Here is a 230,686-nt window from a genome sequence, read left to right on the forward strand (position 1 = left end):
TCGCCTTCGTCGTTCTCACCGCGGGCGCACACGATTCCGGCGATGCGCTGATCGGTGAACTGAAAGCCGCTGTCTCCCAGGACATCAGCCCCATCGCCCGACCGAGACAGATCCATATCGTCCCGGAACTCCCGAAAACCCGCAGTGGCAAGATCATGCGCCGCCTGCTCCGCGATGTCGCAGAGGGTCGAGAACTCGGCGATACGTCGACCCTCGTCGATCCGTTGGTCTTCGAGGCCATCGCCCGCGGATAGGCGCCGCCCCGAGCGGCGGACCCGGCCACCACGACGATGAGGGGGACCGGGTCCGCCGCTTCACCCCGCTCGGCGGATATTCCGCAGCTGGCGCGATGGCCATCGATCTGGGCGCCGACTACCCGGTCCGATCCCGCTCACCGCCGAGCACTACCAGAGTCCGCGCGGATGTGAACTGGCGCAATTCATCACACCGCTGCTCGCCGAGCACGCGATCGGGGCACGTGTCGTTCAGGACGACGGGGGCATCGAGGTCCAGCGCAACCTGATGCGTTTTCCGCTCGCCCACCGCATGACCGCACCGCCATCAAGCCTGTTGGTCGACTAAGGCGTTGCGCCCTCGCAAAGCAGTTGCCCACCAGGCCAGTTGGTCCGCTGCGGCGCACACCTCCGCCTCGATAACCACACTGACCCGGCGGTAAGAACCGACACGTCCCGAGACACGCCGTTGAAACGGCTGCCCAGTTGAACCGTTCAACGGGTTAACCACGTAGTCAATGCGAACGGCGGCACCTGGTGGCCGCGCATCGAGGAGACCCTATGAAACGACTGGGACCGTGGCTCACCCTGGCGGCAGTGGCCGTACTCGGCCTCGTCCTACTGGTCATCAATATGTCCAAGGACACCGAACCATCGACCGCGAATACGAATGCGGTGGCCACAACCACCCCCGTGGCCACGACACAGACGCCCCCACCGACCACTGCGGCATCTGTTCCATCCCCCGGCAAGGCCGACTATGTGGGCACCATCCCGCTGGCCTCCGGCGGCACCATCACACTCGAGATCACTGTCGCGGGCGACACGGCCATCGCCTACGCATGTGACGGCAAGAGCATCGAGTCCTGGTTGCGAGGCCCCGCCACGAACGGGTCCTTGCAGCTCACCGGCAAAGACGACGCGAAACTGACCGGCACCTTCGACGGCAAGGCGGCGCGCGGGACACTCTGGATCGGCGGTAAGCAGTGGAGCTACACCGCGAATCCGGTGCAACCACCCGCCGGACTCTATATCTACAGCGAGGCGGGCACCCGCCAGAGCTGGATCGTCGATGCGAACGGCGGGGTCACCGGCGTCCAACGCAATCCCGACGGCTCGACCGCCCCTGCCGTCGGTCTCGCGCCGGACGCGACGGCGATCGTCAACGGCAAAAAGGTAACCGCGAACAAGGTAAGTGGTGGTGACAGTGTCGGCTGATCGAGAAGCCCCGACGGTCCGGGTGAATGCGGGCCGAGCGTCGGGCATCATCATTGCGTTGCTCGTCGGGGCGGCGGTGTCGGTACTGCTCGGCGTTTACGCGAAACAGCATGAGCCACGGTTCTTTTCGATCAATGTGGCCGGATTCTCCAGTCCGGTCGCGGTGAAGACCTGGCTGGCCACCCTGGCCACCGCACTCGCGCTGTTCCAATTGGTTTCGGCGCTGACCATGTACGGCAAGCTCGGCGCGATTTTCCCGAAGACCCCGTCCTGGATCGCACCTGCGCATGTCTGGTCGGGCCGACTCGCCGTCCTCGTCACCGTCCCGGTCGCCGTGCATTGCCTGTTCGCCTTGGGTTTTCAGGACTACGACAACCGCGTACTCATCCATTCCCTACTCGGTTGCTTCTTCTATGGAGCATTCGTCGCCAAGATGCTGCTGCTGACCCGAAAGGGCCTGCCCGGCTGGGTCGTTCCCGTCGCGGGCGGCCTGGTACTCGCGGGGCTGACCGGCCTCTGGCTCACCTCGGCCCTGTGGTTCTTCCAGCACAACGGCATCACCTTCTGATCGGAGTCCGAAATGACCAACGATGATCTCGTCCTCGACCGCCGCCGCGTCGTAATCGCGGCCGCCGGGACAGCCGCGGCCATAACCGCATTGACCGCATGCAGCACCTACGGCAAGACCGACGCCCCCGCGGCCGAACCACCCAAGGCCGCCGCCGGATCGACCGGGCCGAATGTCGCCGCCGGACAACCGAATGCCATCGCCAGCACCGCCGAGGTGCCGGTCGGCGGTGGTGTGATCAAGGGCGATGTGGTCGTGACCCAGCCGAACGCCGGCTCCTTCGTCGGCCTGTCCTCGACCTGCACACATGCGGGGTGCAAGGTCGCGACGGTTTCCGGCGGCACCATCAACTGTGCCTGCCACGGCAGCAAATTCGGTCTCGACGGCTCGGTCGTCAACGGCCCGGCCACCCAGCCGCTCGCCCCGAAATCCGTTCACGTCGAGGGTGACTCGATCGTTCTGGGGTGACCAGCCCGCCATCTGCCGCGCGGCACCAGCCGCGCGGCAGATGGCACAAACGCTCAGGCCCCGCCGAACAATTCGGCCATCCGCCGGTCCATCTCATCCGGCGGGACATCTTCGACGTGCGTGGCCACGGTCCACCGGTGGCCCCACGGATCCTCGAACGCACCACTGCGATCACCGTAGAACTGGGTGGTCATCGGGGTGAGCTCCTTGGCGCCCGCGGCGAGGGCGGCACTGAACGCCGCATCGGCGTCCTCGACATAGACGTAGAGATTGACCGGCGTGCCGCCGACCGTCTTCGGGTCGAGGAAATCCATATCGGGGGCCGGATCGCCGACCATGATGAGCGAATTGCCGAACGTGAGTTCGCAGTGTGCGATCTTGTCGTCCGGTCCCGGCATGCGCATCCGCTCCGATGCGCCGAAAATATTCTTGTAGAAGTCGATGGCGGCAGCGGCCCCATCGATCGCCAATCCCGGCGAGACCACCGGATACCCCTCGGGGATCGGTTTCACATCGGACATGGGATACCTCCGATCGAGGCGATTGTCGGACAGGTGCGAGCCTATTCCTCACCAGAGGGCGACATGTCTGATCGGAGCAAACGGCTACGGACTCATTCGTTCCAGGTGACCTGCGTATTGATCGTCTGCTGCAGCATGCTCGCGCTACGCGGGTCGCGGTAGGCCTGGTGTCCGCCGAGTGTGATCGAGCCCGCGACCGGCAGCGGCAGACCGAGATCGACGGTGATCGTGCCCGAGCCCTGCATGACGTAGTCCTTGATATCGAGGGTGCCCGCATTATTGGGCAGCGACCATACCTGTGTCTTCGGTTCCTGGGTCACCTCGAGTTCGATGGTCAGCCGATCGCCCTCGCGCTTGGTCAGCGTGGCGGTGGTCACCTGATCGAGTGCGACACCGCCGTCGACCTCCTGCCGCACCGTCCACACCGCACCCTCACCGACCGGTTGGTCGGGAAAGGTGATCGAGCGATAGACCGCCTGGTAGAAGGCCTGCTCCAAGGCTGCTCGGGCGCTATTGGAGGTGTCCGGTGCCGGAGCGAGCCGCAGCGCGGTGATCGCACCGAGTTCGCTCATATCGAATCCGGCGTGCGAACCGCCTGCGGCGGTGAGCGCCTTGGCCAGCGACGGATCCGGGGTGGAAATGGTGCCGAGAGTCAGCTCGACACCGCCACCATCGGTCTGCGCCGTCATCGGAATCGTCAATGCGGGCGAGGAGAAATCGCTCGGCGGCTGATCATTGATCTGCTGCTCGATGTGGTGATCGGTGCGCAGCGTCACCTGCTGCACCGTGCCCGCCGGATAGCCGGGACGCAGCAGCGACCGCGGCTCCTCACCCGCCGAGACCACAGTGGTGACCGCGGCCGAAATCGGCACGGTCACTTCCTTGCCGATGCCGACCGGCTCGGTGCTGTCGGAATCGACGCGAGACTCGGCACCGTCACTACAGCCGACACCGAACGCGGACAGTCCGACCGCGAGCACCACCAGAAGCGCACCCGAGCGCGCGATTCGGGGTACGTGGGAGGAAGACAACACCGTCACGAGCATCAGAGTACGACCGCTTCCTGAGTGTCAGCTGGGACATACAGGTGACCGCGTGCGTAGCGCAAATCGTTACTCGAGAGATGATGGTCGGCGTGAGTGACGACCGGCCGCCCGAGGACAAGCCCGCCGATAGCGCGATGCCACCCAGCGACGACGCAGAAAATCCGACCCCGACCGCCGATCCGGGGAAGCCCGCCGCACCGCTGCGGCTACGCACGCTGCTGATCATCGCCGCGGTATTGCTCGGCCTGGACCTGGCCACCAAGACCATTGTGGTGGCCGAGCTGACCCCTGGCGATCCGGTGCCGATCATCGGCGATTTCGCGCGATTGTCGCTGGTGCGCAACCCGGGCGCGGCATTCTCGATGGCCACCGGCATGACCTGGCTGCTGACCCTGGTCGCCGCGGCCGTGGTGATCGGGGTGATCCGTATCGGCCGCACGCTGCGCTCACTGTGGTGGGCGATCGGGCTCGGCATGGTGCTCGGCGGCGCGCTCGGCAATCTGGTCGACCGGCTGTTCCGCGCGCCCGGACCACTGCAGGGACATGTGGTGGACTTCATCGCCGTCGGCTGGTGGCCGGTATTCAATCTGGCCGACTCCTCGATCGTGTGCGGCGCGATCCTGCTGGTGGTGCTGACCGTCTTCGGCTTCGAACCCGACGGCACGCGCGCCGGACACGGCCACCACCCCGAAGCGACCGCCACCGAAACCGCCGCAGAGCCGGACAAGCCCTCGGACAACGGCGCGAACGGTACGGCCAGCAGCAAGGGGAATGCGGCGTGAGCGAGCACAGCGAGCGAACCATGTCACAGCGAGCTTGGCTCATGCCGGAACCGAGCGCCAGCGAGGTGCAGGCGTGAGGGAAACGCGGACCATGCCCGTACCCGACGGACTCGACGGGATGCGCGTCGACGCCGGGCTATCTCGGTTGCTCGGTCTGTCCCGCACCGCCGTGGCCACGCTGGCCGAGGAAGGTTCGGTGCAGCTCGACGGCGTCACCGCGGGCAAATCGGATCGGCTCGTCGCGGGGGCTTGGCTGGAGGTCGAGTTCCCGGAACCGAAGCGTGAACTCACCATCGAGCCCGAGCCGGTCGAGGGTATGAAAATCCTCTACGCCGACGATGACATCGTCGCGGTCGACAAGCCGGTCGGCGTCGCGGCGCATACCGGCGTCGGTTGGACCGGGCCGACGGTGGTCGGCGGACTGGCCGCGGCGGGCTATCGCATCTCGACCTCGGGCGCGCACGAGCGGCAGGGCATTGTGCACCGGCTCGATGTCGGTACCTCCGGGGTCATGGTGGTCGCACAGTCCGAACATGCGTACACGGTGCTCAAGCGCGCATTCAAACAGCGCACCGTCGATAAGCGCTATCACGCACTGGTACAGGGACATCCGGATCCGAGCAGCGGCACCATCGATGCGCCGATCGGCCGGGCCCGCGGCGATGCCTGGAAGTTCGCGGTTACCGCGGACGGACGCCCGAGCATTACCCACTACGACACCGTCGAGGCGTTCCAGGCGGCCAGCCTGCTCGATATTCATCTGGAAACCGGGCGCACCCACCAGATCCGGGTGCATTTCTCCGCGATCCGGCACCCCTGCTGCGGTGATCTCACCTATGGCGCGGATCCGCGGCTGGCGGAGCGGCTCGGGCTGGAACGGCAATGGCTGCATGCGCGTTCGCTGGGATTCAACCATCCGGCCGACGGCCGGTATCTGGAGATCACCAGCGAATATCCCGATGATCTGAAGAACGCGCTCGACGTGTTGCGCAATGCCTGAAACATTGCGCCGCATTGCCATTGCCGTCGGCGCCGTCGGCTTCGTAGTCCTGATCGTGGTGCTCGGTGTGCTGAATCCCCCCCGACCGACCGGCATTTCGACCGACCGGCTCGGGCCCGAGCGGGGTGAGCACGTTGCGGATTACCTTGCGCGGGCACAGGATTCGCTGTCGGGTTCGGATAGCGAGGAGCACTGGGCTCTGGTCTCGTTCACCGAACCCCTCGCCCCCGATCAGATTCCGGCGCACAGCGGCGGCCTGCGCATTGCCGCGGCAAGCCACCATGTGTCGATCCCGCGGGTGAACACCCCGATCGTCACGGTTCAACTGCCCGCGGGAAATGCGGTAGCCGTGGCGTCCGCCGACAACGCCGCCTGGCAACTACTGGCTCAGCACGCGGCCGACGAACGCACCGAGCGCATCAATGCGGTGTCGGCGGCTCGCTTGCGCGCCGGGTGCGCATGCACCGTCGGTCTCGTGGTCCGTGGACCGCTCCCCCAACTCCGAAATCTGGCGGCCCAGAACGGAATCCGAGCCGTGCAGGCGCTGCCCGCCGACGCGGTCGCCACCAGTTTCGCGATCGTTCCGCTGCTGCCGGAGTACGAGGACATCGCGCTGCCCGGTACGGACGACGGCCCGGTCCCGGATCAGTAACGCGGCCGGGCTGGTCAATCCGGCAGTGCCACAACACCATCCAGATACCGGCGGCAGCGGCCGATGAGCAGTACCCGGTCGCCCGCGAGTTCACAGCGCAGCCTGGCGCCGCGCCGAGACAGCTGACGGGCGCTGAGTTCGGCGCGGCCGAATTCGCGGCTCCACAGCGGAACCAGCTGTGCGTGCGCCGATCCCGTGACCGAATCCTCGACCACGCCGAGACCCGGACCGAAGACCCGGGAGACGAAATCGGCGGTATCGCCGGGCGCGGTGATCACCGCGTCGAAGGCGAGCGGTGGAAAGGCCGCGAAATTCGGCCGAGCCTCGCGCACTTCACGTTCGGAACCCACCACGATCACCTCGTCGAGTCCGGTGTAGGCCCGCACCGCACGGACGCCGAGTGCCTTCACCAGCGTGGGATCGGGCGTGACCTCCTTGGATTCCAACGCGGGTAGGTCGAGTACGTATTCGTCGTCATCGGTGCGGTCGACGTGTAGCCAGCCGCTGCGCGTGAAGAAGCTCACCCGGTCCTCGCCGGGATGGATGTCCTCGAGAATCTGCGCGGCCGTCGCCATGGTGGCGTGGCCGCACAAATCGACCTCCCGGGTCGGGGTGAACCAGCGCAGGTGGACGGCGGGCCACTCCCCAGGTGGACCGCCCGCCTCGACGGGTAATTGCGAAGTGTAGAAGGCAGTCTCGGCGAGATTGTTCTCCTCGGCCAGATGTTGCAACAGCTCGTCGGGCAACCACGCCGACAGCGGCATGACCGCGGCCGGGTTGCCCGAGAACGGTGCGTCGGCGAACGCGTCGATCTGATGCAGCAATACCTCCATAGTCGAGAAGGTACTCCAACCCTGAATGATCGCTTCGCACAAGGTATCTCGCGGCGCGGCGGGTCGGGCGTCCAGCTGTTCAGGCGTCCCCGCCCGGTGAACTCGGAAGTAGCGTGTGCTTCTCCCCCTGAACTGCGGCGGCGATCCACCAGGCGGCCTCGACGAGCACGATGCCTACGGCGCCGCAGATGAACGCCGTGGCGGTGAGCCCGATATTCGAGGGGTCGAGTTTGAAGAAATGCCTGGTGAACGGAATTGTTAACAACAGCACATAGGCCAGGATCGACGCGCCTATGAGCACTACTTTCCACCACACATACGGCCGGGCGACGATGGCCAGTACCCACACCGCGATCATGATCAAGGTGATGAGCGCCGTGGTACCTGCCTGCTCCTTCTGCTGCTCCAGGGAGTCATACGACCCCGCGTTGGCGATCAGATAGGCGACGAAAGTTGCGATGCCGATCACCACGCCGGACGGAATCGCCAAACGCATGACCCGCGACACGAATCCGGACCGAGCGCGTTCATTGTTCGGAGCCAGCGAGAGGATGAATGCGGGGATACCGATGGTGAACCAGGCCGCGATCGTGACATGCCTTGGCAGGAACGGATATCCGATCGCTTCGTAGTCGAAGATCTGCGAGCCGACACCGGCGACACCGATCAAGAAAGCGAGCACCACCGAGTACACGGTCTTGGTGAGGAACAGATTGGAGACCCGCTCGATATTGCCGATCACCCGGCGGCCCTCGCCGACCACATACGGTAGTGTGGCGAACTTGTTGTCCAACAACACGATCTGGGCGACAGCGCGGGTGGCCGGACTGCCCGAACCCATGGCCACGCCGATATCGGAATCCTTCAGCGCCAGCACATCGTTCACGCCGTCACCGGTCATGGCCACGGTGTGGCCGCGAGATTGCAAGGCGCCCACCATGGCTCGCTTCTGATCGGGGCGCACCCGACCGAAGGTGGTCTCACGTTCGAGCACGTCGGCGAGTGCGGCACGATCCTCGGGCAATTCGCGGGCGTCGACCGCGTGATCGCCGCCGCGCAGATCGAGCGAGGAGGCGACCGCACCGACCGAGACGGCATTGTCGCCGGAGATCACCTTGATCGAAACCTGCTGGCCGGCAAAGTAATCGAGGGTTTCGCGAGCATCGGGGCGCACCTTCTGCTCGAGCACGACCAGGGCCGCGGGGTCGACGGCACCCGGTGCGTCGGCGGCGTCGACCGGACGGTCGCTGCGCGCGAGCAGCAGAATGCGCAGGCCCGAGGAGCCGAGTTCCTCCGCGACACGGGCATCTTCGGAACTCGGGTCGAGCAGCACATCGGGCGCGCCGAGCAACCAGTCGCCGTGCTCGCCGTAGGAGAACCCGCTCCATTTCTTCGCCGAGGAGAACGGCGCGACCGCGGTGTGCTGCCAATTCGGCCTATCGGTGAGTTCCTCGCCGATGGCCTGCACGCTCGCATTCGGGCGCGGATCGTCGGCGGCCATGGCGGCCAAGGCCTGTCGCACCTCGGCGTCGTCGAACGTGCCGAGCGTCTTGATATCGGACAGGCGCATCCCGTTCTCGGTGAGCGTGCCGGTCTTATCCGCGCACACCACATCGACGCGGGCCAGGCCCTCGATGGCGGGTAGCTCCTGCACCAGACATTTGCGCCTGCCCAGTCGCACCACACCGACCGCGAAGGCGACCGAGGTCATCAGCACCAGGCCCTCGGGCACCATCGGCACCAGCGCGGCGACCATCCCGGTGAGCGCGGGCCGCCAGGACTCCTTACTGGAGAAAAGCTGGTTGTAGATGCTCAGCAGACCCGCCGGAATCAACAGATAGGTGATGACTTTGAGGATGGTGTCGATACCGCTGCGCAATTCGGATTTGACCAGCGTGAACTTGCTCGCCTCTTCGGACAGCTTGGCGGCGTAGGCGTCCCGGCCGACCTTCGTCGCACGGTAGGCGCCGGAACCGGAGACGACGTAGCTGCCCGACATCACCGACGCGCCGATCGGCTTGTCCACCGGATCGGCCTCCCCGGTGAGTAGCGATTCGTCGACTTCGAGCAGTGCGGATTCCTCGACTGTGCCGTCGACGACGATCTGGTCGCCGGGGCCGAGCTCGATCAGATCGTCGAGGACGACCTCCTTCGGCGCCACCTCGAGCGACTGTCCGTCGCGGCGCACGGTCGGCTTGGCCTGGCTGACGATGGCCAACTGGTCCAAGGTGCGCTTGGCGCGGATCTCCTGGATGATGCCGACCGCGCTATTGGCGATGATCAGCAAGCCGAACATGCCGTCGATGATCGAGCCGGTCGCCAGTACCAGAATGAACAGCACACCGAGGATGGCATTGATCCGGGTGAAGACATTGGCGCGGACGATGTCGCGTACGGATCGGCTCGCCCGGTCCGGCACATCATTGGTCAGCCCGTCGCGGCGACGTTGCTCGACCTCCGCCGCGGTCAGCCCGGTGACGGCCGTTTGGGGCACGGTAATCGACATGACCGCCAGGCTACCGAGAACTACCGTCGGTAGGGTGCAGCGAAGTAGGGCGGTCCCAGGTGTCGTGTTCGGTACAGGCGCATTTCTGATCTGGGGACTGTTTCCGGCGTACTTCGGGTTGCTGGCCTTCGCCAATCCGGCCGAGGTGGTGGCACAGCGGATTCTGTGGACGTTGGTGCTGGTGCTGGTCGTGCTGGCGATAACCGGGCAGCTCGGTGGGCTGCGCGGAATCGCCCCGCGGACCTGGCGGATGGCGGCGGTGGCCATCGCGGCGCTATCGATCAACTGGGGCGTGTACGTCTACGGCGTCACCTCCGGGCATGTGGTGGAGTGCGCACTCGGGTACTTCATCAATCCGCTGGTGACGGTGGCGTTCGGCGTGCTGATCTTCCGTGAGCGGTTGGCCAGGGCGCAGTGGGCGGCGCTGGGGCTGGGTGCGGTGGCGGTCGCCGTGCTCACCGTCGACTACGGCAGACCGCCACTCATCGCGCTGGCACTGGCCTGTTCATTCGCCACCTATGGGCTGGTGAAGAAGGTGATTCCGCTGGACGCACTGCACGGGATCGCGGCCGAGGGGCTGGTCGCCGCACCGTTCGCGCTGGCCTTCGTGATCGTATTCGCGATGACCGGAGGTAGTGAATTCGCCAGTGGCATCGCACATTCCGGATTGATGATCTCGACCGGTCCGGTCACCCTGGTGCCGCTGCTGCTGTTCGCCGTTGCCGCGCAACGGATACCGCTGTCGACCATGGGACTGCTGCAGTACCTCACGCCCGCGCTGCAGATGGCCTGGGGTGTGGCCGTCGCGCATGAGCCGATGCCCGCGTCGCGGTGGGCCGGTTTCGCGCTCATCTGGGCGGCGCTGGCGATTTTCACCGCCGACGCACTGGTGCGCGGCCGCCGTCGGGCCAAGACCATCCAGCCGGAACCGGCCAGTTCAACAGACGTTCGCTGATCTGCCTTCCCAGCTATGGCTTCGTAGTGAGGGGCACGGGTTTCCACGCGATCGCTCGTCGAGTTCGACAGGACGGAACAGCCTGTGTCCTCGGGTACATCGACCGCGAAAAACCGCAGGCGGCGGAAGGTTTCTTGATACTGGACGATGCGTAACTGGATCGAGCGGCGGGTGTCCGGCTCGGCACCGCGGCGGGCGATGCGCTCGGAGCGGGCTACGAATTCACGTGGCCGGGAACGCAAGTCGCGATCGAGATGATCGGCGGCGGGCCGTGCCGGTGGGCGCCGGGACCAACAGCATCAACCGCTAGTACGACGTGTTGATGTGGCCCGGCGTCCAGAGACCGGAGTGGTCCTGCTGGGTGATTTCGGGTTTCGCGGGGTCGGCCTCGGGATCGATGCGGACCAGTTGTTGGAGTTCACCCCAGTCTCGCCGCCAGTCCTGGTCCAGGTAGGTGGCCAGGGTGCGGGGACGCAGGAGCATATTGGACCAGCCGAGCGGACCGCCGCCGTCGTGGCTCTGCCAGAGGGTGGTGATCTCGGCACCCGGACGGTCCGGGAGGATGCGGTAGGCCGGGACCTCGGCGATATTGTCGCGGTGGTCGTAGGGGCGCTGGTTGGGGAATTGCAGGCCCACCATCCAGTCGGTGAGAACCGGGACCTGTGAGCCGACAACATCGTTCAGCGTTCTGGTCTGCGGCACCCGCGGCGGGGTGACGGCCAGCCACTGCTTCGGATTGCGGTCGCGGTCGACGGCGACGATGCGGATGACATCTGCGCCAGTGGGGATTTCGCTGAACGGTACGCGCAGGTTACGCCAGGACGGCGCCGGTCCGATATCGATAGGGGCGACCTTGCCCATGGGCTGCGCGGTGGTCTCGGAATCGGTTGCGCCGTATTCGATTTCGAGGGTCTGGCCCGTGGTGACGATGCCATCGGCATCGACCGAGCGAATCCGGCCCGCCGCGGTCAGCGCGATAATGCCATTGCGGTCACCGGGTTCCGGAAGCCGGTACCAACCCGTGGTCAGATCGGCGGGGCCCGCGTCACCCGAACCGTAGCTGCCCAGCATCGGCGTTGTCGCCGGGTTCAGTCCGAAAGGCAGTGCGGCGGTGGCGGTTCCGGCGGTGTTCTCCGAGGCTGACTTGCTGCTCAACGCGTCGGCGATACTGCCCGTCGGACTCGAATCGTCGTCGGGACGCAGATCGGCGGCCACCCCCGAACCGGTGAATCCGGTGCCGGTGCCCGAGAGCGTGCTCACCGCGTCGCCGGTCAGCGGGCGCAGCATGCCCGCATTCGGATCGGTCTCCACCAGCACATGACCGGCCAGACCCGCCGTCTTCCCGCTGAGCGCTTCGATATTCGAACGCGCCAGCGAGAACGCGGGCCCCTGGGCCACGGCCGCCTTGGCGAAGGAGCCGACATCCCAGACCACGAGCAGGGCCAGCGCGATGGTCAGCGGCGGCAGCACCGACACCCGCCACGCGAGACGCGAAACCCGATGCGGAGTACCGGGTTCCGGCGACCGCACATGCCACCACGCGGCGACCGCGAGCAGTGCGGCGGCGGCGACCAGGAACAGTTTGTTGAGCTCGATACCGGCGATCACCGGCGGCTTGTCCCACCACGGAATGCCGTAAGACGAGACGTACCACCACTTATTCGGCCCGGAGAACACCAGCGCGAGCAGGAACGCCACCACCGCCGCGAATAGCGCACGGTAGCGCGGCGCCCGCAAAACCCGTGGCGCGACGGCCATCGCGGTCACCATGGCGACGGCACCGGCCACGCCCGCGTACACACCGAAGTGATGGGTCCACTTGGTCGGCGTGACCATGATCAGCAGCAGCGCGCCGACGGTGACACCGAGAATGCGTCGGGTCGGCCCCGCTGCCAGCAGCGGAATCCGACCGCCCTTGCGCAGCAGGACGATGACACACACGATGAGCCCCGCGAACATCGCGAGCACACCGATCCGGCGGCCGACCGAGCCGTCGGTCTCGCCTTGGAAGAGGTACTGATAGCGCAGATAGTCGTTGAACCACTCGACATCCGGGCCGACGATGTGATGAATCCGCTTCATCTCGAACATCGCCGCCAACGGCTGATCGGCGAACATGATCGCCAGCGCGACGATACCGGCGGCCAGCAGCGGAGCGAGCAGCACCGCATAGCCCACCACCCGGGCACCCAAGGATCCCCGAGTCCCGGTGCGGTCCATGATGATTCGCGCGACCGGCCGCAAGCCCGCCAGCAGCGCCGCGATACAGATCACACCCGACGGCCCGGCCGTACAGGCGAATGCCGCGACCAGGATCGCGAATCCGGCGGGCACCAAACGCCGCGTGGCAATGGCACGTTCGACCAGGCACCAGGTGAGCAGCAGTCCCAGCGCAACCGGCGGTTCCGGACGCAGCCCGTTGTCGTAGGCCAGCCAGATGGTCAGGAAGCCGAACGCACCGGTCCACATCGCGACGCGGTTGCCGCGCACCGCGACACCGAGCCGGGTCGCCACCTCGCGGCTGAGCAGCAGCCACATCAGCACACCGCAGCACAGCGCGGGCAGCCGCACCCACGGACTGGCGGTGCTGATTTCCGTCATGATCCGGATCAGGTCGTAATACGGTGTGCCGACCGGATTTTCGGGTACTCCGAAGTAGGCGAAGTAGTTGGCCATATAGCCCGCGACACCCGATGCACGGGCCATACCGAACTGATAGCCGTCATCGGAGGTGGTCGACCCGATGAAGTGCCAGACCACCATGGTGCCCAGCACCACCGCATCGAGCAGCGTGAACGTCCACCAGCGCTGCGGCAGGAAGCGACGCACCCGCCGACCGTCGAGCCGATCGAGCCGATACAGCGCGACCAGCGCCACAATGGTGCACAGCACCGCGAGCCAGATCGCCGCGCGCTTCACCGGAGTTGGCGTCGAGGAGAACCTGGTGTCGAGTTCAGCGGTGACGCGCGCACCGTCGGCTGCGGCCAGATCACTGAAGATGCCCACCATCTGCGGCCGGTAGTCGCCATTGAGCACCACCGGGAGTCCGGGCGCTTCGAATCCGACCAGGGTGGCGGTCGCACTGGTGTTGTCGGCGTGCACGGTGAGTTCACAGCCCGGAATCAGTTCGGCCACCGGCACGCTGAGCAATGCCTGATTGCGCAGCACGACATCCAGCCGCGCCGGTGTGTCGGCTCCGGCGTGCACGCGGGCGACGAATCCGTAGCGCTCGAGGTCGGGCGCGCCATCGGGTCCGGTCGCCGCGAGCGTGCCGCCCTTGGCACTGAGCTGGTTGATCGCCGTGCACGGCAGGGTGGCGTCGAAAGTCAGTGGCGCATAGGAGATCAGCGGCGCCTCGAGGCTGTGCGCCGAACCCGCCTGCGGCCAGGTCAGCGTCGCCGCGTCCACCCGCACGGGCAGCAGCGGCACCGCTACCGCGAACAGTGCGCCCAGCAGGCCCGCGATCAACGCGACCGGCCCGACCCAACCCCTCCGCGTCTTCGATTGCGCCGTCCCGAGTTCGGAGTGCTCGACGGACGGCTGCCCCGCCCACACCATCGTGTCAGCCACGGGGCCTGATCCTAACGGTCACTATTTCAAACGAAAGTTCTTGCCGGCGTGCGGCATTGATTCTCAGCAAGCACACAGCTGTCGCGGCCGACACGGGGTCGGCCGCGACCGCTGGTTTATCAGCTGCAGGCCACCGACTGCTGGCCGAGGTTGGTGAGCATGGTGCAGGCCCAGGCCTTCTGGATCTTCCACTTGCCGTTCTCGGCGACGAACGGCACGTCGATAATGTTCTCCTGGCCGTTGAGCAAGACCTTGGCCTTGGCATTGACGCTGTCGCCGAAGCTGGTCACATCGGTGACCGTGATGGTGACATTGGCGCCCTTGGCGGCCTCGGCGAGGCGGTTCGGCAGTTCCGGATCGGCCTCGGCGCCCTGCACACCGTCGAGCTTCTCCGAATTCGGGATCGACGGATCGAGGGCACGCTGCAGCTGCGTGTTCAGTTCCGCGACAGAGGGGACCGGCGGCAGATTGGTGGCGCTCGCGCCGGCCGATGCCTTGGCGCTGGTACTGGTCTTCGCGGCCGGCTTGCTGTCTTTGTCATCGCTGCAGGCGGTCATGCCGAGTGCGGCGACGACGGCCAGGGCGGCGATGGCGATGCGTCCAGTCTTACGAAGCTTCAACTGCTCGTCCTTTGCGTTCGAGTAGGTACATGTCGTTCCACCAACGGCAGCCTTCACCCGAATCGGCGACGCTGCACGAATGACCCAGGCTACCTGTCAGCGGAGACTGCCGAGCGGATCCGCCCGGGACAGACTGATGTCGTCGGCGGCAAAGGTACGCGCCGGACCGGGCCCTGTCGAGCTGGTCTCGAACCGAACAGTAACCACACCGAGCCCGGCGCCCTGCACCCACCCGTGCCCGAATTCGGGGTGCGTGACGTCCAGTCCTGGATACCACAGCGTCGTGTTCCGCGCTGGCGAATCGTCCTGAGCTGCACCGACGCTCGGCTGCGTGGTCGCGGGGATCGGGGGTGTCGCCGTTACTCCCACCTCGACGCCCTTTTCCCCGACCGACGCACCCGCGTCGAGCTCGACGGCGCCGTCCGCAGGTGCGGACGGCCTCGCCTGTGCGCCCCAACCATCGGAATGCGGCGCGTCGCCCTCCCAGACGCCGCCGTCCTCGACCGGCGCCTGATCCAACTCCGGGAACAGCGACTCCTGCCGCACCGTCGACAGCCCGCCGTAACCCACCCCGACCAGCCGGATCGGCCCGAGCTCGGCCGGATCAATGGCCGAGCGCTGGGCCGCCGTCGTCAGCGTGGCCAGCTCGGTCGTCGCGTACGGCAGGGTGAACGACCTGGTCACGATGCTCATATCGGATTTCTTCAGCTTCAGCACCACAGTGCGTGCGGCCCGGCCGTCCTTTTCCAATCGACGGTGCGCGGCCGCCGCCATCGTCTCGATCGCCGGACGTAGCTGGGCCAGCGTGACGATATCGGTCTCATAGGTGTTCTCGGCGCTGATCTGTTTGGCCTCGGCCCGCTCGGCGACCGGTCGGTCGTCGATACCGCGGGCCAGCCGGTGCAGCGCCGCGCCGACGCTGCCGCCGAGAATGGACACCGCCTCCGATTCCGGCAGCGCCGCGAAGGCGCCGACGGTCTCGATACCGAGCGAACGCAAGCGACTGTCGGCCACCGGACCGATCCCCCACAGCTTGCGCACCGGCAGCCCGGCCAGCAGTTGCTGCTGCTCGTCCGGCGAAACCACCCGCACCCCATCGGGTTTGGCCATTCCGGAGGCGATCTTGGCGAGCTGCTTACCGGTACCCGCACCGACCGAGGCGACCAGTCCGGTCCGCTGCCGAACCAGCGCACGCAACTCTTCGCAGAATTCGCGCACCTGCTCGACGGTCGCGCCCACCAACTCGGCGGGCTCACCGAACGCCTCGTCGAACGACAGCGTCTCCAACACCGGGATGCGGCTGCGCAAGGCGTCGAACACCCGCGCACTGACCACGCTGTAGACCGCACCGCGCGGCGGCACCACGACCGCCGCCACTCCGACCAACCGCCGCGCCTGATGCATCGGCATGGCCGAGCGCGCACCGAAGACCCGCGCCTCATAACTCGCCCCCGCGACCACACCGCGCCCCCCGGTACCGCCGACCAGCACCGGGCGACCGCGCAGTGTCGGCCGCGTCAATTGTTCGACCGAAGCGAAGAAGGCATCCATATCGATATGCAGCACCCACCGCCGAGCCGTGCGCGCGGACGCGGACCCCACCGCGCCTCCCCCGGCGGCCACAGCGGTGTTGTCGGTGCTCACGCACCGGAATCTACGCCGCCCCACCGACAGGTCGGTCCACCGCGCAACACCGCGTCAACCTGTGCAGACGACCGGCAACCTGGGTGCCGGGTGCACGTCAGCCGAGTAGTTTCTGCGAGATTGCTATCGAACTTCGCGGCGCGACAACGGGCGAGCGCGGCGCTCCGCCCTGCACAGCCACCCGTGACCAGGTCCGATACCGATATGTTGCCGCCTCGACATGCCCGACCCAAGCCTGGGGATCACCGGTTCGGACCCGCTCGGGTATGTGATGATCGGACCATGAAGATCCGCAAGGCCGTGATACCGGCCGCCGGAATCGGCTCCCGGCTGCTCCCGCTGACCAAGGCCATCCCCAAGGAGATGCTGCCGGTCGGCGACAAGCCGGTCATCGAGCACACCGTCCGGGAGCTGGTCGCATCCGGAATCACCGACATCACCATCGTGGTCAGCAGCGGAAAGTCCCTGATCCAGGACCATTTCCGCCCTAATCCGGCCCTGGTGGCCCAGCTACGCGCCGACGGCAAGGACGCCTACGCCGCCGCGGTGGAGGAGGTCGGCGAGCTGTCCCGGCTCGGGCATATCACCTACCTCGATCAGCACGGGCCCTACGGCAACGGCACCCCCGTGCTCAATGCCGCCCGCAATCTCGGCGACGAGCCGATGCTGGTCCTGTGGCCCGACGACGTCTTCGTCGCCGGGGTGCCACGCGCCCAGCAGTTGATCGACGCCTATGAGGCGACCGGCGCGCCGGTGCTCGCGCTGATGCCGATGGACCCGTCCGAATCTCAGCGCTACGGCGTCCCGGTCGTCGCGGACGACCAGGGCAACGGCCTGCTGCGCATCACCGGGCTGCGGGAAAAACCCAAGCCCGAGGACGCACCGTCGAACTATGCCGCGATCGGCGGCTATGTCGTCACCCCCGGCATCATCTGCGAACTGCGCAGACAGACCGAGCAGTGGTACGAACACCGCACCGGCGAGGTGTACCTCACCGATGCGATCAATGTGCACGCCGCCGAGAACCCGGTCTTCGGCCAGGTCATCCAGGGCCGCTGGTACGACACCGGTAACCCCGCCGACTACCTGGTCGCGCAATTCGCCTCGGCACTGACGCATCCGCAGTACGGACCACTGCTGCGTCAGCTCGTCGACTGATACCCGGTTCCCCGTCGTTGCCATCCACGCGCAACCGCGCCGGTGCGGGAGAAACGTAGCCGATCCGGATCAGAAACGACGGATGGTGTAGATGTCGAAGTCGCGGAGTGGATGCAGACCGACCGGAACGCCCCAGTCGTGCGCATCCAGGATTTGCCCGGAGCCCGCGTAGATGCCGACATGCGAGGCGTCGTCATTGAGGATTACGACATCACCCAGTGACAGGGCCGGGAGCGGCACCGTGGCACCGACCTTGGCCTGCTCCCAGGTGGTGCGCGGCAGTTTCACCCCGACCTGACGGAATGCCCACTGGACCAGAGCCGAGCAATCCCAGGCGAACGGGCCGGTGGCGCCCCATTCGTAGGGTTTGCCGATCTGAGTGTAGGCCGCAGTCAGTGCGCCGAGTCCGGCGATACTCGGCAGCGGCAGCGCCGCGGACCCGCTGGAACTGCCGGAACTGCCGGAACTGCCGGATGCGGAGCCGGAACTACCCGAACCGGACGCGCTTCCGGTATCACCGCGCACCGGTCCGGCCAGGACGAGCGACACGACGATCGATACCAGAAACCCCATAGCTATCTGGCGAAATGCCTTCTTGTGCGCGCTGATCATATGCTCGCCCCTTCCGTCGACCCGGCAAACACGCGGTACCGGCCTCGTCATCGGGGGGATGGAACCGCATGTCACAGCACCTGCACCGCGGCACATATCCGCATGTGGCGCAAGGTATTTCAGGTAGAGCAGTTCAAGCACGACCATTCACTGCTGTCACAGAAGTCAATCTGCGCACCAGCAGCAACATGCCGATTGTGCCGGGCATTGTTCGAGCACGACAAGGAAATCAGCTAATTGCTGGCATGTGATTTACATCACAATAGAGGCAGCCTGCAGACGCGAGTCGGGGCGGGATCTCGAGATCCCGCCCCGGCTGCCGTTCGAACGACTGTGCCCCGGCCGAGCCGCCGCGTCAGACCTTCGCGATCGACACCCGCACGTCACCGACGATGTCGGCGGCATCCGCGCCCGGATCACCGAAAGTCAGCTCGGTGGCGAGGATTTCGCCCGCGATGAGGTCCCGATGGGTCTGCGCCCAGACCTGCTTATCGTCGGGCACCGCGAGCACCACGGTGATGCGATCGGATACGTCCAGCCCCAGGGACTTTCGCGTCTCCTGCAGATCGCGGATCACATCGCGGGCCCAGCCCTCGGCCTCGAGCTCCTCGGTCACCACCGAATCGAGCACGACCAGGCCGGCATTGCCGGGCAGGGCCGCGGTCGACTCCGGTTCGGCCGCGACCAGGCGCTGGGTGTACTCCTCCGGCAGCAGTTCGATGCCCGCCGCGGTGACCACACCGGCGACGTTCTCGGACCATTCGCCCGCCTTCACCGCCTTGATCACCGTCTGCACATCCTTGCCGAGGCGCGGGCCCGCGGCGCGGGCGTTCACGACCAGCTCGAAACGGCCGTGCACTACGACATCGGTGGTCAGGTCGACCTTCTTGACGTTCACCTCATCGGCGATGATGTCGGCGAACGGCCGCAGCCGCTCGGCATCGGGCGCTGCGATGGTGACCTCGGCCAGCGGCAGGCGCACCCGCAGGTTCTGCGCCTTGCGCAGGCTCAGCACCGTCGAGCAGACCACCCGGACCTCGTCCATGGCGGCGACCAGATCCGGATCCTCCGGCAGCTCACCCTCCTTGGGCCAGTCGGCCAGGTGCACCGACTGCTCGCCGGTCAGCCCACGCCAGATCACCTCGGAGATCAGCGGCAGCAGCGGTGCGGCCAGCCGGGTGACGATCTCGAGCACCGTGTGCAGTGTATCGACCGCATCCCGGTCCTCCTCCCAGAAGCGCGAACGCGACCGGCGCACATACCAATTGGTGAGCGCGTCGGCGAAGGAACGCAATTCCTCGCAGGCACCCGCGATGTCGTAGACCTCGAGCGCCTCGGTCATCACATCACGGGTCGCGGCCAACTTGGCCAGGATGTAGCGGTCCAGCACATGCGGTGAATCCGTGCGCCACACACCGGTTTTCGAGGCGTAGAGTTGCAGGAAGGTCCACGCGTTCCACAGCGGGCGCAGCGCATGGCCGATCCCCTCGCGGATGCCGCGCTCGGTGACGATGAGATTGCCGCCGCGCAGGATCGGCGAACTCATCAGGAACCAGCGCATCGCATCGGAGCCGTCCCGGTCGAACACCTCGTTCACATCCGGGTAGTTGCCCTTCGACTTGCTCATCTTCAGTCCGTCGTCACCGAGCACGATGCCGTGCGCGGCGACGGTTTTGAAGGCCGGACTGTCGAACAGCGCGGTCGAGAGCACATGCAGGTTGTAGAACCAGCCGCGGGTCTGCCCGTTGTACTCGACGATGAAATCGCCCGGGAAGTGGCTGTCGAACCACTCCTTGTTCTCGAACGGGTAGTGCACCTGGGCATACGGCATCGAACCCGATTCAAACCAGCAGTCCAGCACCTCCGGCACCCGGCGCATGGTCGACTTACCGGTCGGATCATCGGGATTCGACCGGGTCAGCTCATCGATGTTCGGCCGGTGCAGATCGGTCGGGCGCACGCCGAAGTCACGCTCCAACTCCGCCAGCGAGCCGTACACATCGATGCGCGGGTAGGCCGGGTCATCGGAGACCCACACCGGGATCGGGCTGCCCCAGTACCGATTGCGACTGATATTCCAGTCCCGCGCACCCTCGAGCCACTTGCCGAACTGTCCGTCGCGGATATGTTCGGGCACCCAGGTGATCTGCTGATTCAGCTCGACCATCCGGTCGCGGAATTTGGTCACCGCGACGAACCAGGACGGCACCGCCATGTAGATCAGCGGCTGGCCCGAGCGCCAGCTGTGCGGGTAGGAGTGCTCGATCGTCTCGTGCCGCAGCAGCTTTCCGGCTGCCTTGAGGTCCTTGATGATCACCGGATTGGCGTCGAAGACCATCAGGCCCTCGTACGGCGGCACCATCGAGGTGAACTTGCCGCCCGGATCCAGCGGCTGTACGAGTTCGATGCCGTTGGCGCCTGCGACATCCATATCCTCCTCACCGAAGGCCGGTGCGAGGTGCACGATTCCGGTGCCGGAGTCGGTGGTCACGTAGTCGGCGGTCAACACGCGGTGCGCGTTGGGATGACCGACGAAGAAGTCGAACGGCGGTGCGTAGGCCAGATCCGAGAGGGCGGCACCGTCGAACTCGCCGAGTACCTCTGGCTCATCGCCGAGTTCGCGGGCGTAGTGCGAGACGCGCTCGGCGGCCAGCAGATAGCGCTTGCCGTCGGCGCCGCGCACATGCACGTAGCGCACATCCGGGTGGACCGCGATCGCGAGGTTCGACGGCAGCGTCCACGGCGTGGTGGTCCAGATGAGTGCGTTCGCGCCGTCGAGTTCGTGCAGCGGATGCGCACCCGGCACGCGCAGCACCATATCCACGGTGACGGCCGGATCCTGACGCATCTTGTAGGCGTCGTCGAGCCGGCTTTCCTGATTCGACAGCGGGGTCTGCTCGTACCAGCTGTAGGGCAGCACCCGGAAGCCCTGGTAGATCAGGCCCTTGTCGTACAGCGACTTGAACGCCCACATCACCGACTCCATGAAGTCGAGATCCAACGTCTTGTAGTCGTTGTCGAAGTCCACCCAACGGGCCTGACGCGTCACATAATTACGCCATTCCCCGGTGTAGCGCAGTACCGATGATTTACACGCCGCGTTGAATTCCGCGAGCCCCATGGCATCGATCTGTGATTTGTCCGTGATACCGAGCTGCTTTTCCGCTTCGATTTCCGCGGGCAGTCCGTGACAGTCCCAGCCGAAACGTCGATCGACCTGCTTACCGCGCATGGTCTGGAAACGCGGGACGAGATCCTTGACGTACCCGGTGAGCAGATGTCCGTAATGTGGCAACCCGTTGGCAAACGGCGGTCCGTCGTAGAAGACGAATTCCGCCGCACCCGAACGGTTCTCGATGCTGGCGCGGAAGGTGTCGTCGGTGGCCCAGGCGTCGAGTACCCGACGTTCCAGGTCGGGGAAGGATGCACCGCTGCCGGCACCCAGATCGACGCGCGGGTATGCGCTGCTGGAAGGTTCGTCCGCCATTGCGGATCCGTCTCCTCGTGCCGCCGCGCCGTGGCGCGTATGTGTCAGCACGGGGACGATGACGACGCCGGTTGCGTCGAAACCGCGGTACCACCCCGCTTGTCCGAGCGGCGCGCCGATCCGCGCGACCAACCAGGACCTCTCGTTTCGAGCTGTGACGGGCTCGCCCGTTCGGTTCTACTGAGTGCGGCCCGCGCACCGTTCTTCCGAAGACTCCCCGGTGATGGCCGGATCTACGCCGATTACATGTTTGATTCTAACCAGGACGGTCAAACCAGTTTGTCGGGCCCAAACGATTACCGTTTGGCATGCCGACCAGGTGGCGGCGCGGCATCGCCGTCCGAACTGCGCATAGAAAGCGCGCTCACCAGCAACAGCACAGCGCCCACGATACAGATAAGGATGCACCCCCAGGCCCACAGCACAGACCCGGTGGTCAGCGCGGCCACTAGCAGGGCGAACCCGATCGCCGCAAGGACGAGCGTCAATACGAGCATTTTGACCCCCTAGGCATGCCAGGCGGCTCGGCGTACCTCTAGCTACTCGAATAGCAACTACAGCGGAGATATCTCTCTACTACGAGATTACTTGGCGCCCTTGGCGAACGAGGCGGGAGCGAGATTGTTCGCGGTATTGGCGTCGACGAAGGCCTCGCCACCGTCCACCGGCACCGCCGAGCCACGGTTCTCCAGCTCCTCGAGCTGGGACTCCAGGTACGACTTCAGCCGCACGCGGTATTCCCGCTCGAAAGTCTTGAGCTGCTCGATCCGGCTCTCCAGCACGCTGCGCTGCTGGGTGATAGTGGCCATGATCTCGGTGTGCTTGCGCTCGGCGTCGGCCTGCAGCGCATCGGCCTTCTCCTTGGCCTGCCGTAGCTGGTTGTCCGAACGGGTCTGGGCATCCGACAGCATCGCATCCGACTTCTGCCGCGCATCGGCGATCATCGCTTCCGAGCGGGTTCGCGCATCGCCGACCAGGCGTTCGGAATTGGCCCGCGCATTGGACAGCAGGTTCTCCGCCTCGAGCTTCGCATCGCTGGTCAGCCGGTCCGCCATCTCCTGGGCGAGGCTGAGCACCTTGGCGGCCTGCAGGTTCGCATCGGCGCTCGGCGCATCCTTGGCTATCGGTGCCGCGACCGGCATCGGAGGCGGCGGGGGGGCCTGCTGCACCGGTGGCTTGATGGGCTCGGGCGGGGGCGGCGGGGCTTGCTGGACCGGTGCTTTCACCGCGGCGGCATTGGCCGGACCGCGATTTTTCTTGGCGTCGGCCAGTTCCGCATCGAGTTCGGCAACCCGCTGGCGCAGGTCAGCGTTCTCCTCGATCAGACGCGAGAGCTCCTGCTCCACGAGGTCCAGGAAGGCATCTACTTCATCCTCGTTGTAGCCCCGCTTTCCGATCGGCGGTTTGCTGAACGCGACGTTGTGCACATCGGCTGGGGTCAGCGGCATGGAAGGATCCCTTCACGCGTCTTTTGGAGATCTAGCAGATCTAGCAAGCTATCTTCTCGGTTCATTCTGTCACACCAGGGCTACCCGTCGGCGTGGCCGCCCACAAACGTCATCGAGATGAAGACGACGAAAAGCAGGACCATAATCGACAGATCGAGCCGAATTCCTCCCAATGACACCGGTGGTATCAGCCGCCTCAGGAGTTTCACCGGAGGATCGGTGATCGTGAAGATCACCTCGAGGATGACGACGACGAAGCCGCTCGGGCGCCAGTCTCGGGCAAAGCTGCGGATGAACTCCACGATCACTCGGCTGATCAACAACAGCCAGAAGATGAACAGTACGAAGTACAGCACCGCAAACAAGGCCACGACCTCACTCTGCCCCAAAATCCGCGTCGCGCAAAATGACCACACCGCCCCATACGCAACGGGTCTAACAGAACCCCCGGATCACAGCGCTATTTCTGGTTGTAGAAGCCGGTTTCGGCGATCCTGCGACGTTCTTCGGCCGAGACGTCGACATCGGCCGGTGAGAGCAGGAACACTTTGGTCGCGACCTTGTCGAATGAGCCACGCAGCGCGAACGCGAGCCCGGCGGCGAAGTCGACCAGCCGCTTTGCGTCGGCATTGCTCAGATCGACCAGATCCATGATCACCGGGTTGCCCTCGCGGAAGCGCTCACCGATGATGCGGGCCTCGCTGTAGTCGCGCGGGCGCAGCGTCGTGATCTTGGACAAGGGACCTCCGTCCTCGAAGATCCCCGGCCGGCGTGCGGGCGCGGGCTCGGGGCGCACGCGCTCCTCCAGTCGCCGCTCCTCGGCCTCGGGATCGACGGCGAGCGCACCCCTGGTGGCTCCCCGCAGCATCGGCGCATTACCGCCCGCACGGAATCGGGACGCGCCCGGCGCGGCATCGATCCTGGTGGGACGCGGCCGCGCGTCATAGCGGTCGTCCACATAGGGCTCGTCGACATAATCGTCGCGCCGAGACACCGGGTATCCCGCCTTGTACGGCGACTTGTACGCCGGCTCAGGGTAATCCGGCTCATCGTCGTAGCGGTCTTCGGCATAGCGGTCCGCGCCGTAACCGGCGCGCTCGGAATAGTCACGGGGCCGGGGACGACGTGAGCCGCGCTCGTCCACACCCCGGGGGGCCGGCTCGGCGACATAGTCGTCTTCGTAATCCTCGAGCGGAACCATGCCGAAGTACGCCTTGAACTTGTGCAGCGTGCTCATTTCATAGACCTTCCTTCGGCCCCGGTGGCGGCCGGGTGTTGAAGTCTTGCTCAGTCCTCTCCAGTCCCAGCATATGTGTCGAATGTGACTGATGAGGTTTCTTTGCTACGCCGAGGTTATCGGTCGAGCGCCCATCAAGGCGGTACCGACACGCACACAGGTAGAACCGTGTTCGATCGCCGATTCCAGATCACTCGACATGCCCGCGGAGAGTTCGGTCGCTTTCGGATGGTCCGCGCGTACCAGCGAGTGCAAATGCGCAAGGCGTGCAAAGGCGTCGTCGGGCACGGCGTCGAGCGGGGGAATCGCCATCAGGCCCGCGAGCTGCAGTCCCGGTGCGGTGGCCACCCGATCGGCCAGTGCTACAAGCTCTTCCGGAGCGACACCACCGCGACCCGGATCCTCGTCCAGGCTCACTTGTATCAAGACGTGAACCGGTTCACCGCGCTCCCCCACCTCCAAGGCGGCCCGCGCCGCAGTGTCAAGGGCCGTTGCCAGACGTTCGCTGTCGACCGAGTGCACCGCATGTGCCCAGCGCGCGACGATCCGAGCCTTGTTGCGCTGCAGCCGGCCGATCATGTGCCAGCGCACATCCGCGAGTCCGGCCAGTTCGGTGACCTTCGCGGTGGCCTCCTGCTCCCTGGACTCGCCGAATTCCCTGCAGCCCAAGCGATGCAGGATGGCGATATCAGTGGCCGGGAAGAACTTCGTCACGGGCAGCAGCCGCACCGAATCCGGATCACGTCCGGCCGAATGACAAGCCGCGCCGATTCGCTTGTTCAGATCGGCGAGATTCGCCGCGAGTTCGGCGGTCCGGCCGTCCATGGCCTCGGCCGCAACGGATTCCGTACTCATGCGTCCGCCTGTATCCAGATGACACCCGCCATGCGCCCGGTCGGTGCGCCGCGGCGATGACTGAACAACGTCTTGTCCTCGATCGTGCAGCGCGGATCGATGGCCACCCCGCCGATTCCAGCTTCGATCAGCTGCCTTTTGATTCCGGCGCGCAGGTCGAGTCCGGGAGTGCCGCGCGCGGTGGTTGTCGCGCTGCCGGGCAGATGCGCCTCGACATCGGCGCGCATCGCGGCGGGCACCTCGTATTGACGACCCGATGCGGCCGGGCCGAGGAAGGCGCCGATCCGCTCGATGCCGGCGCCGGCCGCAACCATCGCGTCCAATACCCGCGGCACAATGCCGATGCGCGCACCGATTCGTCCGGCGTGCACAGCCGCGATCACCCCCGCTTCGTCATCGGATAGCAGGATCGGTACGCAGTCCGCGGTGAGCACCACCAGTGCCAGGCCCGGCACGGTTGTCACCAGTGCGTCGGTGGCGGGCACCGGCGCATCCGGTGGCCCATCGATGATTTCGACATTGCGCCCGTGGATCTGTTCCATCCACACGAGCCGATCCGGCGTCAGGCCGATCCCCTCGGCCAGCCGGTCCCGGTTCCGCTGAACGGATGCCGGGTCGTCCCCCACATGATCCCCGAGATTGAACGAATCGTATGGCGGCGCCGAGAAACCGCCCGCTCTCGTGGTCGTCACTCGGCGAACGGCTCCCCGGACCCTTTGCCGGTCCTCGGGCGCCTCAGCACCACCGTCGCGGACCGGCGGTCGTGTGCTCAGCTGGGCGCTGGGCGTCCCCGACGGGTTACCCATGTACGTACAAGATCAGGTGTTGCGTGGGCATACCGCCCAGTGTGCCAGTCGCGCCTTGCGATTTGCTTATAACCTACCGGCGCATGAACGAAGGCACGTCGACATCGTCGTCGTCATCGGAATCCGGCGGCTCGATATGCGAGCGCGTAGTGTGTGCCGTCGGCTCGGCCAGCGTGCGCGCCCGCTCGGAATCCCGATAGCTGGGCACCGCACCCCGTGTAGAGCCGGTTTGACCTGCGGCGGAAGCCGTTTCGGTACGTGCGGCCGCGGCGATCTCGCTGGCCCTGCTGGTCTGGCCGATCTCGCCGGCCCGACCCGACCCGATCGCGCCGCGACCCGCCTCGAAGGTGCGCCTGGCCGGACCGCCGCCGTCGAAACCGGCCGCGATCACCGTGACGCGAACCTCATCGCCGAGCGAATCGTCGATGACGGTACCGAAGATGATATTCGCCTCGATATGCGCGGCCTCCTGCACCAGCGAGGCCGCCTCGTTGATCTCGAACAGACCCAGATCCGAACCGCCCGCGATCGAGAGCAGTACGCCGTGCGCACCATCCATCGATGCCTCGAGCAGCGGCGAATTGATCGCCGATTCGGCGGCCTTGACCGAACGGCCCTCGCCACGCGCCGAACCGATGCCCATCAAAGCGCTGCCCGCGCCGGACATCACGCTTTTCACGTCGGCGAAGTCGACGTTGATCAGACCCGGGGTGGTGATCAGGTCGGTAATGCCCTGTACACCGTTGAGCAGCACCTCATCGGCGGAGCGGAAGGCGTCCATCAGACTGACCGCCGCATCGCCGAGCTGCAGCAGCCGATCGTTCGGGATGACGATGAGCGTGTCGCAGGATTCGCGCAGCAGGTTGATGCCCACTTCGGCCTGGTTGCCACGGCGCTTGCCCTCGAAGGAGAACGGCCTGGTGACCACACCGATGGTGAGCGCACCGAGTTTGCGCGCGATGCTCGCGACGACCGGTGCGCCACCGGTACCGGTGCCGCCGCCCTCACCCGCGGTGACGAAGACCATGTCGGCGCCCTTGAGCACCTCTTCGATCTCGTCCTTGTGATCCTCGGCGGCTTTGCGACCGACCTCCGGGTCGGCACCGGCGCCGAGACCGCGGGTGAGCTCACGGCCGACGTCGAGCTTGACGTCGGCATCGCTCATCAGCAGCGCCTGCGCGTCGGTGTTGACCGCGATGAACTCGACTCCCTTGAGTCCCTGTTCGATCATCCGGTTGACGGCATTCACGCCGCCGCCACCGATGCCGACGACCTTGATCACAGCAAGGTAGTTGTGCGGGGGCGTCATGGGCTCTCGCCTTCCTTCGATCTAAAGTCTGTCGTTTTCGGGTTCTCGACATTCAGCCTGTGACAGTCCGGGCAAACTCTAAACCTCAACCACAGGGTTAGCGTTATGTCAAGTATCCGACTGCTGCGGAACGCTATTCGCAGCCGCCGCGATAGACGCGCAGGCGCGCCGAAACGACTGACAGAATCTTGTGTGATCCCTCTCGTCTCACCGCGCAACACGTCGTATCGTGAACGGTTGCCCCCGAACCCCCGGTCTCGCTGGGCTGTTCCCACTGTGGTCACAGTTCCATCGAAAAACCCCTGGGCACAATGGGTATCGATCACTTTACCGTGACCAGATTCGGACTCGAAACATCGAACACCGTTCCATCGCGGGTCAACAGCGGCATCACCACGGCCGCCTTGCGTTCCGCGTCATTAGTTCCTCCCCACAGTACCGTGCGGCCGTCCTGCAGGTTCAGCGAAATATCCGAAATCGACCGCGCGACAACCTCGTCCACTTGCACGACCAGCGCCACGGGCAGTACCGACAGAACCGAGGCCGCTGCCCGGGTGACCGGATCGTCGCCGCCAGGATGTTCCGTGGTGAGCCTCGGAACGGCGATGGGCGCCTCTTCGATCGCGAACTCCACACCCTCCGCATCCAGCAGATGCGCGCCTTGCGGACTGTCCCAGAACAGTACTGGCGTGCGCTCCACCACCGTTACCTTGACGGTGGACGGAAATACGCGTTGCACCCGTGCCGTGCGGACCTTCTGAATGCTCGCCACCCGCCTGGCCATCGCATCTGTGTCGATGCGCAACATCGAGCGGCCGGACGGGATCTCGAGTTTGTCGCGCACCTGTTCCTCGGGCACCGCCACCAAACCGTCGATCTCGACCGTGCTCACCGAAAGCACCGGGGTGAACCAGGCCAGTACACCGACCACGGTAAGGACGCACACGCCGAGCAAACTCCACAGGCGCAGGCGACCCCGGTGTGCCCGGTCGAACCAGTCACCCGCGGTTCGCATCGCGGGTCACCGCCCGTATTGCGGACGAGCGCGCAGGCCATCGAGAATCTGACTGCCGAGCATCGTCACATCACCCGCGCCCATGGTGATCACCACATCGCCGGGCAGCGCCAGACCCGCGACCTGACGACCGACCCGCGACATATCCGGCTGGTAGTGCACGGGTTTGGTGACGGCTTGTGCGACGAGTGCGCCGTTGACGCCGGGCAGCGGCTTCTCGCGCGCTCCGAAGACATCGAGCACGACAACCTCGTCGGCAAGGCTCAGCGCCGCGCCGAAATCCTTGGCGAAGGTGGCGGTGCGGCTGTAGAGGTGCGGTTGGAACACCACGATGACCCGGCCCTGTCGGGAGCGGGCACCGTCGCGGGCCTCCTGCTGCACCAGCTCCGCCGCCGCGCCGAGTACCGCACGCACCTCGGTCGGGTGGTGGGCGTAATCATCGAAGACGCGCACCCCGTTTTCCCGGCCCACGAACTGGAACCGGCGGTGCACACCGCCGAAACCCTCCAGCCCCTGGATGATTTCGTCCACATCCGCACCGGCGGCGCGTGCGGCGAGCAGCGCGGCCAGCGCGTTGAGCGCCATATGCCGACCGGGCACCGAGAGTCGCAGGGTGCGCGGCGCGGCCTCATCGGCGAGCTGGAACTGAGCCAAGCCGCCGACATCGCGCGGCTCCCAGCTGTGCAGCCGCACGCCCACCGGCACCGGCGCGTCGGACAGCTCACCCGACCCGTAGCCGAGAACCCGAACGTTCTTCTCCGCCAACCGCGCACCGACCCGCTCGGCCAGCGCCCGTGAACCGGGATCGTCCAGACACACCACCAGCAGCCCGCCGGGGCCGACGCGATCGGCGAAATCGTCGAATACCTGGACATAGGCCTCATCGGAGCCGAAGAAGTCCAGGTGATCGGATTCGATATTGGTCACCACGGCGACATCCGGGTCGTACTGCAGCAGCGAGCCGTCGCTCTCGTCGGCTTCGGCGACGAAGATCTCGCCGGTGCCGTGGTGGGCATTGGTGCCCGCCTCGTTGAGTTCACCGCCGACCGCGAAGGACGGATCGAATCCGCAGTGCTGCAGCGACACGATCAGCATGGAGGTGGTCGAGGTCTTGCCGTGCGTGCCCGAGACCAGCAGCGTGCGATGTCCCTGCATCAGCGAGGCGAGTACGGCGGGACGCAACAGCACCGGAATATCGCGCCGATTCGCCTCGACCAGTTCGGGATTGGTCTTCGGGATGGCCGCGTAGGTGGTGACCACCGCAGTCGGGCCGCCGGGCAGCAGATCCAGGGCACTGGCATCGTGACCGATGCGCACCTGCGCGCCCCGGGCCCGCAGCGCGAGCACACCACGACTCTCCTTGGCATCCGAGCCGGAGACCGAGCCACCGCGCGAGAGCAGGATGCGAGCGATGCCCGACATCCCCGCCCCGCCGATACCGACCATATGCACGCGTGCCAATTCGGGCGGCAGGGCCGAGCGCGTCTCGTCGGCGGTGTTGGACTGGCCGCGCTCGCGGGACCCTTCGTGGTTACGCTCCGCTACCGCCTCCGGGCCCGTCGCTCCCGCAGCAGTGTTGGACTGGCCGCGCTCGCGGGACCCTTCGTGGTTACGCTCCGCTACCGCCTCCGGGCCCGTCGCTCCCGCGGCAGTGTTGGATTGGCCGCGCTCGCGGGACCCTTCGTGGTTACGCTCCGCTACCGCCTCCGGGCCCGCCGCTCCCGCGGCGCCGACGGCCCCGTATTCGGTGGCATCGGCTCCCGTGGTCACCGGCCGCTCACCTCGACGACAATGCGCGCCAGCTCGTCGGCGGCGTCGCGGTGTCCGGCGCCTGCGGCGGACAGGCTCATCTCGATCAGCCGTGCGTGGTCGGTCAGCAAAGGTATCACCTCGTCGATCACGTATTTCGGGGTCAGCTCGGCATCGGGGACGATTCTGCCACCCCCCTGACGGACGATCGGCCTGGCATTGAGTTCCTGCTCACCGTTGCCGTGCGGCAGCGGTACATAGAATGCGGGCAGACCGACCGCCGACACCTCGGCGACGGTCATCGCGCCGGATCGGCAGACGACCGCGTCAGCGGCAGCATAGGCCAGGTCCATCCGGGAAAGATACGGCACGGCGATATACCGCGCCCCACCCTCATCCGATTCCGCGACCTCGAGGGTGTTCTTGGGTCCGTGCGCATGCAGTACCGAAACTCCCGCCGCGGCCAGCTGTGGCGCCGCGCCGGAGATCGCCTTGTTCAACGAGACCGCACCCTGCGAGCCACCGAAGACGAGCAGGACCGGTCCCTCGGCGGGCAGGCCGAAATGCGCACGGGCCTCGGCCTGCAGTGCGGCCCGATCCAGCGAGGTAATGGACCCGCGCACCGGAATGCCGATGACCTCGGCCCTGGCCAGACCCGAATCGGGTACGGCGGCAAGCACTCTGGCCGCGCGCCTGGCGCCGACCTTATTGGCGATCCCCGCCTTGGCATTCGCCTCGTGCACCACCACCGGCACCGCGCGCCTGCGGCCGAGCGCGCCACGGCCCGCGGCAAGATAGGCGGGCAGTGCGACATAGCCGCCGAAGCCGACGATCACATCGGCCTCGACCGCATCGATGACCGCCCTGGTCCTGGCCACCGAGGCCCGGACGCGGCCGGGCAGCCGCAGCAGATCCGCGCTCGGCTTGCGCGGCAACGGCACCGGCGGGATCAACTCCAGCGGATAGCCGCGTTCGGGCACCAGTTTGGTCTCGAGTCCGCGTTCGGTGCCGAGTGCGGTGACCCGGATCGAATCATCGAGTCGCCGCAGCGCGTCGGCGACGGCCAGCGCGGGCTCGATATGTCCCGCGGTACCACCGCCCGCGACGATCACCGACAGTGGTTTGCGGGGTCGCTCCGCACTCACCTGGGTCTTCCCCGATCTCTCGCATGGTTTATCGGATAGTTCGGCTCCCATGCCCTGGTCGCCCGCAGCGAACTCGTTCCCCGGCTCTCGGGCACGCGGCGTCGACCGGATTCGGACTGGCCGCGCCGCCCCTGCGGCAGTGCGGCCCGTGCCCGGTCGGCCCGTGCCCGGTCGGCCTTGGCCCGGTCGGCCTTGGCCCGTTCGGCCTTGGCCCGTTCGGCCGCCTTGGCCGCGGCCGAGCGGGCACGGGCCGCGTCTGCCTTCGCCGGTGAGTACACCTCAGGCTTGGGCAATCGCAGCAGTCGGCTGAATCTGCCGTCCTGCCCGGCCTGCAGCGCCGAAATCGCCTCGGGCTCGTGCCGGGCCGCATTGGCGATGATGCCGAACATGAACAGGGTGATCGCCAGCGACGAACCGCCCGCCGAAACCAGTGGCAGCTGCAGACCGGTCACCGGGAGCAGGTTGACCACATAGCCGATATTGATCAGCGCCTGGCCGGTGATCCAGGTCGTCGCGGTCGCGGTGAGCAGCCGCAGGAATGGATCGACCGAACGGCTCGCGATGCGCAGGCCGGTGTAGACGAACAGTGCGAACAGGCCCAGAACCAGTGCGCAGCCGAGGAATCCGAGTTCCTCGCCGATGATGGCGAAGATGAAGTCGTTGTGCGCGTTCGGCAGGTACTGCCATTTGGCGCGGCTCTGGCCGAGGCCGCGACCCCAGATCCCGCCGTCGGCCAGCGAGTACAACGCCTGGCGCGCTTGATAATTGATGCCCTGCGGATCGTCGCCCGGATTGAAGAAGGCGCGCATCCGGTCCGAGCGATAACCGGCGGACAGCGCGAGGATGCCCGCGGCGATGATGCCCGAAATCGCGATGGTGACGAACAGCCGCACCGGCAGCCCGCCGAACCACAGCAGTGCGGCGAGCACGATGCCCAGTGCGATGGTGGTGGACAGGTTCGGCTCGAGCACGACGAGCAGGCACACCAGCAGACCGGCAGGCACCAGCGGCACCAGAATGTCTTTCAAGCCGGCCTGTTCCGAGCGACGCGAGGCGAGCAGATGCGCACCCCACACCACCAGCGTCACCTTCACGATCTCCGATGGCTGCACCGAGACCGGCCCGAGGAAGAACCAGCGCCGCGCACCCTGCACCTCCGAGCCGATGCCGGGAATCAGCACCAGCAACAGCGCCAGCACCGAGATCGCGAACAGCGGAAACGACCATTGCCGCAGTCGGCGCAACGAAATCCGCAGTGCCAGATAGAACAGCACCGCACCGATCGCGGCGAACATGGCCTGCTGGATGAACAGCGAATACGCCGACCCGCCGTCGACATACGCCTCGACGCTCGATGCCGACAACACCATGACCAGACCGAGCACCGTCAGCAGTGTCGCGATCGTGACGACGAGATGGAACGACGCGAGCGGGCGCGCCAGCCAGGCGCCGAACTTGGTGGCCGCCAACCGATTCCGCCGGGTCGTCTCGGTCATAGATGCCGCCCGATGTCACCGTCTTCCAGCGCGGCCACCGCCGCGGCGAAACTGCGCCCGCGGTGGGTGTAGTCGGCGAACATGTCCAAGGAGGCCGCGGCCGGAGCCAGCAGCACAGTGTCCCCGGGGCGGGCGAACTCGGCCGCAGCGCGCACGGCCCGCGCCATCACGGCCTCGGCGCTCGCAGCCCCATCGATCCCAGCGTCACCCATTCCTGCATGGTCTCCCGCGCGGACCTCGACAACCGGGACCTCGGGCGCGTGTCGCGCCAATGCGGCCGCGATCACCGGCGCGTCGGCCCCGATCAGCACGGCCGCCACGAGGCGATCGGCGGTCTCCTCGACCAGATCCTCGACCGATGCACCCTTCAGCTGCCCGCCTGCGATCCAAACCACCTGCGGGTGACCGAGAATCGATGAGCGGGCGGCATGCGGGTTGGTGGCCTTGGAGTCATCGATGAATTCGACACCGGACACCTCGCGCACGAAGGCGGCCCGGTGCGGACCGACCCTGTGCTCGATGAGACCTTCCCGCACGAATTGTGGTGCCACGTCGATGGCCCTGGTCAGCGCGGCGGCGGCGAGTGCGTTGGCGACACCGGCCGGTCCCTTGGGGCTGATATCGCCGACCTCGGCCAGGATCGCGGCCTTGGTGAAGGCACGGTCGAGCAGTTTGCCGTCCACGACACCGAGTTCGCCGTCGGCGGGTACACCGATCCGGAAGCCGACCGTCCGGCGCGCCTTACTGCGCCGGGCCAGCGAGGCGGCCACCGGATCGTCGAGTCCGACGACACCGACTCGGCCGTAGAGCGCCCTGGACTTGGCGGCGGCGTAGGCATCGAGGCCGCCGTGCCAATCCAGGTGATCTTCGGCCACATTCAGCACCACACCGGCCTCGGGCCGCACCGAAGGCGCCCAATGCAATTGGAACGAGGACAACTCGACCGCCAGCACCTGCGGACCGGGATTGCGGCGCAGCGCGTCCAGGATCGGCAGTCCGATATTGCCGCAGGCGACACTGGCGATACCGGCCGCGCGCAGGATCGAATGCACCATCGAGGTGGTGGTGGTCTTGCCGTTGGTGCCGGTCACCACCAGCCATTTACGGACCGGACCGTAGATCCTGGCCTGATCGACCCACCAGGCGAATTCGACATCGCCCCAGACCGGGGTGCCCTCGGTCACCGCGGCGGCGAGCACCGGCGAATCCGGCCGCCAGCCCGGACTGGTGATGACCAGTGCGAAGCGGCTCCAGTCCGCGGTTTCCAGTTCGGTGCAGGTCGCGATGTCCAGACCGAGCCCGGCCGCCTCTGCCAATGCGGCGGCACCGCCGTCGGTGATCACCGGACGCGCGCCGATATCGCGCAGCGGTTCGATCAGCGAGCGACCCGACACACCCCATCCGGCCACCAGAACGTCACGGCCACGCAGGAATTCGAGCATAGGCCCCGGTGTGCGCAGGGCCCGCGGAGAATGTTCGACCATCGCTACTTCACCCGACCGCTGAGAGATATTCGCTGTAGAACAGGCCGAGTCCGACCGCCGACGCCATCGCCGCCAACAGCCAGAACCGAATGATCACCGTAGTCTCGGCCCACTTGCTGAGTTCGAAGTGATGATGGAACGGCGCCATCTTGAATAGCCGGTTGCGGGTTGTGCGGTACACCGCGACCTGCAGTACCACCGAGGCGGTTTCCGCGACGAACAGCGCACCGATCACGACCATCAGCAGTTCGGTGCGGGTCGTGATGGACAGGCCGGCGAGCATGCCGCCCAGGGCCAGCGAACCGGTATCGCCCATGAAGATCTTGGCGGGCGCGGCATTCCACCACAGGAAGCCGACACACGCGGCGGCGGCCGAGGCGCAGACCAGTGCCAGGTCCAGCGGATCGCGCACGTTGTAGCACCCCGCCTCCGGGATCGTCGCGCAGGCATTGCGGTACTGCCAGAACGTGATGATCACGTAGGCACCGAGCACCAGGCTCATCGAACCCGCGGCCAGGCCGTCCAGGCCATCGGTCAGGTTCACCGCATTCGACCAGGCCACGACCAGCAGACAGACCCAGCACAGGAAGATGATCACGCCCATCGACACCGTGGTGATATCGCGGACATAGGACAGATGTTTGCTCGCCGGAGTCAATCCGTTGCCGCCACGGAACTGCAAGGCGAGGATGCCGAACAGGACCGCGGCGCTGAGCTGGCCGACGTATTTACCCGCGGCCGACAGACCGAGATTGCGCTGCTTGCGCAGCTTGATGAAGTCATCGAGGAAGCCGACCACACCGAGTGCGGTGGTCAGCCCGAGCACCAGAATGCCCGAGGCGGAAGGTCCGTCGGCGTCGTAGCCGATACCGATCAGATGTGAGCCGAGGTAGCCGGCCCACATGCCGACCAGAATCGCCACACCACCCATGGTCGGAGTGCCGCGCTTGGCCTGATGACTGGCCGGACCATCGACCCGGATCTCCTGCCCGAAGCCCTGCCTGGCGAAAATCCGTATCAACAGCGGCGTCAGCAGGATGGAGACCGCCAAAGCGATCCCAGCCGCGAACAGAATCTGCCTCACGACTCAGCCTCGCTGAGGCTCGGCTCCGTCGTTCGGCCGATGGCCGCTGTGCCTTTGGTTCGCTCGCTCACGCCTGGCGCCTCCGTGCTACCCCGACTGATTCCCGCACGTTCCGCGCTGGTCAAATGTTCGGCGACCGCCCACAGTCCGACCGCCTTGGATGCCTTGACCAGCACCACATCGCCCGGTTCGACCTCCTTGTCGAGCAGCGCGACGGCCGCGCCGATATCGGGCACGAGGATCGACTCCTCGCCCCACGAGCCTTCCATTACCGCGCCCTGGTGCATCGCGTGGGATGGCCTTCCCGTGCCGACCACGATCAACCGTGAGACATCCAGGCGCACCGCGAGGCGGCCGATCCGGTCGTGTTCGATGACGGATTCCTCACCGAGTTCACCCATTTCGCCGAGTACGGCCCAGCTGCGGCGCGGGGTGTCGCCCGCACGCGACATGGTCACCAGCGCCTTGAGCGCGGCGCGGACCGAATCCGGATTGGCGTTGTAGGAGTCGTTGACGACGGTGATGCCGTCGGCGGTGGTCCGCACATCCATGCGGCGGGCCGATGCGGCATGCGCGCCGCCGAGTGCCTGCGCGACGGTTTCGAGGTCCGCACCGCATTCGAGTGCGACGGCGGCGGCGGACAGCGCATTGCCGACCTGGTGTTCGCCGTGCACGGCGAGCCGCACCGGGATGCTGCCCTTACTTGTGTGCAGCGTGAACCCCGCGCGTGCCTCGACATCGAGATGTACATCGGTGGCGCGGATTTCGGCATTGCCCGCTTGGCCGACCGTCACCACGCGGGCCTTGGTGCGTACGGCCATCGCGGCCACCTGCGGATCGTCGGCATTGAGTACGGCCAGACCCGTCGACGGCAACGCCTCGACGAGTTCGCCCTTGGTCTTCGCGATCGCCTCGCGACTGCCGAACTCACCGAGATGGGCGGTGCCCACATTGAGTACGACACCGATCTTCGGCGGCGCGACCTGTGCGAGCGCGGCGATATGGCCGGGACCGCGCGCGGACAGTTCCAGTACCAGGAAGCGGGTGTGGGCATCGGCGCGCAGTGCGGTCCACGGATGGCCCAGTTCGTTATTGAACGATCCGGGCGGCGCGACGACCGGACCCAACGGCGTGAGCACGGCCGCGAGCAGATCCTTGGTCGAGGTCTTACCCGATGAGCCGGTCACCCCGACCACGGTGAGTCCGCCTGCTGCGGAAAGACGTTCGACGCTCACCCGGGCGAGCGTAGCGAGCGCGGCCAGCACCGCAGCACCGGACCCGTCCGAATCACCGGCCAGCGCAACGGATTTCGCGGGCACGGTACCCGGACTGGGGGCCACCACGATCGCGGGAACGCCCACCGGACGGGCCGCGAGCGCCGCGACCGCTCCGGCGTCGACGGCAGCCTGCGCATAGTCGTGACCGTCGGCCTGTTCACCGGGCAGGGCAAGGAAAAGATCCCCGGAACCGATTCGGCGCGAATCGAATTCGACCGAACCCGTTACCGTCACCTCCGGGTCGGGAGCGTCGTGCAGCGTGCCGCCGACGACCTCCGCGATCTCCCGCAGCGTCATCTCGATCATGAAACCGTCATGTCCTCCGCGTCCGACCCCTGCGGACTCTGCTCAGTATTGGATCGGCCGCGCTCGCGGGGCCCCACGTGGTCACGCTTCGCTACCGCCTCCGGGCCCGTCGCTCCCGCGGCAGTGTTGGATTGGCCGCGCTCGCGGGGCCCTTCGTGGTTACGCTTCGCTACCGCCTCCGGGCCCGTCGCTCCCGCGGCGTTGTCGTCCTGCGGGCCCCCGTCCCGTCGCTCCAACGCCGCCGCGAGCACCTCGCGGTCGTCGAACGGATGCTTCACGCCCTGGATCTCCTGCCCTGCCTCATGTCCCTTGCCTGCCACCAGCACCACGTCGCCGGGACGGGCCCAGTCGACGGCGGCGGCGATGGCCGCGGCCCGGTCCCCGATTTCGCGTACTTCACCGCGTTCGGCCTCCGCGACCGCCAGCGCGCCTCGGCGCAGCGCGGCGCGGATCGCGGCGGGATCCTCGCTGCGCGGATTGTCGTCGGTGATGATCAGCAGATCGGCGCCGCGCGCACCGGCCGCACCCATCAGCGGGCGCTTACCCGCGTCCCGGTCGCCGCCCGCGCCGACGACCACAGCCAGCCGACCACCGGTATCGGCCGCGGTATTGGATTCGCGGCGCTCGCGGCGTCCTCCGTGGCCACGCTCCGCTACCTCCTCCGGGCGCGTCGCTCCCGCCGCCAGATGACCGCGCAGCGTGGCGATCACCGACTCCACCGCCGCGGGCTTGTGCGCGTAGTCGACGATCGCGAGGAAGTCCTGTCCGCGCTCGATCCGCTGCATCCGGCCCGGCACGTCGACGGTGGCCAGTGCTGGCGCGGCGACGGCGGGCTCCACTCCAGCGGCGGTGCACACCGCGACCGCGAGCAGTCCATTGGCGACGTTGTAGCGGCCCGGAAGCCGCAGGCGTATATCGACATTCGCCCCCGGTCCGGCAGCGGTGAACTCCTGCTCGCCGCCGTGCGCGGACACCTCGCCGGTGAGCTGCCACGTGCCGGGACCGTGGGTGGATACGGTGATCGGATCCGTGAGATCGGCGGCGAGGCGCCGTCCCCATTCGTCATCGACGCAGATGACCGAGGTGCGTGCGGCGACCGGCGACTCCGGTTCGAAAAGCCTGCGCTTGGCGGCGAAGTAATCCTCGAAGTCGGCGTGGAAGTCCAGGTGGTCCTGGGAGAGATTGGTGAACGCGCCCACCGCGAAGCGCACACCGTCCACCCGGCCCAGCGCCAGCGCGTGACTGGAAACCTCCATGACGACCGCATCCACACCCTGCTCGACCATCAGCGCGAACATGGCGTGCAGCTGCGGCGCCTCGGGCGTGGTCAATGCGCTCGGCACCCGGCGCCCGCCGATCCTGGTCTCGATGGTGCCGATCAGCGCCGTGGACAGGCCGCCGGCGGCCAGCCCGGCCTCCACCAGATACGCAGTGGTCGTCTTGCCCGAGGTGCCGGTGATACCGACGATGTGCAGCCGCCCGGACGGATTGCCGTAGAGCGCGCCCGAAAGCTCGCCGAGCACCGACCTGGGCTGCTCGCGCACCAGCACCGGCACGCCGAGCTCACCGGCCAGTTCGGCGCCCGCGGGGTCGGTGAAGACCGCGACCGCGCCCCGTTCGACGGCATCGCGCGCGAAACGTGCGCCGTGCGCCTGCGCGCCCGGCAGTGCGGCGAACAGATCACCCGGCTGCACCGCATGCGAGCGCTGCTCGATGCCGGTGACCTGGATCTGCGCGAGGTCGGCTCGCGACGAGCCGGCACCGGTCATGGCCAGTACGGCGGACAACGACGTCGACCGCGGATGGGTCGGCCGGAGCACGTGCTGGCTGGACTGCGCGGGCACAGGACTCCTCTCGGGAATCGGCATGGACGGGACTGGGTGGATCTAACTGGGTGGATCTATAGGAAAGGCGAGAACGTCGAGTCAGGTTACCGACGTCGGCTCACCGCCGGGCAACGCGGCTCCAATCTTATGAAGCCTGCAGAACGAACCGTCGCGACGGCTCGGATGAAGGGGGGATACGGTCACGCTGCAGCGCCCAGGAGGCGATGTTGTGGAACAGCGGCGCCACCGACCCGCCACCGCTGCCGTCGGAACTGCGAATCGGCGCGTCGAGCATCAGGCCGATGACGTAGCGCGGGTTGTCCGCGGGAGCCATACCGGCGAAAGTGATGTAGAACGACGAAGTCGAATAGCAGCGGCAGCTCGGGTCGACCTTCTGGGCGGTGCCGGTCTTGCCCGCCACCTGATAGCCGTCGATCGCCGCGGACCCACCGGTCCCCGTCTGCACACCCGTCGGATCGCGCTGCACGACCGCCTGGAACATGGTGCGCAGCGTCGCCGCGGTCTGTTCGCTCACCACGCGCACACCATCGGGCTGTGGCTCCTCGGTGCGGGTGCCGTCCGGTGCGGTCTCGGATTTGACGATGCGCGGCGGAATCCGCACGCCGCCATTGGCAATGGCCTGGTACATCCCGGTCATCTGCAGGGTCGTCATCGAAATGCCCTGTCCGATGGGCAGGTTCGCGAAAGTACCGCCGGACCACTGGTCGCGGGCCGGCACCTGGCCCGGGCTCTCACCGGGCAATCCGACACCGGTGCGCTGCCCGAGCCCGAAGCGGTTGACCATATCCGCGAACCGGTCCTCGCCGACCCGCTGCGCCAGCATCAGCGTGCCGACATTGGAGGACTTACCGAAGATGCCGGTGGTGGTGTACGGCAAAGTGCTGTGCTCCCAGGCATCGTGCACGGTGACCCCGGACATCCGGATCTCGCCGGGCACCTGCAGCACCTCGTCGGGATTGGTCAAGCCGTATTCGATGGCCGCGGCCGCGGTCACGATCTTGTTGACCGAACCGGGTTCGAAGGGGTCCTGCACCGAGGGGTTCTGCATCTCGGCATTGCCCCAATGCTGCGGTCCCAGCGCCGGGTTGAAGGTGTTGTCGTTCGACATCGCCAGCACCTGGCCGGTCTTCGCATCCAGCACGACGGCCGAGGCCGCGTTCGCGCCGGACATCTCCTTGGCCTGCTGCACCTGCTGCTGCACGTAGTACTGCAGATCCGAGTCCAGGGTCAGTTGGACCGAGTAGCCGTTCACCGCAGGCTGCTTATCGCGCCAGCTGCCCGGAATGACCGCACCGTCGGAACCGCGGTCGTAGGTCTGCGAGCCGTCGGTACCCGCCAGCAGCGAATCCAGCGACGATTCGAGGCCCATCTGGCCGTGTCCGTCCCAGCCGGTGGTGCCGAGCACATTGGCGGCCAGCGAGCCGCCCGGATAATCGCGCACATCCTGGCGCTCGGCGCCGACCTCGGGAAATTGCACCTTGATATCGGAGGCTATGCGCGGATCGACATTGCGGGCGAGATAGACGAAGTCCGTATCGCTCTTCAGCTTGTCCAACAGTGCCGATTCGGCGGGCGCGTCCTTGCCGATCTTGTCGTGGATGGTCTTGGCGATCGCTTTGAGCCGCTCATCGGGATCCGGAGCCTTGGGCGACTTCTCCTTCGCATCGGTGAGTTGTTTGCGCACGACCACCGGCTGAAAGGTCAGCGCCTGCGCGCTCAGCGTGATCGCGAGGGACTTTCCGTTGCGGTCGGTGATGGGCCCACGGGTGGCGTACTCGGGCTCGTGGGTAGTGCGCTGACTGGCCGCCTGCGCGGACAGGCTGGGCGCCGAAATGCTCTGCACCCACAGCAATTGCAGCGCGACGACCGCCAGTGCGATCAGCATGATCACCCGCCCGACACCGAGACGCAGGCGCAGCGGCCGATCCGGGGCGGCCGTCCGCGGTCTGGACGCGGTTGCCGTCCTCGATGTCCCGGAGGCTCTGGTAGAGCCAGCCTTGGATGCCGACGGTCCGCGACGCTGACGCGACGCGGGCCTGGTCTGCCGCATGCTCATCGGGCGCCCTCGTCAGGGGAGGGCGCTGGTTGGGGCGTCTCGGACTGCGGCGCTCGAGCTTGCGCCGGTACGGGCTGCGGAGTTTCCGGTTGCGGTGTCTCCACCGGAGCCTGCGCGACCTGACTCGGCGCCGGCGCCGGGCCCGCCGGTGTCCGGCTGGGCGTCGGACTCGCCTGTCCCGCAACGGCGTTCGCGGGCCGGCCGGTATTCGACTGGGTGGGCGGCGCGGTCGGCGCGGTCGTCACCGGAACCAATCGTTCACCGCGGGCCTGGGCATTGCCCGTCGGCGGGACGGTCGGCGTTGCGGGCGAACTGTTCAGCGGCGGCACCGGCGCGCCCTGCGCAGGAGTCGGGTTGCCGATCACCGTTACCCCGCCATCCGGTCCGATCACCAGCCGGGCCGGATCCTTGGCCGGGATCATTCCGAGTTCGCGGGCCCTGGCGGCGAGTTCGGGCGCGGAGTCGGCGGCTTCGACCTCGCGCTGCAGTGCCGCGCGTTCGTCGGCCAGCTTGCGGTTGGTCGCTCTGGCATCCCCGAGCTGATAGCTGTCCTCCGCCGAACGGGTGGTGAGCAGCAGAGTGAGCGCGAGACCGCAGCCGAGCAGCGCAATGATGGCCGCCACGAACGGAATTCGCGAAGCCATCGCCGATGCGCGCTGCTTCGGCAGATCGTGCTGGTCCCCCGACTGCTCGGCCCGCATCCGACGCTTGGCGTAGGCCCGTTGTGCGGCACCCGATTTCACCCGCTCGGCGGCCTGAACCCGGCGAGCGATCCGGCCCGGCGCCTCGACGGTACGCGTGCGCACACTCATGCTGTCCCCTCCTGGATTCTCTCCGCCGCGCGCATCCGCACGGGCGCCGCCCTCGGGTTCTCTTCGATCTCTTGTTCGGTCGCCTTCTCGGCGCCCCGGGTCAGCAACTTGAATTCCGGTCCCATACCGGGCAATTCGACCGGCAGGTCGACCGGTGTCCGCGATGTCGTGCGCGGCGCCAACTCCTGTTTGACCACCCGATCCTCGAGCGACTGATACGACATGATCACGATCCGGCCACCGACCCGCAGCGAGTCCAGAGCGGCGGGCAGGGCGGCGCGCAGCGAGTCGAGCTCGCCGTTCACCTCGACCCGCAGCGCCTGAAAGGTCCGCTTGGCCGGATGACCGCCCGTCCGCCTGGTGGCGGCCGGTATTGTGGCATAAAGCAATTCGACCAATTCGGCACTCGTGCGAAACGGCTTCTGCTGCCGACGGCGCAGCACTTCGGATGCGATCTTGCCCGCGAAGCGTTCCTCACCATAGGTTTTCAGCACGCGCGCCAGATCACCGTGGCTGTAGGTGTTGAGCACATCGGCGGCGGTGATGCCGGTGGTCGGATCCATCCGCATATCCAGTGGCGCGTCGACAGAGTAGGCGAAGCCGCGCTCGGCCTCGTCTAGTTGCATCGAGGACACGCCGAGATCCATCAGGATGGCGCTCACCGATCCCGTGGTCGGCAATCCGGCCTGCTTCAGCGCGGCCGCGATTCCGTCATATCGGATGTGCACCAAGGTGATTCGGTCCGCGAACGGCGCCAATCGCTCGCCGGCCAGTGCCAGCGCATGGGTATCGCGATCGAGTCCGACGAGGTGGATATTCGGGTAGGTGCGGAGGAAGTGTTCGGCGTGTCCGCCCAAACCCAATGTGGCGTCGACGTATACCGCGCCGGGTTCGGCGAGTGCTGGACCGAGGAGCGCGTCGGCCCGCTGGAGCAGAACCGGAACATGGCGAGGACCGTCCTGTTCACGGTTCACCTCGACCTCCCGGAATCCTGCCTCGCGTCGTCGCGCATCGAGCCGTGTCAGTGGGATCACTCGCTGCGGGGTCGCCTTGTTACACAGCTACTTTCGAAAATACGAATGCCGCGGGGTCTCTGACCGGAGCCTCGGCACCTGGCGTCGGGGAAGTACGTCAGGGTCCGCGCGTCCGGGCAGAGGCCGCGTGGCACTCGTTCGCTCAGGGCTAGAAGATTCCGCCCAGCGACTCATCTCTCGCTTGCGCGTAGTCCTCCTCGTGCTCGGCGAGGTAGGACTCCCACGCCTGCTTATCCCATATCTCGAGGAAGTCGACCGATCCGATCACCACGCAATCCCGCGAAAGGTTCGCGTAGCGACGATGATCGGCCGACAACACGATCCGGCCCTGGGCGTCCGGACGCTGTTCATCCGTACCGGCCGCGAGTGCCCGGACGAACGCGCGCGCCTGCGGATTGCTTCGAGATGCCGCCGCGGCTCGCCGTGCGAGAGCGGTGAACTCTTCCCTGGGATATACGGCAAGGCTGTGGTCCTGACCCTTCGTGACCATCAACCCTCCCGCCAGATCGTCTCGAAACTTCGCAGGCAACGTCAGTCGCCCCTTGTCATCCAGCCGAGGTGTATAGGTACCGAGAAACAACCCGCTACCTCCCGGATCAACCCCGTGGTACGGGGAGCACGATCACCTCGGATGTATGCCCTTCCTCTTGTGCGCGCTCCACATTACCCCACTTTCCCCCACTTTCAATCGAAACTCGAGGTGATCTGGCTCCCCGCGTCGTCGATTACGCAGGTCATCTCAGCTATCACTGTGGTGGAGAACTTTTTCCGTGTTCTGGCGACACGCGCCACTCCGCGAGACGGGCGCCCGACAACTACCAGCAAACGTCCTGGTTCCCCAGGTTTCGGCCGGTAACGGGGGCGGCGCGGAGGCAGGCGGTGGGAGGTTGTGGGGGAAGATCGTGGGGTGCTGTGGGGGACCGCGCGCGGCGCCCCTTCAGCAGCCGGGTGGTTCACGCACGAAAAGGCGCCGCCGCACCTGTTCGGTGCGGCGGCGCGTTAGATATGTAGGTGTCCGGCTACGGGTGCGCTACTCCTGATCGAAGCGGCGGCGGAACCGATCCTCCATACGCTCGGAGAAACCACCGGACTTGCGCCCTCGCCCACGTCCGCCCGATCCGCCACTCGCGCCACCGGATTGGGCATTGCCCGACCGGTCGCCCTTGGCGATGCCCTTGGAACTGCCGAGCAGCAACAGCACGCCCGCGGCGAACATCACGATGAATCCGATCAGGCTGATGATCGGAAAGTCGCCGAGCTTCACCGGAGCGGCTATGCCGGCGACAAGTAGAAACAGGCCGAGGACGAACAGGGCCGCGGCCTGGAGTCTGCGACGACTCGAGGTCGAGCGAAGGCGTCCGCCGCGAACGGACGACGCGAACTTCGGATCCTCAGCATAGAGCGCGCTCTCGATCTGTTCGAGCATGCGCTGCTCGTGCTCGGAGAGTGGCACGGTACCTCCCCCGGCACTAGGATGTGGCTGTCGCCTCCGGGTAGGCGACAGATAACCAAGGTCGGCTATCTGCCACCAATGATACGAGTTCGATCAGTGCCATACCACCTACTCGCCGATAACTAAGCGGTCATACCGCCGGACCAGCCCGGCGCGGGACGCAATCGAGCCCCGGCATTCACCAGATCTTCCACGTCGTGCAGGAATGCGCCCACCCGCGAATAGAACTCGTCGGCCTGCCGATCATCCACATTGCGATCCAACCCCGCCTCCAGCGCCGCCCTGATCTCCGAACGGGCGCTGAAGTAGTCGGCCCACATGACGAATTCGGGCGCGGCGCGCTGCATCAGCACCCAGGCATTGCGCGAGCGCGCCCGCGGCGCTGCGTCTGCCCCGGTGAACGCGAGCACGGCCCCGGCACCGCGCAGCGCGGCGAGATACGCGGTCCGAAAACGTTCGCGCGGGTCGTGTTCCCCCGCCGCCTGCATCAGCAAGCCGTCCGCCCGCTGCAGCAGCTTGCCCGCCTTGCCGGGTTGCCCCGGGTGTTCGATCCGACCAGACATCAGCCGTCCCTCCGAGTCGCTCACCTGGCCTATCCTGAGCGCGAATGCCTAGTTCCAGCACCGCGGGGATCGAACAGGTATTCGAACGTTTGAATTGAGATTGAATATAGGGACACCCACCGACAACTTTCCGCGGACCGACGAGAGCCATGACAGCCGTCAAGCCCAAACACACCCCCGCCAACGCCCCTGTCGTCATCGACCTCTCCGTCGCGGCGCTGCGCTCCCGGCTGCACGACGCGCTCGCGGTGTACGTCGCGGCGATGGAATATCCGCACGGCACCGAACACCATCGCGCACCGATGTGGACCGAGCACACCACCCGCGTCGGCTGGCAGGGCGTCGCCGCCGTCATCCCCGATGATTCCGGGCAGATCAACCTGCGGACCGCGCCGATCGTGGCCATCGCATACGGCTATCGCGGCGCCGCGCACCAGTGGTGGCATCAGCAGGTGCACAGCGGGATGCGGCGCTCGGGCTGGCCGGAACATTCTGCGCGCGAACTGCTTTCGGACTATTTCGAACTGACCGAGCTGCACGTGCATCCGTCGGCGCAGGGGCGCGGCATAGGCGGCGAACTGCTGACGCGGTTGCTGGCGAATCGCGCCGAAAGCGCGGTGCTGCTGTCCACACCGGAAGTGCAGGGTGAGGCCAACCGCGCTTGGAAGCTGTATCGGCGGCTCGGATTCACCGATGTGATCCGGAATTTCGTCTTCGCCGGGGACACCAGGCCGTTCGCGATACTGGGACGGCGGCTGCCTCTGTGACCGTTGTGGTCGTCGGGTCGGGCCATAACGCGCTCGTCGCGGCCTGCTATCTGGCACGGGCCGGGGAGCGGGTGGAGGTGCTCGAGCGCGACGAGGTGCTCGGCGGCGCGGTGTCGACGGTCGAACGCTTTCCCGGTCATCTGGTCGATCGCGGATCGTCGGCACACATCATGGTGCGCCATACCGGGATCATCGAGGAACTCGAGCTGTCGCGCTTCGGGCTGCGTTATATCGATTGCGATCCTTGGGGTTTCACGCCCACGGGGCCGGATGGCGGTGCGCCGATCGTTTTCCATCGCGATCTCGATCGGACCTGTGCCGGAATCGCGGAGATTTGTGGTGCGCGGGATGCGGTGGCGTATCGGCGCTTCGTCGAAGTCTGGGGGCCGCGGTCGGCGCGGGTGATGCGCGCCTTCGGCGGTGCGCCGACGCCGGGGCGGCTGCTGCGTTCGTTCTGGGGGCTGGACGCGGGCGATGGCGGGAGTGCGTTGTCGCGGGAGTTCCTGCAGACCGGCGACGCCCTGCTGGACAGCTACTTCGACGATGAGCGGCTCAAGGCGTCGCTGGCCTGGTTCGGTGCGCAATCCGGGCCGCCGATGTCGGAACCGGGGACCGCGCCGATGGTCGGATTCGCCGCGCTGATGCATACGCTGCCGCCTGGACGGGCGGTGGGAGGAAGTGGGGCGCTGACAACGGCACTGGTCGCGCGGCTGCGCGCCGACGGCGGTGTGGTTTCGGCGGGCGATGGGGTCACCGAGCTGCGGCAGGTCGGCGCGGGCTGGCAGGTCCGCACGGCGTCGGGACGAAGCCTGCACGCGGACACCGTGATCGCGGGCACCCATGTGCTGACTACGCTGGATCTGCTGCGCGACGGTGGATTCGACGATGCAGTGCTCGACGACTGGCAGCGACGGATCCGGGTCGGCCCCGGCATCGGCATGGTGGTGCGACTCGCGACGTCTGCGCTGCCGCAGTATCCCGGTAGTTCGACCGCCGAATCCGCCAATGGTCTGCAGTTCCTCGTCTCCGATCGGCGGCAGCTGCGGCGGGCGCACGGTGCGGCGCTGGCCGGTGACCTGCCGCCGCGACCGGTGGTCCTGGCGATGAGTTTCAGTGCGCTGGATCCGAGCATCGCCCCGGCCGGTGAGCATCAGCTGTCGCTGTGGGCGCAGTGGCATCCGTACCAGCTGGCCGACGGGAGCGACTGGGCCGCGCACGCCGAGTCGGAGGCCGATCGGATTATCGCCGAAGTCGACTCCTACGCACCGGGTTTCGGCGCGAGTGTGCTGCGGCGGTACGTGCAGACGCCGGTCGATCTGGAGCGCGAGCTCGGGTTGCGCGGCGGAAATGTGATGCATGTGGAGATGTCGCTGGATCAGATGATGCTGTGGCGGCCGCTGCCGGAGTTGTCCGGGCAGCGAGTGCCCGGCGCGCCCGGGTTGTATCTCACCGGGGCGTCGACACATCCGGGTGGCGGAGTGTCCGGAGCGAGCGGGCGCAGCGCGGCACAGTTGGTACTGCGCGATCGACGGCGCAACCGGTTTCCACTGCTGCGCAGACGATGACGGAGACCACCGGGCCAGCCGTACCGGAGCCGGGCGAGCGACCTACGTCAGGTACAGAAAGCCCTGGTCCGGGGTCCACCGGGCAAGTCGAGTCCGCCCGCGCGACCGATTCCGACGTCCATAGTCCGGCGACCCCAGAGACCACCCGAGGAACCAAGTCCTCCCGCACAGCGGACCCCGACAACCACGATCCAGCCAGCCCAAAAACCACCGGATGGGCGAAATCCACCGACACAACGAAATCCGACACCCACAGCCCAGCGACCGCAGAGACCAACTGGCGAGCCGAGTCCACCGCAATGGACTCCGACGGCCACGGCGCTGACGGGAACCTGGCAAGTCGGCGCGGTCCAGGTCGGCGCGCACGGTCGGCGGCGGCCTTTCGGTGGACGCCGCGGTTACTGGTGCCCGCGGTCCCGGCGGTGCTGCTCGTGCTCGTGCAGATCAGTTATCCGCTCGCCTCGGGGGTCGCTCGCGATCGGGTGACCGTAGCGGTCGTGCTGTTGTCGGCGGGGACTGCGCTGTTGCACGCGGTGGTGACGCGTGGCATCAGGTACGCGCTGGGGTTCGTGGTGATTGTCTCCGGGCTCGGACTGGTTGCCGAAATCGTTGGCACGGCAACGGGTTTCCCATTCGGTTGTTATGAGTACGCCGATAGCAGATCGGGGCCCGCGGTGTCGGGGGTGCCATTGGTGGTCGCGCTGGCCTGGACCGGTGGGCTGTATCCGGTGTGGGTGGTCGCCGGGTTGTCGACTCGGCGGTGGGGCGGGCGAGTTGGTTTGACCGCGGTCGGGGCTGTGGGCTGGGATCTGTTCCTCGATCCGCAGATGGTGGCGGACGGGCAGTGGACTTGGTGTGCCGCTGGTCGAGGGTTGCCCGGGCTCGATGAGATTCCGTACACGAACTATCTGGGGTGGTTCGCGGTTGCGCTGGTGATGGCGTTGCTGCTGACCGGTTTGGATCGCGTCGCGGGGACGGGGAGTGCGAATACGTTTGCGCCTGCGGCGGAGTGCCTGCCGTCGACAGCGCAGACACCGGCGACAGCCCCCGATGCGGCGCGGGATGGAACATCTGCGCTGGAGTTGGGAACGCTTGACCCGACCGGTCCGGAGCACGGATCGCGAGGGCCGGTATCCCCGATCTCAGCAGCCGCGGTGGTGCCGGTGGCGGTGTTCATGTGGACCTGGCTCGGGTCGACGCTCGCGCACGCGGTGTTCCTCGATCTGCCGTATTCGGCCTGGTACGGGTGCATCGGGCTGGGGGTGCTCGGCGTGCCGCTGCTGGTGCGATCGGTCGCGGCCCGGCGGCGCTGAAGCGATGCGGACCAGCTGTCCGATACTTCGGTCGGCGTGCGTTCCGCCCGTCGCGTGGCAATTCGGGGCGACCGCCTGGCACGATGTGAGCCGTGCAGCCGAGTCCTCTCACCGCGATGCCCGACACATCGGTTCTACCGCCACGTTCTCCCCGGCCCGGAACACGGGTGGCCGCGGCAGTACTGCTGGCCGCAATGCTGGTGCCCATGCTCGCGGGCTGCCTGCGGGTGCAGGTGTCGATGGGTGTGTCGTCCAATGACCGAGTCTCCGGACGGATCGTGGCCGCGGTGGTGCCCGCGGACGCCAATGACAAGGGGCCGCAGCTCAAGGCGCCCGATTCGCTGGCCGCGAAGGTTCGGGTCGAGCCGTACAGCCAGGACGGCTATGTGGGCAGCAAGGTGTTCTTCGAGGATCTGTCCTTCGGTGAGGTCGGCCAGCTCGGCGCGCTCTCCGATCAGACCCAGGGCATGTTCAACCTGTCGTTCCAGCGCACCGGCGACCTGGTCAGCCTCAATGGCCGGATCGATCTGAAATCCGTTCCGCCGCACGGTTCGGATGTGCAGTTCACCGTGGCTTTCCCGGCCCGCGTCGCGAAGACCAACGGCAATCGCGAGGACGACTCGACCGTCTCCTGGAAACTGCCGCCCGGCGATGTCTCTACCGTGCGCGCCGAGGTCAGCTACGCGGACCCGAATACCCGCTCCTTCGCGGGCTGGGCAGGCATCGTCGGCGGTATCACCCTCGCCGTCGCCGCCATCATCGCCGCCATCGCCTATATGAACCGCAACCCGGCACCGCCCGGTGCACCGGAAACCAACTTCTCACCGAGCAATCTGTGGCGCTCGCTGACCCGCCGCTGACGCGAACCCTGCGCGCGGGCGCGGCGATCGCCGCGTGGGCGGGCGCGAGTATCGCGCTGTTCGGTTGCGGGACCGCGTTGTTCAACCGCGTGACGGTGCGCAGGCTCTCGGCCGGACCGAATACCGTGATCGAGCCGGTGTCGGTGTGTATCCCGGCACGCGATGAGGCACAGCGACTGCCCGATCTGATCAATGATCTCCGTGGCCAGGTGGGGGTGCCGCGACTGCGGGTGCTGATTCTCGACGACGCGTCCTCGGACGGGACCGAAGCGGCCGCGCTCGACGCGATTGCGGGCGATTCGCGCTTCACGGTGTTCCGCTCCGAGGCCGAACCCGCACCCGGATGGACCGGAAAGGCCGCGGCCTGCGCGCGACTGGCCGAGTTGGCGGATGCCACGGTGCTGATCTTTCTCGATGCCGATGTGCGACTGGCACCGAATGCGATCGCCGCGGCGACCGCCGAATTGCGCCGCAGCCGAACCGCATTGTTGTCACCGTGGCCGTACCAGGTGACCGAATCACTGGCCGAGGCGCTGGTGCAGCCGCTGCTGTGCTGGTCGTGGGCGACGAGCCTGCCGATCGCGGCCGCCAATCGCAGCCTGCGCCCCTCGACAGCCGTGGCCTGCGGGCAGTTCCTGGTGTTCGACGCCACCGCCTACCACGCCATCGGCGGGCATGCCGCGGTCGCCGCGAGCCCGACCGAGGACCTGGATATCGCCCGCGCGCTGCGTCGCTCGGGTCGCCGGACCGCGCTGGTCGCGGCAGGCCGAGCGGCGAGCACCCGAATGTACCGTGGCGCAGCCGAACTGGAGACCGGTTACAACCGCTGGCTGTGGTCCGCCTACGGCGGCACGACAATCGGCGGCGCGGCGGTGGGCACCGTTGCGACACTGGCCTACTGGGCGCCCCCACTCGCCGCGATCGGCGGCCGGGGCTCCATACGCACCGCCGGTCTCATCGGCTACGGCGCCGCGGTCGCCAGCCGCCTGCTCGCGCGCTCGCTGGAACGCGGCGCCACGACCCGCACCGACGCCCTTGCGGCCCTGGCACATCCGATCTCCATCGACGCCTACCTCCGCCTCTGGACCCGCTCCCGCCGCGCCCACCGCACCGCCGCGTTGACCTGGAAATCCCGCCCCTTGACCCGCTGATCAAGATCAGGTGGAGTCCGTGGGCAGCGCCCGAGAAGACCCAGCCGCCAGTGCCACCTGATCTTGATCGGTCCTCGGGGGTCAGCGCACTGTGGTGAGTCCTATGGTCGGGAGGAAGAAGCAGGGGGTGGTGTTGTTGTTCAGGGTTCCGAAGACTGCGGCGAGTACTGTGCCGGATCCGGTGTCGACTGGAACCGCGCGCACCCCACCGACCGGGAATACGGCGAAGAAGTCTTGGATGGCGCGTTCGGCCAGTGGCCTCATCTCGGTCGGGGTTTCGGCGGGCACCATCGTGCGGACCACATCGGAGATCGATCCCATGGCGGTGATGCCGCTGCGGCCATTGGCCAGGTTGACCCAGGCGACGTTCATGCCCGAAGCATTCGTGCCGTCCGGGCCGAGGCCGTAGGGGACGAAGGTGAACATGACCTGGCCCGCCTTGACGGCGGTCGGGTCGAGTCCCGGAATGGCCACCGTGGTTTTGGGCCACGGCCCGGTCACTGCGCCAGCAACCGCGGGCACCAGACCGAGGCTGCCGGTGCCGGAGCACAACGGCGCGACCGCCGGATACAGGAACGGGTCGATGCCGACGGTGCGCAGCGCGTCCACGACGGCTTGGTAACCGGCGAACAGATCACCTGGTGCGGCTTGGGTGGACGGTGCGGTCGCGGCCGGAACGCCGGGTGCGGGTATCGGCGCCGGACCCGCGGCGGCGATGCCGGGGGCGGCGAGAGTCAGCGCGGCCGTACCGGTCGCGATGGCGGCTAGCGTGGTCAGACGGCGCAGCAGGGACACGGCGGACCTCCTCGTCGGCGGGCACGAATCGAGGTCCGAGAGTACTCCGGCAAACCTTCGCAGCAGCGCTTATTTCGGCGCTCGACACGTTCGCGCCGCGCGTCCCGATGGACCGCTGCGGCGCTGCGCAGGCGGGCGATCCGGACGAAGAGCACTCGGAAAACCTGGTCCGAAATGCCGCGATCCGCTGCATGAACGAGCCAATAGTGCCTGCTCACGAGCATACAAACAAGGTCTGCGCTCACGCTGATTCGTACCCTTGTGCCGGACTTCGCCTGCTTCGCATGATATTTCGGCTAGACCCATTGACCGACCCGTGCTCGGCGTCGGACACACCATCCAGAGCGACCGAGAGACCTGGCTCGTCGACGTCGCAGCAACCCCCCGGTCACCGGGTGCGGGTGCTTCCGCCGGGAACGATGGAGGAACCGAAGTATGAGCGCATCCGTCGCATCCGATACTCCGGTATCGGAAGTCCCGATACCGGCTGCACACACCGCCACCGTAGGCACTACCGACGCGCCGGCGATCGCCAGATCCTGGCACCCGTGGCGCTGGGTCGTCAGCGCCATCGCCCTCGTGCTGCTCGCGCAGTTCGTCCACGGGCTGGCCACCAATCCGGGCTGGGATTGGTCGACGTTCGCCAAGTACTTCACCGCGAAATCGGTGCTGTCGGCGCTGAAGGTCACCTTGGAGCTGACCCTGTGGGGTACGGCACTGGGCTTCCTGATCGGCACGGCATTGGCGATCGCCCGCCTGTCGAACAATCCGGTGCTGCGGGTGATCTCGTGGGTCTATATCTGGGCGTTCCGCTCGATTCCGCTGATCGTGCAACTGCTGTTCTGGTTCAACATCGCCTACCTCTACCACACGCTTTCGCTCGGAATCCCGTTCGGCCCTTCCTTTCTCACCTTCGAGGTGAACGGGGTGATCAGCGGTTTCACCGCGGCGGTCATCGGCCTCGCATTGCATCAGGCGGCGTATGCGGCCGAGATCATCCGGGCCGGATACGTTTCGGTCGATCCGGGGCAGCTGGAAGCAGCTGCGGCACTCGGTATTCCACGGGTGCGCCAGTTCCGCACCGTCATCGTCCCGCAGGCCATGCGCTCGATTCTGCCGAATGCGACCAATGAGGTGATCAGCCTGTTCAAGGGCACCTCGATCGTCTCGGTCATGGCGATCGCGGAACTCTTCTACCAGGTCCAAGTGATCTACGGCCGCAACGGCCGGGTGGTGCCACTGCTCATGGTGGCCACCGTCTGGTACATCGTGCTGACCACGATTCTGACGGTGGTGCAGTTCTATATCGAACGCCACTACGCCAAGGGCGCGCACCGCACGCCCCCACCGACACCGGTGCAGAAAGTCTGGCGCCGGTTGCGCGAAATCGCCGAAATCGGTTCCGCCGCACCACGCGGAGCGACTCGATGAGCGCGCCGGTGGCCCCGCCTCCCGCGGTACAGGTGCGCGGGGTGCGCAAGTCCTACGGCAGCACCGAAGTACTCGGTGGCATCGACCTCACGGTCCACGCCGGTGAGGTGGTCACTGTGATCGGACCGTCCGGCTCCGGCAAGTCGACGCTGCTGCGGGTGGTCAACCATCTGGAGTCGCTGGACGCGGGCACCGTGCACATCGACGGCGAACTGATCGGATATCGGCTGCGCCGCAATAAGTTGCACGCGCTGTCGGACCGCGAAGTGCGAAAACAGCGCTCGCATATCGGCTTCGTCTTCCAGCAGTTCAATCTTTTCCCGCATCTGACGGTGCTCGAAAATGTCACGCTCGCACCGATTTCCGCGCAGGGTCGCCCGCGTGCGGAAATCGAGGCCGAGGCACGGGATCTGCTCGAGCGGGTCGGCATCGGCGATCTGACCGACGCCTACCCGCGGCGCCTGTCCGGCGGACAACAGCAGCGCGTGGCCATCGCGCGGGCATTGGCGCTGCGACCGCCGGTGATCCTCTTCGACGAACCCACCTCCGCGCTGGATCCGGAGCTCGTGGGCGAAGTCCTCGATGTGATCCGCGGTCTCGCCGACGGCGGGACCGCGCTGGTGATCGTCACCCACGAAATCGGTTTCGCCCGTGAGGTCGCCGACACCGTCGTATTCCTCGACGGCGGCGTGATCGTCGAACAAGGTCCGCCCGCCGCCGTACTCGACAACCCGCAACACCCGCGCACCCGCGCATTTCTGTCCCGAGTCCGCTGAGCGCGGTGCGCGCTCCCCGATGAACAGGTATTCGATGAAGCTCTCTGCCCTGGTCGGCCTGGTCGCCACCGTCGCCTTGCTGGCCACCGGCTGCGGCACCGATCCGGACGCGGAAAACTCCGCGCAGCCCGCCGGTTCGATCACCTTCGACCTCTCCCCCGGCCAGTCCGGCCGGATCCATGCCCCCAAGGTCGATGCCATTGCCGCCGAACTGCCGCAGGCCATTCGGGAACGCGGCACACTCGTCGTCACCGGATCCGGTGGTGCCGCGCCGCCATTGCGGTTCTACGCCACCGACGATAAGACCATCGTCGGGTCCGAGATCGATTTCGCCTCGCTCATCGCGGACATTCTCGGGCTGAAACTCGTTGCGCAGGTGGCCGATTGGTCGCAGAACTTCGTGCGGGTCGACTCCGGCGAGGCCGATGTCTTCATCTCCAATGTCACCGTGACCGAGGAGCGCAAGGAGAAATACGACTTCGCCACCTATCGCAATGACACCGTCGCGCTCGAGATCCCGAAGCAGAGCACGCTCGATTTCAAGGATCGTAAGAGCCTGGCGGGCAAGCGGATCGGCGTCGGCAGCGGCACCAATCAGGAGCAGTTGCTGGTCAAGTGGAACGAGCAGAATATCGCCGAGGGCCTGGCCCCGATCGATATCGCCTACTTCCAGCAGGTCACCGACTATTACCTGGCACTGGCCTCGCAACGCCTGGACGGCTACATCGGCCCGAATCCGTCCGCGATCTATCACAGCACCATCGCGAATCAGACCCGGATCGTCGCGACCTTCTCCGGTGCCGGTGACGCATTGCAAGGCGAGATCGGCGTGCTCACCAAGAAGGACAACGGGCTGATCGGCCCGATCAACAAGGCCATCGACAACGCCATCCAGACCGGCACCTACCAGCAGGTCATCGACCGCTGGGGGTTGAAGACCGAGACCGTGCCGAGTTCGCGAATCAATCCGCCCGGCCTACCGAAGAAGTCGTGATCGCATGAAGTTCCTGCTGTTCACCCTTGTCTCCCGGGTGCCGGATCCGAATACCGGTCGGCTGCCAGAGACCAGGGAGCGACTGCTCGATGTCATCGGCCAGGCCCGCACCGCCGAGGAACTCGGCTACGACGGGTTCGCCGTCGGCGAGCGGCACGAGGATCCGTTCCTCTCGGCCGCACCACCGGTGCTCCTGTCCCATATCGCCGCGGTCACCTCGCGGATCAGTCTGTTCACCGCCGTCACCACGTTGAGTCTGTTGGATCCGGTGCGCGCGTTCGAGGACTATTCGACGCTGGACAATCTCTCCGGCGGCCGCCTCGAACTCATCATCGGCAAGGGCAACGGTGCGGCCCAGGCGAAGTTGTACCACGTCACCACCGAGGACCAGTGGGATCGCAATCGCGAAGGCTACGAACTGTTCCGGGCGCTGTGGGACAGCGATACCGTGACGTGGTCGGGCCGATTCCGACCGGCACTGGTCGAGGCCAAGGCGCTGCCGCGGCCCTGGCAGGCGCGTATCCGCATCTGGCACGGCAGTGCGACCAGCCGCGATTCGGTGGAACTCGCCGCACGCCATGGTGACCCGCTGTTCTCGGCGAATGTCACCAATCCGATCGAACCGTACGCCGAACTGGTGCGCCACTATCGGGAGCGGTGGGAGCACTACGGGCACGATCCGGCGGATGCACTGGTCGGCGCGGGCACCGCGGGATTTCATGTGGCGCGCACGTCACAGGAGGCCCTCGGTGTGTATCGCCCGATCTTCGAGGCTCGACTGACATTGGCGCGCAAGCTCGGGCTGCCGATCGTCTTCGAGACGCTCGACGATTTCGTCGCGCGCAGTTCGGCACTGGTCGGCAGCCCGGAGCAGGTGATCGACAAAGTGAGTCGCCAGCACGAGGCGTTCGGGCACGAGGTGATCCACTTGTCGGCCGAACGCGACGGCCGCACCGAATCGCAGTATCGCACCGGCCTCGAACTCTTCCAGGCCGAGGTCGCACCCGAACTGCGGCGACGCATCCCGAGCCGACCGCTGGCCACCGCCCCCAATACCGCACGTCCCACCGACTACGACATCGATTCCCGTGGCGAACTCGTCCGCACCGAAACATCTGGAGTACCACAGTGATCCGTCCCCGCCACCGAATCGCGGCCGTGGCCGCCGCAGTCATCGCGGCCGCGAGTCTCGCCGCCTGCGGCAGTGATTCGGCCACCGGCGGCGCTGACGCGGGTCCGCCACGGCCGGGCGGCACACTGCGCTATGGCCTTTCGCAGGCGCCGACCTGCTCGGATCCGGCGCAGTCCGGCACCAACCAGACGCTGTACGTGACCCGCCAGATCGTGGATTCACTGACCGATCAGGATCCGAAGTCCGGTGAGATCAAGCCGTGGCTGGCCAAGAGCTGGGAAATCTCCCCCGACGCCAAGGTGTTCACCTTCCGTCTCGCCGACGGCGTCACCTTCAGCGACGGCACCCCGCTCACCGCGGATTCGGTGCGCAACACGTTCGATTCGGTGATCAAGCTGGGCGCGGGCAAGACGCCGCTCGGCTCCAGTTATCTCACCAATTACGTCGGCACCACCGCGGTCGACAAGCTGACCGCGCGGGTCGAATTCAGCAAGCCCAATGCCCAATTCCTGCAGGCCTCTTCGACCGCGCAGCTCGGTATTCAGGGCGATACCACGACGGCCGAACCCGCCGATCAGCGCTGCCTCGGCGACAATGTCGGCAGCGGACCGTTCACCTACGCGGCCTGGCGCCAGGACGCCTCGGCGACCCTGGCCAAACGCGCTGGATACCGCTGGGGTTCGGCGGTTTTCGCCCATCAGGGCGAGGCCTATCTGGACAAGATCGAGTTCACGGTCGTGCCCGAATCCGGTGTTCGCACCGGCAGTCTCATCTCCGGCCAGCTCGAAGCCGTCAGCGATGCGCTGCCGCAGGACGCACCGCAGATCGAGGCCGCGAGCGGGCGGGTGCTGAGCACCGCGAATCCCGGTGTGCCGTTCGGCTTCCAGACCAATGTCACCCGCGGGCCGCTGCGCGATGCGGCGGTGCGCCAGGCGCTGCTGCCCGCGATCGACCGGAAACAGCTGGTGGACACCGTGCTCGGCCCGCAGTTCAAACCCGCTACCAGCACCTTGGCCAGCAGCACGCCCGGCTACCAGGACCTTTCGGCCCGGCTGAGCCACGACCCGGCCAAGGCGCGCGGCATCCTGGACCAAGCGGGCTGGACGCCGGGCGGTGATGGAATCCGCGCGAAGAATGGTGAGCGCCTGTCCTTCTCGGTGCTCTTCAGTCAGGCGTTCGCGGGTAATCAGGCCATCCTGGAGCTGGTGCAGCAGCAGGTGCGTGAGGTGGGCATCGAGCTGAAGCTCGATCTGGTGTCGGGGCCGGAGAGCACGGCTCGGCAGAACGTCAAGGATTTCGACACCACCTACTACAACACCACCCGCGCCGACGGTGACATTCTGCGCACCTCCTTCAGTGTCGACGGACGCAATCTCAATGCCCGCGAACGCATACTGGCACTGGACGATGTGCTCGACGGGCAGCTCGGCACCTCGGATACCGCCGAACGCACCGCACTGATCGGCACCGCGCAACAGGCAGTACTCGATGCGGGACTGTGGATTCCGACGGTCGAACTGTCGCAGGCCATCGGTGCGGCACAGAGCGTGCAGGATCTGAAGTTCGAGGCCTCCGCGCGGCTGCAGTTCTTCGATACCTGGTCGAGCGGGCGGTAGTCATGGCTCGGTATGTGGTTGTGCGGGTCCTACAGGCGATATGGGTGCTGTGGGCGGCCTTCACCATTTCGTTCGTGGTGCTCTACCTGCTGCCCGCCGATCCGGTCTCCATCGCGGCCGACGGTGCGGGTGCGGGCACCCCGATCGACAAGGCCGCGATCGCCGAACTCCAGGCGCGCTACGGACTGGATCGTCCGCTCTGGGAACAGTATTGGACCGCACTGACCCACGCGCTGACCGGTGACCTCGGCCACTCCATCGCCACCGGTCAGCCGGTCACCAGCGCATTGGGCGACGCGCTGCCCAATACACTCGGATTGGCCGGTCTGGCACTGCTCCTCGCGGTGCTCGGCGGGGTGAGCGTGGCGTTCGCGGCGACGTATGTCCGCCGCCCGTGGTTACGCGACGCGCTCAGCTCACTGCCCTCGCTCGGGGTTTCGGTGCCGACATTCTGGACCGGACTGCTACTGCTGCAACTCTTCTCGTTCCACTGGCGGATCGCTCCGGCCTTCGGCGGACATGGTTTCACGGGCACGGTACTGCCCGCGCTCACCCTCGCCATACCTATCGGTGCGGTGCTGGCCCAGGTGCTCGCCGCCGGGCTGGCCTCGACCTGGCGTCAGCCGTTCGTCGATGTGGCACTGGCCAAGGGTGGCGCGCGCGGTTGGGTGCTGCGCAAACATGTGCTGCGTCCGGCCAGCGTGCCGACGTTCACCATCGCCGGTGTGCTGGTCGGCAATATGCTCGCCGGATCCGTGGTGGTGGAGACCGTTTTCGCCCGTCAGGGCGTGGGTCGGCTCACCCAGACCTCGGTACTGGCCCAGGACATTCCGGTGGTGCAGGGCATCGTGCTGCTCACCTCGACGGTCTTCGTCACCGTGAATCTGGCCGTGGATCTGCTGTATCCGCTGCTCGATCCGCGCATTGCCGGTCGATCCGGCCGTGCGACAACCGATTCCGAGACCGCCGCGAACGATATCGCGGAGGAGGTGGTCGTCCGTGCCTGAGCCACTCGTCACGCACACCGGCGCCGCGTCCGGCCCTCTCGTCAGTGGCTTCGCGTCGTGGCCTGACCTTCGACAGCAGGTGACCGATCATGGTTGATATCGCCGATGAGTCGCGGCGGATCGCGCTTCCCGGACTCCGCCGACCGGCTCTGCGGTGGAAGTCGCTGCGCGGCAATGTCGTAGTGATCCTGTCCGGCGCCGTCGCGGTGCTCGCGCTCGGCTGGGCACTGTTCCCTTCGGTTTTCGCCGGCGGTGATCCGCTGACCGGTGTGCCCGCGCAGAAATTCCAGGCCCCGAGTGCCCGACACTGGTTCGGGACCGACAATCTCGGGCGCGATCTGTACACCCGGATGGTGCACGGCGCGGGACTCTCGCTCACCGCCACCCTCTCGGCGGTCGCCATCGCCCTGATCGCCGGGTCGATACTCGGGCTGCTGTCCGGATCGCTCGGCGGCTTCGTCGACACCGTCATCATGCGGTTCGTCGACGTGCTGCTGTCGATTCCATCGCTGCTGCTATCGCTCGCGCTGGTCACCGCGCTGGGGTTCGGCACCCGCAATGTGGCCGTCGCGGTGGGTGTTTCGCTGATCGCCAACTTCGCGCGGGTCATGCGCTCGGAGGTGCTGCGGGTGCGACAGGCGCCGTATGTGGAGGCGGCACACGCTTCCGGGGTCCGCTGGTACATGGTGCTGGCCCGACACGTCCTTCCGAACTCCTATCAGCCGGTACTCGCCCTGGCCGCAGTCGAATTCGGTCTGGCGGTGCTCTCGGTCTCGGCGCTGAGCTTCCTCGGCTACGGCGCGAAACCCCCCGCCCCCGAATGGGGCTCACTGATATCGGAGGGACGCAATTTCCTCGCCACGGCTTGGTGGATGACCACCCTGCCGGGCCTGGTGATCATCGTCGTCGTCCTCTCGGCCCAACGCCTCGGCCGCGCCGCAGGAAGGAGTCACAGCGCATGAGTGAGTGCATTACGTCCGCCGATCCGACGGACGGTACGCCAGATATCCGCGACGTCACAAATGATGGGTCGGCAGCAGCACTGTTGCGCATCGACGGCCTGCATGTGCGCTACACCTCCGACAGCGGCGATGTCGCCGCACTCACAGCCGTATCCCTCACCGTCGCGCGCGGCGAGGTCGTCGCGCTGGTCGGCGAATCCGGTTCCGGCAAGTCGACTCTCGCGCAGTCGGTGATCGGCTTGCTCGGCCGCAATGCCGAGATCACCGGCGGGACCGTCACCTTCGACGGTGAGACGGTGGATACCGGATCCGAACGGGCGCTGCGGCGGATTCGCGGCGCACGGATCGGATTCGTACCGCAGGATCCTGGGCTGTCGCTGAATCCGGTGCGGCGCGTGGGTGATCAGGTCGCCGAGGCGCTGCTCGTGCACGGACTCGCCGATCGCCGCGATGCGGCCGCGCGGGCGATCGAATTGCTCGCCGACGCAGGATTGGATCTGCCGGAGCTACGGGCGGCGCAGTATCCGCACGAACTGTCCGGCGGCCAACGGCAGCGGGTGCTGATCGCGGCGGCGCTCATCGCCGGACCGGAACTGCTGATCGCCGATGAGCCGACCAGTGCGCTCGACGCCACGGTGGCGCGGCGGGTGCTCGACAAACTCGCAGCGCAGACCGCGGCACGCGGTACGGCGGTGCTGCTGATCACCCACGATCTGGCGATCGCCGCCGAGCGGGCCGATCGGACCGTGGTGCTGAGCGGCGGGGAAATCGTCGAAACCGGGCCGACCGCGACGGTGCTCGCCGAACCCCGTCATCCGTACACGAAGCGATTGCTCGCCGCCTCGCCGAGTCTGGCCCCGTTCGACGGGTTCCGCCCGCCGCGGGTGAGCGCCGGTCCACCACTGCTCACCGTGCGGGATGTGCACAAGCGATTCCGCGCACCGGCCGGTGGTTCGGTCACCGCGGTGGCGGGTGTCGGATTCGAACTCGGTCGCGGCGAAACTCTGTCACTGGTCGGCGAATCCGGGTCCGGCAAGTCCACCATCGCGCGAATCGCATTGCGGCTCACCGAACCCGACAGCGGCGCGATCACGTTCGACGGGCAAGACCTGACCGCGGTGAAAGGCGGACGGCTGCGCGACCTGCGTCAGCGCTTCCAGGTGGTCTACCAGAATCCCTATGGCTCACTGGATCCGCGCTGGCGGGTCGGATCGATCATCGAGGAACCGCTGCGAGCCTATGCCGTCGGCGATCGCAAGGCCAGGCAGGAGCGGGTACGGGAACTGCTCGGCCAGGTCGCGCTACCGGAGAACTTCGCCCAGCGCCGCCCAGCGGAACTGTCCGGCGGACAACGCCAACGCGTCGCCATCGCCCGCGCCATCGCCCTGCACCCGGACCTGCTCGTTCTCGACGAACCGGTCTCGGCACTCGACGCTTCCGTCCAGGCCCAGATCCTGGAACTGCTGGACCGCCTGCAAACCGAACTCGGACTGAGCTACCTGTTCATCTCGCACGACCTCGCCGTGGTCCGCCGCATCAGCGACCGCGTCGCGGTCATGCGCGGCGGTCGCATTGTCGAATCCGGCTCCACCGCCGAGATTTTCGACAACCCACAGCACGAGTACACCCGCGAACTGCTGTCGGCCATTCCCACACCGCACCTCGCCGCTCCGGGGGCGGCCTGATGACCAGCACCCGACCAAGCCATCCCCATCGCAACCGCACACTCGAAGGAGTCAGAGCGTCATGACGACCAGCATCACCAGTCTTTTCGAAACCGAGTGGGCGCATTGGCATCACGCCAGGGAAGAGCAACTGCGCGATCCGCTCGGCTTCCTGAGCCTGACCGGATTGCATTGGCTCACCGACCAACCCGAGCGCATTCCCGACATTCCCGGCACCTGGTGGGTCACCGACGACAAGGTGTTCATCACCGCCCAGCCCGCCGACCGCCTGCGGTTCGAGGGCACCGACATCGCGGGCGTACAGATCGTCACACCGGCCGAAGGCGCACCGGGACTCGCGGTGCTGCACGAGAATCGGGTGCTCGAGGTGATTCGCCGCAGCGGCCGCTACGCCGTGCGCGTGCACGACCCCGCCGCACCCACATTGCCGAGCTTCGAGGGCATCCCGGCCTATGCCCCGGACCAGCACTGGGTGGTCGAGGGTCGCTTCGAACCGTTCGACGAGCCGCGCACGATCACCACGGGCGCCGTCATCGACGGACTCGAGCACCACCACACCGCCTCGGGCACCATCGCATTCAGCATCGGCGAGGTCACCGAGCGCGTCATCGCCTTCGGCGCGCCGAGCAACCTGCGAGTGCTGTTCACCGACGCCACCAGCGGCGTCACCACCTATCCGGCGGCCCGCTCGCTGGCCGTCGAGGCACCCGACGCCCATGGGACCGTGCGTCTCGATTTCAACCGGGCGGCCAATCTGCCCTGCGCCTTCACCGATTTCGCCACCTGCCCGCTGGCACCCGCGGAAAACCGGCTGCGGGTCGCCATCGAAGCGGGCGAACAGCATCCGCGCCTAGGACGGTCCGCATGACGATCCCGCTTTCCATCCTCGATCTGGCCCCGATCAGCGCCGGATCCACCGCCCAGCAGGCCTTGCGCAACACCATCGATCTGGCCCAGCACGCCGAGCAGTGGGGTTACCGCCGCTACTGGCTTGCCGAACATCATTTCGTTTCGGTGGCGAGTTCCTCCTCCATCACGCTGATCGGCCTGGTCGCGGCGGCCACCACCCGGATTCGCGTCGGCTCGGCGGCGGTTCAGGTCGGCCACCACACCTCGGCATCGATCGTGGAGGCGTTCGGCACCATCGACGCTCTCTACCCGGGGCGGCTCGACCTGGGCCTCGGCCGATCGGGCCATCGCCGCACCCAGTTCGGCGCGCGGCCCGCGCATCCGAAGGGCGGTCACCCGGTCGTCGATACCGTGACCGGACGCACCGAGGTCCGCGACGGTGTGGTGGTTCCGCCGCCGTTCGATCCCGGACGGATCACCGACCGGTCCAGGTTCATCGCCTCGCTCGGCGCGCTGCAACAGCAGGGCGCGCAGGCACCGGACTTCCCTGACCAGGTCGACGAGGTGCGCGCCCTGCTCAACGGCACCTACAAGAGCGCCGAAGGCATTGCGCTGCACGCGGTTCCGGGTGAGGGCGCACAGGTCGAGCTGTGGTTGTTCGGCAGTACGGCCAGCGAAAGCGCCGAATTGGCGGGCAAACTCGGTCTGCCCTTCGCCGCCGCCTATCACGTCTCACCCGGTACTGCCCTGGATGCGGTCGCGGCCTATCGAGCGGCCTTCCGCCCCTCGGCCGAACTCGCCGAGCCGTATGTGGTGATCTCCGCGGACGTGCTCGTCGCCCCCGACGACACGCGCGCCCGACATCTGGCCGCCACCTACGGTCACTGGGTGCACAGCATCCGCAGCGGTGCCGGCGCCGCGGACTACCTCGATCCGGATACCGCCACCCCGCTGACGCCGGAGCAGCGCCGACTGGTCGACGACCGCCTCGCCACCCAATTCGTCGGCGGCCCGGGCACCGTCATCGAACGCCTGCAGGCCCTGCAGCGGGTCACCGGCGCGAACGAACTCCTCGTCACCAGCATCACTCATCGTCACGAGGACCGCTTGGAATCCCACCGGCTCCTCGCCGATGCATGGAGTCGCTCCCCCGCCTCCCCGGATCTTTTGCCAGCCGTAGGAACCCCGACGGTACCGTCGCGGATCGGCGGTTGACCACGGAGCAGTTCGGGCGTACCCGAGAGTTACCCATGTGCTCAGCTCTTTCGTCGTACGTCTGAGTCTGCCCCGGCGGGGCTCGGCGTACGACGGTCCGATGCTCAGGCGCTGATCGGGGCGGCGGTTACGCCGTAGCCGAGGTTGGTCAGGACCTCACCGGTGGCCTTGGCGAAGTTCAGCGTGATGAAGTGCAGGCAGGGCGCGCCCTCATCGATGAGGCGCTGGCCCATCTCGGTGGCGATTTCGATGCCGACCTCGCGGACCGCGGCATTGTTCTCCTCCGGCCCGTCACCGGCGGCCGTGCGCAGGCGCTCCATGACCGCGGGCGGCAGGGGACGTCCGCACAGTTCCTCGGCGCGCGCCACCGTGCGCAGCGAGGTGATGGGCATCAGCTCCGGAATGATCGGCTTCGCGCCCTCGATCGGGTCGAAGGCCGCGATCCGATCGCGCAGCCGCAGATAGTGCTCGACGTCGAAGAACATCTGGGTGATCGAATACTCCGCGCCCGCACGCAGTTTCGCTGCCAGATACGCGGTGTCGTGCTCCAGATCGGGGGACCGGTGGTGGCCCTGCGGGAACGAGGCGACGCCGACATGGAAGTCACCGAGGTCGCGCACGATACGCACCAATTCCTCGGCATAGGCCACACCCTCGGGATGTTTGCGCCATTCGCCGAGTGGATCGCCGGGCGGGTCGCCGCGCAGCACGAGGATATTGCGGATGCCCGAATCGGCGTACGCGCCGACCAGTGAGCGCAGTTCGGCGACACTGTGCTCGACCGCGGTCAGGTGCGCGACCGGCAGCAGCGTGGTCTCCTCGGCCAGCGCACCGGTGATCCGCACGGTGCGGTCACGAGTGGTGCCGCCGGCGCCGTAGGTCATCGAGACGAAGGCCGGATGCATGCGCTCGAAGGTGCGCGCCGCGCGCCACAGCCGCGCCTCGCCCGCGGCGTCACGCGGCGGATTGAACTCCACCGAGAAGGGCACCGAACCCTCGGAATGGGTCCGCAGACTCTGTACAACCGAGGGTGTTCCAGAGACGATCGGTGGCGTCGGGGACGGCCGGCCAGGGGTCGAACGTCCCCGCACGTTATCGAAAGTCACCGGTCCAGTGTAGTGGTGGGCCGTCACCGGGCCGTCAGGTCGTCGCAACCGTACGCGTATTCTGCGAGCAAGCGACACGCTCACAATCGCCGGAACGACATGCGCGACGGTCACCGTCCGGCACCGAAGTACCTATAGCTCCCACGATCCACCGCGCACCAGCACCCGCACGACCTTGGAGGCTCCCCTGTCCGCCGGAACCGGTATCCAGACGCCTCAGCCCACCCCGCCCGCGAATCACACGCCGGGCACCCCCGGATTCGTCGCGGCGGTCGAGGATGCGCTCAAAGCGTTCTTCCTGACCCGACGCCCGATCGTCGAACCGCTCGGTCCGGTTTTCGTCCAGGCCGCGGACGCACTCGAACTGTTCGTGCTGCGCGGCGGTAAGCGCACCCGTCCGGCCTTCGCCTGGACCGGCTGGCTCGGCGCGGGCGGCGATCCCACCGGCCCGCACGCCGCCGCGGTCATGAACGCCTGTGCCGCACTGGAATTGGTGCAGGCCTGTGCGCTGGTGCACGACGACATCATCGACTCCTCGCGCACCCGCCGCCGCTTCCCCACCGTGCACGTCGACTTCGAACAGCGCCACCGCGACCACGGCTGGGCCGGTGATGCCGAACACTTCGGCACCTCGGTCGCCATTCTGGTCGGCGATCTGGCGCTGGCCTGGGCCGATGACATGGTGCACGCCGCCGGACTCGACGCCGCCCGACTCGGCCGCTTCGCAGCGGTCTGGGCGCTGATGCGCACCGAGGTGCTCGGCGGGCAACTGCTCGATATCCATGGCGAATCGGCGGGTGACGAGTCCGTCGCGGCGGCGCTGCGCATCAACCGCTACAAGACCGCGGCCTACACCGTGGAGCGCCCGCTGCACCTGGGTGCGGCGCTCTCAGACGCCGATCCGCACCTGATCGAGGCCTACCGAACCTTCGGCACCGACATCGGCATCGCCTTCCAGCTGCGCGACGATCTGCTCGGCGTCTTCGGTGACCCGGCGGTCACCGGAAAGCCCTCCGGCGACGACCTGCGCGAGGGCAAGCGCACCGTCCTGGTCGCCGAGGCGCTGCAGCGCGCCGACGCCACCGACCCGGCCGCCGCCGACCTGCTGCGCACCAGCATCGGCACCGATCTGACCACGGACCAGGTCGAACGGTTGCGTGCGGTGATCACCGAACTCGGCGCGGTCGACGAGGTGGAGCGCCGCATCACCGAACTCACCGAACAGGGCCTGGCCGCGCTGGCCTCGAGTACCGCCACGCCCGATGCCAAGGAGCTGTTGCGCGCCATGGCCCTGGCCGCGACGAGTCGCACGCACTAGCCGCGACCGCGCGAGGAGATCCACATGAAAACCGTTGCGGGACCGACCGATCGCGTCGTGGTGGTGGGCGCCGGCCTATCCGGCCTGGCCGCCGCCCTGTATCTGACCGGGGCCGGACGCACCGTCACCCTGTTGGAACGCGCCGATCATCCCGGCGGCCGGGTCGGCCTGTACCGCGGCCCCGATTACGAAATCGACTCCGGCGCAACGGTACTCACCTTGCCGGAGCTGATCGCCGATGCCCTCGCCGCCGTCGGCGCAACCCCCGAAACCTGCACACCGCCACTGCGCATCCGCCAACTCGCCCCCAGCTATCACGCCCGCTTCGCCGACGACTGCACCATTCGCGTCTACGCCGATCCCGAGGCGATGGCCATCGAAGTGGCCCGTGTCTGCGGCGCGGACGAGGCACTGCGCTACCGACGGCTGCGCAACTGGCTCGCGGAGATCTACCAGGCCGAATTCACCGAGTTCATGGATACGAACTTCGATTCGCCGCTCGATATGGTTCGCTATCCGGCCAAGCGCCGCGCGCTGGCCACGCTCGTGCGTCTGGGCGGGTTCGGCAGGCTCGGCCCGCGCGTCTCCCGCTTCCTGCGTGATCCCCGCCTGGCCCGACTGTTCACCTTCCAGGCGCTCTACGCGGGCATGGCCCCGGCGCAGGCACTGGCCGTCTACGGCGCGATCCCGCATATGGACACCTCATTGGGCGTCTACTTCCCCGAGGGCGGTATGCGCGCAATCACCGCCGCACTCGCCGACGCCTTCACCGCGACGGGCGGCACACTCGAACTGAACACCGAGGTCACCGGAATCGAATACGCGGACGGGCGAGCCAGGCGGATCCGCACCGCGAACGGTCGCACCCTCGACTGCGACGCCGTGGTGCTCACCGCCGACCTCGGCGCGCTCGAGCGCTTCGGCGTACGCCGCCGCCGTCGACTACGCGCCGCACCGTCCGCCGTCGTCGCACACGGCACCATCCCCGCCGCGATCGCCGAGACCTGGCCGATCCAAGCTCACCACGCCATCGACTTCGGCCACGCTTGGGACCGAACCTTCGACGAGATCGCCGCCCGCTCCGGCCGCGGGCGCTTGATGACCGACCCGTCGTTGCTGCTCACCCGGCCCGCGCTGACCGATCCCGGGCTCTACATCGACCGCGCCGACGGCAGGTACGAGCCGTTCTCACTGCTCGCCCCATGCCCCAACCTCGACGCCGCACCGCTGGACTGGGACCGACTCGGACCCTCATACCTGCGTGAACTCCTGAATGTGTTGGCGGAACGCGGATATCACGGCATCGCCGAACACTTCACCGTCGATCATCTCGACACACCCGGCACCTGGCGCGATCAGGGCATGCTGGCGGGCACACCCTTCTCCGCCGCGCATCTGTTCCGGCAAACCGGTCCATTTCGTCCGCGCAATTTTTCCGGCGGCAGCGACAACGTGGTTATCGCCGGTTGTGGCACTACTCCGGGTGTCGGCGTGCCAACCACCTTACTTTCCGGAAAACTGGCGGCAAACCGAATTATCGGCACCACGCGAGCCGCTCGGGATGAATCCCCACGCACCAGCGGGATAGTGTTCCCGGCGAGCCGATAAACTAACGGCCGACCTATCAGCCTGCGGTTGCGACCGCCGACCACTCCGGGGGGACCGACACCACATGCATCCCCCTGAGACGACGGCCCCCGCGCCCACCGACAGCTCGATCACCGCAACCGAAGACGAGGCACGTCCGTCGAGCGCCCCGGCGCGCCGGACACCGTCAGCCGTCGACGAACACGGGTTCCGGGCCTGGCTGCGGACCACCGCCGACTTCGCCCGCAGCCCCGAGGGGCATTCGGCGCTGCTCGGTTTCTTCGGCGCGCTGATGATCACCTTCGGCGGATTCGGCGCGGGCAGCGTCCGAAAACGCGATCCGCTGCTCGAGGCGATGCATCTGTCCTGGCTGCGATTCGGGCACGGCTATGTGCTGTCCACCATGGTCATCTGGGTCGGTGTGCTGTTGATGATCACCGCGTGGGTGCGCCTCGGCCGGACCACGATCGGATTCGGTGACCGGCCCGACGCCGGGGTCACGCTGAACGAGCTGCGCGCGATCGTCGGCATCTGGATCTTTCCGCTGCTGTTCGCGGTGCCGATGTTCAGCCGGGACGCGTATTCGTATCTGGCCCAGGGCGCACTGCTACGCGACGGCTTCGATCCCTACGTTTCCCCGCCGGTCGCCAATCCCGGCGTGCTGCTCGACAATGTGAGCCCGGTCTGGACCACCACCACCGCGCCGTACGGTCCGATCTTCCTGCTGCTCGGCAATGCGATCACCGCGATCACCGGCGATAACGTGGTCGCGGGCACCATCGCGCTGCGGCTGGTCATGCTGCCGGGACTGGCGCTGATGATGTGGGCGGTGCCGTATCTGACCAAACATCTCGGCGGTAAGCCGACGGTCGCGTTGTGGCTGGCAGTACTCAATCCCCTAGTGCTGATCCACCTCATCGGCGGCGTGCACAACGAAATGCTCATGGTCGGGCTCATGTGCGCGGGTATCGCACTCGTGCTCGAGCGCCATCATGTGGCGGGAATCGTGGTCGTCGCGATCGGCGTCGCCATCAAAGCGACCGCCGGTGTCGCATTGCCGTTCCTGGTGTGGATCTGGATGCTGCACGAACGTGAACGCCGGGCGCTGCAACGCGCAGCGCAATCACCGGGTGCCACCCAGCAGGTCGAGAGCGAGGCCGAACCCGCGCGACCGAGTGCGGAAGTACCGCATCCGGCGCTGATGTTCGCCAAGATCGCCGGACTCGGTTTGAGCGTGTTCGCGGTGGTCTTCGTGGCCGCCTCGGCCGTCGCCGGGGTCGGCATCGGCTGGCTGACCGCGCTGTCGGGCTCGAAGAAGATCATCAACTGGCTCTCGCTGCCGACGATCATGGCGCATATGGTCCGCTGGGTGACGCCGTTCCCGATGGATCCGGTGCTCACGGTGACCCGCGCACTCTGCGCGCTGGCGCTGATCGCCGTGCTGGCGTGGACCTGGTGGCGGTTCCGGCACAGCGAGCGCGAGGCGGTCTTCGGCATCCTGATCGCCTTTGTCGCCATCGTCATCCTCTCGCCCGCCGCACTGCCCTGGTACTACTCCTGGCCGCTGGCGCTGGCCGCCGGGTTCGCACTGTCCACCACCACACTGATGGTGCTGGTCGGGCTGTGTACCTGGTTGATGCTGGTCTTCCAGCCGGACGGCTCGATCGGGCTCTACAGCTTCGGCCACGTGGCCGCCGCGACGTTCGCCGCCGTGGTCGCGGCCCTGTCGCTGCGGCGGGTCGACCCCTTGCGATTGCGCGCCACCCCACCGGAGAGCAATCCGGTCGCCGTCACCCGGTCATGACCGAGGTCGCGCTACCCGCCCGCGGCTCGGAACTGGCCGCGGCATACCGCGTCTGCCGGGCGATCGCCGCCGAACACGGGCGCACCTACTTCCTCGCCACCCGCCTGCTGTCCGCAACACGAAGACCCGCGGTGCACGCGCTCTACGCCTTCGCGCGAATGGTCGACGACATCGTCGATCACCCGACGCACGACGCCGAACACGGCCCCGCGGGCGAACTCGATCTGGTCGAGAAGCAACTGCGCGTCGCATTGGAGCAGGCAACGCCGCCCACCGACCGCCGCGCGCAGGTACTGGCCGCACTGGCCGACACCATCCAGCGCTACGACATTGCGCCTCAGCACTTCTGGATCTTCCTGGACTCCATGCGCATGGATGTGCCAGGAACCGCGCACTTCCGCGCCCACTACGCCACCATGACCGAACTGCGCGACTACATGCGCGGTTCCGCGGCCGCGATCGGTCTGCAACTGCTGCCGGTGCTCGGCACGGTCGTCCCGGTGGCCGAGGCCGAACCCGCCGCCGCCGCACTCGGCGAAGCCTTCCAGCTCACCAATTTCCTGCGCGATATCGCCGAGGATCTGGACCGCGGCCGGATCTACCTCCCCACCGACGAACTCGCGGCCTACGGCGTGGACGCGGACCTGCTGGTCCACTGCCACCGCATCGGCCACACCGACCAGCGGGTGCGCCGCGCACTGGCCCACCTGATCGCGATCAACCGCGACCTCTACCGTTTCGCGAACCCGGGCATCGATCTACTCGACCCCCGTGTGCGCCCCGCCATCCGCACCGCGAGCACGCTCTACTCCGGCATTCTCGATGAAATCGAACACTCCGACTACGCGGTATTCGCGCGCCGCGCCGCGGTCCCCCGCCGCCGACGACTGCGTGTCGCGGCGGTGGAATTCACCACCGCCGCGCTGCGCGGGTAGTAACTCAAAAAGGCTCGGCTGCCGCGCGGCGCAGGACCTCGCGCGCGAGCGGGCCGTGCAATGCGTCGACGGGCTTACCGGGCAGGCTCTCGTCGTCGGTGAAGATCCACTCCAGGATCTCCTCGTCGGTGTACTTGGCGTCTTTCATGACGGTGATCAGGCCTGGCAGCGACTTCACGATCGCGCCGGTATCGTCGAAGAATCGCTCCGGCACGCCGGCCACACCATCGCGGCGCAGGGCGAGCAACTGGTGGTCGCGCAGCATCTGATGCACTCGGGTCACCACGAGCCCGAGCTTGTCGGCCACCTCGGGCAGCGGGATCACCGCCTCCGACTGGGGAAGAACATCGTCACTGCAAGGAAATGCACTCACCCGGATAACGGTAGACGGTCCCGCGCCGCGTGGCTCGAGACACCCTGGACCGTTCCCCCACGATTCGCCCAGATGGGTCCGACCCCGTGGCCCCAAACCATCGCTTTGCGCACACAAACCAACCCCAACGGAGCGAGTCTTACGAGCGACGTTCGCGCCCCATCTCGCGCCCGAGTGGCCAAACCGTATGCCCCGCAAGCACGGGATTCGACCATCCGCTGCGAGTGCATCAGGTGCCGAACGCTCCGGCCATCAGCACCCACCACAGAGCGAGTCTTACGAGCGACCGTTCGCGGCCCGTCTCGCGTCCGAGTCGTCGAAGCGATGCGACGAAGTCGCGAGTCTCGACGGCTCGGACGCGAGACACCAGGGGGCCGCGAACACGCCGCGCCTGCGCGGCCAAAAACCCGAGACACCCTGGACCGTTCCCCCACGATTCGCCCAGATGAGTCCGACCCCGTGGCCCCAAACCATCGCTTTGCGCACACAAACCAACCCCAACGGAGCGAGTCTTACGAGCGACCGTTCGCGGCCCGTCTCGCGTCCGAGCCGTCGAAGCGATGCGACGAAGTCGCGAGTCTCGACGGCTCGGACGCGAGACACCAGGGGGCCGCGAACACGCCGCGCCCGCGCGGCCAAAAACACAGCTATCGACACGGCTACGATCGTGAGCGGGCCGCGCGAGGCGGTCAATCGCTTGTCGCATCGGAGCGAGGGGTGAGAAAGTTTGTGAAAGCCGGAGGACAACACTTGATCGGGCAAATCCTGGAGGGGCGCTACCGCATCGACGCGCCGATCGCGCGGGGCGGGATGTCGATGGTCTTCCGAGGGGTGGATACCCGGCTGGACCGTCCGGTCGCCATCAAGGTGATGGATCCCAAGTTCGCCGCCGATCCCCAGTTCCTGTCCCGGTTCGAATTCGAGGCGCGCGCGGTCGCCAAACTCAAGCATCCTTCCCTGGTCGCGGTCTATGACCAGGGTGTGGACGGCGAGTATCCGTTCCTGATCATGGAGTTGGTCGAGGGCGGCACGCTGCGCGAGCTGCTGCGTGAACGCGGTCCGATGCCACCGCATGCGGTGCGCGCGGTCGCCGAGCCGGTACTGGCCGCGATCGGTGTCGCGCATTCGGCGGGCCTGATCCATCGCGATATCAAACCGGAGAATGTGCTGATCTCCGATTCCGGCGAGGTCAAGATCGCCGATTTCGGTCTGGTGCGTGCCGTCGCGGCCGCGAACACCACCTCGGCGAGCGTAATTCTCGGCACCGCCGCGTACCTGTCACCCGAACAGGTGACCGCCGGTACCGCCGATTCCCGCAGCGATGTCTACTCCTTCGGCATCCTGATCTTCGAACTACTCACCGGCCAGGTCCCGTTCACCGGCGACACTTCGCTATCGGTGGCATATCAGCGCATCGAGAACGATGTGCCCAGCCCGAGCGAATTCATCTCCGGTGTCCCGCCGGAGTTCGACGAGCTGATCGCGCGGGCCACCAACCGCGAACCCGCGCATCGCTTCGCCGATGCCAACGAGATGGCGGCCGAACTGCATTCGATCGGGGTCGCGCTGAATCTGCCGCCGTATCGGGTGCCCGCGCCCCAGGAGTCGGCCGAACATCTCAGCGCCAGCTTCAAAGTTGCCGCACCAACCCCGCACCAGCCCAGGGCCGCGGCACCGCCACCGCAGTCCGAGCAGCACACCAAGGTCGTCACTGCGGCGCGGCCGCGGGTGCCCGACTACGGTCCGCCCGACAACTACGGGCCGCCGGACACCTACCGCGATCACTACGCACCATCGCATTCGCCGCAGCCATCACCCTTCGCGGACGACCGGACCAAATCGCGGCGCACGGTTCTGCTCTGGGTCGCCATCGTCGCGGTCCTTACCCTGCTGGTCGGGATCGGCGGCTGGTGGTTGGGCATCGGCCGCTACTCGGCCGTCCCGTCGGTCGCCGGAAAGGATCAGGCCAGCGCGATTTCGGCACTGGCGGATGCCGGTTTCGACACCGAGATCAGACAGAAGACCTCCGACACCATCCCGGTCGGCGGGGTGGTCGGCACCGATCCTTCGGCCGGATCCAAGGTCACCAAGGGTTCGACGGTGTCCGTGCTGATCTCCAGTGGCAAACCCCGGGTGCCGGATATCAAAGCGGGCGATGACATTTCGAAGGTCGACCAGCTCATTCGCGATGCCGGACTGCAACCGGTGGACGCGGGCGAAACCGGCAGCACCGCACCCAAGGGCACCCTCGCGAAGGTGGATCCGGCTCCCGGCACCGTGCTGCCGCTGGCCGCACAGGTGAAGGTGTACCGCAGCAAGGGATCTCAGCCGGTGAAAATGCCCGACGTGCGCGGCAAGACCACCGAGGAGGCGAACAGGGTGCTCGCCGCGGCCGGAATCACGGTGCGCGAGACCAGAACTCAGTACGACCGCAGCATCGAGGCGGACCAGGTCATCGCCACTGAACCGGCCGCGGGCGCCACGATCCAGGCCGGCGACGGCATCACCCTGATCGTCTCGAATGCCGTGAAGGTGCCCCTGCTGGTCGGCTCGAGCGTCGGCGACGCCCGCTCCAAGCTGCAGGCGCTCGGCCTGGTGGTGGCGGTGCGTCAGCTCGCCCCGTCCGACAGTTCCGTGGTGATCGGCCAAGTTCCGGGCGTGGGTTCCAATGTCGAGGCCGGCAGTACCGTCTCGCTGACGGCGCTGCCCTGACGACAAAGGAGCGCCGCAGTCGCGGCGCTCATGTCGGAAAGCCTTGGTCAGCGCAGCATTTCGGCGACCAGGAAGGCCAGCTCCAGCGACTGCTGGGTGTTCAGCCGCGGATCACATGCCGTCTCGTAGCGACCGGACAGATCCAGATCGGAAATGTCCTGCGCGCCGCCGAGACATTCGGTGACATCCTCACCGGTCAGTTCGATGTGCAGACCGCCGGGATGCGTGCCCAGTGCATGGTGCACCTCGAAGAACCCCTGCACCTCGTCGATGATCCTGTCGAAGTGCCGGGTCTTGTAGCCGGTGGAGGCCTCGTGGGTGTTGCCGTGCATGGGGTCGCACTGCCAGATGACCTGATGCCCGGTCGCCTGCACCTTCTCGATAATGGGCGGCAGCACGTCACGAACCTTGTTATTGCCCATGCGCGAGACGATGGTCAACCGGCCCGGCTCGTTATTGGGATCGAGCCGCTCGACGTACTCGACCGCCTGATCCGGGGTGGTGGTCGGGCCGATCTTGAGGCCGATCGGGTTGGCCAGTAGTTCCGCGAAGGCGATATGCGCGCCGTCGAGCTGACGGGTGCGCTCGCCGATCCATAGGAAGTGCGCGGACAGGTCGTAGAGCACCGGCTCGCCCGCCGGGTTCTGGCCGAGCCGGAGCATGGCGCGCTCGTAGTCCAGCACCAGCGCTTCGTGGCTGGCGTAGATGCGGGCCGACTGCAGGCTCGGATCGTTCACCCGACAAGCGGTCATGAAGGCAAGACCGCGGTCGATCTCCCCGGCCATCGCCTCATAGCGCGCACCCGCGGGCGACTGGGCCACGAAATCCCGGTTCCAGTCGTGCACACGGTGCAGATCCGCCATGCCCGCACCGGTCAGCGCGCGCACCAGATTCATCGCCGCGCTGGCGTTGGCGTAGGCGCGGACCAGTCGCGACGGGTCGTGTTCGCGCACCTTCGCATCGGCGACCAGCGAGTTCACCATGTCACCGCGGTAGGACTTGAGGCCGAGCGCGTCGGTGTCCGAGGAGCGGGGCTTCGCGTACTGGCCCGCGATGCGCGCGACCTTGACCACCGGCAGGCTGGCGCCATAGGTGAGCACGACGGCCATCTGCAGCAGGGTGCGGATATTGCCGCGGATATGCGGTTCGGTGTTGTCGGCGAAGGTCTCCGCGCAGTCACCGCCCTGCATCAGGAAGGCCTCGCCGCGCGCGACCTCCGCGAGCTGCCCGCGCAGCTCTTCCACCTCGGCGGGTACGCAGATCGGCGGCACACTTTCCAGCACGGTCCGCATCATTGCCGCCTGCTCCGGATCCCACGCCGGCTGCTGCAGCGCCGGACGCGCCAACGCGTCGTCCAGCCGCCTCCGCAGCTCTGCGGGCAGCGGCGGCAGCTCCGGCAGGCGATCGATGGGTACGTCGACGGTCCAGTTCACCTGTTCAGAATACGGATACCCCGCAGCGCGCAGGTACCCGGTATTAGGGGTGGATTCTGCCCACCTAGGGTGAATTGCCGGCAGTATCGCCGCACCGTACCGAGCTTTGGAGGAGAGACCGATCTCGCTTCGATATTTTTATGACTGCGAATTCATCGAGGACGGGTCGACCATCGACCTCGTATCGATCGGTGTGGTCTGCGAGGACGGCCGCGAATACTACGCGGTCTCAACCGAATTCGATCCCGAACGGGCGGGTCCGTGGGTACGCAGGTATGTGCTTCCGCAGCTTCCGTCGCCCGGCTCCCCGCTTTGGCGCAGTCGCGAACAGATCCGCAAAGACCTCTACGAATTCCTGGTCCCGCGTCCCAGCGTCGCCCCCGAACTGTGGGCCTGGGTGGCCGCCTACGACCATGTCGCCCTGTGCCAGCTCTGGGGCTCCATGGTCGATCTGCCCAACGCCCTCCCCCGCTACACCAACGAACTGCGGCAACACTGGGAGGCCCACGGTCGTCCCGAACTGCCCCCGGTTCCCCCGGACGCCCACGACGCCCTCGCCGACGCCCGCCACAACCTGGCCAAATTCGAGGCCATCGAGGCCGCCCGCCGCCGGGTATCCCTTTAAAGCAGAAGGCCCCGAGTCCAATTCGACTCGGGGCCTTCTTTTCATCTGTCAGTGCGAGTGACTACCGTTCTGACCGTTCGCCTTCTCCTGGACCTTCTGCAGTACGGCGAGCTGCTTGTGCTCTTCCGCGTGGTCGTCCTCGAAGGCCTGCTCGATCTCGTGCGGCGGATCGGCGCGCAGGAAGCTACCGGTGCCCGGCTTACCGGCCGAGCCCAGCTTGTTCATCTTCTTGGGCACGGTCGCGCCCTGGTACTCCAGCGGGATCGGGTGGCCGTGATCGTCGACCGGGCCCAGCGGCTGGTGCACCTCGATGTACTCACCGTGCGGCAGACGCTTGATCACACCGGTCTCGATGCCGTGCTCGAGCACCGCCCGGTCACTACGCTGCAGCCCGATGCAGAACCGGTAGGCGAGGAAGTACGCCACCGGCGGCACGACCAGCAGGCCGATGCGGCCCATCCAGGTGGTGGCGTTCAACGAGATGTCGAACTTCAGCGCCAGGATGTCGTTGACGCACGAGAGCGTCAGCACCACATAGAAACCGATCGACATCGCACCGATCGCCGTGCGCACCGGCACGTCGCGCGGGCGCTGCAGCAGATTGTGGTGCACATCGTCGCCGGTGAGGCGCTTCTCGATCCACGGATACAGGATCAGCACCGTGAACACCAGACCCATGATCAGCGCCACCCAGAACACGGCGGGCACCGTGTAGCGACCGAGGTAGAGCTCCCACGGCGGCATCAGACGCGCCAGACCGTCGGTCCACATCATGTAGAAGTCGGGCTGCGAACCCGCCGACACCTGCGAGGGGTTGTACGGACCCATGTTCCAGATCGGGTTGATCTGCAGCACACCGGCCATGATCGCCACGATGCCGAGGGTGAAGGCGAAGAACGCGCCCTGATCCGAGGCGAACACCGGCACGATGCGCGCGCCGACGACATTGTTCTCGGTGCGGCCAGGGCCGGGGAACTGCGTGTGCTTCTGGTACCAGACCAGCGCGACGTGCGCGGCGATCAGCGCCAGGATGATGCCGGGGAACAGCAGCACGTGCGCGATGTACAGGCGCGGAATGATGATGTCGCCGGGGAAGTCACCGCCGAAGATCAGCCAGTGCATCCAGGTGCCGACGATCGGGATACTCATCGTGATACCGCCGAAGGCGGCCCGCAGACCGGTACCCGAGAGCAGATCGTCGGGCAGCGAGTAACCGAAGAAGCCCTCGAACATGGCAAGGATCAGCAGCAGGCAGCCGATGACCCAGTTCGCCTCACGCGGCTTGCGGAACGCACCGGTGAAGAAGATACGGAACAGGTGCACGATGATCGAGGCCGCGAAAAGCAGGGCGGCCCAGTGGTGCACCTGGCGCACGAACAGACCGCCGCGCACCTCGAAGGAGATGTTCAGCGCCGTCTCGTAGGCCCGCGACATGGTCACACCACGCAGCGGCTGGTAGGCGCCGTTGTAGACGACCTCGCTCATCGACGGGTCGAAGAACAGCGTCAGATAGACACCCGACAGCAGCAGGATGATGAAGCTGTAGAGCGCGATCTCGCCGAGCAGGAACGACCAGTGGGTCGGGAAGACCTTGTTGATCGACCGCTTCATGAACGCCGCGGCGCGATAGCGCACGTCGGCCTCATGGGCTTGGGCTGCGACTGAAGGGCTCATGCCTGCACCTCGCCGGCGCTCGGTTCCGGCATGTGCCCTGCACGCTGTGACATGATTCGCTCACTTCGTTCGCTCATGAACGACGCTCCCAGTAGGCCGGTCCGAGCGGCTCGATGAAGTCGCCCGCGGCGACCAGGTAGCCCTCGGAGTTGACGGTGATCGGCAGCTGCGGCAGTGCGCGAGCGGCGGGACCGAAGACCGGCTTACCCCATTCGGTCGCGAGGAACTGCGACTGGTGGCAGGGGCACAGGATCTTGTTGGTCTGCTGCTCGAACAGCGATGTCGGGCAACCGAGGTGGGTGCAGATCTTCGAGTAGGCGAAGTAGTCGCCGTAGTTGAAGCTCTCCTGCCCCTTGCGCTTGATGGCCTTCTGCGCGTCTTGGGTGCGCAGCCGGATCAGCATGACGGCGTTGCGGATTCCGCGCAGGGACTGCAGCGTCGCGTGCTCGTCACCGCGCCACTTCTCCTTCCACGGGAACACCGTCTCCATCGCGCCCGCGTCCAGATCCTCGGGGCGCACCAGCATGACGTCCTCGGGGCGACCGGTGTCGCGACGGATGTAGATGGTCTCGCCGGGGAAGTCCGGGGTCCAGCCCGAAACCCACAGTGGCGACTTGTCGCCCTTGGCCCACGGGTTCTTGATCATGCCGCCGACGAACACCAGCAGTGCGCCGATACCGAGTACACCGACACCGGCGCCCGCGGTCCGGGTGATCATCTTGCGGCGCCCCAGCGTGGAGGTGTCCAGCGCGTCCTGCAGCTCGGCGACCAGGGTGCGGCGCTCGACCTCGGGCGAGGGCCCGTCGTGGCGCACCTGGATGGACAGCTCGGCCGGGATGAACTTCTTGCGGATCACCACGACCGCGACGCCGATGACCAGCACGGCGATCCCGAGGCTGAGGCCGACCAGCGGGGTGAACAGCGAGTAGGCGGTGTGACCTTCCTCGTTCGAGCCCTTGAACTCCCATGGCCAGAACAGGAACACCCCGACCAGGACCGCGGCGGCGATACCGGAGACCGCGAACCAGAACGAGACCTGCCGCTCGGCGCGCTTCTCGGCGCGGGTGCCCGGCACCGGGAACCGCTCGCGCCGGTAGGCGACGTCGACGCCGTCGCGCTCGGTACCGAGCTTGACCAGCTCGTCGCGCGACATCGCGTCGAGTTCTTCCTCGGTGGGCTCAGCCGGTGTGGTGTTCACCTGCTCGTTCGACGGCTCTGCGCCGTCGTGGCCCTCATCCGGCCGACCCATGTCAGTTGGCTCCTTGCTGTCGCTCATGCCTCCGCCTCGCTGTCGCTCGGCTCCGACATGACCGACATGTCGGCTGTGCTTGTTGTTCGCTCGCTGCGCTCGCTCATGCCTCCGCCTCGCTGTCGCTCGGCTCCGACATGACCGACATGTCGGCTGTGCTTGTTGTTCGCTCGCTGCGCTCGCTCATGAACGTGATCCGATCCACATCGCGGCGCCGACGACGAGCGTGATGCCGACCACCCACATGGCCAGACCCTCGGTCGCGGGACCGAACCCGCCGAGATCCCAGCCGCCGGGGCTCTTCTCCTCGGTGGCGTTCTTGACGTAGGCGACGATGTCGCGCTTCTCTTCCGGGCTCAGCTGCCGGTCGGAGAACTTCGGCATATTCTCGGGGCCGGTGAGCATCGCGGCATAGATCTGCTGCTCACTGGCGGGCTCCAGCGGCGGCGCGTACTTACCGGAGGACAGCGCGCCGCCACGGCCGGTGAAGTTGTGGCAGGACGCGCAGTTCATCCGGAACAGCTCGGAACCGCGAGCGATGTCCGGTCCGCGCAGCGATTCCTGCGCGATCTCTCCGTTGGCGTCGCGCACCACGGACGGGCCGCCCCCATTGGCGGCGACGTACGCGCTGAGGGCGTCGGTCTGGTGGGCATCGAACTTCGGCGGCTTGCGCGTGGCCTGAGCCTGGTTGGCGGCCAGCGGCATGCGACCCGAGGAGACCTGGAAGTAGACGGCCGCCTCGCCGACGCCGATCAGGCTCGGACCGCGGTCGGGCACGCCCTGCAGGTTTGCGCCGTGGCAGGTGATGCAGGAGGTCTCGTAGAGCTGCTTACCGTCGCGGATCAGCGCGGACTGATCCTCGCGCGCGGTCGCGACCTGGGGGTCCGGCGTGATCGCGGTGGCGAGGAATCCGGCTCCGACGAGGCCCACCAACAGCGCAAGTCCACCCGCGATACGACGCCGCATACGGCGTTGCTTGCGCGTCTTGCTTGCCTGGCCGGCCGTGGCATCTTGGCGGCTGATCGCCGCGCTGAGGCTGGCGGGCTCTGGCGCTGACGGGGGAGATGAACTCATCTGTGTCCCTTTGGAGTAGACGGAACCGACTTGTGCAAAAGATTTGGGGTACTGGCCCGACTCAGCGGACGAAGTAGATCGTGGCGAACAACCCGATCCAGACGATGTCGACGAAGTGCCAGTAGTACGAGACGACGATCGCGGCGGTGGCCTGCGCCGGGGTGAACTTACTGACCTTGGTGCGGACCAGCAGGAACACGAAGGCGATCAGACCGCCGATGACGTGCAGACCGTGGAAACCGGTGGTGATGTAGAACACCGAGCCGTAGGCACTGCTCGAGATCGAGGTGCCTTCCTTGACCAGGTTGGTGTACTCGTAGCCCTGACCGGCCACGAACATCGCACCCATGATCAGGGTGATGACGTACCAGCGGCGCAGGCCGAACACATCGCCCTTCTCCGCCGCGAACACACCCATCTGGCAGGTGAACGACGAGGCGACCAGCACGGTGGTGACCGGCACGGCAAGCTTCAGGTTCAGCTCGGTCGGTTCCGGCGGCCAGTTGCCGTGCGCCTGGGCGCGCGCGACGAAGTACATCGCGAAGAGCCCGGCAAAGAACATCAGCTCGCTGGACAGCCAGATGATGGTACCGACGCTCACCATGTTGGGCCGGTTCAGCGAATGCACACGCTGAGTAATGGCCGATCCTGGGGTCCCTACTGCGGTCGTCACGGGGGTAAGTATGACTCGTCGTAGTACGACACAAGTACCCGGGTGCGAAACTTGTCCTCTCGCGCCGGAAAACGCACGGAAGGTGTTTGATTGCCGCGCTCTGTTTTTGGCCGCGTGGCCGCGGCGGGTTCGCGGCCCCCTGGTGTCTCGCGTCCGAGCCGTCGAGACTCGCGACTTCGTCGCATCGCTTCGACGGCTCGGACGCGAGACGGGCCGCGAACGGTCGCTCGCAGGACTCGCTCCGTTGTGGTGATGTGGGGGTGTGAATGTCGCGTGACCACAGGATTGCCGCCTCGAATTGTGACAGGCGTTGGTAAGGAAAAGCTGAGATCAGGAGGCGGATGTGACGCGTTGGTGGCAACGGCTGTTCGGCGGCAACGAACCTGAACCGCTCGATCCGACCCGTTCCGATCTGGTAGTCGTAGCGGAGTGCTTCGATGACTCCGAGGCGTGTTCGACAACACTCGCGCGCGCTTCGGCTCTCAAAGCCGACGAGCCGGCGCTGCTGCGCCATCACTTGCGCATTCCGCCCGATCGGATCGATGCGGTGTGTGCGATCGCGGCCCAGGACGGTTACGCCGCGGCGCCACGCACCGAAGGTCCACACGAACTGGAATCGCTGATCCTGCAACGGGTTCAGCTGCTCGACGCACTGCATTGTTCGCAGGAGCGGGCGCGGATGGTCGGTCTCGCCCAGCGCCACGACGGCGTCACGGACGGCTGGGACGCCCTGCAACCGGGTTCCGCGACCGCACAGCGGTAATAACGTCTCGACCACTACGCTCTATCGCGACAGACTGGTGCGCGAACCAGTGGTGACAGGAGAAGTGGACATGCGCAGCTGGCCCCAAGTACTCGGGACCCTTGCCGATGGTGGCGATCTGGCAGCGGACGACACGACCTGGGTGATCGACGAGATCTTCACCGACAATGCGACGCAGGCACAGATCGCCGCATTCGGTGTCGCGATGAAGATCAAGGGCCCGACTCCTACCGAACTGTCCGGCATGGCCGCAGGCATGCTCGGCCACGCCCGCCTGGTGCACGTCGACGGCGACGCGGTGGACATTGTCGGGACCGGCGGTGACCGGTCCGGTTCGGTGAATATCTCGACGATGTCCTCGATCGTGGTGGCCTCGGCCGGTGTGCCCGTTGTCAAGCACGGCAATCGCGCTGCCTCCTCGAAAAGCGGTGGCGCCGATGTGCTGGAGGCATTGGGCGTGAAGCTGGCCCTCGGCCCCGAGGCCGTGGCTCGTTGCGTGCGCGAAGTCGGCATCGGCTTCTGCTTCGCGCCGCTGTTCCACCCCGCGTTGCGCTTCGCCGGTCCGGCCCGCAAGGAGATCGGCATCCCCACCGTTTTCAATGTGCTCGGCCCGCTCACCAACCCGGCGCAACCGCGCGCCGGACTGGTCGGCTGCGCGTTCCCCGAACTACTGCCGGTGATCGCCGGGGTTTTCGGCGAGCGCGGCGCCAGCGCCATCGTGGTGCGCGGCAATGACGGCCTGGACGAGATCACCACCTCCGACACCACCGACGCATGGGTGGTATCCGGCGGAAAACTGCGCGAAACCACCATCGATCCGACCCGCATCGGCATCGCACGGGTCGAGCTGGACGCATTGCGCGGCGGCGACGCCGAGGTCAACGCCGATGTCGCGCGCAGCGTGTTCGCCGGTACCACGGGCCCGGTGCGCGATGCGGTACTGCTGAATTCCGCCGCCGCCATCGTCGCGTACGAGTTGTCCCAGGGGGTCGGCGATCCGGATGCCGAAATCCACGACGTCATCGCCGCGGGCATCGATCGCGCTGCCGAAGCCATCGACACCGGCAGATCCGCAGCCCTGCTCGACCGCTGGGCCGAGCTCACCAACACCCTCGGCGACAACTGACCGCCGCGGCGCGAATCGTGCGCCGCGTGCCGGCAGACGTCTTGTGGCGGTACAGGTTCGCTGAGTCCGGCTCACTCGCCGAGGGAGAAGCCCGCTTCGACGTCGGCGCTGGAGTAGGACTTGAAGGCGATGTGGGTGGTGGTGCGGGCGACGCCGGGGGTCTTGTCGATCCGGCCGGTCACCACCTCGGCGATCTCCTCGTGGTCGCGCACCCGCACGATCGCGATCAGGTCGACATCACCCGCGCAGGAATAGACCTCGGTGACGCCCCCGGTATCGGCGACCGCCTGTGCGGTCTCCGGAATGCGGGCGTTCTCGGCCTGGATCATCACGATCGCGGTAATCATGGCTGTCAGCCTAGGCGGTCACCGCCCTCGTACTCCGCGAGTTCGGCCTCCGGCCCGTGCAGGCGTGCCCGTGCGGCCGCCTCGGCGAGATCCGCCCACCCGGTCCAGCGTCCGGCACTTCGGATCGGATCGCCGTACCCCTCACTGGTGCGCACGATCCGCACCCCCGGCCGCCCCAACCATCGCGTCACCAGACCGACCTCTTCCGGCGAGGCACCGCGCAACGGCGGCACCGGATCGGGCAATACGGTCTCCGAAGCCGCGACGATGCGTTCGATCACCGGCATGGGTGGCACACCTCGCACCGAGGTGCCTGCCCCCGCCAGCCGCCCATAGCGGATCACCGCGTACTCCCAACCGCCGGCACCGTCGGGATGCGCCGCGATCAGTTCGGCGATCCGCGCCACCGCGGCGAGTCGCTGGGTACGGTGCAGCGCACGCACCACCGCGACGGTCCGGTCGCGCAGCCGGGCGGCGGCCTCGAAATGTTCGGCGCGCGAATGGGTTTCGATGCAGTCGAGCATGGCCCGCAGCGCCGCGTCGGAATGCCCCGCGAACAGCGCCTGAACGGCCGCGGCGGCGGGTTCGTATTCCTCCCTATATATAGGAGTGCCGCCGACGGCCGCCGGACATCCACCGACCACCGCGGGCGGACAGTCGTGTCGACCGTCGCGCGGCAGGCGCGTGGTGCAGGTGCGCAGACCGCCGTGCTCCGCGATGGTCAGCGCGATGTCGTTCGCGTCCATCCGGGAAGGGAAGGGCCCCAACGCATCCGCGGTCGGTGTGCGCGCAATCGCGAATCGGGGAAAAGGTTCGTCGGTCAGCGTTATCCACCAACCGCGCTTCGGGAATTTCGACCGCCGGTTATAAGGCGGCGTATGCGCGACGATCAGTCGCAGCTCGCGCACCCCGGCCTCCAGACCGTGCGCGCACACCACGTGGTCGACCCGGATGGCAAGGGAGACCATCTCTTTCATCCGGCCGCGGGTCTCGGATCCGGTGAAGTAATTGCGTACGCGTCGGCGCAGGTTCACGGCCGTCCCTATATAGAGGACTTCGTCGGAGGGTCCGCGGAAGAGATAGACGCCTGGACTCGACGGCAGATCATTGGCGAGCACGCGCTTGGCGCGTTGGCGCGGTGTGACATTCGGCAGATAGTCGAGCAGTTCGGTCAGGCTGTGCACACCGAGATTGCCGACTCGACCGATGAGGGCGTGCAGCACGTCCACTGTCGCCCTTGCGTCGTCGAGTGCACGGTGGTTCGGCTGGGTGCTCGCACCGAGCAGCGGCGCGAGCACCCCGAGCCGGACCGAGGGGGCCTCGTCGCGGGCGAGGACGCGCCGCGCCAGCTTCACCGTGCACACCACCGGCCCGCTCTGCCACGGCGTGTCCATTCGGGCCGCAGCCGCGCGCAGGAAGGCCATATCGAACCGGGCGTTGTGCGCGACCAGCACCGCGCCCTTGGCGAATTCGAGAAAACCCGGCAGCACCGCCTCGATCCGGGGGGCCTCGTAGACCATCGCGGTGGTGATCCCGGTGATCTGCACGATCGCGGGCGGGATGGCCCGTCCCGGATTCACCAGGGTCGCGAACTCCCCCAGCACCTCACCGCCGCGCACCTTCACCGCACCGATCTCGGTGATGGCGTCGCCTTCGGGGCTGGTGCCCGTGGTCTCGAGGTCGACGACCACGAAGGTGGTGTCGTAGAGCGGCGTCTCGAGCTCGTCGAAGGCCAACTGCAGTGCGGCGGCCTGGCGCGGCGTCGGATCGGGCACGGCGTGCAGCGTAGGGCCTCGGTACGACAGGAACCGCCGGGAAAGCCACCTGGGATTTCACCAGAGAAATGTCGGAATTACACGGCGAGGATTTCGCTTCGTTTCCCACGAAATGATCTAGAACACCAAAAAGTGGTGCACATCACATTATTCGGCAAATTGCATCAATCGGGCAGACACGCCCGGGTGCCCGACGTCGGCACCCTCGGCGTGCTACCGACGATGCTAACGAGAAGACCGTTCGGTCCGACTCGCCCGGGCGTATACACACCGAGATACCGTTGCGACCTGGGGAATTTCGAGAATCTCGGCGTCTGAGACGCGGCGCCCGCAGATGCCGGGCAGGCCGGCAGCGGTGCCGCCATCCCTGGGAAATCACGCGTCGTTATCGTTTCGTGATTGGTGTGACATAAGTCGCACATATTCGGCGGCAAATTTGTTGAGCACCGCCATTTCGGATGTCTCCGGCTTTACAAAACACCGTGATGTGTTCGTAACCTTTTCGAGACCTCACGGAGTTCGGCGCACCACCCGACGGTGCTTCGACACGCAGTCCGCCGCACCACCGGGTGCGGCGTCGTGGGGCAGATTTGGAGGTACCGCATCATGGCGACCAACACCGTCAAGCGACACGCCAAGCGTGCCGTCGCGGCCGGAGCCGTCGGAGCTGCCTCGCTCGGCATCCTCCTGTTGCCCGCCGCGCCCGCCTCGGCCCAGCCGGTCACCATCCCCGGCGTCGGCACCTTCGATGTGCCGAACGAGATCCCGATCCCGCAGGGCATCCCGGGCATCGAGGTGCCCAACCCCGGCCCGCTGCCGTTCATGGCCCCCAAGAAGTCCGTCGGCGATATCGCGCTCGACGCGGCGTTGAGCAAGGTCGGCTCGCCGTACGTCTACGGCGCCGCGGGCCCGAACGCCTTCGACTGCTCGGGCCTGGTCAAGTGGTCCTACCAGCAGGCCGGCGTGGAGCTGCCGCGCACCAGCGGTGAGCAGCTGAACGCGGGCACCCCCGTCTCGCTGGACGACCTGCAGCCGGGCGATCTGGTGTCGTTCTACGGCGGCAGCCACTCCGGCCTGTACGCCGGTGACGGCAACGTGGTCCACGCCTCCACCTCCGGCACCCCGGTGAAGCTCGCGCCGATCTCCTCCATGCCGGTCGCCGGCGCGCGCCGCTTCTGAGCAGCTCTTTCGATCATCCCGCCCGGCAGTACGAGATGGCCGGGCGTCGGGACGGCACGAGTGATCGTTTTGTGGCCCACTGGACACAGACGTCCGCCGTTCCGTAACCTAATCGAGACCTTCCCGGCTTGCGGGGTTCGCCGCAGCAGTTCCGCAGCTTGCGGAGGCAGCAAGATCGCTTCACAAGAGAAACGGGGCCTGGCGCGCTGTGACAGCACATCACCGGAGACATCGCAGGAAACGTCTGGTGGGAGGGGCATTAGCGGCCGCGGTCTTGGGCGCCGCGCTCTCCGGTGGCAGTCCAGCCGGAGCCGATCCGGCAGCCTTGCCGACCACGGCCGGTGAGGCCGTACAGCGGATGATCGACCTGTCTCGAGAATCCGAGCAGCTCAATCAACAGGCACTCGAAGCACAGGCCGACCTCGATACCAAACTCGACGTGCTGCACGATGCCGACGCCGCACTCGCGGCGGCCACACAAACCGCCGATGGGGCCCGCGAGGAAGTCCGCAGGTTCCAGCCGATCGTCGATCGCACCGTGATCGCCGCCTATCAGGGCGCGCGCACGAGCCGGCTCTCCGCTGTCCTGTTGAGCGATTCGCCGCAGCGTCTGCTGGACCAGATGTCCACCATCGACGTGATCTCGGCCAAGAACTCCGAGCAGCTCAATCTCTACCGGCGGGCGACCGCCACCGCGACCGAGGCGGAAAAGGCTGCACGTGCCGCCGCCGACACCGCACGCGCGGCCTCCGATAAGGCCGACCAGGTGCGCGCCGATCTCGAGCGCAAGCGGGCCGGTCTGTCCGGATCCATCGCGCAGGTTGTCGAGGCGTGGGGTCAGTTGTCCACCAAGGACAAATCGGCTCTGGCCGGATCGCCATTCCCACCCGGGTTCGATACCGACACCCTGCTGCGCGGGCTGGTTCCCGGCAGCGGCACCAGCGCATTGGCCGCCGGACTCACCCGCATCGGCGACCCGTATGTCTGGGGCGCGACCGGACCACACCAGTTCGACTGCTCCGGCCTGGTGCAGTGGGCCTTCAAACAGGTCGGCAAGGATGTGCCGCGGACCAGTTCCCAGCAGGCCTCCTACGGCACCCCGGTGGACAAGGCGGATCTGCAACCCGGCGACGTCGTGTTCTTCTATTCCGATATCTCCCATGTCGGCATCTATGCGGGCAATGGAATGATGCTGCACGCCTCCACATTCGGGGTTCCGGTAGCCGTTGCGCCGATGGGGTCGACGCCTTATAACTCGGCTCGGCGATACTGATCAGCTATGAGTAGCTTTCGGCGGGCCCACGCCTGGTTGTTCGTGCGGCGCCGCTTCCAGTTCGTCGCCACCTTCGTGATGGTCACCGTACTGACGGGCACCTGCGGTGCACTGCTGATGATGCCGAATTCGGTACTGCCGAAACTGCGTGCGGCTCAGCCGACTTCGATCGGCAGCCTGCGCGCCGCCGATGACGATCCGCGCCTTTCCTCGGTGCGTCGCACGCTCGAACCCTTCGGGCAACTCGTCACGGAGCAGGTGCCGACCGGGAACGGCCAGGAGTCCCTCGTCGTCGGTCATCCGGCGCAGCGGGCCGAAATCGATACGCTCGCGGGCGAACTCGCCGCCGCGACCACTGCCGTCACCGGGGTGTGGGGGCCGGGCTGGGCCCAGTCCGCGATGGTCGTGGTCGCGTCGAATCCGTCGGAGTTTGCCGCGCTGGTCCGCTCGGGTGCGAGCATGCCCGCCGATGTCGCCGCGGCCTCGGTCGCCGATCCGTTCGTGCCCGGGACTCAGCCGACCGGCCAGCGCGTTGTTTTCAGCTCCGATGCCGGACGCCGCCTCGACGCCGACGGTCTGCGCACGCTGCTGCGCCATGAACTCACCCATATCGCCACGCGAGCCCAAACCTTCGATGGCGCACCGCAGTGGATGCTCGAGGGGTTCGCCGAATTCGTGGCCCACCTCGGCACCGGACATCAATTCGCCGATATCGCGCCGACAGTGGCCACCCGCATTCGCGCCGGAGATGTCCCCGGCGATCTCCCGTCCGCCGCCGACTTCGCCGGCAGCGGTGCCGTCACCGCCTATGAGCAGGCGTGGTCGGTCTGCGCGTTCGTCGCCGACAAGTTCGACCAACCGCGCCTGGTCGAGCTGTATCGCCGCATTGCCGCGGGCAAACAGGACCACGCCAGCGAGGACCTCATCATGCGCGATGTGCTCGGCACCAGCCGCGACGAGCTGGTCGCCGACTGGCGCGGTTGGTTGTCGGCCCGAGCCACTTGAGCCGAGCGTCGACGCAACCCCGACCACGACGGAGCTGTCTTACGAGCGAGGAGGTCGCGGCTCGTCTCGCGTCCGAGCCGTCGAAGCGCATGCGACGAAGTCGCGAGTCTCGACGGTGCCGCTCGCGACTGCTTGCAGGTCGCTCGAAAGGGTAGGCCGCGAGACACCAGGGGGCCGCGAACACGCAGCCCGAAGGCGCTGCGATTAGACAGAGCGCCGCAGGCGCGGCAAATCCAACACAGTAGTTTGTTCGCATGGCCCGAACTCTGCTGGTTACCAATGATTTCCCGCCGCGGCCGGGCGGTATCCAGTCGTATCTGCAGGCGTTGGCCGGTGAGCTGCCGCCCGATGATCTGGTCGTTTACGCCCCGCGGTGGCGTGGCGACAGTCATCTGAAATTCGATGCGAAGCAGAAGTTCCAGGTGGTGCGCCACCCGACCACGCTGATGTTGCCGACCCCGCTGGTGCTGCGGCGGGCCGCGCGTCTGCTGCGCAGCGAGAAGTGCGACACGGTGTGGTTCGGCGCGGCGGCGCCGCTGGCACTACTGTCGCCGATGCTGCGGCGAGCGGGCGCCACCCGGATTCTGGCCAGCACGCACGGTCACGAGGTCGGCTGGTCCATGCTGCCGGGCGCGCGGCAGGCATTGCGCGCGATCGGTGAGCACACCGATGTCGTCACCTATGTCAGCAGATATACGCGTGGTCGGTTCGCCTCGGCATTCGGGCCCGATGCCGCGCTCGAATATCTGCCGCCGGGAGTGGATACCGATGTGTTCCGGCCGGATCCGGCAGCGCGCGCGGAATTGCGCGCGCGCTACGGCCTCGGCGATCGCCCGACCATCCTGTGCCTGTCCCGGCTGGTTCCGCGCAAGGGCCAGGACGCGTTGATCGTCGCCATGCTCGAGATCCGTGCCCGGATTCCCGGTGCGGTATTGGTGGTCGCGGGCGGCGGACCGTACGAGGACAAGTTGCACGGGCTCGCGGCAGCCATCGGCGTCAGCGATGACGTGGTCTTCACCGGACGGGTCCCGTCCAGTGAGCTGGCGGCCCATCACACCCTGGCCGATGTCTTCGCCATGCCGAGCCGCACCCGCGGGGCCGGACTCGATGTCGAAGGTCTGGGCATCGTGTACCTGGAGGCCTCGGCATCCGGAGTACCGGTGGTCGCCGGACGTTCGGGCGGTGCGCCGGAGACCGTGCTGGAAGGCAAGACCGGCCGCGTCGTCGACGGACGCAAGACCACCGAGATCGCCGACGCCATCGTCGAGATCCTGTCCGACCGCGATGCCGCCGCCGAGATGGGCGCAGCGGGACGCGCCTGGGTCGAGGAACAGTGGCGCTGGGACAGCCTGGGCGCGCGACTGCGCCAGCTGCTGCAATAAAGGCGACGGCGGCTCACAGGTCGGGGCTGTGATCTACTACGCTCGGGCTGTGAACGAGCGTCAGCGAGTGAACCAAAGACACAGCGCGCATCTGCGCACGGTGGAGCGGGGCGCAGCCGTGAGTGAGCGTAGCGAGCGAACCATGTGCCAGCGCGCTCTGCGCACGGCGGAGCCGAGCGTCAGCGAGGCGCAGCCGTGAACGAGCGCAGCGAGCGAACCATGTGCCAGCGCGCTCTGCGCACGGCGGAGCCGAGCGTCAGCGAGGCGCAGCCGTGAGCAGTATTCAGATCGCTGATCAGACGTTTGTCGCCGCCCCTGGGGCCGCGGTCGCCGAGATCCTGGCCGGGGCGAACAATTGGCGCCGCTGGTGGCCCGATCTGACCCTCGGCGTCCGGGAAGACCGGGCCGACAAGGGTATTCGCTGGTCGGTCACCGGTGCGCTGACCGGAACCATGGAGGTATGGCTCGAGCCCGCACTCGACGGGGTGATCCTGCACTACTTCCTGCACGCCGAGCCGAAGGCGCCGACACGGGATCCGGCCGCCGCGAACCGGGCGCGCCGGGTCGCGGGCAAGGATATGTCGTTCGAGATCAAGGCCAGGCTGGAGGCGGGCCGCGCGGCCGGCGTCGCGCCGGCACACGCCGCACCGACCGCCCGCTGACGCACACGAGCACAGCACAGCAGCTGAAAGGAATCGTTGTCCGCCATGGCCGACAGGACCCAGAGGTCGATCATCATCGATGCACCGTCGCGGCGGGTGATGTCCGTCATCGCCGATCTGGAGTCCTACCCGGAGTGGGTCTCGGCCGCGAAAACCGTTGAGGTGCTGGAGAAGAGCGCCGACGGCCGGGCCCGGACCGCGCGCTTCGTGCTCGATGCCGGAGTCGTCAAGGACACCTACGTGCTGTCCTACACCTGGCGGCCCGACGATAAATCGGTCAGCTGGACGCTGATCAGCGGCGAACTGCAGAAGGCGCAGGACGGCACCTACGAACTCGTCGACCAGCCCGACGGCACCACCGAGGTGACCTATGAGCTGACCGTCGACCTGAATATCCCGATGATCGGCATGTTCAAGCGCAAGGCCGAGAAGGTGATCACCGATACCGCGCTCAAGGAACTGAAGAAACGGGTCGAAGGCTGATCACGCACAAGCCCGAGGCGGCCGGTACTCGGGTCGAACTATTCATCGGCAAAGGCGGAGTCGGCAAGACGACGTTGGCCTGCGCTACCGCCATGGCCTATGCCCGGGCGGGGCAGCGAGTGCTGGTGGCCTCGCTGGATCAGGCGCATTCGCTCGGTGACGCGCTCGGCTTCCGATTTCCGCACGATCCCGGCACCGTGCCCGGGATCGCGAGCGTACTGTCCGGACTCGATGTGATCGAGGTCGATTCCCTTGCGCTGCTGGAGGATCGGTTCCGCGAGGTGGTGCGCGTGCTCGCGACCGGAACCGACCACGATCACGGCATCGACCTGGCCGCACTGGATCCGGCCGAGCTGACCGGACTGCCCGGTGTGCAGGAACTGCTGATGCTGGTGGAGATCACCCAGTTCGCCACCGAGGACGACTGGGATGTGATCGTCGTGGACTGCCCGCCCTCGGCGGATATGTTGCGTATCATCACCGCGCCGGAAACCCTGCTCGGATACGTGGAGCGGATGTGGCCGCCGCATGCGCGGACGATGAGCATGGTCGGCACCGATCTGCGGCGCGCGGTGCTGGCCACTACGGTCGAGCGGATCGTCAAGGCGGTCACCGAGGTGCGCGATCTGCTCGCCGATCACCGACGAACCGGTGCGCGACTGATCACCGTCGCCGAACAGGTCGCCATCGCCGAATCGGAACGGGTGCGTTCGGCGGCGGCACTGCTCGGTCTTCGGTTGGACGCGGTGGTGGTGAACAAGGTGCTGCCCGCCGTGCCCCCGCCGACCGCACTCGAGGTGGCCGCCCATCCCGCCGTGCAGTGGTATGTCGATCGACGCGCCGAACAATTGGATGTGGTGAACCGGCTGCGACGGGGTATGAACGGGACACGGGTGCTGATCGCACAGCACACCGGGCCCGAGCCGGTCGGGCTCACGTCCCTGTCCGCGCTGTCGTATGCGGTGGATTCGGGTGAGCGGTTGAATGCCGACTCGAAGCTGAGCGACAATCCGGCGGAGGTTCGCACAGGTTCCGGCGAGCCGGTGGTTCGATTGGAATCGGGTGCCGGTCTGCATTCGGTGTACGCGTTGCGGATGCACCTGCCCGTCGTCGATCCGGCGACGCTGCGACTGGGACGAGTGGAGGACGATTTGATCGTGGGAGCGGACGGGGTCCGGCGCCGGGTGCGCCTGGCGCCGGTATTGCGACGGTGCACGGTCGACGGCGCCGAACTCGACAGCGGCTATCTGATCGTGCGATTCCACCCGGACCCGGAAGCGTGGCCGGTATGAGCGAGCGAATCATGTCACAGCGTGCATCGCGCACGCCGGAGCGGAGCGCTGGCGAGGCGCGGGCATGAGCGATTCGAACGACTGGCCCGGCGCTGCCGAGCCCGGTGACGGCCTCGGCGAATTCGCCGCGGAATTGAAACTGCTGGCCGAGGCGGTGCTCGAACGGGTCGAACCCGTGCTGCGGCGCGCCGCCGACGGCGAGCCGGACTGGTCGAGTTGCAGTTGGTGCCCGGTCTGTGCCGCCGCGGCGCTGGTGCGCGGTGAGCATCACGATGTGCTCGCGGTGGTGGCCGATCACGGTACCGCGATCGTCACGGTGCTGCGCGAGGCACTCGCCGGGGTGCCGGTCGATCCGGTGATGCCCGAAGACGGTGTGCCGGATGATCATTCGTTCGCCCCCGAACAGTACGACGACCCACCGGACACGGAATCCACACCCGCCGACGCGGATACCCGCACGCGGCAGTCGAACTCGTCCGGCCGCAAGCGATCCCGCTATGTCGGCATCCCCGTGACGATCAAGGCATGACGGCGCGAGTAGCGGATCCGCGACCGCTGACCGTCGGAATCGACGTCGGCGGCACCAATATTCGCGCATCGGTGGTCGACGGCGACGGCGAGGTGCTCGACACCGTGGTCGCACCCACACCGCATTCGGCGCGGGCACTGGAGAACGCGCTGCACCGCGCGGTCCGCGAACTGCGCCGCAGACATCCGATCAGCGCGGTCGGCCTCGCGGTGGCCGGATTCATCAACGCCGATCGCTCGACGGTGCGCTTCGCACCGCATCTGCCCTGGCAGGACACCCCGGTCGCGCAGCGGCTCACCGAACGCCTCGAACTACCGGTGATCCTCGAACACGACGCCAATGCCGCCATGTGGGCCGAGTACCGCTTCGGCGCGGCGGCCGGCGGGCACAATTCGGTGCTCGTCGCAATCGGCACCGGCATCGGCGCGGCGCTGCTCATCGACGGCGAACTGTATCGGGGCACGCACGGCGTCGCACCGGAGTTGGGGCATCTGCAGGTGGTGCCGCAGGGCCGATCCTGTCCGTGCGGTAAACGCGGCTGCTGGGAAAGGTATTGCAGCGGAACGGCTCTGGTCGATACCGCCATCGAAATGCTGGCCACCGATCCGGTGCATTCGACGGTGCTGGCGCGCGAGGTGCTGCGCGATCCCGGTTCGCTGACCGGACGCCGGGTGGCCGGGGCCGCCCAGGACGGCGACCCGTTGGCCGTCGCGGTTATGGCCGATTTCGCCCGCTGGCTCGGGCTCGGGTTGGCCTTCGTCAGCGATATCTTCGATCCCGGACTGATCGTGATCGCCGGTGGCGTAAGCAGTTCGGCGCCGCAGTTTTTGGACGAGGCACGCGAGGAGTACGCGCGGGCGATCACCGGCGCCGGGCATCGGCCGCTCGCCCGGATCCGGACCACACAGCTCGGTGAGGCGGCGGGGATGATCGGCGCGGCAGAGCTCGCCAGGGCCACCCTCGCCGAGACCGGCCGCGGCCGTTCCTGGGCCGCTCGTTCCACCCACTGAGCGGTCCGTTATCAGTCCTCGAGAACATGTGGTGAGATACGCCGCTCAGCTTGGATGTGATCTGTAACCAGCGGTAAAGTCGGCAACAGACGGTTGTACTCGTAAACGATCCCGGCCGCGGGGGTTAGGACGCCATGCTCTACTGGATGCTGAAGTACCTGTTCCCGGGACCGTTCATGCACCTCTACAACCGTCCGACGGTCGAAGGCGTGGAGCATATCCCCGCCGACGGACCAGCCATCCTGGCCGGGAACCACCTGTCCTTCTCGGACTGGTTGTTCGCTCCGCTGATGAGCCCGCGTCGGATCAGCTATCTCGCCAAGGCCGAGTACTTCACCGCCCCCGGCTTCAAGGGTCGGCTGCAGAAGTTCTTCTTCAGCGCCACCGGCCAGTACCCGATCGACCGCAGCGGCGCCTCCGCGGCCGAGGACGCGCTCGACGCCGCACGCAAACTGCTCGACAAGGGTCACCTCGTCGGCCTCTACCCGGAGGGCACCCGCTCCCCCGACGGTCGCCTGTACAAGGGCAAGACCGGCTTGGCGCGGCTCGCACTGGAGACCGGCGTGCCCGTCATCCCGGTCGCCGTCATCGGCACCTTCGAGGTCTGCCCGCCCGGCCCGTTCCGCTGGCGCCGCCACAAGGTCACCGTCAAATTCGGTACCCCCATCGACTTCTCCCGCTACGACGGTATGGGCGGCAACCGTTTCGTCGAACGCGCCGTCACCGATGAGGTCATGTACGACCTCATGCAGCTCGGCGGCCAGGAATACGTCGATGTCTACGCCGCCAGTCTGAAGAAGGGCGTCCCCAGCGGCTCCGCCCCCGAAGCCACCCGCATCCCGGAGACGGCCGCCGGCTAGTCTCCCATTCACTTCCACGAGCCCGGTGCCGAACGCACCGGGCTCGTTCGGTTTTCGGCCAGGCATTCCGTTGCCTACCGAACTTGCTTGCCTCGCAAAGGTATTCACAATTGAGTGTGCCGGCGACCCGGAGCTCTTCCGCTGAGGGTGTTGGGTGCCGCATTCGCACCGGCTGGGGGAGCGTTCGATATCCAACGTGGATGACCGCATCAATCCGGCCGCCGAGGGCGGGCGCGGTGTTGGCCGAGCCGACGATGGGAGTTCACATGGCGTTGGACTCCCTGCGCCAAGGTGGGTCAATGACTGGTTCGGACTTCGGCATCTCCCGGCGCACCCTGCTGCGCACCTCCGCCCTCGGTCTCGTCGCGGTCCCCGCACTCGCCGCCTGCTCGAACGACGGGCCCACACTGGTCCATCCGCGCCCGAAACTCACCCACGGAGTCGCGGTGGGCGATCCGCGCACCGACGGCGCACTGATCTGGGCGCGCTCGGATCAGCCGGCGAAGCTTATCGTGGAGACCGCGGCCACCGAATCCTTCACCGACGCCAAACGATTCACCGGCCCGATGCTCACCCCGGACTCCGATGGCACCGGACGCGTGCGCGTCAACGGTCTGCCGGCGGGCCAGCAGGTGCACTACCGGGTCACCCTGGAAGGTGAGGACGGCGCCACCTCCGAACCGATTACCGGTGTGTTCCGCACCGTGCCCACCGGCGCGTCAGATATCAAGCTGCAGTGGTCCGGCGATGTGGTCGGCCAGGGGTACGGCATCAACCCCGAACTCGGCGGTATGAAGATCTTCTCCGCCATGGCCGCGCGCGACCCGCACCTGTTCATCCACTCCGGTGACTCGATCTACGCCGACGGCCCACTGCAGGAATCGGTGACGCTGCCCGACGGCCGGATCTGGCGCAATACCGTCTCCGAGGCGAAAAGCGCTGTCGCGCAGACCCTGGCGCAGTTCCGCGGCAACTACGCCTACAACCTGACCGACCAGAACTACCGCCGCTTCAACACCTCGGTCGCCCAGGTGGTCCAGTGGGACGACCACGAAACCGTCAACAACTGGTACCACGGCGGTCTGGTCGCCGAGACCAAGGGCTACAGCGAGCGCAGCATGGACGCCCTCGCGACGCGCTCCTGGCAGGCCTTCCACGAGTGGATGCCGTTAGAGCCCAAGGAGGCGGTCGACAGCCGCCTCTACCGCAAGATCTCTTACGGCCCGCTGCTGGACATCTTCATCCTGGATATGCGGACCTATAAGGACACCAACGACATCGACAACGGACCCACCGGTCGCATCTTCGGCCCGGAACAGACGAAGTGGCTCATCGAGGGTCTGCGCGATTCCAAGGCCACCTGGAAAATCGTCGCCAACGACCTGCCGCTCGGCCTTGTCGTCAAGGACGGTGAACAAAAAGTCACGGCCTACGAGGGCCCCGCCAATGGCGACAACGGCGCCCCATCCGGCCGGGAAACCGAAATCGCCCAGGTACTCTCGGCGATCAAGGCGAACAAGGTGGGCGGCGTGGTCTGGCTGACCGCGGACGTGCACTACACCGCGGCCCACCACTATTCGCCCGAGCGCGCCGCCTTCACCGACTTCGACGAGTTCTGGGAGTTCGTGTCCGGACCGCTGAATGCCGGTGCGTTCGGCCCGAATCCGCTCGACGGCACCTTCGGTCCGGAGGCGGTCTTCGTGCACGCGCCGACCGTTCAGAACGCCTCACCGCTGGACAGCTTCCAACATTTCGGTGAGGTGCTGATCGACGGCAAGTCAAGGGAACTGACGGTCAACCTGTGCGATGCGACCGGATCCGTCCTGTTCAGCCAGCGGCTCGCGCCGCCGGTCCGGTAACCCGTAGAGATCGAACGAGCATCGGAGGCCGCGCTGTGGTTAGCTTTCGATCCATGAGCACGCCGCACACTGTCGCCGCCGAAGAATATCTACCTCGTGACACCGCGGATGTCGTTCGTACGGTGCGGAACTCACGCGGTCGCGCGGAAAACCTCACGGTGCGTGGCGGCGAACCGATAGACGATGGTCTGTCGTTACCCGATCCGCGCGCGGTGGTATCGCTGCGAAAAATGAATGCGGTGCTCGATATCAACCTCGGCAGGCGCACCGTGCGAGTGCAGGCGGGCGCCAAACTGTCCGATATCGATCGCCGCCTCGGCGCGCACGGGCTCGGTCTGCCGATCGTCGGCGACCACCGCGATATCACCGCGGGTGGTTTCGCCTCGGTCGGCGGTGTCAGCACGGCATCGCACAAGTACGGCATGTTCATCGACCAGATCGTGGACCTGGAGTACGTCGATCCGGACGGACGCATCGGCACCTGCGGTCGCAACCACCACACCGAGCGTTTCCACCGGATCCTCGGCGCGGGCGGACGCGCGGGCATCATCACCGCACTCACCCTCGATGCGGTCGATATCGACAAGGACCACACCTGGCTCACCACCGACGCCGATCGCTTCCTGGACTTCGACTCCTTCGTCGAACACGCCTACGCCGAAATCGCCCGGCCGGGCAATGTCGCACTGCAGGTCGGTCGTTGGGTCGATACCGCGCCACTGAAGGTTTCGCGCCCGGTCGGCACCGGCCATGTGCAGTTGGGGACCGTGCGGTTCGGTCAGTGGTCGAGCCTCTACCCGACCACGCCCACCCGCTCGCTGCGGGCGCGCCGTGAGGTCGGCACCAAGACCAGGAAGTCGTTGGGCGTCATCGCCTCTGCCGCGGGCGGCCGCGCGGGTGCACCGGTGCGCAATGCCGCGGCGGGAGCACTCATGTTCGCCCCGAAGGTGCTGACACTGCGCGATGCGGAGTATCTGGCCGATACGGTTATCAGCTCCTCCGAGCGCGGACCCGCCTACCGGGTCGCGATTTTCGCGCCGCTGTCGACCTACACCTCGGTTTTCTACAGACTGCACGATTTGTTTGCTGGACACCGGGAGCGGACCGGATGCTTCACCGTCATCTCCGCGATGACCTACGGCGTGCGCTCGAAGTACCTGCGTGAGGAGGCGCAAGCGCGCGGGCTCGCGGTCGAGGACCACGGACTGATCACCTTCACCTGCCGTTTGCGGCCCTCGGCGCTGCCCTCAGAACTGTTGCGCGACATCGTTACCGGAATCGATGAGATCTGCGCGTCCGAACACGCCCTGCGGTACGACTCCACGGATTAGACTGTGTCGCGCCGCTTATAGTCGCCAGCAAATAGCTTCACCGTCCATGCGGCGGTTCGGCTATCTGTTGGCGACGGCGGTCGACTTCGGCACTGTCGGCGGGGTGTCGATGCGTTGGTTCAGCCCATCTACGGTGAAGGTTGCTCTGATGCTCGAATTCCGCACTGCCCCGACCCGTTTGCCGGATCGTAAGCGTCAGCGGCCCGAATCCGTCGATGGGCTGCGGGTTCTCGTGACGGACGCGTGTTCCGAAATCGGTCACGCCACAGCCACACTGCTTGCCGCACACGGTGCGCAGCTGCTGCTCGTCGCCCGGCGCGGGGACCAACTCGTCGCCGGCTGCCATCAGATCGTCGATGCGGGCGGCGCGGCGAGTTGGTTCCGCTGCGATATCTCCGCACTCGGTGATGTCGATCAGCTCGTCGACTGGGTGCTCAGCGATTTCGGCCGCGTCGATGTGCTGATCAATAATGCGGGCCGTCCGCTGCGCCGACCCGTATCGCAATCCCTGGACCGCTTCCGCGACTACCAGCGCATGATGGCGACCTACTACTTCGGTCCGCTGCGCCTGACGCTCGGCCTGCTGCCCGCCATGCTGGAATCCGGCTCCGGCCACGTCATCAATGTGGGCCCGTGGAGCCTGAAGACCGGTGCTACACCGAATTTCGCCTCCTACGCCAGCTCCCAGGCCGCCTGGACCACCTTCGGTCAATGCGCGGACGCCGAGCTCTCGCCACGCGGCATCCAGGTGACCGCTGTCCGGTATCCGGCCGTCCAACCGGATACCGGAACAATCGCGCACTACGTCACCGAGCCCGCCATGGAACCGACCGACGCCGCCCGGCTGATCGAAACGGCCATTCGCACCCGCCCGGCCCGCCTCCAACCCCGCTTCGCGCGCACTCTGCGCGGACTGGCCGGCGTCGCCCCCCGCTCCACCAACCGCATCCTGTCCCGCCTCGCCTCGCTCTGACCCCACGCGGCAGCACCGCCGACGGTAGTCGAATGGTGGCTTCGAGGCCCCTCGACAACCACCATTCGACTACCGTCGGCGACATCCCCAGGCCCGGCAACGCCGAAGCGTCCCACCGGAGTCCGGTGGGACGCTTCGGAAAGAGCTATTCGCTCAGTGCTTTTCGGGGCCGAGGTAGTACTCGAAGACCAGGCCCGCGGCCGCACCGAGGATGCAGACCACGCCGATGCCGATCAGCCAGAACTGGAAGAACGCCAGGCCAAGGGCGGTGATGGAGCCCGCGCCTGCCAAGGTGATGGGCCAGAAGCTGCCGGGAGAGAAGAAGCCCAGATCGCCCGCGCCGTCCACGATCTCGGCATCCTCGTAGTCCTCCGGGCGCAGGTCGAGGCGACGTGCGACGAATCGGAAGTAGGTGCCGATGATCAGCGACAGACCGGCGGTCAGCACTGTCGCGGTGGTGCCCGCCCATTCGACACCGGTCCGCGACTGGCCGGTGAAGTAGCCGTACACGATTGCCACGATGACGAAGAACACCGTGAGCAGTTCGAAAATCCGCGCTTCGATCTTCATGTCAGATCAGTCCTCACTTGCTCTCTACCGCGGACGCGCTCTTGGTGTCGCGCTTGGTGTTGAACGGCTGTGTGGTGGTCGCGACCGGGGATTCACCGATGGACTCGAGCGCCTCGGCGTTGGTCTTACCCGCCTTGCGCGCATCGATGTACTTGGTGAACTTCTCCGGCGATACCGCACGGACCTCGAAGTTCATCATCGAGTGGAAGGTGCCGCACATCTCGGCGCAGCGGCCGACGAACGCGCCTTCCTTCTCGATCTTGGTGATCTGGAAGACGTTATCCGAGTGGTTTTCCTTCGGGTTCGGCATCACGTCGCGCTTGAACAGGAACTCCGGCACCCAGAAGGCGTGCACCACATCGGCCGCGGCCAGCTGGAATTCGATGTTCTTACCGGTCGGCAGCACGAGCACCGGGATCTCGGTGCTGGAGCCGACGGTCTCGACCTTGTCGTAGTGCAGGTAGGACAGGATGTCGTTCTCCGGCTTGCCGTGCACCGGGCCCGGCTGCGGGTGACCGTCCTTGGTCCGCTCCTTGTACTCCTCGAGCTGCTCCTGGTTGGCGTCCTCGCGGGCCTTGTCGATGCCGTCGAAGCGGTAGCCGTCCTTGAAGTCGACATTGCGGTAGCCGAACTTCCAGTTCCACTGGAAGGCGGTCACGTCGACAGTCACGTCCGGGTTGGCGACCTTCTCGTGCACGTAGTTCTGCACGACCACGGTGAAGTAGAACAGCACCGCGATGATGACGAACGGCACGGCCGTGTAGGTCAGCTCCAGGGGAACGTTGTAACCGGTCTGGCGCGGGAACTCCGGGGAGTCCTTCTTCTTGCGGTGGAAGGCGACGGTCCAGAAGGTCAGACCCCACACCAGCACACCCATCGCCAATGCCGCGATGACCGACCAGGTCCACAGCTCCCGCATCCGGGTGGCCTGTGGCGTGATGCCCGAGGGCCAGCCGAATCGCAGCCAAACATTGTCGATCGAGCAGCCCGAGACGAGCATCGCGGTGATCCCCAGGGACACCGCCAGCCCGGCCCGCCGAAGGATGCGGCCCTGCCGACCCTTCACGGGGCGTGCCCCGATCTCGTCGCTCGCCTTGTGCGCCACGCTCACGCCTTCCTGGTCGCCACACATTCCGACAGTGCACCGCTCGGGGTGCGATCGCCCGGCGGTACGTCTTAAGCACGTTTCAGGGCATTCCGTCGGCCGCTTGCTTCGCGCGCGATCCAACTGAGAATGTCCTGAGTACTACGCAGCGTAGACCAAACCGGCGCCCCGTTTGACGTCGGGTCGTATTCGACACTCCGCCGCCCGGGGGTTGATCCGGTCACCCGGACATCGTCGCAGTACAAGGCGTGCGATGCGACCGGATCGGCCAGGTGCGATGCAGGCGGACACAACATTTCGCAGTGCAACTGTCCGGTGGGCGCGACACACGAATCCGTCCGGTGCGGCATACTCGGACACGAGATTTCGTCCTGTGCGCCCACCTATCGGGCGCAGCCACCCAATGAATCGGGCCAGCGCCCGGACCGAAGCGGAAACGAGGTTGCCGACGCCGTGTGTGGACTGCTCGGATTTCTGACATCTGATGCGGCAACCGACGACCGTCGGGGACGGCAGCCAGCGGAGCTGGCGGGTTGGGCGAACACAGTAGAGCGGGTGTACGACGCCCTGCACTGCGTGCGCCATCGCGGCCCGGACGAGCGCGGCACCTGGCACGACGATCATGTGATCTACGGCTTCAACCGGCTGTCGATCATCGATATCGAGCATTCGCACCAGCCGCTGCGCTGGGGTCCTGCCGAGAACCGGGAGCGCTACGCGCTGACATTCAACGGTGAGATCTACAACTACATCGAGATCCGCGAGGAACTCGCGAAGGCGCATGCCGAGGAGTACCCGGACGGGAAGATCTTCGAGACCGAGGGCGACAGCGAGGCGATCGTCGCGGCCTTCCACTACTGGGGTCCGGAGGCGGTGCGCAAGCTGCGCGGCATGTTCGCGTTCGCGATCTGGGATACCGAAACCCAGGAGTTGTTCCTGGCGCGCGATCCGTTCGGGATCAAGCCGTTGTTCCTGGCGACGGGGCCCGGCGGCACCGCGTTCGGCAGTGAGAAGAAGAGTCTGCTGGAGTTGCTGCCCGCACTCGGGCTGTCCGATGCGCTGGATCCGCGGGCTTTGGAGCACTACACGGTGCTGCAGTACGTGCCGGAGCCGGAGACCCTGCACAAGGACATCCGTCGCCTGGAATCCGGACACTACGCGACCGTGCGGGCGGGCGAGGCGCCGCAGGTCACCCGCTACTTCGATCCGCAGTTCAAGGTGCGGGCCTTCGCACCCGGTTCGGCGGCCGCCCGCTACCGCGATATCGCCGAGGCCCTGGAGGACTCGGTCGCAAAACATATGCGCGCGGATGTGACGGTCGGATCGTTCCTGTCCGGCGGCATCGACTCCACCGCGGTCGCGGCGCTGGCGATGCGGCACAACCCGAAGCTGATCACCTTCACCACCGGTTTCGAACGCGAGGGCTACTCCGAGGTCGATGTGGCCGCCGAGAGCGCGGAGGCGATCGGCGCGCGGCACATCGTGAAGGTGGTCTCCCCCGCCGAATTCGCGGCCGCGATCCCCGAAATCGTCTGGTACCTCGACGATCCCGTGGCCGACCCGGCGCTGGTTCCGCTGTACTTCGTCGCCAAGGAGGCACGCAAGCACGTCAAGGTGGTGCTCTCCGGCGAGGGCGCGGACGAGCTGTTCGGCGGATACACGATCTACCGGGAACCGTTGTCGCTCGAGCCCTTCGAATACCTGCCACGTGGCGTACGCAAGCTGGCGGGCAAGCTCTCGGAACGGATTCCGGACGGCACCCGCGGTAAGAGCCTGCTGCACCGAGGCTCGCTTCCCTTGGAGGAGCGCTATTACGGCAATGCGCGCAGTTTCAGCGATGCGCAGTTGCGTGCGGTGCTGCGCGAATTCCGGCCGGAATGGACCCACCAGGACGTCACCGCGCCGATCTACGCGCAGTCACGCGGCTGGGATCCGGTCGCGCGCATGCAGCATCTGGATCTCTACACCTGGCTGCGCGGCGACATCCTGGTCAAGGCCGACAAGATGACCATGGCGAATTCGCTCGAGCTGCGCGTGCCGTTCCTGGATTCCGAGGTGCTGAAGGTCGCCGAACAGCTGCCCTACGAGCAGAAGATCACCAAGCAGACCACGAAGTACGCGCTGCGCCAGGCACTCGAGGGCATCGTCCCGCCGCATGTGCTGCACCGCGCGAAGCTGGGTTTCCCTGTCCCACTGCGGCATTGGTTGCGTGGCACCGAACTCTACGACTGGGCGCACCTGCAGATCGCCGAATCACAGACCGATCACCTGCTGGACAAGGGCGCGATCAAGGGCATGCTCGAAGACCATCGCGCAGGCCGCGGCGACCACAGCCGCCGGTTGTGGACGCTGCTGGTCTTCATGGTCTGGCACGGGATCTTCGTCGAAAAGCGCATCACCCCCGACATCCAGGAGCCGGTCTACCCCGTCTCGTTGTAGCCCCTCGCGCCGCGCACATTGTGTGTTGCGCAGCACGGCGGCACCGTTGTCGCCGCGCAATGCGACTGTGCCGCACATCTTTTCAAACGCCGCGCATGGATGCGCCCAGCGAATTCGTGCGCGGCGCAACTAGCACGCGAATCAGAGCGACGCGCCGCCATCATCTCGGCGCGACGCGACTGTGCCGCGCATTTCTTCACACGCCCCGCATGGATTCGCCCAGCTAATTCGTGCGCGGCGCAACTGCTCAGCACGCGAATCAGAGCGGCGTGCCGCCATCATCTCGGCGCGACGCGACTGTGCCACGCTTTTTCGCACGACGCGGATGGATTTGCCGGCGAATTCGTGCGCGGCGCGCTAAAGCGTGCGCAGCGGGGCGTTGGCCGAGCGCGCCGTGGGCAGATGCGAACGGCCGCACCGGATGCGGTGCGGCTGGTCGGGATCGGTCAGAGGAGGGGCTTGATATCGGCGGCGGCTTCGGGACCGTAGGCCTTGGTAAGGCGCTCGAGGGCGTCGTCCTTGTTGAGGGTCCACTCCTGGGTGCCCATGGTCTCGAGTACGAGAACCGCGATGAGCGAACCCAATTGGGCGGAGCGCTCCAGCGAGAGTCCGGCGGTGTGGCCGGTGAGGAAGCCCGCGCGGAAAGCGTCGCCGACTCCGGTGGGCTCGACCTTGTTCACTTCGGGGACCACACCGACGATCACCTCGGTGCCGTCGCGGTCGACGATCTGCACGCCGTCCTTGCCGAGCGTGGTGACCCGGATGCCGACCTTGCGCGCGACCTCTTCCTCGCTCAGACCGGTCTTCTGCAGCAGCAACGCCCACTCGTACTTATTGGTGAAAAGGTATGCGGCGCCGTCGATCAGCTGCACGGCCTGGTCGCCGTCGAGGCGGGCCAGCTGCTGGGACGGGTCGGCGGCGAACGGAATGCCCAGTTCACGGCATTCGGCGGTGTGGCGCAGCATCGCCTCGGGATCGTTTGCGCCGATGAGCACCAGGTCCAGGGTGTGCTGCTCGGCGAGTTCGCCGATCGAGATGTCGCGGGCCTCGCTCATCGCGCCCGGGTAGAACGACGCGATCTGGGCCATATCGTCGTCGGTGGTGCAGACGAAGCGGGCGGTATGCGCCTGGTCCGAGATCCGGACGGTGGAGCAATCGACACCGTGCTTCTCGAGCCAGGCGCCGTACTCGGCGAAATCGGCGCCGACCGCGCCGACGAGCAGCGGCGTGCGGTTCAAAACGCCCATGGCGTAGGCGATGTTGCCCGCGACACCGCCCTTGCGGATCTGCAGATCATCGACGAGAAAGCTCACCGAGACGTGGTCGAGCTGATCGGCCAGCAGCGCGTCGGCGAACCGTCCGGGGAAACGCATGAGGTGGTCGGTTGCAATGGACGCGGACACGGCGATAGACACGAGGCTGAGCCCCTTCGAGTAGGCGGCAGACGACGAAAGGCGCGGGACACAAAACCCGCGCCTTCACCGTATCAACTACTGCATCCGCCGAGCACTAACGACTTCCTCGCCCGGCGACAACCGGCCGGGGGCGAGGTGTCAGTTGAAGGAGTCGCCGCAGGCGCAGGAACCCGTCGCATTCGGGTTGTCGATCGTGAAGCCCTGCTTCTCGATGGTGTCGACGAAGTCGATCGAGGCGCCCTGTACGTACGGCGCGCTCATCCGGTCGACGGCCAGCTTGACGCCGCCGAACTCGACGGTCAGGTCGCCGTCGAGCGAGCGGTCATCGAAGAAGAGCTGGTAGCGCAGGCCCGCACAGCCGCCCGGCTGCACGGCGATACGCAGGGCGAGGTCGTCGCGACCCTCCTGGTCGAGCAGCGCCTTCGCCTTGCTGGCGGCGGCGTCGGTCAGAGTCACACCGTGGGTGGTCGTCTCGTCTTGCACAGTCATGAACTCTCCTCAGGACAGCTGTGTTCAACCCGTGAACAGCGCACGGCTCGTGGCTACAACACCACTCAGCGGGCTGTTATTCCCGTTCAGGAAATGTGTAAAACAATTCCCGACCTGCCGGGTTGCCCCGACAGGGTTGGCCTGCAACTCACGTTACAGGTCTGCTCGTGGCAATACCTCCGCCCGCCCGGAACAACAGGTCTTACATGGTTTCCATCGAGCTTTTAACGTCCGACGCAACTCGCCTAGACGACTAGCCGAACAACGACCATCCGGCCCACGGCTCGGTTTTCGCCGAGGCCCAAGTCCGGCACAGATTATCACCGGACCTCGCGCTTCGACACACCCCTGGCTTACCGACCTCATTTCCCGCCGAGCAGGACATCGAATAGCCTGGTCGCGTGAAATTGTTCCGTCGCGGCGAGTCCAGCACCACCGACGAGGGCGCCGACCAGACGGCGGGCTCGGACGGCGGCTCGACCGCAGTCTCCATCACGAAAGCGGCCACCGCCACCGAGGGCAAGGGCCGACCGACTCCGAAACGCCGTGACGCCCAAGGCAAGCGGCGCGGCCCGGTGGCCCCGGCCCCGCTCACCGCGAAGGAGGCGCGCGCCCGGCGCAAGGCCACCCGCGGCAGCCGCGAGGACCGCAAGACGGCCTCGGCCGAGCGTCGGCTGGCGGCCCAGGACCGGCGCGCCAGGATGCTGGCCGGTGAGGACAAATACTTGCTGCCCCGCGATCAGGGTCCGGTGCGGGCGTTCGTGCGCGACATCGTCGATGCCCGGCGCAACCTGGTGGGGTTGTTCATGCCGATGGCGCTGGTCCTGATCCTCTCGATGTTCGTCGCGCCCGCGCTGCAGACGATTGTGACGCTGGCCATGCTGGTGATGATGTTCTTCATGATCGCCGAGGGCTTCCTGCTGGGCCGGATCGTCAACGGACGGGTGCGTGAGCGTTTCCCGGAGAGCACCGATTCCGGCTACAAGTTGGGGTGGTACGCCTTCGTCCGCGCCTCGCAGATCCGCAAGATGCGGGCGCCGAAGCCGCGGGTCGGCCCCGGCGACAGTGTGTAATTGCAGCGCCTTCGACGCCGCGTGTTCAGACTCGCTCCGTCGTGGTCGGGAGAGCGGTCGTGAAACCCGCCCCGAAGTGCAGCCTTCAATGGTGATGCGAGTGGGCGATGATGGCGGCCAGGTCGGACTGCAGGCGCTGGGCGTCGCGATCGGTGACATTCGCTGATCCGGCGTGACCGCCGCCTCGTGCGATGAGGACCGCGAAGCCAACCACGACTGCCATGCTTACGAGAAAAGTAATCATGGCAGTAATTTTGCGCTCGGTGATTTACCGCCGAAAGTGGCTGTTCTGACATTGTTCGTAAAGATTCAGCCAGGTATGCTGTCCGCATGCTGTCCAAGGTCGCGGTGGTGTTGTCGGAGCGCCTGGCCATGTTCGAATTCGGCGTGGTCTGTGAGGTTTTCGGGCTAGATCGGACCGCGGACGGACTGCCCGGATTCGATTTCAAGGTGTGCGGGGCCGAGCCGGGGAAGCCACTGCCGTCCACCACCCCCGGTATCACTGTCACACCGGAGTTCGGGCTGGAGGAGTTGGCGAAGGCCGATCTGGTGGCGATTCCGGCCTTTTCCGCATCCGCCTTGGAACAGGGGCTCGATTCGCGGGTCGTCGACGCGATACGGGATGCCTCGGATGGTGGGGCGATCGTGCTCACCGTATGTTCCGGTGCGTTCCTGGCCGGGGCGGCCGGACTGCTCGACGGTCGCAAGTGCACCACGCATTGGCGCTATGTCGACCAATTGGCGGCACAGTTTCCGCAGGCCACGGTCGATCCCGATGTGTTGTTCGTCGATGAGGGCAATCTGATCACGTCGGCGGGCACGGCCGCGGGCATCGATGCCTGCCTGCATCTGGTGCGCCGGGAGATCGGCAGTTCCGTCGCGAATGCGATCGCCCGCCGGATGGTGGTGCCGCCGCAGCGTGACGGCGGACAGCGCCAATTCATCGAGCGTCCGGTGCCCGAATGCACCTCCGACAGTCTCAGCTCCACATTGCAGTGGATGAACGAAAACCTGGGCCTGCCGCACACCATCGACGATCTGGCGGCGCGTTCGATGATGTCCACCCGCACCTTCGCCCGCCGCTTCGCCGCCGAAACCGGAACCACACCGGTGAAATGGCTGACCAATCAGCGCGTGCTGTACGCCAAGCATCTGCTGGAGGACACCGAGGAGGGGCTGGAACAGATTGCCACACAAGCTGGTTTCGGATCCGGTGCGCTGCTACGGCATCACTTCCAGAAGGTCGTCGGCATCGCGCCGACCGAGTATCGCCGCCGGTTCGGCGGCGCGGAGGCGACCGAGCAGCGCGCCTGAGCGAGCGAACAACCAATACAGCCGCTGACGCGGTCATGCCGGAACCGAGCGGCAGCGAGGTGCAGGCGTGAGTTCCCTGAGTCAACCCCTATGCGGCGATCGGCTGTTGAGCCGATGTGTGTTTGTCGGGTTGGTAGGCGATTTTCTCCCGCCAGCAGGCCCAGATGATGCGCAGCCAGGAGCGGCCGAGGGTGCGGATGGCGTGTGGATGTCGTTGTCCGCGTTGACGGGCGTCGGTGTAGCGCTGCTGGGCCCAGTCGCTGGTGCGGCGGCTGTTGTCGAACCAGGTGACCAGGGCTTGTCGGGCGTGGCGGTTGGTGGCGTGGCGGAAAGCGAGGTGCAGGCATGAGCGCGGCGGATTGATACGGTGCTGCTGTGTCGGATCGCTCATCTTCCAGCAGCCGCGCGCACCGCATCCTCGTGCTCGGCGGCGCGCGATCCGGTAAGTCGGCATTCGCGGAAGTGCTGGCGGCCGAGGGCGGCCCGGTGCGCTATATCGCCACCGCGATTCCCGATCCGGCCGATCTCGACTTCGCCGAGCGCATCGCCCGCCACCGCGACCGCAGACCCGCCGACTGGAAGGTCCTCGAAAGCGCTGATCCGGCAACGGTTCTCACCGCCGCTCCCCCGGCCGGAACCACACTGATCGACGATATCGGGACCTGGCTCACCGCCCACATCGACGCACGCGCGGCCTGGGATGCCCCGCGCGGCACCATCGCACCAGAGACGGACGCCTTGGTCGCCGCGGTCACTGCCTACCCCGGCCGCCTGGTGATCGTGACGCCCGAGGTAGGTATGGGCGTTATCCCCGCTACCCGCGCCGGCCGCCTTTTCCGCGACGAGATCGGGACCCTCAACCAGCGCCTCGCGCAAGCCTGCGATGAAGCCTTCCTAATCGTCGCCGGGCTTCCCCTCCGCTTGAAATAGGACCGCACAGCAGCCGCGGACGTCGCGACCTCGGCCAACTGCAGGACACCGCGGTCCAATGCGGTGCAGGCAACTGGTGCGGCGACCACGTACCGCGGATCACTCGCGAGAGCCGCGCCCCACCGCATGCGTCATGCGGAGGCCGAGTGGAGCCGGGAGCACGCGGGACGAGGCATCAGGTAGGGCGCGGGTGGTGTGCAGTCCGCGCGTGAAATACGAGCGCAGCGCTGCGGCGATCATGCCGCGTCACCAGCGCCCGCCGCGCCCTGCGGGGCGTCATGCCTGCCATGCAGGATGCGCCGTCGGACCATCGGGTCCGACCGCGAACACGCGAGACGCGACCATCAGGTAAGGCGCGGGCAGTGCACTCCGCCTGAAATACGAGCGCAGCCCTTGCCACGTCACCAGCGCGAGCCGCGCCCTGCGGGAGGTCATGTCAGCCATGCGGGATGCGCCGCCGGACCATCGGGTCCGACCGCGAACACCCGAGGCGAGACCATCAGGTAAGGCGCGGATAGTGCAGTCCGCGCGTGAAATACAAGCGCAGCGCTGCGGCGATCATGCCGCGTCACCAGCACGAGCCGCGCCCTGCGGGGCGTCACGCCAGCCATGCAGGATGCGCCGCCGGACCATCGGGTCCGACCGCGAGCACGCGAGACGCGACATCAGGTGCCGGGGTGGTGGTGCGGACTGGCGGGGGTGGCGGCAAGATTGGGCCCGGTATGGACTGCGCGGTGTAGGAATGAACTGCCCGACCCGGAAAGGCTCGATAGTGACAGACGGATTCGGACCGGTTGCGCCACCCGATGCGGGGGTACGGGCGGCGGCGGAGCAGCGGCAGGCGCAGCTGACCAAACCCGGCGGGGCGCTCGGGCGGCTCGAGGCACTCGGGAATTGGGTGTCGGCATGTCAAGGTGTGTGCCCGCCGAAGCAGTTCGAGCGGGCGCGGGTAGTGGTGTTCGCCGGAGATCACGGCATTGCGCGCCACGGCGTTTCGGCCTATCCAAGTGAGGTGACCGCGCAGATGGTCGCCAATTTCCTCGGCGGTGGTGCGGCGGTGAATACGCTGGCCGCAGTCGCGGGCGCGAGCGTGCGGGTCGTCGATATTTCCGTCGACGCCGATACCGATCCGCAGGTCGCCAAGCACAAGGTGCGGCGGTCGAGCGGGGCGATCGATCGCGAAGACGCGCTGAGCGAGGATGAGATCCATGCCGCGCTCGCCGCCGGCAAGGCGATCGCCGACGACGAGATCGATGCGGGCGCCGACCTGCTCATCGCGGGCGATATGGGCATCGGCAATACGACACCCGCCACCGTCCTCATCGCGACCCTCACCGATACCGAACCCATCGCCGCTGTCGGCCGGGGCACCGGCGTGGACGATGCGGGCTGGATCCGCAAGGTCGCCGCGATCCGCGATGCCATGCGCCGCGCCCGCCCGGTCGCCAAAGACCCGGTCGAACTGCTGCGCGTAGCCGCAGGCGCCGACTTCGCCGCCCTGGCGGGCTTCCTCGCCCAGGCCGCGACCCGACGGACTCCGGTCATCCTCGACGGCGTGGTCGTCACCGCGGCCGCCCTGGTCGCCGAGGACCTGGCCGCCGGTGCCAGCGCCTGGTGGCTCGCGGGCCACCGGTCCACCGAACCCGCGCACACCCTCGCCCTGCGCCACCTCCGTCTAGAGCCCCTACTCGACCTGGATATGCGCCTCGGCGAAGGATCCGGCGCGCTGACCGCCCTCCCCGTCCTCCGCGCCGCCGTAGCCGCCCTCGCCGAAATGGCCACCTTCGCGGAAGCCGGTGTGAGCACAGCAGATTCGGCCGCCGAAGCCGAAGCCGAAGCCGAAGCCGAAGCCGAAGCCGAAGCCGAAGCCGAAGCCGGGACCAGCATCGCCGCCGAAGCGACCGCGCAACCGGACTTGCGGAAATAGACCTTGGCTGCACGCGTCTCCAGCGACGAGCGAAACTCGCACCTCGAACCAGCGGCCCGCGCTCTCGGTCGGAAGCACCGCGACGACCGCCATCATCCGAAGACGATCCCGTATTGCAGGTCGATCCTGGCCGCTAGCGGCAACACACGCATCGAGCGACATGCGGACCTGGCACTCCGCGATAGAACGCTCGGCACGAACGGTGCGCGGCGTACGGCGGGCGCGGCGGCGGTTCCGCTGCGTGGATCCGACGATGGCGACGGTCGAGCGATTACAGGTCGGCGAATATGAACGGTGTGCGGCTTGCCGTGTCCTGGCTGACGGTGCTGCCGGTTCGGGGGCCGGACAGTGTCGATCGGAGCGCGGCGGGGCGGGCCATCGCGTTGGCGCCGTTGGTGGGCGTGGGACTCGGGGCGGCCGGGGTCGGAGTGCTCTGGGTGTTGGTGTGGGGTGGGGCGAGTCCAGCGGTCGCGGGGTTGGCGGCAGTTGCCGGGTTGGCGCTCATCACCCGGGGGATGCACCTGGACGGGTTGGCCGACACCCTGGACGGGTTGGGGTCGTATGGTTCACCCGAGCGGGCAAGGGAGATATTGAAGAGTGGTGACACGGGGCCGTTCGGTGTCGCGGCAATTGTGTTCGCCGTTGGGGTCCAAGCGTTTTCGTTCGCCGCGCTGGCCCACGCCGAGCGTTGGTTCGCGGTACTGCTCGCGGTGGCCGTCGGCCGAGTGGCGGTGGTCCTCGCATGTCGGCATGGCATCGCCGCCGCACCCGGCACCGGCTTCGGCGCACTGGTCGCCGGGACTCAGCACCCGATCACCATTGCATTCTGGTCCGCATTCGCCGTTGCCGCGGGCATACTCGCCGTCCCGGACCATCGCTGGCTCGGCCCCGCCGTTGTCCTTGTCGCCCTGGGCATTTCAGCCCTACTGATTCGACACTGCAGCCACCGCTTCGGCGGCCTCTCCGGCGACATCCTCGGCGCGACACTAGAGATATCCGTCGCCATCACCGCAGCCGGACTTACCCTGGGCACCTGAGTCGCATGCGGACGCACTCCCGCGACGAGATAGCTGGCACGGTGCGCGCATTGTCTGGGTCAGGCAATACAGTGGACGGTATGTCTTCCGAGCGTCTGTATTTTCGTCAACTGCTGTCCGGTCGAGATTTTGCCGTGGGTGATCCGATCGCGACGCAGATGCGAAATTTCGCGTATCTGATCGGTGATCGGGAGACCGGCGAGTGTGTGGTGGTGGATCCGGCGTATGCGGCGGGTGATCTGGTGGATATCGCCGAGGCTGACGGGCTGCGGCTGACCGGGGTGCTCGCCACCCATCACCACCCGGACCATGTCGGCGGCACCATGCTGGGGTTCACCCTGCGCGGGGTGCGGGAGCTGCTCGAAAAGACGAGCGTTCCGGTGCACGTCAATGCCGAGGAACTGTCCTGGGTCGCCAATGTCACCGGCATCGCGCCGAGCGAACTGACCGGACACGAGCACTGCGACATGGTCAGCGTCGGCGCCTTCGATATCGAACTGCTGCACACACCCGGCCACACACCCGGCAGCCAGTGCTTCCTGTTCGACAATCGCCTCATCGCGGGCGACACCCTCTTCATCGACGGTTGCGGCCGCACCGACTTCCCCGGCGGCGACTCCGACGCCATGTTCCGTAGCCTGCGCTACTTAGCCGACCTATCCGGCGACCCGGTCGTCTACCCCGGTCACTGGTATTCCCAGGACCCGTCCGCCGCGCTCTCCACGGTCAAGGACGCCAACTACGTCATGCGCCCGCAAACCCTGGAGGAATGGCGCACGTTCATGCCCAGCTGAACCACGAACGGCACAGCTGCGGCGTTCGCGAGACTGCCGCGGTCACATGCCGCGCATCCACCCGTGGATATCGGCGAAGGTGCCGCGCTGGATACCGGTGAGAGTGTCACGCAGCGCCATGGTGACCTCGCCCGGCTCACCACCACCGACGGTGAACTCACCATCGGCGGAACGAACCCAGCCGACGGGTGTGATCACGGCGGCGGTACCGCAGGCGAAAACCTCGGTGATCTCGCCGGATTCGGCGCCCTTGCGCCACTCCTCGACCGAAACCTTGCGCTCCTCGACCACATAGCCCGAATCGGCGGCCAGGGTGAGCAGCGAATCGCGGGTGATGCCCGGCAACAGCGATCCGGACAGTTCCGGGGTGACCAGCCGTGCCTCGGAACCGGAGCCGAAAACGAAGAACAGGTTGTTGGTACCCATTTCCTCGACATAGCGACGCTCACAGGCATCGAGCCAGACGACCTGATCGCAGTCCTTCTCGGAGGCCTGCGCCTGCGCCAGCAGCGAGGCCGCGTAGTTGCCTGCGACCTTCGCCTCACCGGTACCGCCCGGTGCGGCCCGCACGTATTCGGTCGACAGCCAGACCCGCACCGGCTTTACACCGCGCGGGAAGTACGCGCCCGCAGGCGATCCCAGCAGCAGGTATTTGTAGGCGGAGGCGGGCTTCACGCCGAGCCCGGCCTCGGTGGCGAACATGAACGGCCGCAGGTACAGCGACTCCTCACCACCGGCCGCGGGAACCCAGCCGCCGTCGACGTCGAGCAGTTGACGCACGGATTCGATGAACAGTTCCTCGGGCAGTTCCGCCATCGCCATCCGGCGCGCGGACTTGCGGAAGCGCTTCGCATTCGCGTCGATTCGGAAGCAGGAGACGCTGCCGTCGTTCTGCCGGTAGGCCTTCAGACCCTCGAAGATGGCCTGGCCGTAGTGGAACACCATCGTCGCCGGATCCATCGCCAACGGCCCGTACGGCTCGACCCTGGCATTGCCCCAGCCTTCGCCCTCGGTGTAGTCGATGGAGACCATGTGGTCGGTGAAGAAGCGTCCGAAGCCCGGTGCCGCCAGAATCTCCTGTACCCGCTGCGCCGGGGTGGGCGCGGGATGCGGAACATGGCTGAACTGTGCGGCGACGGTCATGAGGCAGATACTATCGGTCGTGATTTCGCCGCGGTGCGAGTGTCGGCGCGCCGCGAATGTACCAGCGTCACCTGCCGACATTCGCAGTGCACAGCGAGACGCCGACTACTTGGTTTTCGTGTCGACGAACGGCGGACGCACGACCTCGCAGCGCAGGCGGCGGCCACGTACGTCGACCTCGACCTCCGCGCCGGGTTCGAGGCCCGCCGCGGTATCGAGCAAGGCGAGGGCGATACCGATCTGCAGCGACGGCGAGAAGGTGCCGGAGGTGGTTTCGCCGACGGGCGCACCCTCACGCAGCACGGTCTGTCCCTGGCGCAGCACCCCCCGATCAAGTGCCTTCAGCCCCAACAGGATTCGACGCGGACCGGCCGACTTCTCCTGCTCCAGTGCGGCTTTACCCCAGAAGTCGGCCTTCTTCCAGCCGATCGCCCACCCGCAGCGCGCCTGCACGGGCGAAATCTCCAGTGACAGTTCATGTCCGTGCAGCGGATAACCCATTTCGGTGCGCAACGTATCGCGAGCACCGAGCCCGGCGGGCTGCCCATCGTGCGCCCGGACCTGCTCGGCGAGCGCGCGAAACAGCGGCTCGGCATCGGCCCACCGGGGCAACAGTTCGTAGCCGTGTTCACCGGTGTATCCGGTGCGACAGACCCGAATCCGGCGGCCGTCCCATTCGGCGTCGGCGTAGGCCATGTACTCCATATCGGTCGGCAGCCCGAGCGCGGTGAGCACCTCCGTCGAGCGCGGCCCCTGCACCGCGAACACCCCGTAATCGCGGTGCTCGTCAGTCACTGTGATGCCGTCGGGCGCGACCTTCCGCAGTTCCGCGACCACCGCGGCCGTGTTGGCGGCATTGGGCACCAGGAAGATTTCGTCATCGCTGACGTAATAGGCGATCAGATCGTCGATCACACCACCGTCGGGCGCGCAGCACAGCGTGTACTGCGCCTTGCCCGGCCGGATCCGACCGAGGTCGTTGGTGAGCGCCGCGTTGACGAAATCCGCCGCGCCCGCGCCGCGGACGGTGGCCTTGCCGAGGTGACTCACATCGAAGAGGCCGACCGTCGCGCGAACTGCCTGATGTTCGCCGACCGTCCCCGCGTATGACACCGGCATTTCCCATCCGCCGAACGGTGCGAACTTCGCCCCGAGTTCGATGTGGACACCATGGATCGGGCCTTGCAGCAGGTTCGCATCGGTCACCGGCCGAGCTTAGCCCGGCGGTGGCGTCGCGATGCGCCACCCGGAGCAGACCGAATAGCCTGTGCTCATGACCGCTGTTGCAGATCGCTCGCTCGGACCGGACCTGGACCTGGTCGACACCATCAGTGCGGACACCGATGTGTTGGTGATCGGCCTGGTGTCCGGTGACGACGGCCCGACGATCGCCACACTGGAGGACGAATTCGTCGACAACATCCTCACCCCGGAGGTCCGCGCGGCGCTGCAGGAACAACTGCGCGCCGTCGGCGCGAAGGGTAAGGCCGAGGAACTCACCCGGATTCCCGCCCCTACCGGCCTCGATGTGAAGAGCGTGCTCGCCGTCGGACTCGGCGCCGCGGACAAGATCGATGCCGAACAAATCCGCCGCTCGGCCGGTGTCGCGGGACGTGCGCTGACCGGTGTCGGCCGGGCCGTGACCACTTTGTCGGGTCTCGAGGGCGGCATCGGTCCCACCGCTGAAGGGTTCTTCCTCGGCGCGTACACCTTCACCGCGTTCAAATCCGACAGTGCCGACGGCAAGCCGGACGAGCAGCCGGTGCGCAAGGTCGAACTCCTGGTGGGCGATCCGAGCGTGTCCTACCGCAAGGGCTTCAGCCACGACTGGGTGATCGCCGAATCCATCGCCACCGCACGCGATTTCGTCAACACTCCCCCGAGTCACCTGTACCCGGCCGAATTCGCCACCCGCGCGAAGGCTTTGGCCGAGTCAGCGGGTCTGCAGGTCGAGGTGCTCGACGAGCAGGCGCTGGCCGACGGCGGCTACGGTGGCGTGCTCGGCGTCGGCAAGGGCTCCTCGCGCCAGCCGCGCCTGGTGCGCCTGACCTACAACGGCGGCGCCAAGAAGATCGCGCTCATCGGCAAGGGCATCACCTTCGACACCGGCGGCATCTCCATCAAGCCCGCCGCGAACATGGAAAATATGACCTCCGATATGGCGGGTGCCGCCGCGGTCATCGCCGCGACCATCGCCGCCGCCAAGCTGGAACTACCGGTCACCGTGATCGCGACCGTGCCGATGGCCGAGAACATGCCGTCGGCCACCGCGCAGCGCCCCGGTGATGTGCTCACCCAGTACGGCGGTAAGACCGTCGAGGTGCTCAACACCGATGCCGAAGGCCGCTTGATCCTGGCCGACGCCATTGTGCGGGCGGGTGAGGACGATCCGGAGTACCTCATCGACGTCGCCACCCTCACCGGTGCGCAGATGGTCGCGCTCGGCACCCGTACCCCCGGCGTGATGGGCACCGATGATTTCCGCGACCGGGTCGCGCGGCTGTCGCGGCTGGCCGGTGAAAACGGCTGGGCCATGCCACTGCCCGCCGAACTGCGCGCCGATCTGAACTCCAAGGTCGCGGATCTGGCGAATGTCGCATCGCACCGCTGGGGCGGCATGCTCTCGGCCGCGATTTTCCTCCAGGAGTTCGTCCCGGAGGGTGTGCAGTGGGCGCACCTGGACGTCGCGGGTCCGGCCTACAACACCGGCGGCCCGTTCGGCTACATCGGCAAGGGTGGCACCGGGGTTCCGGTCCGCACTCTGGTTTCGGTGATCGAGGACATCGCGCACGAAGACGCGGCGGAGTAATCGAATGCCGGTGCGGCGTCCGGATTCCCGGGCGTCGCACGGGCGGGCCGCGAACAAATTGAACGAAAGTCCTACAAATCGCCCAATTCACGTTCCAGCGCCCGCTGGCGCTCGATCCGCTTGCGCGCGTCGTAGTCGCGCATCCGTTGCGGATAACCGGTCTTGCTGACGTCGTAAACGGGAATCCGCAAATCTCCGGCTAGCCGCTGCGCGCCGCGCTCGCCGACGACGCGACGAGTCCACTCACCATCGGCCGCGACCAATACGACAGTGACATCGGTCACGGTCGTCTTGGGCTCCACGTAGCCCTCCACTCCGGAATGGGTACGCACCCACTCGGCGAGGTAGCGCGCATCGTTGCCGCTACCCGAACCCGCACGTAAAGCCTTGCCTCCCCGCGCCGCGCCGCCTCGGAAACGATCCAGCAAACCCAACGACGCCGACCTCCTTCCACCGGTGACCGAGTGCTCGGCATCGGTCATTCCATCTTGCCAGCCCTGTGTAGTTCGCTGCCCTGTGCTACATGTCTCGCGGGCGAGTGCAAGGATGGATCGCGGTACAAGAACCACACAGATCTCCGGTGCCACGCACAATGATCGGTGGCTTTCGGACACCCATCGCGACCCGCGGTGGGTGTTCGCAGTGAGATCAACTGTTGTAGAACCCGTCGAGCAGTCAGAGGAGTCAACGGACATGGCCTTCTCCGTCCAGATGCCGGCTCTTGGTGAGAGCGTCACCGAGGGAACGGTGACCAGGTGGCTGAAGCAGGAAGGAGACACGGTCGAGGTCGACGAGCCACTGCTCGAGGTCTCCACCGATAAGGTCGACACCGAGATCCCGTCGCCGGCGGCGGGTGTGTTGTCGAAGATCGTCGCCGCCGAGGATGACGTCGTCGAGGTCGGCGGTGAGCTCGGTGTGATCAGCGAAGCCGGCGAAGCGCCCGCGCCCGCCGCCGCACCCGCGCCCGCCGCCGCACCCGCACCTGAAGCCGCGCCTGCACCCGCACCGGAGCCGGAACCGGCCCCCGCGCCGGCCGCCGCTGCGGCCCCCGCCCCCGCGCCTGCGGCTCCGGCCGCCCCCACCCCCGCCGCCGCGTCGGGTACCCCGGTCAAGATGCCGGAACTCGGTGAGTCGGTCACCGAGGGCACCGTCACCCGCTGGCTCAAGCAGGTCGGTGACCAGGTCGCCGTCGACGAGCCGCTGCTCGAGGTCTCCACCGATAAGGTCGACACCGAGATACCCTCGCCCGTCGCGGGCACCCTGCTGGAAATCTCCGCGCAGGAAGACGATGTCGTCGCCGTCGGTGGACAGCTCGGCGTGATCGGCAGCGGCACCCCCGCGGCCGCCGCACCGGCCCCGGCAGCGCCGGCTCCCGCCCCGGCCCCTGCGTCCGAACCGGCTCCCGCGCCTGCTCCGGCGGCCGCCGCTCCGGCACCTGCCCCGGCCCAGGCTCCCGCCCCGGCACCCAAGCCCGCTCCGGCTCCGGCCGCCACAGCACCGGCGCCGACCCCGGACACCTCCGGCAACGGCGCGACCCCGTACGTCACCCCGCTGGTCCGCAAGCTGGCCGAGGAGAACGGCGTCAACCTGGCCACCGTCACCGGCTCCGGTGTCGGCGGACGCATCCGCAAGCAGGATGTGCTCGCCGCCGTCGAGGCCAAGAAGGCACCGGCTCCGGCCGCAGCAGCCCCCGCGGCGGCCGCACCGGCCGCGAAGGCGCCCGCCCCCGCGGCCCCGTCGCAACTGGCGCACCTGCGCGGCACCGTGCAGAAGGCGAGCCGCATCCGCCAGATCACCGCCACCAAGACCCTGGAATCGCTCCAGACCACCGCGCAGCTGACCCAGGTGCACGAGGCGGATGTCACCAAGATCGCGGCGCTGCGCAGCCAGTCCAAGGCCGCGTTCAAGGATCGCGAGGGCGTCAACCTGACGTTCCTGCCGTTCTTCGCCAAGGCGGTCGTCGAGGCGCTCGGCGTGCACCCGAATGTGAACGCCAGCTACAACGAGACCACCAAGGAGATCACCTACCACGCCTCGGTGCACCTCGGCATCGCCGTCGATACCGAGCAGGGTCTGCTGTCCCCGGTGATCCACAACGCCAGCGACCTGTCGCTGGCCGGACTCGCCCGCGCCATCGCCGATATCGCCAACCGCGCCCGCACCGGCGGCCTCAAGCCGGACGAGCTGGCCGGTGGCACCTTCACCATCACCAATATCGGCAGCCAGGGCGCGCTGTTCGACACCCCGATCCTGCTTCCGCCGCAGGCGGGCATGCTCGGCACCGGTGCGATCGTCAAGCGTCCGGTGGTGGTAACCGATGAGACCGGCAACGAGTCCATCGGCGTTCGGTCCATGTGCTACCTGCCACTCACCTACGATCACCGCCTCATCGACGGCGCCGACGCCGGTCGCTTCCTGACCACGATCCGGCACCGACTCGAGGAAGCGGCGTTCGAGGCGGACCTCGGTCTGTAGTCGGAAAGGGTCGTCTGTCGCGTATGAAAGTGGTGATCGCCGGTTCGTCCGGGCTGATCGGGACGGCACTCGTCGCGGCGCTGCGCCGCGAGGGGCACGAAGTCGCCAGATTGGTACGCCGCTCACCCAACGCGCCGGACGAATACCGCTGGGATCCCGCTCGCGCCGATCTGGACGAGCGGGCCCTACGGGGCGCCGACGCACTGGTCAACCTCTGCGGGGCGAGCATTGGACGGCGGCGCTGGAACGGCAGCTACAAACAGGAGCTGCGTGACAGTCGGCTCACCCCGACCGATGTCCTGGCCAATGCGGTCGCCACTGCTGGTGTGCCGGTGCTGGTGAATGCCAGCGGCGTGCACTACTACGGCGGCGCCACCGGCAACCGGGTGGTCGACGAAACCGCCCCCGCGGGAACGGGTTTCCTCGCCACCCTCTGCCGGGACTGGGAGGCCGCGACCAAACCAGCCGTCGATGCGGGTGTGCGCACGGTGCTGCTGCGCAGTGCCGTGGTGCTGTCCCATCACGGCGGGATGCTCGGCATGCTGCAGCCGCTGTACTCGCTCGGTCTCGGCGGCCGACTCGGCAATGGACGGCAGTACACGCCGTGGATCTCGATGGCCGACGAGATCGGTGCGATCATCTTCGCACTCACCCACGACAGCGTTGGCGGGCCGATCAATTCCGTCGGTCCGGCACCGGTGACCAATGCCGAATTCAATCGGGCCCTGGGCCGTGTGCTGCACCGGCCGGCCCCATTCGTGGTGCCCGCGTTCGCATTACGCGCGCTGATCGGTGAATTCGCCGAAGAGGCGATCCTGAACGGCCCGCGCGCGATTCCGACGGCGCTGGAGGAGGCGGGTTATCCGTTCCAGCACCAGACGATCGGTGCGGCCCTGGCTGCCGCCCTCGGCCGCGATGACGATCGCTGACGCCGCATCCGAAGACGCCATGGAGTAAATCGATGACCGAGCTGGACGCCCGACCCGCCACCGTCATCCGTGACGCGCGTGCGGGCGATCTGCCCGAGATCCTGGTCATCCACAACGCGAATATCGCTACCTCCACCGCCATCTGGGATCACGAGCAGGTCGATCTCGACGATCGGCGCGCCTGGTTCAGCGACCGCACCGCCGCCGGGCTGCCGATTCTGGTCGCCGATATCGGCGGCGAGGTTGCCGGTTACGCCAGCTACGGCCCTTGGCGGACCCGATCGGGTTACCGCTTCACCGTGGAGAATTCGGTCTACGTCGCCGACCGTTTCCAGCGCCGCGGAATTGCGGGTGCCCTGCTCACCGAGCTGATCGAGCGCGCCCGCCAGGCGGGTACCGTGCACGCCATGGTCGCCGCCATCGAATCCGGCAATACCGGTTCGATCGCGCTGCACGAGCGATTCGAATTCCGTACGGTCGGGGAACTGCCGGAAGTGGGCCGCAAATTCGGTCGCTGGATGGACCTGACACTGATGCAGCTCACCCTGCCGGTCGAGGGCGACTGAGCCGCACGGACCAGCGCACCCACTTGCACCGATGCCAAACCTGGCAACCATGTGGCATCGCCCACATCGGGTCGGTTTATCGAATCGACACACTCGGCGTACCGTCGAGGACGTGAACGACACGCGCACCACCTGGTCCGCCAGATTCGATACGACCCCGATCGTGGTCGAGGATCTCGGACTCATCGATTACCACAGCGCCTGGGAAATGCAGCGGTCGATCGCCGCGCAGCGGGCCGCTGGGGAGGGCTCCGACCATCTGCTCCTGCTGGAGCACCCGTCGGTCTACACCGCTGGGCGCCGCACCGAGGCCGAGGATCTGCCGATCGACGGCAGCCCGGTGGTGCAGGTCGATCGCGGCGGCAAGATCACCTGGCACGGACCGGGCCAGCTGGTCGGCTATCCCATCGTGCGGCTGGCCGAGCCGGTGGATGTCGTGCACTACGTGCGCAGGCTGGAAGAAGCGCTGATCACCGTCTGCACCGGCCTCGGCCTGGATTGCGGCCGGGTCGAGGGTCGCTCCGGTGTCTGGCTGGCCGCGACCCAGCTCTACTCCGAGCGCAAGGTCGCTCAGATCGGCGTGCGGGTACAGCAGGGCGTCGCGCTGCACGGCATTTCGCTCAACTGCAATTCCGCGCTCGACGGCTTCCAGGCGATCGTCCCGTGCGGCATCCGCGACGCCGGTGTCACCACGCTGACGCGCGAACTCGGTCGCGAGGTCACGGTGGCCGAGGTCAAGCCGCTCGTCGCCGATGCGATCACCCGCGCGCTCAATGGCGAACTCCCCGTGACCGCACGCGACATCGTCCGCGCCGCACCGGCCGTGGAGCCCGCGAAAGCCGAATGAGTCGGCTGCTGTCGCGTTGCCCGGGGCAGTGACAGACTGCATCCGACGGCGGCACGCGGCAGGCGTAAGGTCGATCGAGTGACCTCAGCTTCAGCACCGGCAGGACGCAAACTGCTACGCATAGAGGCGCGCAACGCGGAGACCCCGATCGAGCGCAAGCCTCAATGGATTCGGACCCGAGCCAAGATGGGCCCCGAGTACACCGAACTCAAGGGCCTGGTGAAACGCGAAGGCCTGCACACGGTGTGCGAGGAAGCGGGTTGTCCCAACATCTTCGAATGCTGGGAAGACCGTGAGGCCACCTTCCTCATCGGCGGCGAACAGTGCACCCGCCGTTGCGACTTCTGCCAGATCGACACCGGCAAACCCGCCGCACTCGATCGCGACGAGCCGCGCCGGGTCGCCGAAAGCGTCCAGGCGATGGGCCTGCGCTACTCCACTATCACCGGCGTCGCGCGCGATGATCTCGGAGATGGCGGCGCCTGGCTCTACGCCGAAACCGTCCGCGCCATCAAGGCTTTGAACCCGAACACCGGTGTCGAACTGCTCATCCCGGACTTCAACGCGGTCCCCGAGCAGTTGGCCGAGGTCTTCTCGTCACGCCCCGAGGTGCTCGCGCACAACCTGGAGACGGTGCCGCGCATCTTCAAGCGGATCCGCCCGGCGTTCCGCTACGAGCGCTCCCTCGCCGTGCTGACCGCCGCCCGTGAAGACGGCCTGGTCACCAAGTCGAACCTGATCCTCGGTATGGGCGAAACCCCCGAGGAAGTCACCCAGGCCATGCGCGACCTGCACGAGGCCGGCTGCGACATTCTCACCATCACCCAGTACCTGCGGCCCTCGCCGCGCCACCATCCGGTGGACCGCTGGGTCAAGCCCGAGGAATTCGTCGAGCACTCCCGCATGGCCGAGGAAATCGGGTTCGCCGGTGTCATGGCCGGGCCGCTGGTCCGCTCCTCGTACCGCGCGGGCCGCCTCTACGCCCAGGCAATGGCCCACCACGGCCGCGAAATCTCCCCTGCCATGGCGCATCTCGCAGCGGAGGGCACCGCCACACAGGAGGCCAGCTCCGTGTTGGCCCGCTTCGGCGGCTAGTCGATCAACATCCTGGCTGGAACGGGAAGCACTGCGGTTCGGGCTGAGCCGGAGCCTGCGGTGCCAGCGGAGCAGCTGGTTCAGTACTAGTAAGGGGGCGCGGCTGAACCGCGCTACCGCGCTCGTTCACGCCCGCGGAAACCAGGATCCAGATCGTGCCGATGACGACCGCGACGATCAGCAAGGTCGCGAGGTGTTGCGGGAGGCCGGGAATGAGTTCGGCTCCTTTCGCCAGCGCGGTCGAAGTACGCCTGCGCAGTGCGGACACCCGTCGGCGAAACAGGTCCTGGTTCGACCGCTCGGCGGCGGGCGGGGTCGGCGGCGGCGGGGTTGCCGACCGCAGGGGTTCCGGCTCCACCTGTGGTGGAGTCGGTATCAATTGCGGGCCGGAGTCGACCCACGACGACCAGGCGTCGGCGTAGGGCGACGACGACGGCGGTGCCGACTGCGTCTGATCGGCATCGACAGCGGCGATCGGTTCCGGCTCTGCCGGGAGCACGGATACGTGCGAACGCCCCGCATCCGAGCGAACCGCAAGCCGCGAGCGTTGCGCACCCCTCGCCTGAGCCCTCGCGATGTCGGCAGCGAGCCATGGCGGGTACGGAGCCGAGGGCGGCGGCTGCAGTCCGGCGGATACTGTGCCCGTATCCCCTATCGCGGACGAAACAGACTGCGGCCCATCGTGCTTCGACAGTGATACCGCTCCGACCAGAGCCGTCGAGTTGTCCACCGTCGTTGTCGAATGATCGTCGACAAGAACTTCGGTGATATCGGAAGGCCGCGGCAGGGCCGACTCGAACCGTGGTTCGGAAAGCCCATCCGCATCCGGTCGTCCGGCCGCCGCACTCGAACTGTCGACCGAAGCAGAGATAGCATCGGGCGGAGCAGATGCGCGGGCAGCGCCGACCAGCGTCCTGGATTCCGAACGCATACGACGTCCCGACTCTGACGGAAATCCCTCGGCCGCGAGATCCTCGACGGTGACCACGTGCGACAGGTGAAGCTCGCCGAGTAGCGCGTGTACCTGCTCCGCGGTCCAGATCAGCTTCCGATTCGCCGTCCGATGAAACCAAGCCCGCAACCCGGCCGAGGACCCGAGGACCACACAGTTGCCATGTTCGGACGCTTCGATATCCAGCACGACCGACGCGTCCCGAGGTGGCACAACCACGACCAATCCGTCGACGAAGGCATCCGGATGCCGCTTGCGCACCAACTCCTCGAGATCGAGTACCTGGCTCGTCACTCGGTCGAACGGACTGGTGTCGCAATCGCGGACAGGAACCGGATCGCCCTGGAACTCGAGGAGCCGCGAGCGCCCGTCGGCCGGACCCGAAACCCCGGTAGTCACCTCGGCGGCGACCTCCTCGGCTTCGATCACGACCATCGCGCGTGGCGTGAACACCACCAGGCCCGCCTCCCGCACAGTCTCCTCGGAGTTGCGGTCCGGCCGGGGGCATCCCGAAATAGCAAGCCCCACAATGACATATTGACCGGTCCACGTTCGCATCCAGTCGAGCACGCACTGCTCGGATCGCGTAACCGCCGCCCGTTCGTTGACAACCAGCATCGAGGTCACCCTCCCTCTCGTCCGCGCAGTCGACCCACCAACGGTATTCAGCGCGACCGCCCGACGAGAATTCGAAAGGCACCGTAAGAGCGTGGTTTTGGCGACAAAAGGTGTCACTACACGGGCGTGGCGGCGACAGACGCGAGTGTCGCGGCGAGCCGTTGTCGGTCAGGAGGCCGGATCCCCGGCGAATCGAGTCTTCTCCCCCGAAGACATCGTCAAGAGCGGCAGCCGCGCGGACGAGCCGCCGAATTCTGGCGAGATGCACGGAGTGGGCGTACCCAACCGCCCACCTGAACTGCCGCACTCGACTTTATCCGACAGCAGCGAGGATTCGGTGCGAGTCAGGTGGTTGCAGAGTGCGCAGCCTGGACGACACCGAGTTGCTGCATCATCCCGAGCGTGTCCCAACATGCCCAGTTTTCGACGATCTTGCCGTCCTGGAAGCGACTGATTGTGATTCCCTGAACGACCGCTGACTTGCCGGTCGGGGACATGCCCATCATCTCGCCGTCGTTGGTGCCTGTCCCCGTCCATCGGGTAGTGACGAAATCGCCTTCGGCGATCTGTTCGTTGACCAAGAACCGTTGATCCGAGAACGCGGCGAGATACATCTGCACGAGCCTTTTGAAGCCGTCGGGGCCATGGACCTCGGCGAACGGGTTCTGTGGATCGTGGTTGATGCAATCAGCCGCGATCACCTCGTCGAATACATCGAGATCTCGCGCATTCCATGCGTCGAAGATGCGCTTGGCGGTGGCCTTGTTCTGCTCTGACATGGCGCTTCCCTTTCGATTGACGGTGCCGAACTGGCGGAGGCCGTAGTCGCTACAGGCAGCATTCGCGATGCCCGGCATTGAGTGTGGTTTGGCGCGCGGCCGCGATGCCAGCAGCGGATCCAGGCGCCGCGACCCGGTATGTGGACGCTCTCATCGCGGCAGATGCCCGTCCGAATGTTGTCGGCGGATATCAGCTACCCGCCGATCACAAACCCTGAAACCGGTGTACCGCAAATATTGTGCGCCTCTTTCGTACGCGAGGTAAGGGGCAACGGAGCTGTCCGTGCTCGCATGATGTCTACCTGCGGGTGGATACCCCGGCGGTCACATACGCGCCTCACGTCACCAGCCCGTGCAGACTGGTCGGTAGACCGATTTGCCGGAACGGCTCGCGCCCTGAGCTGTAGTACCCGATTACGCGCAACAGCCGACCGCACCGTCCCATCGCACACTTACACAGCCCCTGGGCCGCGTCTGGCCGGATGCTGAACCCCACGTACACGCCAACTCAAACGCAAATGAACACATCGGATCGCCCGATCCGTGCACGCAACGCGACCGCTGGTGGGAAGCTCGAAGGACCGTAAGTGTCGACCGAGAAAGCGAGACACATGGTCGAGAAAGCGAGTGCGTCCGCAGGGACCAACGGTAAAGGTGTGACGGCACAGCGACCGGAGAACATCCGGAATGTAGTGCTGGTCGGGCACAGCGGATCGGGTAAGACCACGTTGGTGGAAGCGTTGGCGCTCACGGCGGGTGCGGTGAATCGCGCGGGCCGGGTGGAGGACGGGACGTCGCTGTCGGATTACGACGAGATCGAACACCGCCAGCACCGATCGGTGCAGCTGTCGGTGGTGCCGATGGTGTGGCACGGGATAAAGATCAATCTGCTGGATACCCCCGGTTACGCCGATTTCGTCGGTGAGCTGCGCGCGGGTCTGCGTGCGGCGGATGCGGCCCTGTTCGTTATCTCGGCGGCCGAGGGCGCCGAGGCCGTGAGCGGTGCCACCCGCGCGCTGTGGGAGGAGTGCGCGGCGGTCGGGATGCCGCGGGCCATCGTGATCACCCACCTCGACACCGCACGCGCCGAATTCGACGAGATGACCGAGACCTGTCGACAGGTACTCGGCGGCGGTTCCTCGGAAAACATTCTGCCGCTGCATCTTCCGGTGTACGGGCCGAAGAGTCCGGACGGTCATCGCCCGGTGACCGGATTGGTCGAGCTGCTGCCACACTGCATCGCGGACTACTCCTCCGGCGCGGAGGTTCAGTGCGAACCGTCCGACGATCAACTGCCGCTGCTCGAGGACGCGCGCAACCGGCTGATCGAGGGCATCATCGCCGAGAGCGAAGACGAAACCCTGATGGAGCGCTATCTCGGCGGCGAGGAGATCGAGCTGGCGGCGCTGGTCGAGGACCTCGAACGCGCGGTCGCCCGAGGCAGCTTCCATCCCGTCCTGTTCGGCGCGCCCGCCCCGGAAGGGGCCAAACAGGGCCTTGGCACCATCGAACTGCTGGAGCTGATCACCGGCGGATTTCCCACACCGTCGGAACATGCGGTCTCGGCGATCAACACCTCCGATGGTGCGGCGCCGACACCTTTGCACTGCGATCCGGACGGCACCCTGGCCGCCGAGGTGATCCGCACCGCCTCGGATCCATATGTCGGCCGGGTCTCGCTGGTTCGCGTATTCTCGGGCACCCTGCGACCCGACGACACCGTGCATGTCTGCGGTCACGGCCTGGAGGACCGCGGCCACGAGAGCCACGATGTGGACGAGCGCATCGGCGCCATCACCGCACCGTTCGGTAAACAGCAGCGACCACTCGGCCAGGCCATCGCCGGTGATATCGCCTATGTCACCAAACTGAGCCACGCGGAAACCGGCGATACCCTGTCCGGCACCGCCGCACCGCTGCTGATCGAGCCATGGCAGATGCCGGACCCCCTGCTGCCCATCGCCATTCAGGCACGCAGCAAGGCGGATGAGGACAAGCTCTCCAGCGGCCTGGCCCGGCTGGCCGCCGAGGATCCCGCGATCCGGCTGGAACAGAATGCCGACACCCACCAGATCGTGCTGTGGTGTCTGGGTGAGGCGCACCGCGATGTCGCGCTGGAGCGATTGCGCACCAGGTTCGGCGTGCAGGTCGACGTGATCGATCACAAGGTCGCCCTGCGAGAAACGTTCGCGGGCAAGGCGACCGGTAAGGGCAGGCACGTCAAACAGTCGGGCGGCCACGGACAGTACGCGGTCTGCGAGATCGAAGTGGAACCGCTGTCGGGCGGTTCGGGCATCGAATTCGTCGACCGGGTGGTCGGCGGAGTCGTACCGCGACAATTCATTCCGTCGGTGGAGAAGGGTGTCCGCGCCCAAGCCGGGCGCGGAGTGGCGGCCGGATACCCGCTCGTCGATATGCGTGTGACTCTCTTCGACGGCAAGGCGCATTCGGTCGATTCCTCCGATGCCGCATTCCAGACAGCGGGCGCGCTCGCGTTGCGCGAGGCCGCGGCCGCCGCCGGTATCGACCTGCTCGAGCCGATCGCCGAAGTATGGGTGGTGGTAACGGACGACTATGTCGGTCCGGTACTCAGCGATCTGTCCGGACGCCGCGGACGGGTCCTCGGCACCGAACCGCACGGCACCGGCCGCACCCGCATCCACGCCGAGGTTCCCGAACTCGAACTCACCCGCTACGCAATAGATCTGCGCTCCATCTCACATGGTGCGGGTGATTTCACGCGCTCGTATATCCGGCACGAACCGATGCCGAACGCCCTGGCCGGCTCGGTCCGCGAGCAGGCCAGGAAGTCGGGCTGATACCCAGCGCCGCAGGATGTTTCGCTAGCGTCGGAGGAGCCGGGTGAGCAGTCCAGAGCGTTTCGTCGTCGACACCGAGCATTTCGGCAAGATCGTGATCACTCGGACCGACGAAAGAGTGCTCGTCACACCGGTTTTCGACGATGCCACGGCCGTGACCATCGAACGGATCGGTCCGCGCACTCGTCAACGTGTTCCCATCGGTACGCGAAATGCCAAGCGGCTGCGGGCATCGATCAATGATCGCCCGATCAGGTTGACGGTCGGGCGCGGGCATTTCTACTACCGGCGGACCTATCGCGCGGTCGCCGAGGTCGATGGCAAGATTTTTCGGCTGATCCCGACGGATCTGCACTCCAGCACCTTGGTGGTCGGGCAACGGGATCGGGGCGAGCATGTGCTCGGCCAATTCGTGTTGACGGGAACGCACCACATCGAGGCCGGCTGGGCATTGCCATTCACCGTGCGCGATCCCGGGGTAACTGTTCGCCAGCCCACCGTGGAGGACGCGCTTATCGCGTACGCGTTGGTCACAGCCTTCGGTACCGGAGGCGTGTCACTATGGGAACTCGTCGAGATGGTGCTCCCGATCTGAACTTCTGCTGTCGCACAGAGCGTGAGGAGTTCGCACAGGGTACCGGTGCGCGCGATCGTGACTGGGTTGTGCGACGGCTCGCAGGTTCGGGCCGCCCCTTCGGAAAGAAGTTGGGCCCGAACGGTTCTCGCTAGCTCACCAGGTTCTTCCGAAGTTGTACGAGGGTCCAGATGGCATGAGGGAGGATCGGCAGCGGATGAGTTCGAGGCAGTTGTCCGACCGACCGCCCGGATCGCCATTGTTTCGCTTGACGGATGCCCGAGCACCATTGAGTCGAAAGCAACTGCGAGCATCGATCTAGTGGGACGGTTACGGGCGACAGAAATCCATCGACCATTTCGGTACGGTCTGGCTCCAACCCCTCGTCGGCGGCTGGGGACCATCACAAAGTTTTACGCAGACTATGCTCGACGTCTCATTCGAGAATATATGGTGCGGTCAATTTGCAGAAATGGAGTACATGGAGATATCGCCACAGGCGGTCGCAGGACTGATTGCCGAAACTCTTCGCTCTCGGTACAGGGACATTGATGGCGGATTTGAATTCGATTGCCGAGATTCGGAAAGATCGCCGGATACGGACGAATCCATCCGCCCGGTGATCGCGGATGTGATCACCGGGCGGATGGATTCGATTCCGTCTACTGCGTACCGAACGCCTAAATCAGGCGTAAAAACGCAGGTCAGGCTTACACGTCGAAGTAGAGTTCGAATTCGTACGGGTGCGGACGCAGGTTCACCGGCGCGATTTCGTTTTCGCGCTTGAGGTTGATCCAGGTCTCGATCAGGTCCGGGGTGAACACGTTGCCTTCGGTGAGGTAGTCGTGGTCGGCCTCGAGGCGGTCGATGACCGAAGCCAGGCTGGTGGGGGCCTGCGGGATGCCCTTGGCCTCCTCCGGCGGGAGCTCGTAGAGGTCCTTGTCGACCGGGGCCTTCGGCTCGATCTTCTTCTTGATGCCGTCCAGGCCGGCCATCATCATCGCAGCGAAGGCCAGGTACGGGTTACCCGAGGAGTCGGGCGCACGGAACTCGATGCGCTTGGCCTTCGGGTTGTTGCCGGTGACCGGGATGCGGACCGCGGCAGAGCGGTTGCGCTGCGAGTACACCAGGTTGATCGGGGCCTCGTAGCCCGGGACCAGCCGGTGATAGGAGTTCACGGTCGGGTTGGTGAACGCCAAGAGCGACGGAGCGTGGTGCAGGATGCCGCCGATGTAGTGGCGCGCCAGATCCGACAGGCCCGCGTAGCCGGCCTCGTCGTGGAACAGCGGCTTGCCGTCCTTCCACAGCGACTGGTGCACGTGCATGCCCGAGCCGTTGTCGCCGAAGAGCGGCTTCGGCATGAAGGTGACCGTCTTGCCCTCGGCCCACGCGGTATTCTTCACGATGTACTTGAACAGCTGCAGGTCGTCGGCCGCGCCGAGCAGGGTGCCGAACTTGTAGTTGATCTCGGCCTGACCCGCGGTACCGACCTCGTGGTGGCCACGTTCGAGTTCGAAGCCCGCGTTCTGCAGGTTGGTCGAGATCTTGTCGCGCAGGTCGACGTAGTGGTCGTACGGGGCGACCGGGAAGTAACCGCCCTTGTTACGGACCTTGTAGCCGCGGTTCAGGGTGCCGTCCGGGTTGAACTCCGCGCCGGTGTTCCAGGAGCCCGAGATCGACTCGATCTCGTAGAAGGCGCCGTTCATGCCCGAGTCGTAACGGATGGAGTCGAAGATGTAGAACTCGGCCTCGGCACCGAAGTAGGCGGTGTCGGCGATGCCGGTGCTCTTCAGGAACTCCTCCGCCTTGCGCGCGACGTTACGCGGGTCGCGGCTGTAGGCCTCCCGGGTGAACGGGTCGTGCACGAAGAAGTTGAGGTTCAGCGTCTTGGCCTGACGGAACGGGTCCAGGCGCGCCGTGCCGAAGTCGGGGAGCAGCAGCATGTCCGACTCGTCGATGGACTGGAAGCCACGGACGGAGGAGCCGTCGAACGCTAGCCCTTCCTCAGCGAGGTCAGCGGTGAAAGCCTTCGCGGGGATCGAGAAGTGCTGCTGCACACCCGGAAGATCACTGAAGCGGATGTCGACGTATTCGACTTCCTCTTCTTTGATGTGCTTGATGACCTCGTCGGCCGTGCTGAACGTCACTTGTTCTCCTTACGGATCGGTTCCCAGCCAGTGTCGATTGCATGGGTTCGTCGCGTCCAGACGCTATGGACGCGATGTTTCCCAGCAATCAAGGCCGTGTTTCGCCAGTGTTACACGTGCGGCTGGCCGGGTGTTGATGGCTACCCGGGCTCGAACAGCATCGTAATCCAGTCCATTTACCAGCGCACGCCGAGGTCACTCAGGGTTAATGCGGTGTCCTACGACCGGTCGTAGAGGCCTATTCTGGGGATTATGGCACGCATCAGCGGATCCTGGCTTTCCGGACCTTCGGCCGACCCGGGCGATCCGGCAACACCCGAGTTCCCCGGTCAGCACCTGGGTCTGCCGCGCTCGGGCGCGGGGTCACTGGTCGGCATGTTGCGGCGGATCGTCGCGCTCGTGGTGGACTGGTTCATCTCACTCGGTGTGACCGCGATCATCGTTCGACCGAACCCGGACAAGATCATCGCCGGCATGGATATTCCGGCCGGGAAGCCGCGCCCGTCGAACTTCGAGGCGATTGTGAGTGCGCTCACGACTCCCAACCTGCTCGTCTGGTTCGTGATCGGCGTCGTCGCGGTGTCGTTGTTCGGGTACACGCCGGGGCAGTACTTCCTGCGCCTGCGCGTCATCCGCGTCGACGCACCGGTGGCCGTCGGCTTCGTGCGCGCGCTGGCCCGCCAGGTGCTGCTTGTCTTCGTGGTTCCGGCGCTGTTCACCGACGCCGACGGTCGCGGCATGCACGACCGCGCCACCGGCACCGCGGTCGTCCACTCGCGCTAGCACCTCCCGGCGGGCGTCGGAACAGTACGCTCCGGCGGTGTCCCTGAATCCGGTCATGCTGGCGGTACGCTTGTTCCTCGAACTCGCCGCCATTTCGTCGTTCGCGGTCTGCGGTTGGCTCGCGTTCGATTCGCCTTGGCGCTATGTGCTGGTTGTACTGCTGCCCCTTGCCGCCGCCGTGGCTTGGGGGACGTTCGCGGTGCCCGGCGATCCGAGCCGCAGCGGAAATGCCCCGGTCGCGGTGGACGGCTGGGTGCGGCTGCTGGTCGAGATCGTGGTGCTGTTCGGTGGCGCGGCCGCATTCTGGCTCGCGGGGCTGCCGCGTTGGGCCCTGGTCTTCACCGCGGTACTCGTCGTCTACCACGTCGTCGGCTACGACCGGATCACCTGGTTGCTCGGCGTCGGGCGAACCGGAACGACTCCTTAGAAATTCGAGGCCCGCATCCCATGGGATGCGGGCCTCGAAACAGAATCAGCGCCGGCGGATGGTGCGCTGCACTCCGCGCATCTTGGCGCCCGCGGGCATCGGGCCCTTGGGCAGTGCGGGACCGCTGCGCGAACTCAGCGCGGCCAGGCGACCCTCGATGAGGTCCATCCGCTTGGCGTCGATATTGCGGGGCAGTTTGGTGAGGTGCTTCTGCAGCTCCTTCAGCGGGATCTGGCCCTCATCGTTGCCGATGATGATGTCGTAGATCGGGGTGTCGCCGATGAGTCGCGCGGTCCGCTTCTTCTCCTGCGCCAGTAGCGACTTCAACCGCTGCGGGGAACCCTCGCCGATCAGGATGACGCCCGGCAGACCGATTACCCGGTGCACCGCATCCAACTGAGTGGTGGCCGCGACGCCATTGCTGACCCGCCATTTGCCCTGCAGATTGTCCAGCACCCAGGCCGCCGCACCCGCTTGGCCCTCGGCCTTGGCGTAGACATTCCGCTGCACCCGGCGACCGAAAATGATGAACGCGACGAGCACACCGAGCAGCAGACCGAGCGGCAGCAGGAACCACTGCAGCCCGAAGATCAGGCCGACCACCAGGAAAACGACCGTGATGCCGACGACGGCGCCGATCATCAAAGGCAGCAGCAGCTTGTCTTCCTTGCGCTGCATCTGGAACGCCTGCCACAGCTGCTGGCGGCGTTCTTTCGACTGCTGCTTGCGGGCCGCCTTAGCCGCGGCCTTCGCTTCCTTCGACGGCGTGCCGCCCTTGCCTACTGCCATATTCACAGGATAGTGGCACGTCGGGTGGGTGCCCCCACCGCGTCAGTTGACGCCGCGACGCGCGATCTCACCCAAAGCGGTGAGATCCAGATCACCCGAGGTCTCGGTCCACCCCATGGCACGCAACTCCGCGGGAGTGCCGACACCGAGCGCGTCACGCAGGCCGACCGCGACCGAACGGGCGAGTCCGCGCAAAGTGTCCAAAGACAGTGGCCAGAGCAGGGTGCGAGTCCAATTGTCGATCTCGCGCCGTGCGACGGGTTCGCGCCAGCCGAGATCGCGCAGCATGCTTTCAGCGGTCGGCGAGATGGGCTGCGCGAGATAGGAATTGCCCGCCAGTTCGACGGACAGTTTGATGTCGTATTGCACGAATTGGACGTATCGATTGCCGGGCGCGGCGATGACCAGCGTTGCCCGCGAAGGTAGTTCCGATAGGCACTGTGCCAGCGACCGCACGAATAGGTCCCAATCCGTGGTCACCGGCTCACTCATGCTTCCCCCGGGGACTCGCACTGGGCCGATCATACGCCGCGCTGCCTGGGACACCAGCCGAATCTGATTGACCGAATGCGCCGTTCCCGCTGGGCGATAGCAAGAGCAAATAGCCTGCCGTTATCGCGAACGACAGGCTCCTGCCTCACGCGGTCGCGGCAATCCGCCCTGACGTCACAACTTCCGATTCCGGAACCCGGCCGAGGCCGCGGAAAACGGGCACGTCCAGCCTGCGGCTCGCAGACCGCAAGGCCCGAGACGCCACCACGCAGCGCGAAACGGCCCGTGTAGATCAGATGATTCGCGGCGGAACGATGCGCCATATGCGAGGCGGAATCCGCCGGTCAGATCGAAAACGCACCGGCACAGGCCCATTCCTTCACCCGCGGAAATCGCGGGACAGCAAGTGTCATGGCGCCGAGCACTTTTCCGGTGCTGGATCTGAAACCGGTGCTCGGTCCGACCGCTGAGCGCTGAGTGACACCCCCGTTCCGGGGGCTGGACTATCGACCAGTAGCGGTCGATAGTTCTCGGGTGACTGTGCTGTTGCGTGGTGTGGCCGGGGTTCTGTTGATGCTCGGATTGCTGGGGCCAGTATCGGCGGCGGACCCGGTCGGCGTGCCGTTCCAGTGGTCGCAGAGCTACATCACCGGACCGGACGGCACCCGGCTGCACGCCGATATCCTGCGCCCGCAGGGCATTTCCGCGGATTCGCGCACGCCCGTGGTGATGACCGTCAGCCCGTATCGCTCGCATACCGCCTACTTGAGCGTGCCACGTCTCGAGGGTGGGCCGTCCACCGATGACCTGCACGTCGCGATGTTCCTGAATGCGGGCTATACCTACGTCATCGTGGATCTGCGCGGCTACGGCGGCTCGTCCGGATGTCCGGATTTCGGTGGGCCGGGCGAACGCTCGGATGTGTCCACCGCCGTGGAGTGGGCGGCGGGGCAGCCGTGGTCGACCGGTCGGGTCGGCATGATCGGCACTTCCTACGAGGCGTGGACCGGGATGATGGGGCTGGCCGCCAAACCCGCGGGCTTGGCCGCCGTCGCGGCGTTCGGACCGGATGTCGACCCCTACGCGTACATGTACATGCAGGGTGTCGCGTGGAAGTTCTCCGGTAAACCGGTCACCGAGAGCGGCATTCGCCCAGCCGAAATGACGGGTTTCGAACATCTGCTCATCGCCTCCACACCGGGCCGACCCGACGACTCCCCCGAGTACCAGTCCAATGCCGTCCAGATTTCGGCGGGGTGCTACGAGCAGTTCGCGGCGAACACCACCAACCATGACGCCACTACTGCGTTCTGGCGTGAGCGCGATCTCGTGGAAGAGTTGCGCGGCAATACCATTCCGCTGTTCGTCGGCCAGGGCTTTCTCGATTACAACACCCGGGCGTACCGCATCTTCGACGTCTGGAATGCGCTCGGTCCCGGCGATCATCGCGCTTGGTTCGGCCAATGGGGCCACAGCGATTGCGACAGCAAATGCGGTGCACCGGATTTCGATACCCAACTACTCGCCTTCTTCGACAAGCATGTCGCCGACCGCGATATCGAGGTGCCCGGCCCGCGCGTGACGGTCGGCCAATTCGATGGCGGTTGGCGCTCCGAAACCGCATGGCCGCCCGCTGACTCGCACCGCATTCCGATCGGCCTGCGCACCGGCACCTATACCGATCGCGGGCTGCTGCCCGGACCCGATCGCGAGATCTGGTCCATTTCCGAGCCGCTGAGCACCACCCAGCACATCTCCGGAATTCCTACGGCATCGCTGCGCCTGTCCGGTCCGCCGACCGCGACGGTCGCGGTCGAACTATTCGATATCGCTCCCGACGTCCGCGGCACCATCATCACCCGCGGCATCGCTCCGGTCGCCGATACCGCCGAGATCAGACTGTTGGCGCAGGACTGGCCGATCATTGCCGGGCACCGCCTCGGCGTGCGGATCACCGATGTCGTCGACGACGTCTGGTCCCATACCGCCGCCGATGCCCAGGTCACCGTCGTTTCGGCGCGCCTGGACCTGCCCCTGCTCAGCACCCCGCGTACCCCCGACCTCACCGGCGGCACCAGCGAGGCCTTGGCGAAGTGGCGCGACCAGAAGGTTCGCGCACTCGGCCCCGAGGTGTTGAATGCAGTGGTGCCCATGAACTTGCCGAATGAGGCCGGCCCTCGATGACAGGTAACGCCGCGCAGACCCACCCCACGCCGGTGGTCGTCGATACGGACGTCGCCGAACGCCTCGCGCAGGCCTTGCGCTGCGCGACGGTTTCCTACGAGCCGTCGGATACCGCGGAGCCCACAGAACCCAGCGACGCGGCCTTCGTCCGGCTGGGCGCGCACCTGGAACAGTCGTTCCCGCTGGTCCACGCCGAACTGGAACTGGAGCGGTTCGGGCACAGCAGGCTGTATCGCTGGCCGGGCGTCGAACCGGATCGGGTGTCGGCGATTCTGCTCGCCCACCAGGATGTGGTGCCGGTCGACGATCTGCAGCGGTGGACGCATCCGCCGTTCGCGGGCGTGGTGGACGACGAATTCATCTGGGGCCGTGGGGCAATCGATGACAAGAGCCGGTTGATCGCCATTCTGGAGGCGGTCGAATCCGCACTCGCCGCCGGAATCCGTCCGCGGCACACCATCTATCTGGCGTTCGGGCACGACGAGGAAGTGTTCGGCGATGACGGCGCGGTGCGCATGGCGCAACGGTTGCGCGAATCCGGTGTGCACGCGGATCTGCTGCTCGACGAGGGCGGCGTCATCCTCGACGATATCGCCGACGGCATAGACCGGCCGGTGGCATCGATCATGGTGGGCGAGAAAGGCTATGCGACCGTTCGCCTTTCGGTATCGGCGGTGGGCGGACATTCGTCCATGCCCGGCAGACAGACCGCGGTCGGACGGATCGCCCGCGCGGTCGGCCGAATCCAGGACCATCCGATGCCGCTGCGGTTGACGCCGGTGGTGTCCGACATGGTCACCAGACTGCGCCACGTCATGCCCGAATATCGCCGCCGCCTGCTGCGCTTCGCCGGACTGGCCACACCGGTGATCATCCGGATACTCGCGGCCCGTCCGCAGACCGAGGCAATGGTGCGCACCACGACCGCGCCGACGGTCATCCGCGGCGGCGTCAAACCCAATGTGCTGCCGCAGCAGGCCGAGGCCATGGTGAATTTCCGCATCCTGCCAGGCGATTCGGTCGAATCGGTGCTCGCACACTGCCGCAAGGTGGTGCGCGACGCGGACGTGCGGATCGAACTCGTCGGCATGACCTCGGAACCCTCCCCCGGCAAACCGCCCGGCCCGGCATTCGACATGATCGCGGGCCTGGCCGAGTCCGTCGTGCCGGGCATCGCGGTGACCACCGGCATCGTTCCCGGCGCCACCGATTCCCGGCACTACGACGACCTCGCAGCCACCCGCTGCAACTTCGCCCCCATCCTGCTGACCAAGGCGGATGTGGAAACGATCCACGGAACCGACGAGCGCATCTCCCTGGTGAACTACGCTCGGCTCATCGAGTTCAACCGGCAGCTGATAGATCAGCTCGCGGCACCGCCACCTACCCGAGGAGCCGATGCATGACAACCGATCCGAAGGCCGGTGAGTCCGCCGAGCCGACACCGGTCACCGAGGGCGAATTCGACGGCATCGGCAGCCGAATCGCTTGGCGCGCATGGCTTCCCGACACCACCGCGGATGCGGTGATCGTGCTCGTGCACGGCGTCGCCGAACACTCCGGCCGCTATGCCCATGTCGGAAAGCGACTGGCGGACAACGGTTTCGCGGTTTACGCGCTCGACCATCTCGGCCATGGCAAGTCGGCGGGCAACAACGCGAATATCGGTTCGATGGCCGGCTCCGCCGACAATGTCGCCGAGATGCTGAAGATCGCGAGCCGCGAACATCCGGATGTGCCGCGGTTCCTGCTCGCGCATTCGATGGGCAGTCTGATCACGTTGTATCTGGCGGTCCGCGCGCCGATCGATGTCGACGGCATCGTTTTGTCGGCGCCGCCGCTGGATATCGCGGTCGGCAATCCGCTGCAGCGCCTGCTGGGTCCGCTGCTGTCCCGGTTCGCGCCGAATGTCGGTGTGCTGAAACTGGATTCGTCGATGATCAGCCGCGATCCCGAGGTGGTTCGCGCCTACGACAACGATCCGCTGGTCTTCCGCGGCATGCTCCCGGCCCGAACCGGGATGGAGATGCTCAATGCCACCGATTTCGTCAAGAGCCGTCTGGACAAACTCACCGTGCCGCTGCTGGTGTTGCACGGCACCGCCGACGCCATCGCGGCGCCGTCGAGCACCGATCTGATCGAGCGGGGCGCGGGTTCGAAGGATCTCACGGTGATCCGCTACGAGGGCCTCTACCACGAGGTCTTCAATGAGCCCGAACAGGACAAGGTGCTCGCCGATGTGCTGGAGTGGCTGCAGGCCCATGTAGCGGACCAGTGAGCCGCTAGCGGTAGTTCGTGAGGCAGGTCTGCTCGCCGTCGAGGACTCCGGTGCGGAACGCCTCCAACCGTTGGAAGCCGCTCGCCACCACTTTGCCGTCCACATCACTGGCGACCAGACCGTCGGCGAGCAGTCCGGAGACCGCCTCGTCGAGATCGTTCGCCGACAGCCGCGGATCGCTGGCCGGCTCGCTCAGCTTGGTCGTCACGACTCCGGTGAGGCATGCGGTGCGCAATCCCGCGGTTTCGGCCCCGGCGACCGAGAGCTTGCGTTCCTGTTGCACCGCAAGGACATACCGCGAGATGAAGACCGCGAATGCGTTGTAATCACCGTCCACCACCGCCGACAGCGGTTCGTCGTCGCCCTTCATCGCCCCGCCGCGTTTGGCGAGTTCGGGCACATCGGTGCCGATCTTGTTCGAACTCGGGCAGTACGAGACCGGCTCGGTGGCAGTTACTTTCGAGCAGTTCTTGATGATCCCGTTGTAGTCGTACTGCGGCGCCTGCTGCAGCGGGAAGATCTTCGCCAGCGCCTTGCTCAGACTGGTCAGCGACGCCACGTCGACCGGAAGCTGGGCGTCCTGTTCGCCGTCCTCATATGTCGTCGGCAGGGTGCCCCGACGCTGCTCGATCTCCTTCTTGTTGATCTTCTTGCAGCCCTGGGCGCCGTCGGTGTAGCCGATCTGCACCGCGGTCACCCGCTCGAAGGCCGAACCGTGCACATTCTTCGGATTATCCGGATCGGTATCGCGCACCGCGATGGTCGCGCCGAGGACCGCGTTGAGTCCGTCGGTCATATTCAGCGTGAAATGCGCCGAATTCCCTTCCGCCACATGGCGCAGGAACACACCGGCCAGGCAGTCGGCCTGCTGCTCCTTCACCAGTGACCCGGTGAAGAATCCGGCGATCTTGGCCTGCCCCTGGATGGAGTGACCGTATTCGTGCGCGAGCACCATCACGATCGCCATATCGCTGTACTTCTCCTGCAGCAGCGGCAGCAGCACACCGCGGTCCCAGCCGATGGTGTGGTCCACGCTGCAGTAGGCGGCGTTGACCAGGTGATAGGTGCTGGACTTGCAGAATGTGATCGCCTGCTCCTTGGCGGCCTTGGCATCCCAGGAGATGTAGCGGCTCACCGGCTGGAAGGTGCCGGGAAAGTTCTTGCCGTACTCGGTCTTCCAGAAATCTTCCAGGTCGGCGATGGTGTTGAGGGCGAGTTTGTCGACCGCGCCGCCGTCGCCGTTCGCCGCGGTGAGCGGTGCGTCCGGCACCCCCTTGCGCGGGCCGCTCGGACCGCTGTTGGAGACCGCGCCGGTCAGCTCCCACGGATTGTCCGCGGTCACCGCGCTCGCCCCCGGCTGGCCCGTCTTGCTGTCGCAGCCGACCAGCGCCGCGCCGACCAATAGCAATATCGCGACCACCCCGAACCGCAGCCGTCTAGTCCTCATCAGGTCTTTCCTCCCCGAACTCACTGCGGGTCCGTCCTCGGCGAACCCCGACCCGATGGGTCATACGCCTGCCCGTCGAGCGATCACATGGTAATCGCAGAAACCCCTGCGCGCGTATACGTCTGAGCGCATTCGCTCCGTCAGGCGTTCAACCGCACCTGTGCCAGTATCGCGCGGTGATCGGATCCGGGAATGGTGAGCGAGCGGACATCGGCCGCCGTACCATCGGCGACCAGAATGTGGTCGATGCCGATCACCGGACCCCATCGACGATCCGCCGGATAGGTCAGCAGCGGCCCGGCACCCGCCTGATCCGCCGCTGCGACGAACCGGCCGCGCAGCAGATCGCGGAATGCCGAATGATCGCGGGTGGCATTGAAATCCGCGCCGACGATCGCGGGACCCTGTTGCGCGTCCAATATTTCGCGAATCCTGTCCAGCTCCGAACTCCAGGCCGGGAAGTCGACCGACGGCGGCACCGGATGGAATGCGAACACCGCGACCGGTCCGCGCTGTGGATGCTCCATGGTGGCGGACAGATTGTTCATCCAGAATCCGTCGTATTTCTTGTTGTCCCGTAACGGATATCGGCTGTAGATCCCGGTTCCGTTGCCGCCATCACGTGGCTGTAGGAATTGATGTGGCAGCAACTCATCGATTCCGGCCGCCGCGAGTCGCTGCGCGACCTCCGGTGTCAGCTCATCGACGGTGAGCACCTCGACCCGGTTCGCCCGCACCGCCCGAACCACCGCCGCCGCATCCGCCTCTCCGAACAACAGATTCGATTGCATGACAGAAACTTCCGGCCCACTCGCCGCCCGACCCTCCGGCACGAACATCGGCACCTGCATCCACAGCACCGACGCGACGATCACCCCGGCCACCGCCGCACTCTTCCACCCCCGTGCGATCAGGAACAACAGCAACCCCAACACCGCCCCGAGCATCAAATACGACGCACCCGACGCCAACAGCACGAGAGCCTGCCGCCGCCATGTCCCGAAATGCAGCACGATCCCCAGAACACCCGCCGCCAAGGCGCACCATCCCAGCCCGAGCACCACCCACTCCACCCGTTTACGCATGCCCCGACCCTAACCGGCGGCCATGGAGGCCACGCGCGGCAATTGTGGAGATCCCGTGGAAATGCCTGCCCGAGCGACATCGCCGACGGTAGTCAAATGGCCGGCCGCCGTGCCCACTGAGAACCACCTTTCGACTACCGTCGGCGGGGGTCAGGCGCCGAAGACGCGCTCCACCACGGCTTTTGCGCGGCGGGTTATGCGCATGTAGTTGTCTAGGAATTCGCTGGCGTCATCGTTCGGCCAGCCGGCTACCCGTGCTACGGCCGATAGTAGACGGCCTGGGCCGGGTAGTTGATCGGCCGGCTTGCCGCGCACGAGCACGAGTGCGTTGCGCGCCCTGGTCGCCGTGATCCAAGCTTCGCGCAGCAGCGAAACATCTTCGATCGCAAGCAATTTGGTCTGCTCGATGACATCCAGGGTTTCCAGCGTCGAGGTGTTGTGCAGTGCGCGCACATCGTGTGCGTAGCGCAGCTGCATCAGCTGTACGGTCCATTCGATATCGGCGAGACCACCGCGTCCGAGTTTGGTGTGGGTCGCCGGATTCGCACCGCGCGGCAGGCGTTCGGCATCCACCCTGGCCTTGATCCGGCGGATCTCGCGCACCGCATCCGCCGATACCCCGCCCTCGGGATAGCGCACCTTGTCGATGATGTGCAGGAACCGGACACCGAGGTCCTGGTCCCCGGCCACCTGATGCGCGCGCAGCAGGGCCTGCACCTCCCACGGCTGCGCCCACTGCTCGTAGTAGGCGGCATAGGCGGCCAGCGTGCGCACCAGCGCACCGTTGCGCCCCTCCGGGCGCAGTCCGGCGTCGACCTGCAGCGGCGGATCGGTACTCGGTGCGCCGAGCAACCGCTGCACCTTCTCCGCAATGCCGATCGCCCATTTCACGGCCTTGGTCTCGTCCTCGCCGGGACGCGGGTCGCAGACGAAGAGCACATCGGCATCGGAGCCGTAACCGAGTTCCAGGCCGCCGAGTCGCCCCATGCCGATCACCGCGAATTCGGCCGGTGCCTGCGCCCCGAGTTCGACCTCGCTGGCTCGAATCACCGCGCGCAGTGCGGCTTCCAGCACCGCGACCCACACCGAGGACAGCGCCCGGCATACCTGCGGCACGTCCAGCATGCCGAGCAGATCGGCCGAGGCCACCCGCGCCAATTCGTGCCGACGCAGCGAACGGGCAGCGGCCACAGCACGTTTCGGATCGTCGTAGCGTGCCGCCGCGGTAAGGATCCCGCGCGCAACGTCTTCCGGCTGCGGGCTGAGCAACAGCGGCCCGCCCGGACCGTCGGCATACATCCGGATCGTGTCCGGTGCGTTGATCAGCAGATCCGGCAGATATTCCGAGGAGCCGAGCACGATCATCAACCGCTGCGCGATCGCGCCCTCGTCACGCAATTCGCGCAGGAACCAGATCTGATCGTCCAGGCCCTCCGAGACCCGCCGGTAAGCGAGCAGTCCGGCATCGGGATTCGGTGTGTCCCCGAGCCATTCGAGCAGGGTCGGCAGTAGCAGCGCCTGAATCCGGCCCTTGCGCGATACCCCGCCGGTCAACGCTTTCAGATGTCCCAGTGCGTTTTCCGGGGCCGCATAGCCGAGCGCCGCCAACTGGCGGATCGCCGCGTCCGGGCTCAGGCGCAGCGCGTCGGGATCCAACTTGACCACCGATTCGAGCAGTGGCCGATAAAAGAGCTTGGCGTGTAATCGCCGCACCCGCACCGCATTTCGGCGAATCTCATTGCTCAGCACGCCGACCGCGTCCTGCCGTCCGTCCGGACGGATATGGGCCGCGCGCGCCAGCCAGCGCATGCCCTCCTCGTCGTCGGCGGCGGGCAACGTGTGGGTGCGCTTGAGCCGCTGCAACTGCAGCCGGTGTTCGAGCAGGCGCAGGAATTCATAGGAAGCGGTGAGATTCGCCGCATCGTCGCGGCCGACATAGCCGCCCGCCGCCAACGCCGTCAGCGCCTCGATGGTGTCCTGCACATGCAGCGTCTCGTCCACCCGTCCGTGTACCAATTGCAGTAGCTGCACGGCGAATTCGACATCGCGCAGGCTGCCGTGGCCGAGTTTGAGTTCGCGTTCGCGCAGATCGGCGGGCACCAGATCCTCCACTCGGCGCCGCATCGCCTGCACATCGGCGACGAAGTCGGGGCGCTCGGAGGCGGTCCACACCATCGGCATCAGCGCGTCGCGGTACTGCTCTCCCAGCGCCAGATCGCCGGTCATCGGCCGCGCCTTGAGCAGTGCCTGGAACTCCCAGGTCCTGGCCCAGCGCTTGTAGTACGCGATATGCGAGTCCAGGGTGCGCACCAGCGCGCCCGCCTTGCCCTCGGGCCGCAGTGCCGCGTCGACCTCGAAGAAGGCCGCGCTGCCCACGCTCATCGTCTCGGCAGCCAACCGGGTGGCGGTGGCATCGGCCGGTTCGGCCACGAAGACGACATCGACATCGCTGACGTAGTTGAGTTCGCAAGCACCGCTCTTGCCCATGGCGATCACGGCCAGCCGCACCGGCACGGGCGCGTCCTTGCAGACCCGGGACACTGCCACCGCCAGCGCCGCGGTCAGTGCGGCATCGGCGAGATCGGTGAGATGGCGGCCGACCACGTGATACGGCAGCACCGGCTCGTTCTCCACGGTGGCAGCCAGGTCCAGCGCGGCCAAGAGCATCAGCTGATCGCGATATCGCTTGCGCAGCAGCGCAACTGCCTCGGGACCGGACAGCTCGGCCCGGTACAGCACGGCATCCGCGTGCGGACTCTCGGCCGGTACCGCTTGCACGGCCGCCAACAGATCAGCGATCAGCTCCTCGCGCGCGGGCAACTTGTCCCGCAGCAGAATTCGCCACGCCGCAGGGTCTGCGACCAGATGATCGGCGAATGCGCTCGATGATCCGATGAGCGCGAAAAGCCTGCCGCGCAAGGCCGTATCGATCCGCAGCGTCGAATCGAGTTCGGACCAGTCCTCGCCGAGCGCCGCCCGCAACCGCGTCAGCGTCAGCAGTGCGAGATCGGCGTCGGGCGCGCGCGACAGCGCCCACAGCACCGGAATGGAGTCGATATTGTCCCAAGCCAACTCTCGTAACGAGGCGGCGGCAGTCGGCTCGAGCAAGCCGAGCCGACCGACACCGGGGACAGCAGAACGAGCAGACGGCGGCCGGACCATAACTCCAACTTAGATGGCCGATCATCTCTTTCCACCCGGCCGGGGTGGAAAGAGTCGCAAACGTAGCCGACCGCGGCCGCCGGCGACTGCTTGCAGGCCGCTCGAAAGGGTCAGCTTCGACCAGCTAGAGGCCGAGGTACTCCTTCAGCTCGTATGGGGTCACCTGGCTGCGGTAGCCCGCCCATTCCCGGCGCTTGTTGCGCAGGAAGAAGTCGAAAACGTGCTCGCCGAGCGTCTCGGCGACCAGCTCCGAGCGCTCCATCGACTGCAGCGCCTCGTCGAGCGTGCCGGGCAGCTCACGGAAGCCCATGGCGCGCCGCTCGGCGGCGGTCAGCGACCACACGTCGTCCTCGGCCTCCGGCGGCAGCGTGTACCCCTTCTCGATGCCACGCAGACCGGCGGCAAGCAGCACGGCGAAGGTCAAGTATGGGTTGCAGGCCGAATCTGGGCTGCGGATCTCGACACGCCGCGAGGACGACTTGTTCGGGGTGTACATCGGCACCCGCACCAGCGCGGAGCGGTTGGACCGGCCCCACGACGCCGCCGTCGGCGCCTCGCCGCCGTGGATGAGCCGCTTGTAGGAGTTCACCCACTGGTTGGTGATCGCGCTGATCTCCGGGGCGTGCTCCAGAATGCCCGCGATGAAGGCCCGCGCGGTCTCGGAGAGGTTGATCGGATCGTCCGGATCGTGGAAGGCGTTGGCCTCACCCTCGAACAAACTCATATGGGTGTGCATGGCCGAGCCGGGGTACTGGGCGAACGGCTTGGGCATGAAGGTCGCGCGTACGCCCTCGTCGATTGCCACTTCCTTGATCAGGTAGCGGAAGGTCATCACGTTGTCGGCCATGGACAGCGCGTCGGCGTAGCGCAGGTCGATTTCCTGTTGCCCCGGGGCGCCCTCGTGGTGGCTGAACTCCACCGAGATGCCCATCGACTCCAGCGCGTCGATGGCGTGGCGACGGAAGTTGGGTGCGGAATCGTGCACGGCCTGATCGAAAAAGCCGCCGGAATCGGCCGGGGTCGGCATGGAGCCGTCCTGCGGGCCGTTCTCCAGCAGGAAGAATTCGATCTCCGGGTGCACGTAGCAGCTGAACCCGACGTCACCGGCCTTGTTGAGCTGACGCCGCAGCACGTGGCGCGGGTCGGCCCAGGACGGCGAACCGTCGGGCATGGTGATATCGCAGAACATGCGCGCGGAGTGCTGATGGCCCTTGCTCGTCGACCACGGCAGCACCTGGAAGGTCGAGGGATCCGGCCGCGCGACCATATCGGCCTCCGACACCCGGGCGAAACCCTCGATGGCCGAGCCGTCGAAGCCGATGCCCTCTTCGAAGGCGCCCTCCAGCTCCGCCGGAGCGATGGCAACGGACTTCAGATAGCCCAACACATCGGTGAACCAGAGACGCACGAAGCGGATATCCCGTTCTTCGAGCGTCCGCAGCACGAATTCCTTCTGGCGATCCATGTCGCCGAGCGTAAGCACCCGGCGTTAAATCCGTGTTACATACACGCTTAGGGATTGCAATCCCATCATTCGGAATGAATCGCACGGAGCGCAAGATCGCGTTGTGAGCGAGCGTCAGCGAGTGAACCAAAGGCCGAGTGCGCCGCCGCGCACGACGGAGCCGAGCGCCGGCCAGCCGCAGTCGTGAGCGGGGAATCAGCAGGTCAGACCGGCCTCAGGCACCTTCAGATCGGTAAGGTAAGAGATCACCGCGTCGTCAAGACACTGGTCACCCGCGACCAGCGCCGCGGTGTGTCGGGTGCCCTTGTAGGTGATCAGTGCGGCCCCCAACTGGTTGGCCAGATCGACACCGGCCTGATATGGCGTCGCGGGATCCTCGGTGGTCGACACCACCACCGTCTTCGGCAGACCCGGCGCCGAAACCTTGTGCGGTGTACTGGTGTTCGGCACCGGCCAGACGGCGCACAGTTCCAGCGGTGCGCTCCCGGTGCCGCGGCCGTCGTCCAGGAACGGCGCCGCCTTGCGGTATTCCGTGTCCTGTCGACCCGTCACCGCACGATCGTTGATCGGCGGATCGTCGACGCAGCGGATGGCGTTGAAGGCCTCCTGCGTGTTGTCATAGTTACCGTCGTCGCGGCGGCCGTCGTAGAGATCGGCGAGCTTCAGCAGCGTGTCGCCCCGCCCGTCGCGCAATTCGGACAGGCCGACGGTGAGCACCCGCCAGAAATCATCGGAGTAGAGCGCCTGCTGCACCCCGGTGATGGCATCGCCGTAGCTGAGTCCGCGCGAATCGGTGGTCGCGGCCGGTTTGGTCTCCAGCGGATTCACCAGCCCGCGGAACTTCGCGACCGCCTGGGCCGGATCGGTGCCGACCGGGCAGTCCGCCTGCTTGGCGCATTCCGCGGCATAGGCTTCGAATGCCTGCTGGAAGCCCGCCGCCTGCCGCAAAGACTCCTGCACCGGATCCTGGGATGAGTCCACCGCGCCGTCGAGCGCCAGCGCCCGCACATTGTACGGGAACTTCTCGGCGTAGGCCGAGCCGAGCTTGGTGCCGTAGGAGTAGCCGAGGTAGCTGAGCTTCGGATCGCCGAGGACCGCGCGGATCACATCCATGTCCTGCACCACCTCGCGGGTGCCGACGTGGGCCAGGAATTCGGTGCCGGTGCGCTCGACGCAGTGACCGACGAACTGACGGTTCTCGTCCTCGGCCTTGGCGATGCCGTCCGGAGTGTTGTCGGTGGGGGGTTCGGCGCGTTCGGCGTCGTTCTGCTGCGGGGTCAGACAGGCGATGGTCGGAATCGAGGAGCCGACACCGCGCGGATCGAAGCCGACCCGGTCGAAGCGCTCGGCCAGCGGCGTCTTACCCGCGATACCCGCCATCGACAGACCTGATACGCCCGGCCCGCCGGGATTGAGCAGCAGTGAGCCGATCCGCTTGCCGCTGGCCGGAATTCGGGCCAGCGCGATCTGTGCGGTGGCGCCGTCGGGCTTGGTGTAGTCGACGGGCACGGTGATGCGGGTGCATTCGGTATTGGGTGCGGGGCGGTCGTCCGGGGAGCCGAAATCGTCGCAGGAACCCCAGTTCGCGGTCTGGCTGTAGAACTTCTCGAGGCCCTGGGGAGGGGTGGGTAACGCATTGCCCGGCGCATCCTTGGATGCGCCGCATCCGGCCGCCACCACCGCCAACGTCACCGCGACCAGCACACAACGCGACCCACTCCGCACCACAGACATGGGAAAGATCCTGCCATTGCCGTGCGTCCGGTCGCCCGGCGGCGCGGATACGGCTGTGACCAAATGCACCGTCATCGCCCTTAAGTCGCGATCGAACGGGTGGCAGACTGGATTCGTCACACAACCCGGGGACCCGGACGGGCCTCGAGGCGACAACCACGAAAGGGACGATGATGTCCGTATCCGAATCGGAGACCCCTGCCTACGGCGCTGCCCCGGCTGCCAAGCCGGCCAAGCGCAAGACGCGGGTACCTCATCTGCAGCAGATGAAGGCCGATGGCGAGAAGTGGTCGATGTTGACCGCCTACGACTATTCCTCCGCTCGCATCTTCGAAGAAGCCGGAATTCCGGTGCTACTGGTGGGCGACTCCGCCGCCAACGTCGTCTACGGCTACGACACCACGGTGCCGATCACCGTCGACGAGCTCATTCCGCTGGTGCGCGGCGTGGTCCGTGGTGCACCGCATGCGCTGGTGGTGGCCGATCTGCCGTTCGGCACCTACGAAACGTCGCCGCAGCAGGCGCTGGCCACCGCGACCCGGTTCATGAAGGAGGGCGGTGCGCACGCGGTCAAGCTGGAGGGCGGCGAGCGGGTCGCCGAGCAGATCGCGCTGATCACCTCGGCCGGTATTCCGGTGATGGCGCATATCGGCTTCACCCCGCAGAGCGTCAACACCCTCGGCGGTTTCCGGGTGCAGGGTCGCGGTGACGGCGCCGAGCAACTCATCGCCGATGCCATCGCGGTACAGGAGGCCGGTGCGTTCTCCGTGGTGATGGAGATGGTGCCCGCCGAACTGGCCGGCCAGGTTACCCGCAAGCTGACCATTCCGACCGTCGGCATCGGCGCCGGCGCGGAATGCGATGCGCAGGTGCTGGTCTGGCAGGATATGGCGGGCTTCACCAGCGGCAAGACCGCCAAGTTCGTCAAGCGGTTCGGCCGGATCGGCGATGAATTGCGTTCCGCCGCAGCTGCTTACGCCGACGAGGTGCGCCGAGGGACCTTCCCCGGCCCCGAGCACAGCTTCTGAGTTCACGATGACCGGCCGAGCAGTGCACGCGCCAGCGGCACTGCTCGGCCAACCCGTGCAACCGATGCTCGATTGGGCCACGGGTGTTCTCACCGATCGCGGCGTGAAAATCGTCGGGACGCCGGAGGAAACGCGACGACGGGCGTGGTCGTTGATCGTGCGCATCCCGACCGACGCGGGTCCGACGTGGTTGAAGGCCAACGCTCGCGCCGGTGCACACGAGGGTCCGCTGCTGCAGGCATTGGCCCGGTTGCGGCCCGGCAGCGTGCTCGAACCGCTTGCGGTACAACCGGATCACGGCTGGTTGCTCAGTCCCGACGGCGGTGTCGCCGCGCAGGATTCCGCGGCCGCGTGGACAGAGTTGGTTCGCCGCTACGCCGACCTCCAGTTGGCGATGGGCAGTCACATCGATGAGCTGCGCGCCACCGGCACACCGTATCTGCCACCGTCCCAACTGATCACGGTGTATCGGCATTTCGAGCCGCGCGTTCCCGGCCTCGGCGCGGCGATCACCGAAGCCGGCGCGGCGCTTGCCGAATTCGGCAGGCTGAGCATCGAACACAATGATCTGCATCCGGGAAACGTGTTCACCGATTCGGACATGTTGTTCGACTGGGGCGATGCGGTAATCACCCATCCGCTGCTGTCCTGGCGCGTGCTGCGCGGTCCGCACCGCTCGGAATACCTGGATCGGTGGCGGCAGTCGTGCTCCGTCACCGATGCCGAAATCGCACTCGTCGACCGGCTGGCACCACTGGTCGCCCTGCATCCGTGGCGCACCATCGACGCGTCACCGCCGCGATTTGCGCGCTTCCTGCAGGGCTTGCTCGACGATCTGCGCGCGGGCTTCGGCCCGGTTTGATCGGCGGCGCACAGCAAACTCGCGCGGGCCAGGCGCGGCAAATAATGGCAGACTCGAAGCCGACAATGCCGACACGAGCAGAGGTACCGATGGCGCAACCCCGTTGGATTTCACGCAGCACGCTAGTGGTGGCGGGCCTATTCGCCGCCGCGGCGCTTACCGCCTGCGGGAGCGACACCAGCCCGGCCCCCACCGGCAGCTCGAGCTCCACCACCGGATCGGCGACAGCCACCAGCGCGGGCAAGACCACCACCAGCGCACCGACGACGACCCTGGAGATCTCCGACGCGTCGGCCACCCAGCTGTGCGACATGATCCGCCCGGAACTGTCGAACTGGCGGGTGCAGGGTCCGACGCTGGGCCGGATCGGGCTCAATGCGCTGGTGCACGAATGGGCGCTGCGCAATGGCGGCATCAACGGCCATGTGCTCGCCGATAAGGCGATGATCGACCGGATCACCGCCAAGAGCTGCGCCGATGTACACCAGCAGGCAATCGAGGCGCTGGAACTGCCCGATCTGGCTTCGGGAATCGCCTTCTGATGCGAACCCTCTACCCCGCGATCGAGCCGTACGAAACCGGCATGCTCGATGTCGGTGCGGGCCAGTCCGTGTACTGGGAGGTCAGCGGCAATCCCGACGGTAAGCCCGTGGTGTTCCTGCACGGCGGACCAGGTGGCGGCACCGAACCGTTCCACCGGCAGTTCTTCGATCCGGCCGCCTACAAGATCGTGCTGCTTGATCAGCGCGGCTGCGGACGGTCCACGCCGCATATCGCGGACGGTGCCACTCTGGAGACCAATACCACCGCACATCTGATCGCCGATATCGAAGCGCTGCGTATTCGTCTCGGCATCGACCGCTGGCAGGTATTCGGCGGCTCCTGGGGCTCCACGCTCGCACTCGCCTATGCGCAACAGCATCCGGAGCAGGTCACCGAACTGGTGCTGCGCGGGATATTCCTGTTGCGGCGCAAGGAAATCGACTGGTACTACAACGGCGCCGCGGGCAACATCTACCCCGACGAGTGGGAGAAGTTCCTGGCCCCGGTGCCGGTGGACGAGCGCGACAGCGATCTGGTGCAGGTGTACCACCGGCTGCTGCACTCCCCCGACGAGCAGGTCGCCGAAGCGGCCGCCATCGCCTGGTCCACCTGGGAGGGCGCGACGAGTTCGCTACTGCCGCACCCGGATCGGGTGCGGGACAGCGCCCAGCCACGGTTCGCGCTGGCCTTCGCCCGGATCGAGAACCACTACTTCGTCAATGGCGGATTCCTCGACGAGGGACAACTACTGCGCGATATCGACAAGATCGCGCACATTCCGGCCGTCATCGTGCAGGGTCGCCACGATGTCGTCTGCCCGGCGACCAGCGCATGGGAACTGCATCGCGCCTGGCCCGGATCGGTACTGCACATCGTGGACGACGCCGGTCACGCTGCCGCCGAACCCGGAATCACCCACCATCTCGTCGAGGCGACCGACGGATTCGCGAAAGTGAGCTGATCATGGTCAGGGCCGGAACCGCCATCGTCGCGGCACTGCGCGACGACGTCGACCGACTGCTGGCCGCCGAACCCGACGTCCGCGCCGACGCCTGGGATTCGGTGCACCAGATGCGGGTCGCGACGCGCAGACTGCGCAGCGTGCTGCGCTCGTACCGCATGCTCTTCGAGGCCACGCCGATCGCCGAGATGCAGGACGAACTGAAGTGGCTGGCCGACCTGCTCGGTGTTGCCCGCGATGCCGAGGTGCGGGCGGAACGGTTCGCGGCACTGCTGGCCGCACACGCGCCGCAGGATGAATTCGCCAGGCTCGCAACGGAATCAGCTGTGCCGAAGGCGGCGGGCAGCGCCTATGTGCCCGGCACCACCGAGTATGTGCGCACCGATCTGGTCGACGCGGAGCGAGACCGGTACCGAAGCGCGCATGCCGAGATCCTCGACGCCCTCGACCACCATCGCTATCACGCACTGCGCCACCGTCTTTCGGCCTGGCGCACCGACCCGCCCCTCGATGCCGACAAGTCGAAGCAGCCCGCCGCCGAAGTCTTCGAACGTATCCTGCGTAAGGACCGCAAACGCCTACAGCGAATGGTCTACGCCGAGCCCGCCGTCTCCCCCGCCGAACGCGTCGAACTGCTGCACGACATCCGCAAGGGCGCCAAACGCCTGCGCTACTCGTGCGAGGGCGCGACCGACGTACTCGGCAGTGCCGCAAAGGATCTCGGCACCGAAGCGAAACGCCTGCAAACCGTACTCGGCGATCACCGCGACGCCGTCGAATCCCGCGAAGCCATCCTGGCGCGCGCCGACCGAACCCACGCCACCGGCGTCAACGCCACCATCTACGAATTGCTCGCCGATGCGGAAGAAATCGCGGCGGGCGAAGCGCTGGCCAAATACCCCGCCGCGTCGGCGTTCGTATCGGGTTGACTCGTCATTACCGAGGCTTTTCTCGCCTCACGTCGAGAGCCTTGTTGATCAGCGCTCTCGCGGCTTCACCGGTAACCGACTGCCCGGCAAGGATATCGAACGCGCGTCCGTACAGCGCGATCTCTCGCGGCTGCGTAACTGTCAGCTCAGCAGTCACGGTTTCTATCATCACTCTGGAGTTGTCGAAGATGGTGAAGTTCGTCATCGATACCCGGTACGGCGCTTCGGTCGGAACAATGCCGAGAGCCACCCTCGGCATTCCGACAACGGCCAACAACCGGTCCAATTGACCGAACATGGCCTGATCATTGCTGACCGTGGTGTGCAACGCTTGTTCAGCTATGACGAAATGAAAACGATGGTCACGGCGATACAAGATCTGTTGCCGTTCCATCCGCTTGGATACGCCTTCGTCCACGTCGTTCGGCACTTGTTGAAATTCGACAACGCTTCGCAGAACGCCCTCGGCGTACTCTGCTGTCTGAAGTAGACCCGGTATCAGAAACGGGTGATACACCCGCATTACCCCGGTTTTCGCCTCGAGCTTGATAGCGGCTTGTTGCCTACGCTTGGTGCCGGTGCCCAGTACGCGCCGCCATTCGAGCCAGGCGACTTCGATATTCCGCAGGGTGGCTATCAGGTCGGGTATCTGGTTTTCGGTGTCTGTGTGGGTACACCAGGCCCGTATATCCTCGTCTGTGGGCTTGGTTTTGCCGTATTCGATCTTTGAGACCTTGGTTTGATGCCAACCGGCACGGTAAGCCAGCTCGGTACCGGTAAGGCCTGCATCTTGGCGAAGCTCTCGGAGCCGTGCTCCGAGAGCTTCCTTGGCCTGAGTCAGTGAACTCGTCACGACTCGCTGTACTCCGACAGCGGAACGGCAAGAGACCAGACCCGCTCTTTGACTGTTCGGATGTATTCGACTATGCGGGGATCGGTAGTGACAGCACCACCTACCCAGCGCCCGTTTTCGCCGGGCTCGAATACTGTGAATGCGACAACTGAGTCATCGAATATCCACCAATCGTCAGTCGTCAACTCATCAGTGTTGATCTGATAGCGCGGCAGATATCGCACATCTTCGCCGGCATCTACATTGAGGCGCGCAACGTGCCTCGCATACCGCGTGTAATCGTTGTGCGGCACGGTGACTACTCGTGCCCGATTGACCGCTACACCCCTGTCCGTGGTTTTCCTGACCTGGTTCAGCCAAGGCTGAAACCATTGGTAGTCCTCAGGTTCGTTGTTCAAAAACCGGACGAGTGGAGGGTAGTCAGGCGGGTAGTAGTCGTCCCTGACTTCGAGGTGGAACGCTTCACGCTCGGCCTCTCGGAACAGGACGTCGAATGCCTCACCCTGCACTAGCAGCATTGCCGTAGAACGTCCTTCCTAGCTTGGGCACTTCCACACAGGTTTCGTCAGGATAGATGTCCATCTGTGCCAGGACTTCAGCGTCCACGACCGGTGCGCCGGACAGAGTGAATGTGCCCCGGCCGGTGTCGATCATGTTGGCACCGATGAACGTGTCCGGCTCGGCGAATCCCAGTAGTAGATGTGGGATCTCGATTCGTTCCGGCGTGCCTGTCTTCCACCCCTGACAGATATAGGTGTCGCTGTCGGTGGCGTACAACGAGGGGCATCCTCCGCCCTCGGTGCCGCCTTTACCAAGGAACCTCAATCGCATAGCTTGGCCTCCGATCGAATCATGCGCATTCATTCTTGAACGCCTTCGATGATCCCTCAACTTTGGCACTTGGTGTCCTGATCAGCGAATATAAGCATGTTTGAGCATGAGCATGGCCACAGTCGATGGCGGCTTCGTAGCGTCGGTACTGGCGCTCGGGACCGGTGTCAGTCGTCCTGGGCTCGAGCTGCCTACCAACGACGAGATCAGGGGGCAACGAATGCCGCTTACCGAACCGCAAGCCAAGGTGCTTGGCATGCTCGCCGGGTTGACGCCCGCAGAAAGGTTGACTGTGCGAGAGCTTTGCAGCGCAACGGGTCTCAGACTTTCGCGGGCACGCGCCATCGTGAGCCGGTTGTCATACGACGGGCTCTTGCTCGGCACTTTCAAAACTCCGGCCGCGTATCGGATTACGGCGCACGGTCGAGCGATCATCCAGAAACCCGCATATCGGGAGTACGTGTGTCGGCATCGAGGCTCGGTAAAGGGAGCGGGTCGATGAGGCAACGACCGACGGCGATCGGGTACCTCCGGCGCGACGTGTCCGGAGTTTCACAGATGTGGGATGAGACCCAAATCCGCAGTCTTGCAAAGCGATTCGGATACGACTTAGCAAAAACCATTACCGCTGGTAGGCAGACCGAGCACCCGATCGCCAAGTTGCTGGAGACTGCGCGGCGCTTGGACGTCGACGCCGTCATCGTGCCCAGTGCCGAACACCTCGGCGGCGATGTGCCCGAACAATTGGTGAAGGTGTGCGATGTGATCACGGTGTCACCCGTGGAGACCTACGCCCGTTGGGCGGCAATCCGTTTCGTAGACGTGGATGGCGGGTGAAGCCGACGCGACGGCGTCAGATCGGATAGCCGAAGCTGATCTTGCGGGTAGTGGGGTCGGCGGCGATCAGGCGAACCTGGACTTGCTCGCCTTCCGGGGGTGCGCCGACACAGCGGCCGACTACAGGTGGGTCGGCGATGAAGACCTCGGCGGGGCGGGTGCCGTTGGCTTCGCGTACTACGACGGCTTCGAAGATCGCGCCGCTGCGTTCGGCGAGCAGGGTCGCTTCGGTGAGGTCGATGCAGGCGCGTTCCACTTTTCCCGCGATGCTGTCGCTGCGTTTCATCGACTCGGCGGTGGGGACCAGGCCATCGCGGACCCATTGCGGTACTTCGGTTCCGGCGCAGCGGGCCACGCAGATCTCGGTGGCGAAACGGTCGACGAGGCGGCGCAGCGGTGCGGTGACGTGCGCGTAGGGCGCGCCGATTGCGCTGTGCTGCAAGTTGTTCGCGGTCTGAGCGGCGCTCGCGGACTTGGCACCGACCCCAGACCCATTCACCCCAGAACCAATCACCCCGGCACCAGCCACCCCATCGAGCACCGTATATCCCGCACCGCGCAGCAGCCCGGTCGCCTCGGACATCAGCACCAACGTCGCGGGCGCATTCGGATCGAGCCCGGCAAGCATCCGACCGACGGACTGCTCCGCAGGCCAGGCGACCCCCAACGCCGCAGCGGTCCTGCGCATCGAATCGATCGCCGAAACAATGGGCGGCGGCATCGTCCGCAACAATGCGATGCGCTCACCAGCATTGGGCGCACCATCGGATCCGGTGCCGTTCAACATGATTTGCGCCGCGCACATGCCGGTCAGCAGGGAAATCTGCTCGTTCCAGTCGTCGGCGGCGGTGCGCGGTTCCACCACCAGACGCCAGTGGCCGACGGCCTTGTCGTCACGGATGACGCTCTGGGCGGGCAGGCGCAGCCCGATCGCGCCGCGTGCCAGCCCGGCCTCGATGCGCCGCTTGCCGAATTCCGGCAGGGCCGCGATCGAGGGATGCAGGCGGTTCGCGTCGGCGTCGGCCTGGACGCTCGCGTAGTCGAGTCGGGCGCGCGAGCGCACGGTGGCACGGATCACCGAGAATCGCTGCGGTTCCGCGTTCTCATCACATTCGATGGTCCAGAGGGCGGCCGGCCTGGTCTGCTCGGGCAGCAGGCTTGCGGAATTCTCCGACAGGATCGACGGGTGCAGCGGCACGGTGCCGTCGGGGAGATAGAAGGTCTGGCCGCGCGCCCCCGCTTCCTGAGCCAGCGGGCCTGCGGGGTCTACTACGGCGCCGACATCGGCGATCGCGTAATGGACGGTGAAACCGGAACAGGTGCGTTCGATATGCACCGCCTGGTCCAGATCCATGGCGCCGGGCGGGTCGATCGTGACGAATGGAAGATCGGTGCGATCGGCGCGAGTGCCCGCGAACGCGTCGATCGCGTCGCGGGCCGCCGCGGTGGCCGCGGCGGGATACGCCGAGGCCAATCCGAATTCGGATCGAATGGCACCGAAATCGACCGGCGCCGACACGATCCGCTGGTGGAGTTCCACGCTGTCGCAGTCGGTCTCTACTGCAGTGCCAACATGGTGCCGTTCAATTCATTGAGCGGGCCGTACACGGTAAAGGTCACCCGGCCACCCGGGACGCTGGTGGAAACGCCCGCGGCCGCGTCCAGCGCTTCGCCGAACGACGCCGCCGACGGATGCGGCAGACCGGCAATGGTCTGCCCGATGTGGTTCTGGTACACCCAGGCGGTGTCGGCCGGGCTGAGGTCGACCTGGACCCCACCCGCCAGCGGGGTGACCGCGACCGCCGAGGCGGATCCGGTGCCCAGCACGGCGAAAACCGATGCGGCCCCGGCGATCAGCGCACCGGCGACCAGTGAACGAACAATCCGCATAGAGTTGTGACCTGCTTCCGTGATCGAAGAATGTGATTTTCGTGGCGGACCGGCAACGGGTCTTACCAACGGCGCCTACTCTATGACGTCGCTCACGTTCTAGGCCAGTTCCAACCGAATCGCCATGCCGGACACGCCGAGCCCGGCGAGGTGACACCCCGACTGCTAGGGTTCCCCGGCGTGGCGGGATCGAGCTTTTCCCGCACATTCGCAAGTGACCTGTACGTCGACAATTGGGAGTTATCCACTGATGTCAACGATTCTTTTCGATTACCTGATGCCTCTGCTCGGTCCCGAGCAGGCGGCGTATTGGGCTCAGGTTTTCATGGTCAACCCGCTCTGACCTCACCGTCGACGATGCGGTTTTCGTCGCCTTCCGTTAACTAGACGGGAGGCGACGTTTCCCAAGTCCCGCTAGCATCCCGCTGCGTGACCAGAACTACCGCCGCTATCGCGGCCAGCTCCGCCGTGTTAGCCCTGCTCCTTGCCGGTTGCGGCGATGACAAAGACTCTTCCGCCGCTCCCGCGACGACCTCGGCGGCCAAGTCCGCGGCTGGCGAGACAATTGACAACGTCAAAGCGGGGACGTTCGTCGTCAGCTACCGCAGCGCCTTCCCCAAGCTCGCCGAGGGCAAAGACGACGTCAAGATCAGCGGCATTCTGGTCGACACCTGCAAGGACATCAAGGGCGGCAAGGGCGAGGACGAAGTCGTCCAGAACGTCATCAAGCGCACGAAGGGCACCACCGAGGCCTCCAAGGAAGAGGCCCAGGCGATCTATCAGATGGCGAAGATGCTCTGCTGAGCGAAAACCTTCAATCCTTCAGCCACGGAAAGTAATTGGGCAGGTATTTCAAGACATACCCCACGGTGATCATGAGAATGATCGCGATCACGGGAATCAGTATGGACATCGGCCCGGTTTCCTTACGTTGTGCTACCGATGTGGTGGTACGGCACGCAATAGCTGCCGTACCCGTATCGGTATACGCCTGTTGTGTTACGGGCGCGTTCCATCCTGTTCGACCGCTGGCGTGTTGCCCTGATCGAGCGCCTGTGTCGGATCGGGCGGGTTGATCTCCGGTGCGGATTCGGATGCGGTCGGGGTGGACTCAGCCGTGGTTGCCGCGGGCGGCGTGCCGCGTTCCAGGAACCGCAGCAATTCCACCGGGAACGGCAGCACCAATGTCGAATTCTTTTCCGCCGCAACCTGAACCACGGTTTCCAGCAATCGCAGTTGCAGTGCCGCCGGTGATTCCGACATCTGCGCGCCCGCCTGCGCCAACATCTTCGACGCCTGCAATTCGCCCTCGGCGGAAATCACTCGCGCCCGCCGTTCCCGCTCCGCCTCGGCCTGCCGCGACATCGAACGCTTCAACGTATCCGGAATCGAGACATCCTTGATCTCCACCCGATCGATATGGATACCCCAGGAGAGCGCTGGGCTATCGATCATGATCTCGAGCCCCTTGTTCAGCTCCTCACGATTGGACAACAGGCTGTCCAGATCGCTCTTTCCGATGATCGAACGCAAGGACGTCTGCGCCACTTGCCCGACGGCGAACAGATAGTTCTGCACTTCAACCACCGCGCACACCGGATCGATCACCCGGAAATAGACCACCGCGTCGACGCGCACCGTCACGTTGTCACGGGTGATGCCGTCCTGCGCGGGCACCGGCATGGTGACAATCTGTGTGGAGACCTTGCGCATCCGGTCGATGAACGGAATCAGCATGCGCAGTCCGGGATCTCGGGTTCCGACCACGCGGCCGAACCGGAACACCAACCCCTTCTCGTATTGGGCGACAATGCGTGCGCTCATCGCGGTGAGCACCCCGCCCGCGATCGCCCCCATCCCGAAAATCGCCCCGATAACAGAAAGAATATCCATGTCTACACCCCGTGCGAAGTGCCTGACCGCACCGAATTCCGGCTCAGCGGTCACTTCCATCATGGCACCGGCGAGCACCGGATTGCAGGGGCGGACGAGTTGGCCTGTAAGCCGGATCCTGTCCCCGGTTCACACCGGGTGACGGCCATCCATCTGGACACACCGTTGCCGGGTGCCTCGAGCGGTCCACCCGCAGGCTCGGGCGAGCAACCCTCGAACACCTGCGCAGCCGCACCGCGAACAGTGCGACCTTCGACCTTGCTCCGGGCGGGGTTTACCTAGCCGCCCCGGTCACCCGGGGCGCTGGTGCGCTCTTACCGCACCGTTTCACCCTCACCGCACGATCCCGAAGGATCGTGGGCGGTCTGTTTTCTGTGGCACTTTCCCGCGGGTCACCCCGGGTTGCCGTTAGCAACCGCCCTGCTCTGTGGAGTCCGGACTTTCCTCGGCGACGGGCGGCGGCACTCGCGTGCCCGTTCCCATCACCGCGGCCGCCCGGCCAACTCGTCCGCAGCGTTTAGCCTACTTTGATCTAGGGGTACGTTGTTGACTGGCCTGACCTGGCAACCGGTCGGGGGGCAGTAGTTCGGACCGAAACAGTACGGTGAGGTGCCATGGAACGTGTCGAGGTCAGTTTTCCCTCGGGTAGCGAGCACTGCGCTGCCTGGCTGTACCCTCCCGCCGGCATCCCCAAGCCTCGCCCACTTGTCGTGATGGGGCACGGACTCGGCGCCAACCGCGAGATGGGTCTGGATAGGTACGCACGGCGTTTCGCCGCCGCCGGGATGGGTGTGCTGGTATTCGATTACCGGCATTTCGGGGCAAGTCAGGGTGCGCCGCGTCAGCTACTACATATCGCCCGGCAGCGCGAGGACTGGCGCTCGGCCATCGCCTACGCGCGCACGCTGCGCGGCTTCGATGCGACCCGTATCGCGCTGTGGGGCACTTCTTTCGGTGGCGGCCATGTGTTGTCGGTCGCGCCCGACGACGACTACATCGCGGCTGTCGTCGCCCAGGTTCCGTTTACCAGTGGCTGGGCATCGGCCATGGCGAAGGGACCGACCAGCCTGACCAAGGTGGCCACCATCGCGGCCACCGATCTGCTCGTCGGTCCCATCCGGCGCAAGCCCGTTCGCGTTCGGTTGGCCGGGCGCAAGCGTTCCGCGGCGCTGATGAGCGCGCCGGATGCGCCGGAAGGCTATGGCAGGCTCGCCGACGAGAGCGAGACCTACGAACCGAAAGTCGCGGCCCGTGTGGCATTCTCGACACTGTTCGATTCTCCCGGCCGCCGGGCCAAGGCGTTGAAGATGCCGGTCTTCTACGCGGTGGCCGACAACGACACCATCGCACCGCCGAAGCCGACACTGCGCGCAGCCGAACGCACCAAGCACGCGATCGTAAAGCGTTATCCGGTAGGGCATTTCGATGTCTACTTCGACGATGTCTTCGAGCAGACCGTGTACGACCAGACCGAGTTCCTGGTGTCGGTGCTGCGGCCCTAGCCGCAGCGCGGACGGTATGCTGGGACGATACGGCCGGTCGGCAGGTGACCGGCGACGTCGATGGCCCCGATGCGCCGCGAAGCATCATTGTGATGGAATTCATTGTCCGCCAAGACTTCCGCTCCCTCGGGAAGGGTATTCCCGCGCGCCGGTGACGGCGGCGCGGGTGCGCACCCGCCCCGAAATTCGCCGTCAGCGCCGTCCGCGTTCGCATAGCTGTTGGAATCATCTACTCGCGGCACCGCTTTGGCCCAAGCACGGTGTCAATCTCGGCACGCTGCTTCGCACATGTGATGCGGTCGGTGCGTGCATGGCCGTGCCGCGACGGCCCTGGGTGCCCGATGCGCTCGACCACGGCAATACGCTGCGCCACCGCCAGTGCGTGCATTGGATCGATGGGCGGGTCGATCGATGGCTGCAGCGTCAGCGGGACGGGGGTTCGGCGATCGTGGGCGTAGAACTCACCGACGAATCCATTCGACTCGCCGATCTGCCCGTCGCCCGCAAACGCACTGTCGTCGTGCTCGGCCACGAGTCCACCGGGATTCCGCCGGAAGGGCTGGAACTACTGGATCTGGCCGTCGAGATCCCGATGGTCGGCACCGGACACAGTCTCAACGTGGCCGTCGCCGGATCGCTGGTGCTCTACAAACTCGCGGGGCTGTGCTGAGCCAGAGTTGTTCGGCATGCGGGCCGCGGTAGATTGCGATGGAATTCACGTCGGAAGCTGGGAGCGTGTGATGACCGATCCGTTGGCACTGGAGGCGCGGAGGCAGCAGTTGTTTCGTCGGCTGCGGGAACTGCGTGGGGAGCTGGCCGAACTCGATGCCGATTACGGTTCGTTGCAGGCCTCGGGAATATTGGTCGATACCGAAGGGATCGGGGCGCTCATCACCCCGGCATACTGCATTGCCGGGGCGCGAGAAGTCTTCGAGGAGACCATGATCGAACTCGATGCCGTCGCCGATGCGCTCGATCGCGCCGGGGTGTACACCACCCGGCTGCGCCCGGTCGTGCTCGAGTAGTAAATCTGTCGGTGCCTGCGGCTACAGTCGCCTGCCATGAACCTCGCGACCGCGACCGTCGCCGATATCGTCGACGCGATCACGCCGCTCGATGCGCTCGAGCGGCAGCACATCGAGGACACCAGGGCCTGGCTGGCCTCGACCGACGATGTGTTCCGTCGCGTGAAACCCGATACTCCCCCACAACATCTGGTCTCGTACGTGGTGCTCGTCGACCCGCGAGCCCGCAGCGTCCTGCTCGGCCGGCATCTCCTGGCCGGACTGTGGCTGCCGACCGGCGGCCACATCTCGCCGGGAGAACATCCGCTTGCCGCCGCCGGACGCGAGGCCGCCGAGGAGTTGGGCATCGATCCCGAATTCACCGTCATCGGGACCGAACCGTTGTTCCTCACCGTCACGACCACGATCGGCATCCACAGCGGACACCAGGATGTCAGCCTCTGGTACGTCATCCGCGGCGACCGCACCCGCGAATACACCTTGGACCCGGGCGAATTCGCGCAAGCACGCTGGTGGGATATCGACACCTTCGACCGCACCGACGCCGATCCACACTTCGCGCGCTTCCTCACGAAACTCGAACCGCTACTCCCCGAAAGGATTCCGAACCCTTGAACGACTACCGATCGCCCTCGTCCGGCCCTACGTACTCGATTCCGGTGACAATGTCGGGCAGGATTCTGGTCACTCGATCACCGGAACCGACCGTGCGAGCGGGCAAGAACTGTTGGTAATGCACGATTTCGTGCTGGTCGCGCACGGTGTCGGCGATACCGGTCACGATCACGCACCAGCCGAGCGAGGTCCGGTGGTCGATCGCGTCCACCTCGTACGCCACGACCTGACGATCGAGCGAACCGGTCGTCGCGGCGTCGGCATAGATGACCAAGTGGTCATCGACCAACGCATGGCTGACCGGGCGGATCGCGGGTAAGGCGTAGCGCGAGAACGCGACACGCCCGAATCCGATAGTGCCGAGCAGGTGCAGTGCGGTATCGACCGACAGTTCGCGTGACTCCCGCACACCGTCTGCTGCCATACCCCATTGTCCACCAGTTCGCGATGCGAAGCAGCCCGTATCGATCACCTCACTTCGGACAGGCGGTGATCATGTTGCCTACCAAGCAATTACACGGTACGAAGGATAGACAGGTATCGGTTTTCCGAAGGAGCCGTTCGTCGCCGCCGAAAACGGCGCACTAGAACGGCCACGTCTCCGGGGTCCCGAACGTGGCCACAAAATACGAAGCAACGACTCAGGAGGAATTTCGATGCCCGACGATGTGCGGTCGAGCTCCCGGACCGACGCCCGCGTGGGCAGCAGCCGAGGCACGTGGCGTAGGCCGCGACGATCATTCGCCCCCACCAAGGAGCTGTCCGGAACCGCCACCACTTTCGCCGATACCAGCGATCGGCTGGTGCGCCGCCTCTTCGACACCGGGCTGCGGCTGCACAAACTCCGCATGGTCTTCGATCGGCCGGATCCGAGCGCCGCCGAATTGCGGACAGCCAGCGATGCCATCGCCGCGATGCTCGACGACCTGGATGGGCTGATCCGCGAAACCGGACTCGCCATGCTGGATCTCGCCAACGAACGGGATACCGAGACGATCGAATCGCTGCGCGACCAAGCCGTACACGATGGGCGACTGACGAATCGTCGCGGACGACTACGCTGAGGCCGACGACTCAGCGCATATCGTTCCGGCCCGGCACGACCTCCAACACGGCCGGACATCCATGCGGAGTCGCGGCCTCGGCGGCAGACGTCCATGAACCGGGTATCCAGCGGGCGCTGTCGTTCTGCCGGTGCACCCGACTGACCCAGGTGCGTCGCGGCATGGGCAGCGGATGCGATGCGGCGGACATCGCAATCATGTCGCTGGAGTGCATATTTCGCCAACATACGAAACCGATCGGCAAGCCCGAAAGCATGCGCGTTGCGCGATACAGCGGTGTCGGTACACGATCGCCGGATGAGAGTGCGGCAGTTGGGTGCGGACGAATGGACGGTCGCCCAGGAAATCCGGCTCGATGCGCTGGCGGGATCACCACCGGGGACGTTTGCCTCGACATTCGAGGTGGCGTCGCGATGGGACGAGCCGCAGTGGCGGCAGTGGATGGGAACGCGGCTGCTGTTCGTCGCCGAGCACGACGGCCGGGTCGTCGGCTCGGCGGGCATCGTCACCGAGCCGGATGACAGGCCGCCGATCGTGGTGTCGGTCTGGGTCGATCCGAGCGCACGCGGCACCGGAGCCTCGGATCGACTGCTAGCCGCAACCATCGACTGGACCAGGGCAAATGGTCATGAGGAACTTCGGCTCTGGGTTGTCGAAGGCAACCTTCATGCCGAGTCCCTGTACCTGCGAACAGGTTTCGCCTTCACCGGATGCCAACAGCGGTGCGCAGCGGATGATCCTCGACTCGAAAGTGAAATGTTCCTTGCGGTGATGTCCGACATCATGCCGACGTGACCTTCCGACGGCACCGACCGTCACAACCCGGGCCGCCACACCCCACCCATCTCCAGCGCCGCGAATACCGCAACCCACACCGCGCCGATCAGCGGGAACGCGAACCCGAACCCGGTCAAATCGAGCACACCGCTCAGGCGTCGAGCATCTCGGCGCCGAGCTCCCGGTCCGGGTCCGGATCGACTGCCGCGAGCGCCGAGTCCAACTGCACCGCGACCTCGCGAACGTGCGGTTCGGTCATCATGTGCAGGTGGTCGCCGGGCACCGGGACCAGCGTGAAGCGCCGGGCCGCGTACTGCTGCCATCCGTTGTTCGCACTGTCGAACATGCTGCCGACGGCCTGGTGCGCGAAATCCACACCCGGTGGCAGGCCCTCCTCGGCGCGCAGCAGGGTGATATCGCGGTCGTAGGGTTCGAGCTGGTACTCCAGCAACGCCGTGTAGTTGGCGTAGAACACTTCGTAGAGCCGCCGGATCGCCTGCGGTGAACTGTCGGCAGGCAGAATTCCCGACCGGATCGCCTCGGCGAGCATCGCATCGAAGAGCTCCTCGGATCCGTGCACGCCGGGTTCGAAATCGACGAGCGCGGCCTGATTTCCGCGGGCGTACCACAGCAATTCGAGGAAGAACCAGCGAATGAGCTGTTCCTCGGCGATGGGTTCACGGGCCTGCTGACGCAATGCCATGGTGTCCAGCAGCGTCACACTGGCCACCTCCCACTCGGGCAGTTGCCGCGCCATCTCCAGCGCGACATTGCCACCGAAGGACCAGCCGGCCAGGTGGTAGGGACCCTCCGGATGCACACGACGCACCGCAGCCAGATAGGACTCGGCCATCCCGACGATCGTCTTCTCCGGCGTACTGCCCGCGTCCGCGCCCGCGGCCTGCAGGCCGTAGATCGCGCGATCCGGATCGAGATAGCGGGCAAGGGTCAAGTAGCACAGCACATTTCCGCCGATCGGATGCACCAGGAACAGCGGTGGCTTGTGCCCGCCGACGGTGATCGGCACCAGTGGGTCGAAGGTGCGCCCGGTATTTCCGGACCGGATCAGCGCCGCGAGTTGGGCGGCCGTCGGCGCGCCGATGAACATATCCAACGGTATTTCGGCGCCGAAGCGCCGGGACAACCCCATCACCACGCGCATGGCGCCGATGGAGGTGCCGCCCGCGGCGAAGAAATCGTCGTCGAGGCCGATGGAACGCAGACCCGCGTATTCGGCAAGTAGCTCGACTGCGGAGTGCTCGTATTCGTCCGCCGGTTCCCGTTGTGCGGTATCCGATTCCGGTGCGGATTCGATGATCGAGCGCAATGCGCCGTCGTCGCGTTTGCCGCTGGGAGTGCGGGGCAGTTCGTCGAGGAAGACGAATCGCGACGGCACCATATGCGCGGGCAGTACGCCGCGTAGATCGTGGCGCAATCCCGCCAGATCGGTCTGCTCGGGGTCGCCGACCAGGAAGGCGATCAGCGCACCGTCGATGCCGCCGAACCCCCGTGCCACCACGGCCGCCTCGGTGATGGCCGGATACTTCTCGACCAGTCCGAGGATGCACAGCTCCACCTCGGCGGGCTCCACCCGGAAACCGCGGATCTTCACCTGACTGTCACTGCGGCCGAGGCAGACGAGATCACCGGAGGCCAGCCGCACGCCGAGATCGCCCGTGCGATAGAGGATTCCGCCGCCATGGGTGGCCACGAACCGCTGTGCGGTCAGTGCCGCCCGACCCTGGTAACCGCGAGCGAGGGACCGGCCGCCGAGGTAGATCTCACCGATCACACCATCGGTCACCGGACGCAGTGCGCTGTCGAGCAATTCGACGGTATCGCCGTCGACCGGGCGTCCGATCGGCGGCAGCGCCGGGTAGTCGTCGGGCGAGCCCGCAAGGGTGAATACCGTCGCGACGTGGGATTCCGTTGGGCCGTACTGGTTTTCCAGCAATAGACCCGGCACCACTTTGCACAGCGCGCGGATCTCGTCGGTGATGCGCAATTGCTCACCGGAGGACGCGAGCACCTTGAGGTCGACCGGGAACTTGCGCCGCGCGACAACGGCCTCCGCGAAGGCCTGCAGTGCGACATAGGGCAGGAACAGCCGCTCGATACCTTCACTGACCACGGTATTGAGCAATTCCTGGACATTGGCGCGCAGGTCCGCCGAACTCACCCGCAGCGTGGACCCTGCGGCTAGGGTCGTGAAGATCTCCTGGAACGACACGTCGAAGCTCAACGGCGCCAACTGCAGTGTGCTGGCCAGATTCATGCCCGATGGGCTGCGGTTCTGCCAGTCCACCAGCGTGCTCAGGCCGCGGTGCGGCATGGCGACACCCTTGGGCTCGCCGGTGGAGCCGGAGGTGAACAGCACGTAGGCGAGTGCGTCGGGCGAAAGGTAGTCCGGGACAGCGAACTCTGTGCCACTGTCGGCCGTCGGATCGAACACCTCCGCCGTGTCCAGCACCAGTCGAACATTGTCGATGATTTCGGCATAGGCGGCGTCGGCGATCACCCGGTGCGGGCGGGCGCGGTCGATCATGAGATTCAGCCGGGCCCGCGGGTAGCTGACATCGAGCGGGACGCAGGCCGCGCCCATTCGCATGAGTGCCAGCACCAACAGCACCAATTCCGGGCGACGGCTCATCAGGATGCCGATCCGGTCGCCGGGTTCGACCCCCAGACCGTGCAGCCATCGGGCGAGTCGTTCGCTGCGTTCTATCAGTTCGTCGTAGGTGAGGCTGGATTCGTCGCCCTGAACAGCGATGGCGTGCGGATTGAGCGCGGCCGCGTCGGCGACGAGTGCGCCGACATCGCGCGCGGTCGCCGGACCGGTGCCGCGGTCGATCGCCGCATCCGGATCCGCCACGATCGCCGCCAGCATGCGCAGCTGAGTCACCGCGACGGTCTCGCACTGGTCCTTGGTCAGCGTGTGATCACCGTTGACCCGCACCCACATTCGGCCGTCGCGCGGATCATGGGCCACGGTCACCAGCAGCTGGAAATTGGTGTCCTCGCGAACGTCGAAGTCGCGCAGGGTGACTCGGTCCGTACCGAGGATCGGTGCGAAGACATGGTAGTTGATGAAGTTGAATGCCGTCTCGAACGCCGGCCCGCCATCGGCGAGGATCGACCGCAGTGGATAGCGTCGGTGCGGGTAGGCGTCACGATCCCGACGCACAATCTGGGCTACGGCCGCACGCCAGGTGGTGGCGGTATCGTCCAGCCGCATCGGCAGCGTGTTCAGGAACAGGCCCGCGACGCTCTCCGCACCCGCCCGATCCGGTCGGCCGTGGCTGACCACACCGGTGGTGATATCGGCGCGGCCGGTCACCGTACGCAGGGTCAGGCAGTGCGCCGCCAGATAGACCACCTTCTCCGGCACCTGATGTCGGGCCGCGAAGGCGGTGATCCGCTCGGCGAGCCGACGCGGCACCAGGGCGGCCGCCTGCGGGGCCGCCACACCCGCACCCTCGTGGACACCGAGGGCGGTCAGCGCGGTCGGCTCGGCTCCGGCCAGCGCCTCGCGCCAGAACTCGCGGGCCGAGTCATCGTGCGCCGCGGCGATTTCGGATTGGGCGTACTCGGCGAGGACAGTGGCCGCATGCGGCGTGTCATCGATTCCGGTTTCGATCAGTCCCAGCTTGTTCAGGTAGTCGACCAGCAGCTCGAGCACCGAGGTCGCGACACTCCATCCGTCGAGGATGGCGTGGTGGAAGCTGAGCACCAGGTCGACGGTCTGCAGGGTGCCCTCGGACGGCCGGAGGAATACCCGGACGGCATGCAGCGGTGCCCGTGCGAGGTCGTACCGGGCGCGCCTGCGTTCCTGCGTGTAGTCCTCGACATCCTGATCGGCCAGCACCGGATCGAGATCGGTGACATCGACAATGTCCATCTCGTACTCGATTGCGGTATGCACGACCTGCAGCGGGACCGAATACCTGCTCAGCTCGAACGAGGAGCGCAGTGCGGGCTGACGACGCACCAGCCGGTCGAACGCGGCGCGGAATTGCGCCGCGTCCCACGGCATTTCGAACCGGTAGCGGAATACGTCCTTGTAGGTAACCGAATCCGTGCGCTCGATGCTGTGGAAGAGCATGCCGAGCTGCAGCGCGGTGGCCGGGAAGGCGTCCTCGGCCTGATGCAGTGCGGCGCGGTCGATCAGCGGCACGGTCGCCAATGGATCGGCGATGCGAATCCGGTTGCCGTCCGGACCATCCGAGACTATCTGAGCCAATTCGGCGATGGTCGGATGCGCGTAGAAGGCATCCACATCGAAGAACAGTCCGGCGCGTTCGGCTGAAGTCCGTACCGATAGCGCGAGTATGGAGTCGCCGCCGTGGGTAAAGAAGTTGTCGTGTACACCAATGGAGTCGATACCGAGCACGGTCCGCCAGACCTGTGCCAGCTCGGCCTCGACCGGTGTCCGCGGTTCGATCGGCACGCCGACGAACTCCGCATGCTCCGAAACCGCCGCCGCCCGTGCCAGCGCCTTGCGATCGGTCTTGCCGTTGGGCGTCAACGGAATCCGGTCGACGCCCAGCAGCCGGGTCGGAATCATGTAGCGGGGCAGGCGAAGCGCGATCTGTTCGGCGATCTCGTCACCGGTGACGGCATCGCCGACAAAGTATCCGATCAGATGCAGTCCATGTGTTTCGGACTGCTCGTCGACGACGACCGCGGCGCGCACACCCGCACAACCCAGGATGGCGTTCTGCACCTCGCCGAGGGTGATCCGGTTACCGCGGATCTTGACCTGATCATCGAATCGGCCCAGGTACTCCAGGGTGCCGTCGGCCAGCCAGCGCGCCAGGTCACCGGTGCGGTAGCGGCGACGGCCGGGCACGGTCAGATCGTCGACGAATGCGGCCGCGGTCAGCTCGGGGCGGCCGCGGTAGCCGCGCGCGAGGCCGACTCCGGCGATATTGAGCTCGCCGGGAACGCCGATGGGCATGCGACGACCGGATTCGTCGAGCACCAGCAGGTCGGTATTGTCGATCGGACGGCCGATCGGCACCAGATCCAGCGAATCGCTTTGCGGGCAATCGAAATACGAGACGTCCACGGTGGCCTCGGTGGGACCGTAGAGGTTCACCAACTGCGGTGGTCGCTGAGCGACCGTGGCGAAGGCGGCGTGGAAGCGGCGGACCAGCGCGGGCGGCAGCGCCTCACCACTGCAGAACACCCGGCGCAGGCCCGCGATGCGCGGCACGATCGTGCGATCGGCCTCCAGCTCGTCGACGAAGGCCGGCAGCATGGACGGCACGAAGTGCACGACGGTCACCGCATTCGCCTCGATGGCCTCCGCGATGCGGCGCGGATCGCGCTCGCCGCCGACCTCGAGCAGCGCGACCTTGGCGCCGGTGATGGCCCACCAGAACAACTCCCACACCGAAACGTCGAAGGTGACGGGCGTCTTCTGCAGGATCACGTCATCGGCGAACAGTGGGTAGCGGCGCTGCATCCAGGTCAGCCGGTTGACCACCGAGCGATGCTCGACCATCACGCCCTTGGGCACACCGGTGGAGCCCGAGGTGTAGATGAGATAGCTCAAATCATGTGGATGCGAGACGTTTTCGACGGAGCCGGGCGCGATGTCGGCCACCGTGACAGGGGTGATGCCGAGGTCGTGATAGACCCGCGCATGCCCGCTTCCAGCGACCACGAACCGCGCCGCACAGTCCGCGAGAACCGTTTCGATACGCGCCGCCGGGTAGTCCGGATCGAGCGGGACGTACGCGCATCCGGCACGCAGGATGCCGAGCACCGCGATGAGCATGTCGGTCGAACGGGGCAGCACAACCGGAATGCACTCGTTGCCGGTGGCACCGAGCTCATGCAGCCTGGCCGCGAAACCGTCGACCAGACCGGACAATCGGGCGTAGGTCAGTTCGCGGGAGTCGGCGGATACGACCGCCACCCGGTCCGGATGGTCGGCGGCCTTTTCGGTGAAGAGCCGATCAATAGTGGTGTAGGGGAATTCGACACGCGGACCGGCCTCCAACGCCGCGACTTCGGCACTCGCCCGCGCCGAAAGCAACGGCAGCGCACCCACCGGAGTCTGCGGATTCGCCAGCGACGCGGTGACCATTTCGCCGACGCTGCGCAGCGCCGATTCGATCGGGAAGCTCGCGTCGAAAATGTCTTTGTCGTAGAACAACTGGAGGCTGAACGAGCCGTCCCGCCCATTTTCGGCAGTGACGATGGTGAGCGCGTTGGTCACCGAACCCGGATTGTGCACCGTCCATTTCGAGATCAGCTCGTGGACGTAATCGGCATCCGGCAGCTTCGTGTGGGAGAAGGCGACGTCGTACAGCGGGGGCGCGGCCGGATCCGGATTCAGCGCGCGGGTCAGCTCGCCGTACGGGAGGCGCTGATGCTTCTTGAGCTTCCGGATCTGCTGGGTCACCTGCTCGGCGATCCGCAAGAGCGACACGTCGCGATCGACGCGCACCGGCAGCGGAACGACATTGGCGCGGTGGCCCTGCGTGCGATAGGTCTCCGCCGAGTGCCGGTTCAGCATCGGGACGCCGATCACCACCTGATCGGTGCGGTGGATCGTCGCGAGATACGAAGCCAGCGCGGCGGTCAGATAGGCGAAGACGGTGACACCGGTGGCGCGGACACGATCGAGGTACTCCCCCGAGATCATCGTGTTGTAGTGTCCGCGGGCGATTCTCGGCGAGTTGGTCCGGTTGGGGAACAGGGCGGGTTCGACGCCGTCGAGGGCGGCGAGCAGACCATCGCGGTCCGCCGTGTACTGCTCGGAGGTCCGGTACGCCTCGTCGTCCTCGATGATCCGCCGATAGGTGGCAACGGAACGGTCGGTGTGCTCGTTGGCGGGCTCGGGCACCGCAAGCTGTTCGAGCGGGACGTCTTTCATCTTGTAGCTGGTATCCAGCGTGGCGATGACCGTATTCATGCCGTAGCCGTCGGCCAGCGCGTGATGGAACGACATGAACAGGAAGAACCGGTCCGGCCGGTCCACCACCGCGGCCAGCCGCGCGGGCCGATGCGGGCGCTCCGGCGCGCCGACCTCGTGCCACAGCCACTCCTGGGCCGCGGCCTCGGGGTCCGGTGCTCCGGTCAGATCGACGACCTCGACCGGCGGAATGTCATTCGAAATCCATTGGCGGAATTCGCCGTTCTCGAATACGAAGCGCAGTCGCAATGCGTCATCGCTCATCAGGGCGCGCTGCCAGCACGCCTGCAACCGCTCGATATCCAGCGGCTCATCCATGCGCAGGCTATAGGTCTGCTGCGCAACGGGTTCCGGCGCCAGCCGGAATGCCAGGCCGAGTACGTCGCGCTGATATGCGCTGACCGGCCATGCTTCGATCGGCCTTTCGGGATTTGCGCTGGTTTCCGACGTCACAGTCACTCCTATCGCGACAGTCGCGGCACAGACCGTGCGCGAACTGTCCAGGACCCACCCCTGACGACGCCGAAACGCATAGCCGTTACCACTTGTATCCAGTTTTCAGATAGCGCGTACTACCGGCATCGACATAGCTGCCGGGATTCGCCCTCGTTGATGGGTGTGCGAGCCCTGTCAGATCACCGACAGCAGCGCGCGCACACTCTCATCGGCAAGACGTTCGGCACGCTCACGCGACACCGCGGGCTCGACATAGCCGATGTTCAACGACAACTCGCCGTGCGTGGCATTGGCGGTGGCCATGATGAAGCCGCTCACCGACATGCCCGAGACGAATTGCGCGCCCGAGAGCTGCCACGCGCCGATCTTGTCCGGGAACGCGTAGCGCCCCAGATATGTCATACACAGGTGACCTGGACCGCGGGTGTCCATGAGCTTGACCGTGGGTGCACTGGCGGCCACCGATTTCGGTGCGGCGACCTTCATCAGGCTCAATGCCGCGAGATGGTCGCGACGGTCCATTCTTGCGCCGTACTCGCGCTCGATCTCGCCGGCGATCTGCCACAGCGAGGACCACGGCGCGTACTTCGCCGGGGTCGCGATCATGCCCTGGTAGGTCCCGACCTCGGTATCGGCGACCGCGCCGTCGAGGTGGCCGCGGAAGTTCACCGAACTGCCGACGGTGTACCAGGATTCGGTGTAGGTACCCGACTCGCGGGCCGCCGCGATGAGCAGCGCCGCCGAGAGTGCGGCCTGCAGGCCGACGCCTGCGCGCGCACAGCCCGCGGACAATGCGTCGAGTCGATCGGCATCCAGGCTGCGGTGCACGACCCTACTGCGTCGCCGCGACGGCGGTGCGAGTTCGGTCGGTTCGAGTCGGCGCGGCCGCTTCAGCTGCGACTTCTGGTCGCGCAGCAGCGATCCCACGGTGCGACCGAAGCCCCTGGCGCCCTGGAACTGTGCCGGGAACAGTTCCTCCGGACCCGGCCGGACCGGTGCGGGCTCGAGATCGACGCCATCGCCCGCGGCGACCTGCAGCACCTGCTTGGCCACCGACATCGCGCTCTCGCCGTCGGCGATCGCATAGTGCAGCGTGACGATCAGATCGCTGGTCTCACCGGTCGCATCCGTGATGAGCACGGCGCGCGCGAGCGGACCGGAGTGCCAGTCGAAGGGTTCGCGCAACTCGACCTCGTCGACCTCGGTCAACCAGGCATCCGGCTCGGCGGATTCGACCACACGCAGCGGAATCGGCGTGGGCACCGGCACGAAACGCGGTGCGGTGCCATCGGCTTCGGCCGCCACGGCGACACCGAGCAGCGGATGTCGGTGCTGTACTTCATCGAGACCGGTGCGCACCTGCTCGGCGGTAATGGAGCCGTGCACCCGCACCCGGCCCAGAATATGCAGCGGCGCAAGCTGATCCGCGATCCAGTGCCAGCGCTCCACTGGGGACAGCTGGCGCGGCAGCCGCGCGGTCGGTCCCTCCAGCGGCGGGAACGACATCGGCTTGCCCAATTCGCGCAGGAAGAATTCGGTAGGTGCGTACCGGAAGTAGGTGTCGCGCACCTTCACCAGCTTGGGGTCGGTCGTCTGCTCGATCTTGCCGAGCGACCACGAGCCGTTGACGAACATGGCGGTGCGCTCGGCACGCACCTGCTCGTAACGGCGCAGGCCCGCAACAGGATCCAGCGAGGACTTCAGTGTGTGGGCGAGCACGACCGCGTCCTCGATGGCCGAGTTGGCGCCCTGGCCCAGGCTGGGCAGCATGGGATGTGCGGCATCACCGAGCAGGGTGACCCGGCCGCGGCCCCAGCCGTCCAGCGGCGGACGGTCCTGGCAGGGCACGGCGAGCACATCGGCCCATTCGGTCTGATCGATGCAAGCGCGCACCTCCGGCGCCCAGTCGGCATAGAGCCGCCGCAGATCTTCCTTGGTGCCCTGCCAGTCGGCGGCCTCGTCGCCCGGCATCGTCATGGTGCCCCACCAGTACACCCGGCCGTGGCCGATGTCGTGGATGCCGAAACGCATTCCGGTGCCCCAATAGTGGGCGGAGTAGCCGCGCGGCACGGCGGGATGTTCGAACGGGATGCAGGCCAACCAGGCGACGAAATTGCCGGGGCGCGGTTCGGCACGGCCGTGCAATTGGGCGCGCACCACGGAGTGGATGCCGTCGGCGCCGATCAGCAGATCGCCCTCGGCGATGCGGCCGTCGGCGAATTCGACGCGCACGTGATCACCGTCATCGATGAACCGAGTCGCTTGTGCGCCAACATGAGTCGGGGTGTCGCCGATCGCGCGCAGCAGGATCGCGTGCAGATCCTTGCGGTGCAGGGCGACGCTCGACGCGCCGAGCCGGTCGTCCTGGCGGTGCACCGGAAGCACTCGGATGGGCGTGCCGTCCGGGTTGTTGAAGCGGAAGGTCTCGACCTTGCCACCGCGCTCGAACAGTTCCTCCTCGATGCCGAGGCCGATCGCGCGCACCGCCTTGATCCCATTGACCTGCACCGAAAGTCCGAATCCCTGGCCACGCAGCTCGGGAGCGGCCTCGTAGAGTTCGACCGCGAAGCCCGCCTGTCGCAATGCGGCGGCGGTGGTGAGCCCTCCGATCCCCGCACCGAGCACGATAACCTTGATCGGACTACTCATTCGAACCTGCGCTTCCATCGAATCATTCGACCGCACAGGACTACTTCATCGTTCGAAGCGACCACCGAGCAACGCTGCTCGTCAGCTCTCATCCCCCCGAGTAGCACTGTTCGAAGACCTTCGTTGTCCCCGACCAGACAGGCGGGGCGGGATGCCTGTGCCTGACCGATCCGAAGCCTACCGCTATTACCGTGTCTGAAACGTTACCGTGTGAGATTCAACCCAAACGGGTCGTTTCGAGAGGCCGAATCCATTGCGATGCGCCATAATTCACGGTTCGCGAAAAGATTCGGGTTCGGTCCGATGCCCAACTTCCTCAGAGGTAGGAGGTGTCGTTGACCAACCGAACCGACGAACCGCCGTCCGGATAGAACTCCGCGATCGATAGCGACGCCAGGTCCAAGTGCAGGCGATACAGCAGCGACGGACCGACGCCGAGCGCCAACTGCAGCAACGTCTTGATGGGGGTCACATGGCTGACCACCACGATGTTCTGGCCGGGATACAGGGCGAGCAGATCGCGCCGCGCCGCCTCGACTCGTTCGCGCACCTGGTCGAAACTCTCGCCGTTCGGCGCCGGAGTCGAGGGATCACCGAGCCAGCGGGCGTGTAGTTGCGGATCGCGTTGTGCCGCTTCCTGGAAGGTGAGACCCTCCCAGTCGCCGAAGTCGGTTTCGGTGAGGCCGTCGAGGACGCGCACCGGGATATCGAGTGCGGTCGCGGCGGCTTCGGCGGTCTCGCGGGCCCGGCCGAGCGGGGAGGTGACCACGGCGGCGATGCCACCCTTCGCGGCGAGCATTTTCGCGGCGCGGGCGGCCTGTTCACGGCCGAGGTCGGTAAGGGGCGGGTTGCCGCGGCCGGAGTAACGGCGCTGTATCGAGAGGGCCGTTTGGCCGTGGCGCAGCAGGAGCAACCGAGTCGGGCGGCCCGTCGCGCCGGTCCAGGCGGGCGGGTTTTCGGCGGCTCGGGTATTCGATGCGGTCGACTGCGCATCCCGGGCCGCATCGATCCGACTCGGCAAGTGCTCTTCGACGCCGCGCGCGGAGTTCTGCGGCTCGTCGGTCCAGCCGAGCAGCTGTTCTTCGGCCTCGCGCACCTCTTCCGCCAGGGTGGCGGCGGCCGCGCCCGCGTCGAGCAACTGCCGCTCGGCGGCGTGCACCTCGCCGATCAGCGTGGCGTCATCCATCGCCTCGTTCGCCAGCCGGTCGGCATGGGAGTTCTCGGCGCGCGGAATCCAGGTGAACGTCACACTGTCGAAGCCGGCGACGAGCCTGCGTGCCCGGTCGGCCAGCGGAATCATGGACGCGTGCTTGACCTTCCAGCGCCCGGACATCTGCTCGACCACCAGCTTGGAATCCATCCGCACCGACACCAGGCGCGCGCCCAACTCCGCCGCCGCCTCCAAACCCGCGATGAGCCCACGGTATTCGGCGACATTATTGGTGGTGATACCGACGTATTCCCTGCGCTCGGCGAGAATGCGGATGTGATCGGCACCGAAGACGACCGCGCCGTAACCAGCCGGCCCCGGATTGCCCCGGGAACCGCCATCGGCCTCGACGATCACCTCGTGCTCGGTCATTGTTTCCCTCGTCCTCCTCGACAGCCGACCATCCGTCGCTGGGAGTGGACCGACGCGAGTACTGATACCCGCCCCGGAAACCTCACAAACCCGACTCTTTGGTGCGCACCAGGACCGCACCGCACTCCGGACACCGCATGATCACATCCGGTGCGGTCTTGGCGATCCGCGCGATCTCACCGCGGTCCAGTTCGATCCGGCACGCGCCGCACCGGCGGGCCTGCAGCAGCGCGGCGCCGACGCCGTGCTGGGTGCGCTGCCGGTCATAGATGCTCAGCAGTTCGCCCGGGAACAGCGCGACCAGATCCTTGCGGTCGGAATCGCAACGGCCCTGCGCCACATCGAGATCCGCCAGCGCCTCGTCGCGCAGGCGCTGCGCATCGGCCAGCTCCTGCTCGGTTTTGCTGAGCCGTGCACCCGCGTGATCATGATCGGATGCCGACGCCTCGCGGCGCTCCATCACCTCGAGCAACTCGTCCTCGAGCACCGAACGGCGTCGCTCCAGGCTGCCCAGCTCGTGCTGAATTTCCGACAGCTGTTTGGCGCCCACCGAACCGGCGGTCAGCATGCCGCGGTCGCGCTCCTCGCGTTTGCGCACCGCGTCGACCTCGCCCTCCAGCTTGCGGATATCACGGTCGAGATCGTCGAGCATGATCTCGACCGCTACCGCCGCATCCTTGTGCGCATTCCGCTCACCCTCGAGCCGCGCCACCTCCTGCTGCTCGGGCAGCACGGTGCGCCGATGCGCGATCCGCGTCAGTTCGGCGTCGACGGCGGCGAGCTGGAGCAGCTTGGCCTGGACAGGTGGTTCGACATTCAACGCGGACAAACTCCTGGACGCTGTGGACGGATGGGGGCACGCGAGGTGGCGATGCCAGTCTTCAACCGTACCCCGGATGGTGGGTGATCCGGTCCAGGCCACGACCAGTGGCGGTGAAGTGCGTGGACGAGAGGCGGGGCGGGGATGCGGTGAACATGCCCCGACCCGCGTCGTGCATGCTCTCGGCGCGCCGGGTGCGGGCGAGATGCGATCAGCCGATCGCCACGGTGATAGCTAGCTCAGTCAGCTGCCGGGGGCGCGGGTCTTGATGGCGTCGCGGGAGATGAAGACGTCGTAGGTGCCGGGGGTGGCGATTACGGCATTGCCGTAAGCGGAGCGGACGATGGGGTCGGTCCACCATTTGTGGTTGCGCATATCGTTGAAGAAGTCCTGGTCGTCGCCGTTGACGAAGATCTGGTTCTGGGTGGTTGCGACGCCGTCGAGACGTTGGCCGTAGAGGCGGGTGACCTTGTAGCCGGAGTGGAAGCCGAGGGCGTTCACCCAGGGCTTCAATTCGACGATATTTGCCTGCAGCACCCACAGGTCACCCTCGACCTGATATTTCTCGTGCTTGTCGGGATGATGTTCGTCGCCGTAGAGGGTGAGGTCGACCTCCAGCCGGTGGTCTTGGCCCGCAACCTGATTCACCACCACGTGCGCGGCCTTGACCTCCCCGCTCAGTCCGAGGAATGTCTGCACGAGCGTGATCACCCACAGCAGCAGTACCGCGACGACCAGCAGCGCTAGTCCGCCCGCGCCGCGCCCGAGCAAAACCCGCAATCCGACCTTGCGCACCATGACGAGCGCCGATATCAGCAACGCGACCGCGACCAGGATGATCAGCATGAGACCGATCTGCACGATCCCGAAGTCCACCGGGTAGTTCATGCGGTAGTTGTACCCCGAGCGGGCGCGTCAACTCACCTGAACCACATACCAAGTCCGGCAACACGCCCCGAACACGCCGGGGCACTGGATGGTTCGGTATCGGATTACGGGGCGGCGATCGTCCAGGGGTCGGTGCGCAGCGTGCAGATGCGGGTGTCGAGGTCGGGCAGGGCGGTTCGGACTGCTTTCTGCGCCTGTGCGCACCAAGGGAATTCGGTGGCCCAGTGGGCGGCATCGATCACGGCGGGGCCGCCGCCGCGCAGGTGTTCGTCGACCGGGTGGTGGCGCAGGTCGGAGGTGACGTAGGCGTCGACACCGAGGCGTGCGACCGTCTTCAGATAGGAGTCGCCCGCGCCGCCGCACACCGCGACCGTCTTGATCATGCGGTCCGGGTCACCGGCCGCACGGACGCCCCAGGTGGTGGCTGGCAACGCGGCGGCGACCCGAGCGGTGAACTCGCGCAAGGACTCCGGTTCGGGCAGGGTGCCGACTCGACCGATGCCGAGCCCGGACGGCAACGCCGCGCGCTCGGTGACGTGATAGGCGGGATCCTCGTAGGGATGAGCCGAACGCAGCGCCGCCAGCACTGCGGCGCGCGCCGAGGGCGGTGCGATTACTTCGAGGCGGTCCTCGTCGACCTGCTGCAACTCCCCGATCGCGCCGATCGCCGGATTCGCCCCTGTCATCGGACGAAACTGCCCGACTCCCGGCACCCGCAAAGCACAGTCCCGATAGGCTCCGCTGCCACCGGCACCGGCTGCGAACAGCGCGGCCAGCACCGCATCCGCATGCGAACGTGGCACCTGGACCACCCAATTGTCCACGGCGGCTCGCGGTTTCGAATCCAAAGGTCCGGTGACGGTGAGACCGAGCGTCTCGGCCAGCGCATCGGAAACTCCTGGATCAGCGGAATCCGCATTGGTATGCGCCGCGAACAACGCACACCCGGACCGGATGAGCCGATGCAGCAGAGCACCTTTGGGCGTATCGGCGGCGACGGTGTCGACCCCGCGCAACAGCAGCGGATGGTGCACCACCAAAGCCTGCGCCCGCCAATCGATCGCCTCATCCACCACGGCGGCAGTGGCATCCACCGCGAACAGCACCCGAGTCACCTCATCACCGGGGTCACCGCACACCAACCCCACCGAATCCCACGACTCCGCCAACTTCGGCGGATATGCCGCGTCGAGCACCCCGATGAGTTCCGCCAGCGTCGTCACCATCCGCCTACCTCCATATCCCGATTTCCGCCCGCATCAAGATCACCTGCCGACGCCTGACGGCCCGAGACCAGCGCCCGATCCGGTTCGCTCGCACCGCACGCACGGCGCGGACGTACAGAAAGACAATCCGTCAGGGCCGACATCAAAGTCCTGCCGCACGGATTCCGGCTACCAAACGATCGACCTCGGCGGGACCGCGGACCGCGACGCGCAGGTAATCCACTCCGAGGCCCGGGAAGGTGTCCGCGCGGCGGACCGCGATTCCCTGATCTGCCAGATGCTTGCGCAGGAGCTCACCGTCCGGCACGCGCAGCAGCAGGAATGGCCCGGCGGCGGGGGCGTGTACGTGTATGCCCAGAGCCGTCAGTCGTTCGATCATCGAGCCGCGTTCGGCGGCGATCGTGTGTGCTCGCTGTTGTGCCGCGGCGACCGCGTCCGGCTCGGCGGTCGCGATGATCGCTTCCAGTTGCAGCGCGCCGAGCGGCCAGTGCGCGCGGCCGTGATTCAGGCGGGCCAGCAGGTCGGGGGCGCCGAGGAAGTAGCCGCAGCGCAGGCCCGCCAAGGCCCAAGTTTTGGTGAGGCTGCGCAGGACGAGGATGTCCGGGGTGGCGGCAGCGGCCAGTGACTGAGGTTCGCCGGGAATCGCATCGGCGAAGGCCTCGTCGACCACGATGATCCGACCCGGTCGGCGCAGCGCACGGATGGTGTCGGCGGGGTGCAGGACCGAGGTGGGATTGGTCGGGTTGCCGAGCACTACCAGGTCGGCCGCGGTGGGGACGAGTACCGGATCGAGGCTGTACGGCGGCTCGAGTACGACGCGGGTCACCGGGATATCGGCCTCGCGCAGCGCCAGTTCGGGTTCGGTGAACGAGGGGTGCAGCACGGCAGCCAGTCGCGGAGCGAGTCGAGGCAGCATCGCGAAACCCTCGGCCGCGCCCGCCAGCAGCAACACCTCGTCGGTGCTGCATCCGTGGCGAGCCGCCACCGCGGCGCGCGCGGCCAGTTCGTCGGCCGCGCTCGGATATCTGCCGAGGTCGCCGAGTCGCGCGGCCAGTCGGTTCCGCAACCAGTCCGGCGGCGCACTGCCCTGCACATTCACCGCGAAATCGAGCATGCCGGGGCGCGCGTCGACGTCACCGTGATGACGCAATTTCGCGTGATCGACACTCTCCGCTGACACGAGAAATCACCCTACGTGGCGGTCCATCGGGACCACCGGCCAGAATGGCTGTCGTGGGTGAGTTGCATGTGTCGTTCGTCTGTACCGGCAACATTTGTCGATCGCCGATGGCGGAGAAGATGTTCGCGGTGCACCTGTACCGCGAGGGGCTCGCCGACCGGGTGCGGGTCAGCAGTGCGGGCACCGACGGCTGGCATGCCGGAGCGGACGCCGACGCCCGCACCGATGCCACCCTGCTCCGCCACGGCTATCCGACCGGCCACGTCGCCGCGAAATTCGGCAACCAGCACCGCGACGCCGACCTACTGGTCGCCCTCGACGCCGGCCACGAACGCCGCCTCGCCACCCTCGGCATCCCATCGGATCGCCGCCGCCTACTCCGCAGCTTCGACCCCGCTGCCGACGCCCTCGACGTCCCCGACCCGTACTACGGCGGCACCGCCGACTTCGACCTGGTCCACGATCAGATCGCGGCCGCCATCCCTGGGCTGTTGGACTGGGTTCGTGCCACCCTCGCCGCGCGCACCGGCGACACGAGCCGAACCGCGGACCCGAGCGATGGCACCCGCTCGGCCCACTCCGACGCATCCGTTCGCAGCCTCACAGTCGACGCAGCCCGAGACGTCGTCGCATCCACGGACGGCTCCCTCGCTGTCGAAGAGCCACGCAAATCGAACCAATCGGTTTCTTACGAAGCCGTCCCCGACGGACGCTTGTGATGCGCCGACTGACCTTCCTACTGCGCCCGAGCTGGCTGATCCTGGCCGTGCTCGTGGCGGCCTTCGCCTACCTCTGCTTCACCGTGCTCGCACCGTGGCAGCTCGGCAAGAACACCACCACATCGCACCGCAACCAACTGATCGCCGATTCGGTGGACGCCGCCCCGATCGACATAGCCACTTTGCTGGACGACCAGAGCACCGATTCGCACGCTGAATGGCGACGTGTCACGGCGACCGGCAGTTATATGCCGAACTCGACCGTGCTGGTTCGCCTGCGCCACCTGGACGGCGCACCGGGCTACTCGGTGCTGGCCACCTTCAAACTCGGCGACGGACACATCCTGTTGATCGATCGCGGTCTCGTCGCGGCCGTCGACGGCTCCCGGCCACCGCAGATTCCGGACCCGCCCGCCGGGCCGCAGAAGGTCGAGGCGCGAATCCGGATGTCCGAGGGCGTTACCCCGGGTAAGGACCCGATGGTCCAGGACGGCTACCGCCAGGTGTATTCGGTGGACACCACACAGGAGATGAGCGTCCTGCAGCTGCCCCTCACCGTGATCCCCACCGGCGAACGCGGTGGCTACCTGCAGCTCAGCGAAGACCAGCCCGGCGCCTTCACCCCCACTCCCCTCCCGCAACTCGACGCGGGCCCCTACCTCTCCTACGGCCTGCAATGGCTGGCCTTCGGCATCATGGCTCCCCTCGGCCTCGGCTACTTCGTCTACGCCGAGATCCGCGAGCGCCGCAAGGGAAAGACCACCGCTACCCCGCAACCCGCCCCAGCCGAAACCCCAACCCCTGCACCGGCATCCAGCAACGAGCAACGCCTTGCCGACCGCTACGGCGGTTCTCGCTGAGCACTAGCCGCGCACGGCTGAGACAAGGTCCCGGGAGCGGATCCTCGGTCGGCCGGCCGAGGACTTCTCGAGGCCGATTTCGCCGAGCGAAAGGGCACGGAGCGAGCCGAGTCAGCGACGTGGAACTCTGCCCAGAGCGCAGCGGTCAGGACCGCCCCGACCTGGATAGCCTCCGACAAGCGTACAGCGCGACGAAGATCTGCCACCTGGGGCGCAGGGCCGTCGCCGAGGCTGGGACGCAGTTCGACGCCATGGCGGTACTGAGTCCGCCCGCCGAGGCGCACACCGAGCGCACCGGCCATCGCGGCCTCGACGACCCCGGCATTCGGGCTGGGGTGTTCGGCCGCATCTCGTCGCCACGTGTGCAGCACGTCGGCGGGATGACCGCCCACGGTAGAGGCCAGGACGGCGGTGAGCATGCCGGTGACGCGCGCGGGCAACAGATTCGCCAGATCGTCGACACGAGCGGCGGCCCAACCGAAGCGGAGGTACCGCTCGTTGCGGTAGCCGATCATCGCGTCCAGCGTGTTGATCGCGCGATACCCGAGCAAGCCCGGTGTCCCGGCGATCGCACCCCACACCAGCGGCGCGACCGTCGCGTCAGAGGTGTTCTCGGCAATGGATTCCAATGCGGCACGGGCCAATCCGTCCGCATCGAGCACCTCCGGATCTCGTCCGCACAGCGAAGGCAGCAGCGCTCGCGCACCCGCCACATCACCGGACTCGAGCCGGTCGGCCATCTCCCGTCCAGCGCGCACGAGGCTGCGCCCGCCCAGCACCGTCCAGGTCGCCAGCGCGGTCGCAACTACCCCACCGCGCCGCAGCCCGAAGCCGAACGCCGTTGTCGCACCGACCAACACAAGTTCGTGCGCGACTCCCGCCGAACGCCGATCGGCATAGGTAACCCGCTCCAGCGCACTTGCCGCCGTACCGAATCCGGCCACCGGATGCCACCGGCGTGGATCACCGAATACCCGGTCGAGGGCGAACCCGAGCAACAGCCCGGCCGCCGTAGAAGTCCCCGTTCGCACTCGGCGAGGGTAGCCCGTCGCCACCTCCCACCCATGCCCATGCCCATGCCCACGCTCGCATCCGCAACCGATGCGTACTGCTCGTATGGCCTCACGACCGATCCCACTGTGCGCCCTCGGTGCCGAACGCGGAATTGTCCAGGTAGCGCTGCGCTGCCAGTCGATCGCTGCTCGACCCGCCAACGCGCCCGGACAGCGGTGATGTCACACTCGCCTGCCCCACGTCGTCATCAGGGTGACGACGCATAAGCTCGCCCCTGACGGGGCCGTACGACCGAACGGCGAGACCAGTGACTGCAGACCACTCCTGCGAACCCATCGACCAGGCCGAGTTGGCTCGGCGTTTCGAGGAGCACCGGCCGTATCTGCGCAGGCTCGCCTACAGCACGCTGGGCAGTCTCACCGATGCCGACGACGTGGTGCAGGAGGCGTGGCTACGGCTGCAGCGCCAGTACGAGGCCGGGACCGCCGGCGAGATCGAGAATCTGCGGGCCTGGCTTTCCACGGTCACCGGGCGGCTGGCCCTCGATCAGCTCGGTTCGGCCCGCGCCCGGCGCGAGCAGTATGTCGGTGAATGGTTGCCGGAACCCGAGGTCACCACCTGGGACGATCCGGCCGACCGGATCACCCAGGACGAGCGCGTCACCACGGCGCTGCTGGTCGTGCTGGAATCCCTCTCGCCCGCCGAGCGCACCGCATTCGTGCTGCAGGATGTGTTCGGTATGAGCGGTCCCGAGGTCGCCGAGGTCGTCGGGCGTACGCCTGCGGCCGTGCGCCAGCTCGCCTCGCGCGCACGCAAGCGCGTCGAGGACGGCACGCCCCGCTTCCCCGCCTCACCCGACGAACAGGAGAAGGTTGTCTCGGCCTTCGCGGTCGCCTGGCGCTCGGGTGATCTGAGCGCGCTGCTCGGCGTGCTCGACGCCGATGTCAGCCTGACCGCCGACGGCGGCGGCAAGGTCCCCGCGATCCGCCAGCCCGTGCGCGGCGCCGAGCTCATCGCGAAGATGCTGCTCGGCTGGTACCACGCGCCGTCCGCGGCGGGCGCCTGGGGCCGCGCGGTCCTGGTCAACGGCGCGCCCGGTCTGGTCGTCTTCGACGGAACCCACACCGGCGTCTTCTCCTTCACCATCGACAGCGGCCGCATCGTCGCCATCAATGTCGTCCGCAATCCGGACAAGCTGCACGACCTCCCCACCGAAGGCGCCCCCGACTGGTACCTCGGCCCGAACGCCGAATAACCGCTGTCGGCTAGGCGGGTGCTCGGTCCACGGGCGCTTCTCGCTCGATATCAGTCCCGGATCGATTGCGCCGCAGCATGATGAGCCGGACCCCGCGAGCGAGAAGAACACCCGCGCCCGCCAACGCGGCAATGCCGAGGAATACGACGAGACCAGGCCAGACGTAGGTCACCTGGAGGAAAGTCGGGGCCCGGCCGCGGAAGACCAGACCGGCGAGCTGTGGTAGCGCGATGAGGATCGGGATCGGTGCGAGATAGGGCGATTGGCGCAGGGCGATCAGCCAGCTGGGCCGGGCGGTCTGCCGATCGGCCCAGCGGCGCGATCGCACCAGGCAGAGCACACCGAGAACGAGAGTCGCCAGCGTCAGCAGTGCCATGCCCCAGTCGGCGTAGATCCCCCACGGGCGGTGCACGTCCGGTGACTCGCCCCGAGTCAGCTCGACCAAGCCCTGCGCGATGATCCTGGGATCGTCCTCGAGCGCCATGCCGGTATCGGTTGTGACAGCGATCCCGTATCCCGTGTCGGGCACCAGGACCTGTGCGGCGGTGTAGGTGAACCAGTCACCGTAGTGCACGATCTGATCGGAGTGTTCGCGCTGCCAACCCATTCCGTACTCGTCGTCACCGACTCCCGAAGGTGTGTGCATCTCGGTCACCGCCGCCGCGGACACCACCCGGTGCCCATCCGGTGCCACACCACCGTTGTTCTGTGTGATCAGCCACGCGGCCAGGTCGGCGGCCGTGGTGATCACGCCATGGCTACCACCGACGAACCAATCGGGCTCGGCAACCGGTATCGCGATACCGTATGCCCGAATGTATCCGTGCGTCACATCCTCGGCCTCGCGTGGCGAATCCACCGTCGAGCTGTCGCGCATGCCGATGGGCCCGAATACATTTCGCCGCATATAGTCGGCGAACGGTTCCCCGCTGACCACCTCCACCAGCCGAGCGGCCACCTGGTAGTTCGGGTTGTGATAGTGGAATTCCGTCCCCGGATCGGCGGCCAGTTCCGCCGCGTGTAGCCGCTCGACCGCCCCGGCCAGTGAATCCGCCTGCGGCCGCCGCAGATCGGGAAATGCGGTATCCGACATTCCCGACGTCTGATTCAACAACTCCCGCACGGTGATCCGATCACCGCGCGAATCGGCCAACCGAAAGTCGCCGAGGTAGTCACGCACCGGCGCGTCGAGCCGAACCTTGCCCGCATCGACCAACTGCAGCACGGCCAACGCCGTCATGGACTTGCTCACCGAAGCGATCGGCATGCGCGACGTCGCGCTGATCGCCGCACCACTCGAATCGTGACCGTAGCCCGCGACATACACCACTCGATCGCCATGGGTAATGGCGATCGAAGCCCCCGGCAACCGTGTCCGGGAAAGGTATTCGGACATATACCGATCTACGTCCGCCGGATCGACGCCATGTGCCGGTGCCGCAACCGCCGTACCGACCGACGGCAACAGCACCAGCAGTAATGCGATCACTACTACCCGCCGCAGGTATTCCGCAGTCACCGCGTTCGACCTTCTCGTCGCGCGTCCGCGGAACCACCATCGCACCACCTCAGCCTGCCAACCCAACCGGCTCGGGCATCGAATATCCGTGTGCCGCCGCAACCTCCGCCGACAACAGCCGCCCTTTGTCCGCAGTGACCCCGTGGGCGAGATCGGGGTACACCGTGCACGCCTCCCGCCACCCGTGGTCGGCGATCGCACGCACATACGGCAGCGTGGCATTGGTGAGCGCGACGGTCGCGGTGTGCGGCACCGCACCCGGCATATTCGCCACGCAGTAGTACAGCGAACCAGCCACGCGGAAAGTGGGATTCGCATGCGTCGTCGGATGTGAACCAGCGAAGCACCCGCCCTGATCGATGGCGATATCCACCAGCACCGACCCCGGCCGCATACCGCCAACCAGTTCCTCGGACACCAGCTTCGGCGCCCGCGCGCCGGGCACCAGCACCGAACCGATGACGAGATCTGCCGTCAGCACGGCCCGTTCGACCTCGACCGTATTCGAGGCCACCGTCGAGATACGCCCTTCGAACCGCGCGTCGAGCTCGCGCAGTCGCGTCAAATTCGTATCCAGCACAGTAACTTTCGCACCCATCCCGGCCGCGACCGTGGCCGCGTTCGTCCCCGCGACACCACCGCCGAGCACCACCACATCGGCCGGAAGCACCCCAGGCACTCCGCCGAGCAATAGCCCGGCACCGCCGAGCGGCGCCATCATGTGATACGCGCCGACCTGTGGGCCGAGCTTGCCCGCGACCTCGCTCATCGGTGCGAGCAGCGGTAGCGACCCATCCGCCGCCCGCACCGTCTCATAGGCGATCGCGGTGATTCCGGACCGCAGAATCGCATCGGTGCACTCGCGCGACGCGGCCAGATGCAGATAGGTGAACAGCACCTGCTCCCGCCGAAGCCGCGGATACTCCAGGGCCATCGGCTCCTTGACCTTCAGAACCAACTCGCCCTCCCACCACACCTGCTCGGCGGCGGGCACCATGCGGGCACCCGCGGCAACATAATCCGCATCCGAAAATCCGGACCCCACCCCCGCACCGGCCTGGATCAGCACCTCGTGCCCGTGCCGCACCAGTTCCCCGGCACCGGCCGGGGTCAGCGCCACTCGAAACTCCTGCTCCTTGACCTCCCGCGGAACTGCGATCCTCATACCGCCATCGTGGACCACCGACGTTCCCGGCGCCATGACCGCCGCGCTGAGCGCACCGCTGGTTTTCCGGGGCGCTCACACGGTGAACGTCTCACCCCGCTTCGGAATGCGCAGCTGCGCGCCCCGCCCCGCGTACCCGAAATTCCGCTCCAGGCGCTCGAGCGTCTCACTGAAATGCGCCCAGCCCTCGGCATGCACCGGCACGATCACCGCATCACCCAACACCTCGGCGGCCTGCACCGCGGTACGGGCGTTCAGGGTGAGATCGATATCGCCGAACCGGCCGACATTCGCGGCACCGGCGAACAGGATCGCGATATCGATCCGGCCGATCCGCGCCACGATCTGCTCGACGACCTCGACCGAGGCATTGTCACCGGATACATACACGGTCGGCAGCCCCTCGGCCTGCAATACGAACCCGGTGACCACACCGGTCTGCGACTCGCACCCCTCGGGCCCGTGCCGCGCGGGCACAGCCGTCACACGCACGTCACCCAACGTGACCGTCTCCCAATTCGCCAGTCCCCGAACACCTTCGATGCGATCGGCCGCATCCGGCGTCGACAAGACGGTCGGCACGGTCGAGAGGAATTCCCGGCCGGAGTGATCCAAATTGTCGTCGTGCTGGTCGTGCGACAGCAGCACGACGTCCACCGGCCCCACCTGGTCCACCGAAACAGCGGGGCCGGTGAGCTTGTGCAGCGTGATCGGGCCGGGGTAATCACCCGGACCGTCGAAGGTGGGGTCGGTCAGCCAAGTCAGGGTGCCGTACCGGAAGCGCAGGGTGGGCCCGCCGATGTGCAGGGCCTCGATGGTGGTGCGTGCAATCGTCTCGGTCATGAGATCAATACTTATCGTCCCGATATTCGGCCAATAGTGGCCCGCGAGCCCCTTAGCGATAAGATCGGGCCATGCGTTCCGTCGCCGCCCTGGCCTTCGACGGGGTCATCCCCTTCCATCTGTCGGTACCGACGCTGGTCTTCGGCCGGGTCGGCACCGAGGGCACACCCGACTATCGCGTCGAGGTGTGCGCGGAAAACCCCGGCACGCTGCGGACCCCGGCCGGTTTCGACATCGTCGTGCAGACCGGACTCGACGCCTTCGAGCGCGCCGACATGGTGGTGATCCCGAGCTGGCAGCGCGATATGGGCATCTCGGCCGAACTGCGCGACGCACTGCATCGAGCTCACGCCAGGGGCGCCCGGATCGTCGGCCTGTGCCTGGGTTCCTTCGCGGTGGCGGCGAGCGGTCTGGCGGACGGTCGGGAAATCACCACCCACTGGGCCGCGGCCGCCGATTTGGCCGCGACTTATCCGAAGGTCCGGGTCCGCGCCGACACCCTCTGGACCGACCTCGGCGATATCGTCACCTCCGCGGGCGTCGCCGCCGCCCTCGACTGCTGCCTGCACCTGGTCCGCGACGACCTCGGCAGCCGGGCCGCCACCGAACTGGCCAGGTCGCTCGTGACCGCCCCGCACCGCAGCGGCTCCCAGGCTCAGTACATACCGGTCGCCGTACCAGCAGCCGCCGACGACGATCCGATCGAACGCGCAATGGTCTGGGCGCGAACGAATCTCGGCGAACCGATCGACCTGGACAATTGGGCTCGCATCGCGCTCATGTCGCGACGCACCTTCACCCGCCGCTTCCGCGAACGCACCGGAAACAGTCCACAGCAATGGTTGCTGCAGCAACGCGCCGACCGCGCCCGGCTGCTCCTGGAATCCACCACCGACACCATGGATCGCATTGCCGCCGAGACCGGCTTCGGCACCGCGGTCAGCCTGCGCCACCACTTCCACCGCATCCTCGGCACCAGCCCGGCCGCGCACCGCGCGCTGTTCTCGGGCACGCCGGTCCCGGCGCAGTAGCGCGGAGCCGGCTGCGTTCGTCCACCCCGCCGACTCCGCCGCTTTCGGTCCCTTATGTTTTCCGCATGAGGATCGAGGTAAGCGGACATACGCCCGAAATCGACGAGACCGCGTGGATCGCACCGAACGCCACCGTCATCGGACGCGTGCGACTCGCCGCCGAGGTGAGCATCTGGTACAGCGCGGTTCTGCGCGGTGACCTCGAGGCGATCAGCATCGGCGCGCGCACCAATATTCAGGACGGCTGCGTACTGCACGCCGACCCCGGCTTCCCACTCACCGTCGGCACCGGAGTTTCGGTGGGACACAATGCGATCCTGCACGGCTGCACCGTCGGCGACGATGTGCTCGTCGGCATGGGGGCCACGGTGCTCAATGGCGCGGTCATCGGCGCGGGCAGTCTGATCGCCGCCAATGCCCTGATTCCGGCGGGTGCGCAGATTCCGCCCGGCTCGCTCGTCGCGGGGGTGCCCGGCACGGTGCGGCGCGAGTTGAGCGAGGCCCAGCAGGACGGCATCCGACTCAACAGCGCTGTGTACCTACACAACATGGCCAACCACCGAGACGCGAAACAGGTGTGAGACAGAACACACAGATCAATTGACCAAACTAAATCGCTGATAGCATTCTGCCAGCGTGCCCGGTATCCCGGGGTCTCCCGCCGACACAGCTGTCGAGTGGCCTGTAGCGCGGAGGGCGAGCCCACCGGATGGTGGCCGCAGAGCGTGCAGGCAGGAGGTAACACGATGGCGTACGTGCAGCAGAGTATGCACCGGCCGTCGGGGCGGATCAGCGTGGCCGATATCGCGGCCCAGCCGGGCGGGATCGAGGCGCTACAGCGGCGAGTGCACGAGTTGCGCTCCAGCGGGGTGGATTTCGCCGCCAATGCGATCGAAAAGGAGATGGCGGAACTGGATCTGCCGCGCACATAGTCGCGCTTGCGCCTGTCGTCGGTCGAGCTCTGATGCCGATCCGCGGTCGAACCGCCGCGACCCGGTGAAATAATGAACGGCACGCACCCGCAGCGTCGCGACGCCCAGACACCATCGGCGTCCCGAGCCGATTCGACTGGAGCTTCGATGCCCACCGTTCCGCCCATTCTCCAGCGCATTCTGGAAAAGCCCGTCAGCGACGGTGAGAAGCTGCTGGAGAGCGCGCTGTCGGCGTTCCTGGACTTCGGCATCAAACGCACCAGCATGGGTGAGATCGCCCGGCGCGCCGGAATCAGCCCGGCCACCCTGTATCGCCGCTTCGAATCGAAGAACGATCTGGTCGAGGCGGTCAGCGTGCGCGAGGCGCAGCGTTTCGTCGCCGAAATCGATAAGCGGGTGCAGAAGGTCGACGGCGTCGAGGAACAGCTGATCGAGATCTTCGTCGCGGTCATCACCGAGATCGCGGGCAACGAACTGTTGCGGCGGCTGCTGCGCACCGAACCCGATCTCATCCTGCCCCGATTGACTACCGAGGCCGGACCGATCATCGCGGTCGGGCGCACCTATCTGGCGGAGAAACTGCGGGAACTCCGCAGCGGTGCGGATGACGACTTCGACTTCGAACTCGTTGCCGAGATCATGGCGCGGCTGGCACTGTCGCTGGCATTGACGCCCGACGGGCTCATTCCGATCGATGATGTGGCGGCCGGTCGGGATTTCGCGCGACGCACGTTGCTGCCGATGGTCGGTGTCCGAGCCACCGCATAACTCAGCGCATTTCGAACATCCGGATGCCGAAGGCGGCCGCCACCCATTCATCGAGCAGGCGGAGCGCATTCGCGTCGGGCTCCCTGCCGTCGTCGATGAATTCCCGCACCAGTTCGACGACGCCACCGGCCCGCATCGTGGTCGGATCCGGCAGCGGCAGCCGCGACACATACTGGGTGATCCACCGCCGCCGACCCGAATACAGCCGATTCCCGCACACCGCATCGTAGAACCGCAGGCCCAGAGCCGAATTCGCGACGCCTATCAGCAAATACGCCAACCGCTCCGCGGCGCGATCCACGCCGAGATCGGCCAGCGATATCCAATAGCAATCCCCGTTCACCACCGCACCGGACCGATCCAGGGCGAATCGCGGCCGCTCGCTGATATCGGGGAAGACCACCTTCGGCACCCGCCACAGATGCGGTCGCTGCGGCACCCAGATCTCGAACCACTGTCTGCCGCTGTCGGTCAGATACTTCCGGCCTGCCAACGTCTCCCGATGCGACTCCAAATATGCCGCGGCTCCGGGAAATTCTCGCAGGTCAACCGGCATCCGCGCGGGTTGCGCTGTGTCGTACGGATACAACACCTGTACGTCGCGCTCACGCGAGATCCGCCACGGATCGACATCCTGATGGGTGATCAAATCGAATAGCAACTCCCCCTCCGGCCGCGGCCGCACCTGCGCCCATTGATCGGAAATGAACACCCGATCCGCAGTTGTCTTGATCCCCACCCGAATCCGCCCCACGGCGCCGAAGGTCCGCCAGGTCCCCGCCTCCACCTCGGCCAACCACCTGTCGACCTCCGGCCGGGACATTCGCCACGCGCCGCTGTGCGCGTCCGCGTCACAGGCAACGGTTTCCGGCGCGTCCCCATCGTCACCACGACCGGAAGTGGCGACCCGCCAGGCGACTACCTGGCCCGATACCACCGGATCGCTGCGGTTTGCTCGATCACCCGGTGTCCGATCGCCGGATGGCCCACGGATCACAGCCTGATCGCCCGTCGCCAACGTACCGACCTCGACCGCGAACGTGCGCCCGCCGTGCTCGACACAGTGACTGTGTTCGGCCGCCAGCGCCTCGAAAAGATCTGTTCCGCCGACGATTTCGGCGGTATCGACCTCGTAGGCCGAAACATAGCGGCAGACCGCGCGGGCTGCCGTCCGGGTGGCGATGGTGACCGCGGGCAGCACCGCCGCCTCGAACAACTTCGTATCACCGAGGTCGTACAGCTCGACCGGAGCCAATTCGGTGCGCAGCAGGCTGCGAATATTCGCACCGGCCTTGGTCGTGAGAAACCGATTGGCACACAGCAACCCGAGCACCCCACCCGACCGCAGCAGCCGCGGCGCGACCGCGACGAACGGGTGGGTGAGATCGATCCGCCCCTGCAACCCGAATTGCTTGCTCAGCAACTGCGCGGTCGGCCCACCCAACTGCTGAGTCCGCACATACGGCGGATTGGTGATGATCGCATCGAACGACCCCGCCGCGATCCCCGCGGACTCGGTCAGGAAATCCCCGATATGCCACTCGATCGCGACCCCCGCGGCCGCCGCCCGCTCCCGCGCAACCGCCACCCCGGCCGCATCCAGGTCGTATCCCACCAATTCCACCCGCACCCCCGGCACCAACTCCCCCGCAACCTGATTCAGCGCGAGCAGCAGCTCACCGTCCCCACAGGCTGGATCGAGCACCCGGAGCACCCCCGCGCCCGGCGCACGGAACCCGGCGCCGAGGGCTGTCGTGTCCCGCACCCCTGCATCGGACGTCCCGGGCCGGGATAACGCGTCCCGTCGCGCCTGCTGACCAGGTCCCGACACTGCAGCCCGCACGTCCGGCGTCACAGCATGAGCGGCTCCCGACGCCCCGACGTCAGCCGGCAGCGGCGCATGTTCGAGCAGCCGCTGCGCGAGAAAGCGCGCCAGGGCGGGTGGCGTGTAGTGCCTACCGTGCCGTTTGCGGTCGCGCGCGGCCGGCTCACCGGGAGTCATGCCTGGGATTCTGCCTCGTCACGGCCCGACCGAGGCGGTAACGCGGTCGACCGGATCTCGCGTCGCCGCGGGCGGACGCACGGCGCGGCGGCCGGCTGCCGTCCCCCAGTGCTCGCCGAACTTCGCCAGCGCCAAGCCGAACAGCACCGCGAAGAACAACACCTGCAGCAGCGCATTCTCCGCGAATGCCGAAATCACCGATGTTGGAATGATATTCAGCAAGAAATCGACGGTATGCGGCAGCTCGCCGTTCTTGGTGGTCTTGGCGATCTTTTCGGCACCGGTCGCCAGGGTCTGCGCGTCGACATGAAAGCCCGCACCCGGCTGCACCAGGTTGCCGACCAGCAAACCGAAGAGCAGTGCGAAGGTGGTGATCACCTCGAAGTAGATCAGCGCCTTCACGCCGATTCTGCCCACCGCTTTCATATCGCCGACATGGGCAATGCCCAGCACGACCGTGCAGAAGATGATCGGCGCGATCACCATCTTGATCAGCTTGATGAACCCGTCGGCCAGCGGTTTGAGATCCACGCCGAAGCCGGGCCACAGCTTGCCGACCAGAATTCCGGCCACGATCGCCACCAGCAGTTGCAGGAATAGCGACCGATACCAGGGCGGTTTGCGCACCGGGTCGGTCGCGGCGGTGGATTCGATCGTCACGCTCATGCGCGCAACGTACGAGCTATCCATATCAACAAAGTTTCAACTACATTGCCGCGCGGAAACCCGATCGATGTATGCCCGTCACCCCAGGTTCGATATCCAGAACAATACGAACGAAACCGGGCCCCGGGAAATCCCGAAGCCCGCTTCTGCCATGGATTTACAGCGGAATGTTCTTGTGGTGACTCTTGCGCACCGGCGCCGCCGCCAATGCCGCGGCAATGGTGCTGCGGGTCTTGGCCGGGTCGATGACCTCGTCCACGACACCGATCGCGATGGCCCGCTCGACACCACCGGCGATGCGCTCGTGTTCGACCGTCAAACGCTCGTGCAGCGCCTCACGCTCTTCCTCCGGCGCGGCCGCGAGAGCCTTCTTGTGCAGGATGCCGACCGCGGCCTTGGCGCCCATCACGGCGACCTCGGAACCGGGCCAGGCGTACACCGCGGTCGCACCGAGCGAACGGGCATTCATGGCGATGTAGGCGCCACCGTAGATCTTGCGGGTGACCAGCGTGACCCGCGGCACCCGGGCCTCGGCGAATGCGTGCAGCAGCTTCGCGCCGCGCCGCACCACGCCCTCCCACTCCATGCTGACACCGGGCAGGTACCCGGGCACATCGGTGAGCACCACCAGCGGAATGCCGAACGCGTCGCACAACCGCACGAAACGCGCAGCCTTCTCGGCACTTTCGGAGTTCAGGCAGCCACCGAGGCGGATCGGATTATTGGCGAGCACACCCACGGTGCGCCCGCCGAGCCGTCCCAGACCGGTGACGATGCTGCGCGCGTAACCGCCCTGCAACTCCTCGAACGAGGACTCACCGTCTACGTTGTCGAGCAGTTCGTGGACGATCGGCTTCACGTCATAGGCGCGCTTGGCCGATTCCGGCATCATCGCCTTCAGATCGACATCACCGTGCGCGGCCGCGACCAGATCGAATTCGCCCTGCTCTGCGAACATCGACACCAGGCGCCTGCCACGATGCAGCGCGTCGGCCTCGTCATCGGCGACGATGTGCGTGACACCGGACTTCTTGCCGTGCGTCTCCGGACCGCCCAGGGTGGCCATATCGACCTGCTCACCGGTCACACTGCGCACCACATCGGGACCGGTCACGAAGACCCGGCCCTCGGGCGCCATGATCACGATGTCGGTCAGCGCCGGACCGTAGGCGGCGCCACCGGCCGCGAAGCCGAGCACCACCGAGATCTGCGGCACCAGGCCGGACGCGCGAACCATGGCCTCGAAGACCAGACCGACCGCGTGCAACGCCTCGACCCCCTCGGCCAGGCGAGCGCCGCCGGAATGCCAGATGCCGACCACCGGAATGGCGGAATCGATGGCGGTGTCGATCGCGTCGACGATGTGCTTGCAGCCCTCCACACCCATCGCGCCGCCCATAACGGTGGCGTCGGAGCAGTAGGCAACCGTGCGGACACCGTCCACCTCGCCGATCGCGGCGAGCACACCGGACTTGTCGCGCGGGTGCAGCGGTAGGACGGTTCCGGGATCGAAGAAGCGCTGGAGCCGCCCGAGCGGATCACGCGGATCGGTGGCAGTTTCTGGTCGGAACGCGGGCGCCACAATCGTCATCGCGTTTCTCCTCACCTCAAGGAAATGCGCCGCTACCCGCGGCTGCGTATGTCGAACACCGGTGGGGTCGACCGACTTCGGCGTTGGTCGACCCCACCGGGGATCGTCGTGCAGTCTGCCCGGTCTGTGCGGTCAAGCCGGAGGAGGCAGCGCGCGTATTACGGAGGGCTCCGCACAGACCAAATCAGATACCGTGCGGCTATGCCCGACCGAAGGCGAGCGCGACGTTGTGCCCACCGAAACCGAACGAGTTGTTGATCGCGTACTCGATCTCCTGGCGGCGAGCCTCGCCGTGCACCACATCCAGATCGATCTCCGGATCCTGGTTCTCCAGGTTCAGCGTCGGCGGAACGAGGCCGTCGCGGATGCTGAGCACGGTGAGCACCGATTCGAGCGCACCGACGGCGCCGATCGAGTGCCCGAGTGCCGACTTCGGCGCGTACACCGAAGCGTGGTTGCCCACGGCCTTGTTGATCGCGTTCGCCTCGGCGGTGTCACCGATGGGAGTCGCGGTCGCGTGCGCATTGATATGGGTGATGTCCTTCGGGGTCAGACCCGCGGTCTGCATCGCCCTGGTCATCGCCCGGGCGGCACCGTCACCCGTGGGATCGGGTGCGACCAGGTGGAAGCCATCGGAGGTGATACCGGCGCCGAGCAGGCGCGCGTGGATCGTCGCGCCACGAGCCTTGGCGTGCTCCTCGGTCTCGAGGACCATCAGCGCACCGGCCTCACCGAAGACGAAACCGTCACGATCCTTGTCGAACGGACGCGAGGCGCCCTTCGGATTGTCATTGCGGGTACTCATCGCACGCATCATGGTGAATGCCGCGATCGGCACCGCGTCGATGAAACCCTCGACGCCACCAGTGACGACCATATCGGCGTCACCCATGACGATCATTCGCCACGCATTGGCGATGGCCTCGGAGCCCGATGAGCATGCCGAGACCGGAGTGACCACTCCTGCCCTGGCCTTCAATTCGAGACCGACGACGGCCGACGGACCATTCGGCATGACCATCTGAACAGCCAGCGGCGAAATCTTGCGATAGCCACCGTTCTTCAGCTTGTCGACCGAGTCGATGAGCGCATCACCGCCACCGAGCCCGGTACCGATCGCCACACCCAGACGCTCCGGGTCGACCTCGGGGCTGCCCGCGTTCTGCCAGACCTCGCGACCGAGTACGGTCGCGAGCTGCTCGACGTAGGCCATGCGCCGACATTCGACACGGCTCAGCAGGGCCTCTGGCCGGACCTTCAGGTGACCGCCGATGCGGACCGGAAGGTCGTACTCCTCGACGAAGGGGTCCTCGAGAACGTCGATGCCGCTCTCGCCGTTGAGGAGTCCCTTCCACGTCGCATCGACATCACCAGCGATCGACGTGGTCGCCGCCATACTCGTGACGACGACATTGGGGAAATTCCCGTTCAAGGTGGAAGGAGTGGTCACGGTGTCGGCCCTACTCGGCGTCGAACTTGGCCTTGAGCTCCGCGGCCGCGTCAGCGTTCTCGGCCTCGAGCTTCTGGATGTAGCCGACGGCGTCGCCGACCGTCTTCAGGCTGGCCAGATCCTCGTCCGGGATCTTCACGCCGTACTTGTCCTCGGTCTGAACCGCGATCTCGACCATGGACAGCGAGTCGATGTCCAGGTCATCGACAAAGGACTTCTCGATCGTTACCTCGGAGGGCTCGATACCGGTCACCTCTTCGATGATCTTGCCGAGTTCCTCGACGATTTGTTCCTGGGTCAGAGCGGCCACTTCGTGGCTCCCTTCTTATCTACTTTGTAGGGCTTCACTGTTGTTTTTCGAATCGAGCGAGCCGATGGTTACCGTCCGCTCGGTCACGATCGCGTATTGGGTTACACGGTCGCGGGGGAAAGCTAACCGGAAGTGGTGAGCCCGGCCAACGCGGGGAGGTCTTCGGGGGTCTTCAGGGCCAGTGTTGGCGTGCCTTTCAATTCCCGTTTTGCAATGCCGACGAGCGTGCCCGCCGGCGGCAGCTCCGCCACTGCCGAGACCGCCGCTTGCCGGACGGTCTCGGTGCACAGGTCCCACCGGACGGGCCGGGTGACCTGCGCCGCGAGCTTAGCGACGGCATCGGCCCCGGAGGTAACCGGCTTGCCGTCGACGTTCGAAAGCAGGGTCCTGGTCGGCTCGTTCGGCGTGATCTTGGATATGGCGTCCGTCACCGCGTCCTGGGCCGGGGCCATGAACGCGGTGTGGAATGCGCCCGCCACGGGCAGCGCACGCACCCGCGCCTTCTCGGGCGCATCGGCGGCGAGTTCCGCGAGGGCCGTCAAACGTCCGGCGGCCACGATCTGACCCGCGGCATTGCGGTTGGCCGGGACGAGTTCGAGCTCTTCGAGCCGGGCGAGCACGGCGGCCTCATCGCCACCGAGCACCGCGGACATACCGGTCGGCTCGAGAGCACACGCTTTGGCCATCTCCGCACCGCGGATTGCGGCCAGCCGCACCGCATCGTCGGCGGAGATGACTCCGGCGACCGCGGCGGCGGCGAGTTCACCGACCGAATGTCCGGCCACGATTGTATCGGTCGGCAGGGCATCCGGCTCGATTTCCGCGAAGGCCAGCAGTGCGGCGGCGACGACAAGCGGCTGGGTAACGGCAGTATCGGTGATCTCCTCCGCCGTTGCGGTGGTGCCGAGTCGAACCAGATCCAGGCCGGAGGCCTTGGACCAGATGGCGAGGCGATCAGTCGCGCCGGGAAGGTCGAGCCAAGGCGCGAGCATGCCGGGTGTCTGGGACCCCTGTCCAGGGGCGAACAACGCGATCACACCTCTAAGAAAACACTGTGAGGTACGCCGCAGGAGATGTCGACGCGAATGAACCTTGCCTAGCGCTTTTGTGGGAGTCCCACAAAAGCGCATGTGGGTTGTCTCGATCGACCCATTCGCTGGATCTGTTACATGCCCTCGTGACTCACCGGGAATTGAGTGACTTCTGGGGTAGGAGTTGACGATTCGTTACGGGTTCGTGTCAAACGACCCACTGTGGCGGCGATCTGGAGCACGTACGCATCCCGCGGATTCATCGGATCACGGCCCGTTATCTCGGCTATCCGCTTAAGGCGGTAGCGAACGGTATTTGGATGAACGTACAGCTGACGCGCGCACGTCTCGACCGCTCCACCGCAATCCAGATAGGCCTCGAGAGTGTCGGCCAACGCCGATCCGGCGGCGGCCAATGGTAGGACAAGATACTCGTTCAACGCGTCGATTGCAGCTCGGTCACCCAAAAGAGCTCGCTCGGGTAACAATTCCGCAGCGTGCACCGGTCGCGGGGCCCCGCGCCAGCCGACAACGGCCTCCATTCCGGCCAGCGCCTCCACCGCGCTGGCATGCGCCGCGCCGAGGGTGCGCATGGTCGGGCCGATCACCACCGGACCGTCGGAGAACACCTCGGCCAGCAGATCCGCCAGAAAAGGGGAGGCATAAGAGGTATCGCCCAGATTCCCGCTGACCACCATCACCAGCCGTGAACCTTGGACCACGGCCAACGCGGCGCGACCGTGCCGCGCGGCGATCGTGTGCACCGCGCCGACCATCGAGACGCCCTGATCCCCCGGTGGCGTGCCGACCAGCACCGTCGCCGGTGCGGTGGCGTCCCAGTTCAGGGTCGCGGCCCGCGACAGCATGTCCGGACCGGTATCGCCGCGGACGACGGCGTCCACGACCAGCGCTTCGAGGCGGGTGTCCCATGCGCCGCGGGATTCCGCGGCGCTCGCGTACACCGAGGCGGCGGCGAATCCGAGCTCACGCCCGTAGCGCAATACCGCCTCGGTGAGTGCGACCAGCTGCCGATCATTGCGCGCGAGCGCGGGCAGCCATTGTTCGAAGAACTCCATGGCCACACGGACCATGTCCACGGTCTGGCGCAACGTCAACCGCCGCGCCAGATCCTGCGGGATCACTTGGAAGGCGTCCAGGCTGAACCGGATATCGCTATCGGGATCCTGTAGCCATTCCAGGAAGTTCACCAGCGCGGTCTGCACCAGCATCTGGACGCCTGCGCGTTGCGCGGCGTCCAGATCGGCGAAGAACGGCAACCGATCCTGCATCGACCCGACCGCCTCGGTGGAGAGGCGTCCGGAAAACTGCTTCACGCGTTTGAGCAGCGTGTCCGGCAGTGGGTCGCGGGTTTGCCGGTTCGGGGAGAGCGCGCCCGTCGGCAGATACACCTCGTGCTCGGAGGAGCCTTCGGAGATCCGACGCGGCCGCGGCGGTTTACGTTCCACCATCCAATCGTCCGCTATGCGAGTTCATCTTCGGTGCCGGGAGCCGACTTCGGCGCGGCGGCGACATCATGGATGCGGTACTTGGCCGCAGCCTCGACAGCCTTGGCCGGATCGATCTTGCCGGTGCGGCCGAGTGCGGCCAGGGCGGCGACCACGATCGACTGCGCGTCGACGTTGTAGACGCGGCGCGCGGCGGGACGGGTATCGGAGAATCCGAATCCGTCGGTACCGAGCGTGGTGAAGTCGCCGGGCACCCACTTGCGCACCTGATCCGGCACCGCGCGCATCCAGTCCGTCGCGGCCACATACGGACCCTCGACCCGGGCCAGCGCCTGGGTGATGTAAGGGACGCCCGCATCGGTGCCCGGATTGCGCAACTGGGCTACCTCTTTGTCGAGTGCCTCCTTGCGGAGCTCACCCCATGACGTCACCGACCAGACATCGGCCTGTACACCCCACTCCTCGGCGAGCAGCGCCTGGGCCCGCACACCGTCGGGCACGGTGACGCCCGAGACCAGGATCTGGGCGCGCACATTGCCCTCGCCGCCGCGCTTGTACAGATAGAGACCCTGGAGCAGTCCGGCGATATCGAGATCGTCGGGCTCGGCGGGCTGTACATACGGCTCGTTGTAGAGGGTGATGTAGTAGAAGATGTCCTCGCCGCCGAAGCCGCCCGCGGATCCGTGCGGATGCGTGCCCGGCAGTGCGCCGGGACCGGGCTGCGGTGTGCCGCCGCCGTACATCCGACGCAGACCGTCCCGCACGATGTGCGCGATCTCGAAGGAGAACGCCGGATCGTAGGTGACCACGGCCGGGTTGGTGGAGGCCAGCAGCAGCGAGTGGCCGTCGTTGTGCTGCAGCCCCTCACCGGTCAGCGTGGTTCGCCCGGCGGTTGCCCCGAGTACGAATCCGCGCGCCAATTGGTCCGCCGCCGCCCACAATCCGTCGCCGGTGCGCTGGAAACCGAACATCGAGTAGAAGATGTACAGCGGGATCATCGGCTCGCCGTGCGTGGCGTACGAGGTGCCCGCCGCGGTGAACGAGGCGGTCGATCCGGCCTCGTTGATGCCTTCGTGCAGAATCTGCCCGACGGCACTCTCTTTGTAGGCAAGCATCAATTCCGCGTCGACGGAGGTGTACAACTGCCCGAGGCGGTTGTAGATCTTCAATGAAGGGAACCACGAGTCCATACCGAAGGTACGGGCCTCGTCCGGAATGATCGGCACGATCCGCTTGCCGATCTCTTTGTCTCGCAGCAGCTCCTTCATGAGCCGAACCAGGGCCATGGTGGTGGCCACGTTCTGCTTGCCGGAACCCTTGCGCACCGACTTGTACGCCTCGTCCCCGGGCAGTTGCAGAGGATTTGCTGCGGCGCGCCGTTCGGGCAGGAAACCGCCGAGCGCCTTGCGGCGATCGAGCATGTACTGGATTTCGCGCGCCTGCATGCCCGGGTGGTAGTACGGGGGCAGGTAGGGATCCTTCTCCAGTTCGGCATCGGAGATCGGAATCCGCTGCAGGTCACGGAAGTCCTTGAGGTCCTGCAGGGTCAGCTTCTTCATCTGGTGCGTGGCATTTCGGCCCTCGAAGTGCTTGCCGAGGGTGTAGCCCTTGATGGTCTTGGCCAGGATCACCGTCGGCTGGCCCTTGTGCGCCATCGCGGCCGCGTACGCGGCATAGACCTTGCGGTAGTCGTGCCCGCCGCGCTTGAGGTTCCAGATCTCCTGATCCGAAAGATCCTGTACCAGAGCCTTGGTGCGCGGGTCGCGACCGAAGAAATGGTCGCGCACGTAGGCGCCGTCATTGGCCTTGTAGGTCTGGTAGTCGCCGTCAGCGGTGGTGTTCATCAGGTTCACCAGTGCGCCGTCCCGATCGGCGCCGAGCAGCGCGTCCCACTCCCGGCCCCAGATGACCTTGATGACGTTCCAGCCCGCGCCACGGAAGAACGACTCCAATTCCTGGATGATCTTGCCGTTACCGCGCACCGGGCCGTCGAGACGCTGCAGGTTGCAGTTGATCACGAAGGTCAGGTTGTCCAGCCCCTCGTTGGCGGCAACCTGGATCAGACCGCGCGATTCCGGCTCGTCCATCTCGCCGTCGCCCAGGAACGCCCAGACGTGCTGATCGGAGGTGTCCTTGATGCCGCGGTCGTGCAGGTAGTGGTTGAACCGCGCCTGGTAGATGGCGTTCATCGGGCCCAGGCCCATGGACACCGTCGGGAACTCCCAGAAGTCGTTCATCAACCGCGGATGCGGATACGAGGGCAGGCCGTGGCCCGGGCCACCATGGCTGTATTCCTGCCGGAAACCGTCCATCCGGTCGGTGCTCAACCGGCCCTCGAGGAATGCGCGGGCGTAGATGCCGGGCGAGGCGTGACCCTGGATGAAGATCGAATCGCCGCCGCCGGAATGGTCCTTGCCGCGGAAGAAGTGGTTGAAGCCGACCTCGTAGAGCGCCGCCGAGGACGCGTAGGTCGAGATATGGCCGCCGACACCGATACCGGGACGCTGTGCCCGGTGCACCATGATCGCCGCGTTCCAGCGGATCCAGGCACGGAAGCGCCGCTCCACCTCTTCGTCGCCGGGGAACCACGGCTCGTTCTCGGTGGGGATGGTGTTGACGTAGTCGGTTGACGTCAGGGATGGAATGGCGACCCTACGCTCACCGGCGCGTTCCAACAGCCGGAGCATGAGGTAACGCGCGCGGCCCGGGCCTTCCCGGTCGAGCATGTCATCGAACGATTCGAGCCATTCGGAGGTTTCCTCCGGGTCGATGTCCGGTAGATAGGACGCCACCCCTTCACGGATAACCCGCACCCGCCCGCCCGTAGGCGGCACCTGCGATCCGTTCGGATCGCGCGGCGCGGAGTCGGTGCCGGCGGATTTCGCTGGCGCGGAAGAGTGGATCAGGTCGGTCAAATCTGCTCCTCGTACAGGGGTGGACAAGCTGATAGGCGTCTGTTTCCCCGGGCGGCACACTTGGTTGGCGGACCACCCGTTTTACGAAAGATTCGGGCGCACCTCCATCCTTGCGGAAGTTGTGGCCCAGGTCATCATGTCAGGGGCATCTGCAGTACGGTTCCGCAGGGAACGTGAGTCGAGGACCGCCGGTGACACAGAGAGGCACGGAGGACAATGAAGGTGCTGGACCCACGCGGGTTCGGAGCGGTGTGCGCGGCAGCGGCGGTCGTGGTCGGGCTGACCATCGCGGGATGCGCGAAACACGTTGACGGCGTTGCCAATCCGAATGCCTCGGAGCTGGCCGCCTACAAGACCGAGGCGGCCGCTTCCTCCGCCGCGGCGACCTCCTCGCGCAAGGCCGCGGCCCAGGCGCAGGCGATCAGCGACAACTGCGGTCAATTCCCGACTACTACAGGCGTCGGCGTTTCGAAGTACAACGAATTCGTAGATGCGCACGACGCGAACGCCGCGGACTACAACGCCAAGCGCGATACCGCCGCCAAGACGCTCGAGGACGCCGCGACCAAAGTCGAGACCGGAGTGAACAACGCCAACGGCGCGCTGCCCGCCGATCTGCAGGCCAAGTTCGCCGAATACGTCGCCGCCGCGCGCCAGCTCGCCGCGGAGACCCGCAAGATGACCTACACCGCCCCGGTCGGAGCGCTCAACGAGGCGAGCAAGCGGGTCAACGACGCGCGCAACGCGGTCAAGGACGCCTGCCCGAAACGCTGAATTCGTCCCACCAACCGGGGGCGGGTCGCGAAAATCGGCCAATGACACGAGGTTGCAACGCGACATTCCATGGGTATTTCGTCCGATCAGCTTGCGCTCGAGGCGATAACCATGTTCGCTTGCAACTACCTATTGTCTGGAGTTGAGGAGGACACCACCGTGGTCGCCGCGGCGGACGCGCAGAACTACGCTCAGAAGCTTGGCATTACACACGGCATGGTTGTCCAGGAGCTGGGCTGGGACGAGGACACCGACGACGACCTGCGGGCCGATGTCGAAGAGGCCAGCGGTGGGGAGATGGTCGACGAAGACTCCGACGAGGTTGTCGACGCTGTCCTGCTGTGGTGGCGAGAAGGCGACGGCGATCTGGCGGATGAGCTGATGGAAGTCATCAGTCCGCTGGCCGACGAGGGCTTCATCTGGGTGCTCACTCCCAAGACCGGGCAACCTGGTCATGTCGATCCGAGCGATATCGCCGAAGCGGCGCCCACCGCGGGTTTGACGCAAACCTCGGCGATCAGCCTCGGTGCCTGGTCCGGCAGCCGCCTCGTGCAACCCAAGGCACCCTCGAAACAGCGCTGACCGCTTTCGATATGGTTTCGCCGGGCGGTGTTTCACCGCCCGGTGTAGCCCGACACGATGGAGGATCAGTGATGCCAGTCGAGGTTGGCCCGCTGGAAGTCGGCACGCTCGCGCCGGATTTCACACTCAAGGATCAGAACAATCAGGACGTCACGCTCTCGGATTACCGCGGCAAGAAGAACGTGCTGATCGTGTTCTATCCGCTTGCGTTCACCGGCATCTGCCAGGGCGAGCTGTGCAAGGTCCGCGACGAGTTGCCCAAATTCCAGAACGACGCCGCGGAAATCCTCGCCATCTCGGTAGGCCCACCGCCCACCCACAAGATCTGGGCCGCCGAGCAGGGCTACGTCTTCCCGCTGCTGTCCGACTTCTGGCCACACGGCGCCGTCGCCCAGTCCTTCGGTGTCTTCAACCAGAAATCCGGCTACCCCAACCGCGGAACCTTCGTCGTGGACCGCGACGGCGTCATCCGCTTCGCCGAAATGAACGGCCCCGGCGAGCCCCGTGACCAGGCGGCTTGGGAGAAAGCGCTCGCCGCGCTAGAGTCCTAGACCGGCCCGTCGGTCACCCACCGACGGATCCCGGGCGTATAGCTCAGTGGTAGAGCTCTGGTTTTACACACCAGCGGTCGGGGGTTCGAACCCCTCTGCGCCCACCAAAACAGCCCTACTCAAACCCCCGACCGAAGGTACAAAGAGGTCGGAAAGGCTGAGCCGGTCTGTATCGGTAGTAGTCGCAGGCGAAGCCTCCCCACCAGGGAGGCTTCCTTCGTATATCGGGCCGTCGTGCCCTTGTGGCGCTGTGGTGGCCTCTGCACCCTTCGATCCTGACTTTCGCCCCCGTGTGGCCCGATGTGGGGCATGTCCGGCCCGTTGTCCGGCCAGGGTGACCCCGGATGATGTCGTGCGGTGCTGTTGGTACTCCTGCTGGGCGTCGTGTAGTTCGGCGAACAGCGGAGTTTTCTTGTCATCGACTACTTCAAAGTGGTCGAGGTAGAAGCGCTCGTAGAATGTCTGGTTGAGCTGTCGCCGGTCGGTGGTGGAGGCATGGGCGTATGCCTCGGCCGGATCACGTACGAGTTCGAGCGCATCGTGCAGCACAACTGCTCCGACCTCCAGTTCTTCGGCAGTGTTGGCGAGGCCGGCTTGGGCTTTGGTGCGGTCGACGTGGATCTGGTGCAGTTTGGCTCGGATCTTGCCCTGGGGCAGCGATCCATCGGCGGCCAGATCGATCAAGTTACTTTCTTGTTCGTCCAGTTGCTTGAGTCGGTTGGTCAGACTGGCGTGGAGTGCCCGCACGCTGCCTTGTTCGTCGCGGATCGCGGCATCCAACTGGCCACGCACCGCCTCGATGAAGTCGCTCGGCAGTTGCAAGGTGCGGTGGTATTTGGTGATGGCGTGTTCGACGAGTTCGACCCGCAGGCTGGGCAGATCGCACAGGCCGTCCTGGTAGGCGCGGCAGATGAAGTAGTCGTATCGCTTGCCGGTGTGGCTGGTGACCCGAGAGAAAACCAGCCGTGACGTACGACCGGCGTGTTGGCACCGGCCGCAGAACAGCATCCCTTTGAGGTAGTGCATGTGGATGCGGTCTCGGTTGCCCTTGCCGCTCTTGGCGTCGAGCGTGTCCTGTACTTTTTCGAACAGCTCTTGGCTGACGATCGGTTCATGTCTTCCTGGGTAGACGTCGCCCTTATAGGGAACCCACCCGGCGTAGTACGGGTCGCGCAGGATGCGTTGCCATGTCTTGTGGGGAACCGGCTTTTCGACGGGCCGCTTCGGCGATGGACGAGTGGTGAGGCCGCGGTCGGCCATGGCAGCTTCGAGACGTTCTGTCGAGTAGTCGCCGGTGGCGTACAACTCGAACGCTTCCTTGATCAGTGGTGCGCGTTTCTCATCGAGGCCGATGGTGTTGACGGTACGGCCCTCCACGATGATGCGGATGTTCTCGTAGCCGATCCGAGCGGGGCCGATGCTGCCGCCATTGCTGGCCTTGTGGTGCATTTTGATGCGGATGTCTTCGCCCGACATCTTGTTCTGCATGTCGTTGAAGACATCGGTGATGGCTTCCATGGCTTCGGCAAAGATGCCGTCGCCGAAGTCCTCACGGGCAGAGGCCAGTTTGACGCCGAGTTTGTCGAGGAGGCGCTTGGTGAGGGCGGCATCGATGTAGTTGCGGAAGGCGCGGGAGCGGGCGTAGACGATGACGTACTTGATCTCGCGGTGCTCGCGTAGGTACTCGATGAGTTCCTGGAACTCGCGGCGCTTGTCGATGGACTTGGCCGAGATGCCGGGATCGAGGAATTCTTTGACGATTCGTGCGCCGAGGTTGTTGGCCTTTCGGTCGATGTGGATGCGTTGGGTGGCAATGGAGTTGCCGTCTGGATCGATGTCGCGGGCGGTGTCCATCTGCTTCTTGCTCGACACCCGTAGGTAGGACACGGCAAGGTCGAGTCCAGCTACGTCGACTCTGCTGTCGAGATTCATCGCCGTGTTCCTCCGAACGCAGCGGCCAGACGGGAGGCGGTCTCGGTCATCGGCTCGAACTGCTCGCCGGTCGGCAACAGCAGCACACCGACGTGGAGACGGTGGAATCGTTCGCGGAGATCCTGGGCGTGCGTGATATCGCGGGCAAACCTGTGTACGCCTGGGAAGATAGTGAAGCGAATCTCCGAGTGTTCCGCGAGATAATCCAGCAGCCTGCGTAGAACGGGCCGCTCGCTCAGCCTGGTGGCGGGTGCCCCGATCTCTACGAACTCTCTGCTGATCTCCAGTCCGAAATCATCAGCTACCCGCCGTTCCGCTTGGCGCTGCAGCGCGATGCCCAGCGGCTCGCCCTGGTCTGATGGAGTTCCGGCCGAACTGGCGACGGAGAGAAACAGGACTGCGCGATCTCGATTGGCTGGTGGGTGATGGGTTTCGTTCATACGAGGGTCCTCTCTGCATTGAAGTAGGCGCATGGCAATGGATTGCGTTGTGACCGTTTCGGTTTGAGTCCGGCCATCCAGAGCCGTAGCCGGATGATGTCTTCGGTGACGTCGAACAGCCTGGCGAGTTCGGTGATGGTGCGGATGCCTTGGTTCCAGGCGTGCATCAGATGGTGGATGGGTACGAAGAAGCAAGCGGCGAAGTGGATTCCAGCTCGGTCGGCTCGTTCGAGTGGGCTGAGGTAGCTGTTCATGTAGAGGCGGTGCAGGACGCCGGTATCGAGGATCGACTTGAATTCGACGGCCAGTGCAACTCGGCGTTCAGCGGATGACGCGGCGTGGGAGAGTTGGATGAGCCATTGCCGATGGCGCTTATCCCACACGTGGTAGCCGGGGATACGTTGTGAGACGAGTTCGACGCGGATCCGCGGGATGCGTATGAGCGCCGCCTCGGATACGGGCAGGAACGGTCCGTCGAGCTGGGCTGCTCGTTGCACCATCAGCTCGGCTTGCTGTTCGGCAATCCGGATCGACTCTTCACAGCTGACACGCCGTTTGGGCACCAGCGCTCTGAGCGGCGTGATGACGCCCCGGCGATGGTCGAACTGTCGAGGCCATGTGAACTTTCTTGTAAGTATTCGCTGCATATTTCTTCCCTCCTTTTTATTTAGTTGTGCGTGCTCAATGTGCGGTCCTTTCTTTGCGTATAGCGGGTGTAGATCTTCTAGGCTGTATGTCGATGGTTGCTGTCTTCGTTGGTTGTACCGTCGGCACTGCGGTTCCTGGTGATTCCGATCTGTCTGAAGAATGCTTCGACCTCGCGGGCAGTGGCATCGGTGAGGTCATACTTGGCCTTAAGGTATGTATTCAGGCTCGGTAATTCTCCTTTCGGCACCACTCCGGCTTCCGCCAGTAGGTCGATGAGCGGGATATCCAAGGCTTTTGCGATTGCTTTCAGGGTTGGTGGCGAAGGATGGGTGTGTTCACCCGATTCGATCCGGGTGATCGCCGATCCCGGCAATCCCGCCCGGTCGGCCACCTCCTTTGCCATGAGACCGAGGTCCGCTCGGCGCTGCTTGATGTACAAGCCAAGTTTGGTGGGTTTGATATCCGATCGTTTCGTCATATCACTTTTCTCCCGTTTATTAAATTTTCGTTTAATATTTCACCAAATTGACCATACCTCTATTTTTGCGTTTTCGCAATTGTTTGTGACGTTTTTACAACGCTTCTTTTCGGGGCCTCTGTTATTTATTGTTCCTTGTTTTCTTCGATGCATGGCGGGATCGAAGCCCGACAGGCAGGAGCAAAATGGCGGTAGCCATTTGCACTCCCAACCTGCCGAACCTTCGATTCCCTCACGGCTGAGCCATCAGAACTGTCAGAACCTGCGTGCTCAGAAATCGAGCATCACGTCCTGAAGAAAGTTGGGCTCAGTCCTTACGACGGATCTTGACTGCGCCGCGTTCGCTTCTGGGTCGAAGCCGGCGGTTCCGTGCTGCTGGGTTCGCTCGCCTCGGTGGCTACCGCAGGCTTGGAACGTCGCAGCCGGTTGATCGCATCGCGTTTCAGTGCTGCTTCGCGCTCTATCTCGGCTATTGCCTCTTCAGCGCGCTCCGCAAGGTCGGCTTCTTCTCGTGCTTTCTCGATGTGATTCAGCACGGCTTGCAGATGTTCGTCTGCCAGCGTATTGCCGCGCAACTGCGCCACAAGGCTCAGTTCCGCATGGATTTCCGGATCTACCCGGATTGCCATGGTCTTGCGTTGGGAGTCGTTGTCCGGTTGGGACATAGCAGCTCTACCTCCTCGATGGGTGCGACTGGTGAGTGCCGGTATGGCGCTCAAACGACCAGCCGCATGCCACCGACGAGGCTGACTCCTGGAGAGGGCTACGGCGGACCTGCCCGAACCGTAATTCTGGCCATTCTCACGCCACGCCTCCTTGTCTGAATTTCCGATCCGATGGCACTGGATAGCCCGGAATAACCAGATCAGAATCGACCTCGTTTCCCCAGATGTCCCAGCCCGGTTGCCGCCGCCGAGCAAACAGCTCCAAATATGGTCCGCTGCTTACCCTTTCAATAATCGCGTACTGTTCTTCGGGCTTCCTCGAATGCTCTTGCACTGGCGCGATAAACCAGGTCGGTTGCGCCCGGAAGTTGACGGGTGCTCTGCCGCGTGTGCCGAACAGACAGGTTTCGGTCATATTGCGCAGGTACTGTCCCAGCTGGAGGCGAGGCTTCATCCAGGTCAGTGGCGAGCGAGGAGTGAAGCCCCACGCTTCCAAGACGTCGTATCCGTGACGCAGTGTGGCATTTGTGGTCCAAAGCCAAATATGGCTATCGTCTTCGGCGAGATCGCCAACGGGAAGGGCTTTGATACGGTCGAGGGTCATAAGCGGATAGTGTCGCTCTGCACCGTAGCTGCCTTTTTGCAAAATATCCCATGGTGGATCGATTAGCAATGCGCGATAGCGGCGGATCGAGGTGGGTTGGGTCATAGATCGCCCCCTTTCTGGATGAGGTTAATATGGTTGTCAGGACTGGTAATTCGGAATAGCTCAGGGTCGAGCTTCCGGTCCTTCTGAATCGCGGCCAGTAGTTGCTTCCGGCGCCGTTCAGCGACGGCTGCGTCCTTGTGGGATAGGTGCCACATGATGAGCGGGAAACCATTGCCGTCGTCATCCTGTTCGGCCCCGGACTGCCAATATGTTTGGTAATCGTGGCATTTGCGAATCAGGGTGGGGATGCTCTCGGTACCGAGATCGACCTCGATGAAGAAGCCATCGAGGTAGGCGCTGCCCGGCTCGGCTGTGGTTTCGACGTACAGGTCGGGCTTGAGCTTGACAACAGTCCCCAGTCGGAAGAACCGCCGCCACGAGGCAGGTTCCAGCTGGCAGCAGACCAGCTCCAGAAGCCCGCGGTGCTGCGCTTTGACCAGTTCGGCGTGAACATCAGCAATCGCCAGCTGATGCTGTAAGTAGTGGAGCGATGGCTCTTTCCACTGATAGCGAACACGGTCCGGGACATCGGCCCGTAGCAGCCGATCGCCTACGGCATCGACGTAGTAGATCAGCTCGGGGCGTCCGGGCCGGGCACCGTGCCGCCGCTGAGCGCTCACCCCGATAACCCACAGCTCCCGCAGCTTCTTCAAGTTCACCTGAGCGAAGCGCAAGCCACTGGTCGGCGGCAGCTCACCAAAAGCGAGAGCCTGAACCTGGCGAGCGGTGAGCACGCGATGACCCCAGATCGCCTGCAAGACAGCAGCATCCCTGTCGGTCAGCTGGCTCCTGATCGCATCCAGGTTACGGACGGTGCGGCGCTGGTGTGTGGTGCCCGGCAGGGCACCATCATTCGGCAGCTTGCGATGCCGAAAAGCGGCGGTGACCTCGGATGATGCGGACATGGGACTGATTGTTTTACGAACACTATGACGAACTCCGCGCCCGGCTCCGCCTCCTTCCGAAGCTCCCTGCAGAGGCCGCCTCATCATGGGTTCCTCCGACGCTGATGCCGCCGACCATGCGCACCCGACTGTTCGCTTTGACGAGGCGTCGGCCCTTCCAGCAGCTGCCGAAATTCCGCCTCAATCTCGTCCCGTGGGCGGCCATACTGTTCCCGGCTGAGGCACCGGATCTCCTCCGGGTCGCTGGTCTTCGGCGGTGGCGGCAGTGTCTCGCCCGACGCCCACGGCTGGATCGAGTTGTTCCGAACCAACTTCACGTAGACATGGTGGGCTGGCAAAGCACTGAAATCCTCTGGGGACAGTACGTTTTGTCCGGCTGCCATGTCCTTGGCGTCTTCACCCAACTGGAACGCGATCTTGTTCCTGGCGTTGTTTTTAAACGCCCGAGCCATCGACGGCGGCAACTGGCTGGTGTACTGGTGCGCCAGATGGAAGCCAGCCCGTAGGCTCCGGGCTGTAGCCAGCGCGTCATCAAGATCAACCGGCAGGTTCAGGAACTCCTGCACCTCGTCCACATAGATCATCAGGTGATCGCGTGCAGTTTCGGGGACAGCCGCGCGTTCGCGAATAGCGTTCCAGAGTTCGGCCAACACCATCGCGGCCAGTAGCTGTGCCCGGTCAGGCCCAATGACACCCGGCTGCAGCGGCACCAGGAGCACCTTCTTCTGCTCCAACACCTGACGGACGTTGAAACGTGGATGCTGTTGTGCCAGAACACCTCTCAGGTAGACATCAAGGAAGGGGCGCACTTTGTTGGATAGAGGAGCGATGTTGTTCATCACCCCCTCGGGCGACAGCTGCTCATACCAGCCCCAGAACGTTCCTGCCGCAAAAGGATCTCGCTCGACTGCCTGCTGCACCAAAGGCCGACGGAACTGCGGAGTCGTCATGATGAGCGGCAGCATGATGAGCGAAGGATCGCTTCGCAGGGCAATTGCCTTCAGTGATTCCCGCAGGATGTCCCCGCTGCGCCGTCCCAAACCGTCGCCATAGAGCGAATGGAAGATATGGAAGATGTTGTCTGCTACCACTTCCGAAGGTGTGCCAGCCCGCAGCCGATCCAGAGGATTGATGCCGACCGGCTGATCGTCTAGCGGGTCGAGAATGACGATGTCCCGCCTTCGCTCCTGCGGAATCCGGCTCAGGATGTCCGTCACCAAGTCCTTGGGTTCGATGACGACAACTGGCCGGCCTGCTTCGAGATCATTGACGATCAGGTTGAGCAGCAGCGTGCTTTTGCCTGTCCCTGACGGCCCCAAGAGGTGCGTATGCCGCATGGCGTCGTCTACTCCATACCCGATAGTTCCTTCCACACCAGGCGCATTCGCCACGGCGATCACTCGTTCACCAGTCAGTAGCGCCGGAGTTGGCCGCAGTTTCCGAGGATGCAGCGAACCCTGCCCAGGGAAGACCTCTTCCTTCTCCGACACCGGCCAGGCTGTCAGTCGTAGCACCTCGCTGATACCCAACCGCTGACCACCGATCACCAGCGGCCACAACGCTCGCGGTGATCGGGCGCGTGGTGTATTGACCTTCTTTGGCGCTTCGGTGCGCAATTCCAGATGGACCCCGCTTGCATTCAAGGTGCCCAGCGCCGAGGCCAGTCCCAGCAGCAAGCTCCGGCGTCGGTCGCTTGTCGCTGCTTCCGCCCCGATGCGGACGGTGACCGAAAAGCCGTGCTGTCCAAGCTTCTTGCCAAGGGCTTGCTTGATATCCGACCGGGTTTCCGGCTGGATGCCTTCGAGCACCTTCGATAGCACCGACTGATCGTGCTGCGGCAACTTCGGGGGCACATTCTGCGGCCGACGCCGAGCACCCAGTTCCAGCTGCAAAACCAGCCGTTCGCTAGGGGCGACAGCCATCAGCGAAGACAAGAGGGTGCGTACCGAGGCCACCGTGTCGGCGGGTTCGATTAATCCGACTCGGGAGGAAGCCCGAACCTGCCGAGCGACCGAGATGGAATCGCGTTCGCCGGTGAACCCGCTGACTTGGCTGCCGGGTACCAGTTGCTCGATGGCGCGCTGAACGGCTTTGGCGTGACGCAGTTGGGAACCGATGAGGTACTCCACGCCCCCGGATGACGACCGGGCTTCCAGAATGAGCTGAGGTGCATGGGCCTGGGCCGCCCATTGGCGCAGCAAGCCGAGCGCTGACGCTTCTACGTACGGGCGAGGAAACCAAATTTGTTGCCAGACCAGGGATTCAGGAAAGAGAGGCAGTGCTTGTTGGTTATCTGGCGTCATGGCCATCCTCCTGGTCGGCGATGCCCTGACCGCGATCAACCGCGTTCGCCGGCAACCCGGCGATGGTGGCTGCCTCCGCAATCTCGGCTTGTGCGTCGGTCTTGTCTGCTTTGGCCCGCGCCAATCCAAGAGCGGCTTTGGCGAGCCTGCTGATGTCGTACGGCTCCTTGCGAACTCCCTCGACAACGACGCGGTATTCGGCTTTCTTCGCCCGGCCGCGTGCCCCTCTCCGATAGTTAGTACGTCCATTTTTCGACATAGCTATACCCTCCTTCGTTTACTGTGTTAGTTGGTGATGCGGCGCAATGACCCGATAGGGCCTCGCTGCGAATTGCGAACGCGCAATTTCCCCTGAGGTCTACTATGAATTGCGGGACCGCAATTGGTCAATGCGGTTTGTGTATTACACAACGCTGGCGAGCAATGCGATTATCGGCTTATTCTTCGTGTTGCAGAATTTCAGTACCGCTCTCGCCATGTCTTAATCACAACAACCCCCATCCATATCAGCACCCCGCCGCCAATAAAGAGCATCAGCGGCCACAGGATTGTCTGCACCAGGTAGACCGCCACATACAGGGCAAGCACCGCTCCCAGCACCCTCAGACATACCCCGACCAGACGGTCGATGAGTCCCGGCTGTTCATGTCCGCTCATGCCTGCCACCTGCGCACCCACGCCAGTACCTCATCGGCAAGGACGATGAGGAGGGTAGACACCTTTGTTGCCGTTCTCGGTGCCATTTCGGAATGCACCTCGTTCATATCGACAATCTCATGCAGTACGGCAACGAGCTTTGCCACCGTCGACTCCGCCAGGTGTCGCGTGACCTCTGGATGGTCGCCTTCGGGAATCTGCCCGTCGAAATCCCAGGGCAGCGGATCAGGTTTCGATTCATGCCGACCCGAGTTAAATGTATCGCTCATATCTGAATGGCTCCTTAAATGTTGTGCCTACTGGTGCTGCCGCCTGTTTTTGGCATGGCGGCAGCACCGCAGGAATTGAGTAGGAACGAGAGAAGAGAACGGAACGGATTACGCTGCGGCGCTGGTGGTGTCGCCAGCGATGTACTGATCTACTTCCGCCGCCGCGCCCGTCGATGGGGCATGTTCATTCGTAACGGTTCGCTCCTGGCTGCCCGATGCCTGGCCATTGCCGGCCTCAGCCGCATCCCGCCGCACGGCCAACCCCTCGAGGCGGGCCACCAGCTCGTCCAGCACCGAGGTATCCACCAGCGTGGCGGGAGCGAACAGCCCGAACGAATCTCGCTGGGCCGGGAGGAATTCCACGCCCCAGCCGCACCCCTGGTGCAGGCTGCGGGCGATAGCGCGCAGCTGGTCCGCCCCAGCGATGGGCCGGGCCATCTTCAATACCGTCAGCGTCCGCACCTGCTGTCCTTCGGCGATGAGCAGATCAATCCGGTTCGCGAGTTCATCCCGCTTCCGTTCCAGCCGTTGCCGCTGCTTCCGCACCGGTCGCAATTGCCGCGTCAGGTGCGACAGTTCGTCGGTCAGCACCGAGCCGTCGCGCAGGACCGTCACGGCCACCACGAGATTCAGGACCGCCACCACGCAGCCGAAGAACAGGCCCAGGATCACCGCGCCAGCCACGCCGACCTCGGCGGCCAAGGATTCCCGGATCACCCGGAACCCCATCACTACGCTGGCGCCGATGCTGATCACCGCAGCAGCGACGATCAGCAGGCGCGGCAGCAGGCCGTTTCGCCCCTTCGGCACGGTCGGCTGCCCCTGGGCATCCTTGGTACCGCGCAGGTCGAACCCCACGAAATGCAGCGCCAGAGCCAAGCCCGCGGTGGCCAGCAATCCGAACACCACGGCCGTAATTGCGGGCAGCAACGACCGTCCGGCGGCCACCTGATCCCACGCCACGTTGAACATGTCCCCGGCGAACAAGGTGAACACCGGCAGGTCTATGACGGGCACCAGTAGCGCGGCCAGGCGCATGGCCTTCGGCACCCGTCGGTGTTTCAGGCTGCTGGTGCCGGTTTCCTTCCTGACTTGGGCATCCACCGCAGACTGGCGCTGTTCGCCCTCCGTGGCCGTCAGCAGCTCGTCATGAACACCGGAGATGGGCCGCGACCCCAAACGGGCCATATCGGCCTCCACGACGGCGATAGTGCCCCGCAGTTGCACCGCCCGCTGAATGAGCGTGCCGAGACGGGCCACACCCTCGTCCCGAATTGTGGTGGCGGCCTGGACGCCTTCGCTGGTGACCTCGGCCTCCAGGTAGCTCACGCGATCGGCGGAGCGAGACTTGTTGATGCGCAGCTGTTCCCGGAACAGCGCCCACACGATCGGGGCAGCCTTACGACGGGCCAATGACCGGCCGCGCACTGCGGTCCGCACGTCCGCTTTGGATACCTGCGGCGGCGAATACGCCGCAGATGGCGGTGACGAGCTGGACGCTCGTGGTGTTGCGCGGGGATTTCGGTTTGGGGGCATAGGGACTCCTTGGGAGTTAGTTGGTAGATGCAAGTGGCGGGAAGGCGTTGCAGCCGAGGCGAATACCCGAGTTCACGACGAGGGCCAAGCGGTAGGCGTCACTGCCACAGCGTCACTTCCACCCGCCGGTTCAGCACGGCCGCCGATTCGATGAACCGGCCATCGGATGTCAGGTTGGGGATCACTGGCTCGTCTGCCCCGCGGCCAACCACGGTGCCGAGCAGGCTGGCTGGCAGCCCCAGTGCGACAAGGCGTGATGCCACAGCCTGAGCCCGCCGGCCGCTGAGGTTGCTGCTGTCCCGGCCATCGAGGGTCGTGCAGGCGATGTGCCCGGTAATGTCCACCTGTCGCACCTGGCAGCGTCTGGCCGACTCCACCAGGGGTTGCAGCACTTCATCGGCCGAGGCGGGCAATGCGGCACTGTCCGGGGCGAAATGCAAGGTTTGGTCATCCAACTGGGCGTAGCGCGCGCATCCGTCGGCGTCGGTGTAGGCAGCTGGTACCGGCACGACGGGGACGGGCAGGGTCGCCCGCGGCGGTGCCGCCACGGGTTCGGATTCGGCGATGTCGCAGCGATCGGCACCGGCCTTCTCGCAGATCCGAAGCCACAAGGCTTCCAGCTGCTTCCGGGCAAAAGCAGGCAGCCGGGGTTGGGTGCTGCCACCTACCACGCCGAGGCCGGCGAAGGTGACATGGTGGCCGGTCAGGTTCAAACGTCCCTGGCGCTGGATGGAGTCCGCTACTGGGGCGGGATCGAACATCCAGCCGTTTGCCGTCAGAGCAACGAGATCCACCGGGGCGACTGTGCTCAGGCCGGAGGACAGCACCACAATGCGGGAGCCGGGATGCTGGCTGGCGGCATCGAGCGGCCCAGCCACATCCAAGCCGGGTGCCGGGGCGTGAAGGTTGGCGAGATCCTGTTTCAGGGCCGCGATGTTCTCGTGGATCTTGCGATCTTTCGCATTGCCGTGTTCGACGTCCTTGCCGCGCAGGGCCGTCAAATCCCTCCCGATAACCGGGCTGTCGGCCGAGCTGACGATGTGCACGAGGGCATCGCCGGGCTTCTTGGCCGAGCTGGCATAGGAAGCCAATTCAGCTTCAAGGGGTTTGGGGATGCTGGGTTGCGGTTCGGCCGAGGTGGATGGGGCCACGATGACGACTGGGGCGGGTGCGGAAATGGTCGGGGTACAGGCGGTGAGGCCGAAGGATGCAGCCAGGACGGCGGCGCTGACGATCAGGCCGGTGATGTGGCAGTTCAGGCGATAGTTACGCCGAGAGGAGGGTGGAGGCATGGGTTCCTTCAGGAGAAATACAAAATGATTAGGACCGGGTGGGCACCAGGCTCGTCGCCTGGCGCCCACCCGAAACGGTTTGGCGGTGGATTTAGTCGCGGGGCCAGCTCACGAACCACTCAATATGTAGCTTGGCGAGAATGTCACTGAGATGCTTGGTGTAGCCCACAGCAAAGGGAGCCCTGTCTTCACACTCCGCCAGGACTGTATCCAGATCCTGGCGCAGCTGCTTGAGGCGACTATGCGCAAGGGCGAAGATCTCACTCGCCACCTTGACGTCATCACTGTCCGGCACGATTGGATACAGCGACCCGGCCATATCCAGGCCGGTGGTTTCGGGGGTCATTTTGGTAGGCATAGCACCTGCCTTTCACAAAGAGATGTGGAACAATACAAAGAAATCCGACATACGGGTGCGAGAGCAGGCCTCTCGTCCAGATGAAGGCTGTTGTTCCAGGGAGTTCAACGCACTGTGGAGTTATCAAGGAGCGGGTTGCGGATTCATCGGGGACCTGCTGCCAACCCGTCGAACCCGACCTCTAAATCATCTGCTTCAGCGTTGTGACCATGCGAGATGCGCAAGGGGCAAATCTGTGCCCCCGCAGCAGGGCGAGGGGCAAAGGAGGTTGACAGATCAGAGGAACGGTTCATAATCGGATATCTGAAGTATGGCCGTTTCATATGAATTTCATGGACGATTTAGAGAGGACATCCCGCAGCCGCGCGGCTATATTGTCGACCGCCCAGAAATACAAGCCGCGATGCAAGATGCGATGTTTGGCAGTTCAGCTGTGACCTGGGTAGACGGTCCGCCTGCGATTGGGAAAACAGTTGCTGTCGCGCGAGCGCTTGAAGAGAATGGTGAGGATGCAGCGTGGATTACCGGCATGCAGTGGCGCGGTTTTAGTCAAACTAGAAAGGGATTTAGCGTCGAAAAGATGCGCAGTGAGATGAGTGAGATGGCCTGTGCTATCGACGCATCCCTCACCGACACTGATGAAGGAGCGGAATCCCGTTTCACAGAGTTTCTTCGCACGCCCCGTGCGCCAAACCATGTCATCATCGACAACTACGACCCGGACGTCTTTCCGCAACTACTCGAACCGCAGTCGTCTGAGTTCGTCCCCCATATCACGATCATTTCTCGCGATCCGCCAACTGGCAGCATTGCGGATGATGTCTCGCGCGTGACTGTCGGCAATTTGACTATTGAAGAATCCCGCGAACTTATTGGTCTGTACCTGCCTGACTCGTCTAACGATCAGCGCGATCAATTCGCAGACTTGGTGGACTATCGGGCGCACCGAATCGACCGAGGATGTCGGCGGCTTGAACTGTCTGCATATCTTACAATCGACCGGGAGATTGGGCGGCTACGTGATGGTGGCCTACTTGGAATACTCGACAATCCCGATGATCTGTACTACTACGAGGTAAGGAACAACAACCTGGCTCGTCAAGCGTTATTCACTGTCCGGCGCGGCTACCAGAGTCCATACTGTCCTCGTGAGCAGCAAGCGTCCGGTCAAGGCAGCCAGCGAGAAGATCAAGACCCTGTATGACGAGATCTCCGGCCGTGATCTTGTAACCGTCTTCCTTCAGAATGAGGACTTTGTTACCTTCCCGAACCTGATGCGGGTGGCTAAAGCAGTGGTTGGCCCCGAGCGGTGGCACCACGAACCCACCTACCAGACACGCAAAGTCCTCCGACGAGCCATCCGCCGCCTTCCAACGGAGATGTCTGGTCGACACCCAGGTAGACCGCAATCGACAGCAGACAACAACTTTTGGAAGGGCAAGAAGGAGCGACGAGCCGCTGAAATGCTCTATGGTTACCGGCAAGAAGAAATCCGCGCGGCACATGGCTACTCGCCTGATGATCGCGATTACAAGCCGCGGTTAACCTATACAGCCGACTATCTTCCTGCGGCGCTGAAAATTTTGGAGCTTGATCAGGAAACTGATGAAAACCGCCGCAAGCTTCCGCTCCGAGTGCTTTGGCAAGACCTCGAGAAGGCACTGCTAACACTTGAAAAGGAAGCTCACCGCCGACGCGAGGAAGCGAAGCGTAAGAAACAGGTAGCCGAGTATGCTGTTATCCGCCCTCAACTAGAAGGTGAACTAGACGATGCGATCGCGGAGGGGAACGGCAATGAGCGCCTGACATGGGTGCACGGCGAGCCTGGCACAGGGAAGACGACCATCGTTAATCGCGTTCTCTCCAATCTGTCCGGTCAAGTTGTCAGGATTAAGTGCGCTGCGGTAAATGACATTTTCCAGTTGCGGTCAATGCGCAACAGCCTTATTTCGGCTCTTAGAAGTCATGGCCTGTCGGCTGATGGCGACGACGACACACTCAGGTACCGTTTTGTTGAGCTGCTTTGCGGCGACGACGCCCCTAAGTATGTAGTGATTGAGAACCACGAGGCCGGAACATTTCCCGAGATGGGGATTGTCCATCCCTATCAGGCGCAAGTGATTATCGAGTCACGTTTTCCACCTCCGGAAGAACTTGAGCGACAAGCGAATAACGTTGAGGTAGGTAAGCTGACGCCGGAAGAAACAAGGGAACTGGTTCGGCACTACGCGCCTAGTACAGACGATTGTGACTGCGACGAACTCCGGACAAGACTGGAAGGTAACGCCACACTCATAAAGCAAGCTGCAATCGCTGTGGCTGATGCCAACAGAACGATACGTGAATATCTCGAAGGAATTGGTATCCGCGGTGCAACCTACGAAAAATCTGATTACTTCCGAGAGCATTATGTCTACATAATCGAACAACTTCGATCACAAAACCCTGTAGCGTTTGACATATTTTTCACTGTTCTCGTCGTTCGAGAAGGTATCGACCTCTACAGCCTAAAGATTCTCAAGGCCGAAATGTCTTCGCCTAAGCAAAGACCGGACGAAGTGATGCAGTTGGGTCGGGATGCAATTCCGAGCGATCTGGCCGATCTTATCGATCGAATGGGTCATGTAGAGTCAATAGGGCCGGTGCCCGACAATTTGCGCCCAATACACGTTGAGCAAGCAGTTAACAAGGCGATTGATGATCTTCAGAGGCGCGGACTTCTGAAGATTGAGAGTGAATGCATCGAGACATCCTTCTTAACGAGGCTTCTTATCGCCGATTACTTTCCACAAGACGTCAGCAAAAGCGCACTTAGCGTAACGCTCGCACTTGTAACGAGAACCCAGAAATGGGGTTGGGGTCACCTCGATTCATTGCCCTACGAGGTGTTGAGCCTCACTGCGCAATCGGTCAGCGCAATTGCTATTGCCGTCGCAACCTATTCTGAGGAATCCGGTTACGTAGACAGGCTTGAATTCGCATCCGCAGTGCTGTGGCGAGCATCTCGCCAATATAAGATACTCGACGACCGTGATACAGCGTTTGAGATTTGCCTCACGGCCCTCGGTAATGACAATAGAAAATTAGTATTTGCTCCTCGGCCTGGGATTCTTGGGCCAAGCCCGATGGCGAATTTGGAGCCCTCCGTGGCGATTGCTCCCGCGTCGAGCAAAGAAGGATGCTCGCAACTTGTTGGAGAAATGCTTGCTGTCTATCCAGAGGATAGCTTTCCGACTGGTAGCGACCGTGATGAGATCAACGCCTTGTGGAAAAAGATCGGTATTTACATCGAGGCTGACTGGTGGTTTGGCATCAAGAGACGCAGCCTTGAGTTCGGAGTGTGGGGTTGGTTCGACGGAGATCTTTTACACAATTGCCGACTAGCACTATTGCGACAGCAATCCGGGAGAGGTGATGACGTACAGTTGGACCGGTCGACCGACTGTAGGTTACTGCTCCTATTCGGCCGATATCTTGCCGCAACAGGAAATATTGACTCCGCTGCTGCAATATTGCTTTTCAATGCTCGAACTGTTTGCAAAATAGCTGGTGTGCCGGAGTATGTGTGGATTGCGACAGAGAGTTATCGTATTTGTGGCGACTTGCTTTTGCGGGCTGGTAGACTATCCGAGTCGGAGGCTGTTCTTGCTGAAATGCAGCGTGAGCTGGCGCTGAGAACCGAGACACCAGATTTTCCTGATACGCGATTCGCGCTAATCGACGCTCCACTTAATGCGCGAATGTCCTTGACTATAGCAGAAGTGCGTCTATCCAGAGCAATTCTTGGTAGAGACTATACGAAGGTAGATGAGTTTGATGATGCCCTGCTGTCGGTTTGTGAGTGTGTGGCATTTTCCTATCGCATTGGGGTAAACTTTCTCGAACGTGAGATTTTGTTCTCGACATTCGAGTTGTCGTTTCGCCTCGCGACCATAATAGAGTTAGTACAGAACGGTACATTTGGGCCATTCAAAATTCCAAAGGCAGAAGCGGTCACCCTTCCTGCGATTACTAGGAAGGAACTCGACTATTGGAAAATTAGGTCCGGCCCTTATGAGCGCTTCTACGAATTTGTGGGTATGGTTTTTGCTCTGATGGAGGAACTGCAAGAGGCAGGTTCGTCGGCTTTTCGTGCAATTGTGGACAGAATGCAGGAATCAACTAGCTTCACTGGCACTCGGGTATCCGCCACAGATCGCCCTGAGTACAGAGCAGTAGCTCACTTCTCCGAATTGCTTACTGCGCTCTGTGACAAATTTGAATCCGAGCACATGCATTGGCACGATATTGCCAGGCATCGAGTCATTGCGGCATACGCGGCTGTCCATGCATTCGACAGCCTTGATAATGAGATCGTAAGTAGTGGTATTTCATGCGCAACCCGGTACGGGCGGCACGATTGGGTGGAAATAATAAAGGTCGCAAAAACCTACCCTCTTTCCATAGTATTGATGCTGCTGAAATAGCGAGTTGGTTTCAGATTCCTGTCGGCGATAGTTTCAGCCTGCCTGTTACTAATGTCAGCGTCTTGCCACCGCCATCCATGGCACCAAGTCTTAAGTTAGGATGAGTCCACCGACAATATTTTTCAGCTCTCCCCTGTGTTGCGACAGTCCTCGGCATTCTCTTCCCAGCTCACCTGAGCCACGGCGGCCGTCGAATCGGCGTCGCCCGCATCGGAGGCCGGATGTCCTGCAACCGCGGTAAAACCGCCGTGTCCTCATCCTCCTGCCGCCATCGTCCGGGTTTGTCTATGGCCGGCACCCGTTCTATCGGGTGGGTGGCAGCGTCCATCTCGGGTCGTGGATCGTCCGGATAGCCACCGCCCGCTTCATCTTCCATCCACCCCTCCGGCGCCGAGGCCGGCGGTCTCGGCAGCCAGGAGCCATTATCCTCGCTGCCGTCGCCTGATGCGTCAGTCGAATCCGTAGCGTCACTGTGACGCCGGATGAACGTGACAGTGTGGCGGTTTTCCTTCTGAACCCCCTGCCACCACCGACCAACCCGGAAGCCGAGCACCGCCGTGAAGAACACCGAAGCAGGCCAGAGGATAAAGACGAGGGACGAAGCCATCCGGATCAGCAGCCAGCCTCGACAAGCAGCTGCACCATCACCAAGCGTCCTCGCCGAGCAGCAGCAGGCAGGCTGCCTCCAGGTGCACCAGGCAGTCGTCTGGATGGTGCCCACGATGGATGTCCTGCAGCTCCCTGGCGCGTTCCGGTGTCAGTTCCAGTAGGTGCACCTGGCACATGAACTCGGCCAGCAGGCCATCGGCGTGGATGAAGGTTTTATGCTCCACGGGATCGGCCATCACTGCGCCGCCTGGTCACTGCCCGGATCGGGCGTGTCAGTCTGCGCGCTGCTCGGCCGGATCGTCTTCGGCGGAAAGACACCGGTCGCTTTCTCCGGCAAGCGAACTCGTCCAGCCTGTACGTCAACCACCAGCTGGTCGAAAGCTTCAATGTGGCTCACCAGTTGTGCCGCATCGTATTCGGCGTGGGCGGATTGGTTGTGGCGTAGCGAGACCAGGAGGTACTTCCAGGCCAGCCACGCCACCATTTCGCCGTAGGAGCTGGGATTGGTTGGGGCGCCGGGCTCGAACGAAATTGCCCTGGTGTGTCCGTTTGCTTCACGGTCGATCAGGAAGGTCAGCAGCGAGACGTGCTCGTCGACAGCTGCTTCCCGGTTGCGGCCATGCTCATACACATGCCGCCAGTTGCCGAGGTACTCCCGTGCGCAGCGCAGCAGCACCGTGCCTGGTTCGTCCGTCCCTGCGAAGACGCGCAGAAATGGCCCGGCATCCGGCAACGGGTGATCGGGTCTCGCTTCTACCGGCGGAAGCGTGATCGCAACGGGTGTGTTCGGGGGTATCCGGTAGGCGACCTGTTCGGTGCGTTCATGCGGCATAACGTGGCTTCCTTTCGGCTGTGGCTGCTGCAAGGTGGGTCACCGCGGTTTGGTCGTGGAGGCAACGACCCGGCCGGCGTCGACCAGCACCTGAAGTGCGGCAGCCTTTCTCGGGCAGCGCTTCGCCCGGCAGGCGACGTGGAACCGCATAATCTGGTGGGCTTGGCCGATGCTGAACGGTTCTGTCGGCGCCTGGTGATCTTCCTGTTCGATGAGCACGCTTAGCTGGTGGATGGCGAGCGAATGCATGGCGGATCCTCTTCCGGTTCGGGCTTCCCCGGCCGGTGAGGCCGAGGCGGTGGTACCCGGCACCGGGGGCGTTTGCTACCGAACCCCAGGCCGTCCAGGGGCCGATACGCCTTCCGAGGGGGTAAAGGCGTCACCCCGGTACCGGGTACCGGTCCCGACCGTAAGCCGCCCTAAAGGCCGTTGACCGGCGCAAATAGCCGAAGCTTCTGAAAAATAACTGAAACCGTATAAGGTGCCTTCAAGGGGCGAAAAGCGTTGCCGGGCAACGGGTCCGGATATCTGAATCGTTCTTGCAGATGCACGTTCATGAGAGAGCGGAGACGGCGGGATGCACATGAAAACGGGCGAGGTCATCCGCCGTATCCGCAAGTCCCTGGGTATGACGCAGACCGAACTGGGAGCCATTCTCGGCTATACCCAGCCCGCCATTTCACAGCTTGAACATGGCGGTGCTGCGGTGCACGATGTGCGGGTACTACGCCGAGTGGCGAGGGCGCTCCACGTTCCACTTGCCATACTGGTAGTGGAGTCTGACGAGGAGGCGGATGTGAACCGTCGCAACTTCCTACGAGCCAGCGCCTTCGGTGCTGGAGCCAACATGACCACCGGCGCCGCGGGACAGGCCGATGCCGCAGCATCATCAACCGGTAGCGTGCGGGTTGGGGCTGCTGATGTGGCTGAGATCAATGCAAGTACCAGCCAAATTCACGAACTTGACCTGATCGTTGGCGGTGACCGGCTTTGCCGGGTAGCAGCCAATGAAGTGCGCTACGTCGGGCAGCTGCTGGACAATGGCACCTACACCGACGAAGTGGGCCGCGCCTTGACCAGCGCCGCCGCTGAGATGATGACCGCCGCGGGTTGGGTGCACTTTGACGCGGGCCACTTGGATCAGGCACGACGGTATTACGCGGAAGCAGCGCAAACCGCCACGGCCGCGGGCAACGGTATTGCGGCGGCACACGCTCTGCTCAACGCCAGCGTTCTGAGCTACCAAGGTGGCTTTTCACCGTCGAAGCCCTCGAAGGACGCGCGCCCCAGGGAGGGTGTCAACCTGGCCGAGGCTGCCCAAACGGCATCCCGCCGGGACGGCGGACCGAAGCTGCGTGCCGTGGGCGCAATCTACGAAGCGGGAGCACACAGCGCCACAGGTAACAGCAACGCCATGGTGAATGCCATCAGCCGCGCCCACCGCGCGTTTGAGTCGAGCCGTGGTTATGATCCGGACTGGGTGTACCTCCCGCCAGCGGCACTCACCGGTATGACCGGCTGGGCGTACATGCGGATCGGTGACCACCGCACGGCGACCGGCTATCTGCAAGCGGCGGTTGATGGCACAGCATCGTGGCCACGGGAGAATGTCGGCTGGCGCATCAAGTTGGCCGAGAATTTCATCCAGGCCGGAGAGATTTCCGAAGGCTGTCAGCTACTGACCGACCATTTCGATCAGATCAACAGTCTGGCGTCGACGCGGCTGCAGGCCACCCTTGACGGCATCGTAAAGGACATCCGGCCGCATACGGCGGTGCCCGAAGTTCGGGAGTTTTTGGGATTGCGGGCGGAGTACGCCTCGTAGAGGCAGCCGGAAACTATCAGGTGCCAGGATTTTTCAGAGCTTGGCCCGATCGAGTGCTCGATGCATGACACTCGCGATGTGGAGCCATTCGACGATCTCGTCCTGGTCGAACTCGGGATCGGCTGGTCTGTGAGCGCGAGGGTTGCGCCCAGCGCGGAACAGCGCCATGCCGAGAAACATGTACCCCTCTTGTTCGCTGATATCCGTCTGCGTGACGCCCTCGTTCAGGGCAATTAGCTTCTTGCGCCCCAGTGTTTCTCCAACAAGGATGGCACCGTCTTGGTCGACGAGGCCGCTCAGCTGGCGGAGCCGGGCTCCAACGCTCTTGCACGCTTCCTCAAGCGCGTCATCACCGTGGCCGTTACGAAGCCTGGAAATAGCGCCTGCCTTGATGGCTGGATGGAGATGCTGAAGCCTGCTCTCTATAGTGCTTGGGCCGGACGTGGCTCCGCTTGTGGGGTAGTTGATGAGTTTAAGGATGTATTCCTGAAGCCGCCGGACTATTGAATCGCAGGTAGCCTGTACCGGGCCGCATACGTATATCCGCGACGTGTCGGTGCGATGCTTGCATAAATGGATCGACAGGTACCATTCGGACCCGTCATCGTCATTTCGTGAGAATCGGGTCATCGTCACTTGGGTGACGTCACGCACATCGTCGGCTAGCCCAATTCTGGTGTCCAGCAGTGAACTATAGCGGTCATCGAGTTGATTGATGCCTTCGATCTGGACTTCTGGCACGACGCTAGGCCATTGAGCCGTAACACGATCCATCTCCCGCTCAAGCTCCTCCATCAATGGCCAGTTCTGATGGTGGTTGTGCGGAAGTCGTGCACTGGAATCGTATTCACGTATCGCCACGGAAGCTCCCCACGTCGCCAGCACGCCTGTCTACGTGCGCATCTCAACCTCTTCAGCAAAGCAGACTGATCTTACGTCGCGCTGAGTCGCAGGTGCGTCCTTACGGTTGCCGCCGTCCCATCGCCTTCCCAATCAGCACCCGAGCAGCTTCACCGATCACCGCCTGCCCGAGGAGCGTTTGGAATACCTGCTCGTAGAGCACTAATTCCCGCGGTTGCGTGATAGTCAGTTCAGCCGAGATGGTTTCGACGTGGGCGACCCTGCGGTCGAAGATGACGAAGTTCGTCGTCGGCACCTGGTAATCCGACATGGTCGGGATGACGCTTACCACCACATTCGGCAGGCGCATCACGCTCAGCAGGTAGTCAAGCTGGCCGATCATGATGTCGTCCGATCCCACTGTGGTGTACAAAACCTGTTCGGCCAGAACGAAATTGAACCGGTGGTTGCCGCCGTGAAGCACCTGCTGCCGCTCGATTCGAGCAGCGATCCCCTCGTCGACCGGTTCATCATGGCCGTAGAATGCTGACACCTTGCCGAGCATCGCCCGCATGTACTCCGGGGTTTGGAGCAGGCCCGGCATGATGACCGGCTCGAACCACCGGGTCAGCCGTGTTTCCGATTCCAGCCCGTGCAGTTGCTGCTGCTTGCGCCGTATGCCGGCGATTCGTTTCCATTCGACATAGGCCGCTTCAACGTTGCGCAGCGTGGCGATCAGATCGGGCACCTGCGGCTTGGCCTTGCAGTGGCGGCACCAGATCCGGATGTCAGCCTCGGACGGTGCCTGCTTGCCGCTCTCGATCTTCGATACCTTCGAAGAATGCCACCCCGCCAGCTCGGCCAGCTGGACGCCAGAGAGGCCCGCGTCTTTGCGCAGCTCCCGGAGACGGGCGCCTAACGCCTCTCTGGCATCACGAACGCTGGAGCTGGTCACTTGGCAGCAGCGTAGTCGCTCTCCACATAGTCAGCGTGCGGGACACCGAGGCCCCACACTTTGTCACGAACAGCGACGCAGTGGGCCGCGATCACCGGATCTTCGGTGACGGCAAACCCACCGAAGTCACCATCCTCCTTGAAGGTGACGAAGACGACCAGGCGGTCATCGAACAACCAATAGTCATCGCTGGCCAGCTCAGCCGGGTCGATCAGAGGCCGAGGCAGCCACTTGATCTCTTCGCCTGCCGCGATATTCAGCGGGGCGATCGTCAGGCCGAACCGGGTGTAATCCACATGCGGAATGCTGACCAGCCGGACGCGATGAACCTGCTTGCCGGTCGACGTCACCTCCTTGATCAGGTCATCCCAGGAACGGCACCACTCGTAGTCGTCGGGCTCCCCGGCCAGAAACTTGCGGAACGGTTCATGCTCGTCCGCGACGAGGTACTCGTCCTGGGTTTCCAGGTGAAAGGCCCTCTTCCACGCACCCGCGCGGAAGAGGTCGACGAATTCCTCGCCCTGGATCAGCTTCATACGGGCCGGATTTCCTTTCCCATCGGCACTTCAATGGCGGTTTCGTGGTCGGGGAGGTTCATCTGCTGCAGGGTTTCCGGGTCGGTGACCGGTTTGCCGATCAGGGTGAAAGTGCCCCGTCCGGTATCGGTCAGCGGTGTGCCGAGGCAGGTACCCGGCTCCAAGAAGCCCAGCAGCATGTGGGGTATCTCGATCACGGAGCCGTCCGGGCCGGTGCGCCACCCCTGGATGACATACGTTCCCGTGTCGGAAGCGAAAAGCGTTGGGCACGTGCCGTTTTGACTACCGACACCGAGGCATCGTAAACGCATGGCGACCATCCTTGATCTCATGATGCGTGGATTTGCTCGAACATCGTCATCGTGGCTTGTCGCGGGACGGTCGGTCAATGGTCCAGGCATGCCGGAAGCAAATCCGAGCAAAAGCGTGGCAGCCAGCAAGCGTGCCGCTCTAGCGTCGATGAGCAGGCGCTCGGCACCAGATGAAAGCCCGCTCCGGACATCACCGCAGCGGGTCACCCCCTGGTGCCGAGCTGCCCTACCACGGGAGCGAGGGGAGTGAATCGCGTTGCGCCAGTACCTGGTCAAGGTGCACTGCTGCGGCAGCCGATGGCTAGTCCACGTGCCGGCCGTTGATCGCTGGACGCCGGTCGATGACAAGAAGGCCATCGCGCTGACGGCGAAGACGATGATCACTGCGCTCACCGGCGCCACTGCTGACACGTTCGGCATCGACCTCGCCGAAGCCCGAGTAGTCGGCAGCATCGAAGAATTCGCCGCAGGCGCAACAAGGCTTCAGCGCTGGCACGCGGATGTTCCGACCGGCCTTCCCCACGAGTGAATTACCGATAATTCAGCACATTGCCTGGACGATCTGGATACGCCGTCTGGGCTGCTGCCGTCCGGCTTCATAGACCTCAAAAAATAGCTCATACAATCGAAAAGGGCCGTCTATGTCTCACTTTGTACCGTCGGCGCGGGCAGAGCATGTCCTGCGAACGGGAAGAATTATTGACGCCGATGAGACAGCCGCAACGATGGTGCAGCGCGTCACCAAGGCTTTGGCTCGCCAGGAGATTGAGTTCTCGGGTCAGAAGGCAGGAGCGCAGTTTGCCGAGGCGTTTGAATCGGCGCTCTGTAGCAGAGAAATTGTCATGAGTACGCCGGTCATGACGAATGCGGGCCGTTACATAGATAGGCCCCTCACAGCGTGCACCGTACCGACCGTCGATTTCGATCCGGTCAGTTCAAGGCGACTCAGGGAAGAGATCATCAGGCTGCACGAGCAAGGCATGGGTACCGGCTTCAATCTTGATGAGACCGACGATCCGGTGGCTACGCTCCAGTTTCTCAACAAGGTTGCCTTTGAAAGTGCCAGCAATGGGCGAGAAGATCGGCCGGTGGGCAACATGGCGGTTCTGAGCGTCCGGCATCCGAAGATTTATGAGTTCATCAACGCCAAGGTCGATGCATCGTCGGACGGAACCGATTGGAAGTTCAACATTTCGGTCAACATCGACGGTGCTTTTATGGAGGCGGTCGAGGCAGGGCACGGCATCGAACTAGACGATGGGCGGCAGGTTGATCCCCGTCACCTCTTTGATGAGATTTGTGGCGCTGCAACCCTCTGTGCCGACCCCGGCCTTGTATTCCTCGATCGAATGAACGCACGCAACCCTATTCCCGCAATGGGCGCATACACGACGACTGCCCCGTGCGCCGAGGTCGGACTGATTGCTGGCGAGACATGCCAATTCGGCTACATCAACGTCCGGAAGTTCGTCACCACCGACACCGCGGGGCGGGCGATTATCCACTTCACGAGGCTCGCGCAAACAACGGTGCTGCTGACGCGCGCTTTGGATAACTGTCTTGAGATCAGCCAAGGGAAGCTCGGCGGCACTCGTCGAAAACATGTCTCGCAGCAGAAACGCAAGATGGGCATTGGCCTCTGTGGGGTTGCGGACGCGCTCAGTGTTACTGGTCTTCCGTATGACTCTGACATGGCCCGAACCTTGATGGCGGATGTGCTGTCCTTCGTAAACTTCACCTCCAAAGAGGAATCGGTGCGTCTTGCTGAGGAGCGCGGGCCGTTTGGGGCGATGCATACGATGGTTATAGGGAACCGGCATACGGAAACGCCTGGGCATATCGAGAGGCTGTATGGGCACCTGACCTCAGGCACGGTGGCAGCCGATGAGTGGTGCAAACTGTCTAGGCATATTGCGTCGACTGGCATGCTTCGCAATGTGTCGACAATCGCGCTTCCGCCAACCGGCCGGAGTGCTCTGATTATCGACGCCTCTACAGGTATCGAACCCCATTTCGACACCTTTTCGGCGAATGAGGAGGTGCTTGCTGCTTTGGAGCGGGTCGTACAAGCAAACTACGGCGAGTCAATCTATTCGGACTCTGCCACCCATTCACAACCGGTCAGCGAGATTCTGGCCTCCGCGTCTGACATAAGCCCTGCCGGGCATATTGGTATGGCGTCTGCCCTGCAGCGCTACACCGATGAAGCTATCTCGAAGACGATCAACCTACCACTCGGTTCGACGGCAGACGACGTGCGCGGAGTATACTGCGCGGGCTACAAAGCCAACATGAGTGGTGTGACTGTCTACGTCGACGGCTCGCGTAAGGCACAGCCCAGGAAATTGCGTCAACTGACACGATGAGGAGCGATATGAGCGACACCACCCACTTTCAATACTGCCAAAAGCTGGTCGTGATCGACCCGGCAACGGATAGCGTACTTCTCGCGCGCCGCAAGGGCGAAGCCGACTACGATGGTGTGTATTCCCTCATCGGCGGAAAGATGGAAACAACCGATGGCAGCATCCTCGATGCCATCCGCCGCGAAAAGGAGGAGGAGATTGGTACGAGCGCTATCGTACTGATTGCGGAAGATGTGTCGTACAACGTGCTCTTTCGAAAGAAGGACGGCAACAACATGATCTTGCCGCACTTCTATGCCGAGTACGAAGGCGGGGAGATCGAGCTGAACGAGGAGTACTCGGATTACGTGTGGGTTCCGAAGGATAAGCTGGATTCTTTCGGGCCGATGATCCAGACGATTCCCGAGGCGGTCCGTTGGGCGACTGAAATTGGTGAGTTGGTCAAGCGGATCCAGGGGCTCACGAAGCTGTAGCCAGCATGCATGTAGGGGCCGTGACCCACGCGCGTCCTGATGCAGGTGTTGACTTTTTAGGCTCGTTATTATTATCTATTTATAGCAATAATATGTAAATGCGGTTAGGCGCAACAGGCATCAGCCCAGCTTATACTTGAACTATCTATGCTCTATTTTAAACACGACGAACTCGCCACGAAGTACCACGTTTCTCTAAAGACCGTGCATAACTGGATCAGTGCAACGAAACTTGGCAAACTTGACCTAACTCTATACAAAGAGGGCAACAGGTACTACATTGCCAATACGCCTCAGAACACCTCGATAATCTGGCGGCTCATCGAGAAGGGGCGGAAATATCGCAACACGAGAGCCGTCAAGTCTGTTGAACCGAAATCTAAGTTTTATTCCATATACACTGAGGCGCAAGTATACGATATCGTCACAAGCCTCGAGATCCATCATGAAATACCAAGGCAGTACAACTACTTCCAGGGTGGCGCGGGATACTGGGACGAGTATACCGACCGACTTGTCGCAGATGACACTCCCAATATTGTCAATAGTACAATCAACCTACTGAGGGCTAATCAAGGATATCTCGACAGCTTGTTTGTCCAATACAAACAGATCAATGTAATTGATATCGGAGTCGGTAACGCTCAGCCAGTAAAAGAGTTCCTTAAACATCTTCTCGAAGAGCGCAAACTCGGACGCTACATCGCGTTGGATATCAGCCCTGACATCCTCGAAATAGCCCGACGCAACATTCAGGAATGGTTTGGTGATCAAGTCAGGTTCGAGGGCCACAAGCTTGACATCACTCAGGATCGCTTTACTGATCTGCTCATCCGCGAACATACCAAGGAAGATGCCAAAGATACCCTAAATCTCGTCCTGCTTCTTGGTGGAACACTCTCCAACATGCGCACACCGGATAGCGGGTTCAAGACAATTCACGACAGCATGGGCATCAACGATCTGTTGATACATAGCGCAAAGCTGGACACACAATCAACGCGACACTATTTCGACTTCGACCTACAGCCGGAGAGAAAACGACTGGCAGCAATCCACGGTCTGGTTGTAGATTTGCTCAACATCGACCCTGCTTTCTACACAGTAGAACTAGGATACGATCCTCATCTCAAACAACGCTTTGAACACATCCGACTGAAGGTGGCGCTGACGATTACGTTCACCTTTAAAGATGGTAAACGAACCATTGAACTCGAAAAGGATGACACCATCTTGACATGGCGTTACTCGCAGCAAACCGCCGCTGATGTGATGAGCCAATTTGATAGCGCTGACTTCTATCCGATTCACACGAGTCAAACCGATGACCACGAGTACATACTGACCGTATCGCGCGTCAAGCATGGCTAACCTTAGATCAGTTCTTCATGCCGGATTCAGGCCGTGCTTTTAGTCTCTACCGGATTATCCACAAACGCCTGCACTGTCCGATAGATCTGATCGGCGTGCTCAGCCGCGCTTCGCGTCAAATCGTGGTGCGAGGCAAACCACAGGATCATATCCTCCCTGTCCGGATGTTCTTCTGCTGCCGTAGCGACGGTTGTGCCATCGGGGGCTTTGAAGATTACCTCCAGTAATGCGCGAAGCAGCCTCTGTTGATCGGCCGGCGATAATGAGGAGAAAGTCACCCAGCGTTTTATTGGATTGTCGCTATAGTCGACAAATGCAAATATCCTCCAGAGCTCCAGTAGACCTCGGGCGTCATCAGCGGAGCAGCCGAGTGCCTCACTAAAATAGGAGGAGGATATCTCCCCCGCTGGCGCAGGGTGCGTCGTGAGACGTTCAAGTGCCTTCTGGAGTGATCCAATGCTAACTTTTCTAATGCTGTGGATATGTGATGATAATGCTTCCATAGGCCCTTCGTTGCCGTTAATGAGATATGCACCATAATTATAGCCACAATGACGCCATTTGCAAATGACGATCTTGCATGGTCGACGACACCTCTGTTACTTCTTGCAATAAATTCTAATCAGAAGTAATATGGAATAGAAACTTAAGGAGAGATTATTGTCATGAGTAAAGACTGTTAGTATACGCTTTTAGATACGGAGACGAGTCTTTCGCCGCAGTATCGACCGCTCGGGGTACTAGCAGGCAATCGCGAATGCGCGTCGACGTGGCGCTGTTATTTCGCCGGTTGAGGAAGTGACGGCCTGGTCTGTTGTGCTCAACGCCATCCCTCGTGGATGGTCGAAGCGCGATTCCTCGTCTCCGCAATGCCCTTTCGTACGCTCCGCTTTACGTTGCTGTTCGCAGTCACGGCACAGGGATTCTGACCAGTGACCGGACACCGATCAGCTCCCCGTGGCGATAGCTCTCCACCTTGGTGACGTAGCCGCCAACGGCATCGCGTATGACAACGCTTCGGTCGGCTCTTGAGATCTTCCACGGATTCGGGATGTGCTGCTCGGTCAACTTGCCCGACGTTTCGTACGTCAGGCCGGTGTCGCCGAACAGGACAGTCGGAACCACGAGCATCGGGCCGATGCCGAACTGATCACCAGCTACCGTGTCGAAGTCGTGAACGGCCTGTGTGGCGTAGAACGGCAGCGAGTACGAGACCACCTCGTCCGTGGCCTCGAGGTCTACTTTCGCGGCAACGTCGATCATGCCGCAGGTACTGTCGATCTGGACGTTCCCCGCGTACAGTCGCCGCCGGTTCCCAACCACATCCCGCAGGGCGATCATCAAGGTGTAGTTGGCATCCAGATGACCGCCGTGCAGGTCAACGTGATGGCCGCGAGTATCCGGCATGAGCATTCCCTCCCCGAAAGCTGTTGCTACTGCAAGGCTTCCACCTTGGCACGTCGAGCCTGACGAAGCAACGAATCGTCCACTGCCCACCAGCCGCCGAGCCAGTGACTCAATCGACGCGGACGGAATCCGGGTGCAGCGGCGCCCCCCAGTTCCACCGCTCCGACGACTAAATTACATCCCAATTCTTTACCAAATCTATTGATGTTCCTGCTCACGGGAGTTACAACAGGGATGTAAACGGAGACAACTCAATATGGATAAGACAACCCAGACTGAGCGAAGCAGCAGTGCCGACATTGAATATGCCGATGTACTGCGCACACTCGCGGAGCATGGCTATGACGCTGGCATCGCCGACACTGGCGGTGGCTGCGAGTCGATCGAAATACCACTTGATGATGGTGGTCGGCTGCTCGTTAACGATAAGAATGATCTACTCGCGTCGGAACGCGCCAACCATAAAGGATGGAGTGTAAGCCGATTCGACGAAGATGGGGAGATGGTGCAGTTTGAATCAACAAAAGTGGGATCTGTCGGTGGACTCCTGGTTTTGGTTGCGCAGCTGACATAGGTATTCCCTCCCCGAAAGCTGCTGCTACCTCAAGGCTTCCACCTTGGCACGTCGAGCCTGACGAAGCAACGAATCGTCCACTGCCCACCAGCCGCCGAGCCAGTGACTCAATCGACGCGGACGGAATCCGGGTGCAGCGGCGTGCATTCCGGTTCCACTGCTCCGAAGACAGAACTACATCCCATTCTTCAGCATAGCTATTGATGTTTCTCTCAGAAGGAGCTAAAACGGTAAGCAGGAGGAGAACAAAGAATGCCGGTAGCCGTCCCATTGATTAATGTCGTAAACATGTCACAATTAATAGTGATGGACTCCGACTATCCAAAATACGAACTCCTCGCTAAAGCACTCGATGCCCAGTTCGGCAATATCTACGAGTACAACTTTGCCGAAGGTGAGGACGCTGAAGGTAGAGCGGTTACGCTCGACTACCAGGAATGGACGGATGAACTCCGCACAGCAGTGAGGCAGTACCTCCTCCATGATCTACCAGCGGATGTTCGGGCTTCGTTGTTTCGCTCCAAGGACAGTGCCACTACTGACGTCGATGTTGACGAACGAGTCGATCAGTTGCTCCAACTGGAACCATGGGAAGTGGCCTTCGAGGTGCGCAACGCCGCGGTGGCCTCAGTTCCTACGCTTCGCGAGCTGATCGGCCATCTTGACACTTGGCCCTCCGGGGAAGAGTCGGCCGACGCCATCGTGTGGTTGGAGTCCCACTCCACTATGACCGAGTGGCGTGCAGTTGCGGAAGCAAGCAATCACGATGAGCTACAAAAGATCCTGGCGTCATCCCAACGGCGTACGCTGGCACCAGATGACTTGGTGCGCGTACTCTCGCCACCGGAACTCCTTGCCGCATGGCAGTGGCAATTTGGTCCGGCCGAATCTGATCTCACTGACAAGGAATGGGGTCTGCTCGCGGCGGCATTACGATCGCAGAGGATTGGGAGCCGATCGGGCAGAATCGTGTTTCGACCGCTGAACGAGTACGAGCTTGCCCGGAGACGGAAAAATCTCGATGGTATCCGCTACAAATTCGCTAAGGGCGTGCGTTGGACCGAAGTGCCATCACGCTATGGCAATCGTCTCGACCAGACGTGGCAAAACTACGCAAAGAGCGGGTTGCTCGTCCGTTTGCGCGATGCACTGCAAGACAATCCAGATGCCATAGCCCTCGTGGCATGGCTGGACCAGGTGATTGCCAATGCTCCGAAGAAGCGCACACCACGGCAGGAGGAAGAAGCAGCGGCATGAGGCTGCATTTACATCCATTTTCTTGGTACCCCGAGAAGATCGAACGTGCCTTCAGGCTTCCGATTGTCGGCGCTGGATTCAAGACAAAAGTGCGGTGCCGGAAATGTGGTCGAGTTCGTCGGCCCACCTATCTCCTCCCGTTCTTGATACTTCGCCTGACGCTTCGAGGTCTCGCCGATACGGCGTATCAGGAGAAGGCGTTAGCGCTGACTCGGCAGGCGGCTAAAGCGAGGCTATAATACGAACGTGGCAATAGACCCCAAAGACGCCTTCCTGCACGTAATCTACGATTACCGATGCTTAGCAACGGCCGGCTACGCCTGGAGCGTTACTGGCCCGGCTGGTGCGCATATCAAAGAGGCCAACCTATTGCTCCCTGAAGTGGGAACTATGATTCAAGATAGCATTCACGTTCATGCGCGCTCCCTCATCGACTTCTACACCAAGCAGGCGCCATGGCCAACGGACGTAGTTCTGTCGCGATTTTCCAGCAGTATATCGATCAGCGCTGGTCGGGCGACCTATCTGGAGAGTATGAAACACCCGATAGAGGTGCATTCGCTCCATCTGACCGAGTGGCGAGATGTTCCATATCGGACGACTAACGCAAACACCAGAGATGGCGCAACTAGAGGTCGACCCCAATGGGCTACCGAAAATACGGTCCTCGTAGACCAACTCATCGAAGCTCTGAAAGAAGTGTCGCAACAACAGAGTCGGTGGCAGAAACCATTCGCCGAGCTTTATAGCGCAGTCGTGGCGAGGCTTACTGATGGCTCATACGACTGGCCCACGAACCTGGGCGAGAAGCGCGATGTGGAGAACTACCTGGTGGGGCTTGGATTGTAACAACCACTGACCTGCTACACAGAGATCCCATGAGTCTGGCAATATTCTGCGATCGTCGCGAGCGCCGCCGCAGCATGCACGGCCTTCAAGGCGACTACGGCTGCCGGTTTACCCACCTTGGTGATAAGCAGTTTCCATACGTCTACATCCTGCGGATTGGCCGACGCTTGTTCCAGCAAAGTAGTTGCTTCGGGATCGTTGAGCCCCTGTACGGCTGTAATGAGAGCCGTCATATCGTCGCTGTCCACACCGTTGATGTACGTAATATCTTTGAACGAACTACCTTCCACGCTATCTGCGCGTATAGCGCCACCTGGGCTATTTACCACCAGAACTCGCTCGACAGCGCTATCCTTCACGTGACCTAATTCTACTGCTGCTGGTGGCCTTTGAACTCCTGCGTCATCGTTGCTCACAATATTTCTCCTGTTTACAATTCTGATTGTATCAGTTTATCGCCTTGCCCATTCGAGGATATTATCCTAAACTAAGAATAACTATGAGCAGACGTAAGAAGATCACACCTCTCCCACCGAGTGCCCTGGAAACCGTCGAGCGCTGGTGCATTGGAAAGGTTCCGGAGGCGGATCAAGACCGCCGTAGCCTCATCGCCAGGTCAATCGACAGTACGATTACGATCTTCGAAAGTCATATGCCGAGCAGTGCTGAAGAAGAGGCTATCGCTGTTGCCGCGAGATCCGGGGACGAAAATGTAATTCCGATCCTGATCGAGGCTCCTGAAGGAAGTCCTACCGAGTTTTGGACATTTCGTCCAGTGATTCAGCTGGCCTATAATCCGGAGGCCGATCCACTCCACGCTTGGTACTTGTTCTATGCGAACCTCGACGACCCATGGGAGGGTGAATGGAATTTGTACGGTGGCGGTTTCAGCGGAACATTGCAGGCCATACTGGACAAGATTGACGAAGATCCCGATGGGACCTTTAAGTGGATTGATCAGTTGAGGTGAGC

At 65.3% G+C, this 230,686-nt stretch carries 206 protein-coding genes, 1 tRNA gene, 1 other RNA gene, 2 pseudogenes and 1 riboswitch (1 of these 211 cut by a window edge); of the genes and pseudogenes, 100 read left to right on the top strand and 110 right to left on the bottom strand.

Annotation, left to right across the window (positions count from 1 at the left end; translation table 11 throughout):
* The 4 genes from acs to ACQPXH_RS23020 all read left to right on the top strand — a co-directional run.
* On the top strand, positions 1-254 hold the 3' portion of the coding sequence (acs, locus tag ACQPXH_RS23005; protein ID WP_433598588.1) for an acetate--CoA ligase. It extends 1,675 nt beyond the left edge of the window; 254 of the gene's 1,929 nt are visible here — the last part of the coding sequence; its start codon lies beyond the left edge, outside the window; it ends in the stop codon at positions 252-254.
* A gap of 540 nt (positions 255-794) precedes the next feature.
* Positions 795-1,451: a hypothetical protein gene (locus tag ACQPXH_RS23010; RefSeq protein ID WP_433598590.1), complete on the top strand. Its 657-nt coding sequence runs from the start codon at positions 795-797 to the stop codon at positions 1,449-1,451.
* On the top strand, positions 1,441-2,019 hold the full coding sequence (locus ACQPXH_RS23015; protein WP_433603546.1) for a DUF6529 family protein: 579 nt from the start codon (positions 1,441-1,443) through the stop codon (positions 2,017-2,019). The genes ACQPXH_RS23010 and ACQPXH_RS23015 overlap by 11 nt, the downstream gene beginning before the upstream one ends.
* A gap of 12 nt (positions 2,020-2,031) precedes the next feature.
* Positions 2,032-2,487 carry a Rieske (2Fe-2S) protein gene (locus ACQPXH_RS23020; RefSeq protein WP_433598591.1) on the top strand — a complete coding sequence of 152 codons (456 nt, stop codon included), beginning with the start codon at positions 2,032-2,034 and terminating at the stop codon, positions 2,485-2,487.
* Positions 2,488-2,540: 53 nt separating this feature from the next.
* On the opposite strand, the gene ACQPXH_RS23025 is transcribed toward ACQPXH_RS23020, so the two are convergent.
* On the bottom strand, positions 2,541-3,008 hold the full coding sequence (locus tag ACQPXH_RS23025) for a VOC family protein (protein WP_433598592.1): 468 nt from the start codon (positions 3,006-3,008) through the stop codon (positions 2,541-2,543).
* Positions 3,009-3,100: 92 nt separating this feature from the next.
* Positions 3,101-4,054, bottom strand: a complete 954-nt coding sequence (locus ACQPXH_RS23030) for a hypothetical protein (RefSeq protein ID WP_433598593.1) — start codon at positions 4,052-4,054, stop codon at positions 3,101-3,103.
* A 77-nt stretch (positions 4,055-4,131) separates the two neighbouring features.
* Here ACQPXH_RS23030 and lspA point away from each other — a divergent pair, with 77 nt between their 5' ends.
* The 3 genes from lspA (at position 4,132) to ACQPXH_RS23045 (ending at position 6,488) form a co-directional block, all read left to right on the top strand.
* Positions 4,132-4,836 carry a signal peptidase II gene (lspA, locus tag ACQPXH_RS23035; RefSeq protein ID WP_433603547.1) on the top strand — a complete coding sequence of 235 codons (705 nt, stop codon included), beginning with the start codon at positions 4,132-4,134 and terminating at the stop codon, positions 4,834-4,836.
* Positions 4,837-4,909: 73 nt separating this feature from the next.
* A complete protein-coding gene (locus ACQPXH_RS23040; protein WP_433598594.1) occupies positions 4,910-5,836 on the top strand; it encodes an RluA family pseudouridine synthase in 927 nt (308 codons plus the stop codon).
* Entirely contained in the window at positions 5,829-6,488 is a 660-nt protein-coding gene (locus ACQPXH_RS23045) for a hypothetical protein (protein ID WP_433598595.1), read from the top strand. Before ACQPXH_RS23040 ends, ACQPXH_RS23045 begins: the two co-directional genes overlap by 8 nt.
* A gap of 14 nt (positions 6,489-6,502) precedes the next feature.
* On the opposite strand, the gene ACQPXH_RS23050 is transcribed toward ACQPXH_RS23045, so the two are convergent.
* Both ACQPXH_RS23050 and ACQPXH_RS23055 read right to left on the bottom strand, forming a co-directional pair.
* Positions 6,503-7,321, bottom strand: a complete 819-nt coding sequence (locus ACQPXH_RS23050) for a PhzF family phenazine biosynthesis protein (protein WP_433598596.1) — start codon at positions 7,319-7,321, stop codon at positions 6,503-6,505.
* A 79-nt stretch (positions 7,322-7,400) separates the two neighbouring features.
* Positions 7,401-9,827: an HAD-IC family P-type ATPase gene (locus tag ACQPXH_RS23055; RefSeq protein ID WP_433598597.1), complete on the bottom strand. Its 2,427-nt coding sequence runs from the start codon at positions 9,825-9,827 to the stop codon at positions 7,401-7,403.
* Between ACQPXH_RS23055 and rarD the strand changes: the two genes are divergently transcribed.
* Positions 9,826-10,782, top strand: coding sequence for an EamA family transporter RarD (rarD, locus tag ACQPXH_RS23060; protein ID WP_433598598.1), 957 nt, complete (start codon positions 9,826-9,828; stop codon positions 10,780-10,782). The two genes, ACQPXH_RS23055 and rarD, sit on opposite strands and share 2 nt — an antisense overlap.
* 306 nt (positions 10,783-11,088) lie before the next feature.
* On the opposite strand, the gene ACQPXH_RS23065 is transcribed toward rarD, so the two are convergent.
* From ACQPXH_RS23065 to ACQPXH_RS23075, 3 genes are all read right to left on the bottom strand, one after another.
* Complete coding sequence (locus tag ACQPXH_RS23065; RefSeq protein ID WP_433603548.1) at positions 11,089-14,340, bottom strand: arabinosyltransferase domain-containing protein; 3,252 nt, start codon at positions 14,338-14,340, stop codon at positions 11,089-11,091.
* 131 nt (positions 14,341-14,471) lie between these two features.
* Positions 14,472-14,972, bottom strand: coding sequence for a hypothetical protein (locus tag ACQPXH_RS23070; RefSeq protein WP_433598599.1), 501 nt, complete (start codon positions 14,970-14,972; stop codon positions 14,472-14,474).
* 96 nt (positions 14,973-15,068) lie between these two features.
* Positions 15,069-16,574: a DNA polymerase IV gene (locus ACQPXH_RS23075; protein ID WP_433603549.1), complete on the bottom strand. Its 1,506-nt coding sequence runs from the start codon at positions 16,572-16,574 to the stop codon at positions 15,069-15,071.
* A gap of 324 nt (positions 16,575-16,898) precedes the next feature.
* Here ACQPXH_RS23075 and ACQPXH_RS23080 point away from each other — a divergent pair, with 324 nt between their 5' ends.
* Entirely contained in the window at positions 16,899-17,774 is an 876-nt protein-coding gene (locus tag ACQPXH_RS23080; protein ID WP_433598600.1) for a UTP--glucose-1-phosphate uridylyltransferase, read from the top strand.
* 69 nt (positions 17,775-17,843) lie between these two features.
* Here the strand turns inward: ACQPXH_RS23080 and ACQPXH_RS23085 are convergent, their stop codons facing one another.
* The 23 genes from ACQPXH_RS23085 to ACQPXH_RS23195 all read right to left on the bottom strand — a co-directional run bounded on the left by ACQPXH_RS23085 (position 17,844) and on the right by ACQPXH_RS23195 (position 44,849).
* A complete protein-coding gene (locus tag ACQPXH_RS23085) occupies positions 17,844-18,386 on the bottom strand; it encodes an NlpC/P60 family protein (protein WP_433598601.1) in 543 nt (180 codons plus the stop codon).
* A 355-nt stretch (positions 18,387-18,741) separates the two neighbouring features.
* Entirely contained in the window at positions 18,742-21,873 is a 3,132-nt protein-coding gene (gene ileS, locus ACQPXH_RS23090) for an isoleucine--tRNA ligase (protein ID WP_433603550.1), read from the bottom strand.
* A gap of 296 nt (positions 21,874-22,169) precedes the next feature.
* Positions 22,170-22,370 (bottom strand): hypothetical protein, encoded by a 201-nt coding sequence (locus tag ACQPXH_RS23095; RefSeq protein WP_040688662.1) that lies wholly within the window; start codon positions 22,368-22,370, stop codon positions 22,170-22,172.
* Between the two features lie 87 nt (positions 22,371-22,457).
* Positions 22,458-23,321 carry a DivIVA-like cell division protein Wag31 gene (wag31, locus tag ACQPXH_RS23100; RefSeq protein ID WP_433598602.1) on the bottom strand — a complete coding sequence of 288 codons (864 nt, stop codon included), beginning with the start codon at positions 23,319-23,321 and terminating at the stop codon, positions 22,458-22,460.
* An 80-nt stretch (positions 23,322-23,401) separates the two neighbouring features.
* Entirely contained in the window at positions 23,402-23,692 is a 291-nt protein-coding gene (locus tag ACQPXH_RS23105) for a YggT family protein (protein ID WP_040688811.1), read from the bottom strand.
* Between the two features lie 89 nt (positions 23,693-23,781).
* Entirely contained in the window at positions 23,782-24,558 is a 777-nt protein-coding gene (locus tag ACQPXH_RS23110; protein ID WP_387294952.1) for a cell division protein SepF, read from the bottom strand.
* Between the two features lie 105 nt (positions 24,559-24,663).
* The gene (locus ACQPXH_RS23115; RefSeq protein ID WP_433598603.1) at positions 24,664-25,413 is read right to left on the bottom strand and encodes a YggS family pyridoxal phosphate-dependent enzyme; all 750 of its coding nucleotides are present in this window, start codon (positions 25,411-25,413) and stop codon (positions 24,664-24,666) included.
* The gene (pgeF, locus tag ACQPXH_RS23120; RefSeq protein WP_433598604.1) at positions 25,410-26,105 is read right to left on the bottom strand and encodes a peptidoglycan editing factor PgeF; all 696 of its coding nucleotides are present in this window, start codon (positions 26,103-26,105) and stop codon (positions 25,410-25,412) included. The genes ACQPXH_RS23115 and pgeF overlap by 4 nt, the downstream gene beginning before the upstream one ends.
* Positions 26,106-26,292: 187 nt before the next feature.
* Positions 26,293-27,528 (bottom strand): cell division protein FtsZ, encoded by a 1,236-nt coding sequence (ftsZ, locus tag ACQPXH_RS23125; RefSeq protein WP_433598605.1) that lies wholly within the window; start codon positions 27,526-27,528, stop codon positions 26,293-26,295.
* A gap of 322 nt (positions 27,529-27,850) precedes the next feature.
* The gene (locus ACQPXH_RS23130) at positions 27,851-28,543 is read right to left on the bottom strand and encodes a cell division protein FtsQ/DivIB (RefSeq protein ID WP_433598606.1); all 693 of its coding nucleotides are present in this window, start codon (positions 28,541-28,543) and stop codon (positions 27,851-27,853) included.
* A gap of 6 nt (positions 28,544-28,549) precedes the next feature.
* The gene (gene murC, locus ACQPXH_RS23135; RefSeq protein WP_433603551.1) at positions 28,550-29,989 is read right to left on the bottom strand and encodes a UDP-N-acetylmuramate--L-alanine ligase; all 1,440 of its coding nucleotides are present in this window, start codon (positions 29,987-29,989) and stop codon (positions 28,550-28,552) included.
* Between the two features lie 320 nt (positions 29,990-30,309).
* Complete coding sequence (murG, locus tag ACQPXH_RS23140) at positions 30,310-31,437, bottom strand: undecaprenyldiphospho-muramoylpentapeptide beta-N-acetylglucosaminyltransferase (protein ID WP_433598607.1); 1,128 nt, start codon at positions 31,435-31,437, stop codon at positions 30,310-30,312.
* Positions 31,434-32,933: a putative lipid II flippase FtsW gene (gene ftsW, locus ACQPXH_RS23145; protein WP_433598608.1), complete on the bottom strand. Its 1,500-nt coding sequence runs from the start codon at positions 32,931-32,933 to the stop codon at positions 31,434-31,436. The genes murG and ftsW overlap by 4 nt, the downstream gene beginning before the upstream one ends.
* Complete coding sequence (gene murD / locus ACQPXH_RS23150) at positions 32,930-34,375, bottom strand: UDP-N-acetylmuramoyl-L-alanine--D-glutamate ligase (RefSeq protein ID WP_433603552.1); 1,446 nt, start codon at positions 34,373-34,375, stop codon at positions 32,930-32,932. Before murD ends, ftsW begins: the two co-directional genes overlap by 4 nt.
* A gap of 49 nt (positions 34,376-34,424) precedes the next feature.
* A complete protein-coding gene (gene mraY, locus ACQPXH_RS23155) occupies positions 34,425-35,501 on the bottom strand; it encodes a phospho-N-acetylmuramoyl-pentapeptide-transferase (RefSeq protein ID WP_387294933.1) in 1,077 nt (358 codons plus the stop codon).
* Entirely contained in the window at positions 35,498-37,084 is a 1,587-nt protein-coding gene (locus ACQPXH_RS23160; protein ID WP_433598609.1) for a UDP-N-acetylmuramoyl-tripeptide--D-alanyl-D-alanine ligase, read from the bottom strand. Before ACQPXH_RS23160 ends, mraY begins: the two co-directional genes overlap by 4 nt.
* Positions 37,081-38,952 carry a Mur ligase family protein gene (locus ACQPXH_RS23165; protein ID WP_433598610.1) on the bottom strand — a complete coding sequence of 624 codons (1,872 nt, stop codon included), beginning with the start codon at positions 38,950-38,952 and terminating at the stop codon, positions 37,081-37,083. The genes ACQPXH_RS23160 and ACQPXH_RS23165 overlap by 4 nt, the downstream gene beginning before the upstream one ends.
* A gap of 103 nt (positions 38,953-39,055) precedes the next feature.
* Complete coding sequence (locus tag ACQPXH_RS23170; RefSeq protein WP_433603553.1) at positions 39,056-40,981, bottom strand: peptidoglycan D,D-transpeptidase FtsI family protein; 1,926 nt, start codon at positions 40,979-40,981, stop codon at positions 39,056-39,058.
* A gap of 2 nt (positions 40,982-40,983) precedes the next feature.
* Positions 40,984-41,799: a hypothetical protein gene (locus tag ACQPXH_RS23175; RefSeq protein WP_433598611.1), complete on the bottom strand. Its 816-nt coding sequence runs from the start codon at positions 41,797-41,799 to the stop codon at positions 40,984-40,986.
* On the bottom strand, positions 41,796-42,773 hold the full coding sequence (rsmH, locus tag ACQPXH_RS23180) for a 16S rRNA (cytosine(1402)-N(4))-methyltransferase RsmH (RefSeq protein WP_433603554.1): 978 nt from the start codon (positions 42,771-42,773) through the stop codon (positions 41,796-41,798). The genes ACQPXH_RS23175 and rsmH overlap by 4 nt, the downstream gene beginning before the upstream one ends.
* A 208-nt stretch (positions 42,774-42,981) precedes the next feature.
* Positions 42,982-43,413, bottom strand: a complete 432-nt coding sequence (gene mraZ / locus ACQPXH_RS23185) for a division/cell wall cluster transcriptional repressor MraZ (protein WP_433598612.1) — start codon at positions 43,411-43,413, stop codon at positions 42,982-42,984.
* A 450-nt stretch (positions 43,414-43,863) separates the two neighbouring features.
* Positions 43,864-44,286 carry a DUF3040 domain-containing protein gene (locus ACQPXH_RS23190; protein ID WP_062988705.1) on the bottom strand — a complete coding sequence of 141 codons (423 nt, stop codon included), beginning with the start codon at positions 44,284-44,286 and terminating at the stop codon, positions 43,864-43,866.
* Between the two features lie 122 nt (positions 44,287-44,408).
* On the bottom strand, positions 44,409-44,849 hold the full coding sequence (locus ACQPXH_RS23195; RefSeq protein ID WP_387295035.1) for an SAV_6107 family HEPN domain-containing protein: 441 nt from the start codon (positions 44,847-44,849) through the stop codon (positions 44,409-44,411).
* Between the two features lie 149 nt (positions 44,850-44,998).
* On the opposite strand from ACQPXH_RS23195, the gene ACQPXH_RS23200 reads away from it, so the two are divergent.
* The 5 genes from ACQPXH_RS23200 (at position 44,999) to ACQPXH_RS23220 (ending at position 50,505) form a co-directional block, all read left to right on the top strand.
* Positions 44,999-45,616, top strand: a complete 618-nt coding sequence (locus ACQPXH_RS23200) for a GNAT family N-acetyltransferase (RefSeq protein ID WP_433598613.1) — start codon at positions 44,999-45,001, stop codon at positions 45,614-45,616.
* Positions 45,613-47,181, top strand: coding sequence for a phytoene desaturase family protein (locus ACQPXH_RS23205; RefSeq protein ID WP_433598614.1), 1,569 nt, complete (start codon positions 45,613-45,615; stop codon positions 47,179-47,181). Before ACQPXH_RS23200 ends, ACQPXH_RS23205 begins: the two co-directional genes overlap by 4 nt.
* A 404-nt stretch (positions 47,182-47,585) precedes the next feature.
* Entirely contained in the window at positions 47,586-48,494 is a 909-nt protein-coding gene (locus tag ACQPXH_RS23210; RefSeq protein WP_433598615.1) for a carotenoid biosynthesis protein, read from the top strand.
* Positions 48,495-48,610: 116 nt separating this feature from the next.
* Positions 48,611-49,354, top strand: a complete 744-nt coding sequence (locus tag ACQPXH_RS23215; protein ID WP_433603555.1) for an LppM family (lipo)protein — start codon at positions 48,611-48,613, stop codon at positions 49,352-49,354.
* 8 nt (positions 49,355-49,362) lie between these two features.
* Entirely contained in the window at positions 49,363-50,505 is a 1,143-nt protein-coding gene (locus tag ACQPXH_RS23220; protein WP_433603556.1) for a glycosyltransferase, read from the top strand.
* Positions 50,506-50,586: 81 nt separating this feature from the next.
* Here ACQPXH_RS23220 and ACQPXH_RS23225 read toward each other — a convergent pair whose 3' ends face one another.
* Positions 50,587-51,300: a hypothetical protein gene (locus ACQPXH_RS23225; RefSeq protein WP_433598616.1), complete on the bottom strand. Its 714-nt coding sequence runs from the start codon at positions 51,298-51,300 to the stop codon at positions 50,587-50,589.
* Between the two features lie 332 nt (positions 51,301-51,632).
* A riboswitch (SAM riboswitch) is annotated at positions 51,633-51,726 on the top strand.
* A 9-nt stretch (positions 51,727-51,735) separates the two neighbouring features.
* Between ACQPXH_RS23225 and ACQPXH_RS23230 the strand changes: the two genes are divergently transcribed.
* The 10 genes from ACQPXH_RS23230 (at position 51,736) to ACQPXH_RS23275 (ending at position 62,967) form a co-directional block, all read left to right on the top strand.
* Complete coding sequence (locus ACQPXH_RS23230; protein ID WP_433598617.1) at positions 51,736-52,731, top strand: amino acid ABC transporter permease; 996 nt, start codon at positions 51,736-51,738, stop codon at positions 52,729-52,731.
* Positions 52,728-53,507, top strand: a complete 780-nt coding sequence (locus tag ACQPXH_RS23235) for an amino acid ABC transporter ATP-binding protein (protein ID WP_433598618.1) — start codon at positions 52,728-52,730, stop codon at positions 53,505-53,507. The genes ACQPXH_RS23230 and ACQPXH_RS23235 overlap by 4 nt, the downstream gene beginning before the upstream one ends.
* 19 nt (positions 53,508-53,526) lie before the next feature.
* Positions 53,527-54,501, top strand: a complete 975-nt coding sequence (locus ACQPXH_RS23240; RefSeq protein ID WP_433598619.1) for an ABC transporter substrate-binding protein — start codon at positions 53,527-53,529, stop codon at positions 54,499-54,501.
* Positions 54,502-54,505: 4 nt separating this feature from the next.
* Entirely contained in the window at positions 54,506-55,633 is a 1,128-nt protein-coding gene (locus ACQPXH_RS23245; RefSeq protein WP_433598620.1) for an LLM class flavin-dependent oxidoreductase, read from the top strand.
* Entirely contained in the window at positions 55,630-57,249 is a 1,620-nt protein-coding gene (locus ACQPXH_RS23250; protein ID WP_433598621.1) for an ABC transporter substrate-binding protein, read from the top strand. The genes ACQPXH_RS23245 and ACQPXH_RS23250 overlap by 4 nt, the downstream gene beginning before the upstream one ends.
* 2 nt (positions 57,250-57,251) lie before the next feature.
* Positions 57,252-58,256: an ABC transporter permease gene (locus ACQPXH_RS23255; RefSeq protein WP_433598622.1), complete on the top strand. Its 1,005-nt coding sequence runs from the start codon at positions 57,252-57,254 to the stop codon at positions 58,254-58,256.
* A gap of 89 nt (positions 58,257-58,345) precedes the next feature.
* A complete protein-coding gene (locus ACQPXH_RS23260; RefSeq protein WP_433598623.1) occupies positions 58,346-59,218 on the top strand; it encodes an ABC transporter permease in 873 nt (290 codons plus the stop codon).
* Complete coding sequence (locus ACQPXH_RS23265; RefSeq protein ID WP_433598624.1) at positions 59,215-60,903, top strand: dipeptide ABC transporter ATP-binding protein; 1,689 nt, start codon at positions 59,215-59,217, stop codon at positions 60,901-60,903. Before ACQPXH_RS23260 ends, ACQPXH_RS23265 begins: the two co-directional genes overlap by 4 nt.
* 61 nt (positions 60,904-60,964) lie before the next feature.
* Positions 60,965-61,771 carry a DUF1684 domain-containing protein gene (locus ACQPXH_RS23270; protein ID WP_433598625.1) on the top strand — a complete coding sequence of 269 codons (807 nt, stop codon included), beginning with the start codon at positions 60,965-60,967 and terminating at the stop codon, positions 61,769-61,771.
* Positions 61,768-62,967: an LLM class flavin-dependent oxidoreductase gene (locus ACQPXH_RS23275; RefSeq protein WP_433598626.1), complete on the top strand. Its 1,200-nt coding sequence runs from the start codon at positions 61,768-61,770 to the stop codon at positions 62,965-62,967. Before ACQPXH_RS23270 ends, ACQPXH_RS23275 begins: the two co-directional genes overlap by 4 nt.
* 104 nt (positions 62,968-63,071) lie before the next feature.
* On the opposite strand, the gene ACQPXH_RS23280 is transcribed toward ACQPXH_RS23275, so the two are convergent.
* The gene (locus ACQPXH_RS23280; protein ID WP_433603557.1) at positions 63,072-64,013 is read right to left on the bottom strand and encodes a methylenetetrahydrofolate reductase; all 942 of its coding nucleotides are present in this window, start codon (positions 64,011-64,013) and stop codon (positions 63,072-63,074) included.
* Between the two features lie 235 nt (positions 64,014-64,248).
* Between ACQPXH_RS23280 and ACQPXH_RS23285 the strand changes: the two genes are divergently transcribed.
* From ACQPXH_RS23285 to ACQPXH_RS23300, 4 genes are all read left to right on the top strand, one after another.
* Entirely contained in the window at positions 64,249-65,391 is a 1,143-nt protein-coding gene (locus tag ACQPXH_RS23285; RefSeq protein ID WP_433598627.1) for a polyprenyl synthetase family protein, read from the top strand.
* A gap of 24 nt (positions 65,392-65,415) precedes the next feature.
* Positions 65,416-66,999: a phytoene desaturase family protein gene (gene crtI, locus ACQPXH_RS23290; RefSeq protein WP_433598628.1), complete on the top strand. Its 1,584-nt coding sequence runs from the start codon at positions 65,416-65,418 to the stop codon at positions 66,997-66,999.
* 64 nt (positions 67,000-67,063) lie between these two features.
* Positions 67,064-68,782, top strand: a complete 1,719-nt coding sequence (locus tag ACQPXH_RS23295; RefSeq protein ID WP_433598629.1) for an alpha-(1->6)-mannopyranosyltransferase A — start codon at positions 67,064-67,066, stop codon at positions 68,780-68,782.
* Complete coding sequence (locus ACQPXH_RS23300) at positions 68,779-69,717, top strand: phytoene/squalene synthase family protein (protein WP_433598630.1); 939 nt, start codon at positions 68,779-68,781, stop codon at positions 69,715-69,717. The genes ACQPXH_RS23295 and ACQPXH_RS23300 overlap by 4 nt, the downstream gene beginning before the upstream one ends.
* A gap of 4 nt (positions 69,718-69,721) precedes the next feature.
* Here the strand turns inward: ACQPXH_RS23300 and ACQPXH_RS23305 are convergent, their stop codons facing one another.
* Positions 69,722-70,090 carry an Rv2175c family DNA-binding protein gene (locus tag ACQPXH_RS23305; RefSeq protein WP_040688576.1) on the bottom strand — a complete coding sequence of 123 codons (369 nt, stop codon included), beginning with the start codon at positions 70,088-70,090 and terminating at the stop codon, positions 69,722-69,724.
* Positions 70,091-70,840: 750 nt separating this feature from the next.
* Here ACQPXH_RS23305 and pknB point away from each other — a divergent pair.
* Positions 70,841-72,802, top strand: coding sequence for a Stk1 family PASTA domain-containing Ser/Thr kinase (pknB, locus tag ACQPXH_RS23310; protein ID WP_433598631.1), 1,962 nt, complete (start codon positions 70,841-70,843; stop codon positions 72,800-72,802).
* 47 nt (positions 72,803-72,849) lie between these two features.
* Here the strand turns inward: pknB and ACQPXH_RS23315 are convergent, their stop codons facing one another.
* Positions 72,850-74,235, bottom strand: a complete 1,386-nt coding sequence (locus ACQPXH_RS23315; protein ID WP_327096843.1) for a class II 3-deoxy-7-phosphoheptulonate synthase — start codon at positions 74,233-74,235, stop codon at positions 72,850-72,852.
* Between the two features lie 106 nt (positions 74,236-74,341).
* On the opposite strand from ACQPXH_RS23315, the gene ACQPXH_RS23320 reads away from it, so the two are divergent.
* Complete coding sequence (locus tag ACQPXH_RS23320; RefSeq protein WP_433598632.1) at positions 74,342-74,860, top strand: polyadenylate-specific 3'-exoribonuclease AS; 519 nt, start codon at positions 74,342-74,344, stop codon at positions 74,858-74,860.
* Positions 74,861-74,908: 48 nt separating this feature from the next.
* Here the strand turns inward: ACQPXH_RS23320 and qcrB are convergent, their stop codons facing one another.
* The 4 genes from qcrB to ctaE all read right to left on the bottom strand — a co-directional run bounded on the left by qcrB (position 74,909) and on the right by ctaE (position 79,530).
* Positions 74,909-76,534: a cytochrome bc1 complex cytochrome b subunit gene (gene qcrB, locus ACQPXH_RS23325; RefSeq protein ID WP_433598633.1), complete on the bottom strand. Its 1,626-nt coding sequence runs from the start codon at positions 76,532-76,534 to the stop codon at positions 74,909-74,911.
* A 73-nt stretch (positions 76,535-76,607) separates the two neighbouring features.
* Entirely contained in the window at positions 76,608-77,783 is a 1,176-nt protein-coding gene (qcrA, locus tag ACQPXH_RS23330; RefSeq protein ID WP_433603558.1) for a cytochrome bc1 complex Rieske iron-sulfur subunit, read from the bottom strand.
* A 183-nt stretch (positions 77,784-77,966) separates the two neighbouring features.
* On the bottom strand, positions 77,967-78,857 hold the full coding sequence (gene qcrC, locus ACQPXH_RS23335) for a cytochrome bc1 complex diheme cytochrome c subunit (RefSeq protein WP_433598634.1): 891 nt from the start codon (positions 78,855-78,857) through the stop codon (positions 77,967-77,969).
* Positions 78,858-78,918: 61 nt separating this feature from the next.
* Positions 78,919-79,530 carry an aa3-type cytochrome oxidase subunit III gene (gene ctaE, locus ACQPXH_RS23340; protein ID WP_433598635.1) on the bottom strand — a complete coding sequence of 204 codons (612 nt, stop codon included), beginning with the start codon at positions 79,528-79,530 and terminating at the stop codon, positions 78,919-78,921.
* A 343-nt stretch (positions 79,531-79,873) separates the two neighbouring features.
* Here ctaE and ACQPXH_RS23345 point away from each other — a divergent pair, with 343 nt between their 5' ends.
* On the top strand, positions 79,874-80,293 hold the full coding sequence (locus ACQPXH_RS23345) for a hypothetical protein (protein ID WP_433598636.1): 420 nt from the start codon (positions 79,874-79,876) through the stop codon (positions 80,291-80,293).
* A gap of 70 nt (positions 80,294-80,363) precedes the next feature.
* On the top strand, positions 80,364-81,419 hold the full coding sequence (gene trpD, locus ACQPXH_RS23350) for an anthranilate phosphoribosyltransferase (RefSeq protein WP_433598637.1): 1,056 nt from the start codon (positions 80,364-80,366) through the stop codon (positions 81,417-81,419).
* Between the two features lie 71 nt (positions 81,420-81,490).
* Here the strand turns inward: trpD and ACQPXH_RS23355 are convergent, their stop codons facing one another.
* Positions 81,491-81,766, bottom strand: a complete 276-nt coding sequence (locus ACQPXH_RS23355) for an Lrp/AsnC family transcriptional regulator (protein ID WP_433598638.1) — start codon at positions 81,764-81,766, stop codon at positions 81,491-81,493.
* A gap of 5 nt (positions 81,767-81,771) precedes the next feature.
* A complete protein-coding gene (locus ACQPXH_RS23360; RefSeq protein WP_433598639.1) occupies positions 81,772-83,541 on the bottom strand; it encodes a DEDD exonuclease domain-containing protein in 1,770 nt (589 codons plus the stop codon).
* Positions 83,542-84,147: 606 nt separating this feature from the next.
* On the opposite strand from ACQPXH_RS23360, the gene ACQPXH_RS23365 reads away from it, so the two are divergent.
* The 13 genes from ACQPXH_RS23365 (at position 84,148) to ACQPXH_RS23425 (ending at position 97,379) form a co-directional block, all read left to right on the top strand.
* Complete coding sequence (locus ACQPXH_RS23365; RefSeq protein WP_433598640.1) at positions 84,148-84,720, top strand: C40 family peptidase; 573 nt, start codon at positions 84,148-84,150, stop codon at positions 84,718-84,720.
* Between the two features lie 247 nt (positions 84,721-84,967).
* Entirely contained in the window at positions 84,968-85,993 is a 1,026-nt protein-coding gene (locus ACQPXH_RS23370; RefSeq protein ID WP_433598641.1) for an NlpC/P60 family protein, read from the top strand.
* A gap of 6 nt (positions 85,994-85,999) precedes the next feature.
* Complete coding sequence (locus ACQPXH_RS23375) at positions 86,000-86,998, top strand: hypothetical protein (protein ID WP_433598642.1); 999 nt, start codon at positions 86,000-86,002, stop codon at positions 86,996-86,998.
* Positions 86,999-87,252: 254 nt separating this feature from the next.
* A complete protein-coding gene (locus ACQPXH_RS23380) occupies positions 87,253-88,380 on the top strand; it encodes a glycosyltransferase family 4 protein (protein ID WP_433598643.1) in 1,128 nt (375 codons plus the stop codon).
* Between the two features lie 272 nt (positions 88,381-88,652).
* Positions 88,653-89,042, top strand: a complete 390-nt coding sequence (locus tag ACQPXH_RS23385; RefSeq protein ID WP_433598644.1) for a polyketide cyclase / dehydrase and lipid transport — start codon at positions 88,653-88,655, stop codon at positions 89,040-89,042.
* A gap of 45 nt (positions 89,043-89,087) precedes the next feature.
* Positions 89,088-89,525: an SRPBCC family protein gene (locus tag ACQPXH_RS23390; protein WP_387294858.1), complete on the top strand. Its 438-nt coding sequence runs from the start codon at positions 89,088-89,090 to the stop codon at positions 89,523-89,525.
* A complete protein-coding gene (locus ACQPXH_RS23395) occupies positions 89,525-90,817 on the top strand; it encodes an ArsA family ATPase (protein WP_433603559.1) in 1,293 nt (430 codons plus the stop codon). The genes ACQPXH_RS23390 and ACQPXH_RS23395 overlap by 1 nt, the downstream gene beginning before the upstream one ends.
* A gap of 64 nt (positions 90,818-90,881) precedes the next feature.
* Complete coding sequence (locus ACQPXH_RS23400; protein WP_433598645.1) at positions 90,882-91,346, top strand: hypothetical protein; 465 nt, start codon at positions 90,882-90,884, stop codon at positions 91,344-91,346.
* A complete protein-coding gene (locus tag ACQPXH_RS23405) occupies positions 91,343-92,356 on the top strand; it encodes an ROK family protein (protein ID WP_433598646.1) in 1,014 nt (337 codons plus the stop codon). Before ACQPXH_RS23400 ends, ACQPXH_RS23405 begins: the two co-directional genes overlap by 4 nt.
* A gap of 134 nt (positions 92,357-92,490) precedes the next feature.
* The gene (locus ACQPXH_RS23410; RefSeq protein ID WP_433598647.1) at positions 92,491-93,216 is read left to right on the top strand and encodes a lysophospholipid acyltransferase family protein; all 726 of its coding nucleotides are present in this window, start codon (positions 92,491-92,493) and stop codon (positions 93,214-93,216) included.
* 299 nt (positions 93,217-93,515) lie between these two features.
* Positions 93,516-95,075, top strand: coding sequence for an alkaline phosphatase D family protein (locus ACQPXH_RS23415; protein ID WP_433598648.1), 1,560 nt, complete (start codon positions 93,516-93,518; stop codon positions 95,073-95,075).
* A 53-nt stretch (positions 95,076-95,128) separates the two neighbouring features.
* The gene (locus tag ACQPXH_RS23420; RefSeq protein ID WP_387294846.1) at positions 95,129-96,406 is read left to right on the top strand and encodes an FAD-binding oxidoreductase; all 1,278 of its coding nucleotides are present in this window, start codon (positions 95,129-95,131) and stop codon (positions 96,404-96,406) included.
* A gap of 46 nt (positions 96,407-96,452) precedes the next feature.
* Positions 96,453-97,379, top strand: a complete 927-nt coding sequence (locus ACQPXH_RS23425) for an SDR family NAD(P)-dependent oxidoreductase (protein WP_433598649.1) — start codon at positions 96,453-96,455, stop codon at positions 97,377-97,379.
* A 153-nt stretch (positions 97,380-97,532) separates the two neighbouring features.
* Here ACQPXH_RS23425 and ACQPXH_RS23430 read toward each other — a convergent pair whose 3' ends face one another.
* Both ACQPXH_RS23430 and ctaC read right to left on the bottom strand, forming a co-directional pair.
* The gene (locus tag ACQPXH_RS23430; protein ID WP_433521963.1) at positions 97,533-97,949 is read right to left on the bottom strand and encodes a cytochrome c oxidase subunit 4; all 417 of its coding nucleotides are present in this window, start codon (positions 97,947-97,949) and stop codon (positions 97,533-97,535) included.
* Positions 97,950-97,962: 13 nt separating this feature from the next.
* Entirely contained in the window at positions 97,963-99,015 is a 1,053-nt protein-coding gene (gene ctaC, locus ACQPXH_RS23435; protein ID WP_433603560.1) for an aa3-type cytochrome oxidase subunit II, read from the bottom strand.
* A 492-nt stretch (positions 99,016-99,507) separates the two neighbouring features.
* Here ctaC and asnB point away from each other — a divergent pair, with 492 nt between their 5' ends.
* Positions 99,508-101,493 carry an asparagine synthase (glutamine-hydrolyzing) gene (gene asnB, locus ACQPXH_RS23440; protein ID WP_433598650.1) on the top strand — a complete coding sequence of 662 codons (1,986 nt, stop codon included), beginning with the start codon at positions 99,508-99,510 and terminating at the stop codon, positions 101,491-101,493.
* A gap of 446 nt (positions 101,494-101,939) precedes the next feature.
* On the opposite strand, the gene ACQPXH_RS23445 is transcribed toward asnB, so the two are convergent.
* A complete protein-coding gene (locus tag ACQPXH_RS23445) occupies positions 101,940-102,908 on the bottom strand; it encodes a carbohydrate kinase family protein (RefSeq protein ID WP_433598651.1) in 969 nt (322 codons plus the stop codon).
* Between the two features lie 138 nt (positions 102,909-103,046).
* On the bottom strand, positions 103,047-103,397 hold the full coding sequence (locus ACQPXH_RS23450) for a HesB/IscA family protein (RefSeq protein ID WP_433598652.1): 351 nt from the start codon (positions 103,395-103,397) through the stop codon (positions 103,047-103,049).
* Between the two features lie 401 nt (positions 103,398-103,798).
* Between ACQPXH_RS23450 and ACQPXH_RS23455 the strand changes: the two genes are divergently transcribed.
* A complete protein-coding gene (locus tag ACQPXH_RS23455; RefSeq protein WP_433598653.1) occupies positions 103,799-104,470 on the top strand; it encodes a DUF3043 domain-containing protein in 672 nt (223 codons plus the stop codon).
* A gap of 85 nt (positions 104,471-104,555) precedes the next feature.
* Here the strand turns inward: ACQPXH_RS23455 and ACQPXH_RS23460 are convergent, their stop codons facing one another.
* Positions 104,556-104,684: a hypothetical protein gene (locus tag ACQPXH_RS23460; RefSeq protein WP_433598654.1), complete on the bottom strand. Its 129-nt coding sequence runs from the start codon at positions 104,682-104,684 to the stop codon at positions 104,556-104,558.
* 116 nt (positions 104,685-104,800) lie between these two features.
* Here ACQPXH_RS23460 and ACQPXH_RS23465 point away from each other — a divergent pair, with 116 nt between their 5' ends.
* Positions 104,801-105,784, top strand: a complete 984-nt coding sequence (locus ACQPXH_RS23465; RefSeq protein WP_433598655.1) for a helix-turn-helix domain-containing protein — start codon at positions 104,801-104,803, stop codon at positions 105,782-105,784.
* A gap of 88 nt (positions 105,785-105,872) precedes the next feature.
* Here the strand turns inward: ACQPXH_RS23465 and ACQPXH_RS23470 are convergent, their stop codons facing one another.
* Positions 105,873-106,175, bottom strand: a complete 303-nt coding sequence (locus ACQPXH_RS23470; RefSeq protein WP_433598656.1) for a hypothetical protein — start codon at positions 106,173-106,175, stop codon at positions 105,873-105,875.
* Between ACQPXH_RS23470 and cobU the strand changes: the two genes are divergently transcribed.
* The 4 genes from cobU to ACQPXH_RS23490 all read left to right on the top strand — a co-directional run bounded on the left by cobU (position 106,160) and on the right by ACQPXH_RS23490 (position 110,472).
* Positions 106,160-106,714, top strand: a complete 555-nt coding sequence (cobU, locus tag ACQPXH_RS23475; protein WP_433598657.1) for a bifunctional adenosylcobinamide kinase/adenosylcobinamide-phosphate guanylyltransferase — start codon at positions 106,160-106,162, stop codon at positions 106,712-106,714. The genes ACQPXH_RS23470 and cobU overlap by 16 nt on opposite strands.
* Before the next feature lie 772 nt (positions 106,715-107,486).
* Positions 107,487-108,641: a nicotinate-nucleotide--dimethylbenzimidazole phosphoribosyltransferase gene (cobT, locus tag ACQPXH_RS23480; protein ID WP_433598658.1), complete on the top strand. Its 1,155-nt coding sequence runs from the start codon at positions 107,487-107,489 to the stop codon at positions 108,639-108,641.
* Between the two features lie 287 nt (positions 108,642-108,928).
* Entirely contained in the window at positions 108,929-109,678 is a 750-nt protein-coding gene (locus tag ACQPXH_RS23485) for an adenosylcobinamide-GDP ribazoletransferase (RefSeq protein ID WP_433598659.1), read from the top strand.
* Between the two features lie 80 nt (positions 109,679-109,758).
* Complete coding sequence (locus ACQPXH_RS23490) at positions 109,759-110,472, top strand: MBL fold metallo-hydrolase (RefSeq protein WP_433598660.1); 714 nt, start codon at positions 109,759-109,761, stop codon at positions 110,470-110,472.
* Positions 110,473-110,514: 42 nt separating this feature from the next.
* Here the strand turns inward: ACQPXH_RS23490 and ACQPXH_RS23495 are convergent, their stop codons facing one another.
* Positions 110,515-111,615: a branched-chain amino acid aminotransferase gene (locus ACQPXH_RS23495; protein ID WP_433598661.1), complete on the bottom strand. Its 1,101-nt coding sequence runs from the start codon at positions 111,613-111,615 to the stop codon at positions 110,515-110,517.
* A 105-nt stretch (positions 111,616-111,720) separates the two neighbouring features.
* On the bottom strand, positions 111,721-112,821 hold the full coding sequence (gene gcvT / locus ACQPXH_RS23500) for a glycine cleavage system aminomethyltransferase GcvT (protein ID WP_433598662.1): 1,101 nt from the start codon (positions 112,819-112,821) through the stop codon (positions 111,721-111,723).
* 67 nt (positions 112,822-112,888) lie between these two features.
* On the opposite strand from gcvT, the gene ACQPXH_RS23505 reads away from it, so the two are divergent.
* The gene (locus tag ACQPXH_RS23505; RefSeq protein ID WP_433598663.1) at positions 112,889-114,424 is read left to right on the top strand and encodes a leucyl aminopeptidase; all 1,536 of its coding nucleotides are present in this window, start codon (positions 112,889-112,891) and stop codon (positions 114,422-114,424) included.
* Positions 114,425-114,495: 71 nt separating this feature from the next.
* On the opposite strand, the gene ACQPXH_RS23510 is transcribed toward ACQPXH_RS23505, so the two are convergent.
* A complete protein-coding gene (locus ACQPXH_RS23510; RefSeq protein ID WP_433598664.1) occupies positions 114,496-114,858 on the bottom strand; it encodes an oxidoreductase in 363 nt (120 codons plus the stop codon).
* 259 nt (positions 114,859-115,117) lie between these two features.
* Here ACQPXH_RS23510 and sucB point away from each other — a divergent pair, with 259 nt between their 5' ends.
* The 5 genes from sucB to lipA all read left to right on the top strand — a co-directional run bounded on the left by sucB (position 115,118) and on the right by lipA (position 120,336).
* A complete protein-coding gene (gene sucB / locus ACQPXH_RS23515) occupies positions 115,118-116,899 on the top strand; it encodes a 2-oxoglutarate dehydrogenase, E2 component, dihydrolipoamide succinyltransferase (RefSeq protein ID WP_433598665.1) in 1,782 nt (593 codons plus the stop codon).
* 23 nt (positions 116,900-116,922) lie between these two features.
* Positions 116,923-117,828, top strand: coding sequence for a TIGR01777 family oxidoreductase (locus tag ACQPXH_RS23520; RefSeq protein WP_433598666.1), 906 nt, complete (start codon positions 116,923-116,925; stop codon positions 117,826-117,828).
* Positions 117,829-117,860: 32 nt separating this feature from the next.
* Complete coding sequence (locus tag ACQPXH_RS23525) at positions 117,861-118,394, top strand: N-acetyltransferase family protein (RefSeq protein ID WP_433598667.1); 534 nt, start codon at positions 117,861-117,863, stop codon at positions 118,392-118,394.
* A gap of 112 nt (positions 118,395-118,506) precedes the next feature.
* Positions 118,507-119,241, top strand: coding sequence for a lipoyl(octanoyl) transferase LipB (lipB, locus tag ACQPXH_RS23530; protein WP_433598668.1), 735 nt, complete (start codon positions 118,507-118,509; stop codon positions 119,239-119,241).
* A 78-nt stretch (positions 119,242-119,319) separates the two neighbouring features.
* Positions 119,320-120,336: a lipoyl synthase gene (gene lipA, locus ACQPXH_RS23535; protein ID WP_433598669.1), complete on the top strand. Its 1,017-nt coding sequence runs from the start codon at positions 119,320-119,322 to the stop codon at positions 120,334-120,336.
* Positions 120,337-120,340: 4 nt separating this feature from the next.
* Here lipA and ACQPXH_RS23540 read toward each other — a convergent pair whose 3' ends face one another.
* Positions 120,341-121,906, bottom strand: coding sequence for a hypothetical protein (locus ACQPXH_RS23540; RefSeq protein WP_433598670.1), 1,566 nt, complete (start codon positions 121,904-121,906; stop codon positions 120,341-120,343).
* A 344-nt stretch (positions 121,907-122,250) separates the two neighbouring features.
* Entirely contained in the window at positions 122,251-122,685 is a 435-nt protein-coding gene (locus tag ACQPXH_RS23545) for an ester cyclase (protein WP_433598671.1), read from the bottom strand.
* A 611-nt stretch (positions 122,686-123,296) separates the two neighbouring features.
* Between ACQPXH_RS23545 and ACQPXH_RS23550 the strand changes: the two genes are divergently transcribed.
* Entirely contained in the window at positions 123,297-125,504 is a 2,208-nt protein-coding gene (locus tag ACQPXH_RS23550) for an elongation factor G-like protein EF-G2 (protein WP_433598672.1), read from the top strand.
* Between the two features lie 43 nt (positions 125,505-125,547).
* Positions 125,548-126,099: a hypothetical protein gene (locus tag ACQPXH_RS23555; protein WP_433598673.1), complete on the top strand. Its 552-nt coding sequence runs from the start codon at positions 125,548-125,550 to the stop codon at positions 126,097-126,099.
* A 689-nt stretch (positions 126,100-126,788) separates the two neighbouring features.
* Here ACQPXH_RS23555 and glnA read toward each other — a convergent pair.
* The gene (gene glnA / locus ACQPXH_RS23560) at positions 126,789-128,225 is read right to left on the bottom strand and encodes a type I glutamate--ammonia ligase (protein WP_433598674.1); all 1,437 of its coding nucleotides are present in this window, start codon (positions 128,223-128,225) and stop codon (positions 126,789-126,791) included.
* Between the two features lie 252 nt (positions 128,226-128,477).
* On the opposite strand from glnA, the gene ACQPXH_RS23565 reads away from it, so the two are divergent.
* Together ACQPXH_RS23565 and ACQPXH_RS23570 are read left to right on the top strand one after the other, a co-directional pair.
* Positions 128,478-129,008: an RDD family protein gene (locus ACQPXH_RS23565; RefSeq protein WP_433598675.1), complete on the top strand. Its 531-nt coding sequence runs from the start codon at positions 128,478-128,480 to the stop codon at positions 129,006-129,008.
* A gap of 37 nt (positions 129,009-129,045) precedes the next feature.
* Positions 129,046-129,435: a YrdB family protein gene (locus ACQPXH_RS23570; RefSeq protein WP_433598676.1), complete on the top strand. Its 390-nt coding sequence runs from the start codon at positions 129,046-129,048 to the stop codon at positions 129,433-129,435.
* Between the two features lie 45 nt (positions 129,436-129,480).
* Here the strand turns inward: ACQPXH_RS23570 and ACQPXH_RS23575 are convergent, their stop codons facing one another.
* Together ACQPXH_RS23575 and ACQPXH_RS23580 are read right to left on the bottom strand one after the other, a co-directional pair.
* Complete coding sequence (locus tag ACQPXH_RS23575; protein ID WP_040688460.1) at positions 129,481-130,224, bottom strand: DUF4191 domain-containing protein; 744 nt, start codon at positions 130,222-130,224, stop codon at positions 129,481-129,483.
* Between the two features lie 42 nt (positions 130,225-130,266).
* Positions 130,267-130,716 carry a TY-Chap domain-containing protein gene (locus tag ACQPXH_RS23580; RefSeq protein WP_433598677.1) on the bottom strand — a complete coding sequence of 150 codons (450 nt, stop codon included), beginning with the start codon at positions 130,714-130,716 and terminating at the stop codon, positions 130,267-130,269.
* A 534-nt stretch (positions 130,717-131,250) separates the two neighbouring features.
* Between ACQPXH_RS23580 and ACQPXH_RS23585 the strand changes: the two genes are divergently transcribed.
* Genes ACQPXH_RS23585 through ACQPXH_RS23595 form a run of 3 tightly spaced genes read left to right on the top strand, consistent with a single transcriptional unit; the run spans position 131,251 to position 135,178 of the window.
* Entirely contained in the window at positions 131,251-132,900 is a 1,650-nt protein-coding gene (locus ACQPXH_RS23585) for a CocE/NonD family hydrolase (protein WP_433598678.1), read from the top strand.
* Positions 132,897-134,306: a M20 family peptidase gene (locus tag ACQPXH_RS23590; RefSeq protein ID WP_433598679.1), complete on the top strand. Its 1,410-nt coding sequence runs from the start codon at positions 132,897-132,899 to the stop codon at positions 134,304-134,306. Before ACQPXH_RS23585 ends, ACQPXH_RS23590 begins: the two co-directional genes overlap by 4 nt.
* A complete protein-coding gene (locus ACQPXH_RS23595; protein ID WP_433598680.1) occupies positions 134,303-135,178 on the top strand; it encodes an alpha/beta hydrolase in 876 nt (291 codons plus the stop codon). The genes ACQPXH_RS23590 and ACQPXH_RS23595 overlap by 4 nt, the downstream gene beginning before the upstream one ends.
* A 4-nt stretch (positions 135,179-135,182) precedes the next feature.
* On the opposite strand, the gene ACQPXH_RS23600 is transcribed toward ACQPXH_RS23595, so the two are convergent.
* The 5 genes from ACQPXH_RS23600 to ACQPXH_RS23620 form a co-directional block, all read right to left on the bottom strand.
* Positions 135,183-136,625, bottom strand: coding sequence for a metallopeptidase (locus ACQPXH_RS23600; RefSeq protein ID WP_433598681.1), 1,443 nt, complete (start codon positions 136,623-136,625; stop codon positions 135,183-135,185).
* Positions 136,626-136,765: 140 nt separating this feature from the next.
* Entirely contained in the window at positions 136,766-137,710 is a 945-nt protein-coding gene (locus ACQPXH_RS23605; RefSeq protein WP_433598682.1) for an endonuclease/exonuclease/phosphatase family protein, read from the bottom strand.
* Between the two features lie 150 nt (positions 137,711-137,860).
* Positions 137,861-140,872 (bottom strand): bifunctional [glutamine synthetase] adenylyltransferase/[glutamine synthetase]-adenylyl-L-tyrosine phosphorylase, encoded by a 3,012-nt coding sequence (locus tag ACQPXH_RS23610; RefSeq protein ID WP_433598683.1) that lies wholly within the window; start codon positions 140,870-140,872, stop codon positions 137,861-137,863.
* Positions 140,873-140,996: 124 nt separating this feature from the next.
* Complete coding sequence (locus ACQPXH_RS23615; protein WP_433598684.1) at positions 140,997-142,337, bottom strand: glutamine synthetase family protein; 1,341 nt, start codon at positions 142,335-142,337, stop codon at positions 140,997-140,999.
* Between the two features lie 195 nt (positions 142,338-142,532).
* Positions 142,533-144,071 carry an alpha/beta hydrolase gene (locus ACQPXH_RS23620; protein WP_433598685.1) on the bottom strand — a complete coding sequence of 513 codons (1,539 nt, stop codon included), beginning with the start codon at positions 144,069-144,071 and terminating at the stop codon, positions 142,533-142,535.
* A gap of 173 nt (positions 144,072-144,244) precedes the next feature.
* Here ACQPXH_RS23620 and panB point away from each other — a divergent pair, with 173 nt between their 5' ends.
* From panB to ACQPXH_RS23645, 5 genes are all read left to right on the top strand, one after another.
* Entirely contained in the window at positions 144,245-145,099 is an 855-nt protein-coding gene (gene panB, locus ACQPXH_RS23625) for a 3-methyl-2-oxobutanoate hydroxymethyltransferase (RefSeq protein ID WP_397051209.1), read from the top strand.
* A gap of 7 nt (positions 145,100-145,106) precedes the next feature.
* On the top strand, positions 145,107-145,961 hold the full coding sequence (locus tag ACQPXH_RS23630) for a phosphotransferase (RefSeq protein ID WP_433598686.1): 855 nt from the start codon (positions 145,107-145,109) through the stop codon (positions 145,959-145,961).
* Positions 145,962-146,050: 89 nt separating this feature from the next.
* Entirely contained in the window at positions 146,051-146,503 is a 453-nt protein-coding gene (locus ACQPXH_RS23635) for a hypothetical protein (RefSeq protein ID WP_433598687.1), read from the top strand.
* Positions 146,503-147,465, top strand: a complete 963-nt coding sequence (gene pip / locus ACQPXH_RS23640) for a prolyl aminopeptidase (protein ID WP_433598688.1) — start codon at positions 146,503-146,505, stop codon at positions 147,463-147,465. The genes ACQPXH_RS23635 and pip overlap by 1 nt, the downstream gene beginning before the upstream one ends.
* A 2-nt stretch (positions 147,466-147,467) precedes the next feature.
* A complete protein-coding gene (locus ACQPXH_RS23645; RefSeq protein WP_433598689.1) occupies positions 147,468-148,394 on the top strand; it encodes a CHAD domain-containing protein in 927 nt (308 codons plus the stop codon).
* 7 nt (positions 148,395-148,401) lie between these two features.
* Here ACQPXH_RS23645 and ACQPXH_RS23650 read toward each other — a convergent pair whose 3' ends face one another.
* The 3 genes from ACQPXH_RS23650 to ACQPXH_RS23660 are packed head-to-tail and all read right to left on the bottom strand — an operon-like array spanning position 148,402 to position 150,024.
* Positions 148,402-149,247 carry a helix-turn-helix domain-containing protein gene (locus tag ACQPXH_RS23650; RefSeq protein WP_433598690.1) on the bottom strand — a complete coding sequence of 282 codons (846 nt, stop codon included), beginning with the start codon at positions 149,245-149,247 and terminating at the stop codon, positions 148,402-148,404.
* The gene (locus ACQPXH_RS23655) at positions 149,244-149,765 is read right to left on the bottom strand and encodes a DUF6879 family protein (protein WP_433598691.1); all 522 of its coding nucleotides are present in this window, start codon (positions 149,763-149,765) and stop codon (positions 149,244-149,246) included. Before ACQPXH_RS23655 ends, ACQPXH_RS23650 begins: the two co-directional genes overlap by 4 nt.
* Positions 149,746-150,024, bottom strand: a complete 279-nt coding sequence (locus ACQPXH_RS23660; RefSeq protein ID WP_433598692.1) for a hypothetical protein — start codon at positions 150,022-150,024, stop codon at positions 149,746-149,748. The genes ACQPXH_RS23655 and ACQPXH_RS23660 overlap by 20 nt, the downstream gene beginning before the upstream one ends.
* A 612-nt stretch (positions 150,025-150,636) precedes the next feature.
* On the opposite strand from ACQPXH_RS23660, the gene ACQPXH_RS23665 reads away from it, so the two are divergent.
* A complete protein-coding gene (locus tag ACQPXH_RS23665; protein WP_433598693.1) occupies positions 150,637-150,915 on the top strand; it encodes a hypothetical protein in 279 nt (92 codons plus the stop codon).
* A gap of 16 nt (positions 150,916-150,931) precedes the next feature.
* Here the strand turns inward: ACQPXH_RS23665 and ACQPXH_RS23670 are convergent, their stop codons facing one another.
* Positions 150,932-152,455: an RNB domain-containing ribonuclease gene (locus ACQPXH_RS23670; protein WP_433598694.1), complete on the bottom strand. Its 1,524-nt coding sequence runs from the start codon at positions 152,453-152,455 to the stop codon at positions 150,932-150,934.
* Between the two features lie 17 nt (positions 152,456-152,472).
* Positions 152,473-152,805, bottom strand: a complete 333-nt coding sequence (locus tag ACQPXH_RS23675) for a hypothetical protein (RefSeq protein ID WP_433598695.1) — start codon at positions 152,803-152,805, stop codon at positions 152,473-152,475.
* A 429-nt stretch (positions 152,806-153,234) separates the two neighbouring features.
* Between ACQPXH_RS23675 and ACQPXH_RS23680 the strand changes: the two genes are divergently transcribed.
* The gene (locus ACQPXH_RS23680; RefSeq protein ID WP_433598696.1) at positions 153,235-153,609 is read left to right on the top strand and encodes a hypothetical protein; all 375 of its coding nucleotides are present in this window, start codon (positions 153,235-153,237) and stop codon (positions 153,607-153,609) included.
* A 195-nt stretch (positions 153,610-153,804) separates the two neighbouring features.
* Here the strand turns inward: ACQPXH_RS23680 and ACQPXH_RS23685 are convergent, their stop codons facing one another.
* Both ACQPXH_RS23685 and rnpB read right to left on the bottom strand, forming a co-directional pair.
* Positions 153,805-154,662, bottom strand: coding sequence for a slipin family protein (locus tag ACQPXH_RS23685; protein ID WP_433603561.1), 858 nt, complete (start codon positions 154,660-154,662; stop codon positions 153,805-153,807).
* A gap of 127 nt (positions 154,663-154,789) precedes the next feature.
* An RNA gene (rnpB, locus tag ACQPXH_RS23690) (RNase P RNA component class A) lies at positions 154,790-155,205 on the bottom strand.
* Positions 155,206-155,312: 107 nt separating this feature from the next.
* Here rnpB and ACQPXH_RS23695 point away from each other — a divergent pair.
* The 4 genes from ACQPXH_RS23695 to ACQPXH_RS23710 all read left to right on the top strand — a co-directional run bounded on the left by ACQPXH_RS23695 (position 155,313) and on the right by ACQPXH_RS23710 (position 157,840).
* On the top strand, positions 155,313-156,200 hold the full coding sequence (locus tag ACQPXH_RS23695) for an alpha/beta hydrolase (RefSeq protein WP_063040385.1): 888 nt from the start codon (positions 155,313-155,315) through the stop codon (positions 156,198-156,200).
* Between the two features lie 16 nt (positions 156,201-156,216).
* Entirely contained in the window at positions 156,217-156,870 is a 654-nt protein-coding gene (locus ACQPXH_RS23700; RefSeq protein ID WP_433598697.1) for a TrmH family RNA methyltransferase, read from the top strand.
* 70 nt (positions 156,871-156,940) lie between these two features.
* Entirely contained in the window at positions 156,941-157,225 is a 285-nt protein-coding gene (locus ACQPXH_RS23705) for a hypothetical protein (protein WP_433598698.1), read from the top strand.
* A 36-nt stretch (positions 157,226-157,261) separates the two neighbouring features.
* Positions 157,262-157,840 (top strand): NUDIX domain-containing protein, encoded by a 579-nt coding sequence (locus ACQPXH_RS23710; protein ID WP_433598699.1) that lies wholly within the window; start codon positions 157,262-157,264, stop codon positions 157,838-157,840.
* A 4-nt stretch (positions 157,841-157,844) separates the two neighbouring features.
* Here the strand turns inward: ACQPXH_RS23710 and ACQPXH_RS23715 are convergent, their stop codons facing one another.
* On the bottom strand, positions 157,845-158,264 hold the full coding sequence (locus tag ACQPXH_RS23715) for a pyridoxamine 5'-phosphate oxidase family protein (RefSeq protein ID WP_433598700.1): 420 nt from the start codon (positions 158,262-158,264) through the stop codon (positions 157,845-157,847).
* Positions 158,265-158,496: 232 nt separating this feature from the next.
* On the opposite strand from ACQPXH_RS23715, the gene ACQPXH_RS23720 reads away from it, so the two are divergent.
* Positions 158,497-158,904 carry a hypothetical protein gene (locus tag ACQPXH_RS23720; protein ID WP_433598701.1) on the top strand — a complete coding sequence of 136 codons (408 nt, stop codon included), beginning with the start codon at positions 158,497-158,499 and terminating at the stop codon, positions 158,902-158,904.
* A 297-nt stretch (positions 158,905-159,201) separates the two neighbouring features.
* Positions 159,202-159,699 (top strand): N-acetyltransferase family protein, encoded by a 498-nt coding sequence (locus ACQPXH_RS23725; RefSeq protein ID WP_433598702.1) that lies wholly within the window; start codon positions 159,202-159,204, stop codon positions 159,697-159,699.
* Between the two features lie 133 nt (positions 159,700-159,832).
* On the opposite strand, the gene ACQPXH_RS23730 is transcribed toward ACQPXH_RS23725, so the two are convergent.
* From ACQPXH_RS23730 to cobC, 7 genes are all read right to left on the bottom strand, one after another.
* On the bottom strand, positions 159,833-167,059 hold the full coding sequence (locus tag ACQPXH_RS23730) for an amino acid adenylation domain-containing protein (RefSeq protein WP_433598703.1): 7,227 nt from the start codon (positions 167,057-167,059) through the stop codon (positions 159,833-159,835).
* Positions 167,060-167,236: 177 nt separating this feature from the next.
* Positions 167,237-169,711, bottom strand: coding sequence for an FAD-dependent monooxygenase (locus tag ACQPXH_RS23735; protein WP_433598704.1), 2,475 nt, complete (start codon positions 169,709-169,711; stop codon positions 167,237-167,239).
* A 316-nt stretch (positions 169,712-170,027) separates the two neighbouring features.
* Entirely contained in the window at positions 170,028-171,293 is a 1,266-nt protein-coding gene (locus tag ACQPXH_RS23740; RefSeq protein ID WP_433598705.1) for a bifunctional RNase H/acid phosphatase, read from the bottom strand.
* Between the two features lie 82 nt (positions 171,294-171,375).
* A complete protein-coding gene (locus ACQPXH_RS23745) occupies positions 171,376-172,113 on the bottom strand; it encodes a zinc ribbon domain-containing protein (protein ID WP_433603562.1) in 738 nt (245 codons plus the stop codon).
* A gap of 243 nt (positions 172,114-172,356) precedes the next feature.
* On the bottom strand, positions 172,357-173,001 hold the full coding sequence (locus ACQPXH_RS23750; protein WP_433598706.1) for a hypothetical protein: 645 nt from the start codon (positions 172,999-173,001) through the stop codon (positions 172,357-172,359).
* Positions 173,002-173,105: 104 nt separating this feature from the next.
* Complete coding sequence (locus tag ACQPXH_RS23755; RefSeq protein WP_433598707.1) at positions 173,106-174,227, bottom strand: Nif3-like dinuclear metal center hexameric protein; 1,122 nt, start codon at positions 174,225-174,227, stop codon at positions 173,106-173,108.
* 142 nt (positions 174,228-174,369) lie between these two features.
* Entirely contained in the window at positions 174,370-175,407 is a 1,038-nt protein-coding gene (cobC, locus tag ACQPXH_RS23760; protein ID WP_433598708.1) for an Rv2231c family pyridoxal phosphate-dependent protein CobC, read from the bottom strand.
* 44 nt (positions 175,408-175,451) lie between these two features.
* Between cobC and ACQPXH_RS23765 the strand changes: the two are divergent.
* Positions 175,452-175,913 (top strand): annotated as a pseudogene (locus tag ACQPXH_RS23765) (low molecular weight protein-tyrosine-phosphatase); the annotation flags it as partial.
* Between the two features lie 212 nt (positions 175,914-176,125).
* Positions 176,126-176,986 carry an SURF1 family cytochrome oxidase biogenesis protein gene (locus ACQPXH_RS23770; RefSeq protein WP_433598709.1) on the top strand — a complete coding sequence of 287 codons (861 nt, stop codon included), beginning with the start codon at positions 176,126-176,128 and terminating at the stop codon, positions 176,984-176,986.
* Here the strand turns inward: ACQPXH_RS23770 and ACQPXH_RS23775 are convergent.
* Entirely contained in the window at positions 176,968-178,017 is a 1,050-nt protein-coding gene (locus tag ACQPXH_RS23775) for a cobalamin biosynthesis protein (protein WP_433598710.1), read from the bottom strand. The two genes, ACQPXH_RS23770 and ACQPXH_RS23775, sit on opposite strands and share 19 nt — an antisense overlap.
* Positions 178,018-178,307: 290 nt before the next feature.
* Between ACQPXH_RS23775 and sigJ the strand changes: the two genes are divergently transcribed.
* Positions 178,308-179,255, top strand: a complete 948-nt coding sequence (gene sigJ, locus ACQPXH_RS23780; RefSeq protein ID WP_433598711.1) for an RNA polymerase sigma factor SigJ — start codon at positions 178,308-178,310, stop codon at positions 179,253-179,255.
* A gap of 10 nt (positions 179,256-179,265) precedes the next feature.
* On the opposite strand, the gene ACQPXH_RS23785 is transcribed toward sigJ, so the two are convergent.
* The 3 genes from ACQPXH_RS23785 to ACQPXH_RS23795 all read right to left on the bottom strand — a co-directional run bounded on the left by ACQPXH_RS23785 (position 179,266) and on the right by ACQPXH_RS23795 (position 182,782).
* Positions 179,266-180,774: a serine hydrolase domain-containing protein gene (locus ACQPXH_RS23785; RefSeq protein WP_433598712.1), complete on the bottom strand. Its 1,509-nt coding sequence runs from the start codon at positions 180,772-180,774 to the stop codon at positions 179,266-179,268.
* A gap of 49 nt (positions 180,775-180,823) precedes the next feature.
* Positions 180,824-181,939 carry an alanine dehydrogenase gene (gene ald / locus ACQPXH_RS23790; protein WP_433598713.1) on the bottom strand — a complete coding sequence of 372 codons (1,116 nt, stop codon included), beginning with the start codon at positions 181,937-181,939 and terminating at the stop codon, positions 180,824-180,826.
* Between the two features lie 75 nt (positions 181,940-182,014).
* A complete protein-coding gene (locus ACQPXH_RS23795; RefSeq protein WP_433598714.1) occupies positions 182,015-182,782 on the bottom strand; it encodes an MBL fold metallo-hydrolase in 768 nt (255 codons plus the stop codon).
* Positions 182,783-182,853: 71 nt separating this feature from the next.
* On the opposite strand from ACQPXH_RS23795, the gene ACQPXH_RS23800 reads away from it, so the two are divergent.
* The 4 genes from ACQPXH_RS23800 (at position 182,854) to ACQPXH_RS23815 (ending at position 185,513) form a co-directional block, all read left to right on the top strand.
* Complete coding sequence (locus ACQPXH_RS23800) at positions 182,854-183,813, top strand: GlxA family transcriptional regulator (RefSeq protein WP_433598715.1); 960 nt, start codon at positions 182,854-182,856, stop codon at positions 183,811-183,813.
* 65 nt (positions 183,814-183,878) lie between these two features.
* The gene (locus tag ACQPXH_RS23805) at positions 183,879-184,394 is read left to right on the top strand and encodes a gamma carbonic anhydrase family protein (RefSeq protein ID WP_433598716.1); all 516 of its coding nucleotides are present in this window, start codon (positions 183,879-183,881) and stop codon (positions 184,392-184,394) included.
* Between the two features lie 165 nt (positions 184,395-184,559).
* Positions 184,560-184,745: a hypothetical protein gene (locus ACQPXH_RS23810; protein ID WP_063040439.1), complete on the top strand. Its 186-nt coding sequence runs from the start codon at positions 184,560-184,562 to the stop codon at positions 184,743-184,745.
* 147 nt (positions 184,746-184,892) lie between these two features.
* Positions 184,893-185,513, top strand: a complete 621-nt coding sequence (locus ACQPXH_RS23815) for a TetR/AcrR family transcriptional regulator (RefSeq protein ID WP_387294755.1) — start codon at positions 184,893-184,895, stop codon at positions 185,511-185,513.
* A gap of 1 nt (position 185,514) precedes the next feature.
* On the opposite strand, the gene ACQPXH_RS23820 is transcribed toward ACQPXH_RS23815, so the two are convergent.
* The 8 genes and pseudogenes from ACQPXH_RS23820 to aceE form a co-directional block, all read right to left on the bottom strand.
* Complete coding sequence (locus ACQPXH_RS23820) at positions 185,515-187,515, bottom strand: Eco57I restriction-modification methylase domain-containing protein (protein ID WP_433598717.1); 2,001 nt, start codon at positions 187,513-187,515, stop codon at positions 185,515-185,517.
* A 111-nt stretch (positions 187,516-187,626) separates the two neighbouring features.
* Positions 187,627-188,181 (bottom strand): annotated as a pseudogene (locus ACQPXH_RS23825) (cation:dicarboxylate symporter family transporter); the annotation flags it as partial.
* A 157-nt stretch (positions 188,182-188,338) separates the two neighbouring features.
* Positions 188,339-189,772 (bottom strand): acyl-CoA carboxylase subunit beta, encoded by a 1,434-nt coding sequence (locus ACQPXH_RS23830; protein WP_433598718.1) that lies wholly within the window; start codon positions 189,770-189,772, stop codon positions 188,339-188,341.
* A gap of 199 nt (positions 189,773-189,971) precedes the next feature.
* Positions 189,972-191,222: a KasA/KasB family beta-ketoacyl-ACP synthase gene (locus tag ACQPXH_RS23835; protein ID WP_433598719.1), complete on the bottom strand. Its 1,251-nt coding sequence runs from the start codon at positions 191,220-191,222 to the stop codon at positions 189,972-189,974.
* A gap of 10 nt (positions 191,223-191,232) precedes the next feature.
* Positions 191,233-191,532 (bottom strand): meromycolate extension acyl carrier protein AcpM, encoded by a 300-nt coding sequence (acpM, locus tag ACQPXH_RS23840; RefSeq protein ID WP_107655016.1) that lies wholly within the window; start codon positions 191,530-191,532, stop codon positions 191,233-191,235.
* Between the two features lie 122 nt (positions 191,533-191,654).
* Positions 191,655-192,569 (bottom strand): ACP S-malonyltransferase, encoded by a 915-nt coding sequence (locus tag ACQPXH_RS23845; protein WP_433598720.1) that lies wholly within the window; start codon positions 192,567-192,569, stop codon positions 191,655-191,657.
* A gap of 128 nt (positions 192,570-192,697) precedes the next feature.
* On the bottom strand, positions 192,698-194,032 hold the full coding sequence (locus ACQPXH_RS23850; RefSeq protein WP_433598721.1) for a PucR family transcriptional regulator: 1,335 nt from the start codon (positions 194,030-194,032) through the stop codon (positions 192,698-192,700).
* 11 nt (positions 194,033-194,043) lie between these two features.
* Positions 194,044-196,863, bottom strand: a complete 2,820-nt coding sequence (gene aceE / locus ACQPXH_RS23855) for a pyruvate dehydrogenase (acetyl-transferring), homodimeric type (RefSeq protein WP_433603563.1) — start codon at positions 196,861-196,863, stop codon at positions 194,044-194,046.
* Between the two features lie 297 nt (positions 196,864-197,160).
* Here aceE and ACQPXH_RS23860 point away from each other — a divergent pair, with 297 nt between their 5' ends.
* From ACQPXH_RS23860 to ACQPXH_RS23875, 4 genes are all read left to right on the top strand, one after another.
* Entirely contained in the window at positions 197,161-197,718 is a 558-nt protein-coding gene (locus ACQPXH_RS23860) for a hypothetical protein (protein ID WP_387294746.1), read from the top strand.
* A 159-nt stretch (positions 197,719-197,877) separates the two neighbouring features.
* Positions 197,878-198,300 carry a DUF3052 domain-containing protein gene (locus ACQPXH_RS23865; protein WP_040688342.1) on the top strand — a complete coding sequence of 141 codons (423 nt, stop codon included), beginning with the start codon at positions 197,878-197,880 and terminating at the stop codon, positions 198,298-198,300.
* 71 nt (positions 198,301-198,371) lie between these two features.
* Complete coding sequence (locus ACQPXH_RS23870) at positions 198,372-198,851, top strand: peroxiredoxin (RefSeq protein ID WP_357480279.1); 480 nt, start codon at positions 198,372-198,374, stop codon at positions 198,849-198,851.
* A 32-nt stretch (positions 198,852-198,883) separates the two neighbouring features.
* Positions 198,884-198,958, top strand: a tRNA-Val gene (locus ACQPXH_RS23875).
* On the opposite strand, the gene ACQPXH_RS23880 is transcribed toward ACQPXH_RS23875, so the two are convergent.
* The 14 genes from ACQPXH_RS23880 to ACQPXH_RS23945 all read right to left on the bottom strand — a co-directional run bounded on the left by ACQPXH_RS23880 (position 198,915) and on the right by ACQPXH_RS23945 (position 211,043).
* Entirely contained in the window at positions 198,915-200,783 is a 1,869-nt protein-coding gene (locus tag ACQPXH_RS23880; RefSeq protein WP_433603564.1) for a recombinase family protein, read from the bottom strand. The two genes, ACQPXH_RS23875 and ACQPXH_RS23880, sit on opposite strands and share 44 nt — an antisense overlap.
* Positions 200,780-201,223, bottom strand: coding sequence for a recombinase family protein (locus ACQPXH_RS23885; protein ID WP_433598722.1), 444 nt, complete (start codon positions 201,221-201,223; stop codon positions 200,780-200,782). Before ACQPXH_RS23885 ends, ACQPXH_RS23880 begins: the two co-directional genes overlap by 4 nt.
* Complete coding sequence (locus ACQPXH_RS23890; RefSeq protein ID WP_433598723.1) at positions 201,220-201,786, bottom strand: ImmA/IrrE family metallo-endopeptidase; 567 nt, start codon at positions 201,784-201,786, stop codon at positions 201,220-201,222. The genes ACQPXH_RS23885 and ACQPXH_RS23890 overlap by 4 nt, the downstream gene beginning before the upstream one ends.
* 161 nt (positions 201,787-201,947) lie before the next feature.
* Positions 201,948-202,349, bottom strand: a complete 402-nt coding sequence (locus ACQPXH_RS23895; RefSeq protein WP_433598724.1) for a helix-turn-helix domain-containing protein — start codon at positions 202,347-202,349, stop codon at positions 201,948-201,950.
* Between the two features lie 314 nt (positions 202,350-202,663).
* Positions 202,664-203,014: a hypothetical protein gene (locus ACQPXH_RS23900; protein WP_433598725.1), complete on the bottom strand. Its 351-nt coding sequence runs from the start codon at positions 203,012-203,014 to the stop codon at positions 202,664-202,666.
* Positions 203,015-203,150: 136 nt separating this feature from the next.
* Positions 203,151-203,723, bottom strand: coding sequence for an MT-A70 family methyltransferase (locus ACQPXH_RS23905; RefSeq protein ID WP_433598726.1), 573 nt, complete (start codon positions 203,721-203,723; stop codon positions 203,151-203,153).
* A complete protein-coding gene (locus ACQPXH_RS23910; RefSeq protein ID WP_433598727.1) occupies positions 203,720-204,628 on the bottom strand; it encodes a replication-relaxation family protein in 909 nt (302 codons plus the stop codon). The genes ACQPXH_RS23905 and ACQPXH_RS23910 overlap by 4 nt, the downstream gene beginning before the upstream one ends.
* Before the next feature lie 83 nt (positions 204,629-204,711).
* Positions 204,712-206,931 (bottom strand): type IV secretory system conjugative DNA transfer family protein, encoded by a 2,220-nt coding sequence (locus tag ACQPXH_RS23915; protein ID WP_433598728.1) that lies wholly within the window; start codon positions 206,929-206,931, stop codon positions 204,712-204,714.
* Positions 206,918-207,190, bottom strand: a complete 273-nt coding sequence (locus tag ACQPXH_RS23920) for a hypothetical protein (RefSeq protein ID WP_433598729.1) — start codon at positions 207,188-207,190, stop codon at positions 206,918-206,920. The genes ACQPXH_RS23915 and ACQPXH_RS23920 overlap by 14 nt, the downstream gene beginning before the upstream one ends.
* Positions 207,191-207,390: 200 nt before the next feature.
* Entirely contained in the window at positions 207,391-207,588 is a 198-nt protein-coding gene (locus ACQPXH_RS23925; RefSeq protein ID WP_433598730.1) for a hypothetical protein, read from the bottom strand.
* Positions 207,585-207,857: a hypothetical protein gene (locus ACQPXH_RS23930; protein WP_433598731.1), complete on the bottom strand. Its 273-nt coding sequence runs from the start codon at positions 207,855-207,857 to the stop codon at positions 207,585-207,587. The genes ACQPXH_RS23925 and ACQPXH_RS23930 overlap by 4 nt, the downstream gene beginning before the upstream one ends.
* A gap of 108 nt (positions 207,858-207,965) precedes the next feature.
* The gene (locus tag ACQPXH_RS23935; protein ID WP_433598732.1) at positions 207,966-209,243 is read right to left on the bottom strand and encodes a hypothetical protein; all 1,278 of its coding nucleotides are present in this window, start codon (positions 209,241-209,243) and stop codon (positions 207,966-207,968) included.
* Positions 209,244-209,491: 248 nt separating this feature from the next.
* Positions 209,492-210,685 (bottom strand): OmpA family protein, encoded by a 1,194-nt coding sequence (locus ACQPXH_RS23940; RefSeq protein ID WP_433598733.1) that lies wholly within the window; start codon positions 210,683-210,685, stop codon positions 209,492-209,494.
* Positions 210,686-210,776: 91 nt separating this feature from the next.
* Positions 210,777-211,043 (bottom strand): hypothetical protein, encoded by a 267-nt coding sequence (locus ACQPXH_RS23945; RefSeq protein WP_433598734.1) that lies wholly within the window; start codon positions 211,041-211,043, stop codon positions 210,777-210,779.
* A 310-nt stretch (positions 211,044-211,353) separates the two neighbouring features.
* On the opposite strand from ACQPXH_RS23945, the gene ACQPXH_RS23950 reads away from it, so the two are divergent.
* Both ACQPXH_RS23950 and ACQPXH_RS23955 read left to right on the top strand, forming a co-directional pair.
* Entirely contained in the window at positions 211,354-212,247 is an 894-nt protein-coding gene (locus ACQPXH_RS23950) for a hypothetical protein (protein WP_433598735.1), read from the top strand.
* On the top strand, positions 212,192-215,509 hold the full coding sequence (locus tag ACQPXH_RS23955; RefSeq protein WP_433598736.1) for a hypothetical protein: 3,318 nt from the start codon (positions 212,192-212,194) through the stop codon (positions 215,507-215,509). Before ACQPXH_RS23950 ends, ACQPXH_RS23955 begins: the two co-directional genes overlap by 56 nt.
* 644 nt (positions 215,510-216,153) lie before the next feature.
* Here ACQPXH_RS23955 and ACQPXH_RS23960 read toward each other — a convergent pair.
* From ACQPXH_RS23960 to ACQPXH_RS23970, 3 genes are read right to left on the bottom strand one after another with little or no spacing between them, the layout of a single operon-like run.
* Positions 216,154-216,354, bottom strand: a complete 201-nt coding sequence (locus ACQPXH_RS23960; RefSeq protein WP_433598737.1) for a hypothetical protein — start codon at positions 216,352-216,354, stop codon at positions 216,154-216,156.
* The gene (locus ACQPXH_RS23965) at positions 216,354-216,983 is read right to left on the bottom strand and encodes a hypothetical protein (protein WP_433598738.1); all 630 of its coding nucleotides are present in this window, start codon (positions 216,981-216,983) and stop codon (positions 216,354-216,356) included. Before ACQPXH_RS23965 ends, ACQPXH_RS23960 begins: the two co-directional genes overlap by 1 nt.
* 6 nt (positions 216,984-216,989) lie before the next feature.
* Positions 216,990-217,199: a hypothetical protein gene (locus ACQPXH_RS23970; protein WP_433598739.1), complete on the bottom strand. Its 210-nt coding sequence runs from the start codon at positions 217,197-217,199 to the stop codon at positions 216,990-216,992.
* 334 nt (positions 217,200-217,533) lie between these two features.
* Here ACQPXH_RS23970 and ACQPXH_RS23975 point away from each other — a divergent pair, with 334 nt between their 5' ends.
* On the top strand, positions 217,534-218,775 hold the full coding sequence (locus ACQPXH_RS23975; protein ID WP_433598740.1) for a helix-turn-helix domain-containing protein: 1,242 nt from the start codon (positions 217,534-217,536) through the stop codon (positions 218,773-218,775).
* A 33-nt stretch (positions 218,776-218,808) separates the two neighbouring features.
* Here ACQPXH_RS23975 and ACQPXH_RS23980 read toward each other — a convergent pair whose 3' ends face one another.
* The 4 genes from ACQPXH_RS23980 to ACQPXH_RS23995 form a co-directional block, all read right to left on the bottom strand.
* Complete coding sequence (locus ACQPXH_RS23980) at positions 218,809-219,636, bottom strand: TIGR02391 family protein (RefSeq protein WP_433598741.1); 828 nt, start codon at positions 219,634-219,636, stop codon at positions 218,809-218,811.
* 100 nt (positions 219,637-219,736) lie between these two features.
* Positions 219,737-220,570 (bottom strand): helix-turn-helix domain-containing protein, encoded by an 834-nt coding sequence (locus tag ACQPXH_RS23985; RefSeq protein WP_433598742.1) that lies wholly within the window; start codon positions 220,568-220,570, stop codon positions 219,737-219,739.
* Complete coding sequence (locus ACQPXH_RS23990; protein WP_433598743.1) at positions 220,567-221,106, bottom strand: DUF6879 family protein; 540 nt, start codon at positions 221,104-221,106, stop codon at positions 220,567-220,569. The genes ACQPXH_RS23985 and ACQPXH_RS23990 overlap by 4 nt, the downstream gene beginning before the upstream one ends.
* Complete coding sequence (locus tag ACQPXH_RS23995; RefSeq protein ID WP_433598744.1) at positions 221,103-221,426, bottom strand: hypothetical protein; 324 nt, start codon at positions 221,424-221,426, stop codon at positions 221,103-221,105. Before ACQPXH_RS23995 ends, ACQPXH_RS23990 begins: the two co-directional genes overlap by 4 nt.
* A 247-nt stretch (positions 221,427-221,673) precedes the next feature.
* Between ACQPXH_RS23995 and ACQPXH_RS24000 the strand changes: the two genes are divergently transcribed.
* The 4 genes from ACQPXH_RS24000 (at position 221,674) to ACQPXH_RS24015 (ending at position 225,627) form a co-directional block, all read left to right on the top strand.
* Positions 221,674-221,946 carry a hypothetical protein gene (locus ACQPXH_RS24000; RefSeq protein WP_433598745.1) on the top strand — a complete coding sequence of 91 codons (273 nt, stop codon included), beginning with the start codon at positions 221,674-221,676 and terminating at the stop codon, positions 221,944-221,946.
* A 112-nt stretch (positions 221,947-222,058) separates the two neighbouring features.
* A complete protein-coding gene (locus tag ACQPXH_RS24005) occupies positions 222,059-223,783 on the top strand; it encodes a ribonucleotide reductase N-terminal alpha domain-containing protein (RefSeq protein ID WP_433598746.1) in 1,725 nt (574 codons plus the stop codon).
* An 8-nt stretch (positions 223,784-223,791) separates the two neighbouring features.
* The gene (locus tag ACQPXH_RS24010; RefSeq protein WP_433598747.1) at positions 223,792-224,256 is read left to right on the top strand and encodes an NUDIX hydrolase; all 465 of its coding nucleotides are present in this window, start codon (positions 223,792-223,794) and stop codon (positions 224,254-224,256) included.
* Positions 224,257-224,403: 147 nt separating this feature from the next.
* Positions 224,404-225,627, top strand: a complete 1,224-nt coding sequence (locus ACQPXH_RS24015) for an L-histidine N(alpha)-methyltransferase (protein WP_433598748.1) — start codon at positions 224,404-224,406, stop codon at positions 225,625-225,627.
* A gap of 26 nt (positions 225,628-225,653) precedes the next feature.
* Here ACQPXH_RS24015 and ACQPXH_RS24020 read toward each other — a convergent pair whose 3' ends face one another.
* Together ACQPXH_RS24020 and ACQPXH_RS24025 are read right to left on the bottom strand one after the other, a co-directional pair.
* A complete protein-coding gene (locus ACQPXH_RS24020; RefSeq protein WP_433598749.1) occupies positions 225,654-226,130 on the bottom strand; it encodes a hypothetical protein in 477 nt (158 codons plus the stop codon).
* A 406-nt stretch (positions 226,131-226,536) separates the two neighbouring features.
* Complete coding sequence (locus tag ACQPXH_RS24025) at positions 226,537-226,968, bottom strand: hypothetical protein (protein WP_433598750.1); 432 nt, start codon at positions 226,966-226,968, stop codon at positions 226,537-226,539.
* Between the two features lie 322 nt (positions 226,969-227,290).
* Here ACQPXH_RS24025 and ACQPXH_RS24030 point away from each other — a divergent pair, with 322 nt between their 5' ends.
* The 3 genes from ACQPXH_RS24030 (at position 227,291) to ACQPXH_RS24040 (ending at position 229,714) form a co-directional block, all read left to right on the top strand.
* The gene (locus ACQPXH_RS24030) at positions 227,291-227,608 is read left to right on the top strand and encodes a hypothetical protein (protein ID WP_433598751.1); all 318 of its coding nucleotides are present in this window, start codon (positions 227,291-227,293) and stop codon (positions 227,606-227,608) included.
* Between the two features lie 252 nt (positions 227,609-227,860).
* Complete coding sequence (locus ACQPXH_RS24035; protein ID WP_433598752.1) at positions 227,861-228,865, top strand: hypothetical protein; 1,005 nt, start codon at positions 227,861-227,863, stop codon at positions 228,863-228,865.
* Between the two features lie 246 nt (positions 228,866-229,111).
* The gene (locus tag ACQPXH_RS24040; protein ID WP_433598753.1) at positions 229,112-229,714 is read left to right on the top strand and encodes a hypothetical protein; all 603 of its coding nucleotides are present in this window, start codon (positions 229,112-229,114) and stop codon (positions 229,712-229,714) included.
* Positions 229,715-229,728: 14 nt separating this feature from the next.
* Here ACQPXH_RS24040 and ACQPXH_RS24045 read toward each other — a convergent pair whose 3' ends face one another.
* Positions 229,729-230,130: a hypothetical protein gene (locus ACQPXH_RS24045; protein ID WP_433598754.1), complete on the bottom strand. Its 402-nt coding sequence runs from the start codon at positions 230,128-230,130 to the stop codon at positions 229,729-229,731.
* 83 nt (positions 230,131-230,213) lie between these two features.
* On the opposite strand from ACQPXH_RS24045, the gene ACQPXH_RS24050 reads away from it, so the two are divergent.
* Entirely contained in the window at positions 230,214-230,684 is a 471-nt protein-coding gene (locus ACQPXH_RS24050) for a hypothetical protein (RefSeq protein ID WP_433598755.1), read from the top strand.
* The last annotated feature ends 2 nt before the right edge of the window (positions 230,685-230,686 follow it).

It is taken from the genome of Nocardia sp. CA-135953, from assembly GCF_050955735.1.
Taxonomy (GTDB): Bacteria; Actinomycetota; Actinomycetes; order Mycobacteriales; family Mycobacteriaceae; genus Nocardia.

Bases quoted from the DNA above. Each gene is read 5' to 3' on its own strand.
- ACQPXH_RS23010 (WP_433598590.1), top strand. From the start codon at position 795: ATGAAACGACTGGGACCGTGGCTCACCCTGGCGGCAGTGGCCGTACTC.
- ACQPXH_RS23020 (WP_433598591.1), top strand. From the start codon at position 2,032: ATGACCAACGATGATCTCGTCCTCGACCGCCGCCGCGTCGTAATCGCG.
- ACQPXH_RS23025 (WP_433598592.1), bottom strand. From the start codon at position 3,008: ATGTCCGATGTGAAACCGATCCCCGAGGGGTATCCGGTGGTCTCGCCG.
- ACQPXH_RS23030 (WP_433598593.1), bottom strand. From the start codon at position 4,054: ATGCTCGTGACGGTGTTGTCTTCCTCCCACGTACCCCGAATCGCGCGC.
- lspA (WP_433603547.1), top strand. From the start codon at position 4,132: ATGATGGTCGGCGTGAGTGACGACCGGCCGCCCGAGGACAAGCCCGCC.
- ACQPXH_RS23045 (WP_433598595.1), top strand. From the start codon at position 5,829: ATGCCTGAAACATTGCGCCGCATTGCCATTGCCGTCGGCGCCGTCGGC.
- ACQPXH_RS23050 (WP_433598596.1), bottom strand. From the start codon at position 7,321: ATGGAGGTATTGCTGCATCAGATCGACGCGTTCGCCGACGCACCGTTC.
- rarD (WP_433598598.1), top strand. From the start codon at position 9,826: ATGACCGCCAGGCTACCGAGAACTACCGTCGGTAGGGTGCAGCGAAGT.
- ACQPXH_RS23055 (WP_433598597.1), bottom strand. From the start codon at position 9,827: ATGTCGATTACCGTGCCCCAAACGGCCGTCACCGGGCTGACCGCGGCG.
- ACQPXH_RS23065 (WP_433603548.1), bottom strand. From the start codon at position 14,340: ATGGTGTGGGCGGGGCAGCCGTCCGTCGAGCACTCCGAACTCGGGACG.
- ACQPXH_RS23080 (WP_433598600.1), top strand. From the start codon at position 16,899: ATGAAGATCCGCAAGGCCGTGATACCGGCCGCCGGAATCGGCTCCCGG.
- ACQPXH_RS23085 (WP_433598601.1), bottom strand. From the start codon at position 18,386: ATGATCAGCGCGCACAAGAAGGCATTTCGCCAGATAGCTATGGGGTTT.
- ileS (WP_433603550.1), bottom strand. From the start codon at position 21,873: ATGGCGGACGAACCTTCCAGCAGCGCATACCCGCGCGTCGATCTGGGT.
- ACQPXH_RS23095 (WP_040688662.1), bottom strand. From the start codon at position 22,370: ATGCTCGTATTGACGCTCGTCCTTGCGGCGATCGGGTTCGCCCTGCTA.
- wag31 (WP_433598602.1), bottom strand. From the start codon at position 23,321: ATGCCGCTGACCCCAGCCGATGTGCACAACGTCGCGTTCAGCAAACCG.
- ACQPXH_RS23110 (WP_387294952.1), bottom strand. From the start codon at position 24,558: ATGAGCACGCTGCACAAGTTCAAGGCGTACTTCGGCATGGTTCCGCTC.
- ACQPXH_RS23115 (WP_433598603.1), bottom strand. From the start codon at position 25,413: ATGAGTACGGAATCCGTTGCGGCCGAGGCCATGGACGGCCGGACCGCC.
- ftsZ (WP_433598605.1), bottom strand. From the start codon at position 27,528: ATGACGCCCCCGCACAACTACCTTGCTGTGATCAAGGTCGTCGGCATC.
- ACQPXH_RS23130 (WP_433598606.1), bottom strand. From the start codon at position 28,543: ATGCGAACCGCGGGTGACTGGTTCGACCGGGCACACCGGGGTCGCCTG.
- murC (WP_433603551.1), bottom strand. From the start codon at position 29,989: ATGGTCGGTATCGGCGGGGCGGGGATGTCGGGCATCGCTCGCATCCTG.
- ftsW (WP_433598608.1), bottom strand. From the start codon at position 32,933: ATGACCGAGACGACCCGGCGGAATCGGTTGGCGGCCACCAAGTTCGGC.
- murD (WP_433603552.1), bottom strand. From the start codon at position 34,375: ATGCTCGAATTCCTGCGTGGCCGTGACGTTCTGGTGGCCGGATGGGGT.
- ACQPXH_RS23160 (WP_433598609.1), bottom strand. From the start codon at position 37,084: ATGATCGAGATGACGCTGCGGGAGATCGCGGAGGTCGTCGGCGGCACG.
- ACQPXH_RS23165 (WP_433598610.1), bottom strand. From the start codon at position 38,952: ATGCCGATTCCCGAGAGGAGTCCTGTGCCCGCGCAGTCCAGCCAGCAC.
- ACQPXH_RS23170 (WP_433603553.1), bottom strand. From the start codon at position 40,981: ATGCGGCAGACCAGGCCCGCGTCGCGTCAGCGTCGCGGACCGTCGGCA.
- ACQPXH_RS23175 (WP_433598611.1), bottom strand. From the start codon at position 41,799: ATGAGTGTGCGCACGCGTACCGTCGAGGCGCCGGGCCGGATCGCTCGC.
- ACQPXH_RS23195 (WP_387295035.1), bottom strand. From the start codon at position 44,849: ATGTCTGGTCGGATCGAACACCCGGGGCAACCCGGCAAGGCGGGCAAG.
- ACQPXH_RS23200 (WP_433598613.1), top strand. From the start codon at position 44,999: ATGACAGCCGTCAAGCCCAAACACACCCCCGCCAACGCCCCTGTCGTC.
- ACQPXH_RS23215 (WP_433603555.1), top strand. From the start codon at position 48,611: ATGCCCGACACATCGGTTCTACCGCCACGTTCTCCCCGGCCCGGAACA.
- ACQPXH_RS23230 (WP_433598617.1), top strand. From the start codon at position 51,736: ATGAGCGCATCCGTCGCATCCGATACTCCGGTATCGGAAGTCCCGATA.
- ACQPXH_RS23235 (WP_433598618.1), top strand. From the start codon at position 52,728: ATGAGCGCGCCGGTGGCCCCGCCTCCCGCGGTACAGGTGCGCGGGGTG.
- ACQPXH_RS23240 (WP_433598619.1), top strand. From the start codon at position 53,527: ATGAACAGGTATTCGATGAAGCTCTCTGCCCTGGTCGGCCTGGTCGCC.
- ACQPXH_RS23245 (WP_433598620.1), top strand. From the start codon at position 54,506: ATGAAGTTCCTGCTGTTCACCCTTGTCTCCCGGGTGCCGGATCCGAAT.
- ACQPXH_RS23255 (WP_433598622.1), top strand. From the start codon at position 57,252: ATGGCTCGGTATGTGGTTGTGCGGGTCCTACAGGCGATATGGGTGCTG.
- ACQPXH_RS23260 (WP_433598623.1), top strand. From the start codon at position 58,346: ATGGTTGATATCGCCGATGAGTCGCGGCGGATCGCGCTTCCCGGACTC.
- ACQPXH_RS23265 (WP_433598624.1), top strand. From the start codon at position 59,215: ATGAGTGAGTGCATTACGTCCGCCGATCCGACGGACGGTACGCCAGAT.
- ACQPXH_RS23270 (WP_433598625.1), top strand. From the start codon at position 60,965: ATGACGACCAGCATCACCAGTCTTTTCGAAACCGAGTGGGCGCATTGG.
- ACQPXH_RS23275 (WP_433598626.1), top strand. From the start codon at position 61,768: ATGACGATCCCGCTTTCCATCCTCGATCTGGCCCCGATCAGCGCCGGA.
- crtI (WP_433598628.1), top strand. From the start codon at position 65,416: ATGAAAACCGTTGCGGGACCGACCGATCGCGTCGTGGTGGTGGGCGCC.
- ACQPXH_RS23295 (WP_433598629.1), top strand. From the start codon at position 67,064: ATGCATCCCCCTGAGACGACGGCCCCCGCGCCCACCGACAGCTCGATC.
- ACQPXH_RS23300 (WP_433598630.1), top strand. From the start codon at position 68,779: ATGACCGAGGTCGCGCTACCCGCCCGCGGCTCGGAACTGGCCGCGGCA.
- qcrB (WP_433598633.1), bottom strand. From the start codon at position 76,534: ATGAGCCCTTCAGTCGCAGCCCAAGCCCATGAGGCCGACGTGCGCTAT.
- qcrA (WP_433603558.1), bottom strand. From the start codon at position 77,783: ATGGGTCGGCCGGATGAGGGCCACGACGGCGCAGAGCCGTCGAACGAG.
- qcrC (WP_433598634.1), bottom strand. From the start codon at position 78,857: ATGAGTTCATCTCCCCCGTCAGCGCCAGAGCCCGCCAGCCTCAGCGCG.
- trpD (WP_433598637.1), top strand. From the start codon at position 80,364: ATGCGCAGCTGGCCCCAAGTACTCGGGACCCTTGCCGATGGTGGCGAT.
- ACQPXH_RS23355 (WP_433598638.1), bottom strand. From the start codon at position 81,766: ATGATTACCGCGATCGTGATGATCCAGGCCGAGAACGCCCGCATTCCG.
- ACQPXH_RS23365 (WP_433598640.1), top strand. From the start codon at position 84,148: ATGGCGACCAACACCGTCAAGCGACACGCCAAGCGTGCCGTCGCGGCC.
- ACQPXH_RS23375 (WP_433598642.1), top strand. From the start codon at position 86,000: ATGAGTAGCTTTCGGCGGGCCCACGCCTGGTTGTTCGTGCGGCGCCGC.
- ACQPXH_RS23380 (WP_433598643.1), top strand. From the start codon at position 87,253: ATGGCCCGAACTCTGCTGGTTACCAATGATTTCCCGCCGCGGCCGGGC.
- ACQPXH_RS23390 (WP_387294858.1), top strand. From the start codon at position 89,088: ATGGCCGACAGGACCCAGAGGTCGATCATCATCGATGCACCGTCGCGG.
- ACQPXH_RS23400 (WP_433598645.1), top strand. From the start codon at position 90,882: ATGAGCGATTCGAACGACTGGCCCGGCGCTGCCGAGCCCGGTGACGGC.
- ACQPXH_RS23405 (WP_433598646.1), top strand. From the start codon at position 91,343: ATGACGGCGCGAGTAGCGGATCCGCGACCGCTGACCGTCGGAATCGAC.
- ACQPXH_RS23410 (WP_433598647.1), top strand. From the start codon at position 92,491: ATGCTCTACTGGATGCTGAAGTACCTGTTCCCGGGACCGTTCATGCAC.
- ACQPXH_RS23415 (WP_433598648.1), top strand. From the start codon at position 93,516: ATGACTGGTTCGGACTTCGGCATCTCCCGGCGCACCCTGCTGCGCACC.
- ACQPXH_RS23420 (WP_387294846.1), top strand. From the start codon at position 95,129: ATGAGCACGCCGCACACTGTCGCCGCCGAAGAATATCTACCTCGTGAC.
- ACQPXH_RS23425 (WP_433598649.1), top strand. From the start codon at position 96,453: ATGCGGCGGTTCGGCTATCTGTTGGCGACGGCGGTCGACTTCGGCACT.
- ACQPXH_RS23430 (WP_433521963.1), bottom strand. From the start codon at position 97,949: ATGAAGATCGAAGCGCGGATTTTCGAACTGCTCACGGTGTTCTTCGTC.
- ACQPXH_RS23450 (WP_433598652.1), bottom strand. From the start codon at position 103,397: ATGACTGTGCAAGACGAGACGACCACCCACGGTGTGACTCTGACCGAC.
- ACQPXH_RS23465 (WP_433598655.1), top strand. From the start codon at position 104,801: ATGCTGTCCAAGGTCGCGGTGGTGTTGTCGGAGCGCCTGGCCATGTTC.
- ACQPXH_RS23470 (WP_433598656.1), bottom strand. From the start codon at position 106,175: ATGAGCGATCCGACACAGCAGCACCGTATCAATCCGCCGCGCTCATGC.
- ACQPXH_RS23485 (WP_433598659.1), top strand. From the start codon at position 108,929: ATGAACGGTGTGCGGCTTGCCGTGTCCTGGCTGACGGTGCTGCCGGTT.
- ACQPXH_RS23490 (WP_433598660.1), top strand. From the start codon at position 109,759: ATGTCTTCCGAGCGTCTGTATTTTCGTCAACTGCTGTCCGGTCGAGAT.
- ACQPXH_RS23495 (WP_433598661.1), bottom strand. From the start codon at position 111,615: ATGACCGTCGCCGCACAGTTCAGCCATGTTCCGCATCCCGCGCCCACC.
- ACQPXH_RS23505 (WP_433598663.1), top strand. From the start codon at position 112,889: ATGACCGCTGTTGCAGATCGCTCGCTCGGACCGGACCTGGACCTGGTC.
- sucB (WP_433598665.1), top strand. From the start codon at position 115,118: ATGGCCTTCTCCGTCCAGATGCCGGCTCTTGGTGAGAGCGTCACCGAG.
- ACQPXH_RS23520 (WP_433598666.1), top strand. From the start codon at position 116,923: ATGAAAGTGGTGATCGCCGGTTCGTCCGGGCTGATCGGGACGGCACTC.
- ACQPXH_RS23525 (WP_433598667.1), top strand. From the start codon at position 117,861: ATGACCGAGCTGGACGCCCGACCCGCCACCGTCATCCGTGACGCGCGT.
- ACQPXH_RS23540 (WP_433598670.1), bottom strand. From the start codon at position 121,906: ATGCTGGTTGTCAACGAACGGGCGGCGGTTACGCGATCCGAGCAGTGC.
- ACQPXH_RS23545 (WP_433598671.1), bottom strand. From the start codon at position 122,685: ATGTCAGAGCAGAACAAGGCCACCGCCAAGCGCATCTTCGACGCATGG.
- ACQPXH_RS23550 (WP_433598672.1), top strand. From the start codon at position 123,297: ATGGTCGAGAAAGCGAGTGCGTCCGCAGGGACCAACGGTAAAGGTGTG.
- ACQPXH_RS23565 (WP_433598675.1), top strand. From the start codon at position 128,478: ATGGCACGCATCAGCGGATCCTGGCTTTCCGGACCTTCGGCCGACCCG.
- ACQPXH_RS23575 (WP_040688460.1), bottom strand. From the start codon at position 130,224: ATGGCAGTAGGCAAGGGCGGCACGCCGTCGAAGGAAGCGAAGGCCGCG.
- ACQPXH_RS23580 (WP_433598677.1), bottom strand. From the start codon at position 130,716: ATGAGTGAGCCGGTGACCACGGATTGGGACCTATTCGTGCGGTCGCTG.
- ACQPXH_RS23590 (WP_433598679.1), top strand. From the start codon at position 132,897: ATGACAGGTAACGCCGCGCAGACCCACCCCACGCCGGTGGTCGTCGAT.
- ACQPXH_RS23595 (WP_433598680.1), top strand. From the start codon at position 134,303: ATGACAACCGATCCGAAGGCCGGTGAGTCCGCCGAGCCGACACCGGTC.
- ACQPXH_RS23600 (WP_433598681.1), bottom strand. From the start codon at position 136,625: ATGAGGACTAGACGGCTGCGGTTCGGGGTGGTCGCGATATTGCTATTG.
- ACQPXH_RS23605 (WP_433598682.1), bottom strand. From the start codon at position 137,710: ATGCGTAAACGGGTGGAGTGGGTGGTGCTCGGGCTGGGATGGTGCGCC.
- ACQPXH_RS23610 (WP_433598683.1), bottom strand. From the start codon at position 140,872: ATGGTCCGGCCGCCGTCTGCTCGTTCTGCTGTCCCCGGTGTCGGTCGG.
- ACQPXH_RS23615 (WP_433598684.1), bottom strand. From the start codon at position 142,337: ATGGATCGCCAGAAGGAATTCGTGCTGCGGACGCTCGAAGAACGGGAT.
- ACQPXH_RS23620 (WP_433598685.1), bottom strand. From the start codon at position 144,071: ATGTCTGTGGTGCGGAGTGGGTCGCGTTGTGTGCTGGTCGCGGTGACG.
- panB (WP_397051209.1), top strand. From the start codon at position 144,245: ATGTCCGTATCCGAATCGGAGACCCCTGCCTACGGCGCTGCCCCGGCT.
- ACQPXH_RS23630 (WP_433598686.1), top strand. From the start codon at position 145,107: ATGACCGGCCGAGCAGTGCACGCGCCAGCGGCACTGCTCGGCCAACCC.
- ACQPXH_RS23635 (WP_433598687.1), top strand. From the start codon at position 146,051: ATGGCGCAACCCCGTTGGATTTCACGCAGCACGCTAGTGGTGGCGGGC.
- pip (WP_433598688.1), top strand. From the start codon at position 146,503: ATGCGAACCCTCTACCCCGCGATCGAGCCGTACGAAACCGGCATGCTC.
- ACQPXH_RS23645 (WP_433598689.1), top strand. From the start codon at position 147,468: ATGGTCAGGGCCGGAACCGCCATCGTCGCGGCACTGCGCGACGACGTC.
- ACQPXH_RS23655 (WP_433598691.1), bottom strand. From the start codon at position 149,765: ATGCTGCTAGTGCAGGGTGAGGCATTCGACGTCCTGTTCCGAGAGGCC.
- ACQPXH_RS23665 (WP_433598693.1), top strand. From the start codon at position 150,637: ATGTGGGATGAGACCCAAATCCGCAGTCTTGCAAAGCGATTCGGATAC.
- ACQPXH_RS23675 (WP_433598695.1), bottom strand. From the start codon at position 152,805: ATGCGGATTGTTCGTTCACTGGTCGCCGGTGCGCTGATCGCCGGGGCC.
- ACQPXH_RS23685 (WP_433603561.1), bottom strand. From the start codon at position 154,662: ATGGGGGCGATCGCGGGCGGGGTGCTCACCGCGATGAGCGCACGCATT.
- ACQPXH_RS23695 (WP_063040385.1), top strand. From the start codon at position 155,313: ATGGAACGTGTCGAGGTCAGTTTTCCCTCGGGTAGCGAGCACTGCGCT.
- ACQPXH_RS23700 (WP_433598697.1), top strand. From the start codon at position 156,217: ATGCTGGGACGATACGGCCGGTCGGCAGGTGACCGGCGACGTCGATGG.
- ACQPXH_RS23705 (WP_433598698.1), top strand. From the start codon at position 156,941: ATGACCGATCCGTTGGCACTGGAGGCGCGGAGGCAGCAGTTGTTTCGT.
- ACQPXH_RS23710 (WP_433598699.1), top strand. From the start codon at position 157,262: ATGAACCTCGCGACCGCGACCGTCGCCGATATCGTCGACGCGATCACG.
- ACQPXH_RS23715 (WP_433598700.1), bottom strand. From the start codon at position 158,264: ATGGCAGCAGACGGTGTGCGGGAGTCACGCGAACTGTCGGTCGATACC.
- ACQPXH_RS23720 (WP_433598701.1), top strand. From the start codon at position 158,497: ATGCCCGACGATGTGCGGTCGAGCTCCCGGACCGACGCCCGCGTGGGC.
- ACQPXH_RS23725 (WP_433598702.1), top strand. From the start codon at position 159,202: ATGAGAGTGCGGCAGTTGGGTGCGGACGAATGGACGGTCGCCCAGGAA.
- ACQPXH_RS23735 (WP_433598704.1), bottom strand. From the start codon at position 169,711: ATGAGTAGTCCGATCAAGGTTATCGTGCTCGGTGCGGGGATCGGAGGG.
- ACQPXH_RS23740 (WP_433598705.1), bottom strand. From the start codon at position 171,293: ATGACCGAGCACGAGGTGATCGTCGAGGCCGATGGCGGTTCCCGGGGC.
- ACQPXH_RS23750 (WP_433598706.1), bottom strand. From the start codon at position 173,001: ATGAACTACCCGGTGGACTTCGGGATCGTGCAGATCGGTCTCATGCTG.
- ACQPXH_RS23755 (WP_433598707.1), bottom strand. From the start codon at position 174,227: ATGGTGACGACGCTGGCGGAACTCATCGGGGTGCTCGACGCGGCATAT.
- ACQPXH_RS23770 (WP_433598709.1), top strand. From the start codon at position 176,126: ATGCGCCGACTGACCTTCCTACTGCGCCCGAGCTGGCTGATCCTGGCC.
- ald (WP_433598713.1), bottom strand. From the start codon at position 181,939: ATGAGGATCGCAGTTCCGCGGGAGGTCAAGGAGCAGGAGTTTCGAGTG.
- ACQPXH_RS23795 (WP_433598714.1), bottom strand. From the start codon at position 182,782: ATGACCGAGACGATTGCACGCACCACCATCGAGGCCCTGCACATCGGC.
- ACQPXH_RS23800 (WP_433598715.1), top strand. From the start codon at position 182,854: ATGCGTTCCGTCGCCGCCCTGGCCTTCGACGGGGTCATCCCCTTCCAT.
- ACQPXH_RS23805 (WP_433598716.1), top strand. From the start codon at position 183,879: ATGAGGATCGAGGTAAGCGGACATACGCCCGAAATCGACGAGACCGCG.
- ACQPXH_RS23810 (WP_063040439.1), top strand. From the start codon at position 184,560: ATGGCGTACGTGCAGCAGAGTATGCACCGGCCGTCGGGGCGGATCAGC.
- ACQPXH_RS23815 (WP_387294755.1), top strand. From the start codon at position 184,893: ATGCCCACCGTTCCGCCCATTCTCCAGCGCATTCTGGAAAAGCCCGTC.
- ACQPXH_RS23820 (WP_433598717.1), bottom strand. From the start codon at position 187,515: ATGACTCCCGGTGAGCCGGCCGCGCGCGACCGCAAACGGCACGGTAGG.
- ACQPXH_RS23830 (WP_433598718.1), bottom strand. From the start codon at position 189,772: ATGACGATTGTGGCGCCCGCGTTCCGACCAGAAACTGCCACCGATCCG.
- ACQPXH_RS23850 (WP_433598721.1), bottom strand. From the start codon at position 194,032: ATGGTGGAACGTAAACCGCCGCGGCCGCGTCGGATCTCCGAAGGCTCC.
- ACQPXH_RS23860 (WP_387294746.1), top strand. From the start codon at position 197,161: ATGAAGGTGCTGGACCCACGCGGGTTCGGAGCGGTGTGCGCGGCAGCG.
- ACQPXH_RS23870 (WP_357480279.1), top strand. From the start codon at position 198,372: ATGCCAGTCGAGGTTGGCCCGCTGGAAGTCGGCACGCTCGCGCCGGAT.
- ACQPXH_RS23880 (WP_433603564.1), bottom strand. From the start codon at position 200,783: ATGAATCTCGACAGCAGAGTCGACGTAGCTGGACTCGACCTTGCCGTG.
- ACQPXH_RS23885 (WP_433598722.1), bottom strand. From the start codon at position 201,223: ATGAACGAAACCCATCACCCACCAGCCAATCGAGATCGCGCAGTCCTG.
- ACQPXH_RS23895 (WP_433598724.1), bottom strand. From the start codon at position 202,349: ATGACGAAACGATCGGATATCAAACCCACCAAACTTGGCTTGTACATC.
- ACQPXH_RS23900 (WP_433598725.1), bottom strand. From the start codon at position 203,014: ATGTCCCAACCGGACAACGACTCCCAACGCAAGACCATGGCAATCCGG.
- ACQPXH_RS23905 (WP_433598726.1), bottom strand. From the start codon at position 203,723: ATGACCCAACCCACCTCGATCCGCCGCTATCGCGCATTGCTAATCGAT.
- ACQPXH_RS23910 (WP_433598727.1), bottom strand. From the start codon at position 204,628: ATGTCCGCATCATCCGAGGTCACCGCCGCTTTTCGGCATCGCAAGCTG.
- ACQPXH_RS23915 (WP_433598728.1), bottom strand. From the start codon at position 206,931: ATGACGCCAGATAACCAACAAGCACTGCCTCTCTTTCCTGAATCCCTG.
- ACQPXH_RS23920 (WP_433598729.1), bottom strand. From the start codon at position 207,190: ATGTCGAAAAATGGACGTACTAACTATCGGAGAGGGGCACGCGGCCGG.
- ACQPXH_RS23925 (WP_433598730.1), bottom strand. From the start codon at position 207,588: ATGAGCGGACATGAACAGCCGGGACTCATCGACCGTCTGGTCGGGGTA.
- ACQPXH_RS23930 (WP_433598731.1), bottom strand. From the start codon at position 207,857: ATGAGCGATACATTTAACTCGGGTCGGCATGAATCGAAACCTGATCCG.
- ACQPXH_RS23940 (WP_433598733.1), bottom strand. From the start codon at position 210,685: ATGCCTCCACCCTCCTCTCGGCGTAACTATCGCCTGAACTGCCACATC.
- ACQPXH_RS23945 (WP_433598734.1), bottom strand. From the start codon at position 211,043: ATGCCTACCAAAATGACCCCCGAAACCACCGGCCTGGATATGGCCGGG.
- ACQPXH_RS23950 (WP_433598735.1), top strand. From the start codon at position 211,354: ATGGCCGTTTCATATGAATTTCATGGACGATTTAGAGAGGACATCCCG.
- ACQPXH_RS23960 (WP_433598737.1), bottom strand. From the start codon at position 216,354: ATGGCCGATCCCGTGGAGCATAAAACCTTCATCCACGCCGATGGCCTG.
- ACQPXH_RS23970 (WP_433598739.1), bottom strand. From the start codon at position 217,199: ATGCATTCGCTCGCCATCCACCAGCTAAGCGTGCTCATCGAACAGGAA.
- ACQPXH_RS23975 (WP_433598740.1), top strand. From the start codon at position 217,534: ATGAAAACGGGCGAGGTCATCCGCCGTATCCGCAAGTCCCTGGGTATG.
- ACQPXH_RS23990 (WP_433598743.1), bottom strand. From the start codon at position 221,106: ATGAAGCTGATCCAGGGCGAGGAATTCGTCGACCTCTTCCGCGCGGGT.
- ACQPXH_RS23995 (WP_433598744.1), bottom strand. From the start codon at position 221,426: ATGGTCGCCATGCGTTTACGATGCCTCGGTGTCGGTAGTCAAAACGGC.
- ACQPXH_RS24005 (WP_433598746.1), top strand. From the start codon at position 222,059: ATGTCTCACTTTGTACCGTCGGCGCGGGCAGAGCATGTCCTGCGAACG.
- ACQPXH_RS24010 (WP_433598747.1), top strand. From the start codon at position 223,792: ATGAGCGACACCACCCACTTTCAATACTGCCAAAAGCTGGTCGTGATC.
- ACQPXH_RS24015 (WP_433598748.1), top strand. From the start codon at position 224,404: ATGCTCTATTTTAAACACGACGAACTCGCCACGAAGTACCACGTTTCT.
- ACQPXH_RS24020 (WP_433598749.1), bottom strand. From the start codon at position 226,130: ATGGAAGCATTATCATCACATATCCACAGCATTAGAAAAGTTAGCATT.
- ACQPXH_RS24025 (WP_433598750.1), bottom strand. From the start codon at position 226,968: ATGATCGCCCTGCGGGATGTGGTTGGGAACCGGCGGCGACTGTACGCG.
- ACQPXH_RS24030 (WP_433598751.1), top strand. From the start codon at position 227,291: ATGGATAAGACAACCCAGACTGAGCGAAGCAGCAGTGCCGACATTGAA.
- ACQPXH_RS24035 (WP_433598752.1), top strand. From the start codon at position 227,861: ATGCCGGTAGCCGTCCCATTGATTAATGTCGTAAACATGTCACAATTA.
- ACQPXH_RS24050 (WP_433598755.1), top strand. From the start codon at position 230,214: ATGAGCAGACGTAAGAAGATCACACCTCTCCCACCGAGTGCCCTGGAA.